At 43.6% G+C, this 230,686-nt stretch carries 201 protein-coding genes, 2 tRNA genes, 1 pseudogene and 1 riboswitch; of the genes and pseudogenes, 121 read left to right on the forward strand and 83 right to left on the reverse strand.

Features of this window, described 5'->3' with window-relative positions:
- Positions 1-156, forward strand: a 156-nt coding sequence (locus ACHUET_RS00005; protein WP_394210314.1) for an IS3 family transposase, incomplete at its 5' end; no start/stop codon positions are given.
- 81 nt (positions 157-237) lie between these two features.
- Here the strand turns inward: ACHUET_RS00005 and ACHUET_RS00010 are convergent.
- The 3 genes from ACHUET_RS00010 to ACHUET_RS00020 all read right to left on the reverse strand — a co-directional run bounded on the left by ACHUET_RS00010 (position 238) and on the right by ACHUET_RS00020 (position 4,360).
- Positions 238-1,251: a hypothetical protein gene (locus ACHUET_RS00010; RefSeq protein WP_394209636.1), complete on the reverse strand. Its 1,014-nt coding sequence runs from the start codon at positions 1,249-1,251 to the stop codon at positions 238-240.
- A gap of 191 nt (positions 1,252-1,442) precedes the next feature.
- The gene (locus ACHUET_RS00015) at positions 1,443-3,254 is read right to left on the reverse strand and encodes a YadA-like family protein (protein WP_394209637.1); all 1,812 of its coding nucleotides are present in this window, start codon (positions 3,252-3,254) and stop codon (positions 1,443-1,445) included.
- Between the two features lie 659 nt (positions 3,255-3,913).
- Positions 3,914-4,360 (reverse strand): MgtC/SapB family protein, encoded by a 447-nt coding sequence (locus ACHUET_RS00020; protein ID WP_394209639.1) that lies wholly within the window; start codon positions 4,358-4,360, stop codon positions 3,914-3,916.
- Between the two features lie 257 nt (positions 4,361-4,617).
- On the opposite strand from ACHUET_RS00020, the gene guaA reads away from it, so the two are divergent.
- The 3 genes from guaA (at position 4,618) to ACHUET_RS00035 (ending at position 8,310) form a co-directional block, all read left to right on the forward strand.
- The gene (gene guaA, locus ACHUET_RS00025) at positions 4,618-6,228 is read left to right on the forward strand and encodes a glutamine-hydrolyzing GMP synthase (protein WP_394209641.1); all 1,611 of its coding nucleotides are present in this window, start codon (positions 4,618-4,620) and stop codon (positions 6,226-6,228) included.
- A gap of 229 nt (positions 6,229-6,457) precedes the next feature.
- Positions 6,458-6,610, forward strand: a complete 153-nt coding sequence (locus ACHUET_RS00030) for a hypothetical protein (RefSeq protein ID WP_394209643.1) — start codon at positions 6,458-6,460, stop codon at positions 6,608-6,610.
- Positions 6,611-6,708: 98 nt separating this feature from the next.
- On the forward strand, positions 6,709-8,310 hold the full coding sequence (locus tag ACHUET_RS00035) for a hypothetical protein (RefSeq protein ID WP_394209645.1): 1,602 nt from the start codon (positions 6,709-6,711) through the stop codon (positions 8,308-8,310).
- 77 nt (positions 8,311-8,387) lie between these two features.
- On the opposite strand, the gene ACHUET_RS00040 is transcribed toward ACHUET_RS00035, so the two are convergent.
- Both ACHUET_RS00040 and ACHUET_RS00045 read right to left on the reverse strand, forming a co-directional pair.
- A complete protein-coding gene (locus ACHUET_RS00040) occupies positions 8,388-9,392 on the reverse strand; it encodes a YhdH/YhfP family quinone oxidoreductase (protein WP_394209647.1) in 1,005 nt (334 codons plus the stop codon).
- Between the two features lie 221 nt (positions 9,393-9,613).
- Positions 9,614-10,591 carry a zinc-binding dehydrogenase gene (locus ACHUET_RS00045; RefSeq protein WP_394209649.1) on the reverse strand — a complete coding sequence of 326 codons (978 nt, stop codon included), beginning with the start codon at positions 10,589-10,591 and terminating at the stop codon, positions 9,614-9,616.
- A 1,047-nt stretch (positions 10,592-11,638) separates the two neighbouring features.
- Between ACHUET_RS00045 and ACHUET_RS00050 the strand changes: the two genes are divergently transcribed.
- The 5 genes from ACHUET_RS00050 to oppF all read left to right on the forward strand — a co-directional run bounded on the left by ACHUET_RS00050 (position 11,639) and on the right by oppF (position 17,481).
- Positions 11,639-13,312 (forward strand): ABC transporter substrate-binding protein, encoded by a 1,674-nt coding sequence (locus ACHUET_RS00050; protein ID WP_394209651.1) that lies wholly within the window; start codon positions 11,639-11,641, stop codon positions 13,310-13,312.
- A 157-nt stretch (positions 13,313-13,469) separates the two neighbouring features.
- Positions 13,470-14,390 (forward strand): oligopeptide ABC transporter permease OppB, encoded by a 921-nt coding sequence (gene oppB, locus ACHUET_RS00055; protein WP_394209653.1) that lies wholly within the window; start codon positions 13,470-13,472, stop codon positions 14,388-14,390.
- A gap of 43 nt (positions 14,391-14,433) precedes the next feature.
- On the forward strand, positions 14,434-15,339 hold the full coding sequence (gene oppC, locus ACHUET_RS00060) for an oligopeptide ABC transporter permease OppC (RefSeq protein ID WP_087041773.1): 906 nt from the start codon (positions 14,434-14,436) through the stop codon (positions 15,337-15,339).
- Positions 15,340-15,351: 12 nt separating this feature from the next.
- Positions 15,352-16,446 (forward strand): oligopeptide ABC transporter ATP-binding protein OppD, encoded by a 1,095-nt coding sequence (oppD, locus tag ACHUET_RS00065; protein ID WP_463555486.1) that lies wholly within the window; start codon positions 15,352-15,354, stop codon positions 16,444-16,446.
- A gap of 3 nt (positions 16,447-16,449) precedes the next feature.
- Positions 16,450-17,481 carry a murein tripeptide/oligopeptide ABC transporter ATP binding protein OppF gene (gene oppF, locus ACHUET_RS00070; protein ID WP_463555488.1) on the forward strand — a complete coding sequence of 344 codons (1,032 nt, stop codon included), beginning with the start codon at positions 16,450-16,452 and terminating at the stop codon, positions 17,479-17,481.
- Between the two features lie 157 nt (positions 17,482-17,638).
- Here oppF and ACHUET_RS00075 read toward each other — a convergent pair whose 3' ends face one another.
- On the reverse strand, positions 17,639-17,893 hold the full coding sequence (locus ACHUET_RS00075; RefSeq protein WP_394209655.1) for a DUF2798 domain-containing protein: 255 nt from the start codon (positions 17,891-17,893) through the stop codon (positions 17,639-17,641).
- A gap of 264 nt (positions 17,894-18,157) precedes the next feature.
- Here ACHUET_RS00075 and ACHUET_RS00080 point away from each other — a divergent pair, with 264 nt between their 5' ends.
- Entirely contained in the window at positions 18,158-18,874 is a 717-nt protein-coding gene (locus tag ACHUET_RS00080; protein WP_394209657.1) for an aspartate/glutamate racemase family protein, read from the forward strand.
- Positions 18,875-19,012: 138 nt separating this feature from the next.
- Here ACHUET_RS00080 and ACHUET_RS00085 read toward each other — a convergent pair whose 3' ends face one another.
- The gene (locus ACHUET_RS00085; protein WP_394209659.1) at positions 19,013-20,581 is read right to left on the reverse strand and encodes an MATE family efflux transporter; all 1,569 of its coding nucleotides are present in this window, start codon (positions 20,579-20,581) and stop codon (positions 19,013-19,015) included.
- 439 nt (positions 20,582-21,020) lie between these two features.
- Here ACHUET_RS00085 and ACHUET_RS00090 point away from each other — a divergent pair, with 439 nt between their 5' ends.
- Positions 21,021-21,974: an alpha/beta fold hydrolase gene (locus ACHUET_RS00090; protein ID WP_394209661.1), complete on the forward strand. Its 954-nt coding sequence runs from the start codon at positions 21,021-21,023 to the stop codon at positions 21,972-21,974.
- Position 21,975: 1 nt separating this feature from the next.
- Here the strand turns inward: ACHUET_RS00090 and ACHUET_RS00095 are convergent, their stop codons facing one another.
- On the reverse strand, positions 21,976-23,019 hold the full coding sequence (locus ACHUET_RS00095) for an NAD(P)H-dependent flavin oxidoreductase (RefSeq protein WP_394209663.1): 1,044 nt from the start codon (positions 23,017-23,019) through the stop codon (positions 21,976-21,978).
- 223 nt (positions 23,020-23,242) lie between these two features.
- On the opposite strand from ACHUET_RS00095, the gene ACHUET_RS00100 reads away from it, so the two are divergent.
- On the forward strand, positions 23,243-23,998 hold the full coding sequence (locus ACHUET_RS00100) for an HNH endonuclease (protein WP_394209664.1): 756 nt from the start codon (positions 23,243-23,245) through the stop codon (positions 23,996-23,998).
- Positions 23,999-24,070: 72 nt separating this feature from the next.
- Here ACHUET_RS00100 and ACHUET_RS00105 read toward each other — a convergent pair whose 3' ends face one another.
- The 5 genes from ACHUET_RS00105 to ACHUET_RS00125 form a co-directional block, all read right to left on the reverse strand.
- Positions 24,071-24,448, reverse strand: coding sequence for a VOC family protein (locus ACHUET_RS00105; RefSeq protein ID WP_394209666.1), 378 nt, complete (start codon positions 24,446-24,448; stop codon positions 24,071-24,073).
- A gap of 231 nt (positions 24,449-24,679) precedes the next feature.
- Positions 24,680-25,057: a DsrE family protein gene (locus ACHUET_RS00110; RefSeq protein ID WP_394209668.1), complete on the reverse strand. Its 378-nt coding sequence runs from the start codon at positions 25,055-25,057 to the stop codon at positions 24,680-24,682.
- 197 nt (positions 25,058-25,254) lie between these two features.
- Positions 25,255-25,797 carry an acyl-CoA thioesterase gene (locus ACHUET_RS00115; RefSeq protein WP_087041781.1) on the reverse strand — a complete coding sequence of 181 codons (543 nt, stop codon included), beginning with the start codon at positions 25,795-25,797 and terminating at the stop codon, positions 25,255-25,257.
- 74 nt (positions 25,798-25,871) lie between these two features.
- Positions 25,872-26,921 (reverse strand): YheT family hydrolase, encoded by a 1,050-nt coding sequence (locus tag ACHUET_RS00120; protein WP_394209670.1) that lies wholly within the window; start codon positions 26,919-26,921, stop codon positions 25,872-25,874.
- Between the two features lie 337 nt (positions 26,922-27,258).
- The gene (locus ACHUET_RS00125; RefSeq protein ID WP_394209671.1) at positions 27,259-27,861 is read right to left on the reverse strand and encodes a YigZ family protein; all 603 of its coding nucleotides are present in this window, start codon (positions 27,859-27,861) and stop codon (positions 27,259-27,261) included.
- Positions 27,862-28,058: 197 nt separating this feature from the next.
- On the opposite strand from ACHUET_RS00125, the gene ACHUET_RS00130 reads away from it, so the two are divergent.
- Together ACHUET_RS00130 and ACHUET_RS00135 are read left to right on the forward strand one after the other, a co-directional pair.
- Positions 28,059-28,763 carry a pseudouridine synthase gene (locus ACHUET_RS00130; RefSeq protein ID WP_394209673.1) on the forward strand — a complete coding sequence of 235 codons (705 nt, stop codon included), beginning with the start codon at positions 28,059-28,061 and terminating at the stop codon, positions 28,761-28,763.
- Between the two features lie 324 nt (positions 28,764-29,087).
- Positions 29,088-30,152 carry a disulfide isomerase DsbC N-terminal domain-containing protein gene (locus tag ACHUET_RS00135; RefSeq protein ID WP_394209675.1) on the forward strand — a complete coding sequence of 355 codons (1,065 nt, stop codon included), beginning with the start codon at positions 29,088-29,090 and terminating at the stop codon, positions 30,150-30,152.
- Positions 30,153-30,293: 141 nt separating this feature from the next.
- Here ACHUET_RS00135 and ACHUET_RS00140 read toward each other — a convergent pair whose 3' ends face one another.
- A complete protein-coding gene (locus ACHUET_RS00140; protein WP_394209677.1) occupies positions 30,294-30,944 on the reverse strand; it encodes a DUF2939 domain-containing protein in 651 nt (216 codons plus the stop codon).
- Positions 30,945-31,359: 415 nt separating this feature from the next.
- Here ACHUET_RS00140 and dnaJ point away from each other — a divergent pair, with 415 nt between their 5' ends.
- From dnaJ to ACHUET_RS00165, 5 genes are all read left to right on the forward strand, one after another.
- Complete coding sequence (dnaJ, locus tag ACHUET_RS00145; protein ID WP_201599441.1) at positions 31,360-32,496, forward strand: molecular chaperone DnaJ; 1,137 nt, start codon at positions 31,360-31,362, stop codon at positions 32,494-32,496.
- 173 nt (positions 32,497-32,669) lie between these two features.
- Complete coding sequence (gene dapB, locus ACHUET_RS00150; RefSeq protein WP_394209679.1) at positions 32,670-33,500, forward strand: 4-hydroxy-tetrahydrodipicolinate reductase; 831 nt, start codon at positions 32,670-32,672, stop codon at positions 33,498-33,500.
- 31 nt (positions 33,501-33,531) lie between these two features.
- Positions 33,532-34,899 carry an AAA family ATPase gene (locus ACHUET_RS00155; RefSeq protein WP_394209681.1) on the forward strand — a complete coding sequence of 456 codons (1,368 nt, stop codon included), beginning with the start codon at positions 33,532-33,534 and terminating at the stop codon, positions 34,897-34,899.
- Positions 34,900-35,397 (forward strand): hypothetical protein, encoded by a 498-nt coding sequence (locus tag ACHUET_RS00160; RefSeq protein WP_394209683.1) that lies wholly within the window; start codon positions 34,900-34,902, stop codon positions 35,395-35,397. It begins immediately after the preceding gene.
- Positions 35,381-36,238, forward strand: coding sequence for a hypothetical protein (locus ACHUET_RS00165; RefSeq protein ID WP_394209684.1), 858 nt, complete (start codon positions 35,381-35,383; stop codon positions 36,236-36,238). The genes ACHUET_RS00160 and ACHUET_RS00165 overlap by 17 nt, the downstream gene beginning before the upstream one ends.
- An 85-nt stretch (positions 36,239-36,323) precedes the next feature.
- Here ACHUET_RS00165 and ACHUET_RS00170 read toward each other — a convergent pair whose 3' ends face one another.
- The 8 genes from ACHUET_RS00170 to erpA all read right to left on the reverse strand — a co-directional run bounded on the left by ACHUET_RS00170 (position 36,324) and on the right by erpA (position 44,686).
- Positions 36,324-37,499 (reverse strand): type III PLP-dependent enzyme, encoded by a 1,176-nt coding sequence (locus tag ACHUET_RS00170; RefSeq protein WP_394210320.1) that lies wholly within the window; start codon positions 37,497-37,499, stop codon positions 36,324-36,326.
- Between the two features lie 114 nt (positions 37,500-37,613).
- A complete protein-coding gene (gene def / locus ACHUET_RS00175; protein ID WP_394209686.1) occupies positions 37,614-38,168 on the reverse strand; it encodes a peptide deformylase in 555 nt (184 codons plus the stop codon).
- Positions 38,169-38,365: 197 nt separating this feature from the next.
- Complete coding sequence (locus tag ACHUET_RS00180) at positions 38,366-38,620, reverse strand: GlsB/YeaQ/YmgE family stress response membrane protein (RefSeq protein WP_058024727.1); 255 nt, start codon at positions 38,618-38,620, stop codon at positions 38,366-38,368.
- Positions 38,621-38,981: 361 nt separating this feature from the next.
- Positions 38,982-40,499, reverse strand: coding sequence for a Mur ligase family protein (locus ACHUET_RS00185; RefSeq protein WP_394209688.1), 1,518 nt, complete (start codon positions 40,497-40,499; stop codon positions 38,982-38,984).
- 240 nt (positions 40,500-40,739) lie between these two features.
- A complete protein-coding gene (locus tag ACHUET_RS00190; RefSeq protein WP_394209690.1) occupies positions 40,740-41,384 on the reverse strand; it encodes a copper resistance protein NlpE N-terminal domain-containing protein in 645 nt (214 codons plus the stop codon).
- 449 nt (positions 41,385-41,833) lie between these two features.
- A complete protein-coding gene (locus ACHUET_RS00195) occupies positions 41,834-42,364 on the reverse strand; it encodes a disulfide bond formation protein B (RefSeq protein ID WP_394209691.1) in 531 nt (176 codons plus the stop codon).
- Positions 42,365-42,416: 52 nt separating this feature from the next.
- Positions 42,417-43,991 carry a glutamate--cysteine ligase gene (gene gshA, locus ACHUET_RS00200; protein WP_394209693.1) on the reverse strand — a complete coding sequence of 525 codons (1,575 nt, stop codon included), beginning with the start codon at positions 43,989-43,991 and terminating at the stop codon, positions 42,417-42,419.
- 314 nt (positions 43,992-44,305) lie between these two features.
- Complete coding sequence (gene erpA / locus ACHUET_RS00205) at positions 44,306-44,686, reverse strand: iron-sulfur cluster insertion protein ErpA (RefSeq protein ID WP_058024722.1); 381 nt, start codon at positions 44,684-44,686, stop codon at positions 44,306-44,308.
- Between the two features lie 555 nt (positions 44,687-45,241).
- On the opposite strand from erpA, the gene ACHUET_RS00210 reads away from it, so the two are divergent.
- Positions 45,242-47,272 carry an ABC-F family ATP-binding cassette domain-containing protein gene (locus ACHUET_RS00210; protein ID WP_394209696.1) on the forward strand — a complete coding sequence of 677 codons (2,031 nt, stop codon included), beginning with the start codon at positions 45,242-45,244 and terminating at the stop codon, positions 47,270-47,272.
- A 108-nt stretch (positions 47,273-47,380) separates the two neighbouring features.
- Here the strand turns inward: ACHUET_RS00210 and ACHUET_RS00215 are convergent, their stop codons facing one another.
- Positions 47,381-47,743, reverse strand: coding sequence for a septal ring lytic transglycosylase RlpA family protein (locus ACHUET_RS00215; protein WP_394209698.1), 363 nt, complete (start codon positions 47,741-47,743; stop codon positions 47,381-47,383).
- A gap of 679 nt (positions 47,744-48,422) precedes the next feature.
- On the opposite strand from ACHUET_RS00215, the gene ACHUET_RS00220 reads away from it, so the two are divergent.
- Positions 48,423-49,442 (forward strand): DnaJ C-terminal domain-containing protein, encoded by a 1,020-nt coding sequence (locus ACHUET_RS00220; protein WP_394209700.1) that lies wholly within the window; start codon positions 48,423-48,425, stop codon positions 49,440-49,442.
- Between the two features lie 93 nt (positions 49,443-49,535).
- The gene (locus ACHUET_RS00225) at positions 49,536-49,859 is read left to right on the forward strand and encodes a chaperone modulator CbpM (RefSeq protein WP_201599452.1); all 324 of its coding nucleotides are present in this window, start codon (positions 49,536-49,538) and stop codon (positions 49,857-49,859) included.
- Positions 49,860-49,939: 80 nt separating this feature from the next.
- Here ACHUET_RS00225 and sstT read toward each other — a convergent pair whose 3' ends face one another.
- The 4 genes from sstT to ACHUET_RS00245 form a co-directional block, all read right to left on the reverse strand.
- Positions 49,940-51,142, reverse strand: a complete 1,203-nt coding sequence (gene sstT, locus ACHUET_RS00230) for a serine/threonine transporter SstT (RefSeq protein WP_394209702.1) — start codon at positions 51,140-51,142, stop codon at positions 49,940-49,942.
- Between the two features lie 257 nt (positions 51,143-51,399).
- Entirely contained in the window at positions 51,400-51,867 is a 468-nt protein-coding gene (locus ACHUET_RS00235) for a DNA polymerase III subunit chi (protein ID WP_394209704.1), read from the reverse strand.
- A gap of 76 nt (positions 51,868-51,943) precedes the next feature.
- Complete coding sequence (locus ACHUET_RS00240) at positions 51,944-53,602, reverse strand: leucyl aminopeptidase (RefSeq protein WP_394209705.1); 1,659 nt, start codon at positions 53,600-53,602, stop codon at positions 51,944-51,946.
- Positions 53,603-53,912: 310 nt separating this feature from the next.
- Positions 53,913-54,530, reverse strand: a complete 618-nt coding sequence (locus ACHUET_RS00245; RefSeq protein WP_394209707.1) for a cysteine hydrolase family protein — start codon at positions 54,528-54,530, stop codon at positions 53,913-53,915.
- Between the two features lie 490 nt (positions 54,531-55,020).
- Here ACHUET_RS00245 and ACHUET_RS00250 point away from each other — a divergent pair, with 490 nt between their 5' ends.
- Positions 55,021-56,307 (forward strand): LPS export ABC transporter permease LptF, encoded by a 1,287-nt coding sequence (locus ACHUET_RS00250; RefSeq protein WP_394209709.1) that lies wholly within the window; start codon positions 55,021-55,023, stop codon positions 56,305-56,307.
- Positions 56,307-57,515 (forward strand): LPS export ABC transporter permease LptG, encoded by a 1,209-nt coding sequence (lptG, locus tag ACHUET_RS00255; protein WP_394209711.1) that lies wholly within the window; start codon positions 56,307-56,309, stop codon positions 57,513-57,515. Before ACHUET_RS00250 ends, lptG begins: the two co-directional genes overlap by 1 nt.
- A 108-nt stretch (positions 57,516-57,623) precedes the next feature.
- On the opposite strand, the gene ACHUET_RS00260 is transcribed toward lptG, so the two are convergent.
- Positions 57,624-58,562: an NmrA family NAD(P)-binding protein gene (locus ACHUET_RS00260; RefSeq protein ID WP_394209713.1), complete on the reverse strand. Its 939-nt coding sequence runs from the start codon at positions 58,560-58,562 to the stop codon at positions 57,624-57,626.
- Positions 58,563-58,676: 114 nt separating this feature from the next.
- Complete coding sequence (locus ACHUET_RS00265) at positions 58,677-59,318, reverse strand: TetR/AcrR family transcriptional regulator (RefSeq protein ID WP_394209714.1); 642 nt, start codon at positions 59,316-59,318, stop codon at positions 58,677-58,679.
- Positions 59,319-59,568: 250 nt separating this feature from the next.
- On the opposite strand from ACHUET_RS00265, the gene ACHUET_RS00270 reads away from it, so the two are divergent.
- Positions 59,569-60,723, forward strand: coding sequence for an epoxide hydrolase family protein (locus tag ACHUET_RS00270; RefSeq protein WP_394209716.1), 1,155 nt, complete (start codon positions 59,569-59,571; stop codon positions 60,721-60,723).
- Positions 60,724-60,889: 166 nt separating this feature from the next.
- Here ACHUET_RS00270 and ACHUET_RS00275 read toward each other — a convergent pair whose 3' ends face one another.
- Positions 60,890-61,498: a class I SAM-dependent methyltransferase gene (locus tag ACHUET_RS00275; protein WP_394209718.1), complete on the reverse strand. Its 609-nt coding sequence runs from the start codon at positions 61,496-61,498 to the stop codon at positions 60,890-60,892.
- A gap of 231 nt (positions 61,499-61,729) precedes the next feature.
- Here ACHUET_RS00275 and ACHUET_RS00280 point away from each other — a divergent pair, with 231 nt between their 5' ends.
- Together ACHUET_RS00280 and ACHUET_RS00285 are read left to right on the forward strand one after the other, a co-directional pair.
- Positions 61,730-61,957, forward strand: coding sequence for a hypothetical protein (locus tag ACHUET_RS00280; protein WP_394209720.1), 228 nt, complete (start codon positions 61,730-61,732; stop codon positions 61,955-61,957).
- Between the two features lie 8 nt (positions 61,958-61,965).
- The gene (locus tag ACHUET_RS00285) at positions 61,966-62,082 is read left to right on the forward strand and encodes a PH domain-containing protein (protein ID WP_394209722.1); all 117 of its coding nucleotides are present in this window, start codon (positions 61,966-61,968) and stop codon (positions 62,080-62,082) included.
- Positions 62,083-62,176: 94 nt separating this feature from the next.
- On the opposite strand, the gene ACHUET_RS00290 is transcribed toward ACHUET_RS00285, so the two are convergent.
- The 7 genes and pseudogenes from ACHUET_RS00290 to recN all read right to left on the reverse strand — a co-directional run bounded on the left by ACHUET_RS00290 (position 62,177) and on the right by recN (position 67,572).
- On the reverse strand, positions 62,177-62,515 hold the full coding sequence (locus ACHUET_RS00290; protein WP_394209724.1) for a DUF3817 domain-containing protein: 339 nt from the start codon (positions 62,513-62,515) through the stop codon (positions 62,177-62,179).
- 67 nt (positions 62,516-62,582) lie between these two features.
- Entirely contained in the window at positions 62,583-63,521 is a 939-nt protein-coding gene (xerD, locus tag ACHUET_RS00295; protein WP_394209726.1) for a site-specific tyrosine recombinase XerD, read from the reverse strand.
- A 143-nt stretch (positions 63,522-63,664) separates the two neighbouring features.
- Positions 63,665-63,877, reverse strand: a pseudogene (gene tusA, locus ACHUET_RS00300) (sulfurtransferase TusA); the annotation flags it as partial.
- A gap of 60 nt (positions 63,878-63,937) precedes the next feature.
- Positions 63,938-64,438, reverse strand: a complete 501-nt coding sequence (locus tag ACHUET_RS00305) for a hypothetical protein (protein ID WP_394209727.1) — start codon at positions 64,436-64,438, stop codon at positions 63,938-63,940.
- An 86-nt stretch (positions 64,439-64,524) separates the two neighbouring features.
- The gene (ruvX, locus tag ACHUET_RS00310) at positions 64,525-65,106 is read right to left on the reverse strand and encodes a Holliday junction resolvase RuvX (protein ID WP_394209729.1); all 582 of its coding nucleotides are present in this window, start codon (positions 65,104-65,106) and stop codon (positions 64,525-64,527) included.
- 64 nt (positions 65,107-65,170) lie between these two features.
- Positions 65,171-65,734: a YqgE/AlgH family protein gene (locus ACHUET_RS00315; protein WP_058023618.1), complete on the reverse strand. Its 564-nt coding sequence runs from the start codon at positions 65,732-65,734 to the stop codon at positions 65,171-65,173.
- 158 nt (positions 65,735-65,892) lie between these two features.
- Positions 65,893-67,572, reverse strand: a complete 1,680-nt coding sequence (gene recN / locus ACHUET_RS00320) for a DNA repair protein RecN (RefSeq protein ID WP_394209731.1) — start codon at positions 67,570-67,572, stop codon at positions 65,893-65,895.
- 719 nt (positions 67,573-68,291) lie between these two features.
- Between recN and ppnP the strand changes: the two genes are divergently transcribed.
- Positions 68,292-68,627, forward strand: a complete 336-nt coding sequence (gene ppnP, locus ACHUET_RS00325; protein ID WP_058023616.1) for a pyrimidine/purine nucleoside phosphorylase — start codon at positions 68,292-68,294, stop codon at positions 68,625-68,627.
- A 246-nt stretch (positions 68,628-68,873) separates the two neighbouring features.
- Entirely contained in the window at positions 68,874-69,644 is a 771-nt protein-coding gene (rlmB, locus tag ACHUET_RS00330; protein WP_394209733.1) for a 23S rRNA (guanosine(2251)-2'-O)-methyltransferase RlmB, read from the forward strand.
- On the opposite strand, the gene coaE is transcribed toward rlmB, so the two are convergent.
- The 4 genes from coaE to pilB all read right to left on the reverse strand — a co-directional run bounded on the left by coaE (position 69,607) and on the right by pilB (position 74,467).
- Positions 69,607-70,293 carry a dephospho-CoA kinase gene (gene coaE, locus ACHUET_RS00335; RefSeq protein WP_394209735.1) on the reverse strand — a complete coding sequence of 229 codons (687 nt, stop codon included), beginning with the start codon at positions 70,291-70,293 and terminating at the stop codon, positions 69,607-69,609. The genes rlmB and coaE overlap by 38 nt on opposite strands.
- Positions 70,294-70,397: 104 nt before the next feature.
- On the reverse strand, positions 70,398-71,300 hold the full coding sequence (locus tag ACHUET_RS00340) for a prepilin peptidase (protein WP_394209737.1): 903 nt from the start codon (positions 71,298-71,300) through the stop codon (positions 70,398-70,400).
- 7 nt (positions 71,301-71,307) lie between these two features.
- Complete coding sequence (locus ACHUET_RS00345) at positions 71,308-72,531, reverse strand: type II secretion system F family protein (RefSeq protein ID WP_394209739.1); 1,224 nt, start codon at positions 72,529-72,531, stop codon at positions 71,308-71,310.
- A gap of 220 nt (positions 72,532-72,751) precedes the next feature.
- On the reverse strand, positions 72,752-74,467 hold the full coding sequence (pilB, locus tag ACHUET_RS00350; protein ID WP_394209741.1) for a type IV-A pilus assembly ATPase PilB: 1,716 nt from the start codon (positions 74,465-74,467) through the stop codon (positions 72,752-72,754).
- A gap of 388 nt (positions 74,468-74,855) precedes the next feature.
- Between pilB and tpiA the strand changes: the two genes are divergently transcribed.
- The 14 genes from tpiA (at position 74,856) to pnp (ending at position 88,673) form a co-directional block, all read left to right on the forward strand.
- Positions 74,856-75,668 carry a triose-phosphate isomerase gene (gene tpiA / locus ACHUET_RS00355; protein WP_394209743.1) on the forward strand — a complete coding sequence of 271 codons (813 nt, stop codon included), beginning with the start codon at positions 74,856-74,858 and terminating at the stop codon, positions 75,666-75,668.
- Between the two features lie 215 nt (positions 75,669-75,883).
- On the forward strand, positions 75,884-76,192 hold the full coding sequence (gene secG / locus ACHUET_RS00360; protein WP_021814138.1) for a preprotein translocase subunit SecG: 309 nt from the start codon (positions 75,884-75,886) through the stop codon (positions 76,190-76,192).
- 142 nt (positions 76,193-76,334) lie between these two features.
- Positions 76,335-76,418, forward strand: a tRNA-Leu gene (locus tag ACHUET_RS00365).
- Positions 76,419-76,541: 123 nt separating this feature from the next.
- A tRNA-Met gene (locus ACHUET_RS00370) sits at positions 76,542-76,618 on the forward strand.
- 443 nt (positions 76,619-77,061) lie between these two features.
- Complete coding sequence (rimP, locus tag ACHUET_RS00375; protein WP_201599475.1) at positions 77,062-77,562, forward strand: ribosome maturation factor RimP; 501 nt, start codon at positions 77,062-77,064, stop codon at positions 77,560-77,562.
- 137 nt (positions 77,563-77,699) lie between these two features.
- On the forward strand, positions 77,700-79,184 hold the full coding sequence (nusA, locus tag ACHUET_RS00380; protein ID WP_238035957.1) for a transcription termination factor NusA: 1,485 nt from the start codon (positions 77,700-77,702) through the stop codon (positions 79,182-79,184).
- Positions 79,185-79,332: 148 nt separating this feature from the next.
- Positions 79,333-82,068 (forward strand): translation initiation factor IF-2, encoded by a 2,736-nt coding sequence (gene infB / locus ACHUET_RS00385; protein ID WP_201599477.1) that lies wholly within the window; start codon positions 79,333-79,335, stop codon positions 82,066-82,068.
- Between the two features lie 202 nt (positions 82,069-82,270).
- Complete coding sequence (locus tag ACHUET_RS00390) at positions 82,271-82,660, forward strand: ribosome-binding factor A (RefSeq protein WP_201599478.1); 390 nt, start codon at positions 82,271-82,273, stop codon at positions 82,658-82,660.
- Positions 82,661-82,669: 9 nt separating this feature from the next.
- A complete protein-coding gene (gene truB / locus ACHUET_RS00395; RefSeq protein WP_394209747.1) occupies positions 82,670-83,758 on the forward strand; it encodes a tRNA pseudouridine(55) synthase TruB in 1,089 nt (362 codons plus the stop codon).
- Between the two features lie 384 nt (positions 83,759-84,142).
- Positions 84,143-84,667, forward strand: coding sequence for a type 1 glutamine amidotransferase domain-containing protein (locus tag ACHUET_RS00400; RefSeq protein ID WP_201599480.1), 525 nt, complete (start codon positions 84,143-84,145; stop codon positions 84,665-84,667).
- 74 nt (positions 84,668-84,741) lie between these two features.
- Positions 84,742-84,903 (forward strand): hypothetical protein, encoded by a 162-nt coding sequence (locus ACHUET_RS00405; RefSeq protein WP_394209750.1) that lies wholly within the window; start codon positions 84,742-84,744, stop codon positions 84,901-84,903.
- A 126-nt stretch (positions 84,904-85,029) separates the two neighbouring features.
- Complete coding sequence (locus tag ACHUET_RS00410; RefSeq protein WP_238035964.1) at positions 85,030-85,206, forward strand: hypothetical protein; 177 nt, start codon at positions 85,030-85,032, stop codon at positions 85,204-85,206.
- 374 nt (positions 85,207-85,580) lie between these two features.
- Complete coding sequence (rpsO, locus tag ACHUET_RS00415) at positions 85,581-85,847, forward strand: 30S ribosomal protein S15 (RefSeq protein ID WP_045443035.1); 267 nt, start codon at positions 85,581-85,583, stop codon at positions 85,845-85,847.
- A gap of 723 nt (positions 85,848-86,570) precedes the next feature.
- Entirely contained in the window at positions 86,571-88,673 is a 2,103-nt protein-coding gene (gene pnp, locus ACHUET_RS00420) for a polyribonucleotide nucleotidyltransferase (protein WP_394209753.1), read from the forward strand.
- Between the two features lie 116 nt (positions 88,674-88,789).
- Here pnp and ACHUET_RS00425 read toward each other — a convergent pair whose 3' ends face one another.
- The 4 genes from ACHUET_RS00425 to ACHUET_RS00440 all read right to left on the reverse strand — a co-directional run bounded on the left by ACHUET_RS00425 (position 88,790) and on the right by ACHUET_RS00440 (position 92,532).
- Positions 88,790-89,353, reverse strand: coding sequence for a hypothetical protein (locus tag ACHUET_RS00425; protein WP_394209755.1), 564 nt, complete (start codon positions 89,351-89,353; stop codon positions 88,790-88,792).
- 28 nt (positions 89,354-89,381) lie between these two features.
- A complete protein-coding gene (locus tag ACHUET_RS00430) occupies positions 89,382-89,930 on the reverse strand; it encodes a hypothetical protein (RefSeq protein WP_394209757.1) in 549 nt (182 codons plus the stop codon).
- 142 nt (positions 89,931-90,072) lie between these two features.
- A complete protein-coding gene (locus tag ACHUET_RS00435) occupies positions 90,073-90,330 on the reverse strand; it encodes a YheV family putative zinc ribbon protein (protein ID WP_394209759.1) in 258 nt (85 codons plus the stop codon).
- Positions 90,331-92,532, reverse strand: a complete 2,202-nt coding sequence (locus ACHUET_RS00440) for a M3 family metallopeptidase (protein ID WP_394209761.1) — start codon at positions 92,530-92,532, stop codon at positions 90,331-90,333.
- A gap of 554 nt (positions 92,533-93,086) precedes the next feature.
- Here ACHUET_RS00440 and ACHUET_RS00445 point away from each other — a divergent pair.
- From ACHUET_RS00445 to ACHUET_RS00460, 4 genes are all read left to right on the forward strand, one after another.
- Complete coding sequence (locus tag ACHUET_RS00445; RefSeq protein WP_394209763.1) at positions 93,087-94,199, forward strand: AOC03_06830 family ribosome hibernation factor; 1,113 nt, start codon at positions 93,087-93,089, stop codon at positions 94,197-94,199.
- 204 nt (positions 94,200-94,403) lie between these two features.
- Entirely contained in the window at positions 94,404-95,159 is a 756-nt protein-coding gene (locus ACHUET_RS00450; protein WP_394209765.1) for an endonuclease/exonuclease/phosphatase family protein, read from the forward strand.
- Between the two features lie 178 nt (positions 95,160-95,337).
- On the forward strand, positions 95,338-96,363 hold the full coding sequence (locus ACHUET_RS00455; RefSeq protein WP_394209767.1) for an NADP-dependent oxidoreductase: 1,026 nt from the start codon (positions 95,338-95,340) through the stop codon (positions 96,361-96,363).
- Between the two features lie 164 nt (positions 96,364-96,527).
- Positions 96,528-97,412, forward strand: a complete 885-nt coding sequence (locus ACHUET_RS00460) for an EcsC family protein (protein WP_394209769.1) — start codon at positions 96,528-96,530, stop codon at positions 97,410-97,412.
- Positions 97,413-97,442: 30 nt separating this feature from the next.
- Here ACHUET_RS00460 and ACHUET_RS00465 read toward each other — a convergent pair whose 3' ends face one another.
- Genes ACHUET_RS00465 through ACHUET_RS00475 form a run of 3 tightly spaced genes read right to left on the reverse strand, consistent with a single transcriptional unit; the run spans position 97,443 to position 100,922 of the window.
- The gene (locus ACHUET_RS00465) at positions 97,443-98,060 is read right to left on the reverse strand and encodes an alpha-ketoglutarate-dependent dioxygenase AlkB family protein (protein WP_394209771.1); all 618 of its coding nucleotides are present in this window, start codon (positions 98,058-98,060) and stop codon (positions 97,443-97,445) included.
- A gap of 17 nt (positions 98,061-98,077) precedes the next feature.
- Complete coding sequence (locus tag ACHUET_RS00470; RefSeq protein WP_394209773.1) at positions 98,078-98,971, reverse strand: alpha/beta fold hydrolase; 894 nt, start codon at positions 98,969-98,971, stop codon at positions 98,078-98,080.
- A gap of 37 nt (positions 98,972-99,008) precedes the next feature.
- Positions 99,009-100,922, reverse strand: a complete 1,914-nt coding sequence (locus ACHUET_RS00475) for an ABC transporter ATP-binding protein (RefSeq protein WP_394209775.1) — start codon at positions 100,920-100,922, stop codon at positions 99,009-99,011.
- Positions 100,923-101,280: 358 nt separating this feature from the next.
- Here ACHUET_RS00475 and ACHUET_RS00480 point away from each other — a divergent pair, with 358 nt between their 5' ends.
- Positions 101,281-102,129, forward strand: a complete 849-nt coding sequence (locus ACHUET_RS00480) for an EamA/RhaT family transporter (RefSeq protein ID WP_394209777.1) — start codon at positions 101,281-101,283, stop codon at positions 102,127-102,129.
- Positions 102,130-102,306: 177 nt separating this feature from the next.
- Entirely contained in the window at positions 102,307-103,197 is an 891-nt protein-coding gene (locus ACHUET_RS00485) for a fructose bisphosphate aldolase (RefSeq protein WP_394209779.1), read from the forward strand.
- An 86-nt stretch (positions 103,198-103,283) separates the two neighbouring features.
- Here ACHUET_RS00485 and thiC read toward each other — a convergent pair whose 3' ends face one another.
- Positions 103,284-105,380 (reverse strand): phosphomethylpyrimidine synthase ThiC, encoded by a 2,097-nt coding sequence (thiC, locus tag ACHUET_RS00490; protein ID WP_394209781.1) that lies wholly within the window; start codon positions 105,378-105,380, stop codon positions 103,284-103,286.
- Positions 105,381-105,624: 244 nt separating this feature from the next.
- Positions 105,625-105,764: riboswitch (TPP riboswitch) on the reverse strand.
- A gap of 292 nt (positions 105,765-106,056) precedes the next feature.
- On the opposite strand from thiC, the gene pstS reads away from it, so the two are divergent.
- The 5 genes from pstS (at position 106,057) to phoU (ending at position 111,251) form a co-directional block, all read left to right on the forward strand.
- The gene (pstS, locus tag ACHUET_RS00495; RefSeq protein ID WP_201601696.1) at positions 106,057-107,229 is read left to right on the forward strand and encodes a phosphate ABC transporter substrate-binding protein PstS; all 1,173 of its coding nucleotides are present in this window, start codon (positions 106,057-106,059) and stop codon (positions 107,227-107,229) included.
- 220 nt (positions 107,230-107,449) lie between these two features.
- Entirely contained in the window at positions 107,450-108,403 is a 954-nt protein-coding gene (gene pstC, locus ACHUET_RS00500) for a phosphate ABC transporter permease subunit PstC (protein ID WP_201601698.1), read from the forward strand.
- Between the two features lie 61 nt (positions 108,404-108,464).
- A complete protein-coding gene (gene pstA, locus ACHUET_RS00505) occupies positions 108,465-109,370 on the forward strand; it encodes a phosphate ABC transporter permease PstA (RefSeq protein WP_394209784.1) in 906 nt (301 codons plus the stop codon).
- 161 nt (positions 109,371-109,531) lie between these two features.
- Positions 109,532-110,368 (forward strand): phosphate ABC transporter ATP-binding protein PstB, encoded by an 837-nt coding sequence (gene pstB / locus ACHUET_RS00510; protein ID WP_265089540.1) that lies wholly within the window; start codon positions 109,532-109,534, stop codon positions 110,366-110,368.
- Between the two features lie 100 nt (positions 110,369-110,468).
- Positions 110,469-111,251 carry a phosphate signaling complex protein PhoU gene (gene phoU / locus ACHUET_RS00515; protein ID WP_201601702.1) on the forward strand — a complete coding sequence of 261 codons (783 nt, stop codon included), beginning with the start codon at positions 110,469-110,471 and terminating at the stop codon, positions 111,249-111,251.
- A gap of 80 nt (positions 111,252-111,331) precedes the next feature.
- Here phoU and ACHUET_RS00520 read toward each other — a convergent pair whose 3' ends face one another.
- Positions 111,332-111,622: an oxidative damage protection protein gene (locus tag ACHUET_RS00520; protein WP_062843543.1), complete on the reverse strand. Its 291-nt coding sequence runs from the start codon at positions 111,620-111,622 to the stop codon at positions 111,332-111,334.
- A 401-nt stretch (positions 111,623-112,023) separates the two neighbouring features.
- Positions 112,024-113,397: an argininosuccinate lyase gene (gene argH / locus ACHUET_RS00525; protein ID WP_394210323.1), complete on the reverse strand. Its 1,374-nt coding sequence runs from the start codon at positions 113,395-113,397 to the stop codon at positions 112,024-112,026.
- Between the two features lie 239 nt (positions 113,398-113,636).
- On the opposite strand from argH, the gene ACHUET_RS00530 reads away from it, so the two are divergent.
- From ACHUET_RS00530 to ACHUET_RS00555, 6 genes are all read left to right on the forward strand, one after another.
- Positions 113,637-114,662, forward strand: coding sequence for a histidine kinase (locus tag ACHUET_RS00530; protein WP_394209787.1), 1,026 nt, complete (start codon positions 113,637-113,639; stop codon positions 114,660-114,662).
- 244 nt (positions 114,663-114,906) lie between these two features.
- Positions 114,907-115,644 carry a LytR/AlgR family response regulator transcription factor gene (locus tag ACHUET_RS00535; RefSeq protein WP_394209789.1) on the forward strand — a complete coding sequence of 246 codons (738 nt, stop codon included), beginning with the start codon at positions 114,907-114,909 and terminating at the stop codon, positions 115,642-115,644.
- A gap of 204 nt (positions 115,645-115,848) precedes the next feature.
- A complete protein-coding gene (hemC, locus tag ACHUET_RS00540; protein ID WP_394209791.1) occupies positions 115,849-116,883 on the forward strand; it encodes a hydroxymethylbilane synthase in 1,035 nt (344 codons plus the stop codon).
- A 155-nt stretch (positions 116,884-117,038) separates the two neighbouring features.
- A complete protein-coding gene (locus ACHUET_RS00545; protein WP_394209793.1) occupies positions 117,039-117,977 on the forward strand; it encodes a uroporphyrinogen-III synthase in 939 nt (312 codons plus the stop codon).
- A gap of 58 nt (positions 117,978-118,035) precedes the next feature.
- Positions 118,036-119,073, forward strand: a complete 1,038-nt coding sequence (locus ACHUET_RS00550) for a hypothetical protein (RefSeq protein WP_394209795.1) — start codon at positions 118,036-118,038, stop codon at positions 119,071-119,073.
- A gap of 53 nt (positions 119,074-119,126) precedes the next feature.
- A complete protein-coding gene (locus ACHUET_RS00555) occupies positions 119,127-119,615 on the forward strand; it encodes an acyl-CoA thioesterase (protein ID WP_394209797.1) in 489 nt (162 codons plus the stop codon).
- A 108-nt stretch (positions 119,616-119,723) separates the two neighbouring features.
- On the opposite strand, the gene ribBA is transcribed toward ACHUET_RS00555, so the two are convergent.
- Positions 119,724-120,836, reverse strand: coding sequence for a bifunctional 3,4-dihydroxy-2-butanone-4-phosphate synthase/GTP cyclohydrolase II (gene ribBA, locus ACHUET_RS00560; protein ID WP_201601721.1), 1,113 nt, complete (start codon positions 120,834-120,836; stop codon positions 119,724-119,726).
- Between the two features lie 318 nt (positions 120,837-121,154).
- Entirely contained in the window at positions 121,155-122,453 is a 1,299-nt protein-coding gene (locus ACHUET_RS00565; protein WP_394209799.1) for a replication-associated recombination protein A, read from the reverse strand.
- A gap of 415 nt (positions 122,454-122,868) precedes the next feature.
- On the opposite strand from ACHUET_RS00565, the gene ACHUET_RS00570 reads away from it, so the two are divergent.
- Complete coding sequence (locus tag ACHUET_RS00570; protein ID WP_394209801.1) at positions 122,869-123,402, forward strand: type IV secretion protein Rhs; 534 nt, start codon at positions 122,869-122,871, stop codon at positions 123,400-123,402.
- A 153-nt stretch (positions 123,403-123,555) separates the two neighbouring features.
- Positions 123,556-124,452, forward strand: a complete 897-nt coding sequence (locus ACHUET_RS00575; protein ID WP_394209803.1) for a hypothetical protein — start codon at positions 123,556-123,558, stop codon at positions 124,450-124,452.
- Positions 124,453-124,583: 131 nt separating this feature from the next.
- Here the strand turns inward: ACHUET_RS00575 and gltA are convergent, their stop codons facing one another.
- Positions 124,584-125,864 (reverse strand): citrate synthase, encoded by a 1,281-nt coding sequence (gene gltA / locus ACHUET_RS00580; protein WP_394209804.1) that lies wholly within the window; start codon positions 125,862-125,864, stop codon positions 124,584-124,586.
- 1,029 nt (positions 125,865-126,893) lie between these two features.
- On the opposite strand from gltA, the gene sdhC reads away from it, so the two are divergent.
- The 15 genes from sdhC to ACHUET_RS00655 all read left to right on the forward strand — a co-directional run bounded on the left by sdhC (position 126,894) and on the right by ACHUET_RS00655 (position 146,305).
- Positions 126,894-127,280, forward strand: coding sequence for a succinate dehydrogenase, cytochrome b556 subunit (gene sdhC / locus ACHUET_RS00585; RefSeq protein ID WP_075105828.1), 387 nt, complete (start codon positions 126,894-126,896; stop codon positions 127,278-127,280).
- A gap of 20 nt (positions 127,281-127,300) precedes the next feature.
- Positions 127,301-127,687, forward strand: coding sequence for a succinate dehydrogenase, hydrophobic membrane anchor protein (gene sdhD, locus ACHUET_RS00590; protein WP_227511562.1), 387 nt, complete (start codon positions 127,301-127,303; stop codon positions 127,685-127,687).
- Positions 127,688-128,042: 355 nt separating this feature from the next.
- Positions 128,043-129,893 (forward strand): succinate dehydrogenase flavoprotein subunit, encoded by a 1,851-nt coding sequence (gene sdhA, locus ACHUET_RS00595; protein WP_371531693.1) that lies wholly within the window; start codon positions 128,043-128,045, stop codon positions 129,891-129,893.
- A 213-nt stretch (positions 129,894-130,106) separates the two neighbouring features.
- Positions 130,107-130,817: a succinate dehydrogenase iron-sulfur subunit gene (locus ACHUET_RS00600; RefSeq protein ID WP_058023969.1), complete on the forward strand. Its 711-nt coding sequence runs from the start codon at positions 130,107-130,109 to the stop codon at positions 130,815-130,817.
- Between the two features lie 952 nt (positions 130,818-131,769).
- A complete protein-coding gene (locus tag ACHUET_RS00605; protein ID WP_394209807.1) occupies positions 131,770-134,655 on the forward strand; it encodes a 2-oxoglutarate dehydrogenase E1 component in 2,886 nt (961 codons plus the stop codon).
- A 155-nt stretch (positions 134,656-134,810) separates the two neighbouring features.
- On the forward strand, positions 134,811-136,043 hold the full coding sequence (gene odhB, locus ACHUET_RS00610; RefSeq protein ID WP_394209809.1) for a 2-oxoglutarate dehydrogenase complex dihydrolipoyllysine-residue succinyltransferase: 1,233 nt from the start codon (positions 134,811-134,813) through the stop codon (positions 136,041-136,043).
- 253 nt (positions 136,044-136,296) lie between these two features.
- Positions 136,297-137,751: a dihydrolipoyl dehydrogenase gene (gene lpdA, locus ACHUET_RS00615; protein WP_394209810.1), complete on the forward strand. Its 1,455-nt coding sequence runs from the start codon at positions 136,297-136,299 to the stop codon at positions 137,749-137,751.
- A gap of 158 nt (positions 137,752-137,909) precedes the next feature.
- On the forward strand, positions 137,910-139,076 hold the full coding sequence (gene sucC, locus ACHUET_RS00620) for an ADP-forming succinate--CoA ligase subunit beta (protein ID WP_058023973.1): 1,167 nt from the start codon (positions 137,910-137,912) through the stop codon (positions 139,074-139,076).
- A 98-nt stretch (positions 139,077-139,174) separates the two neighbouring features.
- On the forward strand, positions 139,175-140,050 hold the full coding sequence (gene sucD, locus ACHUET_RS00625) for a succinate--CoA ligase subunit alpha (protein ID WP_058023974.1): 876 nt from the start codon (positions 139,175-139,177) through the stop codon (positions 140,048-140,050).
- A 116-nt stretch (positions 140,051-140,166) separates the two neighbouring features.
- A complete protein-coding gene (gene neuC, locus ACHUET_RS00630; RefSeq protein ID WP_394209811.1) occupies positions 140,167-141,285 on the forward strand; it encodes a UDP-N-acetylglucosamine 2-epimerase in 1,119 nt (372 codons plus the stop codon).
- 18 nt (positions 141,286-141,303) lie between these two features.
- Complete coding sequence (locus ACHUET_RS00635) at positions 141,304-141,981, forward strand: acylneuraminate cytidylyltransferase family protein (RefSeq protein WP_394209813.1); 678 nt, start codon at positions 141,304-141,306, stop codon at positions 141,979-141,981.
- Between the two features lie 2 nt (positions 141,982-141,983).
- Complete coding sequence (locus ACHUET_RS00640; protein WP_394209815.1) at positions 141,984-143,024, forward strand: N-acetylneuraminate synthase family protein; 1,041 nt, start codon at positions 141,984-141,986, stop codon at positions 143,022-143,024.
- Positions 143,025-143,027: 3 nt separating this feature from the next.
- Entirely contained in the window at positions 143,028-144,128 is a 1,101-nt protein-coding gene (locus ACHUET_RS00645; protein WP_394209817.1) for a hypothetical protein, read from the forward strand.
- A 9-nt stretch (positions 144,129-144,137) separates the two neighbouring features.
- Complete coding sequence (locus tag ACHUET_RS00650; protein ID WP_394209818.1) at positions 144,138-144,500, forward strand: hypothetical protein; 363 nt, start codon at positions 144,138-144,140, stop codon at positions 144,498-144,500.
- Between the two features lie 512 nt (positions 144,501-145,012).
- Positions 145,013-146,305 carry an alpha-2,8-polysialyltransferase family protein gene (locus ACHUET_RS00655; protein ID WP_394209819.1) on the forward strand — a complete coding sequence of 431 codons (1,293 nt, stop codon included), beginning with the start codon at positions 145,013-145,015 and terminating at the stop codon, positions 146,303-146,305.
- A 42-nt stretch (positions 146,306-146,347) separates the two neighbouring features.
- On the opposite strand, the gene ACHUET_RS00660 is transcribed toward ACHUET_RS00655, so the two are convergent.
- Positions 146,348-147,298 (reverse strand): capsular polysaccharide export protein, LipB/KpsS family, encoded by a 951-nt coding sequence (locus ACHUET_RS00660; protein ID WP_394209821.1) that lies wholly within the window; start codon positions 147,296-147,298, stop codon positions 146,348-146,350.
- A 145-nt stretch (positions 147,299-147,443) separates the two neighbouring features.
- Here ACHUET_RS00660 and galE point away from each other — a divergent pair, with 145 nt between their 5' ends.
- The 4 genes from galE (at position 147,444) to ACHUET_RS00680 (ending at position 152,567) form a co-directional block, all read left to right on the forward strand.
- Positions 147,444-148,502, forward strand: a complete 1,059-nt coding sequence (galE, locus tag ACHUET_RS00665; protein ID WP_394209823.1) for a UDP-glucose 4-epimerase GalE — start codon at positions 147,444-147,446, stop codon at positions 148,500-148,502.
- A gap of 69 nt (positions 148,503-148,571) precedes the next feature.
- Positions 148,572-149,444 (forward strand): UTP--glucose-1-phosphate uridylyltransferase, encoded by an 873-nt coding sequence (locus ACHUET_RS00670; RefSeq protein WP_394209825.1) that lies wholly within the window; start codon positions 148,572-148,574, stop codon positions 149,442-149,444.
- Between the two features lie 2 nt (positions 149,445-149,446).
- Positions 149,447-151,126: a glucose-6-phosphate isomerase gene (gene pgi / locus ACHUET_RS00675; protein ID WP_394209827.1), complete on the forward strand. Its 1,680-nt coding sequence runs from the start codon at positions 149,447-149,449 to the stop codon at positions 151,124-151,126.
- 34 nt (positions 151,127-151,160) lie between these two features.
- A complete protein-coding gene (locus tag ACHUET_RS00680) occupies positions 151,161-152,567 on the forward strand; it encodes a UDP-glucose/GDP-mannose dehydrogenase family protein (protein WP_394209829.1) in 1,407 nt (468 codons plus the stop codon).
- A gap of 65 nt (positions 152,568-152,632) precedes the next feature.
- Here the strand turns inward: ACHUET_RS00680 and ACHUET_RS00685 are convergent, their stop codons facing one another.
- Complete coding sequence (locus ACHUET_RS00685; protein WP_394209831.1) at positions 152,633-154,120, reverse strand: phosphohexomutase domain-containing protein; 1,488 nt, start codon at positions 154,118-154,120, stop codon at positions 152,633-152,635.
- 138 nt (positions 154,121-154,258) lie between these two features.
- Between ACHUET_RS00685 and mazG the strand changes: the two genes are divergently transcribed.
- The 8 genes from mazG to yjgA all read left to right on the forward strand — a co-directional run bounded on the left by mazG (position 154,259) and on the right by yjgA (position 161,851).
- The gene (gene mazG / locus ACHUET_RS00690) at positions 154,259-155,125 is read left to right on the forward strand and encodes a nucleoside triphosphate pyrophosphohydrolase (protein WP_394209832.1); all 867 of its coding nucleotides are present in this window, start codon (positions 154,259-154,261) and stop codon (positions 155,123-155,125) included.
- Positions 155,109-155,501, forward strand: a complete 393-nt coding sequence (locus ACHUET_RS00695) for a ComEA family DNA-binding protein (protein ID WP_394209834.1) — start codon at positions 155,109-155,111, stop codon at positions 155,499-155,501. The genes mazG and ACHUET_RS00695 overlap by 17 nt, the downstream gene beginning before the upstream one ends.
- A gap of 166 nt (positions 155,502-155,667) precedes the next feature.
- Entirely contained in the window at positions 155,668-157,866 is a 2,199-nt protein-coding gene (gene pcnB, locus ACHUET_RS00700) for a polynucleotide adenylyltransferase PcnB (RefSeq protein ID WP_394209836.1), read from the forward strand.
- Between the two features lies 1 nt (position 157,867).
- Positions 157,868-158,389, forward strand: coding sequence for a 2-amino-4-hydroxy-6-hydroxymethyldihydropteridine diphosphokinase (gene folK, locus ACHUET_RS00705; RefSeq protein WP_394209838.1), 522 nt, complete (start codon positions 157,868-157,870; stop codon positions 158,387-158,389).
- 113 nt (positions 158,390-158,502) lie between these two features.
- A complete protein-coding gene (gene panB / locus ACHUET_RS00710) occupies positions 158,503-159,303 on the forward strand; it encodes a 3-methyl-2-oxobutanoate hydroxymethyltransferase (protein WP_394209840.1) in 801 nt (266 codons plus the stop codon).
- A gap of 66 nt (positions 159,304-159,369) precedes the next feature.
- A complete protein-coding gene (gene panC / locus ACHUET_RS00715; RefSeq protein ID WP_394209842.1) occupies positions 159,370-160,272 on the forward strand; it encodes a pantoate--beta-alanine ligase in 903 nt (300 codons plus the stop codon).
- Positions 160,273-160,323: 51 nt separating this feature from the next.
- On the forward strand, positions 160,324-161,289 hold the full coding sequence (rapZ, locus tag ACHUET_RS00720) for an RNase adapter RapZ (RefSeq protein WP_394209844.1): 966 nt from the start codon (positions 160,324-160,326) through the stop codon (positions 161,287-161,289).
- A 49-nt stretch (positions 161,290-161,338) separates the two neighbouring features.
- Positions 161,339-161,851: a ribosome biogenesis factor YjgA gene (yjgA, locus tag ACHUET_RS00725; RefSeq protein WP_057757930.1), complete on the forward strand. Its 513-nt coding sequence runs from the start codon at positions 161,339-161,341 to the stop codon at positions 161,849-161,851.
- A 198-nt stretch (positions 161,852-162,049) separates the two neighbouring features.
- Here the strand turns inward: yjgA and ACHUET_RS00730 are convergent, their stop codons facing one another.
- Entirely contained in the window at positions 162,050-162,670 is a 621-nt protein-coding gene (locus ACHUET_RS00730) for a thiol:disulfide interchange protein DsbA/DsbL (protein ID WP_394209846.1), read from the reverse strand.
- 505 nt (positions 162,671-163,175) lie between these two features.
- Between ACHUET_RS00730 and ubiG the strand changes: the two genes are divergently transcribed.
- From ubiG to ACHUET_RS00755, 5 genes are all read left to right on the forward strand, one after another.
- Positions 163,176-164,003 carry a bifunctional 2-polyprenyl-6-hydroxyphenol methylase/3-demethylubiquinol 3-O-methyltransferase UbiG gene (ubiG, locus tag ACHUET_RS00735; protein WP_394209848.1) on the forward strand — a complete coding sequence of 276 codons (828 nt, stop codon included), beginning with the start codon at positions 163,176-163,178 and terminating at the stop codon, positions 164,001-164,003.
- Positions 164,004-164,070: 67 nt separating this feature from the next.
- A complete protein-coding gene (locus ACHUET_RS00740) occupies positions 164,071-164,781 on the forward strand; it encodes an HAD family hydrolase (RefSeq protein WP_394209850.1) in 711 nt (236 codons plus the stop codon).
- 75 nt (positions 164,782-164,856) lie between these two features.
- The gene (locus ACHUET_RS00745) at positions 164,857-165,693 is read left to right on the forward strand and encodes a YciK family oxidoreductase (RefSeq protein ID WP_394209852.1); all 837 of its coding nucleotides are present in this window, start codon (positions 164,857-164,859) and stop codon (positions 165,691-165,693) included.
- Between the two features lie 242 nt (positions 165,694-165,935).
- Positions 165,936-166,730, forward strand: a complete 795-nt coding sequence (locus tag ACHUET_RS00750; RefSeq protein ID WP_025651116.1) for a substrate-binding domain-containing protein — start codon at positions 165,936-165,938, stop codon at positions 166,728-166,730.
- Between the two features lie 177 nt (positions 166,731-166,907).
- Positions 166,908-167,174 (forward strand): DksA/TraR family C4-type zinc finger protein, encoded by a 267-nt coding sequence (locus ACHUET_RS00755; protein ID WP_101204603.1) that lies wholly within the window; start codon positions 166,908-166,910, stop codon positions 167,172-167,174.
- Positions 167,175-167,426: 252 nt separating this feature from the next.
- Here ACHUET_RS00755 and ACHUET_RS00760 read toward each other — a convergent pair whose 3' ends face one another.
- Both ACHUET_RS00760 and ompR read right to left on the reverse strand, forming a co-directional pair.
- Positions 167,427-168,686 (reverse strand): CobW family GTP-binding protein, encoded by a 1,260-nt coding sequence (locus ACHUET_RS00760; RefSeq protein WP_463555712.1) that lies wholly within the window; start codon positions 168,684-168,686, stop codon positions 167,427-167,429.
- Positions 168,687-168,753: 67 nt separating this feature from the next.
- Positions 168,754-169,512: an osmolarity response regulator transcription factor OmpR gene (ompR, locus tag ACHUET_RS00765; protein WP_058023990.1), complete on the reverse strand. Its 759-nt coding sequence runs from the start codon at positions 169,510-169,512 to the stop codon at positions 168,754-168,756.
- A gap of 376 nt (positions 169,513-169,888) precedes the next feature.
- Here ompR and ACHUET_RS00770 point away from each other — a divergent pair, with 376 nt between their 5' ends.
- A complete protein-coding gene (locus tag ACHUET_RS00770; protein WP_394209858.1) occupies positions 169,889-172,432 on the forward strand; it encodes a Tex family protein in 2,544 nt (847 codons plus the stop codon).
- A gap of 115 nt (positions 172,433-172,547) precedes the next feature.
- Here the strand turns inward: ACHUET_RS00770 and ACHUET_RS00775 are convergent, their stop codons facing one another.
- Both ACHUET_RS00775 and ACHUET_RS00780 read right to left on the reverse strand, forming a co-directional pair.
- Positions 172,548-173,042 (reverse strand): hypothetical protein, encoded by a 495-nt coding sequence (locus ACHUET_RS00775; protein ID WP_394209860.1) that lies wholly within the window; start codon positions 173,040-173,042, stop codon positions 172,548-172,550.
- Positions 173,043-173,797: 755 nt separating this feature from the next.
- The gene (locus ACHUET_RS00780) at positions 173,798-175,084 is read right to left on the reverse strand and encodes a saccharopine dehydrogenase family protein (RefSeq protein ID WP_394209861.1); all 1,287 of its coding nucleotides are present in this window, start codon (positions 175,082-175,084) and stop codon (positions 173,798-173,800) included.
- A gap of 412 nt (positions 175,085-175,496) precedes the next feature.
- Here ACHUET_RS00780 and ACHUET_RS00785 point away from each other — a divergent pair, with 412 nt between their 5' ends.
- On the forward strand, positions 175,497-175,652 hold the full coding sequence (locus tag ACHUET_RS00785; RefSeq protein ID WP_021814049.1) for a DUF1328 domain-containing protein: 156 nt from the start codon (positions 175,497-175,499) through the stop codon (positions 175,650-175,652).
- A gap of 109 nt (positions 175,653-175,761) precedes the next feature.
- On the opposite strand, the gene ACHUET_RS00790 is transcribed toward ACHUET_RS00785, so the two are convergent.
- The 4 genes from ACHUET_RS00790 to ACHUET_RS00805 all read right to left on the reverse strand — a co-directional run bounded on the left by ACHUET_RS00790 (position 175,762) and on the right by ACHUET_RS00805 (position 179,464).
- Complete coding sequence (locus ACHUET_RS00790; protein ID WP_394209863.1) at positions 175,762-176,055, reverse strand: 4a-hydroxytetrahydrobiopterin dehydratase; 294 nt, start codon at positions 176,053-176,055, stop codon at positions 175,762-175,764.
- A 128-nt stretch (positions 176,056-176,183) separates the two neighbouring features.
- On the reverse strand, positions 176,184-176,477 hold the full coding sequence (locus tag ACHUET_RS00795; RefSeq protein WP_394209865.1) for a GNAT family N-acetyltransferase: 294 nt from the start codon (positions 176,475-176,477) through the stop codon (positions 176,184-176,186).
- Between the two features lie 255 nt (positions 176,478-176,732).
- Entirely contained in the window at positions 176,733-178,094 is a 1,362-nt protein-coding gene (locus ACHUET_RS00800; RefSeq protein ID WP_394209867.1) for a fatty acid desaturase family protein, read from the reverse strand.
- Positions 178,095-178,255: 161 nt separating this feature from the next.
- Entirely contained in the window at positions 178,256-179,464 is a 1,209-nt protein-coding gene (locus ACHUET_RS00805; protein WP_394209869.1) for a flavin reductase family protein, read from the reverse strand.
- 432 nt (positions 179,465-179,896) lie between these two features.
- On the opposite strand from ACHUET_RS00805, the gene ettA reads away from it, so the two are divergent.
- On the forward strand, positions 179,897-181,558 hold the full coding sequence (ettA, locus tag ACHUET_RS00810) for an energy-dependent translational throttle protein EttA (protein WP_201600844.1): 1,662 nt from the start codon (positions 179,897-179,899) through the stop codon (positions 181,556-181,558).
- Between the two features lie 105 nt (positions 181,559-181,663).
- Here the strand turns inward: ettA and ACHUET_RS00815 are convergent, their stop codons facing one another.
- The gene (locus tag ACHUET_RS00815) at positions 181,664-182,041 is read right to left on the reverse strand and encodes a VOC family protein (protein WP_394209871.1); all 378 of its coding nucleotides are present in this window, start codon (positions 182,039-182,041) and stop codon (positions 181,664-181,666) included.
- 53 nt (positions 182,042-182,094) lie between these two features.
- Here ACHUET_RS00815 and ACHUET_RS00820 point away from each other — a divergent pair, with 53 nt between their 5' ends.
- Positions 182,095-183,447 carry a D-serine ammonia-lyase gene (locus ACHUET_RS00820; RefSeq protein ID WP_394209873.1) on the forward strand — a complete coding sequence of 451 codons (1,353 nt, stop codon included), beginning with the start codon at positions 182,095-182,097 and terminating at the stop codon, positions 183,445-183,447.
- Between the two features lie 97 nt (positions 183,448-183,544).
- Here ACHUET_RS00820 and ACHUET_RS00825 read toward each other — a convergent pair whose 3' ends face one another.
- Together ACHUET_RS00825 and plsB are read right to left on the reverse strand one after the other, a co-directional pair.
- A complete protein-coding gene (locus tag ACHUET_RS00825) occupies positions 183,545-184,585 on the reverse strand; it encodes a zinc-dependent alcohol dehydrogenase family protein (protein ID WP_394209875.1) in 1,041 nt (346 codons plus the stop codon).
- Between the two features lie 353 nt (positions 184,586-184,938).
- Positions 184,939-187,728, reverse strand: a complete 2,790-nt coding sequence (plsB, locus tag ACHUET_RS00830) for a glycerol-3-phosphate 1-O-acyltransferase PlsB (protein WP_394209877.1) — start codon at positions 187,726-187,728, stop codon at positions 184,939-184,941.
- Positions 187,729-187,975: 247 nt separating this feature from the next.
- Here plsB and ybaK point away from each other — a divergent pair, with 247 nt between their 5' ends.
- Both ybaK and ACHUET_RS00840 read left to right on the forward strand, forming a co-directional pair.
- On the forward strand, positions 187,976-188,464 hold the full coding sequence (gene ybaK, locus ACHUET_RS00835; RefSeq protein ID WP_394209879.1) for a Cys-tRNA(Pro) deacylase: 489 nt from the start codon (positions 187,976-187,978) through the stop codon (positions 188,462-188,464).
- Between the two features lie 88 nt (positions 188,465-188,552).
- Complete coding sequence (locus ACHUET_RS00840) at positions 188,553-188,927, forward strand: 5-carboxymethyl-2-hydroxymuconate Delta-isomerase (RefSeq protein WP_394209881.1); 375 nt, start codon at positions 188,553-188,555, stop codon at positions 188,925-188,927.
- A 92-nt stretch (positions 188,928-189,019) separates the two neighbouring features.
- On the opposite strand, the gene ACHUET_RS00845 is transcribed toward ACHUET_RS00840, so the two are convergent.
- Positions 189,020-189,496 (reverse strand): hypothetical protein, encoded by a 477-nt coding sequence (locus ACHUET_RS00845; RefSeq protein ID WP_394209883.1) that lies wholly within the window; start codon positions 189,494-189,496, stop codon positions 189,020-189,022.
- 114 nt (positions 189,497-189,610) lie between these two features.
- A complete protein-coding gene (locus ACHUET_RS00850; RefSeq protein WP_394209885.1) occupies positions 189,611-191,431 on the reverse strand; it encodes an acyl-CoA dehydrogenase C-terminal domain-containing protein in 1,821 nt (606 codons plus the stop codon).
- Positions 191,432-191,824: 393 nt separating this feature from the next.
- Here ACHUET_RS00850 and ACHUET_RS00855 point away from each other — a divergent pair, with 393 nt between their 5' ends.
- Positions 191,825-192,946 (forward strand): FUSC family protein, encoded by a 1,122-nt coding sequence (locus ACHUET_RS00855; protein ID WP_394209887.1) that lies wholly within the window; start codon positions 191,825-191,827, stop codon positions 192,944-192,946.
- Positions 192,947-192,982: 36 nt separating this feature from the next.
- Here the strand turns inward: ACHUET_RS00855 and aroE are convergent, their stop codons facing one another.
- A complete protein-coding gene (gene aroE / locus ACHUET_RS00860) occupies positions 192,983-193,846 on the reverse strand; it encodes a shikimate dehydrogenase (protein ID WP_394209889.1) in 864 nt (287 codons plus the stop codon).
- 365 nt (positions 193,847-194,211) lie between these two features.
- Between aroE and ACHUET_RS00865 the strand changes: the two genes are divergently transcribed.
- The gene (locus ACHUET_RS00865; RefSeq protein ID WP_394209891.1) at positions 194,212-194,898 is read left to right on the forward strand and encodes a hypothetical protein; all 687 of its coding nucleotides are present in this window, start codon (positions 194,212-194,214) and stop codon (positions 194,896-194,898) included.
- A 12-nt stretch (positions 194,899-194,910) separates the two neighbouring features.
- On the forward strand, positions 194,911-195,888 hold the full coding sequence (locus ACHUET_RS00870) for an aminotransferase class IV (protein ID WP_394209893.1): 978 nt from the start codon (positions 194,911-194,913) through the stop codon (positions 195,886-195,888).
- Between the two features lie 3 nt (positions 195,889-195,891).
- On the opposite strand, the gene ACHUET_RS00875 is transcribed toward ACHUET_RS00870, so the two are convergent.
- On the reverse strand, positions 195,892-196,149 hold the full coding sequence (locus ACHUET_RS00875; RefSeq protein ID WP_394209894.1) for a DpnD/PcfM family protein: 258 nt from the start codon (positions 196,147-196,149) through the stop codon (positions 195,892-195,894).
- A 95-nt stretch (positions 196,150-196,244) separates the two neighbouring features.
- On the opposite strand from ACHUET_RS00875, the gene ACHUET_RS00880 reads away from it, so the two are divergent.
- Positions 196,245-196,739 (forward strand): hypothetical protein, encoded by a 495-nt coding sequence (locus ACHUET_RS00880; RefSeq protein WP_394209896.1) that lies wholly within the window; start codon positions 196,245-196,247, stop codon positions 196,737-196,739.
- On the opposite strand, the gene ACHUET_RS00885 is transcribed toward ACHUET_RS00880, so the two are convergent.
- Positions 196,736-197,500 carry a DpnI domain-containing protein gene (locus tag ACHUET_RS00885; protein ID WP_394209897.1) on the reverse strand — a complete coding sequence of 255 codons (765 nt, stop codon included), beginning with the start codon at positions 197,498-197,500 and terminating at the stop codon, positions 196,736-196,738. The genes ACHUET_RS00880 and ACHUET_RS00885 overlap by 4 nt on opposite strands.
- A gap of 170 nt (positions 197,501-197,670) precedes the next feature.
- Between ACHUET_RS00885 and mltG the strand changes: the two genes are divergently transcribed.
- Complete coding sequence (gene mltG / locus ACHUET_RS00890; RefSeq protein WP_394209899.1) at positions 197,671-198,951, forward strand: endolytic transglycosylase MltG; 1,281 nt, start codon at positions 197,671-197,673, stop codon at positions 198,949-198,951.
- Between the two features lie 87 nt (positions 198,952-199,038).
- Complete coding sequence (tmk, locus tag ACHUET_RS00895; RefSeq protein WP_394209901.1) at positions 199,039-199,770, forward strand: dTMP kinase; 732 nt, start codon at positions 199,039-199,041, stop codon at positions 199,768-199,770.
- 181 nt (positions 199,771-199,951) lie between these two features.
- Here the strand turns inward: tmk and ACHUET_RS00900 are convergent, their stop codons facing one another.
- Positions 199,952-202,255: a cation:proton antiporter gene (locus tag ACHUET_RS00900; protein WP_394209903.1), complete on the reverse strand. Its 2,304-nt coding sequence runs from the start codon at positions 202,253-202,255 to the stop codon at positions 199,952-199,954.
- An 872-nt stretch (positions 202,256-203,127) separates the two neighbouring features.
- On the opposite strand from ACHUET_RS00900, the gene ACHUET_RS00905 reads away from it, so the two are divergent.
- From ACHUET_RS00905 to ACHUET_RS00940, 8 genes are all read left to right on the forward strand, one after another.
- Positions 203,128-204,543 carry a Do family serine endopeptidase gene (locus ACHUET_RS00905; protein WP_394210326.1) on the forward strand — a complete coding sequence of 472 codons (1,416 nt, stop codon included), beginning with the start codon at positions 203,128-203,130 and terminating at the stop codon, positions 204,541-204,543.
- Between the two features lie 227 nt (positions 204,544-204,770).
- Positions 204,771-205,979, forward strand: a complete 1,209-nt coding sequence (locus ACHUET_RS00910; RefSeq protein WP_394209905.1) for a hypothetical protein — start codon at positions 204,771-204,773, stop codon at positions 205,977-205,979.
- Between the two features lie 443 nt (positions 205,980-206,422).
- Positions 206,423-207,328, forward strand: a complete 906-nt coding sequence (dapA, locus tag ACHUET_RS00915; protein WP_394209907.1) for a 4-hydroxy-tetrahydrodipicolinate synthase — start codon at positions 206,423-206,425, stop codon at positions 207,326-207,328.
- Between the two features lie 101 nt (positions 207,329-207,429).
- Positions 207,430-207,780: a hypothetical protein gene (locus ACHUET_RS00920; protein ID WP_394210328.1), complete on the forward strand. Its 351-nt coding sequence runs from the start codon at positions 207,430-207,432 to the stop codon at positions 207,778-207,780.
- Between the two features lie 126 nt (positions 207,781-207,906).
- On the forward strand, positions 207,907-208,620 hold the full coding sequence (purC, locus tag ACHUET_RS00925; protein ID WP_394209909.1) for a phosphoribosylaminoimidazolesuccinocarboxamide synthase: 714 nt from the start codon (positions 207,907-207,909) through the stop codon (positions 208,618-208,620).
- Positions 208,621-208,810: 190 nt separating this feature from the next.
- Complete coding sequence (locus ACHUET_RS00930; RefSeq protein WP_394209910.1) at positions 208,811-209,533, forward strand: hypothetical protein; 723 nt, start codon at positions 208,811-208,813, stop codon at positions 209,531-209,533.
- 361 nt (positions 209,534-209,894) lie between these two features.
- On the forward strand, positions 209,895-210,527 hold the full coding sequence (locus tag ACHUET_RS00935; protein ID WP_394209912.1) for a DNA-3-methyladenine glycosylase: 633 nt from the start codon (positions 209,895-209,897) through the stop codon (positions 210,525-210,527).
- Between the two features lie 37 nt (positions 210,528-210,564).
- Positions 210,565-210,876 carry a YqfO family protein gene (locus ACHUET_RS00940; RefSeq protein ID WP_071002521.1) on the forward strand — a complete coding sequence of 104 codons (312 nt, stop codon included), beginning with the start codon at positions 210,565-210,567 and terminating at the stop codon, positions 210,874-210,876.
- 141 nt (positions 210,877-211,017) lie between these two features.
- Here the strand turns inward: ACHUET_RS00940 and ACHUET_RS00945 are convergent, their stop codons facing one another.
- The 4 genes from ACHUET_RS00945 to ACHUET_RS00960 all read right to left on the reverse strand — a co-directional run bounded on the left by ACHUET_RS00945 (position 211,018) and on the right by ACHUET_RS00960 (position 214,849).
- The gene (locus ACHUET_RS00945) at positions 211,018-211,398 is read right to left on the reverse strand and encodes a hypothetical protein (RefSeq protein WP_394209915.1); all 381 of its coding nucleotides are present in this window, start codon (positions 211,396-211,398) and stop codon (positions 211,018-211,020) included.
- Between the two features lie 102 nt (positions 211,399-211,500).
- A complete protein-coding gene (locus ACHUET_RS00950; protein ID WP_394209917.1) occupies positions 211,501-212,169 on the reverse strand; it encodes a hypothetical protein in 669 nt (222 codons plus the stop codon).
- Between the two features lie 785 nt (positions 212,170-212,954).
- Complete coding sequence (locus ACHUET_RS00955) at positions 212,955-213,158, reverse strand: CsbD family protein (RefSeq protein WP_201600796.1); 204 nt, start codon at positions 213,156-213,158, stop codon at positions 212,955-212,957.
- Positions 213,159-213,616: 458 nt separating this feature from the next.
- Positions 213,617-214,849, reverse strand: a complete 1,233-nt coding sequence (locus ACHUET_RS00960; protein WP_394209919.1) for an NADH:flavin oxidoreductase/NADH oxidase family protein — start codon at positions 214,847-214,849, stop codon at positions 213,617-213,619.
- A 251-nt stretch (positions 214,850-215,100) separates the two neighbouring features.
- Between ACHUET_RS00960 and ACHUET_RS00965 the strand changes: the two genes are divergently transcribed.
- Together ACHUET_RS00965 and ACHUET_RS00970 are read left to right on the forward strand one after the other, a co-directional pair.
- The gene (locus tag ACHUET_RS00965) at positions 215,101-215,802 is read left to right on the forward strand and encodes a TetR/AcrR family transcriptional regulator (protein ID WP_394209920.1); all 702 of its coding nucleotides are present in this window, start codon (positions 215,101-215,103) and stop codon (positions 215,800-215,802) included.
- 49 nt (positions 215,803-215,851) lie between these two features.
- Positions 215,852-218,047: a molybdopterin oxidoreductase family protein gene (locus tag ACHUET_RS00970; RefSeq protein ID WP_394209922.1), complete on the forward strand. Its 2,196-nt coding sequence runs from the start codon at positions 215,852-215,854 to the stop codon at positions 218,045-218,047.
- A gap of 88 nt (positions 218,048-218,135) precedes the next feature.
- On the opposite strand, the gene ACHUET_RS00975 is transcribed toward ACHUET_RS00970, so the two are convergent.
- Positions 218,136-219,461 carry a D-amino acid dehydrogenase gene (locus tag ACHUET_RS00975; protein ID WP_394209924.1) on the reverse strand — a complete coding sequence of 442 codons (1,326 nt, stop codon included), beginning with the start codon at positions 219,459-219,461 and terminating at the stop codon, positions 218,136-218,138.
- A gap of 85 nt (positions 219,462-219,546) precedes the next feature.
- Positions 219,547-220,299: a CAF17-like 4Fe-4S cluster assembly/insertion protein YgfZ gene (gene ygfZ / locus ACHUET_RS00980; protein WP_394209926.1), complete on the reverse strand. Its 753-nt coding sequence runs from the start codon at positions 220,297-220,299 to the stop codon at positions 219,547-219,549.
- 321 nt (positions 220,300-220,620) lie between these two features.
- Between ygfZ and ACHUET_RS00985 the strand changes: the two genes are divergently transcribed.
- Positions 220,621-220,974, forward strand: coding sequence for a zinc ribbon domain-containing protein YjdM (locus ACHUET_RS00985; RefSeq protein WP_058025320.1), 354 nt, complete (start codon positions 220,621-220,623; stop codon positions 220,972-220,974).
- A gap of 323 nt (positions 220,975-221,297) precedes the next feature.
- On the opposite strand, the gene ACHUET_RS00990 is transcribed toward ACHUET_RS00985, so the two are convergent.
- Complete coding sequence (locus tag ACHUET_RS00990; protein ID WP_394209927.1) at positions 221,298-223,097, reverse strand: amino acid ABC transporter ATP-binding/permease protein; 1,800 nt, start codon at positions 223,095-223,097, stop codon at positions 221,298-221,300.
- Entirely contained in the window at positions 223,094-224,983 is a 1,890-nt protein-coding gene (cydD, locus tag ACHUET_RS00995) for a thiol reductant ABC exporter subunit CydD (protein WP_394209929.1), read from the reverse strand. Before cydD ends, ACHUET_RS00990 begins: the two co-directional genes overlap by 4 nt.
- A gap of 767 nt (positions 224,984-225,750) precedes the next feature.
- On the opposite strand from cydD, the gene ACHUET_RS01000 reads away from it, so the two are divergent.
- From ACHUET_RS01000 to hemL, 4 genes are all read left to right on the forward strand, one after another.
- Positions 225,751-227,349 (forward strand): cytochrome ubiquinol oxidase subunit I, encoded by a 1,599-nt coding sequence (locus tag ACHUET_RS01000; protein WP_394209931.1) that lies wholly within the window; start codon positions 225,751-225,753, stop codon positions 227,347-227,349.
- The gene (cydB, locus tag ACHUET_RS01005) at positions 227,342-228,478 is read left to right on the forward strand and encodes a cytochrome d ubiquinol oxidase subunit II (protein ID WP_394210330.1); all 1,137 of its coding nucleotides are present in this window, start codon (positions 227,342-227,344) and stop codon (positions 228,476-228,478) included. The genes ACHUET_RS01000 and cydB overlap by 8 nt, the downstream gene beginning before the upstream one ends.
- A 27-nt stretch (positions 228,479-228,505) precedes the next feature.
- A complete protein-coding gene (cydX, locus tag ACHUET_RS01010) occupies positions 228,506-228,661 on the forward strand; it encodes a cytochrome bd-I oxidase subunit CydX (RefSeq protein WP_201601234.1) in 156 nt (51 codons plus the stop codon).
- A 174-nt stretch (positions 228,662-228,835) separates the two neighbouring features.
- Positions 228,836-230,137 (forward strand): glutamate-1-semialdehyde 2,1-aminomutase, encoded by a 1,302-nt coding sequence (gene hemL / locus ACHUET_RS01015; protein WP_394209933.1) that lies wholly within the window; start codon positions 228,836-228,838, stop codon positions 230,135-230,137.
- Positions 230,138-230,189: 52 nt separating this feature from the next.
- On the opposite strand, the gene ACHUET_RS01020 is transcribed toward hemL, so the two are convergent.
- Positions 230,190-230,540: an Mpo1-like protein gene (locus tag ACHUET_RS01020; protein WP_394210331.1), complete on the reverse strand. Its 351-nt coding sequence runs from the start codon at positions 230,538-230,540 to the stop codon at positions 230,190-230,192.
- Between the last annotated feature and the right edge of the window lie 146 nt (positions 230,541-230,686).

Here is a 230,686-nt window from a genome sequence, read left to right on the forward strand (position 1 = left end):
TTAAAGTGCGAGACCATTTACATTGAAAAACCTCAAACCATTGAGCAGTTAGAGCAACAAATCCATGAGTACATTCATTATTACAACAATGAGCGTATTCAATTGAAACTAAAAGGACTGAGTCCTGTGCAATACAGAACTCAGTCCTTGGGGTAAACTAAACCGTCCAAGTTTTGGGGGGCAGTTCAGATGGCGGGGTTTTTATTGTTTATGGAATGAGCGGTAGTTTTTCTCGTATTATTGAGCAGACTTATAATAGTCAACAAGCATGGTGCCTAATGTGCCATTTTCATCAATCGTTACGATACTGACTTGACCTGTCTGTGAGGCGGTACTGGATTTCACTTGGCCTGCGTTACCCAATACGACCTGATGCTTATTAGTGGCTTTTACGCCATTACCAATAGCGATACTATTTAAGCCACTAGCCATTGAAATATTACCAATCGCAATAGAAGCTTCGCCTTCTGCGGCGGCCGCTTCACCAACAGCCGTTGCACGCATACCACTGGCATTGGCTAGGTGACCAAACGCTTGCGCACGTTCCCCCGTGGCTTTTGACTGCCAACCGATAGAGGTTGAACCCAAACCTGCCGAATTGGCTTGACCGCCGATAGCAGTCGCAGAGTTCGTACCTGCATTTGCTTGATTACCGACAGCGACTGTATCGTTGGTTCCGCCTGCCATTGCGGCTTCACCCACTGCCGTTGCACGCACACCGCTAGCATTGGCTAAGTGGCCGAATGCTTGAGCGCGCTCAGCGGTGGCTTTTGATTGCCAACCAATCGAGGTTGAACCTAGACCTGCTGCATTGGCTTGACCACCGACCGCAGTCGCTGAATTCATACCTGCACTTGCTTGGTTACCGACAGCGACGGTATCATTCGTTCCGCCTGCCATTGCCGCTTCACCAACGGCGGTTGCACGCACACCGCTAGCATTGGCTAAATGACCGAATGCTTGAGCACGTTCAGCGGTGGCTTTTGATTGCCAACCAATCGAGGTGGAGCCTAGACCTGCTGCATTGGCTTGACCACCAACAGCGGTTGCAGAGTTCATACCGGCATTTGCTTGACTACCGAGTGCAACCGTATCATTGGTGCCGCCTGCCATAGCTTGATTGCCATAGGCCAGAGCCATCGTGCTGCCATCAGCTGCCATCACGGCGGTAGTGCTAAAAGACGCTGCGGCGACTGCTAGAGCGAGTGTACTGATCTTTAGCGCTGAACGTGATGAGAATTCCATTTTCATAATTTTTTATCCTGTTTTTTTAAATATCAAAGTCTCGTAGAATAATCCAGTTAGATACTTATTAAGACTTGTTTAGGCGAGTTTATATACATTTTAATTGGTTGGAGAAATTTCAGTGATATCTACTGCGCTCTGCTTATATAAGCTCAAGGCGGCAGTAGATATTTATGAGCAGTTACTACGTAAATGAATTACCAAGCAAAAGTGACACCGCCGCGAGCGCCTACTTTTCCAGTATCAAGCCCGACACCTGCACCGGCCGAAATGGTCATGCTATCGCTCATTCTGCCAGCAAATGAAGTACTCAGTGCTGAGCTACTATTGTAATAGCCGGTACCAAATGACATGGCATAGCGCTTACCAGCAGGAATCACTGGCGTCTCTAGAGACAGTGCCATCGCGATACCGTCTTCGGCTTCATCCAAGCGATCTTCTTGACGATCATATCGACTACGTAAGTCGTTGAATTGTCTAGAGGTTGCTAGTGAGTCTACGCTGACACTGGTACCTAATGTACCGTTGGCATCAGTTGTGACAAGATTGGTCGTGCCTGTCTGTGTTGCGGTACTGGCTTGCAGTTGACCTGCATTGCCCAAGACGATCTGATTGTCAGCTGCTGCCGTTGCGCCGTTACCAATAGCGATACTATTTAAACCGCCTGCCACTGATTGGTTGCCTAGCGCGACAGAGCGCTCGCCCTGTGCAGCAGCATCTTCACCCACCGCAAGTGAACGCTCGCCAGAAGCGCTGGCTAGATGACCAAACGCTTGAGCTCTTTCTGCAGTCGCTGTTGCTCGCCAACCGACGGCGGTTGCTCCCGCTGTTTCGCCTGTCGATGTCAGGTTACCAGCATTTAGGTCAGTGCCTGCCGCTACTGTGCCAGTAAAAGCCTCGCCGCCCAATACAGTGGTTGAATTACCGTTCGCTTGCGTGTTGTTACCGATAGCCACGGTATCGTTAGCGCCGCCAGCAACCGCTTCATTACCTATCGCCACAGAGCGTTCGCCTTGTGCAGATGCTGCCTCACCAACTGCGGTCGAGCGCTCGCCCGTTGCCGAAGCTATATGACCAAAGGCTTGGGCACGGACACCGCTCGCAGTTGATTGCCAGCCGATTGCAGTTGCACCTGCTTGAGTGGCTTGAGCTTGCGCACCGATGGCGGTGGACGATGTTCCAGAGGCAGTCGTTTGACGTACGCCACTTCTGTCCCCACCTAATGCCACGGCATCCAGACCTGAAGCCACTGATTGATTACCGATAGCAATAGCGTTGCTAGCGCTGGCGCTGGCATCTTCACCCAAGGCGGTTGAGCGCAGGCCAGAAGCACTGGCTAAATGACCAACTGCGGTGGCTCTTTCTGCGGTCGCTGTAGCGCGCCAACCGATGGCAGTCGCCCCCGGCGTTTCGCCTGTCGATATCAATTCACCAGCATTTAGGTCAGTGCCTGCCGCTACTGTGCCAGTAAAGGCCTCACCGCCCAATACAGTGGTCGAATTACCATTGGCTTGAGCTCTGTTACCAACAGCCACAGTATCGTTGGCACCACCAGCAAAAGCGTCTTCACCAACAGCTGTAGAACGAACGCCGGAAGCACTGGCTAAATGACCAACTGCAGTGGCTCTTTCTGCGGTCGCCGTAGCACGCCAACCAACGGCAGTCGCTCCCGGCGTACCACCTGTAGAGGTCAGAGCACCTCCATTTAAGTCTGTACCTGCGGCTACTGTGCCAGTGAAAGCCTCACCGCCAACCGCGGTAGTAGAGTTGCCAGTGGTACTTGCTGCATTACCGATGGCTACTGTGTCGTTCGTACCACCAGCGACCGCGTTATTACCACAAGCGAGTGCTGTGGCACCACTACTAGTTGCGCCTCCATTAGTGCCATTATCAAGTCGACATTCAGCTGCCATGGTGCTGGTAGTGGCAAAAGATGCAGCGGCGGCAATGGCTAAGGTGAGAGTACTAAGCTTTAGAGCAGAGCGCGGTAAGAAGTCCATTTTTTTCATTTCTTCATCCTTTTTTTAGAAACGTTAGGGCTTGATGGTGTCGATAAAAAATACGGCAGCAACATTTATTATTAAATAGGTTATTCATTTGTTTTTTTGCAAATAACCGAACAATTGACTGCCTGTACTGCTATTGATGAGGCAAGCAAGTCTCAACTGTGTTACCGAGTCTCAATGTAGCAATATCACAATTAGTCTACTCGCTACCCTGCTGCGATAGTGCCAGTTGGGTGGATAAACCAGGGATATAAGCTGCTAAAATCGCTTGTTTTTTTTCACAAGGCAATACACCGCTTGTCCATGTGTTTTACTGGTGTTTTTGGCATCCACATTTATAATCTACATGATTACGTAACAAAGTTCGACTGATAATTAACGTCTGCTTTCAAAAAGTTACAGTCTAATTATTCAACAAAAAACACGTAGTTTTCGTAAGGGATTTCAGACCTTATGGATACTGAGCTGTGTAAAAATACTTAATAGTAAGGGGTGTAAAATAAATGATATTTAATAGCAATAAAATGCGCGCAGGAAAGTAATCAAAGGAGAGCAGCGTGGTAAATTGAAGTTAATATTACTGAAAAAAGGGTGGTTAGCAGATGATATTCTGTCTGAAGCTAAAGTAGATGGATAGTTGGCAAATCGAAGAGTAGAAAGAGTTAAGATTTGTCTTTATGCTTGGCTTTGGTTTTAAATGGTGTAGAAAATTGCAATATTAAAAATCCCACCACAGATAAAATGATGGCGATTTCGTAGCGAGCGTAAGCCACTGAGATACCGATCGCGCCAGTGTTCCAAAGTCCTGCGGCCGTCGCGGTGCCTTCTGCGCCATCTTTGTTTTTGACAATCGCGCCGCCGCCAATAAAGCCCATACCAGTGATGATGCCATACATAATGCGTGCTTGGGCATCGGGGCTGTCATAGATATCCATCCCTACCAGCATAAAGGCGCATGAGGCAATGGTAACCAAAGGAAAAGTACGCAGGCCTGCGCCATTGTCTTGAAACTCATGATTGAGCGCAATGGGCAGCGACAGTATAAAGGCGATACTCAGCTGCATGGCATGATAGGCCAGTAGTTTGAGGTTTAAATCAAACGCGAACATAATGTAAAGTCCCTCCCATATCGCACACTTGTACGATAACAGCGTCCACGATAACAATGTCCATGTCACCGTACTGTATTTTTTATACCATATAACGATAATGAGATGCCATATTTGGTATGCAGCGGTAGGATTATCCATTCTAAATGTAAGTCACCAATAAAATAGTTGCGAATAAACCGCACGTCAATCGCCATCATTGCCCCGAAACTTGTTAAAATAAGGCACCAATTTTTTTATTGATGGATACTCACCTTATGACGACCGCATCATCGACGCCAACTATCAAGCAAGACCGCATTTTAATACTCGATTTTGGCTCGCAATACAGTCAGTTAATCGCCCGCCGTGTGCGCGATTCTGGGGTGTTTTGTGAGATGTTCCCTTATGACATCGACACTCAGCGCATCATCGATTTTGGCGCAAAAGGCGTCATCCTATCGGGTGGCCCTGAGAGCGTCCATGCAGACAACAGCCCGCGTATCAATGACGCGGTGTTTGACCTAGGCGTGCCTGTATTGGGTATTTGCTACGGTATGCAAGCGATGGCAGATCGTTTTGGCGGGCAGGTTCATGCCAGCGATATTCATGAGTTTGGTGCGGCGACCATCGAAGTAAATGGTCACTCGCAGCTGACTGACGGTATCGAAGACAGCAAGACTGACGGCGCGGCTGCCAAGCTAAACGTTTGGATGAGTCATGGTGACAAAGTCATCGAAGTACCTGAAGGCTTTGACATCATCGCTAGTACGCCAAGCTGCCCGATTGCGATTATGGCCAATGATGATAAGCAATACTACGGCCTACAGTTCCATCCAGAAGTCACGCATACGCTACAAGGTCAAGCGCTGCTTGGTCGTTTTGTTCATCAGATTTGCGATTGTGCTGGTGAGTGGACGCCAGATAATATCGCTGATATGCGTATCGCGCAGCTAAAAGAGCAAATCGGTGACAAGCAAGTATTGCTCGGACTATCGGGTGGTGTGGACAGCTCAGTCGTTGCAGCACTATTGCACAAAGCCATCGGCGATCAGCTGACTTGTGTGTTCGTTGATAATGGTCTTTTGCGTCTGCATGAAGGCGATCAGGTCATGCAAGTTTTTGCAGAAAACATGGGCGTCAAAGTCATCCGTGTTGATGCTGAAGATTTATTCTTGGATGCGCTAGCAGGCGAGTCTGATCCAGAGAAAAAACGCAAAATCATTGGCAAAACTTTCATTGACGTATTCGCTGATAGTGCGCGTCAAGTGAGCGAGCAAAGCGATGGTAAAGTCGTTGAGTTCTTAGCACAGGGTACGATTTACCCAGACGTGATCGAATCTGCTAAATCACATCAAGGCAAAGCACACGTCATTAAGAGCCATCATAACGTAGGCGGTTTGCCAGATGACTTGGCATTTAAACTGATTGAGCCGTTACGTGATTTGTTCAAAGATGAAGTGCGCAAGCTTGGTATTACCTTAGGCTTACCAGCAAAAATGATCTATCGTCATCCGTTCCCAGGTCCAGGTTTGGGCGTGCGAATCCTCGGCGAAGTCAAAAAAGAATACGCCGATGTCTTGCGTCTGGCTGATGCGATCTTTATGCAAGAGCTTGAGCGTTCAGGCTGGTATGACAAGACGGCGCAAGCCTTTGCCGTGTTCCAACCAATCAAATCAGTCGGCGTGGTCGGTGATGGTCGCCGCTACGCGTGGGTGATTGCGCTGCGTGCCGTTGAGACCGTGGACTTTATGACCGCACGCTTTGCGCACTTGCCGTATGATTTGATCGAGACGGTATCGAACCGCATCATGAATGAAATCGCTGATGTGTCACGCGTGACTTATGATGTGTCGAGCAAGCCACCTGCGACGATTGAGTGGGAGTAACTTTTAATCAGAGCAAACTAAAAATCTGATTAGTTCAATATAACAATAAAAAAGCACTCAATTTGGTTGGGTGTTTTTTTTGGTTTAGGGTCTAAGTTAAAAGGGATAAGAAGCATAGTAAATTTACGTCGCCAGAATTATTGGTTATTTTGAGTACGGTTATTTATAGTTAACTTACTTACCCATTGGTAAGTAAAACAACTTATAACTAACTTATTAAGGACATACTATGAGTAACTCAAATAATTCAACACCCAACCATGAAGCAGATATTGAGAATTCAAATGGTGGTACTTCAGGTACGAATGAGACTTACCAACAAGCTCAGGACAACCATGCTAATCAGTTGAATCCTAATCATGAACCAACCAACTCTAAATAGGTTTTATAGTATCTTTATAATCAGTTTTTAAATCCCTCAGGCTTTCTGTATTCAGAAAACCTGAGATTTAATAATATAAAATTTTATTAGGAGTTGTTATGCCTGCTTTAGCTCAGTTTCCATCGCAAGGTGATCTGCTTAAATTTCTATACAATGCAACGGGTATTATTCCGTCAAAAAAACAATCTATTGTTGACCTTAATATACATAATAAAAGCTTACATAGAAGTTTAGATAGAGTAGCTAAAGAAGAGGGTGATTTCTTAAAGAATTTTGAAGAACATGCTGATGGGTTTAGGTCAGCAATAAACGGTATGTTTTCAAGCTCTATGTATGGTGATATATTGTTTGACCCACTCATTGAGATATTTCAGGTATATACTCAAACTGTATTAACCGACCATACTTATCTAGATAAGAAAGAATCTTTATCATTTCTGATCAATACTGCTTTCCTACAAAGAGCTACTATCTCAATATTTAAATACACACAGCACTATAGTAATTTCTTAAATATCTCTCTTCCACCTAATGGCAAATTTTGGTTCTTAGAGTATGACTATACAACGCCCTTAACCCGAGTTATGAATTGGATATACGACTGTGAAGACAAAAATCTAGAAGTATTCCATGACACTTCTAAATTTAGTACTAATGAATGTATTGATCAAATTGATCAGGACTTAGCTAATGTAAGAAATTGGTTATCTGGTACTGTTAAGCTACCACCATTTTCTAATATCTTAGATGTTTTCCATAGGGCGTTTACAGCTCACAAAATTGATAGTGACAAAAAAGATAGATATGTATTTTTCTTATTTATTGCTAGGTTCGCTACTTACTGCTTGGATAGTCTTTTTGAGAATACTGATATAAAAGAAGCACTAAAGATTCTTGTGAAAATGAAGTCATATTTAGAATTGATCGAAATTGACTATGAAATATCTTGTTTGGCATTTGATTCTCTAGAGTTGGATAGTAATATACAGAATGGTGAAGTAACTAGCGAACAGATATTAAGAAAGGCTAAGTTAGCAATGTTCTTTGAAATAACTAACAAGTGGAACGAGCATTTTGCTCAGTTTTCTCCCGAAGAAATAAACGTTTTGCCAGAAATTAGTAGGTCACCGAATAACTTTGTAATTAAAACTTTCAAAGACTATTTAGTCACTATCGACAGTCTTCATAATAATGAATTTGAGATAAATATAAAGAATTGTATTGAAGGCTACAGTGTGATGAAACAAAAGTATAATTATCAACAATGGCTAAACGAATACTACGGAGTTGGCAATGATGTCATTTATCCTTGGCTTGTACATTGGATAGATGGTATGAAGTCTTTTTGCAATAAAGAGTTTGAATCATCCCTTGCAAGTATGAGGAAAGCATTTGATACCATTAGATATTCAGCAGGTAATAATCAAATTAGATTCATAGAAGATTATATGCTAATAGCATTAGCACAGCCCAATAATGGAGGCAATGTACAAGGGTGGAAAGATTTTAAATTAGCATTCAAATGGGGTGTATTTATGAACCATTTCGACACTTTTCCAGAGTTTTATAATGATGTAAGTGATAAAGAGCTAAAAGTAATTTTTAAAGATAAGAAACAGTCTTATAAATCATTTTTAGGCAGTAGTTTTGATAGTAAAGTTTTAGCAAAGCTCTTATTTCATTGGAAGTATGATAGCTAAAAGTATTCTCATAAAAAAAGCAGCACCTCAAAAGAGATGCTGCCTTTTTTATAATATTTGACTGCTAAGCTAAAGAGTTAGCCCTTCACATTCACCACATAACGCCCAACCACTTTGCTCGACATAAAGCGATCTAGGTACTCGGGCGTTTGCTCTAGCATAATCTCTTCGCCATAGCTTTCTAGATTAGGCAGTTTCATATCGGTGGCGACACGCTGCCAAATGGCTTCTTTATCAGCTAGTGGAATATAGACCGAGTCGATACCCAGTAGTGACACCGCTCTAGTGATAAACGGCATGACCGTCATCGAAAACTCCGCACCACCCGCTAAGCCGCAACTGGTCACCGCGCCGCCCGCTTTGGTTTGCTTAAGCAAGTTAGATAGGTATTCGCCGCCGATGGTATCAATGGCGTTGGCCCATAGCTCACGGCCGATAGGTTTGCTACCGATTTCATTGATCGTATCGCGATGGCGCACTTCGCTCGCGCCCAGCTCTTTTAGATGCTCACTCTGTTCTGGCTTACCTGAAAAGGCAATCACCTCATAGCCGAGCTGTGCGAGGATAGCGATACTGATACTACCCACGCCGCCCGTTGCACCAGTCACAGCGACTGGACCATCACTGGGTTTTGCGCCCATTTTCTCTAGCTTTTGCACACTGAGCGCTGCGGTCAAGCCGCCAGTACCATAGGTCATCGCTTCTTTTAGCATCAGCGTTTCTGGACAGGCCAGCGCCCAATCTGCTGGTATAGAGATCATTTGCCCCAGACCACCATCGGTATTCATACCGAGATCATAGCCGAATACCAATACTTCTTGCCCTGCGCTAAACGTGCCTGATTTGTCACTGACGACCACGCCAGCTGCGTCGATACCGGGAGTGTGTGGGTATTGCTTGGTGATTCTTTTATTACCCGTGGCTGACATGGCATCTTTGAAGTTTAATGATGAATAATGCACTTCGATGAGCAAGTCGTTCTCTGGTAAGTCACTGACATTGCGCTCTTGGATGCTTTTTTTGAACTCGCCATCGCTGGTTTCTTCGACAACTAGGGCTTTAAACGTTTTCTCGTTTGACATAGTGATATCCCTATTACGTTTTATTGTTGATGTTCATAAGTCATGGCTTAACTATCACATGCTTCATTATCTCATGACTACAAAGCCACTAAAGCAAAAAAAGCCCACTGTACTTTAGGATAAATACAAATAGGCTTCTTCTTATTTTATCGTATCTCTAATGACAATAGTCATTGAAAGGTCAGTGTGTGAATTATAGTTTTGACGGTATTTTAAAGGTACTAAGGTTTTAATAGTACCTTACCTTTTTTGCCAGATTGCACATCACCTGAGACGGCTTTGGTAATCTCATCAAGCCCATAAACCGCTTCAATCGGTAATTTTAAATTGCCGTTGGTCGCGCGCTCTAGTAGCTCATCAATCAGACGTTGTTTGTTGTCCAGATCCATTTCTTGGCTGGTTTTGCTGCCCCAGAAGCCTTTAACAATCGCTTGCTTAAAGATCAGGCTACCAGCGTCGAGTTGCATTGGTTTGCCTGACATAATACCAAATGAGACTAAAGTGCCATTACTACCCAGTAACGATAGCAGCTCATTGCTTGATTCACCACCGACCGAGTCCACCGCAGCCGTGATCTTGTCCTCACCGATGATAGCGCGGACTTGGTCCTGCCAGTCATCATCAGCAGTGACGACATTGTTTTTGATATCTAGCGCGGTCAGCTCTTCTAACGAGTCTTTGCTACGCACGAGATTAATCGTATTCACACCACGTGCCGCCGCCAGCATGGCTAGTGTTTTACCAACAGCGCCATTAGCCGCGTTATGGATGATCCATTGTCCGCTATCCACTTCTAAAAACTCTAGCAGCATTAACGCAGACAGCGGCATGGCAATCAGCTGAGCGGCCAGTTCGTCTTCGATGCTATCAGGGATGACAAATACCATGTTGGCAGGGGCGACGAAATACTCTGCCCACGTTTCGTGCACACTGGCACAGGCCACGCGTTGTCCGACGCTTAAGTCTGTGACCTCATCACCGACCGCATCAATAATTCCTAATGCTTCACTACCACCAACCGCTGGCATTTCTGGCTTGTATCCGTATTGGCCGCTGACAGTCAGCATATCGTGGTTATGAATGGGGGAGAGAATGGTTTTGATACGTACTTCGTTGGCAGCAGGCTGCGGCATAGGACGTTCGCCCACGCTCAGTACATCGGAAGGTTTGCCAAAGTGATCATAAGTAGCAACGCGCATAAGTTATCCTTAATCAATTATTTGTTGTTATGTGTTTGGAACCCAGACCACCACGTTATGGTGTAGCTGTCGTACTGTGTGATCTGGTTTAAATATAATCAGTATGGGTCATACTATAGATAACAATAGACTGGTCGTCTAGTAAATAGATGATGACGTTATGTATGGTTTTGTTTCAGGTAGATTGAATGCTCAGTCATTACCTTGACAGATATTGGCATATACATATTTTGCCATTTAGCATTTCCATCATGATTTTGTCTCAGTCTTACAAAAATAAATAGAGGAAAAATAAAAGAATAAGACGCCTGCAATATAGAAAATAAGTTCGGATATCCAGACTGTTTTAGCATTGCTGCTATACCGTTATTTTTACATCAATTTTATAGACAGTGATTAGTTATTAAAAACAATGTTATAAGTAAAATTTACAACATTTTTCTAGAAATTTTATCTAGTAGCCTTTGAAAATCAGCACTAACAATAATAAATACTGAGCAAAAATATCAAATAAATTGTCTGAGTGATAAGTTTATGAGCGGTACTATATTGCTGATGAACGGTGAAATTATGACCAAAAAATGCATAATACAATCGAGATTCTATTTGATTTTTGTCTAGAAAAAATGATTTTTTCATGCTCCTGTCACGTCAATATGCCACTAGAGCGCACCAAAAATTGTTGACATTTATATTGTTTTTCATTACTAATGGTTATCCAATATATTACCGAATATTATCCATATTTATGCATATTAGCAGTATTAAGTTTCAATTTTGATTCAATGGTTACATCTCAATGGTTGTATCAAGCGATGAGCGATATAAAAGCAGACTGTGAAAACAGAACGGAAGATATAACTTTTAAACCTATGAAAAACAATGGTTTCAGGAGAGATAAAGTAGTTCTTACCTTTGATAATCATTGCCTGCCGCGACTATTGTGATAGCGATTGATGAAGTGGATAGTATCAGTATACGGATAAATTAAATGGACTTACTAAAACTGAGTAAATCTGCCCAGCCACCTATTCGCTAGGATGTTATATGATACCTGCCTCTAACCACCTTTTTAAATATGCACTTTTGCCTACTTGTATAGCACTGACTATGTTCGTGACTGGCTGTAGTGATAAGTCTGCAAACGATGGCACAACCACTCAATCTTCAAATATTGACCCAAATGTATTGGCTGATAAGCAAGAATTGGTTGTCAATAATGCCGCCGAGCCAGAGTCGCTGGATCCACACAAAGTATCAGGGGTTCCTGAAGCTGGTATTGACCGACAGATGTTTGAAGGTCTAACCAATACCGATGCAGATGGTAAGACCATTCCGGGTATGGCGACCAGTTGGGAGAGTCCTGATAATAAAGTATGGACGTTTAAACTGCGTGATGCCAAGTGGTCAAATGGTGATCCTGTAACCGCAGAAGATTTTGTCTATAGTCTGCGCCGTTTGGTCGATCCAAACACTGCCTCCCCTTATTCGAGCTATTTAGTCGATGCCAAAATCGTGGGCGCTGAGCAAATCGTTGAGGGCAAAGCGGGCATAGACACGCTTGGTGTCAAAGCCATCGATGACAAGACCCTGCAGGTGACATTATCAGAGCCTGTGCCTTATTTTCCAGATATGATGATTCATAACTCGGTCAAGCCCGTCAACCAAAAGAATGTCGAAGCGTTTGGGGATAAATGGACTGACCCTGCCAACATCGTGGTCAACGGCCCATACAAAGTCAGTAAGTGGCAAGTCAACGATCAAATCGTCCTAACGCGTAACCCTGCTTATTACGATGACGCCAATACCAAAATTGATACTGTCACGATGCTCGCGATTCCTTCTAGTACCACTGATGTGGCGCGCTATCAGGCAGGTGAGATTGACATGACCTACAATGAAGTTCCGACTGAGCAGTTTGCGTCTCTCAAAGAACAGCTTGGTGATGAGCTCACCGTCTCTCCTTATCTATGTACCTACTATTACGAGTTTAATAACGTCAAACCACCATTTGATGATGTCAAAGTGCGCCGTGCGCTCGCCTTGGCATTAGATCGTGACACAGTGGTCGATAAAGTCATCGGTCAAGGGCAGACAGCAGCCTATCAGCTGACACCAACTGCGACCAATGGTGATGTAAAAAATACGCCAGAGTGGTCAACGTGGGATAAAGAGAAGCGTCTAGCAGAAGCCAAAAAGCTGCTGAATGAAGCAGGCTATAGCGAGAGCAATCCACTAAAATTTGAGCTGCTATACAACACCAATGACCTGCATAAGAAAACGGCGCTCGCCGTCGCCTCGCTATGGAAACAATCGCTTGGCTTTGTCGATGTCAGTTTGATCAATAAAGAATGGAAAACCTACCTCGATACGCGCCGTAATGGTAACTATCAAATCGCGCGTGCAGGCTGGTGTGGTGATTACAACGAAGCATCAACCTTCTTAAATATCGTAAAAACAGGTAATAGTAATAACCACGGCAAATACTCCAATGCTAACTTTGACAGTCTCATGGCACAAACACTAAAACCAGGTGTGACGCCCGAGCAGCGTGTTGATTTATACAACAAAGCTGAGGCTGAGCTAGACAAAGACATGCCTTTATTGAATGTCTATCACTATGTCAGCCCTCGTCTCATTAAGCCTTATGTCATTGGCTTTTCTACAAAAGATGCCCTAGACAATTGGCAGGCAAAAGACTTGTCCATCGCCAAACACTGATAAATCAGGATTTTAATAGGTGAGTGCGATGTAGACCGCTTCGGCGGGCTTATCGCACGCGCTGCTATTGTTAGTAAGCAATTACTGCATGTTATATCTGTTGTATCCTTCCGGCTTTAATCAAGCTTATGAAGGGGCACTTCCATAAAGAGGTCTTATGTTAAAACTGATTTTTCGGCGTATTTTAGAGGCCATTCCGACCTTATTTGTTTTGATCACTGTCTCCTTTTTTATGATGCGCTTAGCGCCAGGCAATCCTTTCTCAGGCGAGCGTACCTTATCACCAGCCGTACTGGCCAATATCGAAGCCAAATACAATCTTAATGATCCTTTATGGTTGCAGTATGTCCATTATTTGGGGCAGCTTGCTGTCGGCGATTTCGGTCCTTCTTTTAAATATAAAGACTACACGGTCAATGAGCTATTGTCCCAGTCGTTTCCAGTGTCTATGGAGCTTGGGATTTATGCGTTTGTATTAGCATTGGTCTTGGGGCTGATATTTGGGGTATTGGCAGCGCTGAAGCAAAACTCATGGCTCGATTATGTGCTGATGGCATTTGCAATGACTGGGGTTGTGATTCCAAGCTTTGTCAAAGCGCCATTACTGGTGCTCATCTTTGCGATCATTTTGCATTGGCTGCCAGCGGGTGGGTGGAATGATGGCGCACTGCAAAACCTTATATTACCCGTCACCGCCTTAGCGCTGGCCTATACGGCGAGTATCGCGCGGATCATGCGCGGTTCGATGATTGAGGTAATGAACAGCCAATATATTCGCACGGCGAGAGCCAAAGGCTTACCGATGCACCGGATTGTCATGAAGCACGCGCTCAGACCAGCGATGCTGCCTGTGATTTCGTATTTAGGCCCTGCCTTTGTCGGTATTATTACCGGCTCTATTGTGATTGAGACCATTTTTGGTTTGCCGGGTATCGGGCAGTTATTTGTGAATGGCGCCCTCAACCGCGATTATGGCGTGGTGCTTAGTTTGACGATTTTGGTGGGTGTGCTGACCATTACGTTCAATGCCATTGTTGATATTTTATACGCCATGATTGACCCAAAGATTCAGTATTAAATATGGCAAATTATTATTTAAGTAGATTATTACAAGGACAACTATGAGCCTTATTGTAGACCAGCCAACCGACATCATCCTGTCGCCAGCGAAAGAGATTAAAGGCCGCAGTCTTTGGCAAGATGCATGGCGACGTTTTTATCAAAACAAGGCAGCGGTTGCCAGCTTCTTTATTTTATTACTGATTGGCGCTTTCGTCCTATTTGTCCCGTTATTTGCCCCTTTTGGTTATGCCGAAACCGACTGGAACTTTATGCAAGCCGCGCCTTCTATCGAAAATAAGCATTACTTTGGTACCGACTCTCTCGGACGCGACTTATTGGTGCGTACTGCTGTTGGTGGTCGTATCTCCTTGATGGTCGGGATAGCGGGGGCAACGGTTGCCGTGCTTTTTGGTACTGTCTATGGCGCGACGTCAGGCTATCTTGGCGGCAAAGTCGATATGATTATGATGCGGTTCTTAGAGATTCTAAGCGCCTTTCCGTTTATGTTTTTTGTGATTTTATTGGTCACGATATTTGGGCGTAACCTAATCTTAATCTTTGTCGCTATTGGACTGGTGTCTTGGTTGGATGTGGCTCGGATTGTTCGTGGTCAGACGCTCAGCCTCAAGAGCAAAGAGTTCATTGAAGCGGCTCATGTTGGCGGTGTCTCAGGCTTTAATATTATCCTGCGTCATATCGTGCCTAATGTGCTTGGCGTGGTCGTGATCTATGCCTCTCTACTGGTACCGACGATGATTTTGTTTGAATCATTTTTGAGCTTTTTGGGACTGGGTGTGCAAGAACCGATGACCAGTTGGGGCGCACTACTGCAAGAAGGCTCTCGTACCATGCAAGTCGCGCCTTGGCAGATTTTGATTCCGTCGGCTTTTCTGGTCATTACGCTATTTTGCTTTAACTTTATTGGCGACGGTCTACGCGATGCGTTTGACCCTAAAGACCGCTAGGAGAGTGACATCGTGGTAACTAAAGATTTCAGTAACACCATTAATAACAATCTTAATGATGGTTCTAATAACAGTCTCATTACACCTCCCAACACCTTGCTAGCAGTAAAAGATTTGTCCGTTCAGTTTAAGACTGAGGATGGTCTGGTAACAGCGGTCAATGGGTTAAATTTTGATCTGCATGAGGGTGAAACCTTAGGCATCGTTGGCGAATCAGGCTCCGGCAAGTCGCAGACTGCTTTTGCCATTATGGGACTGCTAGCAAAAAATGGTCATGCCAAAGGCTCGGTGCGCTTTCAAGGTAATGAGTTATTAAGCTTGTCGCAAAAGGCACTGAATAAAATCCGTGCCGAGCAGGTGGCGATGATTTTTCAAGATCCCATGACGTCACTCAATCCTTATATGAAAATCGGCGATCAACTTGCCGAAGTATTGATCTTGCATAAAGGAATGAATAAAAAGGACGCGTGGGCAGAGTCGATACGCATGTTAGATGCGGTCAAAATCCCTGAGGCCAAAAAACGCATTGGCATGTATCCGCATGAGTTTTCAGGCGGTATGCGTCAGCGAGTCATGATTGCGATGGCATTACTCTGTCGCCCCAAGTTGTTGATTGCTGATGAACCGACCACCGCACTCGATGTGACGGTGCAGGCGCAAATCATGGTGCTATTGAATGAGCTAAAACGCGATTTTGGTACAACGATCATCATGATTACCCATGATTTGGGCGTAGTGGCGGGTATTTGTGATCGTGTCCTTGTGATGTATGCGGGTCGCACGATGGCCTATGGCGAGACGGAGGAGATTTTTTATACCCCAACCCATCCGTATACCATCGGACTATTAAAAGCCATTCCGCGTCTGGATAATGAAATCGGCAAGCTTGAGACGATTCCCGGTAGTCCGCCAAACTTATTGGACTTGCCTGCAGGCTGTCCTTTTTATGAGCGCTGCCCTCATGCGATGGATATCTGCCGTGATACACCGCCGCCACTCGAGTTTTTGCCGCACGATCGTCAGCGCGCTTGTCATTGGCATCCTGAAACAGAAACGGATACCTCGGTAGATATTCATGCCAATCATCAATCAGAGATAGAGGGGTAGACGATGATGACACAGACTTCTAATAGCAGCGCGACCCAGCCTAAAACACCGTTACTCAAAGTGCGTGACGTTCATACCACCTTTAATATCAAACAAAAAGGCACTTACTTTTGGCAAAAGCCTGCGACGTTAAAAGCCGTCAATGGCGTCTCGTTTGAGATATTTGCTGGCGAGACATTGGGCGTTGTGGGGGAGTCAGGCTGCGGCAAATCGACCCTTGCTCGTACTATTGTAGGTTTGATTGAAGCCAATTCTGGTAGCATCTTATTCAATGAGGAAGAGCTAGTGGGGGCGTCCAAAAAAACCATGCGAATGAAGCGTAAAGACATTCAAATGATTTTTCAAGATCCGCTCGCCTCCCTAAATCCGCGCATGACCGTGGGCGATATCATTGCCGAACCGCTACGTACGTATTATCCAAAAATGAAAAAGTCTGAGGTACAAAGCGAAGTACGCGAGATTATGAAAAAGGTTGGGCTACTGCCCAATCAAATCAATCGGTATCCGCATGAGTTCTCAGGTGGACAGTGTCAGCGCATTGGTATTGCCCGCGCTTTAATCTTAAAGCCCAAAATTATCATCTGTGATGAGCCGGTCTCCGCCCTTGATGTGTCTATTCAAGCGCAGGTCATCAATTTGTTGCAAGACATCCAAGAAGAGATGGGACTCGCGCTCATCTTTATTGCCCATGATTTGTCGGTGATCAAGCATATTGCTGATCGGGTGCTGGTCATGTACTTGGGCAACGCCGTTGAGCTTGGGGTGAATAAAGCCGTGTACGGCAATCCGACCCACCCTTATACTCAAGCATTGATGTCGGCTGTACCGTTACCCGATCCGATTGCCGAGCGCAATAAAACCATTCAGCTATTAGAAGGCGATTTGCCAAGTCCGATTAATCCGCCATCAGGCTGTGCGTTTCGGACTCGCTGTCCGCTAGCAGATGAGGAGTGTGCCCAGATCAAACCTATACTAGAAGGGAATATCAATCACCGAGTGGCTTGCCTAAAAAACAAAGTCAACGCGGTATCGTAAGTTAGCAGTCCTTTAATAATAGACAACTGTGTTAAGTTACTTTATTAAAAAATACCAAAGGTGAATAACATCATCTTTGGTATTTTTTTTGGCGGAAGGACAGGCACGAGTACTTTTATAAAACACCGTCTCAGCGTCCGTATCGCTAGCCTTATTTTCAATAAAACTCAATCTTACTGAGCACATGCTCCTGCACCATATAAGCACAAAAATACGCGCTGGGCCATGCCACGATAAAGGCCAATCCCCATGAGTGTAGTAGCTCGGTAAAAAAACCGTCAATATAGCCCACTTTTATAAGCAATAATACGGTTGAGATGATGAGTGACATCATCAATGCCATAAGACCCGTGAAGATAAGGCGATAGTATTTGCGGCGGGTGCGTATTCTGATGGTGGGAAAATTGGCCATATGTTCGGTTGTCCTACAAGTGATAGCAGTGCTCATGATACGCCGTGATGACGGACGGGTAAAATCGTTATTATCAATGCCTAGGTTCGTTATATCTTGATCGCTGCCTGATCATAACGGCTATGTTTCATATTTTCCATTTGAAAGCGTTCGTTTCGCAGGTAATATCTTAAAAATAATAATGAAAAATAGTTCATTATTTATAGTCTATTTTGCGACGATAATCTATGATAACCAAGACTAAACGATAAATAGGACAATAAAATGGCAGACCAAGCACAGCGAACGCTCGGCATTATTGGCGGTATGAGTTGGGAGAGTACCGAAAGTTACTATCGCATCATTAATGAAGGCATCAAAGCTGAATTGGGTGGATTACATTCAGCAGATTTATTGATTTATAGCGTCGATTTTGGCCCCATCAATACGCTACAAGAAACGGGTGAATGGAACGAGTTGGGCGCAATGATAGCGAGTAGCGGCAAGCGTCTACAAGCGGCTGGCGCGCAAGGGATCATGATCGCCTCCAACACCATGCACAAATTATTTGGCGATGTAGAGGCGGCGACTGATCTGCCGTTGATTCATATTGCAGACGCCACTATCGATGCCATCAAAGTACAAAATCTTAGCAAAATAGCGTTATTGGGTACGCAGTTTACGATGACCCAAGATTTTTATAAGCAGCGTCTGATTGATGCAGGATTAGAAGTGTTGATACCTGCCGAGGACGAGCGTGCTGAAGTACACCGTATTATCAAAAAAGAGCTGTGCGTTGGTGAGTTCAAAGACAGCTCACGCCAATATTATATCGATGTCATAACTAAGCTTGCTGAGCAAGGAGCAGAGGGCGTGATACTAGGTTGTACTGAGATTGGTCTATTGATCACGCAAGACGACAGCCCAATCCCTGTATTTGATACCACGGCGATTCATGCCGCCGCTGCGGTAGATTTTTTATTGGCTGATGTAGCGTTGTAATGTGTTAATAATCAACGCTTAGCCCAGCAAAGATCTTTATATACAGTGGTCTTTGTTAGGTCAGTATTATACCAAATATCAATGAACAAAAGCCGTAATGATTAAGAGCAGTTAAGCTAAGCGTATATATGAACCATGTTATGATCCTTTACTGTTCTTAATCATACGGTGTCTGTAGAGTCTTCTACGAAGTCGTCGATGTAGCCTTGTGATACGGCGCAAAGGGAGCAGCTTCCATACAGTCGTCGGGGTAATATCACGACATGACGCAGAGGTGCCACCATGCACACGATATCCTTCACTCCCTTGTGCAGCCTCTTCGGCAACCAGTTTTTTACCCTTACGCCATCCGCCATACAGATATAGTCCTGCTCCCATTAGAGCGGTGGCTACCATGCCTGCTGGAAATGACAGCCAAAGCGCGTCTTCTCCAAGGAGGGGATAAAGCCCAAACGCAAATCCAAGGCGCACGGGATACATCGAAATCGCCATAACGACCAATGGCCAAATCACATAGCCGTTCGCCCGCATGGTGCCAAACAGCACTTGCGCTATCCCAAAAAAGATAAACCCCCATGTCGCCATGAGCTGGATGTGTTCCCCGATTGGCAACGCTTCGCTGTCACTGCCAAGGAAAAAACCCAAAATAGTGCCATCAAAAATGGTCAGCACCGCGATAATTGCGCCTGTCAATATCACGTTAAAGATGAGTCCCCACCGAGTGATATCTGAGACTCTACCCCATTGATTGGCCCCGATGTTCTGTGCGACCATTGCACTGGCTGCGGCACTTAGCGCCATTGCTGGCATCTGCACGTATGTCCAAAGCTGTTGGGTGGCACTATAGGCAGCGGTGGTCTGTACTCCTTCACGGTTTATCAGTGACAGCATCGTCAATGCCGCCGAAGAGATGACGATCATCTGCAGGCCCATCGGCAGCCCTTTTGAAAACATTGATTTTAAAATGGCTCGGTCTGCGCGCAAAAAGCGCAGCTCTGGCATACTGAGTGTCAGCACAGAGCCACGCAGGTACATGGTGATAACCATACCAATAAGTGCTAGCGTATTTGCGGCGGCGGTGGCGAAGGCCGAGCCAAATATACCCCATTCGGGAAAAGGCCCTAGACCCAAAATCAGTGTCGGCGTCAAAATCAGATCGATCACCACCGATATAATGATAAACCAAAGCGGCGTCGTAGAATCGCCCGTCCCGCGCAGTGCCATCATGATCAGCGTAAACGTGAGCGTGACGGGCATCGCAACGAAAATCATCCGTAGATAGGTCAGAGCCAGATCCACCGCACTGGCTGGCGTGCCAAGCAAATCCAGTAGCATTGGTGCAAATATCCACCCTCCTGCCGACACCACTATGCTGATCGGAATAATACTGCCGAGCGCCGTGCCCATGGTTCTTTTGACCATCGCCTCATCACGGCGACCCATGGCCTGACCAATCAGAATAGTAGACGCCATACCAAAACCGAAAACAAAGGAGATGAGTATAAACATCAAAATGTTGCCGTTCGCTGTCGCGGCGAGCGCCTCTTCCCCTAAAAAGCGCCCCACCCAGACGGCGTTGATGGAGCCGTTCAACGACTGTAGCGCTGACGAGCCAAGGGTTGGCAAAGCAAATAGGAGCATCGTTTTGGCAATCGACCCTTCGGTGAGGTCACGCCGTTTGTCAGTGGCAATACTGGTGTCGCTCAATGTCTTTCCTTTTGCGCCATTTAAGTGGGCTTTGATTTATGATAAAAATGCGTCTTAGGACAGAGGATAGGTAATGAACTTGAAACTGATCGCATAAAAACGCTTATTATAAATGACAATGCCCTTGCCATTTTTATTAGAACGGTAAGCAAACCACGTGCTGACATAAGCCCTAGTACGAAATGTGTTACTAACGTTGTTACTGTCCTTTTGATGTTGTGCCTTATATACGGTTAGGAGGCCAGCTCAGTTTCTACTGATTATAAAATCCTGATTATTCTAAAAATCCTCGAAAGGATGACGCTGATTTGACTACGAAGTAAGAGATTTATAAATATAAAGCCGCATTTATCGTTAGAATCATAGCGTAGATACTTTTTATACTATCGTTGATCCAATTTAAGAGTGGATTGGCTATATTTCTAACAAGGATGTTTCGATGACACTAAAACGTTTAAGCCTTGTCGCCCTATTTAGTCTTTCCGTCATAGCCTGCACCACCGCGCCCAATACGCTTGCGGTCAATGCCACCCAAAAGCTGATACAGTTCGAGCGCAATAAAGCCAAGCTTGAAAAAAAGGTATTGACGCTGACCTCTGGCGATACCATGACCTATCTAGAAGGCGGCAATATCAACGGCGAGCCGTTACTGCTCATCCATGGATTTGGGGCAAACAAAGACAACTTTACCCGCATCGCTAGAGAGCTGAGCGATTATCATCTGATCATTCCAGACTTGCTGGGTTTTGGTGAATCCAGCAAACCGCCGCAAGCTGACTATCGCGCCGATGCTCAGGCACAGCGTTTACATGAGCTGCTACAAGCAAAAGGTGTCGCGTCTCATATTCATATCGGTGGTAACTCAATGGGCGGTGCCATTAGTGTTGCTTATGCCGCTATGTATCCTGATAGCGTCAAAAGCTTGTGGCTACTCGATAGTGGCGGTTTTTGGTCAGCAGGGTTTCCAAAAGATAGGTTTGATGATGATAGCTTCGACAACAGCCCGCTGTTGGTCAAAAACACAGAGGATTATTTTGCTTTGTATAATCTCGTGATGTACAAGCCGCCTTATATTCCCAAAACCGTGCAAGCCGTCTTTGCTCAGACCAATATCGCCAACCGAGAGTTGCATGCCAACATTCTCAAGCAGATTACCGCAGACAATGTGGAAGCACGTGCCAAAATTATCGCGCAGCGCGATATACCCACGCTCGTCGTCTGGGGTGCTGAGGATAAAATCATCAAGCCTGAGACCGCCGCCATCATGACCGAGCTGATGCCGCAGGCGCAGCTGATTATGATGTCTGAGGTTGGTCATGTTCCGATGGTTGAGGCAGTAAAAGCGACGGCCAGTGATTACAAAGAATTTCGTGCAATGCTTAAGGGTCAGTAATTCACAAGTCTTTTGTTAGTCGCGTCAGTAAGGCCTCTGTACTTTCGTCTCTGACCAAAGACACGCCTTGTCCTGCCCATAGCGATAGATGCTCTGCGTCCAAACGCTTGGTCGCATCCGCCCGCATAAACTTAGTCATGGCATTGAGTTGCGGGTAGGGCGGTAGCGCATCTGCGCTCTCAAATTGAGCAAAATCACGCAGATAATCGTTTAACAGACCACGCGCAAGTTTGCCTGAGAACAGTCTCGTCAAGCGTGTCTCAGTACTGCGTCTACCTTGACTGGCATCAATGAGCGCTTGTTTATACGTATTATTAATACCGCATTGATCTGTGGTCAAAAACGCCGTCCCCATTTGCGCAAGCTCAGCACCTGCTGCTTGTACTGCCTTAATATCCTGTGCCGTCATAATGCCACCTGCGGCAATCAAAGGAATATCTGTGCAAGCGCGCGTTTGACTAATCAGAGTCAATAATCCCAATGGATCAGTTTCGCTTTGCGGCAACCAACCACCGCGATGACCGCCTGCTTCCGCCCCTTGCGCGCACACCGCATCTGCACCAATCTCGCTCCATGCTTTGGCTTCCAATGGATGGTTTGCTGTACCAATAACGCGTGTCCCTAGGCTTTGCAAACGCTGAACTTGATCGGCACTGATAATACCAAAGGTAAAACTGGCGACAGGTACAGGATTGTCATAGAGGACTTGTAACTGTTCAGAAAAGCTCTGTGCTGGACGTGCGGGTAGCGTAAATTCTATATTCTGCTCTTGATAATACTGACTCAGCCAAGTCGGCATGGCGGTATCAAAGCTGCTCGACTCGTGTTCAGATAACACCATCAGATTGACCATAAAAGGACGGTCGGTCAGGGTCTTAATCGTATCGATTTGGCTATCCAAAACGTCTGGCGCGGTCATACCAGCACCCAGTGAACCCAGTCCACCAAAGCTACTCACTGTCGCTGCGAGTTCAGGCGTGGTTGCGCCTGCCATTGGCGCTTGAATGATCGGGTAGGTGAGGTTAAGCGTATTAAGTAAGCTCATGAATGGCTCCTTCTTATTAGGATATTTGCATGACTTACTGTAGCAGAGGTAGGCGGTGCGCGTGTTGGATAGTGTTTATTTAGTTGCTGAATAGGAGGGGTGAGCTTTGGCTATGAAGTTGTAGTCAAGATAGTTGGCTATAGATTTGTAGTTAAGTGATTATATTAATCTGACTTGTCTTAACTGTATAATATATTTACTGAGTAATGATTAGGTTAGAGAGATGAGTAGGCTACAAAAATATAGTTTTCATGGTATCTATGATCTAATTAATCTTGTTGAAGAACATATAAACTTAGAAACGGAGTTTTGGAACTACAATGAAGATTACTTTATAAAGCATTCAGCTAAATTTAATAAAGATACTCTGTTGCATCAGTACATTGTTATTACAGCATTTAATTTTTATAGACGTGATTTTAGGAAGAACGAAGATTGTTATGATGATGAGTACCTATCAATCTGGTATGAGAAATTTGATATCTACAATATTAATATTCAAAAAATAGTGGAAGATGATGATAGAGAGGATCCATGTGCATATGAATGGTTCTTAGAAAATGAGGATAAATTTTATGAGTTGTTCTCTGAAATGTCTGAAGAGGCTTTCTATGTTTTATTTAATAATAGAAAGCTTCTTCTGAAATTCAATAAGATAGTTTCTACTCATATATATGAAAAGAATGTAATTTATCCTAGTGAATATATGACTGAAAAAGGAACAATTAAAAGGTGTCATATACCGGTATGGGTGAAAAAAGCTGTTTTTCATAGAGACAAGGGTAGGTGTGTATTTTGTAATACAGACCTAACAAACTTGATTAACCACTATAAGAAAAGCAATTTTGATCATATTGTCCCTCTGGATATGTATGGAGTTAATGATCCTTGTAATATTCAACTGACCTGTGAAACCTGCAATAAGTCCAAAAGTAATGTAGAGGTTACCACTTCAGACAAGTACTTTTCGTGGTGGTAATAGCTTAACCACATCATCACCGCTAATCGGCAAACTCCAATGATACGCCCTAAACAGACTGACTCTAATTCTCTATTTCAACGGACTTATCGTTAGTATGACGCCGAATTCGTCTGGATCAGTTAACTCAATACCGTTTTCATTCCAATAAGGATTTTGTGAGGTGGTCGGTAGTATATCTGCCTGTTTCGCCCTATCTATAATGGTTTGGATTTCCTCTTCGCTATCTAAGTAAAGTACGATCAAATCGTCCCTGTCAGGATGATGGTTTGCTTTATCAGCGGAATAGGTAAACTCCATATGCCAATCTTGATTGGGAAATCCTAAAAAAACACCATCGTAATCACTATGGTCTTTGAAGCCGCCTAGCTTTTCTAGTCCAATAATGTTCTGATAAAAATCAATAAGGGTGTCCAAATTATTGGTATGTCGCGCATATCGAAATTTCATAAGTATCCTTACTCATTTAGGAGGAGCGGTATAGAGTTCAAATCAGTGACAACCAAATAAAGACAAAATGAGGATAACAGTAGTCGCATAACTGTCTTCGAACTGACCATGATATAAACAATTCAAGCACTGATTTATTGTACACAAAAAAAGAGCCAATCATCCAAGCCACTAAAAAGATGACTGAGAAAATTGACTCATTCTTATAACTTTGATTCTTAACTCTTGTGATTAATTCAACTGCAAAGACCCTTTCGCATTCATCAGCAGCTCAACCACATCATCACCGCTAATCACTTCAAAGCGTTTGTCGATGTCCGCTTCTTCCAAACCATTGTGCTTCATGCAAGCACCGCAGACCAATACTTGTCCGCCTTTTTCGATAAAGGCTTCTAGCAATTCACCAGCAGGCTCAAATGGCGCGCCAATATTGACATCGTCTAGCGCGTTTGGTTTTGCCAGATGTACCGCATCTACCATCAATATCACCGTGGCAGAGTGGCCTTTTTTGAGTGCCACGCTAGCCATGGTAAAGGCTAGGGTGATTTTGCTTGGATTTGATTCACTATTATCAAATAACGTACCGACAAAATCCGTCGTGTTAGCCATATTATTCTCCTTATCAGACTATATTTAGTTGAGTCGAATGTCATACTCACTACTATCCTAACATTTATTATATGTATTCATATAATGAGTTGTTATGAAATAGTAGCTATAAGGTTACGTGGCTGTGATGTGCTTTGAATGAATGCTCAGTAAGAGTCGTTTTAAGCCAAGCAGTTTTAAGTTAAGCGGTTTGGTTATCACTCCGTTGGTGGCCATGGACGATCAGCATCGCTCTCTATCCATTCGGCCACATAGCCAGTTGGCGGTAGATCCCAATCAGACTGTCCCAATGCGGCTAGCACTTGTGCGGTATCGATCACCCGACCGCCTTTGGTCACGCCTGTACGCAGTAGCGCAGATGAGCAAGGTTTGCCCTTAACCCACATCGATTGCTCGATATAGAGCCAGCGCGCGTCGATACCGACCATTTTAGTCTTTAGTGTTACCTTTTCAAAAGCGCGAATACGCTTGCGATATTGGATGGTACTGCCAGCGATGACCAGACCCCAACGCTGTTTTAGCAGCTGCGTGCCAAGTCCGCTACGCACCGCAAAATCCATACGCCCTAAATCATACAGCGTGAATACGCGACCGTTATTCATCTCCAAGAAATTATCGATGTCCGTCAGGCGACAGCGAAACTGAATCTCGCTAGTCTCTTTTAGGGTTAGGGTATCGCCCTTTTTTGCTTTTAAGGCGGCATGAGCGATGGTGCTGGCATAGCGGATAAATGGGTACATAAAGTCGTCTCGAAGGTTTAAAGGACAGCATTAAAAGTCGTTAGATTAGGAGCTATTGTCAGGGCTACTTAGGCCTATTTTTTACGTGATTCAACACCAATCCAATTGAAGTACGCACTCACCGTTTCGGGTATCCAGTTGATATCGAATTTTGAAGATTTGCCATTAATATTGTTTTTGGCTTGACCTTTATCTGAGCGATAACGCAAATAACCGATATGTCCACCGTGCTCAGTATCTAAGATAGTGACGCTATCAGAGACATCGTTTGGTGTCGCGGTAAAGCCAATAAACGGATCGTCTTTTGCACTGATGAGCAATAAAGGCTTGGTCACTTTTATCAAATAGGGAAGGGAGGATGAGGCTTGATAGTAGTGGTTGTTAGAGCGGTAGCCATGACGCGGCGCGGTAAAGATATCATCAAAGTCACTGATGCGATTGACAGCTTTGATTGAGTCGATCTCCTCTTGAGTAATGTCATTGGCTAAGGCTTTTTTGATAATCGGGTTGAGCAAATAAGGCGTATAAATGCGATGACTTAAAAAGCTGTGCATACTAAGCGCCGCTGATGACATATCGACGGGAGCGGAGATGACGGTAGCGCCTTGGCAGAGTGCTTCGTCACCGTATTCGCCCATGTATTTTGCTAGGGCATTGCCACCCAAAGAGACACCGACTGCATAGATATTGGCGTATTGTTGCTTTAGGTTTTGCAGCGCGTGATGCACTTCATCGGTATCACCCGCATTATAAAAAACTCTACCATTAGCAGGAATACCGCCGCAACTACGAAAATGTGCCACCACGAAGTGCCAACCTTGCGCGTGCATCTGGTAAGCCAATGCGCGCGCATAATGGCTGTCGCTGCTGCCTTCCATACCATGGAATAAGACAATCAATGGCGTTTGCTCAAGCGCACCGTTTTTTGATGTGTCTACAGGGTGCGCATCATAAAAATCGTAGGCAATATCACTTTCATCCAAAGAGTCTTTTTCGACTTCGCGGCGATAGGTTGGTGCTTTTGGCGCAAAGAACTTGGGCAGGATGCTTTGCAAGTGTGGATTGGTTAGCCAAAAGGGCGGCTTAAAAGGCGCTGGAGAGAAAGGTTTGGTTGAGGTTGACATATTTTGGTCTTATTTAATGATCGTGGAAAAACAAAAAAGTAGCGTGATAAGGTTTTTTTATCATAACGCCAGTATCTGTAAAAACCAATAATTTTCAGTGGACGCATGATTACTGAAAATGGCTGACAAGCTAATAAATAGCGACTGAATACAACTATAGTGAAACCATTATAAAAATGGTATAGCAAGATTAAACGCTATTTTTCGCAGCCTCTGGAGACGCAGTCACAGCAAGCAAGAAAAGTAGCGTTTAATCGAGCGCGTTTCCTATGCTGTATCAATTTTATTGAGGTTCTACTATATCTAAGCGGTTAATGAGAAAGGTTAATCAGGTTTTTTAGACTTCTGGCTGATTCAATACGCGACCATCCATCGCAAGTCGTTCTTTTAAGCTGTCGATATCTGCCTCAGCCAATGTCGCAGTCAAGGTGACTTGTTTGCTATAGGCGACATCATCAATGTGACCACCAAGACTCTCTATCATATAGCGGCACTGTGCTTCGGTTGCGAACTCTGCCAGTATCTGAATCTTTGCCATGGGTACATAGGGATTCAATGTCATCTCATCGACCGCTGTTTGGGCCGCGCCTGCATAAGCGCGCGTAAGACCACCAGCTCCCAGCTTGATACCACCGAAATAACGCACCACGACAATGATGACATTGCCGATGGACTTGTGTTGCAATACATTTAATATTGGTCTGCCTGCGGTGCCGCTTGGCTCGCCGTCATCATCGAAACCTGCACTGGTAGTATTGTCAGGGTCACCAATGATGTAGCCCCAGCAAAAATGCCGCGCATCAGGATATTGCTCGCGCAGTTGTTCCACGTGAAACATGGCCTCTTCACGTGAGGTCACCGGATACGCGTATGCAATGAACTCGGATTTTTTGATTTCTAGGCGCGCGGTGACGGCACGTTTTAGCGTTTGATAACTCATATTTCATCAAGCTTAGGTTGGATATGGTAAACTTAGCTAACTTTCACTGTCGTCCGTATTGGATGCAGTGTTCATTTTATTTTTCATTATAGTATCATTTCTAACCATCGAAGATAACGAGCTGCTCACGGCTGAGTGCTGGCGTCGTTAGTTTCTGATTTAGGGCTGGTATCATAAAACCGATGGTAGTAAATAGTATGCGTTTAGATAAATTCATTAGTAAAGCCACCGAGCTGTCGCGCAAAGAGTCCAAAAAGATCATGCACGCGGGCGAAATCACCGTCAACGATCAAGTGGTCAAAGATCCTGGCCTCCATGTCGATGTCGTCAACGATGATGTGATGTGGGCAGGCGAGCCACTGTCAGTCGCTGCGGGCAATCGCTATATCTTGCTGTATAAGCCTGAAGGCTTTGAATGTACCTTAAAAGTCAAAGAATATCCAATCGTCACTGAGCTGATCGCCGTACCAGAATTGGGTAGTTTGCGTATCGCTGGACGTCTCGATGTCGATACCACTGGCGCCTTGCTCATGAGCGATGATGGCGGCTGGCTACACCGTGTCACCAGCCCTAAGCATGAGCACGCCAAGGTTTATGAGCTGACCCTAGCATCGCCGATGGATAGCGATGCCCAAGAAAAGGCTGTGAAAAAGGTCGCTGAAGGCATCTTGTTAGAAGGCGACTATGAGCCAACCAAGCCTGCAATTCTTGAATTCATTAATGAAACTCATGCCCGCCTGACGCTAGAGCAAGGTAAATACCATCAAGTCAAACGCATGATGGGTTACTTTGGTAATCGAGTCACTGAGCTGCATCGTGCTAGCATCGGTCATATCAATCTAGACGGCCTAGAGAAAGGCGACAGTCGCTTCTTAACGCCAGAAGAAGTCGCTAAGTTTTAAGAAATAAGCATTAGAATCATTAAGCTTTGGCACTAATACTCGTCTTGAAGTTATCGTTTTAAACCCATTAGCAGCCACTATCCAGTGTGCTGCTTTTTGCGATCTGCTATATTATATTTATGTCTGTTATCTGGCTGTGTTGCCTATCTCTTAAAGCTCAGTAGCAATTTTGCAAAACTGCGCTTTTATGACTTTGCAAAAACTTCCTTTATGCTAAAGTCTGTCTAATATTTTAATATACTCTTTTACATAATATAATTGCGATTAATAAGAGCTGGCTTTGTGAAGCGTTATATTTATTAAAAACCAACTGGGACTGTTTCTGTGACATTATCTGTATTTAAATCTGCGAGCTTAATCAGCGTCATCTTATTAGTCACTACTGCTTGTGCCCAACCAAGTTCGGCGGATACGACGAGCACCCAATTGAACCAAAACAATCAAAGCGCGCAGATGAGCAAAGCGGTAAGTGCAACGGTCGATAAGCGGTTGCGCCAAGTGCTGACCCAAGCCGGTATCAAAACGCAGATTACCTCCATTGCGCCGTCTAACTTACCCAATATGTATCAAGTGAGTTTGGCTGGGCAGCCGCCACTACATATCACTGAAGATGGTCGCTATGTCATCCAAGGTGAGTTACAGAAGAACCCAAGTAAGCGGGTAGTGACCAAAACGCCAGTACGCAGCACGAGTGCGCAGGTAGGCAAGCCTGTCAGTGCAGCAGTCAAATCGGCGATGCTTGCCAATACGCGTGCGCTCAAAAATATGAGTGCAAAAACGCCGTTCTTTTATACCGCAGTACCTGGGGTCATTTGGGGTGCAACGCTAGAAGGGGTGCCTTTTTTGCTCTCAGATGATGCGCAGTACATCACCGATGGTGAGATATCAGTGATTGAAAACGGTCAGTTTATCGGGCTCGATGAGAATTTTGAAACACGCAAAAATCAGTCTGTATTTGCGACATTGGATGAAAGTCAGCTGATTACTTATCCGGCGACCAGTCCTCAGAGGGCGGTGATCTATGTGGCTGATGACGTCAACTGCCCGTATTGCCGCCGATTTCATCAGCAAATACCCGTGCTCAATGCAAAAGGTGTCACGGTAAAAACCATCGGCTATCCGATATACGAGCAGTCACCTGAGCAAATGCGTGGTATTTGGTGCCAAGGTAGTGAAAGCAGTCGTCGTCAGGCATTCGATAAGGCGATGCTACAAGGTGAGATGACACCTGCACCAGCAAGTTGCAACGTCGATCAGGTGACGCCCAATCGCGAAAAAGCCGCTGGACTGGCAGTGATAGCAACGCCTGCCATTTACCGTGAAGACGGTGTGCTATATCAAGCAAGTTTCGAGAGTCCTGAGTTTTTAGAATTTTTAGGTATCGAATAATTATATTGGTACCGCTCAAGATCTTTATTCATCACTATTTTGAATAGAGTAATAAAAAACCGCTTTATGAGCTGATTCATAAAGCGGTTTTTATCGTTTAACTTATCAATATTTCAAATATCAAAAGCGGTCTCAACTTGTTTATGGCAAGACAATATCGACGATCTTCCATTGAACAAGTCCTTGGCGCTGCATCTCGATAGTGAGTGGATAGCCTTTGACTTGACCGCTGATATTGAAGCAATTGATACCGCAGTAGCTCAATGTTGGCTTGTCGCTATCGTTGCCTTGTGCCGCCTGCTGCTCAAGCTCCGCCGCTTGTTTTTTCATGACTTGCTGGATTTGACTCTTGACCACAGCATCGACGTCGCCACGCTGAATGATTAAGCTTTGAATCAGGTTTCTCAAGTCAACTTGATCGCTAGCGATTGCCCATGCGGCGGCCAGCTCTTTGGTTGCTGTATTCGCTTGACCCTGAGTGTTTATGACTTTTTCGATATTTTGCGGGGTGATTGCGCCATCAACCGCTTGCGTGATAAAGCCATTGGCAGCCTCAGTCAATGGCTCACCGCCGAGCTCAGCGATTAATGGATACTTAGTCATTGTCGTGGCAAATTGATCAGCTAGCTGATTTTGGATGCTTGGCCGCACTTGGTCATAATCAATAGTCGCTGCGATAGCGGCACCGTCTTTGGCATCATAAGCATTTTTGAGCTGATACGCACTGTAGTAAGGGGAGCCTGCATAGATTGCTACGGCAATCACGATTAATAAAACAATCAGCTTTTTCATAAGACTTGGTACCTTGTCGCAAACGTCATGGGTATAAATGACCGTAGATATGGCGATAAATACTAGCACGACTCGTCATTGTTCAGGTATGAAAAGCTTTGTAGTAATCTTAATAAATCGTGTATATCGCAACCTAACTGCCTTAACTACGAATTTCATGACTTAAGCGCTTGATAAATCAGCAGACCATCTCCATAAATAGCGCAAACTTTTTATAATTGATTTGGCTAAGTAGCCCCCACCGTATTTGTTCGTTACATGCACATATTATCATCCTGTGACATTGTGGTTTGCCATGTTTCACATGAAACATTGCCGTGTGATTGTGTATGAGATGAAGACCGTTAATGGTAAAAGCTGATCAAAGCTAATGAACTGACGAGCTGGTGGTGCTACGAAGACGATAGGAGAAACCATGAGTAAACGCGATTTTTATGAAGTATTAGGTGTCAGCAAGACCGCTGACAGCAAGGAGATTAAGCGAGCCTACCGCAAGCTTGCCATGAAATATCATCCAGATCGCAACTCTGATGACCCTGATTCTGAAGACAAATTCAAAGAAGCCTCAATGGCTTATGAAGTACTGAGCGATGAAGAAAAGCGCTCAGCGTATGACCGCATGGGTCATGCTGCCTTTGAAAATGGCATGGGTGGCGGCGGCTTTGGCGGTGCAGGCGGCGGCAACTTCCAAGACATTTTTGGCGATATTTTCGGTAACTTTGGTGACATCTTTGGTCAATCGCGTGGCGGCGGTGGTGGACGCTCGCGTCGTGGTTCTGACCTGCGTTATGTGATTGAGCTGACATTAGAAGAAGCGGTACGCGGCTGCAAAAAAGAAATCAGCTTTACCGCGCCGGCTCCATGTGACACTTGTGATGGTAAAGGTGCCAAAGATGCCTCTGATGTCGTGACCTGTCAGATGTGTCATGGTCAAGGCCAAGTGCGTATGCAGCAAGGTTTCTTTGCCGTGCAGCAAGCTTGTCCGCAGTGTGGCGGCTCTGGTAAGCAAATCAAAAACCCTTGCCCTGACTGTCATGGTAATGGCGTCAAAGACAAATCACGCACGCTAGAAGTATCTATCCCAGCGGGCGTCGATGATGGGGATCGCGTGCGTCTGGCAGGCGAAGGCGAGGCTGGCGGTGCAGGCGTACAGAATGGTGACTTGTATGTCGAAGTACGCGTCAAACCGCACAACGTCTTTACTCGTCAAGGCGCCGATCTATATATGGATGTACCAGTCAGCATCACGGATGCGGCACTCGGTAAAGAAGTTGAGATCCCAACCTTAGATGGCAAAGTAAAAATCAAAGTCGCAGAAGGTACGCAAAGTGGTAAACTGCTACGTGTACGCGGTAAGGGCGTGACGCCAGTACGCACCACGATGAAAGGCGACTTGATTTGCCGTGTGGTTATCGAGACTCCTGTCAACCTAACTCGTGAGCAAAAAGATCTATTACGTCAATTCCAAGATACATTGGATGACGATAGCAAGCATCAGCAGTCGCCACATAAAAAATCATTCTTTAAAAAGATTGGCGATTTGTTTGACTGATAATAACCGCTATTGAATAGCTATACTGAAAGTAAGCCCAAAGGTTTCATGTGAAACCTTTGGGCTTTTTCTTGTGCTGATAAAAAACCACTCAGTTAACGATATTTGTTAAACTGACGATAAATGATATCCAAAAATAACCCCGCCAAATATAAAGTATATAAGGTAGAGATATGAGTCAACAAACAACAGAACAAACCATCAAAGTTGGTGTGATCGGTGCAGGTGGTCGTATGGGTCGTATGCTTATCGAAGCCGTACAAAACAATGCTAAGACCACGCTCAATGCAGCGATTGAACGCCAAGGATCTAGTCTTGTCGGCGCGGATGCAGGCGAGGTGGCTGCTATCGGACGTTTAGAGGTACAAATCGTTGATGAGCTAGAAGCTGTGATTAATGACATCGATGTGCTGATTGATTTTAGTTTGCCTGATGCGACTGAAAAGAACATGCAAGTTTGTGCCGAGCATAATGTCGCGATGGTCATTGGCACGACAGGATTTAATGAGGCGCAAGAGCAGGTATTGGCAAAAGCCAGTGAAAAAATCGCTATCGTCTACGCAGGTAACTATTCAACAGGCGTCAACCTATCATTGAAACTACTTGGCATGGCAGCCAAAGCATTTGGCAATGATGCTGATGTGGAAATCATCGAAGCGCATCATAAACACAAAATCGATGCGCCATCTGGTACCGCATATATGATGGCAGAAGCCGTTGCGGAGGCGCGCGGACAGAATCTAAAAGACGTCGCTATCTATGGCCGAGAAGGACAAACGGGCGAGCGCGAATCAGGCACGATTGGTATTCATGCCGTACGCGGTGGAGAGATCGTAGGCGATCATACTGTGATGTTTATCGCTGATGGTGAGGTGGTCGAGATCACCCACCGCGCACGAGAGCGCATGACCTTTGCCGCAGGTGCCGTCCGCGCCGCAACATGGGTGACCGAGCAAGCAGTCGGGCAATATAATATGCAAGATGTGCTGGGTCTGAATGACTAGTATTAGACCATCTAACGTGAGTGAGGTTGTTATGGAAAACAATGCCAGTATTACCATCAAAAATTTTAAAAGCTATAAAGATGCAACCTTACCTTTATCACCCTTGACTCTACTGATAGGGGCGAATGCGTCTGGCAAAAGTAATGCTATCGAGGCATTTCGCTTTTTAAGCTGGGTTGCTGGTGGTGAGCGTTTATCGACGCTTAAAAATAGAGTAAACGATAGCGATAAGGTAGTTAGAGGTAGCATTAAAGACTTAGCTTTCAATCAGGGAAATAGCTTTTCTCTGTCACTTAATTATGAGCCTAGAATTAGTTATTCTGGTGTTTTTTTAAACGAGGATAACCAACTTTATGTAGTAGCGGAACTTTATCAAGAAAAAGAGAATAAAATTTTCTTTCATAGGAACGGCAAATATACGAGAATAGCTTTAGGATATCTTGATGCATTTGACATTATAAGACTTGCCTCTTTAGAAGAAATTCTTGGGATGAGTAATAATGAGAATAGTTGGATGTTTCAAAAAATAGGTAACTTCGAAGTAGCCGCTAATTTTTCAGAACGAGATTTATCTATACTATCAATGAGAAGTTTTTATGAAGTTATCTGGAAAGGGTTTAATAATGCAACAAAGTTCAACTCAATTAATATAAATTCTCTCGATAAATTAGCACACTTTTTAACTAATACTTTTTTCTATGATTTTGTACCTAGTGCTATGCGTCAAGATAGTGTGATTGAAACAGTACTAGTTAATAGCGGAGCAAATCTAGCAGGTGTCTTGTGTTATCTCTGTAAAGAAAATTTAGAACATAAAGGAAAAATATTACAGCTAGTTCAGAGTTTACCTGAGCAAGATATTACCGATATTAATTTTTATACAGATAAAAGAGAGCGAGTAGAGTTTTTATTGTGTGAAAGTTTTGGCGACACATCTACTGAACGTACTATGGATTTATTATCAGATGGTACGTTAAAAGTATTGGGCATTGCGGCTGCGCTACTGTCTGTGCCAAAAGGTTCAACGGTAGTCATTGAAGAGATTGACAATAGTATTCATCCTACTCGTGCCAATGAAATACTAAGCTTGATACGCCAATATGCAGAGGAGCGTAATCTAAATCTGTTGTTATCAACGCATAACCCTGCATTGATGGATGCATTACCTGATGAGGCGCTGGCAGATGTTGTATTTTGCTACAGAGATCCGAAAGAGGGCGATAGTAAGTTGGTTCGGTTAGGCGATTTAGATGACTATCTTGGTCTAGTAGCTCAAGGAACGCTTGGCGACTTAGTGACTCAAGGTATCGTTGAACGTTTTATCAAGCATCCAACAACCAGTGAGCAACGTAAACAGCAAGCGCTCAGTTGGCTTAATCAGCTACAAGGAGCTGATTAAATGACAGACATTTGCATCTTGGATACGACTATTTTACTGAATATTTTAGATGTACCTAATCGAAACAACGAAAAAAACAATGTCATGGCCGACTTTAAAACTTATATAGAATCGGATTGTCGATTTATCATACCATTCGTAGTAGCGGTCGAGGTTGGTAATCATATTAGCCAAAATGGTGATGGGACCATGCGTCGACAAGCTGCTAGAAGATTTGTTGATATGATGCAAAAGACATTTAATGGTGATTTACCATTTGAGATAAGTGATTTTGAATTGAAGTTGGAGTGGCAGAAGTGGATTACTGAGTTTGTCGATAAAGCAGGACAGAACAAAACACCTCATAAACCCAATGAAGGTATGAGTTTAACAGACTTGTCTATTATCAAAGAGTATGAAGATATTCAGGCCAAGAACAAAGCAAACAGGCGCACACACGTAGAAGTGTTTATTTGGTCACTTGACTCGGATTTAACTGCTTATGGACGCTCTTATTAAAAAACTAACAACGCCATTACTGGTTACAGCCGCAAGTATTATACTGAGCACTTCGGCTATCGCTGCTGTTTCTCAAACCTATGTGATTGACACTTATGGCGGTGCCGCGCTACTACCCTCAGTTAGACAACAACTCAATAATAGCGCTGATGGCGGCACCGTCAGCGTATACCAAGATAAGTTGGTGCTAATAACAACACCCCACAATTATCAAATGATACAGCAGCTACTCACGCAGATTGACCGTCAGCCACAAGCGCTCACGGTCGCGGTGCGTGTTGGAAGTAGCAGCAGTGTTCAGGATAATGTTCGGCAGGGTCAAGTCATCATTACCAATCGCGGTATCCAAGGTGCAGGCGCAATCAATCAATATAACCGTCAGAAACAAGGTAGTAGCTTGTATCAAGTACAAACGCTGTCTGGTAGTGCTGCTAGTATTAGTACCAGCACGCTCTATTCATTGACGCAGAACTATCGTGCCACTATTCAACCAAATTATCATCATCCCATTGACCGTCAGCCAAGCGCGCAGATTATTATTCAGCAGCAAGTACTACTGCCAACGACGCAAGGCATTGCTGTCACACCCAGACTGCTGCCTGATGGACAAGTCGAAGTGAGGTTGTCACAAGTTGAAGAGCGACTGGCGCGATCCAACTCATCCTACAATAGGTACGGTACGAGCAGTAATATCATTCAAGGTCAAAATCTGAACAGTACAATCATTGTGCCACGTGGACAGTGGGTGACAATTGGTGAGATTTCACAACGCTCAACCAGTAGCGGCAGTCGAACGACCAATAGCAACAATAGTGTACCGATTACTTTGTTGGTTCAATAGCGAATACGCAAAATAGCAAAACACAAAAAAGCGCGGTGCTGTTATTAATAGCATCGCGCTTCTCTATAGACAATAGGTTTAAAGACTAGTCAATATAAACCACTTCAAGCGGCGGAAAACCATTGAACTCTACTGATGAATACGAGTTGGTATAAGCGCCCGTGGTGAGCCAGTATATTTTGTCACCAATCTCAAGCTCTTCTGGCAACTGATAACCTGCTTCTTCATACATGATATCGGTTGAGTCACAGGTGGGACCTGCCAATACAACCGTCCCTTCATTAGTCGACGTTTCCATTTTTGGGGTATACACAGGGTACTTGATGGCTTCGCCTAGCGTCTCGATTAAGCCTTGGAATAAACCGACATCCGTATAGACCCAGCGCGCCAAATCAGTGTCTGATTTGCGAGAGATTAGTACCACATCACTGACTAATACGCCTGAACCACCGACCAATGAACGTCCTGGCTCTAAAATAATCTCAGGCATCTCGTCATCATTATAATCATCAGTCAAATAGCTGGTAATCTCTTCTGCATAGACCTTAATGGGATTGACTTCGCTGATGTAGTTGGTTGGGAAGCCGCCACCTAGATTGATCATTTGTAGCTTGATGCCTTCTTCATTCTTCATCCAGTCAAACATATACTTAACTTTGGCTAACGCATCGTCCCATGCAGCAACGTCTTTTTGCTGACTGCCAACGTGGAACGAAATACCATAAGGTACCAAGCCAAGCTCACGCGCCTGAATGAGAAGGTCGATAGCCATATTAGGGTGACAGCCAAACTTACGTGACAATGGCCATTCTGCTGTCTCTGACCCTTGTACCAATATGCGCACAAATACTTTAGAACCAGGTGCATGTTTGGCAATATTTTTTAGGTCTGCTTCTGAGTCGGTCGCGTACAGATCGATACCTTTTTCGAAGGCATACTTAACATGGTCGGCTTTTTTGATGGTGTTACCATAAGAAATACGCGATGGCTCAACGCCGCAATCAAGCACACGATCCAGCTCATAGATAGAGGCACAGTCAAAGTTAGAGCCCAGTTTTGCCAGCAGATTAATGACCTCAACCGCAGGACTTGCCTTCATTGCATAATGCAGTTTGGCATTCGGAAACAGGCTGACCATCTCATGATACTTGGTCTCGATACGACTAAGATCAACTACTAAAAACGGGGTCTCGCGACCTTCAGCAGCTTTGGTAAATTTCTGCCAGCTGGCAGGTTCAAAATATTGGTCAATTTTGATCATTGTCATAGTAGTAAACCTTTGGTGAGAACAGTATCTGCTAAAAAATTGGCACCATATAGTGGATATCAGAGAGTAACATTCACTATAGGCATCATTATGTAAAGGAGAAAAAGATTAAGAATTGATCGGTTGTGGCTGCTGTTCAGCTGATGATGCGCCTTGCTTTTCGCGTATCTTGAGGACTTTGCGAACTTTATCACGGGCACGTGTCTGTTTCAAACGAGACAGGTAGTCGACGAATATCACGCCATTGAGATGATCCATTTCATGTTGGATACAGACGGCAAGCAAGCCTTCTACCACTTCGTCAATGATGTCGCCGTTCTCGTCTAGTGCCTCGATACGTACTTTATTAGGGCGCTCGACTTTGTCATAGACATCTGGGACCGAAAGACAGCCTTCTTCGTACGGTTGTTTTTCTTCTACCAATGGCGTGACTTTTGGGTTAATAAACACTCTTGGCGCGTTTTTGTCTTCGGACAAATCCATCACGATTAGCTGAATATGACGATCGACTTGGCTTGCGGCAAGGCCAATACCTTGAGCATCATACATTGTCTCAATCATGTCTGAGATTAAGGTTTTGATTTCAGCAGTCACTTCCTTGACTGGCTTGGCAATCGTGCGCAAGCGGGGATCTGGGTAACTTAAGATAGGGAGTAGTGCCATAACGCTCACCTCAATGATAGGGACAAAATAGGGTTGATATTATAAGATAAATGGGGACAAAAGTAATGCTTATCAATACTTTCCCCTCTATATCACGTCTCATGCATTTACAAATTAAAGATTTTGATAAGTATCTGGACAAAAAAAAGCCTCACTTAACGCAAGGCTTTTTTGTAGATATTCTATCTGATTAGCCATTATGCACGGCGTTTGTTTACAATCATTTCGTACAAGAATAGCAAGATGATCGCACCGATAACTGAGAAGATAAGACCAGTGAAACCGCCATCTGCGTTAATACCGATTAAGCTGGCTAAGAAACCACCTAACATGGCACCGACGATACCTAAGACGATTGTCATTATCCAACCCATAGGATCGCTGCCTGGCTTGATAGCACGTGCCAATAAACCTGCGACTAAACCTACGATAATCATCCAAATAAAACTCATGTTATTCTCCTAAATTATTAATATTTATAATATGTTGCTAATTTAATAACTCCATTGTAAAGATTCCCCAAACGCAAGAGTAAGCAAAAAATGTTACCTGTGTAGGGCCTATGTGAGGAAAAAGTCAGATTTGCTATTACGTAGGTGCAATAGGTAAACGGAAGGTTACAAAGGTAGCCGTGGTGCTAACGAGTTGTTTATTAGCAGGCAAGCCGTGATAAGAGAATTGGTTGAAGAGTAAAGAAAAGCGCATAAAAAAGCGTAGCCCGTCTATGAGACAGCCACGCTTTTATTTGATACTGATTTATTGGATATTAATTTTTTAGATACTAAGTATAGAGTTTAGGGTTCAATCAATCGTTTATTTATCGCGCAATGCCGTTAATAGACGCTGATGAATCCCCTCAAAACCACCATTGGACATCACGACTATTGCATCGCCTGCTTTAGCATGATTGCTGATATGCTCGATAATAGTATCGACGCTAGACATTACTTGCTGGTTGCCGATGGATTTATTTGCAGCCGTAGCTTGTTCGATGACTTCTCTCAAGCCCCATTCTAGTCCTGTAGGCTCATACCACAATGTATAGTCAGCGAGGGTAGCTGACTCAGCCAAGCTGTCTTGGTGAATGCCCATTTTCATCGTATTACTGCGCGGCTCAATAATCGCCCAAATACGTCTGCCAGCCAGTTTCTTTTTGGCGCCGTCTAATGTTGTGGTAATCGCAGTAGGGTGATGGGCAAAGTCATCAAAGACTAAGACATCGTTTACATCACCGATCAATTCCATCCGGCGTTTGATACCAGCAAAAGCCGATAATGCGGCGCAAGCGGTAGAGATGCTGACACCGACATTATAAGCAGCCGCGACGGCAACCAAAGCATTATTGACGTTATGAATACCACTCATGCCCCAATCGATGACGGCTGCTTCTTTATCAGCAGCAAAACTGACTTTAAACTGACTGCCATCTTCGCGAATGAGTTCCGCTTGCCAGTCGTTATTGTCTTTAAGCGTACTGTCTCTAAGCGTACTGTCTCTAAGCGTACTGTCGTTTTTACTGGTATTAGATGCGGTCGTATCGATGACAGCAGTACGCCAGATAGGGGTCCAAACGCCTTTTGCTAAAGTATCTTCTAAGCTGATAGTTGCTGCAGGCATGATAATTTTTCCAGTGCTTGGAATCATACGTACCATATGATGAAACTGCGTTTGGATCGCATTCAAGTCAGCAAAAATATCGGCGTGATCAAATTCTAGATTGTTCAAGATAGCAGTGCGCGGACGATAATGAACGAATTTTGAGCGTTTATCAAAAAACGCAGAATCGTACTCATCAGCTTCAATGACAAAATAACCAGAAGGGACTGTCGTATCATCGTCAGTTTTTTCTTCCCCTAAATAGCTACTGTGTGCGAATACTTGCTGTAAGTGCTCGTCAGTCGTATTAACCAGTGGCACACCGCCGATCAAAAACCCTGTATCGATACCAGCATAGTGCAGTATCCAAGCAAGCATGGTTGTCGTTGTTGTCTTACCATGAGTGCCCGCAACCGCTATCACGTGGCGCGATTGCAATACTTGCTCTGACAAAAACTGCGGACCTGATGTGTAGCGCAGACCCGTATCTAACATATATTCAATCACATCCATGCCGCGCTTCATTGCATTGCCAACGACGACCAAGTCTGGTGCTGGTTGCAAGTGCTTTACGAGATAGCCTTCTTCGATAGTGACGCCCGCATTTTCAAGTTGGGTAGACATAGGAGGATATACGTTGGTATCTGAGCCAGTAACGGTATGCCCAAGTTCACGCGCCAATAATGCCAGCGAGCCCATAAAAGTACCACAAATACCAAGAATATGAATATGCATAGACGTTCCGTACGAGCTTGAATAAGTGAAATAGAGAGAGTAAAAATAAAGTTTTGGGTGCTGAGCTGTTATCAGTCGTGATTAACGTTTTAATCAGTCGTTGCCATGGCAGTAGTCTGGCAGACAAGCGATCATTGTAAAGTAAACGCTGTTCGATGACCAACAAAAAACGCCTAACAAGTAGGCGTTATCTAGCTGATAAATGCTGTCTCATTCGGCAGCATACCAAGCATTTGCTGTCTATTTACGTGACAACGTATAGTCATTATTTAGGTTTTTTTGCTCATCTATCAAAATCAGATGATTGTCTTGAATGTAATAAGACTCGATATGTTTGTCTTCATATACAATGGTGATTTTGTCTTTGTCTTGACGATAGACGCCAGACTCAAGTAACGGTGCGCGCTGCTGTTCAGCATCGTGATAGGTGCTAGATTTTAATACAGAGCCATCAGAAAATAGGTTCAAAGTGACATCGATACTATCGCAGTCGTCACAAGGCACCATACCACCATAATCACCCATTAGCGTGGCTTGCAGCGCACTACTGTTCGATTCCGAGTGTATAGTAGAAGGGTGCATATGCCCCTCATTACTGGATTGGGCAGCAGCAATAAGTGATTGCCCTTCTGTAGATTCATTCAAACTGTCATCAGGATTTGATTCAGACATACTGTCGCTTTCTATCTCTTCTGATGTGCTTTGCGTATCAGATTCTGCTGATGCATCGACAAATGAAGCTTTAGTCCTCATGTCTTGATCAGAATTCGAGGAGGCGCTATCACAGCCTATCAATAGCACACAGAGTGGTACCGCTAATAAGGACGGTCCCCAGCGTCTAATGACAGTAGATGTGGTAGAGCAAATAGGTGCAAGATATATCATGGTCATACCAAAACAGTTTTTTAAATAGTGTGTCTAAAAATCACCCATGCTATCAGTAACATTAAGCAAATATCGTTACCAAAAACGCGAGACAATGGGTCGTATAAAATTTGCGATAATATAAATATTGGAATTTGAGAGCGTATCTGATCTTTAAAATATAGACAATTTATCGCTCAAAAGCGACGGAGCTCTCATAACTACTCACTAAAACTACCCACTAAAAAAATAGGCTGTCTAAAGGTATCAAAGGGTTACAGATATATCTGTGGACTTTTTGTTGTGTTCAATATGCTTGGTATAGCAAAGTAGGCTCTATCGGTTTGTCTAACATAGGTAATAAGGGAGGTTTAACAGTCGCAGATAGTAAAACAGACATTGCATAGCAGAGTATGAATGTCTGTTTAGAAAGAAGTGATAACGGTAAAATATAAAGCGATTTTAATGAACTATCGAGCGATAGACTGATTGGTAATAGGTCGCACGATACGCCACAATATGACCCCATGCGCCACAAGAAGTACGCTAAATAGGATCAACGACAGCTCAGGGATACTAAGCCCAATAAACGTCCAATCGATAGAAGCACACTCACCAGAACCTGCAAATACTTCTTTGAACACTTGCAACATAGGCAAGGTATCTAGCCAATAGTCCAAGCCTGGGCCGCATGACGGTACTTGGTCAGCAGGTAGGTGCTGTAGCCAAACATGGCGTATAGCCACAGCAGTAGACCAGCCAATACCTGCCAAACTACCAAGCCATAATAGTAACTTCACCACTTTGGATTTTGGATTAAATAATGCTGATATCAGCGCAAAACCGCCCATCACTATTAGACCAATACGCTGAAAAATACAGAGCGGGCAAGGCGAAAGCCCTAGATGACGCTGTAAATAAAACAGCGCAAAACTCATGCCTACTACGGCCATCAATACTAAAAATATTTGCAAGTTACGGTAAGTGGTCAGCTGTCGCATAGTGCGTTACTCTTATGGTTTCATCTATACAGAGGTTAGGAGGCAATCAGGTCTAGCGATACTGCTGTAAAAAGTCCATAAAGTCTTCTGTCTCAGACTTTTCAATCTCAGCCTGCTGCAAGATAGACTTTTCTGCCAATACTTCGTATTTCGCTTGGGTGTTTGGACTGAGGGTCTGCTGCAATAATGACTCACGATGCTGCTGCGCCAATGTAAAGCCAAGCTGCCATAGACTACCTAAGCGTTTGCTATCAGAGTTTACTTGGGCGGAGATCGTCGACTCAGAGTGACCTGCTTTACCTTGCATTAGCGCGACTGCTGCACGGTAGTCGTTACCACCGTAGTGAGCGTCTAACAATGCGGCAAGCGGCTGCATACGCTCCAAATGCATCAGCATCCAGTCTTCAAGCGATTGCTCTTGACCGTTATTAATGATGTATAAACCTTCACGGCGACCTTCGTTGACCACACGCTCTAGGTTAATAGCGAGTGCCTCTTCTTCTTCAGGCAGCAAATCAGGTGAATCGCTGAATAGACAGTAGAGCGCCATCACTTCTAAGAAGCAAGCACTAGAGAGACGAATACCAACATCGCTATAAGGATCGAGATCAATCGCACGAAACTCAACATAAGCAATACCGCGACGCTCAAGCGCTTCGGTCGGTGTCTCACCACTCATCGCAATTTGCTTAGGACGAATGGGGCTATAGTATTCATTTTCTATCTGAAGGATATGATTATTAATCTGAATTGGGTTGCCATCTTCATCTTCCAGACCAAGCTTGGCAAAGCTCTCATGCGGTGTTTGGATCGCGCGGCGTAGTCCAGCGACATACTCTGGCAAATAGTTATAACGAATATCTAGCTGCTCTTGCACGCTATTGGTGTAGCCAAGCTTGCCCATACGCAGACTGGTGGCAGTCGGCTTATAGTAGGTTGAGTCGTTCAATAGTTCTAAGTCATGCTCACGCCCAGCAACAAAACAAGGACATACACTTGGACTTGCACCCAATAAATACAACACAAGGCTAGTCAGTCGCTTAAAGTTGCGAATAAGCCCTAGGTATTTCTCGTTTTTGAACTCTGTCAGCGTCTGCTCTTGTGCCGTTGAGGTTTGCGCTTGCCACGTTTCAAAGAGCGTGTCACCAAAAGACAAGTTGTAATGTAACCCTGCGATTGTCTGCATGCGGCGACCATAGCGGATACCCAGACCACTGCGATACAGGGTTTTTAGCTTGCCTGTGTTCGAGCTGCCATAATCAGCCAGTGGAATATCTTCATCTTTAGAAGACAGCATACAGGGCATGGATAATGGCCACATCAGCTCGCCTTCCGGCATACCTTGATACACCAATACATGCAATTGACGCAGCATATTAAGTGTCTCTTTTGGCGAAGCTTTTGGTTCGGTGATAAGTTCAAGTAGGCTTTCTGAATAATCGGTAGTAATAAAAGGGTGGGTCAATTTTGATCCAAGTTTGGCTGGATGCGGCGTCTGTGCCAAAAAACCATCAGGCCTCACGCGCAGGCCTTCTTTTTCGATACCGCGGAGCATACCCGTTAAATGCTGGCTATCAAACCAATTGGGAATGTCAAAATTAACAAAGCTACTCGCAAAATTACTCATAATAGTCATCTATTGTTATTCATTATGGCGGATCAAAACACGATGGGCGTTTGTCCATAAAAGAGGTAAATGTTCGGTCAATAATCCCGTCAGTTTAGCTCAAAGCCGTGGTTAAAACCACGAACAATTACAAATACGATAAGCTTTAGGCGAACCGAATAGTCTAGATTTGACTTAATATTTTAAGTCAAATTCGTTAGCCAAAAAAAGCATCTACCCAAGAGATAGATGCTTTGACGGTCATGCTCTAAGCCATCAAACACAGTGCCAACGCACCATGGCATCATCCATACAGTCATGGCGTTGTCGTCAGTTTAAATAGAAAATGACGAGCCACAGCCGCAAGTGGTGGTTGCATTTGGGTTGGTTACGACAAAACGTGCGCCTTCTAACCCTTCAGTGTAGTCAACGGTCGACCCTTGCAAATATTGATAGCTTAGTGAATCGACGACCAAAGTCACATCACCGTTGTCGAAATTGGCATCGTCTTCATTTAAGTCGTTGGCAAAGTTAAATCCGTAAGAAAAACCTGAACAGCCACCGCCCGTCACATAGACGCGTAGCATAAGCTCGCTATCACCTTCTTCTTCGCGCAGGCGACGTACTTTTTGTGCCGCACTGTCGGTTAGGCTTAATACCGTAGGATCTACTGGCTGATTTGAGCTTGGATTAAATTGGTTGGCTGATTCGTTCATATCTACCTCAGTTGCTAGGATCAAATGCGGTCGTCGTCCTGTTTGGGTTTGCAATAAAATGATTGCAAATAAAGATACGCACGGCGTTTGATTTAATTGGGTGCTGTCGTTATGGCAAAGCTATTGGTGCATTATAAGCTGTTTGTGCAATATCAATACGGTGTTTGTGCCACCAAAGCACTTTATTGATGGTGAGCACTTATCTTTAGCAGTATATCATAATGGGGTTATTCATTCGCTTGTCAAGAGTCATCATCCTTACCAGAACTGATGAATCAAAACTTTTATAGCTATCAAGGCTGTATTCGTTATTTGTGCGAGAGTATATGGCTGCCAAAAGTCTTATGATAGTCGTTCGTATCGATAGGCTGACAAGGATTATATAATTTAGGGTTGTTTGCATAAATACTTAATTTTAAAACACTTCGTTTTGAAATAGTTATTTAATTGTTTGCCTATGTGGCAAGCGTTTGAAATAATAGCCGCCAGTTGGCATACCCTATGTGTGTCTCTTATTGCCCTATATTTATATTATTGCTGAGATGAAGAAATTATATGATCGAATTTAAAGACGTTGGTGTTCGCCGTGATGGTCGTGAATTGTTTGCAGGTGCAAGCTTTCAGCTACATCCAGGCCACAAAGTTGGCTTAACAGGCAACAACGGCACCGGCAAATCGACTTTGTTTGCCTTATTGTTGACGCAAATGGGCAAGGGCGATACCGAAGTCACGCTCGATAGAGGTGAGGTCAGTATCCCAGATAGCTGGCATGTGGCACATATGGCGCAGGAAGTGGGTGCGACGACGCAGTCTGCGGTCGATTATGTATTGAGCGGTGATGAGCAGTGGTATGAGATCAATGCGGCGCTCAATGACTTAAGCAGCGTCAGTGATGAGCAAATCGGCGTCTTGCATCAGCAGTTCGATGAAATTGATGGCTATCGCACACCGACCAAAGCGGCGCAAATCATGGCAGGTCTGGGCTTTAATACCAGCCAGCATGAGCTACCTGTAGAAGGGTTCTCTGGTGGTTGGCGTATGCGTTTGAATCTTGCCAAAACCTTGATGAGCCGCGCTGATCTGATGCTACTCGATGAGCCGACCAACCATTTGGACTTGGATGCTATTTTGTGGCTTGAGACTTGGATCAATGCCTATATGGGTCTGGTCATCGTAATCTCGCATGACCAAGCATTTTTGGACGCTACGGTCGGTCATATCTTGCATGTCGAGCAGCAAAAAATCACCCTTTATACGGGTAACTATCAGCAGTTTATACGTACGCGTCATGAGCGTATGGCGCAGCAGCAGCAAGCGTTTGAGAAGCAAGAAGCGACCAAGGCGCATTTGGATGATTTCATTCGTCGTTTCCGCGCCAAAGCCAGTAAAGCCAAGCAAGCACAGAGCCGTATCAAACAGCTAGAGCGTATGGCAGAGCTGTCACCGATGATGGCGGACAATCCGTTCTCGTTTCAGTTTTATGAGCCAGCTAACATGAGCTCACCGCTGATTGAGCTGACCCATGCAGATATTGGCTATAGCGAGACGCCACTGCTACGCAATGCCAACGTACAAGTGACGCCGGATACACGTATTGGTCTGCTCGGTATGAATGGTGCAGGTAAATCAACACTTATCAAAGCGTTGGTCGGTGAGCTTGGGGTGTTGACAGGCACCTATCGTGTCTCTGATACCCTAAAACTAGGCTACTTTAATCAACATCAAATGGATATCTTGGATGCCAAAGCAACGCCGATAGAGATGCTGCGCCGTCTGGCCGGCAAAACCTCTGATGCACTGTTACGTTCATTTTTGGGCAGCTTTGACTTCCGCGGTGATCGTATCGATACACCAAGCGAGTTATTCTCTGGTGGCGAGCGTGCGCGTCTGACGCTAGCATTGATTGTCTGGCAACGTCCCAACGTTCTTGTACTCGATGAGCCAACCAACCATTTAGACTTACAAATGCGCCAAGCATTGACCATTGCCTTGCAAGGTTTTAAAGGTGCCGTGGTACTGGTCTCGCATGATCGTGAGTTGATTGCCAACGTCTGTGATGAGCTGTACCTGGTACATGATGGCAGAATTGACGAGTTCGATGGTGACATCAGCGACTACGGCAAATGGTTGGCAGAAAAGCGTAAGCAAGAGAACTCAGCAGATAAAAGTACCAGCAAGAAGAAAAGCAAAAAAGAGAGCAAAAAATTCGTTTCACGTGAAACAGATAATAGCCAAGTGAGTAATCAGGTGAGCAATAAAGCGCCTGATAATTCATCAAAAAGTAACGCTACGACGCCTGCGCTTAGTAAAGAAGAACAACGCAAGCTGGCGGCAGAGCAGCGCAAACGCACCGCACCCATCCGCCGTGAGATTGAAGAGACTGAAAAAGCATTGGCCAAAATTGAAGGGCAGCTTGCAACGCTAGAAGAAAAGCTGGCAGATACGGGTTTGTATGAAGAAAGTCGTAAGTCTGATTTGCTTGTCTTGCTCAATGAGCAAACCGCGCTACAGCAGGAGCATAGCGATAAGGAAGAAAAGTTATTGCTATCGATGACGACATTAGAAGAAATGGAAGCTGAATTTTAGTAGCAAGTCATATGAGATTTGACTGTTAAGCGATTTTTCTCGTAAGTAATCAAACATAAAAAAGGGAGGGCGTCAGCCCTCCCTTTTTTTACATCGTTTTTTGCAACATTATTCTTTACGATACTTACCATCACCATAGGACAGTACTTTCATCGTTGTCGTACATAACTGGCAATCGATTTGACTAGCAGCAGCTTTTGATAAATCAAGAATGCGGCCTCTGATATAAGGGCCTCGGTCTGTGATTTTGACTACGACACTTTCTTTTGTTTTTTGGTTGGTCACCTGCACTTTTGTACCAAACGGCAGAGTTTTGTGTGCCGCAGTGAGAGAGTTCATATTGAATATGCTACCACTTGCAGTGCGTTTGCCATGAAACTTACTACCATAATAACTGGTGTTAGCAGCAAAAAGAGTCGTGCTCAGTAACAGTGATAGTGTGACAACCAAAGACTTGATTAAATAAGACATTCATTACCTTTAAGCAGTTTATGAGATAGACAGCTACTCTTGCCTATGTTGTCATACCCCCTACGAGTATGAATAATGGGGGGATTTTACAAGAATGAGATTGTCATATTATTACAGCTGTGTAAAAAACTCATCAGGTCAAATACTTGTTTTTTAAGAAGAAAAATGTAGTTTTGGTAAAAAAATTGATACCATAATTGATGCAAATGCGCTTATAGAGAGTGATTCTTATAAAGAGGTCAACAAAATACTAGAAAGCGAATAATATAATGTAAATAAGTAATATATAAATACAAAGACTATCGATATAGCATCATTAAGCTGGTTTATACCTATCAAAATGCTGATAATTGAATGTAATTAAAACTTTCTAAATTGTTTCTAATATGCTGATATAAATAATTAAATACTATTCTGAGCGCTCTATAAAAAATATTTATAAATTAAAAAATATCCCTATCAAAGTAGAAATACTTATTTATCTGCATTTCAAAGTCTTAGCACAACTTCATGTCATGACTGGTAATATTTATATAACGGTATTTATTTTTATTATTGCTATCATAAAGTATGGACTATAAAAAATGGTCATATCGAAAGCCAGTAGCTGTCTATACTGTATCGTTCGAAACTGGTAGGCCGATATCACTAATGCGTTTTTATTTTGAGGAAAAATAACATGGCAGAGAAAAACTACTATGACATTTTAGGGGTCGAAAAAGACGCCTCAGCCGCTGATATCAAAAAAAAATACCGTAAGCTGGTACGTCAGTTTCACCCTGATGTCAGCGATGATCCAGATGCTGATAATAAGATTGCGGAGATTAATAACGCTTATGAAACGATTAGAGATGAAGAAAAGCGCGCTGAATACGATGCGATGTTGAACAACCCATTTGCAGGGCAAAGCGGTGCTGGTGGTTTTGGTGGACAGGCTGGTGCAGGCCAAGGTGGCTTTCGTTGGGAAGACATCAAAGGTCAGTTCGGCGATGGTGAAGCATTTGGCGATGGCGGTTTTCGTTTCGATGATATCTTTTCAGCGTTTGGTCGCGGGGCGCGTGGGTCGGCTAGTGGACAGGCAGGTGGTCGCTCTCAAAGTAGTGGCTTTGATCAGTTCGGTGGTGGGTTTGGTGCACAAGACAGCAAAGGTCAAGATCAACATGCAGAGATTACGGTTGATCTCTCTTCAGTCTATCAAGGTGATGATTATAGCATCAAGCTAAACGTCCCTGTGCGTCAGCCTAATGGTGAGGTGAGCTACGACAACAAGACGCTCAAAATCAAAATTCCAAAAGGCATCACCGATGGTAAGCAAATTCGCTTGAGCGGGCAAGGTGCTGCTGGCAGTAGCAATGGCAAAAACGGCGATTTGTTCTTAAAAGTTAAAATTCGCCATGATGCCAATATTCGTATAGAAGGTGCAGACGTTTACCAGACTGTCAATATCGCACCATGGGAAGCCGCACTGGGTGAAAAAATCAATGTCAGTACGCCAGCTGGCACGCTTGGTGTGACTATTCCCAAAAACAGTAAGTCGGGTAGCAATCTACGTCTAAAGGGCAAAGGTATCCCTGCCAAGCAAGCGGGCGATTTATATTTAACCTTAAATATCATCAACCCTGATGTCAGTAGCGATTCGGCAATACAGGCTTATGAGCAGCTTAAGCAAGCCTTTGCCGACACCACTATCAACCGTTAATCCATGCGCTTGATGGTCGACATTCATCATTATAGTGAACCATAGAGATGAATGCACCAAGGATGAAATAAAGAGAAAACGAGGATAATAGCTATGAACCACTCGCCTGAATTTACCGATATCATTATGAGCCTAGATGAGCTTGTCTCTGCTTGTGGCCAAGAGCGCCAATGGGTCATCGAATTGATTGAAGAAAGTATTATTGAATACGATGTGCCAGAACGTGAGCAATTCACTGGCTACCAGCTGACAACCGTGCGCCGTGCCTCACGACTCAGCCGTGATTTTGATGCCAGCGTACCTGCCATTGGATTGATACTTGAGCTGTTAGATGAGGTTGAGCAGCTTCGTCAACTCAAGCGTCAAATAGAGATGCAAACACCAGTCATAGAAATTGATGTAGACAATTTAAAGTAGTTAAAACCTAAAAATACCGCATAAAAAAAGGGCCCGCTAAAGGCCCTTTTTTATATTTACAGAAACTGCTTTGCTAAAAACTAACGTGAATAAGTAGGATCAGCTGCTGCGGTAAATAATACATCAGTTGACGAGTTCAAAGCCGTCTCTGCCGAGTCCTGAATCACACCGATGATAAAACCAATCGCAACCACTTGCATGGCAATGTCGTTCGGTATACTAAATAAGCTCGCTGCTAATGGAATGAGTAGCAACGAACCGCCAGCAACACCAGAAGCACCGCAAGCACTAATCGTCGCGACCAGACTTAATAAAAGCGCTGAAGCAAATGTTACCTCGATGCCTAACGTGTGAGCAGCGGCAAGCGTCAACACGTTAATAGTAATCGCTGCACCTGCCATATTGATGGTTGCACCCAGTGGAATGGTTACTGAATAAGTATCTTCATGTAGACCCAGTTTGCGTGCAAGGTTCATATTGACGGGAATATTGGCGGCTGAACTGCGTGTAAAGAATGCGGTGATGCCTGATTCGCGTAGACATTTGAATACCAATGGATATGGGTTTTTACCTGTCTTAATAAGGACAATAAGCGGGTTTGCGACTAGAGCGATAAACAGCATACAGCTGATGAGCACCATCAAAATTCGAGCATAACCTGCTAAAGAAGCAAAACCTGTCTCAGCGACCGTACTTGCAACCAAGCCCAAGATACCAAATGGCGCTAAGGCAATAATCCACTTAACCACTTGTGAGATAGCATCAGCAAAGTCACCCACGACAGTGCGCGCTGTGTCACTGGCTTGACGCAAGGCGAAACCAATAATGATTGCCCATGCCAAGATACCGATATAATTGGCTTCCGCGATGGCATTGACCGGATTGGCGACCAAATTCATTAACAAGTTAGTCAACACTTCTTTTAAGTCGGCAGGTGGTACTTGTGCGATATCGGCATTGATCAACACCAAGTCAGTCGGGAATAAAAAGCTGGCGCCGACTGCTGTGAGCGCTGCCAAAAAAGTGCCGAACATGTACATGATGAGCACAGGCTTTACGTAGACTTCATTGCCACTGCGATGCTGGCTAATCGCTGCCATGACCAGAATGAATACCAGTACGGGAGCCACTGCTTTTAGGGCGCCGACAAACAGCGTACCAAGCAGGCCTATTGCAGTACCGATACTTGGTGCGAGCCAACCGATCAGCACCCCTAATACCAAACCAATAATAATGAGCGGCACCAGCCCGATACGCTGATACATCGCAATCAATGAACGCATTTGTACATCCTCGACGTTTGTCAAAAGTAAATGAATTGTTTGAGCGAAAAATTTATCGAGGGATGGTAGCATTTTTTGACATATTCGCATACCACTCATAGCAGTGGAGACGATGTATAAAGCGAAGGGTAACAGGCAAAATATAACGAGTGTGCTCAAATGTGGAGCAAGTATAGACGAAGGCTAATTAGCGCAAATGGCTAGTTAATGAGATATTAAAAGTAGTGATGAAGCATAGAGAAAAGTGAACGGCAGCGCTATACCTTAAAATGGGTTAACTCATAGCCTAATTGCTGATAGGCTTTATATTTATGGCGACCTTCTTGGGTACTGGTGGCATCAGGTCTGATTAGCTCAAGGACTCGAGATGGCTTGGCATTATTGGTCGCAGCCATAAAGTCAGTCACCGGGCGCGTCGTCGTATTGAGCACGATACCATTAAAGTCTGCTGGCATATAACTGCCGAGCAATACGGGCGCTAGCGATTCGTTGGCATCAGAGTCAGCGGCTTTAGAATGAATATCCGACAGACATTGATGCGGGATAAAGCTCGTGGCATCTTGTGCCCAAAGCGCCTCATCTAGCGTTGACAGTAATGTCTCGTCATCGACAAGAATCAGCAAGGACTGCGTGCTTTTGTTCAGTGCTGTCTGAGTCAACTGACAAATAAAGCCCAAGAAATCTTGGGCTTTACTCTCACTTAATACATAAAAACTGATCTTCATAGAATGGTTTTCATAAAGTGTTTTATAAAATAGCATATTATCAATAGACGGTCGTTAATGCACTGCCATTGATCGATTAAGCCATATCCGCGCTGTTTTTCAGATATTGCATAAATAGCGGTACTGGACGACCAGTTGCGGCCTTATCTTTACCTGAGTTCCATGCGGTGCCAGCGATGTCTAAATGCGCCCATGCCTGACCTTCTTCGATGAAGCGAGACAAGAAGCAAGCGGCAGTCACTGCGCCCGCACCTTTACCACCGATGTTTTGGATATCAGCAATAGGTGAGTCAATCAGTGCTTGATACTCGTCGTCTAGTGGCATGTGCCAGATAAGATCACCTGATAAATTGCTCGCATTCTCTAGATCAAACAATACATCTTCATCGTTACTAAAGACTGCCGAACGCACATGGCCTAATGCAACCACACAAGCACCAGTTAATGTTGCAACATCGATGATGGCTTTTGGATTATAGCGCTGTACATAGCATAAGGTATCAGCCAATACCAAGCGACCTTCGGCATCGGTGTTCAAGATTTCAACAGATTTACCATTCATAGCTTTGACGATATCGCCTGGACGTGTGGCATCACCTGATGGCATGTTCTCAGCACAGGCGAGCGCACCGACTACGTTGATTGGTAGACGTGCTTCACACAATGCTTTGATGGTACCGAGCACTGAGGCTGAGCCACCCATGTCAAACTTCATCTCATCCATAGCTGCACCTGGCTTGATTGAGATACCGCCTGAATCAAAGGTCACACCTTTACCGACCAAGACGATAGGCGCATCATCATTGGTAGATTGTGTATTATCGTCGCTAGCTTTATCGGCTTTCTTAGTGGATTTTTTGGTTGGTAGTTTATCAGTGAGCGCTTTTTTTAGACCAGTCACTTTTGCGTTGCTAATCGTCTGCTCAGTGGTGCCAGCGTTTGCACTAAATGAGGATTTACCGCGGTACTCCATGATGACAAGTTGACCTTCTTTGGTAGAGCCTTGGGCCACTGATAAGAAACAGTTCATACCCAGCGCTGACATCTCGTCTTCACCCAATACCTTGACGGTCAATAGGTCAGGATAGGTTTTTGCAAGTTCTTGTGCTTGTTCTGCCATATAAGCTGGGAAGCAAATATTACCTGGCTCGTTGGCGACGTCACGAGTGAGGCTTTGACCGGCGAATACTGCCTCAGCAAATGCAAGTGCAGGCTGTAGTGAGTCATCAGCTAACAGATAAATATCAGTCAAGACAGGTTTCGTTTGCTCAGATTTATATTTGTCAAAGCGGTAGCTGGCTGCCAGTAGGTTTAGGGCAAATTGACCAAAATGGCTTTCTTCTAGCGCATCACCTAATGCAACGGTAATAGACGATACCCGCTTTTGCGTGCTGCTATAGATGGTCTTGGCAATTTTTTGCAGTACTGTATTGTTGAATTTGTCCGTGTTACCGACACCAACCAACAACAGCTGTACAGGGTTTTGTTTGGTGGTTTTTTTATCCCCTGCCAATGCATAATCAGCAACGGTCTCACAGGCAGTTCCCTTAAAATGAGAGACTTCAATCAATTGCTCAATACGAGCGGTATAGTCAGTCAACACAGAGTCGGCTAGGATGTTTTTCTTGTCATCAACCAAGACAACCAGACAAGCGTCGTCTTTACTTTTGGCTTCTTTTTTGAGAATTTTTTGCGTATGCGTCTTTGGCAGATGCTGAGATAATTTGATATTCATATTGTTATCCTTATTAGAGTTATGAGAATTATAGAGCTAATGAAAAAGCTAGCGCAATTGCTTATGCCTGTTAGATTATTAGATTATTTGGCCTATAGAGCAATCACGATAGTGTAGCATATTGCGATGATAGTGCGCAGTTTGCAAAGATTAGGTAATAAGTCCGAACAAAATTGCTGTGTCAATTTACACTACAATACGACGATATATGTGGCTATGCCTAGTTCATAATGAGCCTTAGCTCATGACGCGCATTAAATGATGAGATACGGCACTTATTACAGTTGCTATTAATGTGTCGAATTAATTATTAATCATTAACCAATTCAGCAGTTGTTACTAACGCACTAAATCTGTCCTGTAGCGCTGCCATCGCGGTGTCATGCATGACCTCAGCACTTATGGCTTCTTTTGATGCACTTGGGAGATCGCGAGTGGCACAGGCATCATGACAGACAAAACTGTCAAAGCCTAAGTCAAATGCGGCGCGGGCGGTTGAGCTGACGCACATATGACTCATGAAACCCGCAAAAATAATTTGTTGTTTGTTTGCAGAGGAGAGTAGTGATTGTAGCTGCGTATCATAAAACGCATTGGGATGGTTTTTGACAATCACGGTTTCGCCATCATTCGGCTGTAGTTGCTCGACAATCTCGACGTTAGACGATAAAGGATCAAAGACATTACCATTTTCTGCACCATGATGGGTGATGTGAAAGATAGGGATATCTTGCTTGCGGGCTTTATCAAGCAATAGTCGTGCGTTGTCGATGGCTTTAGCGCCCGCTTGTCCCAGTGGCATCGCGCCATCGACGTATTCGTTTTGATAGTCGATAAGTACGATAGCGCAATTTGACCAATCAAGCGTATCGAACTGACCACCAGCGAGTTCAAGCAAGGTAGAGGGCGTAGATGTGGTATTAGTCATTGGTATTCTCCATTACAGTAGATGACATAAAATTATTTTTATCCGTCAGTCAGTCTAGCAATTAATAACAGAGATAGAGGTTCGATGATACGAATGACAAACAAACCTTTCCAAACTAAATAAATAAAAAACGTATTGGAGAAAACACTGTTAAACCAATTCCATATAAGATTTCACTAACGGTTTATCCAATATTTGATATATTTATCGTCTACCAATACTAATGCACTATCAGTAAGGTGTACGTAATGTTTGCAAACACATTTCACAGCCATTTTTAGGCAAAACATGCTAGGATTAGCGGTTATATTTGTCGCTTGTGTTTGTTGAGTAGGACTAATTAGTCACTCAATAATTATCAGTATTATTTGACTGTTTATTTGAACGTATATGATGCATTGTTACTGTGCTCAAACATGACGATAAATCCCCAATCAATCATGCGCATACCAACTGTTTAAGAGTACCCATTGTGATATTACGCCGCTATATGACTCGACAAGTTGCCTCGACCACTGCTTTGGTGCTGGGGTTTTTGGTAGTAATGATGCTTGGCGGTCGTTTGATACGTTATTTTGGCATTGCGGCTGAAGGACGGTTGGATATCAGCCTGCTATTCACGATTATTGGGTACAACCTGCCGTATTTTCTAGAGTTGATATTGCCGCTAGCCTTTTTTATCGCGTTGATGCTGGTGTTTGGTCGTTTATATGTTGATCAAGAAATGGCTGTCATCAATGCCAGCGGCGTGTCTCGCGGTAGGCTGGCTCGCTTGATGACACCATTGATATTAGCGTTGTTTGTTGGTGAGGCGGCGCTATCTATCGTTGGCAAACCATGGGGCGTACGTTCGTCTGAGGCCGTGTGGCAGCAGCAAGCATTGACCAGTGCGTTTGATTTGATTCGCCCAAATGAGTTTATCAGTAGCGGTAATTATCATTTATACGTGGGTAGTCTCAGCGATGATAAGAAAAAACTACAAGACGTGATACTGATCCAATCTGAGCCGACGCCAAAGGGTAATGCTGGCAAAAGTGCTGATATGAATAATACGATTGATCAAGAAACCGCTGATCAAATAGGCATCTCTGATATGCCAAAAGATATTATAAATAGAGATGCAAAAGACATCAGTAAAGATACCATCACGCTCGCCAAGCGTGCTGAACAGGTCAATACTGGCAATAGTGGTTTGACCCAGTTGGACCTGTTTCAAGGTCGTCGTTACGAAGTGGGCGCAGGCAGCTTAAAGTACAATCAAGTCGCCTTTGATCGTTATCGCATCACGCTTACCGAATCCTCGCAAGACGTCATCACCGAAGACAATATCGAAACCCAGCCAATTGGACCTCTATGGCGTGCAGCAACGGGTGACGCGCAAGCTGGTACAAATAACGCGCTGCGTGCCGCTCAAGGTGAGCTTGGCTACCGTTTAGCACTGCCGTGGCTCATGATTATTGCACCGATGCTCGCTGTACCACTTGCGCAAGTGCGACCACGACAAGGGCGTTGGCTGCGCCTATTTCCCTCTATCTTATTATTTGTCAGTTGTGCGCTAGGCATTATCTCGCTTAAGAATGCCGTGAGCAAAGGCAGTATCAGTGTATGGGCATATGCATGGCTGGTCTTAGGATTTATGGCATTGGCGCTTTATATGAACTGGGGCAGCCGTGTGCAACATCGATTGCGCTTTCGCAAACAAGAAAATAGGCTAGCTGCCGCCACATCGACTAATGGTATGGATCAACACAATAGCTCACAAGGAGGGCAGTCTTAATGCGCTCTTTATTTGCTAAGTCTGCAGGGGCTGGTCAGTTGGCCAAAAAACCTGCCAATTTAAAAGTCCTTAGCCGTTATGTCAAGCTCAACGCCTTACTTGCTATTATCGCGGCCGTCGTCGGTTTATGGGCATTGCAGCTGGTCTTTTCTTACTTGTCAGAGCTTGATTCTTTAGATGACAGTTATACGATGGGTCAGGCACTTAAATATATCTTTTATCGATCACCCTACTTCTTAGAGCAGTTCATCCCAACGGGTGCGCTGCTCGGTGCTGTCATAGGATTGGGCTTACTTGCCAATAAAAGCGAGCTGGTCGTCATGCGTGCGGCTGGGGTCAGCATCTATCGTATCGTCGGCTGGGTGTTACAACCTGCTTTGATTTTTGTGCTACTGGCATTGGCTATCAATCAGTTCGTCCTACCGTCTTCTAACCAATTGGCAAAGCAAATAAACGATGAGGACAACACCTCGCTAGTCACTTCGGTGCGCGGCTATTGGACGATACAGCCACGATTTGATAGTGCAGCGGATGGCAGCGCGACACCTGATGGTAGCGATATTTTGTATATCGATTATGCCGATGTTGAGGGTAATATCGGTGAGGTAAAACGTTGGCATTTAGATAACAACGGCAATCTACAAACCGCCGTACATGCTAATGGTGGAAAGTATACGGGGCGTGAGCCTATCGATGTGACCAGTGACAAGCCAAGCGAGCAGTATCGCTATGAGTGGCAGCTAAATGATATGGTCGAGCTTAGCATTAATCAGGGCTTTGAGAGTAGCCAGGCCATTTCACCATCAGATACGCTCAGCTTACCATTCGCCCCAGAGTCTGTTTATTTGCTAACGCGCAAGGCAGAGGACTTGTCATTGACGCAGCTGTACGAGCATCGTACCTTTATGCGCCAACAGGGTAATCGCTCCTTAGATCATGAAGTGGCGTTTTGGCAAAAGCTATTATCACCTTTATCAATATTGTCGCTGGTCATCGTTGCTTGCTCATTCGTCTTTGGCTCGCTACGGACGCATAGCTTAGGCTTGCGTATTGTGGTGGCTTTGCTGTTCGGTCTGCTCTTTAGCTACATTCAGGACTTGGTCGGATTTATATCGCTTGCTACAGGATTCTCGCCCATGCTTATGGTGTTATTGCCGATTATCGGCAGTGCAGCGCTTGGTGGCTACTTAATCAAGCGGCAGATGTAAAATAGGACAGTCCACCATAAAGCAGCCCGTCAAGACAGTATAGTTTTGACGGGCTTTGTTGTTTTTTAGCTATATGTCATAGCGATATCTAGATCTAGCGACTTACCATCAACGCTCGTCATCTTGATCCGAAGCAAGCACCGTTTGCGCACTTGTCCAAGCGTATTTGCCATAGCGTTCGTTATCAAGCGGCTCAAGTTGACCGCGTCCACTGAACATATCTCGAATATACTGCATACCTTGCCAAGCGGGAAACACGTCTGTTTTTTGCGTATCTAGTTTACGTGACAAGGTAATGAGTAGGCCCAGCCGTTTCATCCCACCTGCGCGTAGTGTCTTATAATGAGAGTCTGTCAAAGCTGACATAACGTTTGCGAGAGCGCTTGCGCTCACAGTATCCCCTGAAATCCTAAGAATCCGTGGAGCATCGTCATCCATAGCAGCCAGTGCGGTAAAATGAGCAGCATCGTCTCTGGTGGTAAAGTTCAGCGCTTGGTCAGGATTACCCCAATACAAAATCCGATTGAGTTTTTTGATGACGATAGGTGCTTGTCCTGTCAACAGATCGGCAAATGCGCCACACAATATCGAGGTTGCTTGAATGGGTGTGGTATCTAAGCGTTTCTTGAAGTCGCGCCTGATATCCATATTCCTATTTTGTCCTGCTATCGTTTTGGTAAAGTCTAGCGAAAAATCAGAAGGAATAAAGCGCGGTACACCTGCCTGAACAGCGGCATTTAACAACTTTCCTTGAGTATCAATCAGGACAGGTTCCAAACCATTAAGGGTCGATATCACACAGTGTACCCCTTCCAATACGGTAGTCAGTGCCCGCACATCATCAAAGTCAACGAGATGAACGTCGGCCCCTTTTTGTTTGATGAGATGGCAAATTTCAGAGGACGTCTCTTTACGAACAAGGGCGCGCACGCTTACCTCGCGTTGACATAAGGCTTCGATAACTCGTAGACCCAGATCGCCACTACCACCAGCAATCGCAAAAATCCGACGATCGGTGTTTATTAATGATGCAGTTTGTTTTTTCATAATAGAAACATCCAATAGCAGTTGCATGAAAAAGGGCGATGTTGACGGTTTTAATCAAAACATTGCTGAATAGACCATTGTTTCCGCTGATGTGGTTGAACCAAAAAACAGACGCTAATTAATTAAATCTAAGGCTTTTAAACATAATATTGCCTCGTCAATCCTCAGATTGAGCGAGCTTTCGGTATCACCAAGTAACCTCCTCATCAAATAAGGTATGAAAGCTGTGTCGATGAATTTTTCGGCAATGATCCGCGCATGATGATCGGCTTCATAATTTAGCGTTGGTTCAAGCGCTGCTGAAATCATGGCAACTGCCGCTTCACGACCAATATAATCTACCTCACGAATCAAAGTACCATGGCGCGGTGCCTCAGTGATATATAGACGCATTAATCCTAACGGTATTGGCTTAGTCGCTTTTTCAATCATTTTTTGGCCTACAAGGCGCAAGGTCTCCTCAGTAGACAGACCATTGGGCAAATCTGTGACTGATGGCATAGCAGAGGCAACATTCGATCGAATCATTGCCTCAAAAAGCTCAGACTTGCTGCTGTAGCGAGCGTACAAGGTAGGTTTACTCACCTTTGCTTTGCTTGCTATGGCTTCAAACGTTGTTCCATCTACGCCATTTTCAAGAAACAAAGCCGTTGCCGCTACCAAAATACGGGCGTCGATTTTGATCACTTCTGAAAGTAAAGGTCGGCCCCCTTTACGCTTCGGTGGTTTCTTTGCGCTTGTTATTCCACTACTCATCTTTTGGGTTCCACTAGAAATACAGTTATTTTAACTAAACGATTATGTTTAGATTAATTACAGCCAATTTTTATTCCGTAGCGATATTTTTTTTAAATAAACTGCTTTTACAGGCTAATAATAAGAATTTAATGCTATTAATAAAAAAAATTCTATTTATATTGTATATTAACTACACTTGAGCGTATAGTTAATTCTATACAGATCTGATGGTTTCTATTGTAGTTTGATATTTCATTAAGGAAAGACCATGCCAAATACTATTCAGCCTTTCGTTTTAGACATTCCTCAAGCTGACCTTGATGACTTAAAAGCACGCTTGTCTCGCACGCGTTGGCCAACCAAAAGTCCTGTTGAGGACGGTAGACAAGGACCGCCATTATTTGAAATACAGGCGCTGGTAGCGTATTGGTCTGAACAATATGATTGGCGACGTTGTGAGCGATTACTGAATGGCTGGGGGCAATATGTCACCGAGATAGATGGCATATCGATTCATTTTCTGCATATTCGTTCGCCACATAAAGAGGCGATGCCGCTATTGATGACGCATGGTTGGCCGGGTTCGGTGCTAGAGTTTCGCCATGTGATTGATCGCCTAGTCAATCCTACTGAACATGGTGGCACTGAGGAAGACGCCTTTCATTTAGTGATTCCTTCGTTGCCAGGCTTCGGCTTTTCGGGCAAACCTGAAGAGTCTGGCTGGAATCCAACGCGAGTGGCGATGGCATGGAAAGTTTTGATGCAGCGGTTAGGCTATGAGCGATGGTCGGCACAAGGTGGTGATTGGGGTGCGATGGTGACAATGATATTGGGTCAGATGGCCCCCAACGAGCTTGCGGGTATTCATCTTAATTTTGTACCGTTTCAGCCAACAGATGCAGAAGTGGCAAATGCTGATGCCAGTGAAACAGCCATGTTGGCAGACGCCAAACGTTACGATCAAGAATTTTCAGCCTATATGAAGCTACAATGTTCCAGACCGCAATCGATTGCCTTCTCGCTTGCTGATTCTCCTGTGGGACTTGCTGCATGGATTTATGCGCTTTTTCAAGATGTGTCAGATAGTGATGGCAATCTAGAACAGGTATTTTCTTTCGATGAGATGATAGATGACATCATGCTGTACTGGTTGCCCAATACAGGACCGAGCTCTGTGCGTTTTTATTGGGAGGCGGCGCAGGCGATGACTGACAATGATAGGGAACAGCAGAAGATGCAAACGCCAATGGGCATTTCTATGTTTAGCGGGGAGCAAGTGCGACTTTCACGGCGCTGGGCTGATGCGCGATTTGACAACATTGTCCATTTTGCTGAGCACGAAAAAGGCGGACACTTTGCCGCAATGGAGGCACCTGAAGCGTTCGTTGATGATTTGCGCGAGACGTTTCGATCGCTACGCTAATTTAAAAGCGTTCACTGAATTGAATTTGAAGTAGCAATACTGGTGGTTTGTGAAAGTAATGTCATACTTTTTATAGCAGGCGCTACTTTCACAAATACAGTATGTTTGAAAACTTTGCTTATAGTATCTGTCATTACTTGCAGCAATGTATCACCAAAGACATCTATTATTCTTTGGTCGCCATAGTAATCGTATACGTTTTGCCTTGTTTGATCTTTTCGCTATTGCCGAACACTTCGGTAAACGAGCGCTTCATAAACTGGCGCAAGCCATTGATCGTCACCACATAAAAACGCCCACCTTGACGCATGCGGGCATAAGCATCGAGGAAGTAGAGATAATGCTGTTCTTTGCCGACTTTGGCAGGCAAGTTCGACATCACAAGGCTAAAGTCTTTGTCCGCTGCCACATGATTAAAGCCATTTGATAAATGTACATCGACGTTTTTTAGACCATTTTTTTCGCAGTTACGGCGCGCATATTCTACCGCCATAAAGTCTTTATCAATCAGTGTATGCTGACCGTTCGGGCACTCGCGCGCCGCTGTCATACCAAGCACGCCGTAGCCACAGCCCAAGTCGATCGAATCATCATCGTTTTGGAAGTCTACATAATCAAGCAGCATCAAACTGCCATCATCGAGCTTTTGCGGTGAAAAAATACCCCACGTGGTCGCAAAATCAAACGGCTTACCCAGCACTTCTTGGCGAAAGTTAATGTCTTCGCGCCAGTGTTGGGCGTTTTTTAGCAGGTCAGCAGGTGGTCTATGGCTCATGGGATTCTCAAATAATAGATAGGTAGAAGGAGGTGCGTTGTCCAATTAGGACAATGCGCATCGTATGACGAGTATTGTAGCGAGAAAAGGGTAGGTTTGCAGCATCGTATTATGGGAATCATTATGGTTGCCAAATTTGGCATGTAGAAAATACATAGAAAAAAAGATATTGGCAAGATTAGGTGAGAGGCTTACACTCAACTTTAACCTGATAGTTCTGAAGTAGTATGTATGGCAGACATTATATTTGTATCTAAAGTCGACTTTTGGATCGCGTTGATTTTATGGGTCGGTAGTTTATCACTTATCCTCATTCCATTATGGGAATGGCGCTGGGGCAAAAGCGATTCACGTATGCGAAACATACTGCTAATGGTTATTCTACTACCTTTTGCAGCACTGATGCTTATGCCTTTTTTTGGTACTAAATACACCTTAACGATAGCCAATTGTACGTAGATAGTGGTTTGTCCACTCAAACCATTGAGCTGGCAGATATCAATCATATTACACCAACTCGAAGCATGACATCTGCGCCAGCGCTATCATTGGATAGACTCAAAATAGAATATCGGAACAAATAAGTATTGATATCGCCAAAAGACAAGCTGCGCTTTTATCAAGAGATACAGGCACGTAATCCTAAAATAGTGATAGAGAAAAAATATAATTTCTAAACTACTTACTCAACCGTTTCTTTAACACATGATCAAACACAAACGGCCCAAAGGGCAAAAATGAACCAAGTACGCCAGCAGGCAACGCCCACAGCGGCATTTTAATTTTATGCGCCGTGATAAAGAGTACGACGATATAGGCGATGAACAACACCCCATGCACTGGGCCGACATAGCTCACCATTTCAGGCATATCCATCATATATTTGAGTGGCATAGCGATACCTAAGAGCAGCAAAAAAGACGTGCCTTCCAAATAACCCATGATGGTCAGTTTTTTCAGCGCAAATTCTTGCGCTTTGGTGAGAGTGGGTTTGGAAGATGGCTGAGCTTGCGACACGGTGTACTCCTCTGACGATCATGAATCAATATTTAATGACAATTCTACTCACCAAGCTACCCAAAAGCTATCCACGCGGATGATGCGCTGCATGTAACTGCTGCAATCTTGCCGTCGCTACATGGGTATAAATCTGTGTGGTAGACAAATCACTGTGCCCAAGCAATAATTGCACACTTCGCAGGTCGGCACCATGATTGAGCAGATGGGTGGCAAAGGCGTGACGTAAGGTATGAGGTGATAGTTCCTTATCAATACTAGCAATTTGAGCGTATTTCTTAAGCAGATACCAAAAATTCTGCCGCGTCATATAACCACCTTGCGCGGTCAAAAACACTGCTTGGCAGTTGCCAGATTTTAGATGGGCAATTAGATCGCCGCGCCCATGCGACAAGTAGTCTTCTAGTGCATCGCTGGCATATTCACCAAGTGGCACCAGTCGGGTTTTATTGCCTTTACCTGTGATTTGTAGCCAGCCAGAGTTTAGATTGACTTGCTCAAGTGACAGATTAATCAGCTCACTGACGCGCAAACCGCAGGCATAGAGCACTTCTAGCATCGCTTTGTCACGCAGTCCAAGCGCCGTACTGGTATCAGGTGCGGCAAGGAGATTATCAACATCAGCCTCGGTTAAATCCTTTGGTAACGGACGACCGAGTTTTGGGCTTTTGATACGCTCGCAGGGATTATCCTCGCGCAGATTGCTCGCAATCATCCATAAGTAGAACTGACGCAGGCTTGAGAGCATACGCGCTTGCGTGCGCGGGGTTTTATTATCTTGAGCGAGTATTGAGAGACAGTGCAGCACATCATCAGGCTGCCAGCGGGTTAGGGCGATAGGGTTGGTCAACTCGCAAGAGCGCAAGTCTCGCACATAAGCATTGCGCGTGCGCGTTGCCAGACCACGTGCTAGCATGGCTTGACGAAACTCAGTCATATAAGACGGCTCATCATCGACTGCCAGCGCTTTGGGTTGCCTTTGCTGTACAGCGCGGTCACGGCTCATAGGATGCTCGGATATAGGTCAGATATAAATTAACCACTTTTTTTCTTCACCACATAACGATAGAGCGTCACGCTTGCTGGCGTGGTGTCATCACTATCAACAGTGATTTCATCGGGGTCAGCATCTAGGTTGACATTTTCAGCCAGCGTCTCTTGACCGATTAGCTCGTGACCCAGATGACGACAGAAATTCGGAATATCGCGGGTGGTAGCAGGATCGGTGGCTAATATCTCAATCACCTCACCGCTATCTGCTTTGCGGATGACTCGGTGCAGCATCATCACAGGTTCAGGGCAGATCAGCCCTTGCGTATCTAAGTGATGGTCGATGGCAGTATCTGGTTTGGAAGTGGTCATAGTCATTGTCATAAAGCTAAATAAATGGGTTTAAGAATGGATCGTTTGTTTGATTACTTATCACGGTGTGATTGTTGGATCGTCTACTGTTTCTGTCTCTTCGTCAGTATTCGCCACGTCTAAAAAGTTAAAAAAACGCTTAAAAGTGACTTTAAATAAAAATGCCACCCCAAGCCAACAGGATAATCCCAGCCATGCGGTATCGGCAAATAGTAATCCACCAACCAATATAATGGTCGATACGCCAATACTCGTTGCAATCATGGACGGCTGGTTTAAGCGATAACGATAGATCACTAAGGCATCATAAAGCGTAATGGGAATCGTCAGCGCAACCAAGGCGTAGGGAAGGTTATAAAACAGTTGATACAGCAGCTGATTGTCATGGAACATCTTGATACTGGCAATAGTACCAAATACTATAAAGGCGAGAATGGCAGCATAAATGAGATAGATCGCTATCTGATTTGCACGCTGCGCGCCTCTAATACGAGCGATAGCAAGCGGGGCAAAACCATGTTGCGACTTAGTATGCAAATCTTGGTCTAGGGCAGTGGTCATAGTAATCAGTCATTTATCTGTGAATAGGTACGATGTAGCAAAATGGTGCGACAGAGACAACAGTGTCTCCTACCTATTTTGCCTAATTAGTCTGCTTTGACCGCATCAATAGCGATACTACTATTTGGATCCGCAAAGTAGGTCGACATCAGGATACAAGCAGAGATATCATCAATCGGATCACGTTCATGCTTGATCCAGCCGTTTTCCCAGGCGATCTCTCTTGCTTCGATAGAGGTTAAGCGCTCATCACATAATGATACGGTTACTGGCAAGTGCTGTTCCATGACTCTATGCGCTAGACGCCGCGCGAATTTATGTGCGCGTTTTGAAAGCATGGAGCTACTGCCATCCATATTAAGTGGCAATCCGACTACTACCTGTGCCACCCCCCAAACCTTGATGATACCGATAAGGTTGTCCCAGTCTGGCTGACCATTATTCATCGCTAAGATATCAAAAGCGCGTGCGGTTTGGGTCAAGCTATTACCGAGCGCCATGCCCATTTTTTTGACGCCATAATCTAGCGCCAAAATAAGATGCGGCTTTATTTCTGGCTCAGAGTCGCTAAGACCATTGATGTTAGACTCATTACTGTTAAGGCCATTTATATCAAGATCATGATCTGTAGCTTCTGTGCTATCCACCATAAAAGTACTATCCACCATAGTGACGGCTATCCTTTATTTTTTTATCTGTATTCATAGAGCACAATTCATAGAGCGTATACTATTAAGCATGACCGATGTCACTGCTAAGATAGTCAAAGTTGACGCCGATTTTGTCAGCGGCGATTTGCCAGCGCTCTTCGAACGGCGTATCAAACAATAAAGTCAGATCGGCAGGGCAAACGAGCCAATCACCATTACCCAGTTCTTGGTCTAACTGTTTTTTGCCCCAGCTGGCATGACCCAAGCACAGTTGATAGTGACCGACGCCTTGACCTGCCGCGATACGCTTTAGAATATCTTGGCTGGTGGTGATGCAGACATTCTCTGAAATCGCAAAAGAAGACGCCCATTCAGGCTGACCAGTATGCAGCACAAAGCCCACCTCAGGATACATAGGGCCACCTTCTAAAGCCACATCTTCCATCACTTGCGGATCGGTCACCTCAATATCCAAATCTTCTAGCAGTTTACCCACTCGCGCCTGCTCTAACGGACGATTGACCATTAGACCTAGTGCACCGTGATTATCATGGCGACAAATATAAATGAGTGCCTGTTCAAACCTTGGGTCTGACAGCTCTGGTGCCGCAATTAAGAAATGATGGGTCAAATTGGTTTTAGACATAGAAACAAACGCAACCGAATAATAAGGGTGAGAGACCACTATATGGTGATAACCAATAGAAAAGCAAGATTCACGCCAACTGCTATTGATAGCCACAAAGATTTAACAAGTACTTTTTTTGATTAATAGTGCTGGATGATTTAACGACAATTAATATGTTATTTGACATCAGATAGCAAGCTACGAGCATGATCGCGAGTCACGTCAGTGATCGTAACGCCACCAGACATACGCGCCAGCTCATCTACCTGCGCGCTGTTGGTCAGGATGATCAGCTCACTTTCGGTCTGTTCTTGATGATGCTTTTGTACCAAGATATGCTGGTGCGCTTGCGCCGCGACTTGTGCTTGGTGAGTGATCGCGAGCAATTGCTGCGTTTGCCCAAGCGCGCGTAGTAGCTCGCCGACCACCTGCGCCGTACCGCCACTGATACCGACATCGACTTCATCGAATACCAAAATAGGCTTGGCAGCATTGTTATCAGCGTTGGTTGCTTGCAAGACTTGCATGACCAGCGCCATTCGCGACAGCTCGCCACCTGAGGCGATTTTATGTAGTGGCTGCATGGGCATACCGACATTGGCACTGAACAATAAATCAATATCGTAGCATCCGTGTACATTGTACTGGCTAGGTTCTGTCTTTTTGGTAAAAACAAACTCGCAGCGCGCATTGGGCAACGCAAGCGGTTGTAGTTGCTCAATAAGCTGTTTGCTAATGATTGGTGCCGCTTTTGTACGCTCTTGATTTAGCTGGGTGGCCAGTGCTAGATAGTCTTGCCAAGCTTGCTCAATTTGCGCGGCCATCGCATCACTGCTTGGCTCGTTTTCTAGCTGCTCTAATTGCTCTTGCCACGCTTTTGCTTCATCAATCAAATCGCTCGCTGGCAAGTTGTGCTTACGTGATAAGCGATGACCCAAACTGATGAGGTTGTCTAATGCTTGTAAGCGCTCAGGGTCAGGTAGCTGCTGCTCGGCATAATCTGACAGTAGCGCCGTTACCTCGGTGATTTGTTGCTGCGCCAAATGCAGCTGTTCAGAGGCTTGCTCAAAGGTTTGGCTGACACCAACTTGATGATCGCAAAGCTTGATTGCTTGCCCGAGCAAGGTCATCACATCTGGCTCATCAGTATCGTTGTCGAGCAGATGCAAGCCATGGCTGGCCTCTTGCATTAAGGCTTCAATATTAGAGAGCTCCTCGTGCTCAGATTCAACTTCTGCATAGTCCACAGCCAATAGAGGGGTGATGTCTGCCAGTTGGCTTTGTAAAAGTTGAATACGATCTTGACGCTGAGCCTCGCGACTTGCAATATCATCAGCGCGACGCTTTAGCTGCTGATACTGCTGATAGCTACTGGCTGTCTGACGCGCGAGTGGCGTTATTTGTGCCATCTCATCGAGCCAATTCACCACAAACTGCGGCTTGAGTAAGGCTTGCTGAGCATGTTGGCTATGAATATTGACCAGTAATGCGCCCAAACTTTTTAGCTCAGCCAAACTGGCGGGCGAACCATTCAACCATGCTTTTGAGCGACCAGTGTTGCTCAGCTGCCGCCGAATAAGTACTTCAGGCTCGTCTAGCGCCCGATCGTTTTTGGCAAACCATTCGGCAATGACGCTGTTATTCTCTACATCAAACTGAGCATAAATGTCTGCATTGTCTGCGCCATGTCTGACCATCGCGCTGTCTGCGCGTGCGCCGACACACAAGGATAGTGCATCTAGCAATAACGACTTGCCAGCCCCTGTTTCACCAGTGATGACATTGAAGCCTTCAGCGACACTCAGCTCATGCTGAGCGATCAACGCAAACTGATGTAAAGTTAATGATACTAGCATCAACGCCTCTCATGACAGACAATGAACTTCGTATAAATCTCAAGAAGCCATCTATAAAATAAGGTAAATAAAGAAATGAATTTATCTATTTAACGACACTAAATAGATAAATATTGTAGGCAAACAGTATGGTGCTAAATGTGCTTAAATACAAACATTAAGGGAGTGTATAATCGAATTTTTGATTGGAAGATTACCACAAAATTATCAAAAACTGGTAATGAGTAATCGCTGTAATATCAATCATTAAGAGGGTTGATTATAGCAAAATGATGCCTATATACTAAGCGTGATCTCGGACAAAATTCATAAAAATAGACCCAGTATAATGATGCGTTAATGGCACAAAAGCAGATAAATAAGTCCATTTGAGCTTAGCATTAAACAGTATTTTCCTAGTCGCTTTAACAAACTTTATAGAGATAATGTGGTAGCATAATCTCACATAATGATAAACTCTTCTTGTTATATTGATGAAATACGGTGCATGACAACGAGTCATGATTTTGTAAAATTACAGGCGTATAGTGAGAAGAGTATGCCAATCAGTCATTATTCCAAAGCGTTTTCATAGAACCTGTGGCTACTCTTAGCACGCAGATATCTAGTAGAGAAGGATACCGTACTTAGTGCAGAGAGGTGTGTCGATGACGCAGCTCTAGCGGTAACCAGTTACTTATTTTTTAGTTTTACCATAATTATTTGATAAGGAAGCCACTATGACAGCGGCGCAATTTACTAACGTAACAGTTAATGCCCAAGCGACAGTATCTTATGATGGTCGCTGTTCCAGCCATACCATTATGTTTGAAGACGGTCGTCACAAAACCTTGGGCGTGATCTTACCTTGTGATAACTTGGTTGAGCATTATCACTTTAGCACCAATACATCCGAGCGTATTGAAATCACTGGCGGCGAGTGTGAAGTGAAAATTAATGGTGATGACGAGTTTAGCTACTACCGTGCTGGTCAATCGTTTGTTGTCGAAGGCAATAGCGGTTTCAATCTACGTACCGAAGAAATTGTTCAGTATGTCTGCCATTTAGAAGGTTGATATTGGCAACAATGCGATTAAGTTGACATTGGGTACAGTTAAGCTAGTATCATTATTGAACAGCTAACGCCATCAAATCTTAATGACCAAACAATAAACAATATCAGGTTGATATTGTTTATTTCTGTTTTTAGTGCTGACTTAATCGCTCCCTCATTGGCAACGAGTTGCAGTGCTCAACGTCGATAATATTCTTCTTATTCCATCGCTTAGCGCGATATCCACCTGATATTTAATAGGCCTATTATGGCAAAACCCATTTATTTTTACGGCATTCATGCCATTGATGCGTTACTTAAACACCGCCCTTTGGATGGTCTTAGCTTGTTTGTGCAACAGGGACGCGAAAGTGACAGTCATGTACAAGCGATTATGGCTGAGGCGGAAGCCAATGGCATTAGCATCCAGCCGACCCAAAAAGATAAGCTGACACAGCTATGTGGTAGCCCGCAGCATCAAGGCGTGGTACTCAATGCTCGTCCGCTAGGTTTTGCTGATGAAGGTCTGCTTGATACCATTATTGGTCGCGAACAGTGCTTATTGCTAGTGTTAGATCAAATCACAGACGCGCATAACTTTGGCGCTTGCTTACGTACAGCCGTAGCAATGGGTGTGGATGCCGTGGTTTGTCCGAAGCACCATGCAGCAAGCCTGACGCCCACAGTCGCTAAAGTATCGGTTGGTGCCTCAGAAATGATGCCAATTATTAGTGTCACCAATTTGGCACGTACACTTTCACAAATCAAAAACGCAGGAGTATTTGTGTTTGGTACGGCGCTCAATGCCGATGCGAAGCCTATCCACGCCGCTGATCTGACTGGTAAAACCGCCATCATCATGGGGTCAGAAGGAGAGGGGATGCGCCGCCTAACAATGGAGAGCTGCGATGAGCTGGTCTATATTCCGATGTCAGGGAACGAGCACGGTAATCTACAAAGCTTAAACGTAAGCGTCGCTACTGGTATGGCTCTATACGAGGTTAATCGCCAGCGAACTTTAGCTGCTGGGCAAGCGTAAGGTACTCTTGGTGTAGGGGTTCTAGCTGTAAGTATAGAGAGGCAAGGTCGCTCTCGTTGAGTATGACATCGTCTGCATGACGATTGCGCTCTTCACGACTGAGCTGGTTGGTCATAATGGCTTTGATTTTCTGTATGCTTTGATCATCACGCTGACTGGCACGCGCAAGTTGCGTGTCTTCGGTAGCATCCATCACAAGGATACGTTGACACAAATTGGCAAGACCTGCTTCAGCTCCCTCAATGAGTAGAGGTGCGGACAATACCACATAAGGTGAGGTACTAGACTCTAACTGTGCTTTCGCTGTCTCACGTATCGCTGGATGCGTGATCGCCTCAAGCTCAATAAGCGCTTCAGGGTTTGCAAATACATGCGAGCGTACAGCGGCTCTATCCATTGACCCATCACCACTTAATACCCAATCACCGAATCTTTTTTGGATTTTGCGCAGAGTGTCGCTGCCTTTAGTAACGATCTCATGAGAGATCACATCGGCATCGATAATATCGATCCCTTGCTCAGCAAACCAAGCACTAGCAGCGGATTTGCCACTACCGATCCCGCCCGTTAAACCAACGACGAGCGTCTTGTTTTTTATCTGTAGATTTTGTGGTTGACGTAAATAAAATTGTGCGGCTTTATTTGACATAACGATGGCTTATTTGACAGAGGTAGTAAAAGCAGTGACTAATGAAGAAATTGCTTATCAATAATTGTGCCTATAGATTAGGGTAAAAAACTTACTATCAAGACTTAGTAAGTATACATACCGAGATACCAGCTGACGATATCTGAGCCGTATAACAAAGCAACAATGCCCGCGATAGCAATGTAAGGACCAAAAGCAAAAGGCCTGCTCTCACCTTGCTTTTTCATCAAAATTATCCCGATGATTGACCCAAGTAAGGATGATAATAAAATAATGAGTGGCAACATCATGGGTCCGAGCCAAGCACCTAATACTGCTAATAATTTAAAATCACCTTGACCCATCCCATGTTTCTTAGTGATTAAGTAGAATACTTTGACGACGATCCACAGGGATAAAAATCCAAAGAGTAGTCCCCATATCGACTGCGTTGGCGAGACAAACCAGCCTTGTGAGTTGACCGCCAATCCTAGACCTGCTAGTGGAAAAGTCAGGCGATCGGGTAATAGCTGCGTATCAAAATCAATACCTGTTAGAGCCACTAGTGTCCACACTAGGACGAGCGCTGACAATCCAGTTGCATTGACGCCGAATTTGTAGATCACGAGCACCGATAGTAAGGCGGTTACTAGCTCAACTACAGGATAACGCAGACCAATAGCAGCTTTGCAGTTTGAACAGCGCCCTCTTAGTGCCAGCCAGCTGATTAAGGGTATGTTTTCATACCATCTGATCTTATGAGCGCAATGGGGGCAGCGTGAGGCAGGTCGACTCAAAGTAATGGGTTGGTCAGCAGCTACGATATTCGCTATGGGTAGCGTATGCTCGCGTGGCATATCTGCCTGTTCAATCATAAATTGGCTACATTCTTGTCGCCAACCATAAATCATCATAAGCGGTATACGATGAATCACAACATTTAAAAAACTGCCAATACAAAGACCTAATAAACCAAATATGACCAAAGCTAAAGTTATATTTTCTTGTAGTAACGTTATAAATTGCATTAAATCATTATCCTACGACTGAGCCCATTTGGAAGATTGGTAAGTACATGGCAATGACCAGACCACCGACCAATACACCCAGTACAGCCATAATGAGTGGTTCCATTAAGCTGGTTAAACCATCAACGGCGTTGTCGACCTCATTCTCATAATAGACAGCGACTTTATCTAGCATTTCCTCTAAGCTACCAGACTCTTCACCGATACCTACCATTTGAATGACTAGACTCGGGAATAAGTTAGTTGAACGTATAGAGAACTGTAGTTGCTGACCAGTAGAGACATCATTTTTGATCTGCTGAGTGGCGTTATAAAATACGACATTGTTGGTCGCACCAGCAGTAGAATCTAGCGCATCAATGAGGGGAACACCAGCGGCAAAAGTGGTAGATAATGTACGAGCAAAACGTGCAATAATTGCTTGGTAAGCGATGTTGCCAAAAATTGGTGCTTTTAATATCGCGCGGTCTAAAAAGTCACGGAATTTTTTTGAGCGTTTTTTGGCTTCTGAAAATCCGATAATAGCTCCACCAATTAAAATAATTAAAATAAACCACCAAGACTGCATCCACTCAGACATATTAACCACCATTTGGGTAAAGGCAGGCAGCTCTGCACCAAATGAACTAAATAAGTCCGAGAACACAGGCACTACTTTTATTAATAGAATCATGGTAACAATAATAGCCACCACGATAACAGCAATGGGATATTTCATTGCTTTTTTAATCTTTGCTTTTAGTAGTTCGCTTTTTTCTTTATAAGTCGCTACGCGCTCAAGCATGGTCTCTAGTGCACCAGATTGTTCGCCAGATTCGACAAGTGAGCAGAATAGATCATCAAAGTAACGAGGATGTTTACGTAGGGCGGAAGCAAAGGTGCCACCTGCTTCGATATCGGCTTTGATTTGTAGCACCAAGTCTTTCATACTCGGATTATCAAGCGAATCTGCTACAATTTCAAAGGACTGAGTCAGCGGTACACCTGCTTTCATCATTGTTGCTAACTGCCGAGCAAAAATCGCAATATCAATGGCTTTAATTGATTTTTTGAAGGTATAGAGCGGTTTTGGTTTCTTTTTAATACCTTTAACCGTGATCCCTTGCTTGCGCAAAGTTGCTTTGGCTAACTCTAAGCTACGACTAGTGGTTTCACCTTTCACCTTTTGCCCGCGTCGGTTTACGCCATCATAGACAAAGTCCAACAGCATGTCAGTCTTAGCTTTTGCCATATTACTACCCTCGAAATTGTCTAATATAGATATTGCAAACATAAAGCAGAATACCAGACAAAATCGTTGGCTGGCATACTTTATTTTAGCGCAAAAAACCAGTGTCTATCTGTTTTATTTTTAGATATATCTATTAGATAGTATTTCTAATTTTGAAGTCTTCAGAAAGCAAAATACTAGAAGATTAATAGTTTATTATACGGCTTAATATTTATGCGACTTATTCAGAAGTAACGCGCATCATTTCTTGAATACTGGTGACACCTTGCAGAACTTTTAAAACCCCAGAACGGCGCAGATCTCGAAAACCGTTTTTGAGCGCCGCATCTTTGATATCTATGGCATTGCCATCTTCCATAATGATACGTGAGATGTCGGGGCTGACCTTCATCACCTCATAAATACCCACACGACCTTTGTAACCTTCACGGCATTCATTGCAGCCTACTGGCTCATAAATCACATTGTCTGAATTGTCCAAGTCTGTATCAGTAAAGCCTATCTCTAGTAGGCTTTGCCGTGGAAGATTAATCGGTTTCTTACAGTTTTTGCATAACCGCCGCGCCAAACGTTGGGCAATGACTAGGTTGACTGACGTTGCAATGTTAAAAGAAGCCACACCCATATTACGCAAACGCGTCAACGTCTCGGGTGCTGAGTTGGTATGTAGGGTTGAGAGTACCATGTGTCCTGTTTGTGCCGCTTTAATAGCGATCTCTGCAGTCTCCAAGTCACGAATCTCACCAACCATGACAATATCAGGATCTTGACGCAAAAAAGATTTGAGCGCATTAGCAAAGGTTAGGCCGACCTTAGCGTTGACATTGACTTGATTGATACCCTCAAGGTTAATCTCCACAGGGTCTTCAGCTGTTGAGATGTTGGTGGCACCAGTGTTTAAAATATTGATACCCGTATAAAGAGAGACTGTCTTACCAGAACCAGTGGGGCCAGTAATCAGCAGCATGCCTTGTGGTTTGTGTAAGGCTTCTAAAAACATCTCCTGTTGATCGGGTTCATACCCTAGCGCATCAATACCGAGCATGGCTGATGAAGGATCTAGGATACGTAAAACAATTTTTTCACCGAATAAGGTCGGTAACGAGTTTACCCGGAAGTCGATCGCCTTAGTTTTAGAGATTTTGAGCTTGATACGTCCATCTTGCGGCACCCTGCGTTCCGAGATATCCATCTGTGACATGACTTTTAATCGAGCTGCGATTTTGTTGGCCAGTTGGACTGGCGGATTGGCTATCTTTTCCATCACGCCATCAACACGAAAACGTACTCGGAAAGATTTTTCGTAAGGTTCAAAATGCAGATCAGAGGCGCCCATGCGAATGGCATCGACCAGCATTTTATTGACGAATTTTACAACAGGTGCCTCATCGACCCCATCGCTAAGCTTTGTTTCACCGTCATCGTTACCTTCATCACCATCTTCAAAGTCAACGTTTAAGTCACTGTTGGAGAAGCTATCAAAGCTTTGCATCGTATCAGCGTAAACGCTTTCGATACGCTTTTTTAGCTTGTTTTCTTCAACAACAATCGTTTCAATAGACAAGCGAGAATTAAAGGCAATGGCATCAATAGCATCGACACGAGTTGGATCACTTAGCGCTACAAATAAGCGTTGTCCGCGTTTAAATAGTGGCAATGCATTAAACTTACGAACAATTTTTTCATCGACTAAGTCCTTTGGAATGACATCAGTGCTGAGTGCATCGAGATCGAATAAGGGATCGCCAAAGGCTTGTGATAACATTTGAGCAAGGTGATAAGAATCAGCCAGTTTATTGTCTACAAGGTACGGCACTAGCCCTATTTGCTGCTGCTGCGACTCAATCTGTGCCGTTTTCATATTTGCTTCGCTAACGACACCATCACTGATGAGCTGCTGCGCCAGACCACCATATTTACTGGTTGTAATAGACATTATGACCTCTCCTTGATAAAGGGTTTTCACACCGCTTTAGAATACAAACTACTATATATGTTTCAATATATTTGCGGTAATCGATACGTATTTTGATTCAGCAAGTTATTTTTACTTCTTTCGTAATAACTTATAAAGCGTTTAATAATATTTAATTTCTGTTAAACACAATATACAACTTTACTTGATTTTAGTTTAAAGACTTTCTACAAACGATTAAACAATCAATACATCAAAATCTCTGCTTTTAGCTGTCATTCTTGAACATAGGTATTGAAAAGCACCGCTGCTTCTGGCGGTACACTACTATAGCACTTACGAATTATTTGTTATACTGGCGCGCATATGAGCCGAATTGGCGCGAATACATGAGACAAGGTAAATAAGTATGCAAGCTTGGGTGATCGGTAATTGGAAACAGAATCCAGCAACTAGCCATGATGTTGATGCGCTGTTAGATGACCTGCTGACTAAGGTTGATGCTAAAAATCAAGCTAAAACGCCAACCTCTAGTAGTCAATGCAAATTGATGGTAGCACCAAGCTGTATTCATTTGGCCGCAGTCAGTGCACGCTTAGCAAATAGTTCAATAGTCAGTGCCGCTCAAGACGTGAGCGCTCATAGTGCAAGCACAGGCGCTTACACGGGAGACTGCTCAGCACAGCAAGTCGCAGATACAGGAGCCACTTGGACAATACTTGGTCACTCTGAGCGTCGCCAGTATCATAAAGAATCTCATGATTGTCTAATAAATAAACTGTCTCATGCGTTTTCTCAGAATCTTGGCGTGGTGTTCTGTATCGGCGAAACGCAAGAACAGTATGATAATGGCCAAACACTTGACGTTATCAATGAACAACTCTCAGTGATTAAAGATATGCTTGTTCAGCAACCAGATTTAGCAGCATCGTTATCTGAAAAGCTACTCGTCGCTTACGAACCTGTCTGGGCAATTGGTACTGGCAAAGTGCCGACTGTGGCAGAAGTGAGTAAGACTCATCAGCATATCAAGCAAACCGTTGCGGGATTTGCTGACATAGCAGATACGATTACCGTACTGTATGGCGGTAGTGTCAATGCTGGTAATGCCGATAGCTTTGCTTCTGACGCTATGATTGATGGTGCTTTGGTTGGCGGCGCCTCATTAAAAGCAGATAGCTTCTTAGCGATCGCTGATGCTTTTGGTCAAGTGAATGCTTAATCGAATAAATAACGCTCAGATATCAGTATCATAGCTGATAGGCAGTATGGTTTTACCAGTTGGTAAAAGTAGGTTTAACAGTACCCTTGCAATCGTGTACAATGCGCCTTATTTATATAATCGATTTGGCATCATGAGATGCTAGTCATTATTTTTATTAACCTTACGTTTTATTTTCCGTTATCAGTCGTCATTACGCGGCAAAAGAGGCCACCATGTTTACGTTTATATTAGCCCTGCATATTATCGTGGCCATTGCCATGATCGGCTTGATTTTGATACAGCATGGTAAAGGGGCAGATGCTGGGGCTTCTTTTGGTGCCGGTTCATCAGGTACAGTATTTGGTGCAGCGGGAACCGCCAACTTTTTGACACGTGCGACTGCAGTATTGACGGTCATATTCTTTATTACCAGTATGACGTTGGCTGTTCATGCGCGTAAGCAAGCAGAAGATCAATTTCGTCTAGATGCGCCAGTATCAGCGCCGCAAACGCCGCGTCCATTGACACAAAATCCTGAATAAGTGGCTTTTGAGTAGTCAGCGCTTGCTATTTTGGTAGGTTACATTTACAATGCTTTTCTGTTTTCGCAAGTCCTTATCTATTAATGCCTACCTTACGCATTATATATAGTAGATAGGAAGTTAGAGAACAGGGTAGTAAAATGCGATTGTGGTGGAATGGTAGACACGCCATCTTGAGGGGGTGGTGGCGAAAGCTGTGGGGGTTCAAGTCCCCCCAATCGCACCAAGTTTCACAGACGCAGCATAGCGTCAGGTTGGATTTTTAGTAGTAACCACTTAATTTATAATTATTTTAAATAAAGTGTTGACACTTCTACATTATCTCCCTATAATATGCGTTCTAGATTGATGCGGGGTGGAGCAGTCTGGTAGCTCGTCGGGCTCATAACCCGAAGGTCGTTGGTTCAAATCCAGCCCCCGCTACCACTTTTTATACTGATGTTTTGTACACTAAATTTGTCAGTACCGATTAACCCACCATAATGTTTGTGGGTTTTTTTGTATCTGAAGGTCAGTGTTATCGCGGTATCTATCCTACTTATGCTAAGCTCTAGGTCTATAGAGTACGATATTACTCGTCACTGGTCATCATCGGCCGCCACTGGCACGATGCTCCTTAAGCAACACTATCTTTTATTCCTCACGCTTTTATCGATAGTAGTGCTTTATAACTAATAAAAGCATTGTTTGGCTGAGCTTGATGTTTTTTAGGCTCGTCCCTATATAAACGCACAACACCTGTTATATGTTTGTGGTTTGCCATTATATAATGACCGTAATTCTTACTATATATAAGTACGAAAAGAGCAAAGCTTTGATACGGTTTACTAAGTACGATAGATAAGCGAATAGGAAAAGACAAAGAGATTATGAAGCTTTCGACTAAAGTTGCAGAACTGACTAATATTATTGCCCCTGCTGTGGCCGCTTGCGATGTGTCGCTATGGGGTATAGAATTTGCGCCACAAGGCCGCCGCTCTTTATTGCGCATTTATATTGAGGCACTGCCAGAAGAGCAAGCCCAAGATAAACACGTTACTATCGAAGACTGTGCCGCAGTGAACCATCAAGTAAGCGGTATTCTCGAAGTTCATGATCCTATTGCTGGTGAATATATCTTAGAAGTGTCTTCACCTGGTTTTGACCGTGCATTTTTCTCAGATGAGCAAATGCATGCCTATGTTGGTCAAACAGTCAGCTTACGTTTGATTCAAGCTATCGGCACAGGTGATCAAAAACGTCGTAAAGCAACAGGTACATTAGATAGTATCGATGATAAAGCTTTAAAACTGACGTCAAGCGATGGTGAGCAGTTTGAGATTGCGTTAAGTAATATTGATAAAGCCAACTTAGTTTACGAAGATGCCTAAATACATATTATTAGGCAGCTGCTCATAGATTAGCAGTGTCATCTTCAAATAGCTTATGTGGCTTATAGTAACTATATAATAGCAACACCCAAATTATAAAATTTAAGTCAATTAAAAAATGATAGGACAGGTATAGCATGAGTCGTGAAATCTTAACGGTAGTAGAAACTGTCAGTAATGAAAAGGGCTTAAATCCTGAAGATATCTTTGAAGCCATAGAAGACGCTTTGGTGGTATCGACCAAGAAAAAAGTATATACCGAGCAGCCAGAAGTGGCTGTGCGAGTAGCTATTGACCGTGCAACTGGCGATTACGATACTTATCGTTACTGGACAGTGGTTGCAGATGAAGACCATGAAATGCCAGCTTGTCAGCTTGCTATCACCGATCTTGATCAAGAAGAATGGTCAATTGGTGATATTAAAGAAGAGCAAATTGAATCAATCGAATTTGGTCGTATTGCTGCTACTCAAGCCAAACAGGTCATCATCCAAAAGATTCGTGAAGCTGAGCGTGCACTAGTTGCAGACGCTTTCGAGCCGCGTGTTGGTGAGATGATGTATGGCGAAGTCAAAAAACAGACTCGTGATGGCTATATCATAGATTTGGGTGACAATGCTGAAGGTTACTTGTCACGCGATCAAATGTTGCCACGTGAGCAGCTGCGTGCAAAATCACGTATCAACGCCATCTTGTACCATGTAAACCGTGAAAACCGCGGTGCACAGTTATTGTTGTCTCGTACGCATCCTGAAATGCTATCAGCATTGATGCAAAAAGAAGTACCAGAGATCGCAGAACAAATTATTGAAATCCGTAACGTCGCTCGCTTGCCTGGCACCCGTGCTAAAATAGCCGTGAAGACCAACGATCATCGTATTGACCCAGTCGGTGCCTGTATTGGTATGCGTGGTACACGTATCCAAGCAGTACAGCAAGAATTAGACGGTGAGCGTATCGATGTCGTGGTATGGTCAGATGATCCTGCTCAGTTCATCATCAGCTCTTTAGAGCCAGCTGATGTCAGCAGCATCATCTTAGATGAAGATACTCAAACAGCAGATATTATCTTTAGCACTAATGATCAGTTGGCGCGTGCTATTGGCTCTCAAGGTCAGAATGTACGTCTAGCCTCTGAGTTGACTGGTTATAAGCTAAATATGATGCTTGAAGAAGAATACAAACAGCGTCAAGAAAACGAATCAAAGGCATTCATCGAATTATTTTATGAGCGCTTAGAAGTTGATCAAGACTTAGCACAGGCATTGGTTGATATCGGTTTTACCAGTATCGAAGAAGTCGCCTATGTGCCCGTTGAGACCTTCTATGACATCGAAGGCTTAGATGATGAAGCAATCGATATGATTCAAGAACGTGCTAAAGACGTCGTCATTGCTGACGAGCTGGTCAAACAACAGAACATGAAAGAGCCAAGTCAAGAGCTCCAAGAGCTTGAAGGTATGACAGTCAGCTGGGCCTATAAAATGGCACAAAAAGACATTATTACCGTTGATGACTTGGCAGAACAAGCCGTCTTCGATCTAGAAGATATCGAAGGATTAGACTCTGAAACTGCAGGAAAACTCATCATGAAAGCTCGGGAATCTTGGTTCGATGAATAAGCGGTAACTGCATATCGCTGTCTTTTGGTGATATGCTATTGAGAATAAAGTGCTGATATCTATTTATAAATATCAGCCTTAACCCAATCATTTGTAGCCAACAACTGAATTGAACATATAGCAAATAATAGACAGTAGGTGATAATAAATGGCAGATAAGACCGTCAAAGAACTGGCAGAAATGGTAGGCAAAACTACAAGTGCTGTAAAGCAGCAATTAGTAGATGCTGGCCTGCCTGCTCGCGCAGAGGATGACTTAGTCACCGAGCTTGAGCAAGAAAAGCTGGTGACGTATTTAAAACAAAGTCATGGTCAACAAGAAAAGCGTCGTATTAGTCTGAAGTCTAAGACCACTAGTACCGCGCGTGTGACTGGCTCTTCGGGCAAATCTAAGAGCGTCAATGTTGAAGTGCGTAAGAAGAAAGTATTCGAAAAGCCTGATCCAGAAAAAATGGCTGAAGAACTAGCAGCGCGCGAGCAGGCTCTCATTGAGTCTCAAGAACGTGCCGCTAAAGAAGCCGAAGAACGTGCCGCTACTAAGAAAAAAGCGGAAGAGCGTCAAGCGGCAACCTTAGCAGCGATGCGTGCAAGTCTAGGATCTAGCAAAAAATCAGACGACAAAAACGATGATATCTCTACGTCAGTTGTCGTTAAAAAAGGCGGTAAAGCGAGCAAAGCCACTGTTGAAGTTAAGCCTAAAGAGCAGCCAAAGAAAAAAGTTGCTGCTACTAAGCCTAAAGTGGAAACCGCTGCTGAGCGTAAAGCTCGCGAAACGCGTGAGAAAGAAGAAGCGCGTCTGCGTGAAATCGAATTAGAGACCCGCCGTACTCAAGCTGAAGAAGCACAAAAACGTACACTTGAGCAAATGCGTAAAATGGCTGGTAAATATACCGACCGTGAGCCTGTTACTGAAGTACGTAAAGATGAACCATTGGCTGAAGGTCTGGTCGGTGATGCATTAGAAGAATCATTTGAAAAAGAACGTCGCGAAATCAAACGTGGTGCAAATAGCACGGGTACCCGCGGTCGTCGTCGTAAGAATCAAGATGAGCGTGAAATCAAAAACCGTAAAAATGGTTTGCGTTCAACACAAGCTTCACAGCATAAATTTGAAAAACCAGTCGAAAAAATCGTTTATGATGTCGAAATTAGCGAGCAAATTTCAGTTGCTGATCTTGCACAGCGTATGGCGGTTAAAGCTCGCGAAGTCACCAAATTACTCATGAAAATGGGCGAAATGGCTCGTGAATCAGACACGATTGATCAAGCAACTGCAAGTTTGCTGGTTGAAGAAATGGGTCATAACCCAGTACCAGTCAGTGATACTAAAGTGGAAGACGATCTACAAGATGCGGTTGATGAGCGTAGCAGTAACGTTCAAACTCGTCCGCCAGTAGTGACGATCATGGGCCACGTCGATCACGGTAAGACATCACTGCTTGATAAAATTCGTGAAACGAAAGTTGCGAATGGTGAAGCGGGTGGTATTACTCAGCATATCGGTGCTTACCACGTAAAAACCGAGCGCGGTGTTATTACTTTCCTTGACACCCCAGGTCACGCGGCCTTTAGCGCCATGCGTTCACGTGGTGCTCAGGCGACTGATATTGTTGTACTTGTTGTCGCAGCTGATGATGGCATGATGCCGCAAACGGCAGAAGCGATTGATCATGCACGTGCTGCTGGTACGCCAATCATTGTCGCTATCAACAAAATGGATAAACCAGGCGCTGATCCTGACCGTGTTCTTAATGAATTGACAACGAAAGAAGTCATCTCAGAAGAATGGGGTGGTGATACACCAATGGCACGTATCTCAGCCAAAACTGGTGAAGGTATTGATGACTTACTAGAATTTATTAGCTTACAAGCTGAGTTAATGGAGCTAGAAGCGCCACTAGACGGTGCTGCACAAGGCGTGGTTATTGAATCAAGACTTGAAAAGGGTCGTGGTCCTGTTGTTAGTGTCCTAGTTAAGAAAGGGACATTGAAACAAGGCGACTTGGTTCTAGCTGGTGAGCATTATGGTAAAGTTCGTGCACTAACTGACGAGCATGGCCAACGTATCAAGTCAGCTGGTCCGTCGATTCCTGTAGAGATTTTGGGCTTGCCTGAAACACCTGCTGCTGGTAGCGAGTTCCTAGTTGTGACGGATGAGAAAAAAGCTCGCGAAGTTGCGGACTTTAGAACCAACCGTGAGCGTGAGCGTCAACTTGAACGTCAAAATGCCATGCGTTTAGAGAGTATGTTCGATCAAATGGGTCAAGGCGATGTGTCATTCTTGAACATTGTATTGAAAACAGACGTACGTGGTTCACTTGAAGCACTACTAGCTGCCCTAAATGAATTGTCTACTGATGAAGTAAAAGTCAGAGTCATCAGTTCAGGCGTTGGTCCTATCTCTGAGTCTGACGTAACACTTGCAGAATCTAGCGAAGCGGTATTGTTAGGCTTCAATGTCCGTGCAGATGCCACCGCACGCCGTAAAGCAGATACTGCTAACATGGATATTCGCTACTATAGTGTCATCTATGGTTTGATCGATGATGTGAAATCTGCAATGAGCGGTATGCTTGCTCCTGAACATCGTGAGAAAATCCTTGGTGTTGCAGACGTTCGTGAAGTATTCCGCTCTAGTAAGTTTGGTGCGGCTGCTGGTTGTATGGTGGTTGAAGGTACAATCTATCGCAACAAACCTATCCGCGTATTGCGTGATGACCAAGTTATCTTTACTGGTCAATTGCAATCATTACGTCGCTATAAAGAAGACGTCAATGAAGTACGTACTGGTATGGAATGTGGTCTGGCCGTTCGTGGCTATGATGTCGAAGCTGGCGATAAGATCGAAGTCTTTGAAATTCAAGAGTTCGCCCGTACTATCTAAAGCCGCTGTTCGATAGCAGAGTATGTAGCAATGCGATATGCCAAATGTGCTGAGCATGCTAAATACTCTGTCGATATTCAGCTGTACTTAGGCCTATCAGGTACACCCTGCTAGGCCTTTTTTAGCAAATATCATTACTACATTTTTTAGTAAACAGTTCTATATATTAATAACAATAAGCCCATTAAAGTAAGGTAACAACATGAACCAACGTCTACAACGCTTATCCGATCAGATCCAGCGTGAGCTTGCTGTTCTTATTCGTGATGAAGTCAATGATCCTCGCCTGACAGGTTTTGTCACGATCTCTAGTGTCAAAGTTAGCCCAGATTTAGGCTATGCAGATGTCTATGTCACTATCATGGAGCCTGAGCTCAATGATGCCATGACTAAGACCAATCACGAAGAAAGCGTCAAAGTACTGAATAAAGCAGCAGGGTTTTTGCGTACTGAGCTGAGCCATAGTCTAAAAACACGTACTACGCCGCGTCTACGCTTTCACTATGACGAAGTGACTGCCCGTGGTAACTACATGATGGACTTGATCAGTAAAGCCGTCACCAAGACTGAGCAAAACGAGAATGACGAGTAAGTTATTATTATGTCTATAGCGTCTAAGCAACCTGATAAAAAAGCCAGGATAACACCTGAAAAAATAAAAGTTTCAGGTGTTATCCTGGTGGACAAACCCAAAGGTATGACTTCACAGCAAGTTGTGTCAAAAGTGAAGTATTTGTTTAAGTCACCGATACACGATAGTAAAAAGGCTGGTCATACTGGTACGCTTGATCCGATGGCAACTGGTTTACTGCCGATTTGCTTAGGCGAAGCGACCAAGTTTAGTCATTATCAACTGGATGCTGACAAGTCTTACCAAGCAACTATTTTGCTGGGTAGTCAAACCGATACGGGTGATGCAGACGGTCAAGTGGTGGCACAATCCGCTATTCCAGCATTTGATGATGCTTCATTGGCTACTATTGCACGTCAGTTTCTGGGCGCTCAGCAGCAGATACCACCAATGTATTCAGCATTAAAAAAAGATGGCAAAAAACTGTACGAGTATGCCCGCGCTGGTATTGAAATCGATAGGCCACCGAGAGATATTACTATTAAGGCTATCGAGCTGCATGCGATTGATGATACACAGATTCGTTTGACCGTTACTTGTACCAAAGGGACTTACGTACGTGTGTTAGCAGAGGATATTGCGAAAACATTGGGTACGCTTGGACATTTAACGGCATTGCGTCGCACGCAAGTCGGTAATTTTAGTATTGATGAGTCTATTGCATTATCGGCTTTAGAAGAGAAAGACTTAGATAGCCGACACTCTCAGTTATTGCCTGTTGATGCGTGCATTAATATCGATGCTGAATTGATATTGACTGAAGAACAATGCGCGCGCGTACATATGGGACAGCGCTTAAACGTATCCGATAGCTTGACAGGTAAGCTTAGAGATTATGTTGCAAGCAATGCTGCTTATCAGATATCCAATGCCAGTGAAGCAGAAACTATTACTGTTGGTTCTGATATTGGTATTGAAGACAGGATTGACATCTCGCAGCCTTTAGAGCACGAGCTACCTGTTGATATACGCTTGCTAAATGAGCAAGGAGAATTTCTTGGATTAGGGGCTGTTAGCCTTAATGGTCGATTACAGCCTAAAAAGTTGATTCAGCGCTGATAGTAGAGTGACTGCTATAGCTAATCTGTTAACTGAGGCTTGTTCAATTTACTAATAGTTTACACTAATCACATACCGTCACATTTTATTGCAGGTTTCACCTATGGTGAAACCTGTTTTTTTTGTACAGTAGATATACCAGCTAGGGAAGGCTGGATCAAAAAAAAGTGGAAGAATGATATAACAATAGAAAATAAGAATAAAAAAGCATGTAGAAAGGATATTCTTTAATAAGAAAAAATACGTCAGAGGATGACTATTATTAACGCAACAATTATTTATCAAATAATAATAAACAACAAAAATTATAGAATAATAATAAATTCGATTATAAAAACTCAAATGTAAATAAACAGAAACAAGTATAAATAAAAAAGGAATATCATGAAAACGATCGCTTTTTTACTACACAATAACTTCGAGCAAGCAGAATACGAAGACGTGAATAATCAATTAAAAGACAAAGGTTATAAGACCCTTCTGATCACTACTAATAAAGATAAAGAAGTGCAGGCTATGCAGCAGGATGTAGATAAAGGTGATACCTTTACTGCTGACATCTTTGTAAAAGATGCAAATGTTTCTGATTATGATGCATTGGTATTACCAGGTGGCACGGTTAATGCGGATACCATTCGTGGTAACAAAGAAGCTCACAAGATCATCAATGCCATCAATGATGCAGGTAAACCATTAGCTGTCATATGCCATGCTTCTTGGGCACTTATCAATACAGGTATTGCGAAAGGCAAAACACTGACCGCCTATCACACGCTGCAAACCGATCTAGAAAATGCTGGTGCAACGTACGTCGACAAAACAGTACAGGTCGATGGCAATTTAATTACTTCGCGTAATCCAGATGATATTAGCAACTTTGTCGATGCCATTGATAAAGCATTATCTTAATTTTTTCTTCATCTATTAAAAGATGAAAAATTAAAAATTCTCACCTATTTATAACTACAACTAAGGAAAATGTTATGTCTAACTCTAACCCAAACGATACCAAACTTGAGCAACAACGTGCTGAATCGGCAACCGCCGCTCTTAAGAGTCAAACTGAAGATAACCATACTGAAAATAGCGAAGCAGCAGCAGACCGCATTGCTAGCAACGTAGAAAATGCTAAAGAAGACAAATAGTATTTCTGTGTGTCATTCACCTTAGGATGGCACAGCTGCATTTGGTTTTAGCTTAGCAGCAATAATTATCTTAGTATCAGCAACTGTAAAGTAGATATTTCGAAAAATAATAATGTAGGAGCTAACATGAATAACTCAACAGATAATATGGATGCGCAAGAAAAAGAAATTCAGCAATTATCAGAAGACATTAACCCTAGTGAGGATGCTACTCCTGATAGTTTGGCAGAAGTCACCACAGCGTCACCGCTTGACGATGATGAGTTAGGTGGTAATGCGACACAAGACGATGTCAACAAATAAGCAAATCTTATGATCTGTTGATGAATTGCACTCCTATTAGTGCCAAATCCAAATTTACAAGTATTATGAAAAACTGCTGCTAGTTCAGCAGTTTTTTGTTATAATTACCCTCACATTTAAATCAGGTTTTGAATAACGTATGTTGGTTAGATCGACACCTTAATTAGGTATTGGCTTTGACTCATATAATGCATACGTTCAAACGTGTTAAATGGTCGTTATTTTTAACCGAGCTTGTCGTACACTAGGTCAACTCTAGTAATGCAGGGTTGTCCTGAATGGCGCGCAAGTTATTTTATTTATTATTCTATTGCTTTTAATCTGACTCAAATTGTAGTCTGTTTTTAAAGTTTTTAGCATTGCCGGAGATATTTATGCTAACTAATACCGATCGTGAACAAATCATCGCTCAATACCAACGTGGCGAAAATGACACGGGCTCCCCAGAAGTTCAAGTAGCTTTGTTGAGCGCTCGTATCAACGATTTGCAAAACCATTTCAAAGCACATAAAGCTGACCATCATAGCCGTCGCGGTCTTATCCGTATGGTTAACACGCGTCGTAAATTGCTTGATTACCTAAAAGGTAAAGATCTTGGTCGCTATACCACTCTTATTAGCCAGTTAGGTCTACGTCGCTAATCTAACGACAATAGTACGAGTGGGTGATAAAACAAAAGACGCCATTATATGGCAGAATTTTAAAATTTTTACTAACCGCTTGGAACTTGTTTGTTGTTATCGATAAAATAGATTTTTCTAAAAACGGTGTGGAATAGTTTCACGCCGTTTTTTTATGCTTATTCATTTTGAAAGCTATGTTTAGATAGCACCATTTGTCTAAAACACATCAAGATCGACAAACATAAGCGACCAAAAATAGGGATAATGATACTGATTGGGCGTTAAAATCAGTATTTCCTATCGATAACGGCTCTGTTCTGCAATTAATTGGTCAATGGCTATAAATCACTGTAAAATAATGCCTTGTGAGTTCGATAGTATATCTACTGAATATATAGCGACTACTGATAAAGTACTTGTCTCTTAGCTTATTGCGTGAATAGCTGATTCTTAAGAGCGTAGAAATAGCCTAGACGGTTTTTAGCGCCGAAGTCTTTTGACTTAATGTCTGTTTGATAGTATTTATAGTAAAGCCAAAATTGAACGACCAAATATACATAATAGTACGATGTCTAGCACGAAAAGATATATGAAATAATTAGGTAAAGTTATTGGCATTGATTGAGATGATTTCTAATAGAGAGATTGTCAGTTAATGACCATATACACAGAATTTTAATGACAGATATCAGGTTTTTTGAAGCTGATATCACTTTTGTCAGTCAACATTAGGAAGATTATATGACAATGTTTAATACCATTAAGCGTGAATTTCAGTACGGCGACCAGCAAGTCATTATCGAGACAGGACGTATTGCTCGTCAAGCAAACTCTATTTTAGTACACATGGGCGGCGTGACCGTACTTGTCGCAGCAGTCGTAAAATCAGAGGCCAAAGAAGGTCAAAACTTCTTTCCATTGACCGTAAACTATCAAGAAAAAATGTATGCAGCGGGTAAAATCCCAGGTGCTTATGGCAAACGTGAAGGCCGCGCGAGCGAGTTTGAAACGCTAACTTCTCGCTTAATCGATCGCCCGATTCGTCCGCTCTTCCCTGAAGGTTATGTAAACGAGATTCAAATCACTGCGACAGTTGTATCATCAGATAAAACGCAGTCTGCAGACATCGCTGCATTAATCGGTGCTTCAGCTGCATTGGCTATCTCTGATGCGCCATTCAATGGCCCTGTCGCTGCCGCTCGTGTGGGTTTTATTAACGGCGAATACGTACTAAACCCAACGACTGAGCAGCTTGAAACCAGTGATCTAGATTTGGTTGTGGCTGGTACTAAGTCTGCGGTATTGATGGTTGAGTCTGAAGCGGCTGAGTTGTCAGAAGATCAGATGTTAGGTGCCGTATTGTATGGTCATCAGCAGCAGCAAATCGTTATCGATAATATCGCGTCAATGGCGGAAGAAATTGGTACTGCTAAGCAGCAGTATTCTGCGCCTGAGCGTGATCAAGCACTGACTAGCAGCATGAAAGAGCAGTTCGGTGAGCAAGTTGCGGATGCATACACCATCACTGATAAGCAAGATCGCTACACGAAGCTTGATGAGATCAAACAATCAATCATTGATACGCTTGCTGGTGATGCTGAGTCAGAAACTTATGCCGATACTGTGTCTGAGCTAAAAGAAATCTACAACGACCTTAAGTATCGTACCGTTCGTGACAATATCTTGTCAGGCAAGCCGCGTATCGATGGTCGTGATCTTGAGACGGTTCGTGCGCTTGACGTACAAGTGGGTGTATTACCATATACACATGGTTCAGCGCTGTTCACCCGCGGTGAGACGCAAGCACTGGTTACTACCACGCTTGGTAACAGCCGTGACGTCAACATGATTGACTCATTAGGTGGCACGATTCGTGACCATTTCATGTTGCATTACAACTTCCCGCATTTCTCAGTGGGTGAGACAGGCCGCGAAGGTATTCCAAAGCGTCGTGAAATCGGCCATGGTCGCCTTGCACGTCGCGGTGTCCAAGCGATGCTGCCAGATAGCGAACGCTTCCCATATGTCATCCGTGTAGTATCAGAAATCACTGAATCAAACGGTTCATCTTCTATGGCGTCTGTTTGCGGTGCAAGCTTGGCGTTGATGGATGCAGGCGTACCATTAAAAGCACCAGTTGCTGGTATCGCGATGGGTCTGGTTAAAGAAGGTGAGCGCTTTGCTGTCTTGTCAGATATCTTAGGTGACGAAGATCATCTAGGTGACATGGACTTTAAAGTAGCCGGTTCTAAAAACGGTATCACTGCGCTACAGATGGATATCAAGATTGAAGGTATTACTCCTGACATCATGGAGCAAGCGCTTAAGCAAGCCCACGCTGGTCGTATCCATATTTTGGACGCAATGAACCAAGTATTGCCTGAGAGCCGTACTGAAATCAACGCTCATGCCCCGAACTATGCTGTTATCGAAATCAACCCAGACAAGATTCGTGACGTTATCGGTAAAGGCGGCGCAACTATCCGTCAGCTAACCGAAGAGACTGGTGCGGTTATCGATATCGATGACGCTGGTACAATTCGTATCTTTGGTGAAAACAAAGCAGCGACTAAAGCCGCTATCGGTAAAATCGAAGCAATAACTGCTGAAGTTGAAGTTGGCAAAACTTATGAAGGTACGGTTGCTCGTATCGTCGACTTTGGTGCATTTGTGAATGTTTTACCAAACACTGATGGTTTAGTACATATTTCACAAATCGCAGAAGAGCGCGTAGAAAATGTATCTGATTATCTGAAAGAAGGTCAGGTCGTTAAAGTGCTTGTACAAGACGTTGACAATCGTGGCCGTATCAAGCTAACTATGAAAGGTGTTGAGCAGAACTAAGGCTCAGTATTTGATATAGTTTAAGTAATAAAAAAACCGCCTTGAAATGCTCGTTATGAGTGTTCAAGGCGGTTTTTTTATGGACACAAAAAAATGATGACTGGCTAGAGAGCCATTTATAAATCAATGCTTTTAGGTAAATGTATATCGATGCGTAGCTTTGGTAAGTCTTGTAAGTACTCGGTCAGTAAAGGAAACGTATCAGTCTGCCAATCTAGAGGCAGCGAATTTATACTCTCATTTGTATTAGATATAGCATCGCGCGGATTGTCGGAGATAAGCGGACGAGTGAGTAGCGAAACTCTGCGTATGCCTTGGTAGCGTATGAGCGGTATTAATTGCTGCTGCAGGTCGATTAAAGCCGCGATGAGCCAACGCGACCGCGCAGGATGGTATGGGTGGTTTGATATAACAAGGTTGGCGATATAACTTGGCTGATTGCCGTTACTACTGATGCCAAGACCAGCTTGCTCACGTGTACGCTTATGCAGTAAGCAGCTGCCAACACTCAGACTGCCATCACGGCACGCGCTATGATAACGATGATAGTTATCAGGAAATAATGTTTTGGCTCGTGCAAGCACAGGGTCTAGAATGACCCCAGCGTTATTGACAGGTAAAACAAGCAGCTGTGCATTGCTATTTAAAATAGAGGCATGCGTAAGTTGCAGAATCGCCATTATAGACCTCTTTGTGAAAATCCTGCGTTTATTGTGTCTCTGTACTAGCAGGGCCATCCGCTTCTAACTGTGCTATTTGCTGTTCAAGTAGAGCGATTTGCTCGGCTTTCATATCGGTTAGCTGTTTATTCATTGCCAATTGCTCCGCAGCCAACTTTTCTTGTTCGGCTAAGCGTTTACGTTCGTCCTCTAAACGATCAATTTCTTCTTTAGCTAAGCTGTCCGTCTTTGGCAGAGGCGCATTTAAAATAGCTTTAGGATTTGGCGTTTCAACACTCTTATCGTCGTTTACATTGGCGCTTTCATCAGTGACACTGCTGTCAGTGAGTACAGTGTCAGGCTCATCAGTTATGACGTCTGGAGTTGAAGCCGCTTGAGCCGCCTCGGTTTGCTCATTCATCGTAGGTGGTTCACTGACAGGTAAAACCACTTCTGGCTCGGGTTTTACCCAAAGTAAGTAACCAATAGCAATGAGTATCACCGCAAAAATAAGTATTACCCAAACGCGTCGGCCTGCTTGCGCAGTTTTTGCTTTAGAAGACTTGGTCGATACAGGGCGCTTTTTTTTACGGTTCATATTATGATCAATTGATGGCAAGAATATAAGTAGACCTACTATAGCAAACTCAAAATAAAAAGCCTATCTATTGATAGATAGGCTTAAGTCAGTATTAAATAGTGAGTTTTTTAAGTCGTAGTATAGAGCCAATGTTAGATAACTAGGGTTTGAACTTGACTGTACCGCTGGTGCCTGTTGTCATGGCATCGCGAGCAAGCTGATCCTCAAGATGGTTTTTGGCGCTGATGGCATCAGGGTCGGGGCGATGTTCCAAATGTCCACACTTTGTGCATTCGATGTATTCATCTGGCGCTGGCGTGACAATATTTACCTGCACCACAGCGTCCATCTCTTGGCATTTTGGACAGCGCACTCCTGCTAAAAATCGACGCTTAGGGCTTGATGACTGATAGCGCATTTAGATAGCCTCGCGTGTCGTTTGAGCATTGGCAGCATCAGTATTTTTTGCATCAGTGAAACCATTATGACGTAGCAACGCATCTATGCTCGCACTACGGCCACGGAAGTTTTCGAAGTTGATTTTGGCTGGAAAACTGCCTCCAACAGACAAGATCGACTCGCGAAAGGCTTTACCCGTTGCTGGGTTAAAAATACCGTCTTCTTCAAACTTACTAAACGCGTCAGCTGATAGCAGCTCAGCCCATTTATACGAGTAATAACCTGCCGCATAGCCACCTGCGAATATATGACTGAAGCCATTGGCAAAGCGGTTATAATCAGGTGTTTGCATGATAGCGATATCGCTACGCACAGCATTTAGTGTCTTCAAGATACCTTCATAATCAAGTGCTGGTGTATGGGCGTGAATCAGCAAATCAAACAGCGCAAATTCGATCTGGCGCAGCGTTTGTAGGCCGCTTTGGAAGTTTTTGACAGCCAATAGCGCATCAAGTTTGTCTTTAGGCAATGGCTCGCCAGTATCGACATGACTGCTAATAAGGGCAATCCCTTCAGCATCCCAAGCCCAGTTTTCCATAAACTGACTAGGAAGCTCGACGGCATCCCATTCGACGCCATTGACACCCGCGACATCACCGACCGTCACTTGAGTTAACAAATGATGTAAGCCGTGACCGAACTCGTGGAACAAGGTCAACACTTCGTCATGGGTCAATAAGCTTGGCTTGCCATCAAGTGCGGGCGTAAAATTGCCAACCATGAAGCAAACAGGTAGCTGCTGATGGTTTTGTTGCTCATAGCTATAACGAGATTGAAAACCACTCATCCATGCACCGCCGCGCTTACCACTGCGCGCAAATAAGTCAAAGTAAAACCCGCCAATCAAGCGATCATCAGCGTCAAATAGCTGATAAAAGCGCACATCATCGTGCCAGCGTGATACGGAATGACCATCTGCACCCTCATAGCTTTGCTCTTGTACTGTAATACCGTATAGACGTTCGACGATGGCAAACAAACCGCTAGTCACTTTTGGCAGTGGGAAATAAGGACGAATCTCCTCTTGCGACAAGCTAAATTCACTTTGTTTTACTTTCTCAGCGATGTAGGCGCTATCCCAAGGCTGCAATTCATCAATGCCATAATCCTGCGCACATCTCTGTAACTGTGCTAAATCTTTCTGCGCGGCTGGGGTCGCTTGGGCCGCCAAGTCACGTAAGAATGTTTCTACTTCTAAGACACTGTCTGCCATCTTAGTCGATAGGGATACTTCAGCATAATTATCAAAGCCTAGTAACTTGGCCTTTTGCTCACGTAAAGTGAGAATTTGGCTCATGATGTCAGCATTGTTTAATGACTCACCTTTAGCATTGGTATGCGTATCAAATTCAGAGGCGCGCGTGACATAAGCGCGATACAGCGTTTCCCGTAAGCTGCGGTCATCAGCGTGGGTCATAACCGCTAGATATACAGGAATATTCAAGCTTGCGACATAATAAGGCGTCGGAAGCGCGTCTATATCGGTTTGACTCAGGGTGCCATTAGCAAGCTCACGAGTCTTGTACTGTTCACCTGCATCTGCCAATAGCGCCAAACCGCTCTCTGTTAAGCCTTTTAGCTGACTTTCTTCTAGAGGCAATGCAAAGGCTTGGGTTGCATCCAAGATATGATCTGAGAATGTCGCAGATAAAGTAGATAGCTCACTTTGAATAGCAGCAAATTTATCTTGCTCAGTCTTAGGTAATGCCACCCCTGATAACTCAAAGCTACGTAGTGCCAGCTCGATCGCCCGCGCACGTGCAGGCTCAAGTGCCGCAAAAAACTCGGTATCATCGACGATCGTTTGATAGCGGGTAAAAAGTGGCTGATGTTGACCAACCCGCGTCCCGTAAGCCGATAACTTGGGCAGTAGCTCGTGGTGGACATGACGAATCTCATCGTTACTCATCACGCCATTGAGATGCGATAAGATTCCCCAGCTACGATCTAGCGCCAGATTGATATGATCAAACTGCATCACATCTGCCAGTGCTTGCTCAGCGCTTAATTTTGCAATGTCAGTACTATTGTCAGACACCGCCGTCAAGTTATCTAAAAAACTATTGGCATCGTCGATAGCATTGATGACTTGGGTTTGTAATGTACTTGGCGCAGCATTGGTAAAATCAACAAGGCGCAAATCTGAAGAAGGAATAGTCATAAAGGTATCCGATATTAATGATTATTATGAAAAAAACATTGGGCAAACGTAGCTTTTAAATCGCGCTTGACATGAGCTAAATTTGCGATGTACTACGATTCGCGCCATTTGAAATTTATATTTAGTTATATAAAAGATGGGTTCATTTAGTCAAAATACAACCTGAGTGCTTATAAACTAAGAGTGAATGCTTAAACTAAAAGTGAATGATCAAAGGAAACGACAAATAATATAGTAGGCTGAGATAGTAGAAATATTTAACAATACAGATTGTTCTACTTACAAAGCGCTATCATTTGCTTGCAAATTAACCCTATAGCGAATGAGGGGTAGCTGTTAGCATCAATATAAAGGAATTCAAAAAATTGTACGCCGATCAGGTGTACGGATAAAGCATGGACAAAAACTATTGATGAATTGATAGCATGATTTGTTGTTTACCGACAATGATCAGAGCTGCTATTAGTAAGAGATAAGGCAAGATGCCATGACATTGTACTCATAAAAGAATGTATAAAATCGAAAGTAGATGATAATAAAACAAGGAGCAATATATGAAAGCGACTCTTAAAAGCTTACGTGAAACCAAAGCAAATCCAGCGGTAAGTATCTTTGTTAAGACTCACCGAGCACATCCAGCTAACGAGCAAGATCCTATCGCTCTAAAAAATCAGTTGAAAGTTGTCGAAGATCGCCTAAACAAAGAATATGATAAAAGCACAGCGACGACCATCTTAGATAACATCCATGCAAAGACTAAAGAATTAAATCATAACTATAATCTCGATACTTTAGCGATATTTGCTAGTACAGATGATGTGCAAATCGTTCGTATGCCAATCGATACCACAGAGCGCGTTGTGATATCAGACAGCTTTGCCACTCGTGATTTGGTGCGTGATATGGCCAGTGCGGTACATTACTATACGGTCGTCCTAACCCGCGATAACTCTCGTCTAATTGAAGCATCAAATGATCGCGTCATTAGAGAGTTTGATAAAGATGATGACATACAAAACAATATGGAAAATATCCAGTTCCCTGTTGAGAATAATGGGCTATATACCACAGGTGACGGCGGATCAGATCGCTCATCGAATAATGAAAGCAGCCACTTAAAAGAATACTTTAACCAAGTCGATAAAAGCGTACAAGAGCTATGGGGTGAGCACAAAATGCCACTGGTGATCGTTGGTGACGCCAAAAATATCGGTTACTATAAAGAAGTCTGTGATCGTCCGGATAACATCATTGCTACCGTGTCAAATGCCACTAATTTAGAAGATGGGAGCGCTCAACATATCGTTGATAGTGTACAAGAAGCGGTAGAAGAATATCGTACATCATTACACCACGCTGCTTTGGGAGAAATCGATAAAGCCCGCGGTGCAAATATGCTGCAGACTGATTTACAGGAAGTATATCGTAGTGCATTCCAAGGCGCTGGCGAGACTCTCTATGTACGTCGTGGCTATATCCAATCTGCCAAAATTGATGAAAAAGCGCAAACTCTAAGCCTTGTAAGCGACGCTAGCGCAGAAGGCGTGACTGATGATGCGATCGGTGAAATCATCGAGCATGTCATCCATAATGGTGGTAAAGCTGTATTTATGCCACAAGATATCATGGGTGAAGATCAACCAATCGCGTTGGTTACTCGTTACTAATTTAACGATGATCTAACAATGACACCTACGTGCGATATTCATTTATGAATTAGCCATTAATAATGCATAGGTGTAATATGAGAGCATTGGTTCGATATGAGCCAGTGCTCTTTTTATTTCTTTCATTACTATCACTCTGGGTGTTATCGTAGCTGAGCTATTGATTTTTACTCCATAAATATTGAGCGTACAATTAACCAAATTATGACTACCACCTCTTTTGTTTTAACTAGCTACAACATTCATAAAGGCATGTCACCACTAAACCGTCAGGTGAAAATGCAAGGTATTGCTCAAGCGCTAGAAGCGGTGGGTGCTGATATATTGTGTCTACAAGAAGTGCAGGGACAAAACCTCAAACGTAACATGCAATATAACGAATATCCTAATCAATCTCAGCATGAATGGTTTGGCGAGTTTTTAGATCTAGAAAATAGCTATGGCAAAAATTCAGAATACGAGAATGGTCATCACGGCAATGCCGTATTAAGCCGGTTCCCATTAGACCCAAAACACAATGTCAATATTACCGTCAATAGGCTAGAGCAGCGCGGCGTCCTGCATTGTGAAGTGCAGCCGATCGGTTGGGAGCGGCCAGTCGTGGTGCTATGTGCGCATCTAAATTTATTTGAGCGCGATCGTATCAAGCAATATCAGGCCATCAGCGATTATGTAAAAAATGAGATTGCACCTGATCAACCGCTCATCTTGGCAGGCGATTTTAACGATTGGAAAAAGATGTCTTGCGACAAACTGGCAGCTGAGCTTGGTATGATAGAAGCATTTAAACATTGTCATGGCAAATTGCTACCGACATTCCCAGCAAAACTGCCAGTGCTCAGTTTAGATCGTATCTATCTGCGTAATTTGGTTGTCAAAGACGCATGGGTACATGGTGGAAAGCCGTGGTCATCATTGTCGGATCATTTGCCGATTAGTGCAGAGCTGATGCTGCCTTAATATTTTCTTAATACTTGGTGGTGATGTGCTCGGATGCACTGCCTTGATAATCTATCGAGACTAAAACATCTTTTTAGCAAAAATACTATCGACTAAAATCGCCCCTTATGAAATAGTCATCTAACTTGAAATAAATAGTAAGCACTAACTAATAAACAAAATATAAGGATATTCTGCAATGGCAACGCCAGCTACTAATGATAACTATCAGCAACATCAACTCCCCAATACCCAGCACGCTGCACTAATACGTGAATTCGGTGAACCAGAAGTAATGATATATCAGGATGGTGTCGATATCCCTGAATTACAGGACGATCAGGTATTGGTCAAAGTCGCCTACGCCGGTATCAACCCTGTCGATTATAAAACCCGCCAAGGCAAAGGCTGGGGCGCAGAAAATATCCAAAAACAAAAATTCGATAATAACCAGCCTGCTATTTTAGGGTTTGATGTATCAGGTACAGTGGTTGATAGCAACAGCGATGAGTTCGCTATTGGAGATCGCGTTGCCGCCTTGACCTTTACTGGTGGTTGCTATGCGCAGTACGTGGCGGTAGACACCAAAATGCTGGCCAAAGTGCCAGAGAATGTGACATTAGAGCAAGCAGGGGCATTGCCGTGCATTGGGCAAACAGCGCTACAGTTTGTGGAATTTGCAGATATCAAAGAGGGTGAGCATGTCGTGATCAATGCACCAGCAGGCGGCGTTGGTCATTTGCTGATTCAATTATTAATGCATAAGGTTGCTACCAACAATATCAAAGTCACAGTCATTTGCTCGCCAGAGAAGTATGCCAAGCTTGCAGAGGTCATCGACAAGTCTAAACTGGCAGGCTGGATCGATTATACCAAAGACAAAGCGTTCCCTGACTTGCAAGCCGACGTACTACTTGACTTGGTTGGCGATGAAGCCGGTGTTCGCGCGCTGAGTGTGCTCAAATCGGGCGCGCGCGTGAATGTGTTGCCAACCATTTGGGTCGATAAGCTCAAAGAAGCAGGCGAGCAAAAAAGCTTAGAAGTATCAGGGTATAAAGCGCAGCGTAGTGGTGATGATATGGCGCGTGTTTTACAGCAAGTCGCTGATGGTCAATTAACCTTAAAAATCCAAAAAATCTATCCTTTATCAGAAGTGGTTGCAGCTCATCATGAATTACAAAAGGGCGATGCATTCGGCAAGATTGTCCTTGCTGCTTCTGAATAAGGGGCGCTAACCAGTTTTTTAAAAATCATAGGATCCTTTACGTACTTCATAAAACTCTACAAGAATGGTGTCTCTGACAACACAACAGGCCTACTCTCTAATGTTGTCTGCTGTAGGATAGTGAGAGACACGCTGATAAATGAAGTAATAACAAAGGATGTTCTATGACTATGAATAAAGACATTGAGAATAAAGATACAGAGAATAAAAAAACAGACGAAAAAGTCATGGATCATGTCGCCTATGAAGCGCAAGTGCGTGAAGAAATAGAAGCATGGAAAAACCCTGATAAAGGCGTTTTGGACAAAGCTTTTGCGGTCCTTAATACGCCTATTGTCGCGGCAGGTAATGCATTAATGGATGTGCCGCAATTCGGCGATGCCTTAAAAAAAGCAACTGCGCAAACCATCAGTACTTTGAGTAATGCCGCCAATTGGACATTGAACACTCAAGGCGTTATCGAGAGCTATCAAGAGGAGCCTGATATTGAAGGCTCGTCAATCAAGACGCTTTCTGATATTAAACATCTACCAATTGCGGTTGTCGATAAACAAGTCAAGCTGCTCAAAAGTAAATATGTCGCGCTCACCAGTGCGCAAGGCGTGACGACAGGGGTGGTTGGCTGGGTAGGTATTCCTGCCGACGTCGTTGGTCTTATCACTGCCAATCTACGCGCTATCGGAGAGTATGCGACTTACTTTGGCTTTGACATGAATGATAAAGGCGAGCAGTTGTTTGCCATGTCTTTGTTGGCGGTGGCTACTTCTGCCTCTGCTGAAGCGCGCAAAGCAGCACTGGATGATACCCGTGCGATGATTAAAGATCCAGAAACGCAGGCATTTAATCAGATTAATGAAGAGGTCATGTCGCGGGTACTGCGTCAGACAGCAACCAAAATGGCCACCAATATGGTCAAAACGAAAGCCGCGCAAATCATTCCTGCGGTGGGTGCAGTAGTGGCAGGTGGCGTCAATGCCAACTATACGGCCAATGTCTGTGAAGCGGCGTATCAATGCTACCGTGAACGTTTTTTAGATCGTCTTGCATAGGTAATCGTTTACTCAACCTCCATAGCAGTTTTAGTTTGCAAGCATTTGACGAAATGTCAGGCTAATCCGTCCAGTATCGACTGTTTTTGTTTTCGTGATTGTATGCTTCCAAAAGCGCTGTGTGTCCCCATGCATGACAATTAATTGTCCAGACTCAAGATAAAGCGCGACTTTTTCTTGAGTTTTTTTGTGCTTAAAGACAAACTTGCGGGTGGCACCAAGGGAGAGAGACGCAATGATTGGTTGATGACCGAGCTCTTTTTCATCATCGGCATGATAGCCCATGCCATCAGTGCCAGTTGGATAATAGTTGAGCAAGCAGGTGTTGAAATGTGCTGCAATACCGATGTCTGCCAACGCTTTTTCTACATGTTGTTTCACGTGGAACACTATATCTGACCATGGTATTGTCTGTCGCGTGTGCCCTGAATACTGGTAATCTGCATCCGTGTCTCCCATCCAAACAATCTGACGAGTCGTCACATGAGTTTTACCAAATAACGTCACTATATCCGATTGCCAAGGTAGCTCAGCCAGTAGCGTATCATAGAGCGTTTCTGTATCGTCTATAAGCATTCCAAGGTCGTGTACCTTACCATCATAGGGCAATAAATTATCTGTAGGTGCAGGTGCAAAAAGATCTGTCATAGGTCAATGAACCTCCCTTATAGGTGGCTTGTTCGATAATGCTCGTTGATAATCTGAGCACACAGTTTGGGCGCTTCCATTGGCAGCAGGTGACCATAGTCTAGCAATGAGATGATGCTGCTATCAGGCACAAATTTTTGCCATTGTTGTCGTACCTTATCATTGATGAATAAAGTAGGCTTACCGGTAATCAGCGTATAAGGACAGCGCAGTTTTTTGAGTGCGGCATCGATATGAGGTGCGGCAAAATAGTTGGCCAGCTCTTGCTCTGGGGCAAACATCAAGCTGTAGCTTCCATTTGGATTTTTGCTTAAGCTCTGTTCGGCAAAGACCTGCAAATGCTCGTCACTGATGCGTCTATAAGCACGCTGCGCACGCAAGTTTTCATAATAAGCATCAACACTCGGCCACGTAGATTGCCGATTTACTGTGCTTTTGAAAGGCTCACGGCTCAGTAGGATAGAACGCGGTAACAGATTATATAAGGTGACTTGGTTTTTAGTGAATGTGACAGGCTCTATCAGATAAAGCTGTGAAAACAGCTCTGGACGTTTGGCTGCTGCCATGGCTGTGGCGGTTGCGCCTTGTGAATGTCCGATACCAACGACAGGTTTATCTTGTGTTTTTTCTAAAAACTCAATAAGCAGGTCAGCATCTTGCTCACGCGTCAGACGACGGCTTTGCGGTTTGTCATACCAATAGCCGCGTAGGGCAAGGGAGCTGATATCAAAATCAGTTGCCAGCTCATTTAGCAGTGGCGTATAGGTACCAACGGTGAAACTATTACCACCATAAAAATGCGCGGGTGTGCGGCGATGATTATCTGATTGAACTGACTGATTGAGCTGGCCAAGATGATAGTAACGTGCTTTTTTACCATCAAGATTGATGCTGTTTGTAAATGCTTCCATAAAATAAACACTTCCTTGTGGTTTATTTTGATGGGTCTTAGTTGTCTTCACCTAAGAAACCACCGCTTTGACGTTGCCATAATTTAGCATAGACGCCATCGCGTGCGAGCAGCGCCTCGTGACTGCCTTGTTCAATGATGCGCCCTTTATCCATCACCACCAAGCGATCCAGTGCCGCAATGGTCGATAAACGGTGGGCAATGGCAATCACGGTTTTGCCAGTCATCATGTCGTTTAAGCTTTCAGTAATAGCAAATTCGATTTCAGAGTCAAGGGCACTCGTGGCTTCATCAAGCAGCAAAATTGGTGCGTTTTTGAGCATTACGCGGGAGATGGCGATACGCTGGCGTTGACCGCCTGAGAGTTTGACGCCGCGCTCACCGACTTGGGTATCAAGGTCAGTATTGCCTTTGTCATCGCTTAAGTCTTTAATAAAGTCCCAAGCCTGCGCTTGTTTGGCGGCTTTGATGATGTCTTCGTCAGTAGCATCGGGGCGACCATAAGCGATGTTTTCACGAATGGTACGGTGCAACAGCGAGGTGTCTTGGGTTACCATACCAATTTGCTGACGTAACGATTCTTGGGTGACATCATCGATCGCCTGTCCGTCAATACAGATTTTGCCACTATCGACATCAAAGAATCGCAGTAGTAAATTCACCAAGGTTGATTTACCAGCGCCTGAACGTCCGACCAGACCAATTTTTTCACCTGGTTTGATGTCCAAATGAAAGTTGTCCAACAGTTTGACGCGATTGGTTGCCAATGCAGTAGCTGCGGTTTTTGCCTCATCGACACGCGCCCCTTCATCATCGGCAACGCCAGCCTCATCTTCATAGCCAAAATCGACATGATCAAAGACAATATGACCGTCGGTGACCGTCAGCGTTTGCGCATTAGGCTTATCGACGATTTTTTGCGGTGCTGATAGAGTACGCATGCCGTCTTGTACCGTACCGATACTCTCAAACAAGCTGGTAGTCTGCCACATGATCCAGTGTGTCAAACCATTTAAACGCAGCGCCATAGCAGTCGCTGCGGCAATCGCACCAACACCAACATCGCCTTGTTGCCACAAATACACACCAATAGCTGCAGTCGAGCCAATCAGAGTCACACTGATGACATGGTTGACGACCTCAAGATAGCTGACCCAGCGCATCTGTGCGTGTACCGTGCCCAAAAACTGATTCATCGCGTATTTGGCATAACCCAGTTCGCGCTGCGAGTGGCTAAACAGCTTGACGGTCATGATATTGGCATAAGCATCGGTGATGCGCCCGGTCATCAAGGCACGGGCATCCGCTTGCACAATGGCCGTACGTTTGAGTTTTGGAATAAAATACCACATGGCAAACCCAAACAGCACAAACCAAACTGCAAACGGAATGAGCAGCAAGCTGTCCAGATTAAATAAAATCACCCCAGTAGTGACAAAATATACCACCACATACATCATCATATCTGTGATGGTCATCACTGTATCACGCACCGCAAGTGCAGTCTGCATCACCTTTGCTGAGACACGTCCTGAAAACTCATCTTGATAAAACTGCATGGATTGTCCGAGCATGCGGCGATGAAAACGCCAGCGCATTTGCATCGGAAACACGCCCTGAATGACCTGAAAATGTATCAAGGAAGACATGGCAATCCAAAAAGGACTTAGGATCAAGACGGCAAACATTAGCAGCAACATATCGCTTTTTTCTGCCCACAACGTCTGCGGGGTATAAGCACCCAGCCAATCCACCAAGTTACCAATCCATGCAAACAGCATGGCTTCATAGACCCCGACGCCAGCGGAGAGGATCATAAATAAGAACAGCCAGCCGCGCAAACCATGCGTACAGGCCCACAAAAATCTCAATAACCCCTTACGAGGTAATGGCATAGGCGTTTCAGGAAAGGCGGGGAGACGGGATTCAAAAAAGCGAAATAGAGCGTTCATAGGCGGCAATAATACGTCAAACCAGAGCGGTTTTGAGTCGTTACTTATGTTAATAAAATAGCAGGGTATTTTAGCAAAACTTGGCAATCAGGCATGCAGTAAATTGTAATTTGCCAAATATGAAACTCATTAATGCGGTGTTGATAGGCATGATAACTGTAGAGATAATGACAAATAGATTGCTGTCAAAAATATATTTTGTTACCTTCTAGACCTCAGCTTACTTAGCCATTCAAATATTATCTTTACAATAATATTTCTCCAAAAATCAGCTGGATAGAAAGCGACTTGCTTAGCACTATATTGCCAATATATGAGTAATAAACACCCGATATCGAAATCCAAAAGGTAGAAGCTAATGATGTATTTAACCATTGCGGTGTTGTGTAGCGTCGCGGTATCAGTACTTTTAAAAATACTACGCCAAAAGAAAATGGATATTCGTCAGACCATCGTCGCGGGTTATCCGGTCGCTTTTTTGCTGACTTGGTTTTTATTAAAGCCTGATGTCGGCGCCATACATGCGCTTGATAATGCTTGGGGTATTATCATTGCACTTGGCATTTTACTGCCATCCGTATTTATCATTCTTGGACGTGCTATTGAGGCGGTTGGAATGGTAGCAACGGATGCTTCCCAGCGTTTATCATTGATTATTCCGATCATTGCCGCTTTTTTGCTATTTGGTGAGGTGCTGACAGGTACTCGTGTGCTTGGATTGGCACTTGGCTTTTTGGCGCTAGGAGCACTGGTTTATCGACCACAGCATAAAGATACCCCTAAGCAAATAAAATACACACCACTCTGGTTATTCGGTGTGTGGGCGGGTTACGGCATCATCGATATTTTGTTTAAGCAAGTGGCCAAGCAGGGCACCGCTTTTCCGTTGACGCTTTTTGTGAGCTTTGGTGTCGCAGGTCTATTGTTGTTCATTTATCTACTTGTTACTCGGGTGCGCTGGCAAAGAGATGCCCTTGTAGCTGGGTTGCTACTTGGTGCGCTCAACATGGGTAATATTTATGCTTATGTCAGGGCTCATCAAATGCTGCACGATTCACCCAGTATTGTGTTCACGGGCATGAACGTGGGTGTCATTGCCGTGGCGACGTTGATCGGAGTGGGTGTGTTTAAAGAGCGACTCAATCGCATCAATATATTGGGGCTATTACTCGCAGTATGTTGTGTGGGCGTCTTATTTTTAGCGTGAGATGTTTTGTCCAAAAAAGGGTACAGTAGAATTTTTAGCAATGTTGTCACGTTTTCTATATAGGCATACTTACCATCCTATGATAAGGTCATCTACAAATAGCAGACCTTATATAGGTCATAAAAAGCTTGGTTTATCATGTTCAATTTTACTCAATAAAAATAGGATGTACTTTTAATGGAATACGACAATCAGTTACAGCGCATAAAAGACGGTTCAGGATTTATCGCCGCACTCGACCAAAGTGGCGGCAGCACACCAAAAGCGCTAGAAAACTATGGTGTCAGCAGCGATGCTTTTGATAGTGATGAGGCGATGTTTGATTTGGTGCATGAGATGCGTGCCCGTATCATGACCTGCGACTGTTTTGACAATGAGCGTGTGCTTGGTGCGATCTTATTTGAAGATACCATGGAGCGCGACGTCAATGGTAAGTCGACCGCCAACTATTTGTGGGAAGACAAGCAAATCGTCCCATTTTTAAAAGTAGATAAAGGGTTGGCGGAGCAGATGAGCGGCGTACAAGTCATGAAGCCGATGCCTAACTTAGACTTGTTGCTAGATAAAGCAAAAAACTATCCGGTATTTGGCACCAAGATGCGCTCAGTCATTTATGAGCCAAACGTCGATGGTATTGAGCTCGTTGTACAGCAGCAGTTTGATGTGGCAAAGCAAATCATCTCAAAAGGTTTGATGCCAATCGTTGAGCCAGAAGTTAACATTGATAGCGCTCAAAAGCATGATTGCGAAGTACTGCTAAAAGCCGATATTCTACGTAATCTGGAACGCTTAAATGACGATCAGCAAGTGATGCTCAAGCTGACTTTACCTGAAGAGCCTGGGTTTTATCAGGAACTGGTTGACCATACAAAAGTGCTCAAAGTAGTGGCGCTATCAGGCGGTTACAGCCGCACTGATGCGTGCGCGAAGCTCAAACAAAACCCAGGTATGATTGCAAGCTTCTCGCGTGCTTTTACCGAAGGGCTGAGTAAGCAACAAAGCGATGAAGAGTTTGCTGATACTATCAATACGTCGATTGAAGAGATTTATCAGGCGTCGAAGGTGTAATAGTACTAGATAAACCAAAAATAAAAAGCCCAAACCTGACTATCAGGTTCGGGCTTTTTTTATACTATCTGAAAGGCACTATCTACCTACACCTCCTTATACAACTGACGTCCTTCCTTATTATATTTTTCCATCATCTCAGCCATCCCTTGACGGACTTCCTCAGCACTGGCTTCTCCAACTTGTCCCACCAGTTCTGTATCGACTTTCTTGATCAAGTGATCAGTATCGCTTAAGTCGCCTGATTGCGGCGTTACCTTTTTATTAGCGGCTTCTTTATCAAGTCCAACTGCATACTCACGCACGTTTTGAGTGATTTTCATTGAGCAGAATTTCGGACCACACATGGAGCAGAAATGCGCCGACTTGTGTGCGTCTTTTGGCAAGGTCTCATCGTGATATTCGCGTGCGGTATCAGGGTCGAGCGCCAGATTGAACTGATCATCCCAGCGGAATTCAAAACGTGCTTTGGACAAGGCATTGTCACGCGCCTGCGCACCGGGATGACCTTTAGCAAGATCAGCAGCGTGTGCGGCAATTTTGTAAGTGATAATGCCGTCTTTGACATCTTTTTTGTTCGGTAGGCCTAAGTGCTCTTTTGGTGTGACATAGCACAGCATCGCGGTACCAAACCAGCCAATCATCGCTGCCCCAATGGCACTAGTGATGTGGTCATAACCGGGAGCAATGTCTGTTGTTAATGGCCCTAAAGTATAAAACGGCGCGTCAGCACAAAGCTCAAGCTGCAAGTCCATATTTTCTTTGATGCGGTTCATCGCCACGTGTCCAGGGCCTTCAATCATCACCTGTACGTCATGTTCCCATGCGACTTTGGTCAATTCACCAAGTGTACGTAGCTCACCAAACTGCGCCTCATCATTGGCATCTTGCAAACAGCCGGGGCGTAGGCCATCACCTAGGCTGAACGCCACATCATACTGCTTCATAATCTCGCAGATATCTTCAAAATGCGTGTATAAAAAACTCTCTTTATGATGCGCCAGACACCACTGCGCCATGATAGAGCCACCGCGTGAGACGATACCCGTTAGGCGTTTTGCGGTGAGCGGTACATAGCGTAGTAGGACGCCTGCGTGAATGGTGAAGTAATCCACACCTTGCTCTGCTTGCTCAATCAACGTATCACGGAATATCTCCCACGTCAGATCTTCTACGACGCCATCGACTTTTTCTAGCGCTTGATAAATGGGTACGGTACCAATTGGCACAGGCGAGTTGCGAATTAGCCATTCACGAGTTTCATGAATATGATTACCTGTCGATAAATCCATGATGGTATCCGCGCCCCAACGTGTTGCCCACGTCATTTTGGAGACTTCTTCATCGATCGATGAGCCGAGCGCTGAGTTACCGATATTGGCATTGATCTTGACCAAAAAATTGCGCCCGATGATCATCGGCTCAGATTCAGGGTGATTGATGTTATTTGGGATAATTGCGCGTCCAGCGGCTACTTCATCACGGACAAACTCAGGGGTGATGATTTGAGGCGTATTGGCACCGAAGCTCTCACCCTCATGTTGACGCATATCGGTCAGTTCATGCTGCTTTTGCGTCTCACGTATGGCTATATATTCCATCTCAGGAGTAATGATACCGCGGCGCGCGTAGTACATCTGCGTGACGTTTTGCCCTGCTTTGGCGCGACGTGGTTTATCAATATGGGCAAATCTAAGATTGGCAGTGCTGATATCGCGAGCACGTGCTTGCCCGTACGAGCTAGATAGGCCGCTTAATTGCTCGGTATCATTGCGTTCTGCGATCCAGTTCTCACGTAGTTTGGGTAGACCGCGGGTCAGATCAATCTCGACATTGGGGTCGGTATAGACGCCTGAAGTATCATAGACATAAAAAGGCGGATTGTGCTCGCCATCCTTATCACCCGTACCGCCAACTGGCGTATCCGCCAAGCTGATTTCACGCATCGGTACTTGGATATCAGGTCGTGAGCCTTCGATATAGACTTTGCGCGAGGCGGGTAGGATACGATGTAAATCGCGGGCATCTTCTTCAAAACGCGCATCGCTGGCAGCGCGGTGGGCAGGCGTCTTTAGCGCGTCGGCTTTTTTATCTGCTTTGGTGTCTGATACAGGAAGAATGTTATCGGCTGGGTTGTGCGTTTGGGCTTTCGATGCAATTGAGGTGCTGTCTGAAATAGTCATATGCTGTCCTAGCGTGTTGGTTTTTGAATAAAAGCAACACCGCCAGTAGCTGCGGGGATAAGCAGTCATCATTCAGACAAATTTATATTATCGACACCTAACAGCAAGCAAAAAATATCGTCGCGGCTAATGGTCATCAAATAGTGGACGCAGCTTTCTTCTCTCGTTGTCTACTTATGCGACATGCATAGTTAGACAATAGCGATGATAAAAAGGTATTTCTACGCGTCCTTTGTCATCAATAACAAAGTGCTTAAGACTTCCCTGCGTCGGTACTAACCGCATCAGGTTCGGCGGGTGATCTCTCAGCGAATGTATCAAGGCGACTACTTTTATAAAGGTTATAAAGTAGGCCAATGCTACACCGCACCCCGAGTCTGTCAGTGTTGTAAATCCCTTTCATACTAACAAAATTCTGTGTTAACGGCTAATGATATTTGAATGAAAACATTAGACTTTGAGTTTTCTGTTCGGTCTGGTGACCAGCATAGATTCTTAGTAATAATTATCAAAATTACCTGATATTACTGAAACTTAGAGTGCTTATCTGAATATTATGTAAAACGGATGAAAGATTGTAGAGGTTGTCATTAAACTGTCATAAAGATTTGGCAAGATAGCACGCATATCACAAACAATGCTTTTTTATATCGTTGTTAAACTTCAGGAGTCCTACATGCGTTATTCGTTATTAGCAGTGGCCGTCAGTTGTACATTAATGCTTACGGCGTGCAACAAGTCAACAGAGACGACAGAACCAGCTGCTGATACTAGCAGTAGTGCCGCTACCACGGCTGAAACAACCACTCAGACTCAGGCAACGCCTTCTGCTGACACCGGTTTTAAATCTGCTGAAAATATCGCAATGAATATCACGGGTGCAGGTGCATCATTCCCGCAGCCTATCTATGCCAAATGGTCTTATGACTATAACGCTGCTACTGGCGGCCAAGTCAACTATCAGTCGATTGGCTCATCTGGCGGTATCAAACAAATCCAATCAAAAACCGTCGACTTCGGTGCTTCTGATGCGCCATTGACGCCAGAAGAGCTTGAAGAGTCTGGTCTTATTCAGTTCCCAACCGTTATCGGCGGCGTTGTGCCAATCGTTAACATCGATGGTGTTGAGCCAGGTCAGTTGAAATTAGATGGCGAAACCTTAGCAAATATCTATTTGGGTAAAATCAATAACTGGAATGATCCTGCGATCAAAGCCATGAACCCAGATTTGACTTTGCCAGATGCAGCCATCACCACGGTATTCCGCTCAGACGGTTCAGGTACGACGTTTAACTTCACAGATTATCTAGCCAAGGTTTCACCAGATTGGAAAGATACCGTTGGTGTTGATAAAACGGTTAAGTGGCCAACGTCTGCGACTGGTGCAGGTGGTAAGGGTAACGAAGGCGTTTCAAGCTACGTCAACCGTATGAAAAACTCTATCGGCTATGTTGAGTATGCGTACGCCAAGCAAAACAATATGTCACATACGGCATTGAAAAACGCAGCGGGTAACGTTGTGCAGCCATCTGCTGAAACCTTTGCAGCCGCTGGTGACATCGATTGGTCACAACAAGAAGGTTTTTATAAAGTCATCACCAACTCTGAGACGGATCAAGCATGGCCGATCGCTGCTGCTACTTTCATCTTAGTACACAAGCAACCAGAGAATCCTCAGCAAGTTGCTGGCGTATTGAACTTCTTTGACTGGGCTTATACCCAAGGTGATGATGATGCCATGGCATTAGATTATGTCCCATTCTCTGATACAGCAGTAGCCTTATTCAAAGAGAAATGGAACGAAGTAAAAGGTAGCGATGGTCAGCCAGTTTATAAGGCTGCTCAGTAATCTCCCGATGCTAGCCATTGTTTACTAATCTCTTTAATTCCCTCTTAAGCCACTATTCTCCGGTAGTGGTTTGAGAGGTTTTATCACAGCAAATTTGACCAAAAAACTAATCGCTATATTTCACGATAACCATTAGTAATGATACAAGTTGCGTTTGCTGTCATAAAACGAAATAAACATTCTGGTTTTTTGAATTCACCCATTCAATGCTGAGACACTTATGACAGACTTAAGGTCCCAACTGGCTAAACAAAAACGTTACGACGCTTTATTTGTCAACTCTACCAAAGCGTTTGCCATACTCGTCCTCCTATCTTTAGGGGGCATTTTGGTGTCTCTTATTGTTGGGGCATGGCCGAGCATTCAAGAGTTTGGTCTGGGGTTTTATACCAGTAATAATTGGGATACGGTCGCTAATGAGTATGGTGCACTCGCACCTATTTACGGCACCTTAGTGACGTCATTTATCGCCATCGCTATCGCTGTGCCAGTCAGTTTTGGTATCGCGATATTTTTGACCGAAATGTGCCCAAAATTCCTCAAAAAACCACTTGGTATTGCCATTGAACTATTGGCAGGTATTCCTTCTATCATTTATGGTATGTGGGGTCTGTTCGTATTTGCACCTTTCTTTGGTGAGCACATTCAGCCATGGTTTATCGAGCATGTTGGCCCGCTACCGATCATCGGTAAGCTGTTTACAGGCGCGCCCATGGGACTAGGGATGTTTACCGCGTCTTTGGTACTTGCCATCATGATTATTCCTTTTATCGCGGCCACCATGCGTGATGTCTTCTCTGTCGTGCCAGATCTACTCAAAGAATCCGCTTACGGTATGGGTGCGACGACATGGGAAGTCATGTTCAAGATTATTCTGCCTTATACCAAAGCTGGTGTCGTTGGTGGCGTAATCTTGGGTCTTGGTCGTGCATTGGGTGAGACGATGGCAGTGACCTTCTTAATCGGTAATGCGTTCAATATCAGCCCAAGCCTATTTACCTCTGGTGTGACCATCACCTCGGCATTGGCCAACGAGTTTGCCGAAGCGTCGAGCGAGCTGCATTTGGCATCTTTACTACATCTAGGCTTAATCTTGTTTGTCATCACCTTCATTGTGCTGTCTTTGGCCAAATTAATGCTCATGCGCATGGATCACAAAGCAGGTAATCGATAAGTCTGAGAAGGACTTATGAGACCTTGATAGATATTGATAAAAGATATGGGAAATAAATAGTATGCCTGTAAACAATGTGATGAATGCGCCAATGTCTACGAAGCCAAGCAGTGCTGGGCGTTATAACAAAAGCTTGTACAACAAGCGCCGCTGGACCAACAAGCTGGGTTTGGGCTTTGCCATGTCAGCAATGGTGTTTGGTCTATTCTGGTTGTCATGGATTTTGGTGACACTATTTGTTGAAGGCTTTCAAGGCATGGTGGAGTTGCCAATCTTTACCGCTGATACCCCGCCACCCATGAGCCCAGGTGGTTTACGCAATGCGATCGTCGGTTCGGTGATGTTGGCATTTTCAGGATTATTTATTGGTGCACCTATTGGCCTGATGACTGGTATTTATTTATCTGAGTTTTCTAAAGGCAGTATGCTTGGCAAAGTGACCCGTTTTTTGAACGATATCTTGTTATCAGCACCATCAATTGTCATTGGTCTCTTTATATATACTTTAATGGTAAAAGGCGAAAGTTTCTCTGGTTGGGCAGGCGCATTGGCATTGGCATTGATTGTCATCCCAGTCGTCGTACGTACCACTGAAAACATGCTGAACCTTGTACCTAATAGCTTGCGTGAAGCGGCTTATGCACTTGGTACACCTAAGTGGAAAATGGTCACGCAAGTGACGGTTAAAGCTGCCAAAGCGGGACTGACGACAGGGGTGTTATTGGCATTTGCTCGAATCACTGGTGAGACAGCACCGTTGCTATTTACGGCGCTGAACAACCAGTACTTCAGTACCGACATGGGTCAGCCGATTGCTAACTTACCCAATACCATTTATCAGTTTGCGATGAGTCCTTATGATAATTGGCATACATTGGCGTGGGCAGCGGCGCTGCTGATTACAGCATCTGTCTTGGTGTTGAATATTCTGGCAAGATTTATTGGCAATCGAGGTCAGGTCAAATAAAGACCGATATCGCTGCACAGATACCAAGCGTTTACTTATACTTATATGAAATACACTAAGCTAGGTTGGATAATATTATGAATGATGTCGCAAGCAAGGTCCGCACAGAAACGACTGCTGATCGCTTTAATAATGCAACAGACAGCCTGTTAAATAGAACCATGTCTAAAAGCTCGCAATCACAGCAACCAAATACTGCTGAGTTCAATAAGCAAAGCATTCATGATATTCCCAAAAATATGCCTAAAGCAAAAATGGAAGTTCGCGATCTCAACTTTTATTATGATGATTTTCAGGCATTAAAAAACATCAATATTGATATCGCAGAAAAGAAAGTGACAGCCTTTATCGGTCCGTCAGGTTGTGGTAAATCAACGCTGCTACGTACTTTTAACCGTATGTATGATCTCTATCCAGGGATGCGTGCAGAGGGTGCTATCAATCTTGATGGTAAAAACATTTTAGGCAAAGACGTCGATGTCAACTTGCTACGCGCCCAAGTCGGTATGGTGTTTCAAAAGCCAACGCCGTTCCCGATGTCTATCTATGACAATGTTGCCTTTGGCGTCAAACTCTATGAAAAGCTCAGCAAAAGCGAAGTGGATGAGCGCGTGGAATGGGCACTAAAAAAATCAGCATTGTGGCCAGAAGTGAAAGACAAACTAAAAGCATCAGGTCTGTCATTATCAGGTGGTCAGCAGCAGCGTCTGTGTATCGCCCGTAGTGTCGCGACCAAGCCTGAAGTATTGCTGCTCGATGAGCCAACGTCTGCGCTTGATCCTATCTCGACAGGCGCTATCGAAGATCTGATAGAAGATCTCAAAAACGACTATACCATCGCCATCGTTACTCACAACATGCAGCAAGCGGCGCGCGTATCAGACTATACCGTCTATATGTATCTGGGCGATATGATCGAGATGGGCGAGACTGATCAGATATTCACCAAACCTACCCAAACCGCGACAGAAGATTATATTACTGGTCGCTATGGCTAGGGCTGATTAATTAGTACTAAAGAGCTAATACTGAAGTTGGGTCGTTTCACCCAACCAGCATATCGCGCTACCAAAATATAGATTTCAGGGAATCCCTCTTATGCAAAGTGATAAGCATATCTCCAAAAGTTTTGACCAAGATCTTGATGAAGCCATCCGTTTGTTCTTATACATGGGTGATAGTGCTGCCAACCAAGTGGCCAAAGCAATTCATGCACTCATTGATAGAGACGAGACACTGGCACAAGAGGTCATCGAGATGGACTTTGATATCAACCGAATGGAGGTTGAGCTCGATGAACATATCTTATTGTTGGTTGCTAAGCGTCAACCTGCTGCAGGAGATTTGCGTTTAGTCATGTCGATCAGTAAAGGCGTGGTAGATTTGGAGCGTATTGGTGATGAAGCCGTAAAAATCGCGAAAATGGCAAACAGAATCGCGGCACAAGGCAAATCGTCTTACGGCTATGCTGAGGTACAGCACTTGAGTAATCAGGTAAGACTGATGCTCAACAACGCGCTAGAAGCCTTTAGTCAATCGAATGCTGAGCAAGCGTTTGAGGTCATGCGCAATGACAGTGTGGTCAATAACGAATATCAATCTGCCATTCGCGCGTTGATGACTTATATCATGGAAGACTCAAGACAAGTCTCAAAGGTCATCAATATCATGTGGATTTTGCGCTCGCTTGAACGCATCGGTGATCATGCACAAAACGTAGCAGAGCTGGTTATTAACTATATCAGTGGTCAAGATGTACGTCATTCAGACTATGCCATGGTCGAAAAAGCAGTGCAAGAAGCCAATGATCGTTTGGCTGCTCGCCAAGTGAGCACAATGTCAGTCGCTGACTTTGAATCACTAGAGAGTAATGACGACTGATAGCTCACAAATGCTACCGTCTTATCATAAAAAACGCGCTATATTGAGCGCGTTTTTTATGGCTAAAGCGTGGGCTAAGACTAGCTTTCTGGTGTCCAGCCTTGGGCGCGCTCATAGTCTTCATTGTCCAAAAACTTATCACGCTGCTCGGTCAAGAATTTTTTGGCTTCAGGATCCATCATGCTCAAATGGTTTTCGTTGATAAGCATCGTTTGATGTTCTAGCCACTCTTTCCATGCCTTGTCAGAGACCGTTTCTTGTAGCTCTTGGCCTTTTTTATTAGGGAAGGGTGGATGCGGCATTTTTGGCAGTTCTTGCTTGTATTTGCGACAAAACACGGTATTGGCTTGTGGATTAAAAGTCTCAGTCATCAGGTGTTCCTTGTTTATTCTATTAAGTGGTGAATTTGAGTAATGATATGAGCCTATGATAACGGTCTTGGTCAATTTAGCAAAGGGTATCTCGTGTCTCTTATTAAACAGACACAAATCTACAGGATGTTATCAGTAGGTCTTACCTTTATTCTGATTTATCGTTTCATATCATGCAGACAGAGCAAGCGCAAAAAAGAGCTGGTAGCTGATAGTAAGTTATAGTTAATTCAGTTTAAAAGAGATACAAGGCAACCGAGCGCAGATGTAACTGTGATACTTCAAGTGAGGCTACGCTGTAGCTCTTTTATAGGGGATTGACTATAAATAAAAAAACACCCGCATCAATAGCGGGTGTCAGATATATAGCGATAAGTGAGCTTTGGCTCAAAACGGTTTGATTAGGCAAAGGCTTTTAAACGAGCGCGGCCATTGACCACCGCTTGCTTAACTTGGTTTGGTGCAGTACCACCTAAGTGGTCACGAGCTGCGAGTGAGCCTTCTAGCGTGAGATAGTCAAAGACATCTTCACCGATGGCATCGCTGAATTGCTGCAATTGTGCCAATGACAAGTCACTTAGATCGACATCTTCTTTGATGCCCAGTGCGACAGCGTTGCCCACGACTTCATGCGCATCACGGAACGCAACGCCTTGACGTACCAGATAATCTGCTAAGTCAGTGGCAGTAGCATAGCCTTTCATTGTCGCAGCACGCATACTTTCTTTGTTTGGGACAATGTTAGGTAGCATATCAACAAAGGCAAGTAGTGAGCCTGTCAGTGTGTCGACACAGTCAAACAAAGGCTCTTTGTCTTCTTGGTTGTCTTTGTTGTAGGCGAGTGGCTGGCTTTTCATCAGGCTGAGTAATGTCATCAACTGACCAAAGACACGTGCCGCTTTACCGCGTACCAGCTCAGGCACATCAGGGTTTTTCTTTTGTGGCATGATTGATGAGCCAGTACAGAAGCGATCTGGTATCTGCACAAAATTGAACTGCGCTGACATCCACAGAATAATCTCTTCGCTCATACGTGACATGTGCATCATAAGAATAGAAGCGGCTGAGGTAAACTCAATCGCAAAGTCACGATCTGAAACCGCATCTAGAGAGTTTTGACAGATACCTTCAAAACCCAATAGCTCAGCGGTGATGGTACGATCAATCGGGAACGTCGTGCCAGCGAGTGCGGCGCTACCAAGTGGCATCTGGTTGATACGGCGACGGGCGTCAACCAAGCGCTCGGTATCGCGATACAACATCTCAAACCACGCCATTACATGGTGACCAAAGCTGACAGGCTGGGCGGTTTGTAAATGCGTAAAACCAGGCATAATAGTATCAGTATGTTGATCAGCCAGATCGAGCAAGCCGCTTTGTAAGCGTACGAGCAGTTCGATAATATTATCGGTTTCTTCACGCAACCACAAACGAATGTCGGTCGCGACCTGATCGTTACGGCTACGACCCGTGTGTAGTTTTTTGCCAACAGCGCCTATAATATCAGTGAGGCGTGATTCGACATTCATGTGCACGTCTTCGAGGGCGATTGACCAGTTAAACTCACCTGCTTCGATCTCGCGTAATACTTGATGAAGACCGTCGATAATGGTGGCCACTTCATCAGCAGTCAAGATATCGCATTCTTTAAGCATCGTTGCATGGGCAATCGATCCTTGAATATCGTGACGAGCAAAGCGTTGGTCAAAGCCGACAGAGGCGGTAAAGGCAGCCACGAAGCTATCCGTCGCTTCACTGAAGCGTCCGCCCCACATCTGCTGGCCCTGAGTGCTGGTAGGGCTGTTTTGTGCATCTTTGTTTGTTACTGAGACATTCGTGCTAGAATCAGCAACAGATGAACTTTTACTTGATTCGGGATTACTAAGGTTTGAAGAATTGGCGTTCATATCGGTACAAGACAAGTCAAGAGAATAAGAACTCGAGTATAGCAAATGATGAGGTTGCCTTACTAGCTACGCGCTTAGAGTTTTTTATTCCAAAACTCATGGAGATCATGAGGCCTTGGCAGTGGCTGACATATATTGCTTTCTGGTCACTGTTTCTCACAGTGATTGAGCGTCATGGTCTGTCCAGTTGGTCGGACTTTATCATCAAGCTTGTTGCGCGAACCATACAAAATGGCTTGACCGTCATACCTGCATTATACTTGGTAGATTATCTGCGCCCTGTTTTCAAAAATGCCAGTATTCCGAGTGTGAGTGTGCGTATCGTCATGCTGATGATGTTTGCCGCTACGGTTTCTATGGTTTTAGTTGTTTTGGTTCTGATCAATATGGGTTTGATGGAATATGATCGTCAAGCTTTTATGACCAATCTGTTTTTCAATACCGTACTGACGGGCGGTTTTACTATTGTTTTTTTGCTGTACTTTTTGCGTAGCCACCGCGAGCTTAATGCGCTCAAGCTGTCGTTTGAATATAAGCTGACCGCACAAAATGACTTAATCAAAGCCCGCACCGCCCCGCACTTTTTCTTTAATACCATCAACACACTGGTCTCACTCATTGAGTCCAATCCACCAAAAGCCTCTGCTTTATTACAAAACGTTTCGGTCTTATATCGAGCCAGTTTTAGCGGCGAACGTGAGATTAGTTTTGAAGAAGAAGTGGCGCTGTGTGAGCATTATCTAGCGATCGAATCTAGCCGTTTGGCAGATAAACTCGAGGTCCATTGGGATTTGCCTGATGAAGACATCATGTATGACATGGTGATTACGGCGTTAACCTTACAAAGCGTACTGGAGAAAATGCTACTCAATGTGGTTGAGATGACCACTGAAACCATCCATTTTAATATTAAAGTCACTTGGGAGCAGCACAGAGTAACTATTCAGATTGACGTGGAACTTCCCACAAAGACCTTAATCATTAACCATGACTTGCGTCAGCATATGAATTTTTATATTCAAGCGGATCGATTACGCGCGTACTTTGGTCAAAGTGCTGATATTCAAAGCACGGTTACTGGTAACCACATTACTACCATTATTGACTATCCCTTACAAGATGTCAGTTTATAATCCTTCCTCTTTTACCGTTTTTCATTATGTTCTCAGACACTATATTCTCATTATAAGATATTATGGCATATTTATTGCATCGCCTTTTATATCTATATGGTTATTGCGATTTTTATCTGGCAATTATTGACAATGAGTGGTTACTATCAAAAATATGATGCAGAAAATCTCATCATATTGAACTGGCCAGTACATTCGTCATACCATCGAAACATATTCAGTAGAGTTTGAGGTGGGAGTTTATATGCGTATCGTAGTTTGTGATGATGAGCCTTTAGCGCGTGAGCGTTTGGTCAGAATCGTACAGGAGTCAGGTCATGAGGTGGTTGCTCAAGCTACCACAGGGGCAGAAGCGATTGTCGCCGTAAAAACTCAGCAGCCTGACATTATATTATTAGACATTCGTATGCCTGAGATGGATGGGGTGCGCTGTGCCCAAGAGCTGGACAAACTTGATCATCCACCAGCCATTATATTTGTCACCGCTTACGATCATTATGCGATAGCGGCACTAAAAGCCAATGCAATCGGTTATTTGTTGAAACCGGCAAACAAAGACGAGCTATTAGAAGCACTGAACAAAGCAAAAAACCTAAACGCGGCGCAATTGAATGAAATTCGCAAGCTTGAAAATCCAACGGCGCGTCCGATACGCGAGCATATTGCTGCTCGTACTCACCGCGGTGTAGAGCTTATTAAACTTAAAGATATTTATTATTTTGCGGCAGATCAAAAATACGTCAAAGTACGTCACAAAGATGGCATTGTATTGATTGATGAGACCCTAAAAGAGCTAGAGCGAGAGTTTGACGATCGTTTGTTTCGTGTGCATCGCAACGCTATTATCAATCTGAATTTTTTAGACTTTTTAGAAACCCTAGACGCTGGACAATATCAGATACGTTTTAAAGGAATCGATGAGACGCTAGCCGTGAGTCGTCGTCATCTGCCAGCCTTACGTGACAAAATTCAAAGCATGTAATAGGATGTTTTCAGAGCGACATAATCATCCCATATCATCAAACCCTTATTTATGCTTAAATAGGGGTATTTTTTTGCGCCAACTTTTACTATCTCTGATGTGAGTCGACCATTTTTTGTGGCAAGTTTTCCTAATCGCTTAGCACCAACTTGGCACTGATATTGTAGCATTGAGATTATAGTATCGAATTTATTGAGGCCCTTTATGAGCAATCCGCAGCAACCTGCTTTGACTACCTTAACCATCGCCACGCGTCAGAGTCCCTTGGCTCTATGGCAAGCGGAGCATATTCGTGATCGCTTATTGGCGCTCTATCCTGAGCTAACCATTGAGTTACTAAAAATTGTCACTAAGGGTGACAAGATTTTGGACACACCTTTGGCCAAAATTGGTGGTAAGGGGTTATTTGTCAAAGAGCTTGAGCAAGCGTTGTATAACAAGCAAGCAGACATTGCGGTACATTCGCTAAAAGACGTACCTATGCAGCTACCTGAAGGCTTGACGCTAGGTGTCTACTGTAAGCGCGCTTCACCAACCGATGCTTTTGTCTCAAATACTTATAATAGTATTGATGAGTTGCCGCAAGGTGCAGTCGTTGGAACCTCAAGTTTGCGCCGTCAATGTCAGATCAAAGCCTATCGCCCAGATCTACAGATCAAAACCTTGCGCGGCAATGTTGGGACGCGTTTGGGCAAATTAGATGCTGGTGAGTATGATGCCATTATCTTGGCGACCAGTGGCTTGCAGCGTATTGAATTAGATGAGCGGATACGTGGGCAGCTAGATATTGATGCCTGCTTGCCGGCAGTTGGTCAAGGTGCGTTAGCCATTGAATGCCGTGAAGGTGATGACGAGGTGTTGAAATTACTAGCGCCACTGAACGACGATAAAGCGCGTATTCGCCTTATCGCTGAGCGCGCGTTGAACCGTCACTTAGAGGGTGGTTGCCAAGTGCCGATTGCAGCCTACGCAGTGTTGCAAATGGCTGATGAAACCAGTGCTAATAATGATGACAATGGTGAAAATGGCAATAACGATAATGGTAATGTATTGTGGTTACGTGGTCGAGTGGGTCAAGCGGATGGCAGTAAGCTGTTAAAAGCAGAAAAGCGAGTGACATTGGTTGGCACACAAGACAAGCAAGAGGCGCAGGCAAATCAGCTCGGCATTGATGTTGCCAATATACTGCTTGCTGATGGTGCAGGGGCTATCTTGTCAGCGATTTATCATGCTGAGTAGCGTATTCACTTTGTCATACTGAGTCATTGATCCACATATCCACTATTTGGTCGATGATTCAGTCCATTCTACAAGCCTTTTGTCGTGGTACATCTATGTCATCAACGTCAACTAAAGCTAGGTCTACTCATAAAAATCAATCGACTGATGGGTCAATGCCAAAAATTGTCATCAATACACGACCGATAGCACGCGCTGCGCCATTGACGAATCATTTGCAAGTAGCAGGGTTCACGGTGGTTGAGATACCGATGTTGACGTTGCAACCGCGTCCAACGACTGACGATGATCTAGCACTGATGCGTGCGTGGCTAGCAGGTGAATATAAGGCTCTGGTCATCATAAGCCCAACGGCGGCCACTTCGGGGTTGAATGTTTGGCAGTCACTTGTGCACAGTGAGCATGACGATAGTGGTGATGCGCAACCGGACAATAAAGCAGCCAATATAGCTTCTGAAGCTTCTGAAGCTTTGGTAGCCCCAAGTCAAATCATTGCAGTGGGTCAAGCAACCGCTGCGGCATTGACTCAAGCCAACATAGACGCGGCAAACTATCAAGTGCGACAGCCTGAAGTTGCCAATAATGAAGGTATGCTAGCAATGCCTGAAATAGAGCGTTTGCAAGCGGGTGATAAGCTGCTGATATGGCGCGGACTGGGTGGACGACGCTTATTGGTCGATACCTTACAAGCACGCGGTGTACATATCGATAGTATTGCGTGGTATGAGCGCTCGATGCCTACCGAGGCAATGATTCAGTATCAGCAGTGGCAACAAGATTTTTTTGCATGTAATCAAACGACAAATACAACACCAAAGCAAGCAAAACCTATCGTCGTCGTGAGTAGTGGCGCTGCTTTTGAGCATTGGACGAGCATCGTCAAAGGTGCAAGAGAAAAAATGTCAGAACCAAAACGTAGTAATGACATAATGAGTGATGCGAGAGATAATTTGCCACTCACGTTAGCGGACTTTTCTTATGTCGTATTGGGTGAGCGCTTAGCAAATATGGTTGCAGCGCAGCGCCTGAGCTATTGGCGTGTAGAAGATTTGACGCCAGATACCATTCTTTTAGCCATCACTACTAACCCTTAGTTTTATAATTTTTATTTGATTTAAATATGTTTATACCTACCCATCACGGTACTGTCTTATGCCAATGAATTCTGAGTCTTTATCTAAGGATCCTTCTGCTATACAGCAGCGCCGGCAAGCAAATATCTTGCTGCTGCGGATGCAGTGGTTGGTCATCTTGCTGCTTATCGCGGCATTACTCTGGCTCTATATTAGTCAGCAGCGTTTTCAGCACAGTGTCAACGAGCGCTTGCAAAGCAATGAGCAGGTTGTCAGTCGTCTAAATGAGATGGACGATCGTTTATTTGCCATGAGCCAGCAGACATTGCCAGAGCCCAGAGTCAAAGCCAGTAGCCAAGCGCAAAACCAGCTGGATTTACTACGTATTCAAATAAAAGCCGCTGACAGATTACTAGCAGACAACAATGATAGTGCCGCGATCGAGTTGTTGCGAGGTTTGCATTGGCAATTGGCGCAAAGCAGCAACGAGATTGCACCTGCATTGACCGTCGTGATCAAGCAAAGTTTGCTTAAAGACATCGAACGACTACAAGCGCAAAGCTCACAACCTAGCCCATGGCAAATACAAAATCTTGCGATTCAAAACATTCAAGAGTTTTTGCATAGTCATGAGCGCCTCGGTAGCTATGAGGGTGCTGATATTCAGCGCCGAGAGCTAGTGGATGCAGCAACTGAGGGTGACCAAAAGCGTGCAGTAGCGAACCCGCCTGCTCAGACGTCAGCGCGTAACGACATGACATTGACGCGTAGACAACTGACGATTCATGAAGTCATCATGACATTGAATCTAGCAAGTCAAGCGAGCAATATGCGCGAGCAGGATCAACTCATCAATTATTTGACCCAAGCGCGCAAACAGCTAAAAACCTTACTACCTAAATCATCGGTTAGCAATGGCAAAAAACCCGCGCAAGTTGGCGCCATTGGAATAGCACCAGTAGACAAAAAATCAATTGGCGCAGAAAATAACTTAGAAACCATGAATTCGCCTAATGACATACCAGAAGTCATTGCCTGGCTTGACCAACTGATTGCCAACGCTCCTAAGCCAACACCGTTATTAACCACACAGATTTTGGATAAACCACAACCTTAATTGATACGGTTCGAAACAGCTATATATAGACAACATGAGATACAAGGTAAGTTATGACCAATATGAGTGAAAAGCCAGATTTTATGTCTGAGGTAGCAATCGATCGACCTGAAGTACTGGCGCATTACCCAGTGATTCATTATCAGCCGATTCATTGGGGTGAGATGGATGCCTTTAATCATTTAAATAACGTGGTGTATTATCGTTATTCTGAGTCAGCGCGCATTGGTTATTTGCACGCGTTAGATATGTTCGATGGCAGTATGGTCACCGTCTTGGCACAGTCGAGCTGCCAGTATTTACACCCAGTGACCTATCCTGATACTTTGTTATTGGGCGTTCGCTGTCAGCGTCTAGGTAATACCAGTATCGCAATGGAATATAGCTACTATAGTACAGCACAAAACAAAATCGTTGCGACTGCTGATGCCGTTGTAGTACGTCTCGATAGTGATGGAAAAGGTAAGTTACCGTGGACGACAGAAGAACGCGCACGCTTACTAGCATTAGAGGCAAAATTTGGTCATACCCCTGAATTTTAGATAAAGCTTTACCTAATCTAATCAATTGTTAAAAACAAAAAGGCACGCTAATGTCATATTAGCATGCCTTTTTTTATGACTGTTTATTAGTCAATCTTTTAAATAGGTTTAGTTGTCTTGCGGTGCGTGCACAAAATCTACGACATTTAGGTCGAAACCTGATAAAGCATAGAATTTCATGGGTGATGACAATAGACGCATATCGCGAACGCCTAAATGACGTAATATCTGCGCGCCGACACCGATACTGCGATAAGGCTGCTGGGTGATGGTCGATTGCGATTCATTATTCGCGGCTTGCTCTAATGCATCCCCAAGATCGACTGGTTGATGATTACCAACCCAGACCAAGACACCGCGCTCTGAGGCACTGATCTCTTCTAATGCTGACTGCACGCTCCAGCCACTACGACCTGTCATATCATTTTTGGCGGCAAATAGATCACGCAGTGGGTGGAAACCATGCACACGTACAGTACTGACGCCTTCGCTCACATCACCTTTGACCAATGCTAAATGAGTTTCTTCAGCACCAAACTCGCGGAAGCGATGCAACGTAAACGTACCATGCTCAGTCTCAAAAGGACGGGTTTCAACTTCTTCTACGGTTTGCTCGTTGGCAATACGGTAGTTGATGAGGTCAGCAATCGTACCCATTTTGATATTATGTTCTTTGGCAAATATCTCAAGGTCATCGCGGCGTGCCATTGTGCCATCAGCGTTGATAATCTCGACAATCACTGCGGCAGGCTCTAAACCCGCTAGTCTTGATAAATCGCAACCTGCTTCTGTATGGCCTGCGCGGTGCAGAACGCCGCCGTTTTGTGCCATGATTGGGAAAATATGCCCAGGCTGCACGATGTCTTCTGGCTTCGCTGCCGATGAAACCGCTGCCTGAATAGTACGAGCGCGATCAGCAGCAGAGATACCCGTGGTGACGCCTTCAGCGGCCTCAATCGATACCGTAAAGTTGGTGCTAAATTTCGCTTCATTGCGATCCGACATCAGCGGTAGTGCCAATTGCTGGCAACGCGCTTGTGATAGCGTCAAGCATACCAAGCCGCGCGCGTGGGTAATCATAAAGTTAATATCTTCAGGGCGAACATGCGTCGCTGCCATGATGATATCGCCTTCGTTTTCGCGGTCTTCATCATCCATCAAGATGACCATTTTTCCGGCACGAATGTCTTCGATAATCTCAGGAATCGTATTTAAACTCATAGTAAGTCTCAATATTTTATTATTAATAAATATGTGTGATTTGGAATATAAAGTGTTGTCTGCCTATTGTAGCAGTAGTTGGTATCACGCGCTGTTGCTGTTGAGCAAATCACATGACCATCACAGTAATTAAATATAGAAGTAGTTCATGACTTTTATATATCATTCTAAATACATTTTAACGGTTTTTATCCCAGCGTGCTGACACAAAGCTGAACTATCACGCTTAGTCTTTTAAAAACAGGGTTAAATATTATTAATGGCTCATACGTGTCACTTCTCAATCTTTTTTGCAAAGTTAGGCACTGTTTTTGGTTATTACTGGTTTTGGTCATTACTGGCGGCTTGGCTTTTTAACCAATCCATAAACTGTTTGCTATGCTGCTCACGCTGATTATCTGCAAACTTGTAAAAGCTCGTGCCTGCTAAGTTTTCTGGCAAATAGCTCTGGGGATAGTAATGGTTAGGATAATCGTGCGGGTAAGCATACCCTTGACCGTAGCCTTGATTGCGCATCAGCTTGGTCACGCCATTGCGCAGATGTAGTGGCACAGGGGAGGCGTCTTTTTCTGCCAACGCCATCGCTGCATTGATTGCTTTATACGTGCTATTACTTTTGGCACTGGTTGCTAAATAGACCACGACTTGTCCTAGGATAATACGTGCTTCTGGCATACCGATGGATTGCACACTGCGCAGGGCCGCATCAGCAAGGAGTAGGGCGTTTGGATTGGCATTGCCAATATCTTCACTGGCCAAGATCACCAGTCTGCGAGCAATAAAATCGGCAGGCTCGCCGCCAACGAGCATCCGCGCCATCCAATAAAGTGCCGCGTCAGGATCTGAGCCACGTACTGATTTGATCATAGCTGAGATGATATCGTAATGCTGCTCGCCATCTTTGTCATAACGTACCAACGCGGTCTGCGCCACTCGGCTGACCAGTTCGTCATCGATGACAATCGGTGACTGTTCGGTATCCGCTGTTTGAATTGCCAGCTCTAATAAATTTAGCGCCTTTCTTGCATCGCCGTGAGCCAGTTGACTGATGGTATCTTGTGCCTGCAATTCGATGGTGAGTTTCTTGAGTATATGGTCTTCCGAGAGTGCCCGCCGTAATACTGCACTGATTTGCTCAGGCGTTAATGGCTCTAAACGATACACTTGGCAACGTGACAAGAGCGCGTTATTCACACTGAATGAGGGATTCTCTGTCGTGGCACCAATCAGCGTAATATCACCAGATTCTACCGCGCCCAATAATGCATCCTGCTGTGCCTTATTAAAACGATGAATCTCATCGATAAATACCACAGGTGACTCAAATGCCAGTGAATCTTTACTATCCAATACTTCGCGCAACTGCTTGACCCCAGTATTCAATGCTGAGAGTGCGTGAAAAGGTCTATTAACCGCATCCGCCAATAACATTGCGATGGTCGTCTTACCGATACCTGCTTCGCCGTGAAGAATAATAGACGGTAGATGCCCTTGTTCGACCAAACGCCGTAAAGGTGCGCCAGTGGCCAAAAGATGCTCTTGACCAATAATAGCAGCGAGAGAAGCAGGGCGCATACGCTGAGCAAGAGGGGTGTCGGCATGAAAGTTAGGCGGCATAAGTTTCTCTATTGAAAAATTAAAAAACGGTCTATTGTCTACAATGGCGGCCATTGAGAGATTTTATAGTCAAATCTAAACAACGACATATTTGTCTACAATTATCATTTCTATTGAAGTGAAAAGCGATTGTCCGCTTGGCATGATTCTCGCAGCAACTTCGCCATGACAATGAGTATTAGACATCAGCAGTCAAAGTAGGCTAATTTATAAATAGGGTACTTGCTATAAACAATACACGCTAGGCTAACGCAAAAATATGTTAATGAAAGCTAACGAAGCGTATAGCTTATGTCCCCAGCACTTTAGTTTTAATGATTCATCCATATTAACGGTTCAATAGTAACCATCAGGATAATTGATCAAATATCATTTATTATCACCAGCCTAGCAAATATAAGGTATTACATTGACAATGTCTGGACAATCTCTCAAGCGTTTGCTTAATCGATATTCACGCAGCAGCGTAAAAAAGCAGCAGTCGCGTTGTCTGACAGTTGGTGAGATAGCGTTGGCGCGCTCGGTGTTTGGTGACAGTATCAGATTAGATGAAGTACGACTAAAAACCACCTGGTGGGTTCTCAAAAACTATGCGGTAAGTCCGAATGGTCATATTTACTTTAATCCAGCCGATTGGATCGATGATTTCAGTGCGGCCTCGCTGGGCAAGCAGAGCTGGCTCATCCACGAGCTCACTCACGTGTGGCAGCTACAGCAAGGATTGAAAGTCGTACGCGGTGCCCTTATCGATCGGCGATATGATTATGTACTAGAGACAGGCAAATCGTTTTTTAAATACGGGATTGAGCAGCAGGCGCGCATGGTTCAAGATTATTTTGTCCGTCGTCAGCGCGGACAGGACTGCCAAGATTTAGAGGCCTGCATACCATTTTTGACTGTGAATCCTCTCACTCAAATAAAAAGTGCTAATCACGCTTCTAACGCTTAGTTTTTGTCTGATATACGAGGTGAGCTACCAATCGATATTATGCTTCTATCATGACTGATAGGTCAGTAAGGTCTCTGACGGTAATCAAATAGCGCCATCCCGACACCATTTTAGCTTTTTATATTTTTGCTTTATTAAAGGATACGTACTCTCATGCTTCGACTTTTGCCAGTAAAGCCTAATATTGATACTTCTGCTAGCTCAGCTCTGGCTGCAGTAGCGCTAACGGGCGTACTATTTCTGACCGGCTGTCAGCAGCAAGCTGACGCACCGCCTGTACCAGATGAGACTCAAACAACTGAAAAAACAAGCGCAGAGGACAGTCAACCTATGCAGCAAAGTGATTCTGCTGCGGCGCGTATAGAGCAGTTTCAACCTATATACGTTGCGCAAGCGCAAGGGCTGCAGCGCCGACTACAAGCAGAGTATGAATCTCTTCAAGCGGCAGATGCTTCAGATAGCGAAGAGTCGCTATTACTCAATGAGGCGACTAACGATTCTGCCACTCTTACAGAAAATGCGAATGGCGCCAATTCCGAACCATTACCAGCTGATAGTCCAGTAGAAGCTAACGCTACCAGTGAGGAAGGTTTGGATGCAGAGATGAATACAAGTACCGAAGTGGGTGAGCGTGATCTGACTGTATTAAAGCGTATCAGTCTTGAGCCACGTAAGCCTATCATACTGACCGAAGAGCAGATCATTGAGCGCTATCAGCAAACGATGGCAGCGTTATATCAGCCTGTGACTACGCCACTCAGTGCAGAGGATTCTGATACGCTGATCAATATAGCGACCTTAGTACCTCAGCTGTTTGAACATGCAGAGATTGCAGGAAGGGTCAGTGCAAAAAGCCCCGCGCTGGCTCGGTTGATTATTCAGCATCAAGTATGGGAGCAAATAGAAGCGCAGCAAGTGGTTGATATGCAGCAAATGAAGCAACAACAGCAGCAAGAATTTGAAACGCTCATGTCCAAGTTCAACGATACTATTAAAGGATATGACGAGCAGATTGCTAAATATGAGCAGACTTTGAAAGAGTTTCAATAACGGTTTGAATGATACTCATAGTAACGAGTTTGCCAATAATTGGATGAAATGCATTCAAGAGTATCTATCCCAGAGCAATAAAAAATCCCGCACGATAGCGGGATTTTTTATTATAAAGATACTATTTTTGCTTACTTACGGTCTTCAACCTTGACAAAGTCACGGCGCGTTTCACCAGTATACAACTGACGTGGGCGACCGATCTTGTATGGGGCGCTGTGCATCTCTAACAAATGGCTGATCCAACCTGAGGTACGAGCCAATGCAAAGATTACCGTAAACATTGATGTTGGGATACCGATGGCTTTTAAGATAATACCAGAGTAAAAATCAACGTTTGGATATAGGTTACGCTCGATGAAGAACGGGTCTTCTAAAGCAATTTTTTCGAGTGCCATTGCCAATTCAAGCTTAGGATCGTTGATACCAAGTGCTTCTAATACCTCATCACAAGTCTCTTTCATGACTTTTGCACGTGGATCGAAGTTTTTGTAGACACGGTGACCAAAGCCCATTAGCTTCACTTCACGGCTTTTCACTTTTTCCATGAATTCAGGCACGTTTTCAACCGTACCGATTTCATCAAGCATCTCTAGTACAGCTTCGTTTGCGCCACCATGTGATGGACCCCAAAGGGCTGCAATACCAGCAGCGATACAGGCATAAGGGTTTGCACCGGTAGAACCTGCTAGGCGTACTGTTGACGTAGAGGCGTTTTGCTCATGATCAGCATGCAAAGTAAAGATTTTGTCCATTGCACGAGTGATGACGTCGTTCGTCTTATAGTCTACATCAGCAGGGGTTGCAAACATCATGTACAAGAAGTTCTCAGCGTAGCTAAAGTCGTTACGCGGATACATGAACGGTTCGCCTTGTGAGTATTTATAACTCATCGCCGCAAGCGTAGGCATCTTAGCAATCAAACGAATAGCTGTGATTTCACGATGCTCTTCGTTACTGAGGTCTAGGTTGTCATGATAGAACGCTGATAGCGCACCAACGACACCAACCATAATAGCCATTGGATGCGCGTCACGGCGGAAACCTTCAAAGAATTTACGCAATTGATCATGAACAGCCGTATGTTCACGAATTTTTTCAAAAAAATCTGCTTTTTGCTCAGCGTTAGGTAGGTCGCCATTTAGCAACGCATACGCCACTTCTAGGTATTCAGCATAGTTTGCTAACTCGTCAATAGGATAACCGCGATGCAATAATTCGCCTTTGCCACCATTGATATAAGTAATTTTTGATTCAACAGGAGCAGTTACTTTGAAACCAGGGTCATAAGACCAAAATCCTGATTCTTGCAAAGCAGCAACATCGATAACTGGGCGCCCTAAAGTACCTTCAATAATAGGAAGTTCGTATTCTTCACCATTCACGGTTAGTTTGGCATTAGTATCAGCCATAAATTGCTCTCCATTGTTTTTGATTTGTTAGAATAAAATTACTGCAGACGTACACCTCACGTCATCATTGGTCAAACGGTAGAATGTGCTTAACTCGTTTAATACGCAAGGTATATTAGCAGCAATTACTTGTGATTTGAAAAAACTTTTATTGACCGTGGGTCCAATTGGCACGGCCTAGCGGTGGTTGTTCGCTGTAATTTTTGTATCAAAATATGTCTGATTGGTTATTTTGCGCCAAACTTTCTGTTTATCAAAAATATTTACAACGTCAATATTGACGTTATATTTTTGGGTTTGTCGCAAAAACGCAACAGAATTTTCGTAAAAAACGAGGCTAAAAACAGACAGGGCATGAGTAGTAGACAAGTTGAGTGTCGATCATAATTGTCAGAGGTAAGCGTTTTCCACATTCAGTATTGCATATATCTATTCGTTTGTTAATTAAGTGTGTGTCTTTATTACTTCAGGGATAAATTTGTAATTATTGCCCAGTCATTTTATAATTGTAGGAATTAACTGGCACTAGCTTTGTGCGAATTGATAAGTGGTCATGATATAGTGTTGTCTAGAGCTTACTTTATACATGCTTATTTACGATTGTCTGGTGTTTTGATAAACCAAACCAAATTCTGTGGTTTAAATGTTCTTGTTAACCGCTCTATTTTTAGATGCTCAGCACCAGTATTTAGTGCTCAGCACAAGGTTTATTTTGATAGAAAAGACATATTAACGTTGTCTGGCTATTCATACGACCAATAAAAATAGACTGGTTAGTCGATCTTACTCATGTTTATTTTCTTTGTTGTATAATAGATAGGTTGTTTTGTAGGCCTGTCAGCTCGACAAGCGACACTAAACAGCTTATCAATACCTTATATACATGATTCTTTCTTCATATTTAGCACAAACTAAAAGAAGTCAGCTAGCTCTTCCTTACTTTATTCGTCTCGTGTGTTGCTCGATGCTCAACTGACACCATTTTTGTCAAGCGTTGATAGCAGATACAGGAGTATAACCGCAAAAAGGATGCCCGCTGTGAAAAGCAACCGACCTATTGATCTGCCTCTAAGCCAAGTGATTAGCGTTAATCGCTCACCGATCGCAATCGCCTCTATTTTGCATCGTATCTCTGGCATTATTTTATTCTTATTAATTCCTGTAATGCTGTGGCTATTACAGAACTCATTGGCATCGCCTGAGAGTTTTGAGACCGTATTTGACAACGTACTTGTGCGCTTTTTAGCATGGATATTTGTTGCCGCCATCGCATATCACTTCGTGATGGGTATCAAACATCTATTTGCTGATATGGGCATGAACGAAGAGCTAAAATCTGGCCGCACCGCCTCTATGGTCAGTTTTGTCATTGCAGCGATTTTAGTTGTCGCGTCATTTATATGGGTGATGTTCTAATGATTAAAAATGATTCAGGAATCAAAAGTGCTACTGGTCTGACAGGTTCAGGCTCACGCGATTGGATTATTCAGCGTATTAGTGCTGTTGTTTTAGCCGTTTATAGTGTGGTGTTGCTGGGCTTCTTTTTGACCCACGGCGATGTCACGTATCTTGAGTGGTCATCATTCATGACTAGCCTGCCAATGCGTTTATTCAGCTTAGTTGCTGTACTTGCACTAGCTGGCCATGCTTGGGTGGGAATGTGGACAGTATTTACTGACTATATTACGACAGGCAAACTGGGCTCAAGCGCAGCAGGCTTACGTTTAGTGCTACAGTCATTGATGATTATCGCTATTTTAGTATTTCTATTTTGGGGCATCATGATTTTTTGGGGTAACGGCTTTAGTGTCGTTGCTGTTTAATCATTGAGTGACCAGCTTTAATATTGATATAAGTATCTATATATAAAACGGATGCGCGCAGCTGGTATGTCAGCTGATAGAGTAGTTTAAAAGTGTCCGTTGATAGCCAAAAATAGTCATAGCATTGGACCAACAGCGCCACTATTTAGATTGTCGCTGAATGAGCAACAAGGTTGAGCGGGTTTGGTTCAGTATAACGATAGATATGCAAATTAAGTGGTCAAAGACTGTTATATCCTCTTCTTTAATAAGTGCATGTGATGGCCAGATAAAAGCCCTTAAACCTGCAGTAAGAAGATTTTAAAACACGCTTTTCATTTACTTATAAGCATTAACAGGCATTAGGAAAACCGTAATGGCAACTAGACAAGACAATACCATTAGTAATATTAAGACCCTAAACTACGATGCAGTTATCGTTGGTGGCGGTGGTTCAGGTATGCGCGCTTCATTGCACTTAGCGGAAGCGGGTATGAAGGTTGCAGTACTGACCAAAGTATTCCCAACACGTTCGCACACGGTTGCCGCTCAGGGTGGTATCGGTGCAAGTTTGGGCAACATGAGCAATGACAACTGGCACTTTCACTTTTACGATACCGTTAAAGGGTCAGATTGGTTAGGTGACCAAGACGCTATCGAGTATATGTGCCGTGAAGCGCCAAAGGTAGTCTATGAGCTTGAGCACATGGGCATGCCGTTTGACCGTAACGAAGATGGTACGATTTATCAGCGTCCATTCGGCGGTCACACGTCGAACTATGGCGAAAAAGCGGTACAACGTGCGTGCGCTGCTGCTGACCGTACAGGTCACGCATTGCTACACACGCTTTATCAGAAAAACTTAGAGCAAGGTACTGAGTTCTTTATCGAGTGGATCGCGCTTGACTTGATCAAAGACGAAGCGGGTAACATCAACGGTGTTATCGCCCTCGAGCAAGAGACAGGTACGGTTGCGGTATTCCAAGCACCAGTGACTGTCCTAGCTACAGGTGGTGCAGGTCGTATCTTTGCCGCGTCTACTAACGCTTATATCAACACTGGTGACGGTATTGGTATGGCAGTTCGCGCTGGTATCCCACTACAGGATATGGAGTTCTGGCAATTCCATCCAACGGGCGTTCATGGTGCAGGTGTACTATTGACTGAAGGTTGCCGCGGCGAAGGCGCTATCTTGCGTAACAAAGATGGCGAAGCTTTCATGGAGCGTTATGCGCCAACCGTAAAAGATTTGGCACCACGTGATCTCGTATCGCGCTCTATGGACCAAGAAATCAAAGAAGGTCGTGGTTGTGGCCCTAATGCCGACCATATCGTCATGGACATGACGCATTTAGGTGTCGACACTATCATGAAGCGTCTACCGTCAGTATTTGAGATCGGTAAAAACTTCGCCAACGTTGATATTACTAAAGAACCTATTCCAGTTATCCCAACCATTCACTATATGATGGGTGGTATTCCAACCACTATCCATGGTCAGGTAATCGTACCGGATCTAGAAGCGGGTACTGACGAAGACGGTTTATATGCTAATGGTAACGTCGTTAAAGGCCTATATGCTATTGGTGAGTGCGCTTGTGTGAGTGTACACGGTGCCAACCGTTTAGGTACTAACTCACTACTTGACTTGGTCGTGTTTGGTCGTGCTGCTGGTAAGCACATCGTTGATGAGTTCCATCAAAACGATCATAACTACAAACCACTTGATCCGCATGTACTTGATATCACGGTTGGTCGTTTAGACAAATTGCAGCAATCAACGTCAGGCTACAACGCACAAGACGTGGCTGATGAGATTCGTGCCACCATGCAGACACATGCCAGTGTATTCCGTACGCAAGCCATGATGGATGAAGGCGTTGAGAAAATCTTAGCGCTGGGTGAGAAAGTCGAACAAATCCATTTGGGTGATAAATCACAAGTCTTCAACACTGCTCGTATCGAAGCGTTTGAAGTGGCAAACCTATACGAAGTAGCAAAAGCGACGATGGTATCAGCCGCTAGTCGCCACGAAAGTCGCGGCGCGCATAGTGTCTCTGATTATGATCGTCCAGAAGATGATGACTATGCACCAAACGGCCGTAATGACCACGATTGGATGAAGCATACTTTATGGTATTCTGAAGGCAACCGTATCATTTACAAACCAGTTCGCAAAGTGCCACTGACAGTTGACTATATCGAACCAAAAGTTCGCGTCTATTAATTTTAGACTATGTGCTCGATATAAACAGAAAGCTTAAACGTTTTATCCCTTATTAATTTATTAAAAAGGTGACCGCCAGCTACATGCTCATAGGAGTGCTACTAGGCTATTAATTGATATTCGATATTTGATTATCAGTAGTGATTAATAGCTAGCACTCACATGTTGCAATCTTTGTATGCCCGCCATCACCTACGTGTGGAGTTTAGCATTATGAGCCGAGGTACTCGCACCATCGAAATCTATCGCTACGATCCTGATGTGGACGCAGCCCCACGCATGCAAACTTATACGATTGAATTACTTGATTCAGATCGTATGTTGCTTGACGTGCTATTACGCCTAAAGAAAGAAGATGAAACAATCACTTTCCGCCGCTCTTGCCGCGAAGGTATTTGTGGTTCTGATGGCATGAACATCAACGGCAAAAATGGTCTAGCATGTCTAATCAACATGAACACGCTACCAGAAAAAGTAACCGTTCGTCCGTTACCTGGTTTGCCAGTGGTTCGTGACTTGGTTGTTGATATGAACCAATTCTACGAGCAATACGAAAAAGTACATCCGTACTTGATTAATGATCAGCCAGCACCGCCAACTGAGCGATTACAGTCTCCTGCTGAGCGTGAAAAGTTAAATGGTCTGTATGAGTGTATTCTGTGTGCATGCTGCTCAACGAGCTGCCCATCTTTTTGGTGGAACCCTGATAAGTTCTTAGGTCCATCAGCATTGCTACATGCGTATCGCTTTGTTGCTGATAGCCGTGATGGTGACACGCAAGCACGTTTGGCGCGTTTAGACGATCCGTTTAGTCTGTTCCGTTGCCGCGGTATCATGAACTGTGTGTCAGTTTGTCCAAAAGGCTTGAACCCAACCAAAGCAATCGGTCATTTACGTAATATGTTGATTGATCAAGCTGGTTAATGGTTTGTAATTGTCTTGATTATTATTTATGGCACAAAAAAACACCACCTATTCGTTAGGTGGTGTTTTTGTTAGTCAAAATCACTGATTATAGTAGTGTTAATTTTCTGCTCACTATTATTCGAAGTGGGCTTCTGTTGGTAGCGATGAACAATCCTGCCGGATAGGTAGAACAAGAAGCCTAGTACACTGGTGAATAATAGGACGTTAGTCTATCCGTAAATCTGTATGGGCGATACGTTGGTCATATGTAAGAAGACATATTATATAAACAGTCAATCTATACAATCAGATACACGTAAAGTTTGGTATAATTGCATCCAGAATTTGATCAAATATTGCGAAGTTTGTTTCCAATGCATTAGAAGTAGCGTCTATACGGGCTATTGCATTAATACAATAAAACGTTATGTATACAATAACGATGCTTCTATAATTGATAATAGATATTCATTACGTAAATACTTAGTATTGAACAAACAAACTATATCGCAAAAAACGCTCATGATATTCTATACAGCAATGTATGTTTCTCTGAAACGATAAGATTTGTTAGCAAATAGCGGATATTTCAGCGATAATAGCCAGTTTATAGGCTAGCTGAAAGATTAACCATTTATTAATAATTTATCATTGATGAATTGGTTATGGCTAAAAGAAGTATATATAAATTAATGTTGTGAAACGAGCCAGATCAGAAAACTGAGTATTCACAAATAAATTTATTTTTAACATAGGTGTTGCAATAAGACTTGTTATCACTATTTAGCATTACTTGCTCTTTTAGACAATGACAGCAATATTCTATAGTGACGGCAATACTTAGGGATAAAAGTGTTTTATCGAACCGTATTCAATGGGGTATGACGAATTGTCTGAACGCCTAGCATACAACGACTGACACCATAATAAGCACGATTCCATTCATTTATCTATCAAATAGACGATTATTATGAATAGTATAACCAAAGAAAAAGCGGACCAAGGACATACTGAACTGGCCGCCGATAATGCCAGCTATATAGAAGCTCTTTATGAGCAATACCTAACGGACCCTGATAGTGTTGACACAGATTGGCAAGCGTACTTCGAACAGTACAAATCGTCAAACGATGCTCAGCATAATGCTATTAAAGACCAATTTTTGTTACTTGCTCGCAATCAAACGGCGAACAAATCTAGTAACGAAAGTACCGGTACAAGTAGTAGCAATTCAGATAACTGTACTGATCCAAAGCAAATGGGTGTACAGCAACTCATCTCCGCATATCGCCGCCGTGGTCACCGCCGCGCCAAGCTAGACCCATTAGATTTACATCCACGTGCAGAAGTGGAAGATCTGACTCTAGCTTATCACAACCTATCAGAAGCCGACCTTGATACTGTATTCCCAACCAATGATTTGGTGATCGGTAAAGATGAAGCGCCATTGCGTGAAATTATCGAGATCATGGAGCGTGTTTACTGCCGCCATATTGGTATTGAATATATGCATGTAACCACCAGCACTGAAAAACGCTGGATGGAAGAGTATGTAGAAAGCAATCTGGGCTATATCAAGTTTGACAAAGAAAAGCGTTTGTCTATCCTTGAGCGTCTAACAGCGGCCGAAGGTTTAGAAAAATATTTGGCGCGTAAATATACAGGCGTTAAGCGTTTTGGTCTAGAAGGTGGTGAGAGTTTCATACCTGCAGTCAATGAAATCATCCAACGTGCTGGTGGCTATGGCACAAAAGAGATGGTCATTGGTATGGCTCACCGTGGACGTCTAAACTTGTTGGTCAATATTTTGGGCAAAAACCCTGCAGACTTGTTTGATGAGTTTGACGGTAAAGTGCAGCCAGAAAAAGGCTCAGGCGACGTTAAGTATCACAATGGTTTTTCATCTAACGTGATGACACCAGGTGGTGAAGCGCATTTGGCTTTAGCATTTAACCCGTCGCATCTTGAAATTGTTGCACCAGTATTACAAGGCTCAGTACGTGCACGCCAAGTGCGCCGTAATGATCAGCCGTCATTGGACAACACTGGTGGCAACTCAGTATTACCGATTGTTATCCATGGTGATGCGGCTTTTGCTGGTCAGGGTGTGGTTCAAGAAACCTTCCAAATGTCACAGACGCGTGCTTATACCACTGGCGGTACTGTACATATCGTAATCAATAACCAAGTTGGCTTTACCACTAGCCGCCAAGAAGATGTTCGTTCAACCGAATATTGTACTGATGTGGCAAAAATGGTACATGCACCAATCCTACACGTAAATGGTGATGACCCTGAGTCAGTCGTTTTCGCGGCTCAATTAGCCTTAGACTATCGTCATCAGTTTGATAAAGACATCATTATTGACTTGTTCTGCTACCGTCGCAACGGTCACAACGAGGCAGATGAGCCTTCAGCAACTCAGCCACTAATGTATGCGGTTATTAAGAAGCTTCCGACTACTCGTACCCTTTATGCACAAAAGCTCATTGCAGAAGGTATCTTAAATGCTGAAGAAGAAAAGCAGTATGAAGATAATTATCGTGAATCTTTAGACCGTGGTGATTACGTTGTTAGCTCACTGGTTCAAGAACCTAACGAGCAGTTATTTGTAGATTGGAAGCCTTATCTAGGTCATGACTTGGTTGACGATTGGGATACCAGTGTTAATATCGAAAAGCTTAAAGGTTATGGACGCCGTATGGCTGAGATGCCAGAAGGCTATAAGCTACAGCGTCAGGTTCAAAAGGTTGTTGAGCAGCGTTTAGCGATGCAAACAGGCGAAGAGCCTCTTAACTGGGGTGCAGCTGAGACATTAGCCTATGCATCATTAGTTGATAACGATGATGTCTTAGTACGTATTACTGGCGAAGATGTCGGTCGTGGTACATTCTCACATCGTCATACTGAAATCTACAATGTTAATGATGGCAGCATGTATGTGCCACTTGCTCATTTGAGCGAAAAACAAGCACGTTTCGCTACTTACAACTCGTTGTTGTCAGAAGAAGCGGTATTGGCCTTTGAATATGGCTATGCTACGACAGTACCGAACGCCTTGATCGTTTGGGAAGCTCAGTTTGGTGACTTTGTGAACGGTGCTCAAGTCGTCATTGACCAGTTTATTTCAAGTGGTGAGACCAAGTGGCAGCGTGTTTGTGGTTTGACTATGTTGTTACCGCATGGTTTTGAAGGTCAAGGCCCTGAGCATTCATCTGCTCGCCTTGAGCGCTTTTTACAGCTATGTGCTGAAGACAATATGCAAGTCATCACGCCAACGACTCCTGCACAGATCTATCATGCCTTGCGTCGTCAAGCGGTACGTCCGATCCGTAAGCCTTTGATCGTCATGTCACCTAAGAGCTTATTGCGTCATAAGCTGGCAACTTCTCATTTAGAAGAGCTTGCTAACGGTAAGTTTGAAACGGTATTGCCAGAGATGGACGATCACAACGCAGATAAAGTGACTCGTATGGTGCTATGTGGTGGTAAAGTTTATTACGATCTATTAGAACAGCGTCGTGCATTAGGTCTCGATCATGTTGCTATCGTTCGTATCGAGCAGCTATATCCGCTACCAGAGCAACGTTTGGTCGCTGAGATCGAAAAATACAGTAACTTGACCGAGATTGTATGGACGCAAGAAGAGCCATTGAATCAAGGCGCTTGGTACTACTTAGCACCGCATATGTTCCGTATCGTTGTACCACATCCAACCAAAGCAAAAGTTATGGAGCCCGTGGCACGTCCTGCTAGTGCAGCACCTGCAACAGGATCTCCAAAACTGCATGCACAGCAGCAACAAGCATTAATTGCTGGTGGTCTTGGTATCAGTGTTGATGAGTTGTCTCAGTAACAGATTATCTAATCGAAAGACTATAGAAGATAAATGAATCAGGCGATGGCAGTCAGTATCTTTTAGTACAATCTAAGCAGCATCACTAGAATGCTACTGACTGCCTATCACGACTTAATAATAAGTATGAATATCCAAATCTAAGGAGTATATCGATGGCTGACATCAAAGCCCCCGTTTTTCCAGAATCGGTTGCCGATGGCACAATCGTTGAATGGCATGTCACTGAAGGTCAACAAGTTAGCCGTGACGACCTATTAGCTGAAATCGAAACTGATAAAGTGGTACTAGAAGTTGTCGCACCTGATGATGGTGTATTGACTAAAATCGTTAAGCAAGTTGACGATACCGTATTGTCTGACGAGTTGATTGCACAGTTCGAAGCCGGTGCAAGTGCAGGCGATGCAGCACCAGCTGCAGAGCAGTCAGCTGCTCCAGCACAAGAAAAGCAAGCGGCTGATGGTGGCGAACCAGTACAAGTCACTGACAAAAAAGACGAAGCAGAGCACAAAGATCAAAGCCCAGCAGTCCGTAAAGCAGCAAAAGAGTCTGGCGTTGATCCTAAAGAAGTTGAAGGTAGTGGCCGCGGTGGTCGTGTCACCAAAACTGATATGGCTAACCCAACATTGAAATCAGACAGCAGCATCAAGTCTGACAACGGTCGTCCAGTTGCCGAATCGATGGGTGAGCGTACTGAAAAACGCGTACCAATGACTCGTCTTCGTAAGCGTGTTGCTGAGCGTCTATTATCAGCATCACAAGATACAGCGATGTTGACGACGTTTAACGAAGTGAACATGAAGCCATTGATGGACATGCGCGCTAAGTACAAAGAGAAATTCGAAAAGCGTCATGGTGTACGTTTAGGATTTATGTCATTGTTCGTAAAAGCAGCGACAGAAGCACTAAAACGCTTCCCAGCAGTAAACGCTTCACTAGATGGCGATGATATTGTTTATCATGGTTTTTATGATATCGGTGTAGCCGTATCATCAGACCGCGGTCTGGTTGTTCCAGTACTACGTGATACTGATCGCATGAGCATGGCTGACATTGAAAGCACTATCCGTGAGTTTGGCGGTAAAGCACAGCAAGGTAAGCTTGGTCTAGAAGACATGACTGGCGGTACTTTCACTATCTCTAACGGTGGTGTATTTGGTTCATTGATGTCAACACCTATCTTGAACCCACCACAAACTGCTATCCTAGGTATGCATGCGATCAATGATCGCCCAATGGCAGTTGATGGTAAAGTTGAAATCCTACCAATGATGTACCTAGCGCTATCTTATGACCATCGCATGATCGATGGTAAAGAAGCGGTACAGTTCCTAGTAACTATCAAAGAGTTGGTCGAAGACCCAGCTATGTTGTTACTAGACTTGTAAGCTTCTAAGCTTGTATTGGCAACCGCTAATACAAGCTTTTTAGCTTTGGTACAGACAATAGCTCTACCTGATAAGCAGCAATTGATTTGCTGCTAATTATATTAAAAAAAATTTAATAATGGTGACTTGCTATTGACAAGTGAGTCTATCTCATTGACATAGTGTATTAACTATTCAGTGTAGATAATTCTGATCTATCAGCGAGACAAAAACCAGTTTAAATGACACATACAATTAAAAATAGGAACGTACTATGAAAGACAATTATGATTTAGTCGTCATCGGCGGCGGTCCTGGTGGTTACGAAGCAGCGATTCGTGCAGGCCAGCTCGGTATGAGTGTTGCTTGTATCGAAAAGCGCGTTTATAAAGGCGAGCCAGCACTTGGCGGTACTTGCTTAAACGTTGGTTGTATCCCATCAAAAGCCCTACTTGACAGCTCACATCGTTATGAAGCAACTAAGCATGACCTTGATGAGCACGGTATCAGTACTGGCGACGTTGCCATCGATATTGAGCAAATGATTGCTCGTAAAGAAGGTATCGTTAAGCAGTTGACTGGCGGTGTTGCAGCCTTGTTAAAAGGCAATGGCGTTGATTGGTTACAAGGCTGGGGTACGCTAGTTGATGGTAAAGGCGCTGACAAAAAAGTTAAATTTACTGCTCTAGAAGACGAAAGCGAAACGACGATCACTGCTAAGAATGTTATTCTTGCGGCAGGTTCTGTGCCTATCGAGATTCCTGTTGCCAAAACTGACGGTGACCGCATTGTTGATTCAACTGGCGCGCTTGATTTCACCTCAGTTCCTAAGCGTCTAGGCGTTATCGGTGCTGGTGTTATCGGTCTTGAGCTTGGTTCAGTATGGCGCCGTCTAGGTGCAGAAGTGGTTGTATATGAGGCACTTCCTAGCTTCTTAGCTGCTGCTGACAAAGACATCTCAAAAGAAGCCGGCAAAATGCTGAAGAAGCAAGGTCTTGATATCCGCGTTGATACCAAAGTAACCAATGCTGAAGTACAAGGTGACCAAGTTGTCGTCACTAGCGAAAGCAATGGCGAATCGAGCGAGGAGAGCTTTGATAAGCTAATCGTTTGTGTTGGTCGTCGTGCTTATTCTGAAAAGCTACTTGGTGAGGATAGCGGTATCACGTTGACTGAACGTGGCCTTATCGATGTTAACGACCAGTGCAAAACCAACCTTGATGGCGTGTATGCTATCGGTGATTTGGTCCGTGGTCCTATGCTTGCGCATAAAGCAATGGAAGAGGGCATGATGGCTGTTGAGCGTATTCATGGCGAAAAACCTCAAGTTAACTATGACACTATCATCAATGTCATTTATACTCACCCAGAAATCGCATGGGTAGGTTTGACTGAGCAAGAAGCTGAAGAAGCTGGCTATGAAGTTAAAACAGGTTCTTTCAACTTGGCTGCTAACGGTCGTGCATTAGCGCAAAGTGAAGCGCAAGGTTCTATCAAAGTAGTCGCTGATGCGAAAACAGATCGTCTATTAGGTATGCATGCTATCTCTGCTGGTGCTGGTGATATCGTTCATCAAGGTATGATCGCGATGGAATTTGTTTCTAGCATCGAAGACTTGCAGTTGATGACGTTTGCGCATCCAACGATTTCAGAAGCAGTGCATGAAGCTGCGCTATCTGCAGATGGCCGTGCTATTCACGCTATCCAGCGTAAAAAGCGTAAGAAATAAGCAGTTGCTCGTTTAGTTATTATCGATTTACAACCTGATTGGGGTATCGCTATTTTGGTGATGCCACAATCATGAGTGCGTCAGACGTATGATTCATATGTATATGTACGCACTTGATTTCACTTTTTATTAATTGTAAAAAATAAAGGATACAATCAATGAATTTACATGAGTATCAAGCAAAAGAGCTATTAAAAAGCTACGGATTGCCAATTCAAGAAGGCATCATCGCTCATAATGGCGACGAAGCTGCTGCAGCTTTTGATAAAACCCCAACTGACATTGCGGTAATTAAAGCGCAAGTACATGCTGGTGGTCGCGGTAAAGCGGGTGGCGTAAAGCTGGTTAAAACTCGTGAAGAAGCCAAGCAAGTTGCTGAAGAACTGATCGGTACTAACCTAGTAACGTTCCAAACTGATGCTGATGGTCAGCCAGTCAACTTCGTATTGGTTGCAGAAGATATGTATCCAGTACAAACTGAGCTATATCTTGGCGCTGTTGTTGATCGTGCGACTCGTCGTGTAACCTTCATGGCATCTACCGAAGGCGGCGTAGATATCGAAGAAGTAGCACACAACACCCCAGAAAAAATCTTCAAAGTACACGTTGATCCTTTAGTTGGTTTAATGCCTTTCCAAGCACGTGACGTTGCGTTCAAACTTGGCCTTGAAGGCAAGCAAATCAACCAATTCGTTAAATTGATGACTGGTGCTTATAAAGCATTTGTTGAAAACGACTTTGCATTGATGGAAATTAACCCATTAGCGGTTCGTGAAAATGGCGAAATCGTTTGTGTTGATGGCAAAATCGGCATCGACTCAAACGCCCTATATCGTCTGCCAAAAATCGCAGCGCTACAAGATAAAACTCAAGAAAATGAGCGCGAGCTTAAAGCGGCTGAGTTTGACCTAAACTATGTTGCTCTAGAAGGCAACATCGGTTGTATGGTTAACGGCGCTGGTCTTGCCATGGCGACCATGGACATCATCAAACTGTATGGCGGCAAGCCTGCTAACTTCTTGGACGTTGGCGGCGGCGCAACCAAAGATCGCGTTGTTGAAGCGTTCAAAATTATCCTTGAAGACAGCAGTGTTGAAGGCGTTCTAATCAACATCTTCGGCGGCATCGTACGCTGTGACATGATCGCAGAAGCGATTATTGCTGCAGTAAAAGAAGTTGATGTGCAAGTTCCTGTGGTCGTGCGTTTAGAAGGTAATAACGCTGAGAAAGGCGCGCAGATCCTAGAAGAGTCAGGTCTAAAACTGATCTCAGCTCAAGGTCTTTCTGACGCCGCGCAAAAAATTGTCGACGCTGTTAAAGCGTAATAGCCAAAGCGTAATGACGGCAGTGGTATATTGAAAGGCTAATGACAGCCGACGCATGCTGCCATCATTACAAGACAACCGAATACAAGGAAAATATAATGAGTGTATTAATCGATAAAGATACCAAAGTATTGGTACAAGGTTTCACTGGTAAAAACGGTACGTTCCATTCAGAACAAGCCATCGAATACGGTACTAAAGTAGTTGGCGGCGTAACCCCAGGTAAAGGCGGTCAAACGCACCTAGGCTTACCAGTGTTTAACACAATGGCAGAAGCCATGGAAGCGACTCAAGCTGACGCTTCTGTTATCTATGTACCAGCACCATTTGTACTAGACTCTATCGTTGAAGCCATCGATGCTGGCGTTAAGTTGATCGTTGTGATCACTGAAGGCGTACCAACTATCGATATGCTAAAAGCAAAACGCTATCTTGAAGAAGCGGGCGATGTGCGTTTGGTTGGTCCTAACTGCCCAGGTGTTATCACGCCAGGCGAATGCAAAATCGGTATCATGCCAGGCCACATTCATCAGCCAGGTAAAGTGGGCATTATCTCACGCTCTGGTACATTGACTTATGAAGCCGTCGCTCAGACTACTAAGCTTGGTTTTGGTCAGTCAACGTGTATCGGTATCGGTGGTGATCCTATCCCTGGTATGAACCAGATTGACGCGTTAAAACTGTTTGAAGCAGATCCACAAACTGAAGCAATCATCCTAATCGGTGAGATTGGTGGTACTGCTGAAGAAGAAGCTGCTGCTTACATCAAAGACCATGTGACTAAGCCAGTTGTTGGTTATATCGCTGGTGTTACCGCTCCAGAAGGCAAGCGTATGGGTCATGCTGGCGCTATCATCTCTGGTGGTCAAGGTACTGCTGAAGAGAAATTCAAAGCATTTGAAGACGCTGGTATCGCGTATACACGTGACCCATCTAAGCTTGGTGATAAACTAAAAGAAGTTACTGGCTGGTAAGAGTAAAATAGACATTAGCCTACAGTTAAACTACCAAAACTATATTGAAATATGACTAAGACACCCCTACAATGGGGTGTCTTTTTTTGATCATATCATTCGGTGAATTTATAACAATGAAGAAAATATTATTTGTGACAGGTACACGAGCCGATTTTGGCAAAATCAAAAGCTTAATGGATAAAGTTGAAAGTATGGAAAACTTTGAACTTCATGTATTAGTTACAGGTATGCATATGATGAAGCTATATGGTTCAACATTTAATGAGGTAAAAAAGCAAAACTATAAAAATAGCTATCTTATTTCTAATCAGCACACTGATGAGCCTATGTGTTCTGTATTATCAAATACAATTAGTATTATTTCTAGGCTGGTGAATTCTATAGATCCAGAGATGATAGTTGTACATGGAGATAGAATAGAAGCATTGGCAGGTGCTACAGTAGGAGCTCTTAATCATATTCGTGTGTGTCATATAGAAGGTGGTGAGTTATCTGGAACTATTGATGATTCTATAAGGCACTCTATCACCAAATTATCCCATATTCATATGGTTGCTAATGATGAAGCTAAGCAAAGATTATTACAAATGGGAGAGAACAAAAATACTATTTTCATCATAGGTTCTCCAGATTTAGATATTATGGAATCAAATGCTTTACCTAGTTTAGAGGAAGCCAAGAATCATTACGAAATTGATTTTGAAAGCTATGGCATAGTGATGTTTCATCCTGTAACTAGTGAAGAGAAAGATATTCATAGATATACAGAAAATTTATTCAAAGCACTTGATGATTCAAGTAAAAAATACGTAGTTATTTATCCAAATAATGATCCTGGCAGTTTAAAAATACTTGATGTAATTGAAAAGTATAAAGCACATACAAACTTTAGGGTTTTTCCGTCAATTAATTTTGAGTCATTCTTAGTACTGTTAAAGAATTCAGAGTTCATAATAGGAAACTCTAGTGCTGGTGTTAGAGAAGCGCCTTTTTATGGATTACCAAGTATAAATATAGGTACAAGACAAAATTCTCGTTTTAGAGGACCTTCAGTATTAGATTGTAGTTATTCGGAAGAGGATATTAAAAATGCGCTAGGCCAGCTTGATAAGCTCGATGTTGAAAAATCGACTTGGTTCGGTAAAGGCAATAGTACTGAGTTATTTGAGTCTCATATTAATAGTGAAAGAATGTGGAATATTCCTGTTCAGAAAGTTTTTGTAGACCTTTAGGGATAGGAGTAACTTCAGATGTCCTATGTAGCAGTTATACCCGCCCGTGGTGGTTCAAAAGGTGTTAAAGATAAAAATCTGCAGTTGGTAGGTGGTATTTCTTTATTAGGGAGGGCTATCATCTCTGCTAATAGTATACCTAATATTGGTAGAGTGATTGTTTCTACTGATTCTGAAATTATTAAAGAGGAGGCTTTAGCTTATAAAGCTGAAGTGCACAAAAGGCGCGATTTGACCTCATCAGATAATGCGAAAACTATCGATGTTATAAAAGATGTATATTGTGATATGAATTTATCTGATGAGGTGTGTATACTTTTACAACCTACTAGCCCGCTACGCCGGATTAATGATATACAAGGTTGTATAAATGAATTTGAACATGATCAGTCTGTAAATTCTGTCATATCAGTGACATTATGTGAGCATCACCCTTATAAAGTTGTTGTCCAAGATAATAATGGTGAAATGATAGCTATACGCGATATGTCAGATTTAGAAGCACCAAGACAAAAGCTACCAAAAGCATTACGCATTAATGGGGCTATTTATATCGTTTCTTTCAAAAATTTGATTGAAAATGAATCTTTCTTTTGTCACCCTATGAAGTTTTTTGAAATGGGCGAAGATGAATCTATCGATATTGATAGCTATAGAGATCTAGAGAGAGCAAATTTAATTATTAAAGGTAAATGATTATGAAACCGAGTTTTAAAATTGGAAATCGTGATATTGGTTATGACTTTGAACCATTAGTTATTGCGGAAATAGGCATTAACCATGAAGGCTCCTTAGAGGTTGCTAAAGAAATGGTAGATGCTGCTCATCGAGCGGGTGCAGAAATGGTAAAGCATCAAACTCATGTAGTAGAAGATGAAATGTCTGAAGAAGCTAAGTCTGTAATTCCAGGTAATGCGGATGTTTCTATCTACGAAATTATGGAACGATGTGCATTAAATGAAGAAGATGAGATTGCTCTCAAGGAATATATTGAGTCTAAAGGAATGCTCTTTATCAGTACGCCTTTTTCTAGAGAAGCAGCTTATCGTCTTAAACGTATGAATGTAGAGGCTTATAAAATAGGATCTGGTGAATGTAATAACTATCCCTTAATTAAGCTTGTTGCCTCTTTTGGCAAGCCTGTTATTTTATCTACAGGCATGAATAGTATTGATAGCATCCGTAAATCTGTAGAAATATTAGAAGCAGCAAAGGTTCCTTATTCTTTATTACATTGTACTAATGTTTATCCAACTCCATATGAATTAGTACGTTTAGGGGCATTAGATGAACTAGAAAAAGCATTTCCTAATGCTGTAATAGGTCTATCAGATCACTGTGTAGATAACTATGCTTGCTTAGGGGCTGTAGCTTTAGGAGCTAGTGTACTAGAGCGTCATTTTACTGATAGCTTCGACAGAGCTGGTCCAGATATCAACTGCTCTATGGATTCTGATGGTATGGCTGATCTTATTAAAGGAAGTAAGGCTATTGCCAAAGCTCGTGGTGGTTCTAAAGGAGCTGTTACTGAAGAAAAATCAACTATCGATTTTGCATTTGCTTCTGTAGTGGCTTATACAGATATTAAGGCAGGTGAAACATTAACTGAAGAAAATCTTTGGGTACGTCGGCCTGGAACAGGAGATTTCCTAGTAGATCAGTATGACTCATTAATTGGTAAAGTAGCTCAGACTGATATTAGTAAAGGCGAGCAGCTGAAAAAGTCTCAAGTGAGCTAAAGATTGAAAATTGCTTTTTTATTCAAGAAGGATTCTCATCTTAAGGCTGTCAAATCGACAGCCTTAAGAATATGTGCCCAGTACCACTGTGAATCCACTTTTATAGGGATAGATTCACAATGTTTATGTAGTCATGACTCTTATTCTGTAATTTATATCGCTAAAGAAAATTTAAAAGTCTTATCAGAGTATGATTATGTGATTGCTTGTTTAGGTGGGTACTTATTAAATCAAACAGTCGCTGTATTGAGAGATACTAATACGAAAGTAGTATCAATATTTCCAGGTATCGTGAGTCACTACCAACTTGACGCCTTTTTAAGTCGTCTAAATGCAGATCAGGTCTGGTTAAACTCAAAGGCTGACTTTGATTTATATAATAAAATATGTAAGATACTGAACTGTTCTAACAATAGTTTTTTATATGGAATGCCTTGGATTAACTTAGAACTGATATCTAAGAATAATCTAGATGTTAGCAAAAGATCTGGCAATGCGATTTTTTTTGAGCAAACTGAACTATTTTTTAGTGAAGAGGAAAGGGTTTTTTTCTATAGAAAATTAAGTTCAATTTTCTATAGAAATCAAAATTTACTATTTAAATATAAAACTAGAAGGAATACAGATAGTATTTACTTTGAAAATTTGAGGAAAAATATAAGTAGAAATATCAATGTTAAGGTAGTCGATGAACTTGATGAGTTAGATATTTTAGAGGCTGACTTTTATCTTAGTATATCTTCATCTGCTATAGTTGAAGGTTTAATTTATGGAAAATATAATTTCTTAGTTATTAAAGATCTTATAGACCAAGAGTCGTTAGAGTTTTTCAAGAATAGTAATCTATTTTTGAAAAAAGAGATCCTAGATTATAAGAACGTTGTGAATGATTTTTGGTTCAATTTAAGAGTTAAATCTCCAGAAAAAACTGTGGACCTTTTGAACATAAAAAAGAAAAGATCCAAAAGGTTTTTTAAAAAAGATTTGATAGTTTATTATTTGTTGATTGTACTATCTTTATTTAAAAAAGATTTAATTAGGTTTTTATTTAATAAGGAGAAAAAATCGTCTATAGCTAAATCTATAGACTATTTAAATTTATAGGGTGAAATAGTGTACTGGAATAAAAGGTCTAAGTATCTAGAAGAGCTGAAAGACTGTAAGAATCTCTTTAAAAATAGTAACTTACAGCAAGATAGTTGTACGGACAAATTATTACTGACTCAAGCCTTAAATGAGAATGTTGGAGTAGAGAAGTTAAACAATGTAAATAAATTGCTCAAAGTGGAGAAGAATGTAGAAGATCTCCCAGTAATAATTGTGTTTCAGATTTTTGTAGAAAAATTTGTTAAAGATAATTTAATCAGAGGTTTCGATTTACGGAAACTAAATGATAGTGAACTAGGGTTTGTTTTTGGAAGGTTTTTCAAGAATGATAGTGATTTTAATTATATATTTGTAAAAGATAAATTTTAACTCTGGTATCTACTAGGATTTCTTCTAATATTAAATACATTATTTGTTAGTTTAAAAAGCTTAAACGCTAAAAAATATATACAATAGGTTTCTCAGCAGGAGGATTTGCTTCTATATTATTTGGACATTATTTGAGAGTATACATTGCTTTTAGTTATTATCCTCAAACTTTAGCTTTCAGTGCTTTTACAAATATTTATAGAGATACCATGAACTTTAAGTTTAATTTATCTTTACTGTCAGTATCAGATTTAGCTCTAACTCAAAAAAATTCTGAAGGTTTCGCATGTCGTATAATAATTAGTTATTGTGGTAACTCGAAAGTAGATATTAATCAAGTTAATCGTTTAAATGTTAACGATTCTGATATTGAAATAAATAATTATTCTTGTAGATTTACATAATCTATTTGAAAATTTAAAAAGCTCTAATGAGCTTGATAGAATAAGAAATTACATCGATAATTATTTAGAGAAAATTTATGTTTAATAATTAAGAGAGATAATAGAAATATGAGTTCTTTCATAAGTAGAAACAACACTTATTCAAAAATTGAAGATTTACCAACAGGTCTGTTATATAAAGTAACTAATGCTTTTGTTATATCTAATTTAGGTCAACTAAAACATGTTACTGGCCTTATTAAAAAAGAAAAAATTAATGACTGTTTTTTACTAGTTATCTATACAGAGGCTAACCTTAGTGTGCCTAGAGCTATACATGATAGTTTCGATTCCTCTATTTTTGACAAAGTCTTGTTTTTTAAATTACCTAATAATCCTAATAGTATAAACTTTAAAAATATTAAATACATAGAATCTAGTTATAGAAAGATAATTCATCGTATTAGCCCAAGTAGACTTTATCTTAATAGTTTTCAGTTTCATTATGCTGTTTTAGCTAATATCTCAAAGCAGTTAGGGTCAAGTGTTATTTTAATAGAAGAAGGCTTAGGAACTTATAGATTAAGTAATGAAGAGTGTTATGAAAATTTTAACTCAATAGACTCTAAGTTATTAAGAAAAATATCAAAGGAAACCTTAAGTAAGACAGAAATTTTTAAAAAATTATATAAAAGATATAAGATGACAAGAGAGTTTGCTACCGAATCGAAAAGATTTTTCAGGAAGTTTTACCTTAGTCCAGAAGTACAATGCAGAATAATAAATTTCTATCCTAATTCAAACCTCAAAAGCTTCTATAAGCCTTTCTTAGATTTTGATGAAGCATATACTAGCTTTCCCGCCTTAACTAAAGATAAGTTCAATGTTAAGAAAAATAACTATTACTTTTCTTTTGAAGAACCTACTATAGATGAAAGGCAGTATGCTTTATCTATTATAGAGAAGTATAATATTAAACCAGAAGATTATTTATATCTCAGTCAAAAATTTAATATTAACAGAGTCGAGTACTTGTTAATTGTGAAGCATTCCCTCCTCAGGTTATTAGAGGGTAATGATTCAATTGTTTTTGTAAAGCTACATCCCAAACAGGAACATGAGTTAGTATTACAGGGTTTTCTGGAAATGGAAAAAGAAACACAGGGTAGAATTAAGGTTATAGAAGAGTCAGGTTTTTTAATAGAGGAAGTTATAAAGCTTTCTAAAGTTCAAGGTGTTATAGGTATAACTTCCTCTGCTCTGGTTTACTCTTCTCTTATTTCTTCAGAGTGTAAGTCTTATTCAATTGCAGATACTTTAGTTATTAAATTGATTGACCATAAAAGAAACGAGAAAGGTATTGCTATGATAAAAGACCATACTAGAATACTAAAACAGTTTGAAAATATACAGTTTATATAGATTTTCTAAGGTCCAGAAATTAATATCTAATAGGTTTTTTTCTTAATAATTTAGATAAATTAGTACTACCTGAAAGAGCATACTAGAACTCAAATAGATTTTGTCATAAAAAGGTCGCCCCAATACGGTGACCTTTTTGCCTCTCAGCAATGCTTCAAATCCACCTAACGACGTAATCGTATAGACATGATCGATAGTTTCCAGTGCATCGACCAAATGAATAGATTGAGTGAGTGTAAGGCAATCTAGTTCAGCAAGAGTATTGATGGTAGAAAGGTCATTGAGTGTCATCGGATGTGGCTTGACGATTATCTGAGCTTCAGGATTCTCGTCTATTGCTTTATTCACGACATCGAGTAACGTAATGTCCTCACCGCCACCGTATTTCAACGAATCATCATGGGGTACCTGTCCTAATACCAGAATACGTTCTCTATTCTTAACACCATATAGTGGTGCAACATCGACATAGGGTTGATGGTTGTATTTGCTCACTCTACGAGATACATAATAATCAAGCATCTCCTTTGCTAATGCCTCATCATATCCCTCCTGCTCAAAGTCAAAATTTGCAATGAGGTCGGTCAAATCGTTTGGACGAGTGGTATCAAAATACGGCGCTTGGCTATCCATTACGATAGACAACGGCGGCGTGTTACTATCATCATTAGGACCTGAACGGATAAAACCATCCTCTAAGAAAAAAATATCTAAACCTTGCTCACGGATATAATCGATAAAGTATGAAGGTGCCTTATAGCCCCAAATATAGATGACAGGATTGACCTTTTTGATAAAAGGTTTGAGCCAAAGGTTGAAGTACTTTTTATCAAAGTGTCGCTGTATTTGTATATGTGTTGACTCCAATACCCATTCGCTGACGATATCTTTCCATGGCAGCATACCAACCACTAGCGCTAAACGCTGGTCAGGGGAGCGATAATGCCTGTAGTAGCCTGATAACAGTGGTTTAAAGTAATTATTAAATTTCATGATGTGGTCGATGGCTTGGAATATTAGCGAAAGATTGGATATATATTATTAATATATTTACGTTGGTAATGTATTGTAGTTCCCAGTATAGTTGCATTTATGAGCAAAGACGAATAACTAATTCATAAAGTAACGGATCGATGTTATGAAAAACAAAATATTAGTCACTGGCGGTGCTGGATATATTGGCACTCACACTTGTATAGCACTGCATGAAGCAGGCTATGATATTGTTGTATACGATAACTTATCCAATAGTAGTCGTGAAGCGATTAACCGTGTCTCTACTCTTATTGGACAGACAATTGAGTTTATTGAAGGGGATATACGAGATCCTGAATTACTTAGAGAAGTCTTTGCTTCGCATGAATTCTTTGGCGTGATCCATTTCGCTGGTTTAAAAGCTGTTGGTGAATCAGTGACTAAGCCTTTACTTTATTATGATAACAATGTCAGCGGCACCATTACCTTATTAGAAGTTATGGCAGAGTATGACGTCAAGAATTTAGTGTTTTCTTCATCTGCTACGGTTTATGGCGATCCTGAGACCTTACCTATTGACGAAAAATCTCCACGTTCTTGTACCAATCCTTATGGACAAAGTAAACTTACTGTTGAGCATATTTTAGAAGATTTGGCCACATCCGATAGTAGTTGGAATTTGATACCTCTTAGGTATTTCAATCCAGTAGGCGCGCATCCATCAGGGCAAATTGGGGAAGATCCAAATGACATTCCTAACAATTTGATGCCTTATATCTCGCAAGTGGCTGTTGGCAAACTCGAAAAGCTGAGCATCTTTGGTAATGACTATCCTACTATAGATGGAACAGGTGTACGTGACTTTATCCATGTCACTGACTTGGCTCATGGTCATGTATCAGCGCTTAATTATTTAGAGCGGCAAACCAGTTCAAGACACCCTTCAGGTATGACAAAATCAGTAGGTTTTCTACCGATTAATCTAGGAACTGGCAAAGGTACCTCTGTATTAGAGTTAGTGAATGCTTTCACTGAAGTGACTGGAAGAGATATTCCTTATCAATTTACAGATCGTCGAGCAGGTGATATTGCGAGTTGTTATGCCAGTGCCAATAAAGCGAAATTGCTGTTAGATTGGCAAGCTGAATTATCAATTACTGATATGTGTAAAGATACATGGCGTTGGCAGAGCATGAACCCGAATGGATACAATGTGTCTTGATACTTGTTAAGCTATCATCGTTTATCTGCTACCTTATTCTCACTTAACTTTTGAAATAGTCTTATTTATATGAAAAAAATCACTCACGCTGTCATTCCCGTCGCAGGCTTTGGTACACGTATGCTACCGCTGTCGAAATCTGTGCCAAAAGAGTTGTTACCGCTTGGTAATCGTCCTGCTATCCATTATGTGGTCGAAGAGGCTATCACTGCGGGTATCAAGCATATTGTCTTGGTCGGTCATGCACAAAAAAGCGCGATTGAAAACTATTTCGATATCAATGCTGAGCTAGATAATCAATTGCGTCATAAAGGCAAAGATGAGTTGGCTGATAGCTTAAATTGGTTGCCAGAAGATATGACTGTGTCGATGATACGTCAAGGTAAGGCGTTAGGTTTGGGACATGCAGTACTGGCAGCGCGACCAATTATCGGTGAGCATGACTTTGCCGTATTACTCCCCGATGTCGTTCTCGATCCGTTTACTACTGACATGGCTGTTGATAATTTGGCCTTTATGTTAGATGTGTTTGCTACAGATGGTCATTCACAGATATTGGTTGATAACGTAGCAGACGAAGACGTGCATAAGTATGGTATCGCTAAACTCAGTGAGAATAGTGATATGAATAATCAGGCAGATGTGAATGCTAGCTTTAGCGTTGCAGGTTTTGTAGAAAAACCCAGTTTGGCAGATGCGCCTTCCAAGCTTGCTGTCGTAGGACGCTATGTGTTTAGTCATCATATCTTTGATTATTTGGCTAAGACAAAAGCCTCAGTCGGTGGTGAGATTCAACTGACTGATGCTATTGATGCACTTATTAACGAATATGGTGTAAATGTCACAACGATGCGTGGCAACAGTTATGATGCAGGCGACATGCGCTCTTATATGCAAGCGTTTATCTATTTTGCCGAGCAGCAATTAGCAGATGATAAATAGCGATGGATGAGATAAAGAACGATAAGAAGTATCACAGCGCTCGCCGTTCCAAATACTGGGAGCAGTTGCAAACACTTGCGGCGCAGCCATGGTCGCTGGCAAGTTTATTCGCGCAAGATGATAGTCGTGCTACACGCTTTAGTACGCAAGCTGGTGCGCTGTACATGGACTATAGCAAGCAATGCATTGATTCTCAGGTATTGGACGCTTTATTTCAGCTAGCAGATAGCTGTGAGTTGTCCGCTCGAATTGATGCGCTGATGCAAGGCGCGATGGTCAATAATAGCGAAGAGCGAGCGGCCTTACACACAGCACTACGTCTGCCTGAGAATGCAGATCTACAAGTTGGTAAGCAAGATGTAGTTGCCGACGTACATCATAGTTTGGCACAGGTAGCGAGACTATCCGAACGTGTACGTAGTGGCACATGGCGAGGGTTCTCAGGTAAGGCTATCACTGATGTGGTTAATATTGGCGTTGGCGGTTCTGATCTTGGGCCGCTCATGGCGACTGCTGCGCTTGATGAATGGGCAGATACGGACATCGATGTACACTTCGTCTCTAATATGGATGGTACTCAGCTTGATAATCTGCTAAAGCACCTAAATCCTGAAACCACTTTATTTATCATCTCTTCTAAGTCTTTTGGTACGGTTGACACCTTATCTAATGCCAAAACCGCACTGTCATGGTTACTTGCGATGGCGACGCTGCGTGCGGGTACAGAGAACAGTGTGTTGCGTCGGCACTTTATTGGAATATCAGCCAATAGTGAAAAGATGAGCGCTTGGGGGATACATCCTGAGCATCAATTAGAGCTTTGGGAGTGGGTTGGAGGCCGGTTTTCTTTGTGGTCAGCGATTGGGCTAGCCATTGCTATTCGTGTTGGTATGAATGGGTTTAGGGAGCTACTAAGTGGTGCTCACAGTATGGATGAGCATTTTGCACAGGCGCATTTTACAGATAACTTACCAGTATTGCTAGGGCTGCTAGCTGTATGGAACAGTACGTTTTTGAAGGTGAATGCCCATACCGTACTACCTTATGATGGACGGTTGGGTTATCTGCCTAGCTACTTGACCCAGCTTGAAATGGAAAGTAATGGCAAGTCGGTCACTCAGCACGGCGATCATATTGATTATGATACTTGCCCAATTCTGTGGGGCGAGATTGGTTCAAACGCTCAGCATGCCTTCTATCAGTTGCTTCATCAAGGCACACAGCAAGTCTCCTGTGATTTTATTGCTTGTGTACGCCGTTATAGTGGCGAGGTACAAAACGCCTCGTTACAGCAACAGCATGAATTATCTTTAGCAAACTGCCTAGCGCAAAGTCGAGTCTTGGCATTTGGCAATGCGGCTGTCACAGATGCCTTAAATAGTGATGAAAAAACGGTATCTAGTGCGGATAAATACAAATATTACCGTGGTAATCAACCATCAACTACCTTACTTATTGATGAGCTTACGCCTCATAGTTTGGGTGCGCTGGTTGCGCTCTATGAGCACAAGGTCTACGTGATGGCTAGTATTTGGGATATCAATCCGTTTGATCAATGGGGGGTTGAGATGGGTAAGCAAATGGCAGAGTCTGTGCATGACGCTATGCAGCAAGAGACTCACAGGCAATTTGACACCTCTACCGACCACTTGCTACAGCATATCAAAAAACTTTCTCAGTAATATTGATCAATCAATAACGTAAAAAGGTACACTCATGGGGACTGCTACAAACGATCAATTTACGCCTTATAATGAATTTGAATCAAACCCATTGACTAGTTCCAATGTGTGTGTGCTGGTCGGCCATAGTATTGAAGCGATTACCAGTGCAGTGGTGCTGGCAAGTTTAGGTCAACGCATTCATCTGTATGCAGATATGGATTTATTGGCTCAGCAGATACAGCAATATAGCTTTGAGCACCATTTGCAAGCGCTATGGCAAATGTATGTACAGCAGCAAGTCATTACGAGTCAAGCATTACCAGAGAGTGCAGAGACGTTAATACAATATTATGAAACGGCAAATCATGATGGTAGCCAAGTCGTCAGTCAGAGCATTCATAGTAATGATCAAAATAAAGTGGCGCTTTACTGGTTGTTTTTAGACAGTATCAAGCCAACATGGAACGACGACAGCTGGATTACGGCATTTAACCATAGTCACCAACAGGTGCTGCCTGTGATTATGAGTGGTATTGAGCAATTAGGGGCTATCTCAGCGCTATCTGAGCGTTTACAGCGCGCTTGGGTTTATTATGTCCCGTTCGTATTTTTACAAGACGGTGATGCTTATAATTCCATGTTGAACCCTGCATTATGGTTGCTGGGTGAAAAAACAGCAGACAGCAACCAACATTTAGAGATGTTACAGCCGTTAATGCAGCATGCTCGCGCCGCTCATCATGCCGATATCGCCACGATAGAGTTTGCGCGTAGTAGCATTATGGCGATGCTCGCGACCCGAGTAAGCTTTATGAATGAGATGTCACGCTTGGCGGATAGCCAACAGGTAGATATCAGTCAGGTGAGTCTTATCATGGGGTTGGACGAGCGCGTAGGCAGTAGCTATCTACAGGCAGGCTGGGGGTTTGGCGGTAATACACTACCTACTGAGCTGGCTAAGTTACAGCAGTCGAGCAAAATGCATAGTTTAGACATGCCTCTTTTACAGTCTGTCGTGCATATTAACGAAGACCAAAAAGAGCTGATATTTCGCAAGTTTTGGCAGTATTTTGATGGCTTCATTGATAACAAAACCGTCATGATCTGGGGCGGCAGCTATAAAGCAGGCTCAGGTCGTACCGCAGGCTCAGCCATTCATCCATTGTTAACGTTACTCTGGTCTTATAACATCTGTACACTGGTCTATAGCGATAAGGCACAGGGTGAGCTTGCTGCACTGTATGAACAACAACCTTTACTTGAGTTGACTAGCAGTCCTTATCAGAGAATCAATGATGCTCAGGCCGTTTTTTTGATCAGTTGGTCGCCACGAGATCGATTGGATATTGATAAAATCAATCAGCAAGCCATGCCAGTATTTGATGCGCAAAATACATTTACTCGATCGCAAATTGATCGCTTAATAGGTGACTATGTAGGCATTGGTCGATCTAAATAATGTTATTGAAGTTATCCATTATTAAAAAAGCTCGCTAATGATTATTAGCGAGCTTTTTTATCGCTTTACGCTGGTATTGCCCCTTGTGCTGCTAGCCATTGCTGAATTTCTTGAGTTTTATCAGACAATAACGCTTGATCGCCGCGACTTTCGATATTCAATCTGATAAGTGGTTCAGTATTTGAAGCACGCAAATTAAAGCGCCATTCGCCAAAATTTAGGCTTAAGCCATCAAGCAGAGATTTAGTTGGATTCTCTACACTAAATTTTTCTTCAATGGCACTGATGATCGTTGGGGCATCATGAGTCGTGAGGCGAAAATTGAGCTCACCTGAACTAGGATAAGACTGAATATAGCCTGTGACCAATTCTGATAGGGTCTTACCTGTGATAGACAACAGCTCTATCGTTAATAGCCAAGGAATCATACCGCTGTCGCAATAGAAAAAGTCACGAAAGTAATGATGGGCGGACATCTCACCACCATAGACCGCACCTGAATGACGCATGACTTGTTTGATAAATGAGTGCCCAGATTTACTGATGACGGCATTACCATTATGCGCTTCGATAACGGCTTCTGTGTTGTATATGACTCGTGGATCATAGACGATTGATTCACTCGGGTATTTGTTCAAAAAAGCTTGAGCGAGCATACCGACGATATAGCTACCATCAATGAATACGCCATTTTCATCAAATAAAAAGCAGCGATCAAAGTCACCATCAAAGGCAATACCAAGATCCGCTTTGTTTTCCAAAACGGCTTGCTGAGTCGCCAGTCTATTGGCTTCAATCATTGGATTGGGGATACCGTTAGGGAAGCTACCATCAGGCGTATGGTGTAACGTGATAATTTCAATGGGTGCCCCAGCTTGCGTCAGTTTATCGACTAATAAATCAACGACAGGACCTGCGCTACCATTACCAGAGTTAATAATAATTTTAAGCGGCTTCAATTTATCAACATCAACAAAAGTCATGACATGATCGATATAAGCACTTTTATCAGTCAATAATTGCAACTGTCCTGATGGGTTATTAGCGGTGAATTGTCCTGATTCTGCCAATGCCTGAATCTCTGCCAGCCCGTCATCCGCACTGATTGGTTTTGAGTGCTCTTTGACCAGTTTTAAACCATTATAATTGATAGGGTTGTGGCTCGCCGTGACCTCTATACCGCCCAGCGCCTGATAATAACTGGTAGCAAAGTACACCTCTTCCGTACCACTCATGCCCAAATCAATAACGTCGACGCCTGCATCAACGATGCCTTTGATAGCGGCTTGTTTTAATTGCTCACTAGAGTGGCGGATATCACTACCAATGACGATAGCAGGTTTTAGAGTTGCCATATCATCAACTTGGGTTTGAGCAGATGCCTGATAACGCTGATATAAAATCTGTGCAAACGCGCGCCCGATACGGTAGGCAATCTCTTCATCGAGATTGACTCCAAGCTCACCGCGAATGTCATAGGCTTTAAATGAGCTAATAGTAATAGGGTCGAATGTTGCGGTTGGTTGATAGCTGGTGGTCGCAGAAGTGGACATAATGATAAAGTTCCTCGCGCATGAGCGGTGGTAAAATGAAGTCGTCAGTAGCACAATTATAAGCCAAGCTGTGTTCAATGATACACTAACTGTTAGACGAATCAGCAAACAACACATAAAACGATAAGAGCCATCCTTATGAGTATTTCAGACAATAAAATTACCGTGCCTAAGCCCGTGCAAGGAACGCCGGACGCTACTGGCGAGCTTGATGATTTACTGGCTTTGATGGCCCGTCTACGAGCAGATTGTCCATGGGATAGGAAACAGACCAACCATAGCCTTATTCCGTATGCCATTGAAGAAGCCTATGAGCTGGGTGAAGCGGTCCAAAGCGATGATGATGAAGATATCAAAGGCGAGTTGGGTGATGTGCTGTTACAAGTCATCTTTCATTGTCAAATGTACGCTGAACAAGGGCGTTTTGATATGAGTGATGTCATTACGACCTTACAAGAAAAGCTGGTTCGCCGTCACCCTCATGTATTTGAAGCGGAAACGCTCAAGGACGATGCCGCGGTAAAAGTACGCTGGGACGAAATCAAAGCGGAAGAGCAGCAGGCACGCGAGGCACGTGGCAAGTCAAAAAGACGCTTAGATCAAGTGAAAGCGGGTAGTGCCTTAATGCAGGCACAAGATGTGCAAAAACAAGCGTCAAAGCTGGGTTTTGATTGGGACGGTATCGCTGGTGCCGTCGAAAAGCTGGATGAAGAGATTGCCGAGCTAAAGCATGAGCTAACAGATAAATCTATAGTCGAGATCAAAGACAATATCAGAGAGGTCGAAAAAGAATTAGGCGATTGCATGTTTGCGCTCGTCAATGTCGCACGCAAACTGAACCTCGATGCAGAAGCCGCTACCTTAACCTGCGTGCACAAGTTTAAATCACGTTTCGGTTATATTGAGGAGCAATTAGCATTAAGTGGTAAGCGTTTGGAGGACAGCGATATAACCGAAATGGATGCATTGTGGGAAGCGGCGAAACAACATGAACGCTCATCATAAAATCTCGTCTCGCAGCTATATTTCGCCTAGCAGCTATATAGCAATGTCTATTGCTGGTCTTTTATGTGCTCTGCTGATTCTTAATAATGCCCACGCTGCTCCCTGTTTTGACAATCCTCAGCGCGCTTACACTTATCTGTTAGCACAAGAAAATGCCAAAATACAGGCACGAGATGAAGCCACCGTAAATATCAATCGTGCCAGTGAAGGCGAGCTGGTATCGCTAAATGGTATTGGCAGTAGTAAAGCACAGGCGATTATTTTATATCGTGAAATGTTCGGTGAGTTCAAAACAGTAGATGAGTTAGCAAAGGTGAAAGGTATTGGTGCAAAAACGCTTGAGAAAAACCGAAGACGCTTAAGTGTGCAGGATTAATAGCGGTATTTTACATTAATCAATCCCAATATTGACAAAATAGCATGTAAGTAAATGTCATAACACACCCAGCACGTGCAAAATTTGTTAAACTAGCGGGTACATCCGCCTGATAAACGCTGTGTTATTCAGGGGTGGTTAAAGAATACCGGCGAGGAGTAGATGCATGGCCGAGCGTGCCGCCAAGCAGTTAGAACTGAATAAATCTGAATTACCCAATTCCATTACTGAAGTGATTGCCACATTGACCCGAGCTGGGTTTGATGCGTATATCGTTGGTGGTGGTGTGCGCGATACCTTATTGGGTCTGCGCCCAAAAGACTTTGACGCCGTAACTGATGCCAAGCCGCACGAGATTAAAGACGTCTTTGGCAAGCGTTGCCGTATCATCGGTCGCCGCTTCCAATTGGCACATGTATATTCAGGTCGCGAGTTAATCGAAGTGGCTACTTTCCGTGGTCCACCAACGAGCAATGCCAATACCAATCAGGATGGGATGATCCTGCGCGACAATGTGTGGGGCGATATCAAGCAAGACTTTGCCCGTCGTGACTTTTCTATCAATGCGCTTTATTATCAGCCGCTCAAAGGCATCGTCCATGATTTTTGTGGTGCGCTTGATGATATTGATAACAGAATTATTCGTCTATTGGGTCATGCGCCAGTGCGTATCGAAGAAGATCCAGTCAGGTTATTACGTGCCCTTCGATTTAAAGCCAAATTGGGCTTTGAGTTTGATGATGCGTTGTCCGATCAATTCCATGATGGCAACTGGGCGCTGCTTGAGCAGATATCGCCACATCGTCTCTACGATGAAACACAGAAGATGTTTACTGGTGGTTATCTAGTACCATTATTGCCATTATTGTTTGAGTCTGGCGCGATTGATAGCCTCATTATTTATCCACCAGCCGAACCAAGCGCCTTAGTTAATCAAGTGGCAATCAATACCGACAAGCGTATTGCGGCAGGCAAAAGCATCAATCCAGCGTTCTTTTATGCGGCGCTATTGTGGGAAAACTATCTGCATCAATTGGCAAAAGCTAAAAAGCGCAATATGCCGTTTGCTGAAGCACAAATGCATGCCGCTGGTAAAGTCATTGACCGCCAACGTATCAAAACTGCTATTCCAAAATTTGCTGAGCAGTTTATCCGTGATATCTGGATATTGCAGCCAAAACTTGCCGCTCCGCGTAGTAAGCAAATCGTTCAGCTCTCTGAGCATCCGCGCTTTCGTGCGGGTTTTGACTTTTTATTATTGCGTGAGCAATGCGGTGATGCCGAGCATCCATTGTCAGAGTCGACGAATGACATGGGCGAGTGGTGGCAGACGTATCAGACATTGTCTGAGCGAGAGCAGCAGCAAGCGATTGAAGCGTTCGACGAAAATATTCGCCGCGGTGCCTATAAAAAAGGGCAACGTAGCCGCGGACGCAATCGTCAAAAACCAGAAGCAAATATCACTGATCACTCACCATCTAATCAGAGCAGTGCAAAACAAAGCAAAGCTAATGATAGTACTGAGAAAGATAGAAAGGATCAGGCAATGGTAAACGATTCATCGAATATCCCAGCACGCCGTCGTCGCGCTGTCAGTCAGTCTAAAAATGACAGCAGCAACAACAAAGCATACAACACGCAGCAGGTAAAGCAAGATAGCAATGAGCTTGCTCAGCTGCAAAAGCTATCGCTTGCTAGTAATAACCAAGCGACAAACAAACGCCATCACTCTAAACCTGCGCCACTGTTCGTTATAGAGCACGAAAAGGTCGTGCCACCGCTACAAAAGCAGCTGCCAGCTGAGAGTACATCGCAGCCGAAGCGTACGAGCGCACCTGTGCAAAAGCAAGCGCCGACTAATAACGACACCCAAAAGCAAACGGATAAAGCTGATCGTTCAGATAACACTCAGTTGTCTCAAGCTAGTTCGTCAGAGGTTAAGACATCATCTGATCAGGCAAGATCAACTCGCTCAATCGCCAGATCGCCTGCGTTAGTCAGTATGAATAACGAGCCGATTCCGCATAAGCGTCGCCGTCGTCAGCCCACTGTTGATAGTGCAAATAGTGTCGAGTTGCAAAGCAAGAATGATAAAGAGCAGTCAACAGCGAAGTATGCGAGAAAAGCACCTAAGTCAGTAGCTAAACTGGCTAGTTCAGCTGATACTACAGAAGCAAAAACTGTAGAGCGTGAAGTGACGAAGAAAGCGGCTACACCAGCAAAGGCTAAGAAATCAGTCAAAGCAACCACAGCAAAAACTGAGCAAGCTGCTAGTAATCAAGCCCCTGCTGTTAAAGTGACCGATGATAAAGGCCCTGTGCCATCAAAACGCCGTCGCCGTCAGCCTAGTACTGAAAGTGCCTGATATGGATAACATTACGAAGGAGAGTCACTGGGTTACCTGTTATGTGGGCCTAGGTAGCAATTTATCTAATGAGTTGGGCTCGCCTACAGACCATTTGCAGCAAGCGTTTGAAAGCATGAAAAATAGTGAGAAAATACGCGAAATTAGCGTGTCTTCTTTTTATGCGTCAGCGCCGATGGGTCCACAAGACCAGCCAGATTTTATCAATGCGGTTGCTAGGTTTGAAACGATAATGACGCCTTTTGAGCTGCTTAGTTTTTGTCAGCAGTTAGAAGAAATGGCCAAGCGGGCACGTTTGCGCCGTTGGGGTGAACGTAGTCTAGATGTCGATATTTTACTATATGGTGATATGCAGATTGCCGAACCACAGCTAACGGTTCCGCACGCTGGACTATGCGAGCGTAACTTTGTATTGATACCACTGCGAGAGTTAGCGTCAAATTTGACTATATTAGACAAACCAATAGCTGACTACCCACAAAGTCATGATTGGACAGGCTTAAAATTATTATCAAATGACTGATCTGCAGTGGCTTATCATAAAAAGTATCAGATACTTTTTATGATAGCTCACTAACGCTAGCTAAAGTGATAGATATTGATAAGTAAAGGCATTGCAAGTTAATTGAGGGTCATATGACAACATTATCTACGTTAAATAAATTTAAAAAAGATGGTACTAAGTTTACTTGCTTGACGTGCTATGACTCAATGTTTGCACGGATGATGGATAAGGCACAGATCGATACGATTTTGATTGGTGATAGTCTAGGTATGGTCGTGCAAGGCCACGACTCAACGCTACCTGTGACCGTCAATGATATGGCATATCACACAACCAATATCGCCCGTAGTAATAAACACGCATTGATATTGGCTGACCTGCCGTTTATGAGTTATGTGACACTGCCAGAAGCCGTCGCTAATAGCCGTACATTGATGCAAGCAGGGGCGCATGTCATAAAAATCGAAGGTGGTAGAGAGCTGTGTGAATTGGTAACGACCTTGGCGCAAGCAGGTACACCGACTTGTGTGCATCTTGGTTTGACTCCGCAGTCTGTGAACGTGTTTGGCGGTTATAAAGTTCAAGGTCGCGGTGATGAAGCAGCTGACAAACTACTTGCAGATGCCAAGGCAGTCGTCGATGCTGGTGCTGCATTACTAGTACTAGAGTGTGTTCCAGCTGCGCTTGCAAAAGCAGTGACAGACGCTGTCGCTGTACCGGTCATTGGTATTGGTGCTGGAGCCGATACTGATGGTCAGGTATTGGTTATGCATGACATGCTAGGTATGGCGCATGGCCGAGTGCCACGTTTTGTCCATGACTTTTTAACTGATGAGCGTAATAGCGCACACAGTATCGAAGGTGCTTTTGCGCTCTATCAGCAGTCAGTACGCGAAGGTAGCTTCCCGACTGAGCAGCACCAATTTAGCTGATTTTGAAGTTATCAAAGTTATTTAAGCTATTGAACAACAGAACGTTTGAATAGAAGAAAAGTAATCATGTCTCCAATTATTTATCATGATATCTCGTCATTACGTGAAGCGCTTCAGCCTTATCGTGGCCAGCAACGTGACAAACAAGGCCGTCAGCAGCGCATTGCGCTAGTACCAACGATGGGTAATCTGCATGACGGTCATTTTGAGCTGGTAAGAATTGCCAAGCAGCATGCAGATGTAGTGGTGGTCAGTATCTTTGTTAACCCTACTCAGTTTGGCGTTGGGGAAGATTTTGACAGCTATCCGCGTACGCTAGATGCAGATGTGGCTAAGCTTGCGACAGTGAATGCAGATTATGTGTTTGCACCTAGCATTGATGCAATGTATCCAGTATTACCACCACCTACTGCTGTGTTGGCAGGGGTTGTTGCCAATCAGTTATGTGGTCAATCACGTCCTGGACACTTTGATGGTGTTGGTATTGTTGTCGCTAAATTATTCAATATCGTACAACCAGATGTGGCAGTATTTGGACAAAAAGACTATCAGCAGCTTGCTATCATTAAGCAGTTGGTACGTGACTTGAGTTATCCTATTAATATCATTGGTGCGCCTATTGTTCGTGCTGATGATGGCTTAGCGCTATCATCGCGCAATCAATACTTAAGTGCAAATGAGCGTCAAGCTGCCCCTGTATTACATCAAGCATTGCAAGAATTAGCGCAGAGTTTGAAAAGTACGGCTCTTAGTCAGCAAGTATTTGATAAGCTATTAGTAGAGACGCGGACACGTATCAGTGACGCAGGTTTTATTATTGATTATCTAGAAATAAAGACTGAGGAGTTAGGTTCTGTCGTAAGTGACTCTAAAACCTTTAATATAGAAAATAAAAACATCGTTATTTTAGTCGCAGCATGGCTAGGAAAAGCGCGCTTGTTAGACAATCAGTTGGTAGTGGTAAATTAGCTTTTATGACATAGCAGTAGACTAGTTACAATAGACTTGGATGAGTAGATCATGGGTGTAAGTCAGGATCAAAATAGTAATGCAGCAGCAACGATAGCGGATCAGACGTCTACGAATAAGCTCAGTATATTGGTGGTCTCAGGGCGTTCAGGCTCTGGTAAAACCTCAGTATTGAATATCTTAGAAGATCTAGGCTATTACTCTATTGATAATCTACCGCTGTCTTTGTTACCTAATGCTGCTCATAAACTGGTTAATGAAAGCGGCATTCATCGTATTGCGCTGGGTGTCGATATTCGAACGCCACGTGCTGATTTATCTAACTTTGCAGTGACATATGCTTCTCTCAAGGAGACTTATGGGTCGCATGCGGTACAAATTTTATATGTGACTGCACAAGAGAGTACGCTGATAGCTCGTTTCAATGCGACGCGACGCGTACATCCGCTAATGTCACAAGATATTGATAGTGATAACGCTAAGCATATTGCCTTTAATTTACCTGCTGCTATCAAAAAAGAAGTTGAGCTATTAGAACCAATTGCTGGTCATGCTGATATTAGGATTGATACCAGTAGCCTAAATATTCATCAATTAAAAGATAGCTTGCGTGAACACATAGGTATGGACAATCAGATTGTCATCAATCTACTGTCTTTTGGTTTTAAATACGGTAGCCCCATTGATGCCGACTTTGTGTTTGATGTCAGAATTTTACCGAATCCGCATTGGAATCCTGAGTTACGTGACTCGACAGGTCTAGATACCGAAGTAGGCGCGTTCTTCTCTGATTATCTGGAAGTAGCAGAAATGATGGATGACATTGATAAGTTTTTAACTCGTTGGCTACCAGAGTTTTTGCACAATAATCGTCATACGGTCACAGTTGCCATAGGCTGTACGGGCGGCAAACATCGCTCTGTTTTTATCACTGATCATCTACAACGCCGCCTTGCTGACGCTATGCCTAAAGGTGTGAAGGTATTGGCAAAACACCGCGAAAAAAGTCGTTGGTAGTGATGTCAGATACTATTTAATTTATTAATTATTATTTTGGAAAGCTTTTATGATTGACTGGAAAGAACAGGATATGCGCGTCTCGCGCACAGAACTCAAAAAAGCCCATGAGCGCTTGCAGCAATTATCTATACCGCTTGCTAGCTTATCGAAAAAACAGCTAAAAGCCTTACCTGCCAGTGATTATTTTATGGCGGAGCTAATGGCATTGGCTGATATTACCAGCGCCAATGCTCGTAATCGTCAGACCAAACGTGTTGGCAAGCTTATGATTGAAGAGAATCGCCATGAGCTGATAAAGGCACTATTTGATGCCTTTTTTCCTAAAGAACAAGTCTCAAAAATAGAGAGCTGGTACGAGCGCCTGAATATCAATGATGAAGGTACGCTTAAGCAGTTTGTGAAGCAATATAAAGCTTCTGAGCACCACAGTATGTATCAGTTATTATTGTGGATAGAGTATGCCAAACATATGCAAGATGATGAGTTGCTGGCAGAATCTAAAGCAGATTTGGCAAGTTATATTCGTGAAGTGGCTATTTTATCGCAGCTGAAGAAATAGCATCTATAACCAAGCTAGAAATCTATTAATTAGAATTTTATTAGTTGAAAGATTAGTAGTTAAAAATGAGTAATTAAAAGACGTATAGCTAAAAGGTTAAGATGCAAAAAAGCCAATCAATTTATGATTGGCTTTTTTGTTCATGGCGTATAGATAGATCGTACGTCATGTGAGTTATTCAAGTACTTATGGCTTGAATTATTTCTTTTCAGCGCGGGTTTTGTCAACTAAATAGTCAACAACTTTAGCGACTTTAGCATTTTCACCAGTTACCACATATTTGCCTTGTACAACGACAGATGGAACCCCAGTGATTTGATAACGCTTGGCGCCTTCTTGAGAGCGACCAATTTTTGTACCAACAGCGAATGAATTATATAGGCTGTTAAATTTCTTTTCATCAACGCCTTTTGATGCATACCATTTGCTTAGTGACGCTTGATCAAACAGTTTTTTACCATCTTTATTGATAGCGTCAAATAATGCGTCATGAGTTTTGCTTTCAAAGCCTAAAAGCTGAGCTGCATAGAAACCGCGAGCATTGGCTTCCCAAACAGGATTAAGTGCTGCTGGCGTTTTGAAGAAGGCAACATCTTTGTCTTTAGTTTTTGCCCATTTTTCCATATGCGGGTTAAGCGCATTACAATGTGGGCAACCATACCAAAAGAATTCACGAACAATGATAGCATCACCGCTGATCTTCTCTGGGTTGTCTAGCACACGGTAATCTTTTCCAGCGACATAGTCTGCAGCTTGTGCGCCCATAGAGGCAAGTCCAATGGCCATGGCTAGACCAGTCAGTGTGATGACACGTTTCATACTTTATCCTTGAGGTGTGGAGACTTAGAATGGGTTAAGAGGTTGGTGTCTATATGGTTGTTAAACATGTGACACTCTAAAATATATAGCTTTTAAAGCGTCTAAACCAGACAGTGTCGAGTATAATCGAACAATAGCAAAGTATCGACTATGATAACGTAAAATGTATGTACTTGTGAATCGCATTCTTAACCGATAGTTGTAAAGCTGTTAGCTATTATTTAAGGTATATTGCTTGTTACTTTCTGAACCTACTGTTTCTTAAACGTCTGCTTTATTTCTATATGGGGTTTAAGAGATTTAAAAGTATCAGGATGCGATATTGTCACGAGGATACGTATCTTTTCTATATCAAGATACTGCCCAAAAAACAGGGTAAAGTTTAAGCCTATTCACAATCGCTGACGATGTGCTTACGACAAAACTGCTACTCTCATGCTAATATTAAGCACATAACCGTGCACTGTAAACGATAATAACGATAGTGACAATCAAGGAACATACCATGAGCTCAGCTTTAAATTCTTCATCAACTTCGAGTGATCAAAATAATAATAGCGCTTTCAATAATACAGGGTCTAACACCATCAACGTGGATCCTAGCGAAGTCGAAAAATTTAATAACTTGGCGAGTGAGTGGTGGAGTAACACAGGGGCGTTTGCAACGCTACACGAGATCAATCCATTACGTCTAAACTGGATAGAAGAAAACGTCAAACGTGGCTATCAAAACGCTGCTAATAAAATCGCTGAGCAAGGACTTGCTGGCAAAAAAGTACTTGATGTAGGGTGCGGCGGCGGAATATTGTCAGAATCTATGGCTCGCCGCGGTGCTGATGTGACAGGGATTGATTTAGGTACAGAAAACCTAAAAGCTGCTGCGTTACATGCAGAGCAAAGCCAGTTAGAGAGTACGCTTCGTTATCAACATATACCCGTTGAAGAGTTGGCAAAAACGCAGGCTGGTCAGTTTGATGTAGTGACTTGCATGGAGATGCTAGAGCACGTGCCAGATCCTAGCTCGATTGTGCAGGCTTGTTATGAGTTACTGGCTCCTGGCGGTGTCTGTGTGTTATCAACGATTAATCGCAATCCTAAGTCTTATCTGTTTGCCATCGTTGGTGCAGAGTATGTGCTGCGATTGCTTGATCGCGGCACCCATGACTATGCCAAATTTATCACGCCAGCAGAATTAGACAAAATGGCCCTTAATACTGGATTTGTTCGTCAGGATATTATTGGTTTGCATTATAATCCGCTGACCAAACGCTACTGGCTTGCCCAAAACGTCGATGTTAATTATATGATAGCCGTACAAAAGCCACTAGTCTGATGCTGCAAGCGTCCATTTATTTGCCATACTTTCACTAAACACGTCATCAATCTCAAGAGCATTCACTATGACCCAATTTGTAAAAGCTGTTTTATTTGACCTTGATGGGACATTAATCGATACTGCTGCTGATTTTGTTCGTATCATTGGCAAAATGAGTCTCGAAAATGATTGGCAGGCACCGCCTGAAGCAGAAATCCGTGAGCAAGTCTCTGCGGGTGCGTCAGCCATGGTGCAATTGATGCTAAGACATAACGATCAACTCGAAGTCAGCGAGGAAGCGTTGCTTGAGTTTCGTCAGCAGTTCTTAGATGATTATGAAGCAGATATCTGTGTCGATAGCTGCTTGTTTGAGGGGCTTGAAGCTGTGTTAGTTGATTTAGAGAGCAAAGGCGTACCTTGGGGTATCGTGACCAACAAGCCTCGCTATCTGGCAGAAAAACTATTAAGTGAGATGCAACTGGATCAACGCTGTGCGGTTTTGGTCTGTCCAGATGATGTATCACGTACCAAGCCAGACCCAGAGCCAATGTATATGGCGCTAGAAAAACTGGGTATCCCACGCGGTGCGGCAGGCTGCGTACTTTATGTCGGTGACCATGTACGTGATATTGAAGCTGGCAACGCTGCTGGCATGCCAACGATTTTGGCCGCTTATGGATATATTCCGCCTGAAGATCAAAAGTCTTTAAAAAAATGGGGTGCCGATTATATTACGGATACGCCTGAGCAGTTAAATAAATTACTGCTATCGTCTGGTAAGTTTGAGTATTTATAGACTGCTACATATCACCAGATTTACAACCATAAGCACATATCCTCAACGATTTAATGATAAGTAGTGAGCAATGCCATGAGTGACAATAATAACCAACCAGTCGATCCACAAGACAATAAACAAACTGTTCAAAGTCCTATTCAGCCTTTGACACATGATGATATTCGTAGCTTTGTACCGTCAAGTAACTGCTTAGATGGTAAGACTATTTTGGTGACTGGAGCAGGTGATGGTATTGGCCGTGTTGCTGCATTGACCTATGCGCGTTATGGCGCCACTGTTTTGTTACTAGGTCGTACCAGCAGCAAGCTCGAGTATGTCTATGACGAGATTGAGAGCCTTGGAGGTAAGCAGCCTGCTATGTTGCCGATGAATCTAGAAGGGGCGACTTACGCTGAAATGCAGCAGCTCGAAGGGCTAATTAATAAAGAAGTCGGCCAGTTAGATGGCATATTGCATAATGCTGGTGTATTAGGACAATTGACGCCGCTTGAGATGTATGACGTCGATACTTTCGCCCAAGTGATGAAAGTCAATTTCACAGCGACTTTTATGCTGACTCAAGCGCTATTGCCGTTATTAAAAGATGCTGATCATGGCTCTGTTGTCTTTACCTCTAGCACGGTAGGTACACATCCTCGCGCATTTTGGGGTGCTTATGCACTCTCTAAACAAGCAGTAGAAGGTATGAGTGATATCTTTACTCAAGAGACGCAGAACACCACCAATCTACGTTTTAACTGCGTTAATCCAGGTGGTACTCGTACGAATATGCGTGCGCATGCGTATCCAGGTGAAAACCCTATGAGTTTAAAAACACCTGAAGATATCATGGCAGGCTACGTTTGTCTGATGAGTGATGAGAGCATTGGCGTACGTGGTCAAGTGGTTGAGCTACAGCCAAAAGATTAAGAGGTGTTACTTAAACTTGCATGAATACAAAGCGTAAAAGTAATTTGGGTAGCTATAGTTGATACTAAATGAAATAGATGCGTCGTACTAGGATGCGAAACTGGTATAAATTTTCTTTAGTTGCTTGATGTGCTAATAGAAGCTACAAAAAATATATACCAACAGCAAGATATCTGTTTTATAGTAAATACGACTCTGTTTTTTGTCAAAACTACCAATGATTTTTACTTAGGATAATACTTATGAATAAGTCCATTGCTGCTGCATGTGTGCTGCTAAGTTGTACTTCAGCTTTTGCGCAAACCACGCTTTTTGATCCTTCCATCGAGCACAATCCTCAGGATGGTGTCATAAAGCTGTATGGAGCAGGTGGCCCACATACCGCTTTAAGAAAAGTGGCAGATGTCTGGGAAAAGCAAGGTGGTACCAAGGTAGAATTAATAGCAGGACCTGAAGACAAATGGTCGGCTGACGCTCAAGCTGATGCCGATGCTCTGTGGGGAACTTCTGAGCAATCAATGACTGCATTTCTTGAGACATACGAAACTTTTGATCATGAAAAAGTTGAACCCATTTATATCCGACCAGCAATCATAGCTGTACAAAAAGGAAATCCTAAAAATATACGTAGCTTTGATGATTTATTAGCTAAGGGGATTAAAATAGTTGTGACCGAAGGTAAAGGAACATATAACACTTCGGGTACTGGAGTTTGGGAGGATCTCGCAGGACGCAAAGGAAGCTTAAACGATATTGCTCGTTTTCGAGATAATATAGTAGCGTATTCTTTAGGATCTGGAGCCAGTTTTAAAGCATTTAAAGATGAAAAAGCAGATGCTTGGATAACTTGGCCGAATTGGCCGCTTAATAATTCCAAAGATATGGACATGGTTAGTATAGATAAGGATCGAGCTATCTGGCGTGATTTAAACATCGTTGTATCACCAAAAGCTGATCCTCAAACAAAAGATTTTCTTAACTTTTTAATCACTAAAAAAGGACAAAAAATCATGAAAACAGAAGGGTGGCAACGCTGAGTAGAAGGTTTTAGGCATACACTCTTAAAAAGTAAATACCCTAAATATAATTCTCACTAATCGTTCAAACACATTTGTTATTTGCATATTGTAATTAGCAATAACCACCCCATCTATTTGTTATTAAAGAATTTATCTATAAAGCAATGATCATTAAAAAATAAATAGGATGGGATTATGGCAGGTGGCTGGTCAAGAGATGGTGCTGAGCACGAACAAATGGATGCAACGGTAAATGATGCATTGGAGCGAGCGCGACGTTCGTTGCCAACAGGTGTAAGTGCTGAGCTGTGTGACGAATGTGGTAAGCCTATTCCAGAGGCAAGGCGACTAGCGGTGCCCGGTATTCAGCACTGCGTTAGCTGTCAGACGGAGCTTGAACAAGAAGCAAAAGCGGCTGAACTGTTTAATCGTCGTGGTAGTAAAGACAGTCAATTGCGTTAAAAAATAGTTAGGGCGTGTCCTCAATTCAATCGATAGTCATCTAAATGGGTTAAAAATGGCTAAATCTTGCCAAACGTCGTCAAATAGCTGACTAATATCTCGATATTATCTGCGCTATTTTCCTTGTTTGACTGCGATTTATCTCATTTTTATCACCATTTTTAAAATGAGGACATGCCCTAATTGCGTTGAAAAAAGAAAGGGCGGACATTGCTAGATAAAATAGCAATGTTCGTTTTTTTATGTCTACTGCTATATGACCAGCGCCATCAGTTCGCGGTCGCACTCTTCCCAATCTATCAAGGCTAGTGACACTTTGGCATCATTCTCAGTTTCTGATTTTCCTGTAGCTTTATCGACAGCATGTGTATCGACAGTATTGCCTAATTGCAAAATAATTTCCAATCGACTATCCGTCTGTGGGTCAATAGTTCTGGTGGTTAGACTACCAGGGTTAAAATTGATCTTCATCCAGCCATCATAAGTATGTACCACGCCTTTGATGCGTTCCCAGTTTGGCAATGCTAACAACCAATTCTGTAAATCGTCAGCGTTTAGTATGTAGTGAGCGGGTAGGCGCCATCCAGCCAATTGAAAATCTTGCTGCTCTTCATGGTAGCGATAGGGCAGATCACTATCAGCACTAGCCTGAGCTTTAGTCTCATCGGTAGATGAACTCGATGATGGTACAGTTGCTAAAGAATTGGCTGGAGACTGTAAACCAATCATCGATTTTTTAGGATTAGAGATAGTGACTTTTCGTTGATTCGAAATGATAGAGCTAGGCTGATTCAGTTGGTCGTTTAACGTAGACGAATATGCATCTGTTACAAGTTTATTTACTACAAACTTATCTGATGAATGGACATCTGATGAATCTATTGTCTCAGCTGCTATTAGTTCGGATACTACCCAAATGATTTTTACTTGCGAATTTAGCTTGGTTATCCATTCTACCAAGGCTTGTTTTTCGATAGTATCTAATTGGACATAGCGATTGACGATCAGCACATCGGCATCACGGACATGCGCCTGAAAGCCATCATGATCACGATACTTAATCTGTTGCCACTGCTCGCCACTCAGTACAGTTATCACCGCATTCATCTGTAGTGCGGTTTGCCAATGCGGCGCACTGAGCTGTAATATCAGCTCGCGTGGATGTGCCAATCCTGTGGGTTCAATAAGCAGTCTTTGCGGGTGATGGTCATTAAGCAGACGACTGATCGCAATTTGTAAGGGCAGTTGACTGGTACAGCAAATACAGCCGCCACTGACTTCACGCATGGCGATATTCTGTTGCTCAAGATCGTTATCTTGAGAGCTTGCCAATAGTGCACCATCAATACCGATACGGCCAAACTCATTGATTAAGAGAGCCCAGCGCTCGTCATTGGGTTTTGTGGCAAGTAGCTGATTGATGACGGTGGTTTTGCCAGCACCTAAAAACCCTGTCACCAACGTGCAGGGTATGTTTTGAAAAATAATAGGGTTTTTCACAGATATGCTCATCATATCGGCATGTGTTTATGAATAATCAAACACGGCCTATATTAAAAGAAATGTCATCAGTCAAAGGTTATTCACTCTTGACGGTTTCTACCTCAGCTTCATCAGGAACGAATACATAGCCCACACCCCAAACCGTTTGAATATAGCGGGCTTGTGAAGGGTTGTCTTCAATCAAGCGACGTAGGCGTGATACTTGCACATCGATAGAGCGCTCCATCGCACCCCACTCACGACCACGGGCAAGGTTCATCAACTTATCACGGGTCAACGGCTCACGTGGATGCTGTACCAGAGCCTTCAACACCGAAAACTCACCTGTCGTCAAAGTGACGACGTTACCATCACGTTTGAGCGTGCGAGTCGATAGATCTAGTGTCCATGGACCAAATTCTACCACTTCTAATTGGTGACTTGGTGCCCCTGGAAGCTCACGGTTCTGACGACGCAACACGGCTTTGATACGCGCCAATAGCTCTTTTGGGTTAAACGGCTTAGGTAGGTAATCATCTGCACCCGCTTCCAAACCTGCGATACGGTCAGCATCGCCACCTTTTGCGGTCAGCATAATGATTGGAATGTCCGCATTGTCTTCACGTAGGCGCTTACAGATGCTGATACCGTCTTCGCCTGGTAGCATCAAATCTAACACAACCAAAGAGAAGAGCTCACGTTGCATGAGTTTGTCCATCTGACTGCCGTCATGGGCAGTACGAACGACGAAACCGTCGTCTTCTAGGAAGCGCTGTAGCAAAGAGCGCAGGCGAGCGTCATCATCGACAACTAAAATACGCTGAGTCAAAGTATCGGGGCTGTTGTTATCAGTCATACAGGCATCCTCTTATAAAAATTATTGTTAGCAGAAATGACGAGTAAAAAGCGATGAGTAAAATACTGCCATTAATTATCGTTATTTAATGATGGGTCAAAACAAGCACGTCATAAAATCAAAAACTATTGTTCAATATATCAGCACATCTCAATATTTGTGCTATTGATACTTTAGTGTATAAGATTGCACCGCGAATTGCATCACCCATAAGAATAAATGCTGTATGCGTTTGTTTAACAAGGCTATAGAACGTTTGATATAAAACGTTTTATGCCGCAAAACAGGCGATAATTAACGAAAAGATAAAAAGGATTTTTATTCATGCAGCTTTTGCTATAATGCAAAACTACATTTCTCAACGATTGATACGTATATGAGTAGCACTGATACCTTAACGTCATCTCAAACCTCGACAAATGCACAGGTTTTGGATGCAACCACACACGCGAATATTCACGACAAGCTTGCTCGCGCGCTTGGCATTAAGACTGCTCAAGTCAATGCGTTTGTGAAGCTTTATGATGAAGGCGCAACGGTTCCTTTCATTGCGCGTTACCGCAAAGAAAAAACGCAGAACCTTGATGACGCGCAGCTGCGTGCTTTAGAAAAATCTCTCAATTATGAGCGTGACATGGCCACACGTCGCCTCAAAATTACTGAGTTACTGAGCACACAGGGTAATCTGACCGATGAGCTACAGACGCGTATCGATAACGCGACGTCTAAGCTTGAGCTTGAAGACATCTATCTGCCATATCGTCCGCGTCGTCGTTCACCGGCTGCCAAAGCACGTGCTGCTGGTCTTGACGCTGCCGCCCAAGCGGTCTTGACGCAAGAAATCACCCCGACAGAGGCGCTGGCTGATTATCAAGTTCAATCAAGTATCACTGATGATAGTGGTAATGAGATCGACGTTGATTTTAGCGATATCGAAAAACAGCTTGCTGGCGTACAAGCCATTATCGTCGATGAATGGACACAAGCATTGGGTTTGTTGGATAACTTGCGCAATGGTTTTGCCAAAACTGCCAGTATCGTATCGAGCGTTGCGAGCGAAGAAAAGCGCGAAGTTGGCGAAAAATTCAAAGACTACTTTGAGCATAGCGAAAGCCTTGCTCGATTGCCAAATCATCGCCTATTAGCAATGTTACGTGGTCGTCAAGAAAACGTTTTGGGTCTAAAGATTGAAGGCGAAGACGCTCCATTTATCGAAAAGATCATCAGTCATTTCGATGTCGATGCCAAAGCGCCAGCAGAACGCCGTGAGTTTTTGGTAGAAGCAGCCAGTAGCTTATGGAAAGAAAAATGGCGTCCGCATATCGAGCATCGTTTATTAACTGAAAAGCGTTTGGCCGCAGAAGCAGATGCGATCGATGTATTCGCTAGCAATCTACAGCATTTGCTAATGTCTGCGCCAGCAGGTCCTAAAGTGATCTTGGGTGTTGATCCTGGTATCCGTCATGGCGTAAAAATGGCTATCGTCGATGCGCAAGGTCATGTCATGTCAGATAGCGAAGAGAAGCCTGTCATCGCGACGGTTTATCCGTTTGCACCTGACAACAAAATGACTGAAGCCAAAAAAGTCATCGATGAGCTATTAAGCACTTATAATGTTGATTTGGTCGCTATCGGCAACGGTACGGCAAGTCGCGAAACCGATGCAATGATCAAAGAGATTCTAGCCGCAAACGATGCACTCAAAGCCAAAGCTGTCATCGTGAATGAGTCAGGCGCGTCGGTCTATTCTGCCAGTGAGCTTGCTAGTGATGAGCTTGCTAATCTAGATGTTTCTGTGCGTGGCGCGGTTTCTATCGCGCGTCGCTTGCAAGATCCATTGTCAGAGCTCGTTAAAGTCGATCCAAAAGCCATCGGTGTCGGTCAATATCAGCATGATGTGAATCAAAACCAGCTCGCAGATAGCCTTGATAAAGTCACTCAAGACAGCGTGAACGCCGTTGGTGTCGATGTAAATACGGCGAGCCCAGCTATCTTGGCTCACATCGCAGGTCTTAACCGCAACGTAGCGCAGCAAATTGTCACTTATCGCCGCGAGCACGGTGCATTTGATAGCCGTGAAGCACTCAAAAACGTCCCACGCCTAGGCGCTAAGACATTTGAGCAAGCAGCTGGTTTCTTGCGTATTCATAATGGTAGCAATCCATTAGATGCAACCGGCGTGCATCCAGAGAGTTATGCCTTGGTTGATAGCTTACTCGCACAAGCGGGCAAGCCGTTGTCAGAAGTCATCGGTAACGATGGTGTATTGAATGCTATCGATACGACTGCGCTGGCTGCTAACGATGATAATGTTAGCGTAAAAGCGATTATCGAAGAGCTTGCAAAACCTGCTCGTGATCCTCGTCCTGAGTTTAAAACGGCCAATTTCCGTGATGATGTCAATAGCATCAAAGATTTGAGCGAAGGTATGCAGCTTGAAGGGGTAGTCACTAACGTAACCGCGTTTGGCTGTTTCGTTGATGTCGGTGTCCATCAGGATGGTTTGGTCCATATTTCTCAGATGGCCAATGACTTTGTCGCAGACCCCATGAACCGTGTCAAACCTGGCGATATCGTCTCAGTTCGTGTTATCTCTATCGATGAAAAACGTGGTCGTATCGGATTTAGTATGAAGCCTGAGTCTGAAAAACCTGTCCGTACGGCTGCTAAGTCTACTGCAACCAGTACAGATGGTGACAAAGTGAGCCGTCCACGCAGTAATCAGGCGAATAGTGACCGTCCAAATAATAGCCGTCCCGCTGCTGATAAGCGTTCGTCTAAGCCACGTGGTAAACGTCAGGACAATACGAATAGTAACCGTAGTAAACCGATCAAAAACGATAAAGCGGAAGCACCTAGTAAAATGGGTACACTTGGCGCCTTGTTACAAGAAGCTGGCGTGACTAAAACTAAGAAATAGCCAAAATTTATAGCCGTGTTCAACAAAAAAGGCAGCCAATGGGCTGCCTTTTTATATGTCACTTATTGATAGTAGTAAACTATTAATCATACTATTCAATCAAGCACTGTCATTATTAACGAATGGTGAAACGACGGTTTTCGTTGAATTCAACTTGACCTGGCTGAGTGGCTAAAAGCTCACCACGACGGTCTTTTTTCTTTTCTTGTAAGGTAATCTCGACTGGCTTTTCGCGCATGTCAGCAGGTGTCACTTGGCTGCTTTGAACATCATTTGTCGTCTGTGCGCGGCGCATCATAGCAGCACGTGCTTGAGCGTCAGCATCAGACATTTTTTCCTCTGCTGTAACTATCATGTCTTCGTCCATGTCACTTTCTTCAGACTCCATATCGTCATTCATCGTGTCCATGTTGTTATCATCAACAGCACCCGGTTGAGTAGCGAGAAGCTCGCCATCAGGGCCTTCTATTTCGGCTTGCAAGGTATTATCGACAGGAGTGGTACGCATGTCTGCTGGCATAATGTCACTGGTATTGACAGGTGCAGCTATTGCTGCCGCTGGCAAAACAAGTGTCGCGCCTAATACTAACGGTAAAATATTCTTTTTCATTATAAAACTCCAAATTTGATAAATTAACAATGATTAAAAACGGCTGCCTTTGTTTTGATATGGCTAACTTTAAATATGATTGGTTTAAAATATAGACAATTAAAAACAGCCAGATTTTGGTTCGACCTTACTATAATTTGTAAAAACAAAGTACCAGTTATATAGCTGATATTTCAGTAGTAAACTCATTAAGGTTCTAACAGCTTGGTATATTCTTGTGACGTTGTGAAACTACTAAGTCCACATCTCATTTAAGAAATGAAGTAAACATTCGCATTTGTTTTATTCAACATTGATATATTTACCAGTATCTGTATCAAGTAGTAGGCTGCTGAGAATCTTTATCTGGTACACGAACTACTGGAAGATTTTGACTAATATCAATTCGATAAATAAAAGTTGTTTAGAAAAATATTTTTATTGGATAATGTTTTTTGAAGTGAACTTTGATTAAAAACTTTAAATGAATATTCTCTATGATAACCAAACCGTAATGTATTTTATCCTAGCGTATTGGTGAGAATATGGCTGTGACATTAAGCTAGGGATGTGTAGCATAATGTATTGAAAAATCGAAAAGTTGTAACATTGCTTACCAAAAAAGTACGGTATTAGTATTCGCTAACATGACAGATGATTGATATAAAATTTGCGTATTAAAAACCGCACCTTGTTATCAAGATACGGTCATAAAAAACATCAGCGTTGATACATTGTTGTTTGAGCATTTTACTCTTGAATTATTGTGAGCTTGGTTAACCCTCAACAACCTCAAAGCTTAAACCTGAATGTTCTTCTAAACGGGCTATGAGCTTATCACCCATCGCAGAGGCAGGCGTCCAGAATCCGCCGCCAACGTCTTCTTTACTGATATCTTGTGCCAGACATAATGCTGCCTGCGCGAGCATACGGGAAGTGCTGCCGTAACCAGGATCTTTATCGCCTGTAACTTTGACCGTAATGGTGTCGTTTTTAGCTGTTTGTCCAAAATGGCGAATATCAAAGTAGCCATTTTCCTGCTCATCCTTAGAAGGGCCTGTGCCTGCTTTAGGCAGAACATGCTTGGACAATAACTCACGGCTTGGTTTAATCATCATAGCAGTGGCAAATCCTAGTAGACCCGCGCTCATCGCGTAGCTTGATAACTTACCTTTGACACCATCTTTCATCCACATGGCTTCGTCATATTTAAAATCGCGACCGTATTCATAATCAAGTAGCTGGTTACTGCGATGTACAATACGTGTGTTAATACTCGCCATCACAAAAGGCGCCAACCAACGTTTATGGGTGCTGTCGTATTCTGGTTTGCTGACATTGTCTTGACGTACATTGGGCACATCTGTGTCATCGTTTAGTAGATAAGGGTTGGCTACTTGCTTACGGCGCGATTTATCTTCACCAACTTCTTCGAATATCGTAGCCATCGAGGCAATCGTACCACCAGAGATGCCGCCTTTTGCCGCCTTTACTCGCATGTGAATCACATTACAAGCTTCTCCGAACTTCTCTTCTGCTTTGGTTTGCGTAAAGTACACGCCCAAATCTGATGGGATAGAGTCAAAACCACAAGAGTTGACAATCCGTGCGCCGCTTTGCTGGGCAGTATCTTGATATTTGTCCATCATGTCTTTGATAAAGATTGCTTCACCAGTAAGATCGACGTAATCGGTACCATTTTCGGCGCAAGATTTGATAAGAGGCTCACCATATTTGAGGTAAGGGCCGACGGTTGAGATGATGACTTGTGTCTGTTTGGTCATATTATTAAGGCTGACGGGGTCTTTACTATTGGCAATGATAATATCTACTTTGCTCTCAAGTTTCGACTGTAGCTCATTGAGTTTTTCTTCATCACGTCCTGCAATTGCCCAAGTGACGTTAGAGCCATCTTTATTTTTAGCATTGGATAAAAAATTGGTTAAATAGTGAGCGGTGATTTGTCCGACAAAGCTTGTTGCGCCATATAAGATGACGGCATAAGGGCGGTTGACGCTACTATCTTGTTGCGTGGGTTTTGCGGTATCCGTCTCGGTACTCATAAGTATTGTCCTTAATAGATTGGATGATAATGTGATTTTAAACTATAAACCAAGTGGTCTAAATAAGTTAGAAGTTTATGGGGTCGCTATAGTTTTCATTGCCAAATCTCTTTTCCAGAAATTTTTGATTTATTTATATACAACTATAAGTTAATCAATAATTTAGCAAATAAGGTGCTCATCATCCTAAATAATATGTTTATAGAGACAAGAAAAAATAAAAGGTGTTAACACTTGCTACAAACTTTACATAATCTACTGACATCATTACTAAAATGCACGTTCTTTAAAGAGAAATATTGCTAATCTATGTTTGTAAGCAGATATGACTGGTATTAGAAAAACAAAAAGTTAAATCAATACTATATAAAGTTTACTATCTGATTTTTAACAATTATTTGAGGAGAATATTATGTTTCGTTGGGCTATTATTTTTGCAGTAATCGCACTGTTAGCAAGTTTGTTAGGATTTGGTGGCGTCGCAGGACTGTCTGCTAATCTGGCATACATCTTCTTAGCAGTTGCTGTCATTTTATTTATTGTGGCGTTTGTTAGTCGCAAAATGTAAACACAGCTTACTACTATAAAAAATCCAGTATAAAAAAAGACCCTCAATTGAGGGTCTTTTTTATGTTCTACTAAAGCACTTCAGTTACTCATTTAACAGAAATATCAAGCTATAGACGTTTGGGCTGAACGATATGCTCCATGCGTTTTGCAAGGCGAATGTCCAAACTAGAGATACCACCTGTATCCTGATTAGTCAGGCGTACCTCGACTATATTGTATATATTACGCCATTCAGGGTGATGTTCTAGTGCTTCAGCATGAAATGCCGCTTGGTTCATAAAACTCATGGCTTCGATAAAGTCACTGAAGTGATAGGTCTTGACGATACTATTACCATCGCGCTGCCAACCAACAAGCTCTTCTAACTGTAGATTGATTTGTTTGTCAGATAAACTACTCATATTAATAACCTTTATTGTTATATGGATTGGTTTATTAAAAGTTATATTGGGATCGGTCTCCTAATCTAAAATAGGTTGCTAAAATTATTATTGCACATAGTCTTTTATCGTTAAGGAGTAGCAGTAAGCTAGATAAGGTCTTGGTACTCAGGGTGCTTGCTGATATATGAGGCGACAAATGAGCATTGCGGCACGACTTTTTTGTCATGTTCACGGGCGTAATCTAGCGCATGCTTGACTAGGGCAGAACCGACACCTTGACCGCCTAATTGTTGCGGGACGATCGTGTGGTCATAGAAGAGCTTGTCATCACGGTCTTGATAGCTAATATAGCCAGTTTGACCATCAATAGTCGTCTCAAAACGATTTGCTGCTTGGTTGTGAACAATATCTAAGTTTGGTTTGGTCGTTTGGTTACTCATTGAACAACTCCATTTATTATTATCAAATTTTTATGGTGAACTGAGGTTATTTAACAGACGCTAAAATCATTATGCGTGCTAATAATTCTAGCCATATATTTATTAAACACTTGTTGTTATTTTAGTATGACGCATTACCGCTGAACAATCTAGATGCTTACCACAATAGTAGACATGGCAGCGGCTATGTACATAGTTTTAGCGTTAACCAGTCTGCGCAAGAATGAGGTATTTCTAAAATACCATTTTGGCACATTACCATGCATAGGATAAGGCTTGGCGGACAACTGGTGGTAAAAACCGACCAAGGCCACCTTTGACCGCTGGTTTGGTCTCACGCTCGATACGATTATCGGTATCTGACATCGACGCCTTATACGCGTGCCATTCTTGTTCGCTAGGTTTGCTAAAGTGGTGGATACGTCCTATTACTTGTCGCAGCTGTGTGCTAAAACGTCCAGTGTTGTAGGCCAGATTGTATTTGTGGCAGATGGCTTTTACCTGCGGAGCGATACTGGCATAGTGGCTGGCTGGCATATCAGGAAAGATATGGTGCTCAATCTGATGCGATAAATTGCCTGTCAAAATGTGAAACCACTTATTCCCTTTGATATTGCTAGAACCCAAAATCTGACGCACGTACCAATCGCCTTTGCTCTCATCAGTATCGAGATGGGTATAGATATGTGCTTGCTCAGTGAAATGACCACAGAAAATCACCGCCCACGTCCACAGGTTACGAACCGTATTGGCCGTCATGTTCCCGCTCAGTGTGCTTAGAGCACTACGACAGCCTAGTGTCATTGCTACTATGGCTGGCAGGGCAATATAGTCTTTGCCCACTTGTCGGCCGATTTTGGCAAATAGTGCGCGAGATTTTTGCTGCATGATTTTATGCAAGTCAGGGGAGTCGGCGTATTCATCGACACTGATCTGAATATCATGAAAGGCTACCGCCCATTCAAAGCCAAATGCCAGTACCGCTGTACTAAACATATTGTAGCGATCTTCTGGTGTCCAAGGCTGCTCATCAGTCACCCGAATTAAGTGATAGCCAACATCATGGTCACGCCCAACAATATTGGTAAACGTATGGTGTAAGTAATTGTGCGAGTGTTGCCACAATGGCGCAGGGCAAACAATATCCCAATCAAACTTTTGACTGTTCAGATGCGGGTGCTGCATCCAATCGTATTGACCATGCATGACATTATGCCCAAGCTCCATATTGTTGAGTATTTTGCTAAAACTAAGCATTGACGTGCCCAATAGCCAAGTACCTATCTGCGAGCGGCGTGATGACATGCGTCCTGCGGCGGCCAGTAAACCACGGGCGACAAGCTCACTATAAACCACAGTGGCATAAATCCGCTGAATGTATTTGGCGTCATCGCTACCTAATGAGTCCATTACACCTTTATATAGCGCATTTAATTCTACTGCCAAGGCATCACTTTGTGCTTTTGTTAATGGTGCATGGGTTACTGTTGGATAGCGAGTTTGCTGTGATGATAGAGTTGGCTGCTCGCTATCATTTTTTGCCAACGGTGCATCGAACACTAACGTCAAGATAGGTACGGCAGAATGTGCGGTGTCAATAGATGGTAATAAGCGCATATATAAATCCTTAACCGAAACGGCACGAATAAACAGCACTGGGTTCGGTTTTATGAGTTATCTGAGTTTTAGCATACAGTATGAGTTAACATCAGTCTGTTTTTTAGTTTTAAGAGGTCGATAGTCAGGGGTTAGTGGTCGTATTTTTTATTTCAGCAGTGCTAAACGTCTAACACCACGTCTGTCATAGCGATATTGATGCACGTTTGGATAGACTCGTAACCATCACTACTTATCTTGCCAGTTTGGATGTTTTTGACTACGCCGCTCACTTTATTGCAGCGGCATAGTTGGCAGATACCTTGCCTACAGCCATATGCTAGACGTACATCTGCATTTTCGGCAGCGACCAATAATGTAGTGTCGCTATCGAACTGCCGTTGCCGTGATCGCAAATACACCGTATGCGACTCTGTCTGTAGTGCATTATCCAGTAACCGATTGCCACCGATATCAAAATCAGGCAATGCGCTACCGAAATTTTCTACGATAATGTTGTCACGTAGCTGGATGTTTTGTGGCACGTTAATCTCGTTTACTGTTTTATATAAGCCGGCTAATAACGCTTGTGAACCGCAGGCAAATATCTGCGTATTTGCCAGAGGTAGGTTAAGTGATAACAAACCCTCTGCGCTCAAGTAACGTTCGCCAGCCAAGTAAGTCGCAGGGTTATCAGTATGGATAAAATGATAGCTAAAGGCTGGATAGATATCGCTCAGCTGTTGCCACTGATGCTGAAGCTGGGGAAGTTCTGTTCGATTATAATGTAGTAACGCCACCTGATGTCCGTTTGCTAATGCTTGCGTAATAAGCCCTAACATAGGCGTGATACCGCTACCGCCAGCGACAAATAATAAAGGATTCAGTTTTTGGTTATCTAATTCTGTACGATCTGAACTTTTCTTTGCCTGTGCCAAAGTAAAATGACCCAATGGCATGCTCGTATCAATGATGCTAGCTAGCGGCAGTTGCTTGGTAAGATAATGAGACACCAATCCTTGCGGTTTAACAGCAATAGTCACCGTATGGCGACGGTTTTTTGCTGACTTAGTAGCGGCGGCATCATCTTGCCACCACAATGATTGATTCGCCAATCCCACGATTGAATAGCTGCGCTGATGATAAACCCCATCGATAAAAACACGTAAATCGAGATATTGACCGCCTTGCCAACCCTCTCTTGCATTCAAGGTCTGCTGCCTAAACGCTTGATTGGTCTCAAATTGCAGTGCGATTAAATCATCACTCAGCTCATATCGAGCGATCAGACGTAACTTGGGTGTCGTCAATGACCAAAACGGATGTAAGCGCGATCCGATAAAATCGACAAACGCACGTTGAACTATTTCAGGGCGATAGCCGTTGGCCATATAATCAGTACCTGTGTAAATATTATTAAAAATATATAAGAAATAATGACTCAGCTTATAGCCAGTTTCATTGATGACATACTAAACCATTCTTTTTTGTGCTGTTAAGTCACTCTAACATGCTAACGGCTATTGATTAAATTTGCGAAAGTTTTGATGCTATTTTTTGTGGTTTTTATCAAACAGCAATGAGTCAGAATGTTAAACGCGTCATATCAGCTAAATATTTTTATCCGCTTTTATCCAGAAACAGCGATACTCTATGACAAAAGCTGCAAAACAAGGGGTAAAACAACCTGTTAGCTTGCAGGGTATGCGTCACAATGCGATAATGACCTATAATTTGTAACCCTGATTTTGAGGTACGGCACGCTTGGCATCATCGCTGAGTGGCATTTGCTGTTCTCTTCTATGCAGTCTATCGGAGTGTTAATGGCTCAATATATTTACACGATGAACAACGTGTCAAAACTTGTTCCCCCTAAGCGTGAAATCTTAAAAAACATCAACCTATCGTTTTTCCCTGGTGCCAAAATCGGTGTCCTCGGGATCAATGGTTCAGGTAAATCAACGTTGCTACGTATCATGGCTGGCGTTGATACTGAGTTCAGTGGTGAAGCACGCGCGCAAGCCGGTACCAAAGTTGGCTATCTGCCACAGGAACCACAGCTAGATGACAGCAAAGACGTGCGCGGTAATGTTGAAGACGGTATGCGTGAAGCATTAGATGCGCTCGCTCGTCTAGATGCCATCTATGCTGAATATGCAGAGCCGGATGCTGATTTTGACAAACTTGCTGAAGAGCAGGGCAAAATGGAAGACATCATCCAGTCATGGGATGCGCATAACCTAAACAACCAGTTAGAAAAAGCGGCCGATGCGCTACGCCTGCCACCATGGGATGCTGATGTTAGTAAACTGTCAGGTGGTGAGAAACGCCGCGTAGCACTATGCCGTTTATTATTGTCGCGCCCTGACATGCTATTGCTTGACGAACCGACCAACCATTTGGACGCCGAGTCTGTTGCATGGCTAGAGCAGTTCTTGCAGAACTACAGCGGTACTATCGTTGCCATTACCCATGATCGCTATTTCTTGGATAATGTTGCTCAGTGGATCTTGGAGCTTGACCGTGGCCATGGCTATCCGTATGAAGGCAACTATACTGAGTGGCTAGAGCAGAAAAACAATCGTCTAGAACAGCAGAATAAGCAAGAAGAATCATTTGCTAAAGCCTTGAAAAAAGAGCTTGAGTGGATTCGTAAAAATCAAAAAGGCCAACAAGCCAAATCTAAATCTCGTGTACAGCGTTTTGAAGAGTTGAACTCAACAGAGTTCCAGAAACGTAATGAGACCTCTGAGATTTATATTCCACCTGGTCCACGTTTGGGTAACAAGGTGATCGAAGTCAATGACATCTCCAAGTCATTTGGCGATCGCCTACTATATGAAAACCTAAGCTTCAACGTCCCAGCTGGCGCGATCGTTGGTATCATTGGTCCAAATGGTGCGGGTAAAACCACGCTATTTAACATGATTACTGAGCGTGATACCCCAGATACTGGTTCGGTTGATTTGGGTGAAAGTGTCAAAGTTGCCTATGTTGGTCAGGTACGTGATCACTTAGATGATAATAAAACCGTGTGGGAAGAAGTTTCTGACGGCCTTGATATTATTACTGTTGGTGATTACACCACGCCAAGCCGTGCCTATATCGGACGCTTTAACTTCAAAGGCTCAGACCAGCAGAAACACGTTGGTCAACTATCAGGTGGTGAGCGTAACCGTCTGCAATTAGCGAAGACGCTAAAGCAAGGCGCAAACGTATTGCTTCTTGATGAACCATCAAACGATTTGGATATTGAAACCTTACGTGCGCTAGAGGATGCGATTCAAGTATTCCCAGGTACCGTCATGGTCGTGTCGCATGATCGCTGGTTCCTTGACCGTATCGCTACTCACATCTTGGCGTTCGAAGAAGAAGGTCCAGTGTGGTTCGATGGTAACTATACTGAGTTTGAAGCGTATCGTAAAAAGACAATGGGTGATGACGCCAGTCCTAAGCGTGCTAAATATAAGAAAATTACGAACTAATACCGCTGTTTGGTATATTGGAACTGCATGAAAAAGACCGCTAATCATTAGCGGTCTTTTTTTAGGTAAGTATTTTTTAATTGTACCGGTGATGGTATTTATTCATCAATAATTGGAGATTTCGATTAAATTGCCATCAGGGTCACGAAAGTAAAATGACATAATTGTCCCTTGCGCACCTGTTCGCGGTACAGGACCTTCGAGCACGTCAACACCTTGCTCACGCACATGAGTTATGGCATTGGCTAAGGGCGTGGTGGTGATAAAGCACAAATCGGCGCTACCTGCTTTGACATTTTGCGCTTTAGGCTCAAACTCATTGCCCAGCTCATGCAGGTTGATTTTTTGTTGACCATACATCAAGGCGACACGTCCTGCACCAAAATGCACTTCGGTCATGCCCAGCACCTTGGTATAAAAATCAATGGTATGCTGTAGATTTTTTACGGTTAAAACAAAATGGTCAAGCTTTAGTATGTCCATGGCACCTTCCTTAGGTATTATTGATAGTAAAATATTTCATACGAGCGTGATTTATGACGACCAAAGCATCCCAGCAAAAAACGATAGAACAGTTATATCACACCCACCCGCTACTAAAGACGATCACAGCGACCAAACCGCTCTGCTGGTTTAACCCCAAGTGGCAGTCCTTTGTAGACGTGGCCCACGCTTTACCGCTTGGCCCAAAGGAGATCGCGGATGCCGCTGATCGTTTGCAGCGGTTTGCTCCCTATATTGCTAGCGTATTTCCTGAGACGGCGGCAAGCGATGGCATTATCGAATCGCCATTGATCGCTATCCCGCGTATGCAGCAAGCGCTACAAACCTTTTGTGGTCATCCGATGTCTGGGCGCTTATTGCTCAAATGCGACAGTCACCTACCTATTTCAGGTTCCATTAAAGCGCGCGGCGGGGTCTATGAAGTACTCAAATATGCAGAGTCAGTCGCGATTGATTCGGGCCTTTTGACAGTAGAAGACAACTATCAAAAACTCGATAGCGCTGCCTGCAAAGCGGTCTTTGCCACACACAGCATCGTGGTCGGCTCAACGGGCAATCTTGGTTTGAGTATCGGCATCATGGGCGCGCAGCTTGGTTTTCAAGTCACCGTGCACATGTCTGCGGACGCCCGCCAATGGAAAAAAGATTTGCTACGTGACAAAGGCGTCCACGTTGTTGAGCATCAAGATGACTATAGCAAAGCTGTTGAACAAGGGCGAGCAGAGGCCGAGCAAAAACTGCGCTGTCACTTTATCGATGATGAAAACTCCCAAGACCTATTCCTTGGTTATAGTGTCGCCGCTGAACGACTAAAACAACAACTGGACGATCAAGGTATTCAGGTCAATGATGAGCAGCCGCTGTTCGTTTATCTACCGTGCGGCGTTGGCGGTGGCCCGGGTGGCGTGGCCTTTGGTTTAAAGCAAATTTTTGGTGACAATGTGCATTGTTTTTTTGCTGAGCCGACGCACTCTCCCGCTATGTTGGTCGGTATGTATACGGGCTTGCATGATGGCATAAGCGTGCAGGACTTTGGCATCGATAACAAAACCTGTGCCGATGGCCTTGCAGTTGGTCGTCCATCCGCCTTTGTCGGTCATGTGATGGAACCACTGCTCAGCGGTATCTACACGATGGCGGATGACGACTTATACCGCTTGCTGGCCTTAATGCATGACAGTGAGGGTATCGATCTTGAGCCTTCCGCCTTGGCAGGTGTGCCTGGTATTGCAAACATCCTCACTGAAGGTACAGCATACCTAAAGCACCACGGATTAACTGACAAACTAGATCAAGCGACGCATGTCGTTTGGGCAACGGGCGGTAATATGGTGCCCAACGAAGAGCACCTTAATTACTATCAAAAAGGAAAAAACCTACTATAAGTTGCTTTTAAATAAGCATACGAGCTGAGACGCCATGCATCTATTCTTTAAAGAAGAAATAGCAGACTTTCTTTGCAGATCATTGAATAACAGCCACCTAAAAGCTGGTCACTACCGTCACCCCAGGTACAGTATTGTGCTCCATCGACATCAGCGCCTCGATAGATTCTGCTAAGCTGATTTCGCGGCCCAATAGCTTTTCGGGTGCAAGCTTGCCTGTGGCAATCATCGGTAGCATGGCATCATAACGAAACGCCTGCATACCGTGGCTGCCAATGATTTCTAGCTCATTAGCAATGACTCGGTCCATTGGGATGGGCGGTGTCGCTTGCTCAGCTAATAGTAGGCCGACTTGGACATGCTTACCCCGTTTTTTTAGACTCTTAATCGAGTTGATACAAGTGGTCGGATGACCCAGCGCGTCTAAAGACACATGTGCCCCGCCTTTGGTCAGCTCCAAAATCGCTTCGGGTACACTCGCCACGGTATTGGCATTGATGGTGGCATAAGCGCCTAACGCTTTGGCCAGTGCCAGCTTGTCATCGGCGATATCTACCGCAATTACATTGGCACCCAAACTATTGGCAATCATAATGGCAGACAGTCCAACGCCGCCGCAGCCATGTACCGCGACCCACTGACCCGCGCTCACTTTACCTTGATCCACCACTGCTCGAAATGAGGTGACAAAACGGCAACCAAGGCTGGCGGCGGTGGTAAAGTCGATGGTTTCAGGCAGATGGACTAAATTGACATCGGCATGATGGATCACCACGTACTCTGCGAACGAGCCCCAATCGGTAAAGCCCGGTTGGGTTTGGTTACCGCACACTTGATGATTGCCAGAATGACACTCATGACAGCTGCCGCAACCATTTACAAAAGGAACAGTGACTCGCTCGCCAACCTTAAATCGCGTGACATTACGGCCAACTTCGGCAATGACACCAGCAAACTCATGACCGGGTACATGTGGCAGCTCGATATCAGGATCATGTCCCATCCAGCCATGCCAGTCACTACGGCAAACGCCAGTCGCTTCCACTTTGATTACCACATCATCGGCTTCTGGTGTGGGATCTGCGACCTGCATCAGTTTGGGTGTGGCCCCAAAACGCTCATAAACAACCGCTTTCATAAATCCTCTCTTTTTCTATCACAGGGCATAGTATTTATTCTGCTTAACTAAGCCAGACGGTGTCAGCAACTGCGCTATTTTTCTGGCTGCCCATTATCAATATACGGTAGTCAATATCATGATTTTAGAATGAAGCAGTGCGTCATAAAGATAGCTGATCAAAGATATCTTGACAATAATTGTAACTACTTTTGTTGAGGCTAACTACGCTTGTATATGATTTTTCTTGTCAGTGCATTGCATTTTGCATGCTAGCTTTATCTATAGAAGAAGCCAAACAAAAAAAGACCGCTAATCATTAGCGGTCTTTTTTTTGGCTTAGTTGTTTAAAAGTCATGAGAAATGACTAACGATTAACGCTTACGCCCAAATTTACGCTGCTTTTTATTACTAATCTCAGTAATGGCGTGAGTGATTTCTTCTTCGTTTAAACTTGCGACTTGCTGCAAGATTTGCATCATATCAGGCGTCAGCACATATTTGGCATGACTGGCGATGTCATTGATACGATGGTCAAAGGTCAATATACCCGTTTCATCATCTTTTTGTAGATAGTCAAGACGAGTCAAAGCGCTGATAAAGCTAGTAAACAATGCGCGATCAAAGAAGTCAGGAATATCATCCGCATACAGTACAGACAAGCGCTGGCCAAGCAGATGGCACAGGTCAACGACCTCGCTTTCGGTCAAATTACCAGAACCCTGCTGAGCGAGTAGGGCAAGCGTCATAAAATAACGCTCAAGGCTCTGTCCAACGGGTGTCGCCAGTACTTGTAGCTGTTGATAGCACTTGCTATTAGATTCAGGAACACTAAGCGTGTCATCACCCAACTCAACAATCAACCCATGAGACAGTAAGCTATCGACTTTTTTATTGAGCGTCTCAGCCAAACCATGCGCTGGATAGTATAAGAATAGCTCACCTTGCAAGAACGGGTATAACTGCTCAGCGATACTATCTAGACGACTGCGTTTGATACGGCCATTACGTGCCACTAGTGCTGATAAGAAAGACAGCAAGATAAAGACGTGTAGAATATTATTGCGGAAGTAGCTGAGCAATGCCGCTTGCTTGCCAGCGACCTGAATGATATCGCCCAAGATGTGCGGCGTACGCTCTATCAACTTTAGCTTGATACCATAATCAATGATTTCTTGCGGCGTCATATCCGTGATGACAGTGTCATCTGCATAAGGAAGCTGCTGCGCTAGCCCTTGGTACAAAGCGATTTGCTCACGGCAACTGTTTTCATCCAGTGCCGCTTTCGGTGCGGATAGTAGTACCAATGATAGCAGCGACACAGGCGTTATCACGGCAGCTTTATTGATGTGCTGCATGACTTTTACACCGATGTTATCGACCATGGCACTGGCTTTTTCATCGAGCGGGGAGTCGGTGCGATCAGATGGTAAGCTGTTGGCCGGGACATCGAATTTTGTCATAAAATCGCTAAGATGCAGCGGTGTACCAAAACTTAGATGTACATTACCAAAAATACGCTCAATTTTACGACCAACCTTGAGTAGCCCAATCAACGATTCTGACTCTTTTGGTTTGCCCTTTAACTCACCAATATAAGTGCCGCCTTCCATAATACGCTCATAACCAATATAGGTTGGAATGAACACCACAGGCTTATTGGTTTGGCGTAACTGGCTATGTACGGTCATCGCCAGCATACCCATCTTGGGTGGTAGCAGGCGACCTGAACGTGAACGACCACCTTCAATAAAGTACTCGATCGGCGTGTTGCGCGTGATAAGGGTGTGCATATATTCGCGCAATACGGCAGTATAAAGGGCATTGCCGCGGAAGCTACGACGAATATAAAAAGCGACAGCGCCGCGCAATAACGGCCCTAATACAGGCACATCTAAATTGTCGCCTGCCGCAATGTAAGGAATGCTCAAGCCGCGCTTGTAGATGACATAAGACAGCAATAGATAATCGACATGACTGCGATGGCACGGCACATAAATCAGTTCGTAATCGGTTGCTAGATCGCGTACACGCTCAAAATGATGGACTTCGACACCATCGTATAATTGCGTCCATAACCACGTTAGAAACTTATAAAACCCACGAATAATGGAATGAGAATAGTCATTCACCATCTCGTTGGCATATCCTCGCGCTTGACTACGAGCGTCGCGTACGCTGGTGCCTTTTTCCGCAGCTTCTAGCTCTATTGCGTGCTTAATCGCTGGCGAGTAGACCAGTTTGTCAACCAGATTGCGTCTATCTGACAAATCAGGGCCCAGCATACTGGCGCGCTGTTTGTCTAAATAAATCGTCAGTTGCTGCTGTAGCATCCGCACGAGTTCACGATTACCATCAGCGGCCGCCACGAGCGTATAGCTGGGTGATTTTTCAGCATCAGTTTTGACATCGTTATCCGTTGTTGTTGACTCAGTATCTTGTGAGTCTAAAGCAGTTGAGTTTTTAGCAATTGAATCCTCAAAAACCGAATCAAAAACATTAGGGCCCGCGCTTTCACCTTTGAGGCTATCATTGATGATAGTACGCAAATCTTGGGGTGGGTGGAATTGTACAAAGGTATCGCGGCCCATCACGCCTATATTAAACAACTGCTTGCTGATACTCGGGTCTTGCCAATTGTCAGCGGTTAATAGTTTAAATAGCGAGTCTTCTTTTTCAGGGGCGCGTCCCCACAGGATAGATACGGGTACTAGGCGTACCTTTAGCTCTGGATATTGCAATACCGCAGAGACTAAGCGCGACAGGCGCGGAGACAACTGATTATCTTTGGCACTTGGGTGATTCAAAAATATGATGGCTGCGTTTTCTTTGATATTGTGAGCCGCGTCATTGACCCCAACCAATGCAGGCGGCAAGTTATGCTCTTGCGTCTGCAAGTCGATCAAAATACTGTTGGAGCGAGAATAATCCTGTAGCACATAAAACCTGAGTACTTGATCGTCGCTATCAAAATCAGGCAATTCACCCAGTAATTTCGGTTTGACAGCAACGTCGAGTAGCTGCCCCGATAGCTTACGATACAGCTGATTGATCGGAGCATTGGAATATGGCTTGGTGACGATTGGACCCGCGTCAGTTTCAGAAGTGCGGTCAGTGCTGACAGGCGCTTTAAAAATCCGTTTTTTTAGGAACTTCGGTATCATAATCAGTATCAAAAATAGTCAAATATGTTGCGCTTATGATGCCATAAAAGCCACCAAAGCGATATATAGTGTCTGTATATACTGCTAATATTAATACTATTGGGTTACTCACTAGTAAGCGAGCAATGATATAAAACGGTCAAGTATTTGAAAGTTACGATATTTGGCGTAATAATACATTGTTGCAATGTCTATCTAATCCGTATGACGCCTATTCTTCAGTTCTATTTTATTAAGCCGAAATATTATGACGCCAGCTATCGATCTTGCCAAAAAACGCGGTCTTGATTACCGCATACACGAATACACGCATGACAGTCATGCGGCCTCTTTTGGTTTAGAAGCTGCAGAAAAGCTTGGCGTAGCAGTAACACAAGTGTTCAAAACTTTGGTGGTGTCGACTGATACTGGCGACCTTGCGGTTGCGATATTGCCAGTAGATAAAACCCTCAATTTTAAAAAAATGGCAAAAGCATTATCTGCGAATAAATTGCTATCCTGCAAAAAAGTACAAATGGCGGATCCCAAGCAAGTAGAGCGTAGTACCGGTTATGTGTTGGGCGGCGTCAGTCCACTGGGGCAAAAAAAGCGCCTGAAAACAGTCATAGATAGCAGTGCGCAAGATCAGACAACGGTCTATGTCAGTGGCGGTCGTCGCGGCTTAGAGATTGAATTGCCACCAGCGCAATTAGCCAAGACACTTGATGCGCATTTTAGTGCGATTACTGACGAATAATATGCATAAAGGTTTTACGGTGGCTAAAGATACCGCGTAGACTTATCAGCCAGATTATCTATTACTTTTTATATTTAAGGACATAATCATGCCGCATTTAACCATTCAAGCCACGCCCAACGTCAGTATCCCTCACGAAGAATCATTGCTAAAGTCGCTCAACAAAGCACTATGGGACAGTGGGCTGTTTAAACAGCTTGCTGAAATCAAAACACGTATCTTACCTATTGAGACGTTTTTGGTGGGCGTGGAAGATGATGAGCAAGCGAACGGCTTTATCTATGCCAATCTAAAACTGATGAGCGGCCGCGATATAGAGACTCAAAACCAGCTGGCTGAGCTACTGGTCGCTACCATCGAAGAAAAGATCGGAGACGAGCAATCAGGTCGCGCGGCACTGCAAATATGTGTAGAAGTCGAAGAGATTAGTGCGGTCTATCATAAGAAGATGCTGGGTAGTTAATGTTAAACGCTTTAACCTCTTCCAAAGCGACTTATTCTAGTTTGAATTTTATAGTTTGAAGGCTGTCGTTTGAAGGCGTTAGACGTCTATGGTTAAGCGGGCTTGCATAAGGACTCGCTGGCATACTTTGGTAGTATCATGACCTCAACTTTATAGCCAGCCGTTTTGCCTTGCGTTGCCATCAGGTTACGTGCGATACGCAAACGGTATTTTCCCGTTGTAGGCAAGCAGCCTTGATAAATGATACCGCCTTTGGTGCCATCTTGGGTACCATTCGGCATGTGCAAAACACCGACGTTAGCAGTCTCGGGCGTGCCTGCAAGTGGCGAGATGTTAATAACGGCATATTGCTGAATTGCAGCATCGAAACGATACCAATGCTCATTTTCATTGGGACTGAGCTTCCCCGTTGTTGTACTAGTAATGGCACCTTTTGCAAATTGAATAGGGGTATCGCTATTTTTGGCAACTGCACTGCTGATACCAATACTGACGAACGTAGTACTAATGACTAAGGCTCGTATATATTGAGCAGCTAAAGCCGCGTTTTTATCGTTAGGTAGAATCATTATGTACTCCTAAATTACAGGTTGCTTTTGATAGTCTTTAATCATAATACGGTCAGTTAAACACAAAAAAGCGCCTAAATGATAGGCGCTTTTTTATGGGTTATTGATGCAGTGTTAGTCTAGAAAAGCAAAGTTTTCGATGTCCATCTCTGTCATGCTATTGCTTGGTGCGACCATGGCTTCAGCATGTCCCGAGGTACGTGGTAGCAGCTTGTCAAAGTAGAATTCAGCTGTTTGAATTTTCGCTTTGTAGAACTCTTGTGCTTCTGTGCCACCATTTTCCAGCTTGTCATAAGCGACTGCTGCCATACGTGCCCAGTGGTAGCCCATCATGACGTAACCTGAGTACATCAAGAAGTCATCTGATGCGGCTGAAATGATTTCACGGTCTTTGCGAGCCATTAGCATCAAGCGTACTGTCAATGTGTTCCATTCAGCGCACAGCTTGGTGAGTGCCCAAACGAATTTACGCATGTCTTTATCAAGGGCATACTCGCCGCACCATTTCATGATGCTTGAGGTATAGTCGCGGATGATTTTACCTTTAGATTGCAAAATAACTTTACGGCCTAATAGATCCAATGCCTGTACGCCAGTCGTACCTTCGTACATGGTTGCGATACGTGCATCACGAGCGATCAGCTCCATGCCCCATTCTTTGATGTAGCCGTGACCACCATAGATTTGCTGACCGTGTTTGGCCGCTTCAATACCTAATTCAGTCAAGAAACCTTTTAGGATTGGCGTGTAGAAACCGAGCTTGTCATCCCATTTTTCGAACTCTTCATCATCACCATTGACGATACCCTGTGCCATTTTGTCGGCATAGCGCGCTGAGTGATAAATCATTGAGCGGCCGCCTTCAGCAAAGGCTTTTTGCGTCAATAGCATACGGCGTACGTCAGCATGATGAATGATAGCATCAGCTACTTTTTCAGGATCTTTAGTACCAGATAGCGTACGCATAGAACGACGTTCTTTGGCATACGGCAGCGCGTTTTGGAAAGACAGCTCAGTGTGCGCCAAACCTTGGATACCAGTACCAATACGAGCAGTGTTCATAAAGGTGAACATCGCTTTTAGGCCTTTGTGCGGTTCGCCAATTAGGTAGCCAGTAGCACCATCGAAGTTCAACACACAGGTAGAAGAGGCGCTGATACCCATTTTATGCTCGATTGAACCGCAGACAACGGCATTGCGCTCGCCAGACTCGCCTTCAGCATTCGGCGTGAATTTCGGTACGATAAATAGCGAGATACCGCGTGTGCCTTCTGGGGCATTTGGTAGACGTGCTAGGACAATATGAATAATATTGTCTGTTAAATCATGCTCACCGCTTGAGATAAAGATTTTGGTACCACTGATTTTATAGGTACCGTCATCCTGCGGGATGGCTTTTGATTTTACTTGGCCTAAATCTGTACCACACTGTGGCTCGGTCAAACACATCGTACCTGCCCACGAGCCTTCGACCAACTTCGGTAGATACAGGGCTTTTTGCTCATCCGTACCGTATTGGAGTAGCGTGTTGATACAACCGGTTGATAGGCCAGAGTACATCGCCCATGGCCAGTTAGCAGTACCGATCATTTCAGCTTTGATTAGGTTGATTGACGTCGGTAAGTTCATCCCGCCGTATTCTTCAGGATACGAGATACCTTGCCAGCCGCCTTCTACAAACTGGTTGTAAGCTTCTTTAAAGCCTTTTGGCGTGGTGACTTCGCCATTTTCAAAATGACAGCCTTCTTCATCGCCTGACTGATAGATAGGAGCGAGGACGTTTTCAGAAAAGTCAGCCATGCCTTGTAGGATCATGTCAATCGTTTCAGGATCTGCATTTTCGCCATTGTCTAGGCTCTTATAATGCGTTTGGTAATCAAATACATCATTAATCAAAAATTTGATGTCACGTAAAGGTGCTTTGTAAGTTAACATAATCGCTCTCTTTGGTTGGTTCACTATCATGGACTTGCGACGCAGTATTTGAGTCAAAAGTCATGTCAGCGATGTGTCATTATTTTAATTGAGATAGATACTATATCTGTTGTTATGAGTGCTAGTAATAAACAGCGAGTCCATTGTGAAGGGCTTTATGACGTCCTTGTTGAGCATCAGCTATTATTGCGTTGATATGATTATAAATCTTATAGGCCAATAAATATACAATTGATAACTATTATTCATGACTTTTAATTTAATTAATCAATTTTAGTTTTATGAAGTGGCTGATATATGTGCTGGATGTACTCAAAAATTATCTGCTATAGATGATTGATGATAAGCAGAAGACCGAAGAGTAATAGACATAATAAATAAGGAAGGCCATCTATGAGCGACTCAAAATCTCACAAACAATCCTCTTGGTTGACCACATTCTTGATGCGTATTAAGTTGCTCATTGACGGTGAGCTTGGGCATTTACTGACAGTCAATCGTAGTCGAAGGCCATGGCATATGCCTATTGTTGCTGCGATTGCGATCAGTTTTCCAGTATTCGTGGGCGCTTACTTTGGTGACTTATCTGCTGGAATCAAAGCGTCGCTGGGGTCAATGATTATTTTAAACCTGCCCTTGGTGGGCGGGTTACCTTATCGATTGGTGACAGTGATGGCTTGGGGGTTTGCCATGATACTCAGTTTTGCGCTGGGTTTGATGGCGCAGCAATTGCCTATACTCAGGCTGCCTGTCTTTATGCTTGTTGCGCTTAGCGTGGTGATGTTGGGTCGTTATTATAAGCAGCCACCACCAGCAGGGTTGTTTGTGTTGATGGCTGGTGCAATCGCGCTGTTTATTCCTGTCCCGTTAGATCGAGTGCTCTCAGCGATAGGGCTTGTGTTATTGGGTAGCGGGTCTTCGATGTTATTGGCGCTATTGTATACACTGTTTTTGCTCGCCACACGTCCTATTGCCCCTGCGCCCAGTTATCATTATGAGCCAGATATGATCAGTGATAGCCTCATTGTCGTAGGTTTCATCAGTCTGGCGTTAGTGATAGCAGTTTTGTTAAACATGCCTTATCCATATTGGGTCGCCATGAGCTGCTTTATTATTATTCAAGGCATACAGCTACGAACCATGTGGATCAAGCAATTGCATCGCATATTGGGTACGTTGGTTGGTATGGTGGTTGCAAGTTGGATGCTGTCTTGGGGACTATCGATGTGGGGTGTCGCCTTGGCTATATTATCAATGATGTTATTGATAGAGTCGTTTGTCGACCGGCATTATGGGCTGGCGGTGATTTTTATTACGCCGTTGACGATATTTATCGCGGAGTATGGCAGCACAATGCCGGTGCCGCCAGTGGCAGGAGATGTCATTCATACGCGTATGATTGATACGGCACTCGGTTGTGTGATTGGTCTGAGCGGTGGTTTGGCGATACATTCTACAAGATTGCGTGTACCACTGCGGCGTTTGGAGCATTGGCTGCTGCGCTTTAGTGAATAATAAGCAGCAGTTTGATGCTGCTGATTAAGAGTTCCATTAAGTATTTTGACTCAAGGCGGCTGTCGCTTTTGCGACATCGATCTCATGACCAGTCCAGCGCTCGAAACTCAATGCTGCTTGTCCGATGAGCATGCCGTAACCTTCAGACGTTTGGGCATCACGCGCCGCGAAATGCTGCAAAAAGGGTAGGTCGCGCCCATACATCATGTCATAAGCGTATTGGCAATGTAGATTATCATCCAGCGGCAGTGTATCGCCTGATAAGCCGATGGAGGTGGCATTGATAATCATATCAAAGTCGCCGCTCAAATCCTTGGTGGCACATGTCTGGATCTGCTGCGCTGCAATGACTGAGCTTGCTGCACTCAGCTCGTCCACCAAATCTACCGCTTTACTCACTGTGCGATTGGCGATAGTCAGTGATCCAATATTTGCTTGAATCAGCGGTAGTATGACACCGCGCGCCGCGCCGCCTGCGCCAATAAGGGCAACGCGAGCACCGTCCAGTGGCCAACCTAAGCTTATTATGTGATTGACGAGCCCTTGTCCGTCCGTATTATCGCCGTATATGGCCTCTTTTATCGACGCGCCTTGTTGTAGTAGCGCCTCATCTATCATAAGGGTATTGACCGCGCCTGCTGTTTCGGCATGTTCTGATAAGCCGCCGCGCGCCGCACAGCAGTCATAAGCGACTTGCTTAAAAGGTACGGTCACGTTAGCACCCACACCACCACCATGAAAAAACGCCTCAATGACCGCCGTAAAACTGGCAGCATCGTCAGTACAGTACTGGCGCTGGTAGCGAATATCAATACCCGCCTGTAATGCAAATTGCTCATGAATTTCAGGGGATTTGCTGTGGGCAATCGGATTGCCAATAACGATGAAGTGTTGAGTCATAAAGGGTCCATTGGCTAAAAGAGGCAACACATCATCAAAAATGCATCGCTTACGGTCATTTATCATAAGCGATAAAATGATGATTGACAAACCAATGGCTCACTTCATAAGCCTTGTATCGGGCAGGGTTTGATGAGTGATATCTTTAACAAATCTGTACCCTCTGGGAGCGTTATGCGTAACCTAAAAGGTAGTCAAGCGCCGAGCAGTTGGGTAAACTATCGATTATATGTTAATTAGTATAATATGCTCTAATGGCTGTTAGGTTATAACTTTTATTAAATACATTTTTTATTAAAAAACCCTTTGTTATCGGTGGCTTCTGGGCCAGCTCGTTAATATTCTTTTAAGATCAATCTAAAAGTGTGAGTAAATTATCCATGTGGAATCATAACCTTCAGACTCTTCTAGTCGGTACGATAATGGCAGTTAGTGTGACGCTTGGCGGCTGTGATAGCACCAAAGAGGATGCTCAAAATCCAGAGACAAACGCTGAGAGTAGTGAGCAGACTGTGACGGATACCTCTGTACAGGATAGCGCTATAGATAATCCTGATCTAGATGGCGCGACCGCCCAACAAGGTACACCAGTAAAATACGATGTCTCGGCATGGAACGCTGACAAGGGCGAGCCGCTTAGTACCGATGAGTCAGATGGTATCAAGTCAGCATTTGGTAAAGTAGTAAGTACGGATGAAAATAGCCTAGATTATGCCAGTAATCCTGCCACCAAATATCGTTTTATGAAGACGGATGCGCCTTATCTGGATATTATCGACTCCGAAAAATACCTTGAGCTTGGCTGGTATTATGCCAATCCGACCGATTCTGATAAAGAAAAAGAGTTGAGCCAAGACCATGCCAAAAAAGCCTACCAACTGTCGCGCCGACTGATGGGTGATGAAGGCGGCAAAATGGTCGCTGATATGCTCAGTAACCAAATCATCAAAAACAGAGTCATTGGCGGACAGAAAGTAGAACTGGCAAAATGTGAGTTTTATAGCTGTATGCTAGTCATCAATAAATCCGCTGCCCAAACAGACAATAGCTAAGCGATGATAGATATGAGGTCACTGCCTAACCGTTGGGTCTGCCTATATCCACAAGATGATACGGCAACCAGCGAAGCAGTGACACTGTCGCCAGACAACCGCGGATTGGCCTATGCGGATGGATTTTTTACGACCATGGGTGTGCTGGACGGGCTCATACTATGGGCAGACTATCATTATCAGCGGCTCATCTCCCACGCTGACGCCTTGCAGTTAGATATAGACTGCGAGGAACTACTGGTAGTATTAAAAATGTATGCCCAGCAGCTAGAGCAGGGCATGCTCAAGCTCGTGGTGACTCGCGCCGCACAAGACATTCGCGGTTATGGCTATGTACCAAGTGAATCAGGAAGCGCTTGTGAGATATGGCTAAAACCGACTGTTATGAGAGTCTCCACGGCTGTGCAACTGTCATTACCTGATGGCAATCTAGTACCCATGCAGCCGAATGCCTCGGCGATATGCTTATCTTCACAGATTGCCTGCCTGCCGCCATCGCTGGCAGGACTCAAAAGCTTGAGCCGCCTAGATAATGTCCTTGCCAGTGGCGAGCTACAGCGCATAAAAGCTGAGCCATTGGCCTCTAACGTTGCAAAGAGCCTCAGTGAAGGGCTGCTACGTGATATGAGTGGTCACTGGGTTGAAGGTACGATGAGCAATGTGTTCTATCAGTTTGCAGATGAGCCTTTATGCGAATCTGAAACGCACTCTAGTGGCCACGAAGGTGTTGATAACAATCATGAGAACTATCTAACAACAGGTCAATGGTATACCCCTTCCATGGATAAATCGGGCGTTGCTGGTGTGATGCGGCAGGTGATTATTGATGCTTTATCCACGACAGAGTATCCAGTGGTGATACGGTCGTTATCAGATGAGGATTTGCCTAGGTTGACGCAATTATTCTTTTGTAATGCACTGCGCGGCATCATGCCTATGAGTAGTTTGACGCTATTGTCAGGTGATATTGTGGATTTTAAATTCGTTTAGTTGTTATTGAAAAACAACAAATTTAGTATCAATAAAATCATCTGGATATAAAACTACTTGCTCATTTCTATACATCTCTTGCGCTTTCAAAAGCGCACTTTGCTTATCTTCTGCGATGACCTCCACGATATTGCTTAGTGTTTCAACAATTTCAATTTGAAAGGTCTGTGACACTTTTTCATTTGTTCTTATCATAGTGAATCTCAATATTGAAAAGCTACTTTCGTTATCTATGCTGGCTAGATTAGCAAAAGCATTCAAAAGAAGTGATCGTCTTTTGTTACGCAGACTTGTGCCATAAAGCAAATCGATCAATGATCCTTTCTCAATGGAAATTTTTAAAAGGACAATATCGCATGCGTTCGGTATATAAAGAGCAACGAATTCCACTACAAGTTCGTAGATTGATGATATTTAATAAAGTTTGCTGTGTAGCAAAAGAAAATCCTGATGAAGTAATTCACTTACCTTGCTATTCACAGATAGCATTTAGTATTGTCTATTCTAAGAAAGATAAAAAATACACAGCGTTTGGAAGTGTGTTTAAGTATGCGCATACCCGTCAAGAAGTCATTGAACAAGGCATAGATAAGCAGTTTCATGAAGAGACTGTGATGTGTGCAATCACAACCGAAAGACAAGCTTTTACTAAAGCTTCTCGCACTCCGTTAGGGCTGTTAATGAGCTGGAATAAACAGTTAAAAAATCGAGCTTATACCTGTCTCGATGGCAATGTGAAACACTTTTTCAAAGTAAATGATGAGCTAGAGCTAGATTATCCTCCTCACAAGTTTTACGGTCGTTTGGTTGCTGCCAAAGGTTTGCCATTATGGGATGATAATTGTTCTTAGTATAACTTTCGATAACGACCACGGCTTACAAATTCAATAATGCCTTTATCTCGTAATATCTGTAATTGTTGGCGGATTTTATCTTTCACATGATTGTTTTCAGGATGCTTGAGCTGTAACTCATCAGCAAAAGCATAAACTTGATTGAGAGAAAAATGAGTATCAAGTCGATCGATACATTGCCAAACATCGAGTGTCCAACCGCGTGAAGCTATAGATTGCTTACGTAAAAATAGAGTCTTTTGGAACTGTTGAGTGACATTTTCACGAGGTATCACTTGTTGGTCTTTGACCAAAAACACTTTGCCCGACTCTGGTACTTGGCGTAAGTCGATATTACAACCCACCCAACCTGCGCGTTTGGCAGTCACTGATAATGGTTTGCGCTTAATGATAATATCAGGGGTAAAAAACTGCTTGGGAATAATCAGAAAGTTATTAACGGCGTATGCTTTTGAGTAGGTCAAAAAGAAGAAACTGGGATTGTCATCACTATTGATACGCTCAATCATCGTCGTGTAAGCGCCATCATTAACGATATTGCTTAGTTTGGCTTTTTTACTTTTTAGCTCATATTGCTCATTACAATGCGCGCAGTAAAAATCAGCGACCGGTTGACCATTAGCAAATTCGGTCAAAGGCTGCTCGCTACAATTAGGACAGTAACCATTTTCCGTCACCCATGCTTCACTGAGAACACGAATAATCTGTGATTTAGAGCGATAGTTTGTAGCGAGTCTTCGGTCAAAATGTAGATTCATAATAAAGTGTCAACGTTGATGGACAGTGATAAAAATACCAGTAAAAGGTGGGAATATTGAGCCAAATAAATCAGTGTATAGACCAAGTTAATGCATAAGCTAAGCAAATACCATTGAAAATCGTACGGTTCAGTGCTAAATTCTAGCAAACATCTGCCTCGCGAGTTGCCATGAGCAAGCCCACCCCCAATACACCACCTGAACGTCCCAATGAGTCGCCATCGAATAAGCAAGACGGCACAGTCGAGGAGCGTGTAGACACCACGCTACCGGACGCGCAACCAGTGGTAGATAGGGTGGAAGACACGCCAGCAACCAATGTCTCGCTGATCAGTGGCAACAGCAAACCGCGTCAATATAAAGTCAACAATCCCTCGTTTTTTATGCAGCGCGGTTATCAGGTATTGCTGGTACTAGGGCTCATCGCTGCGTTTTTCTTAGTCATGGTTTATCAGACCTTATTTGGTCGTATCGAGCAGCCGCAGCAAATGGTCACGATTGAGCAAGGTCAGACTTATTATGGCCTATTGCCGCAGTGGCAAAATCAGATTCCGCTGTTCTCGGCCAGCGTAGCCAAGCTATATATCAAGTCGCAAGTTGATGCGCCTTTGCATGCAGGTATCTATCAATTACCGGAAAATCCAACCATGGCTGAGGCTCTGCAAGTGCTAGAGCAGGGCGCAAAAGCAGCCATGGTAAAGGTGCAAATCATCGAAGGCAAAACCTCAAAAGACCTTTATCAAGCGCTGCGTGACAATAACAATATCGAAAAAGAAGTGCTGACCGCAGACAGCGATAATGCCAGCATTGCACAAGCGTTAGATTTGGCTGGTATATTGCCAGATAGTGTGACCAACAGCAGTGATCCTATCGTCAATCATAATCTTGAAGGGTGGTTTGCGCCTGATACTTATTATTATGGTGAAGGGACGAGCGATAAAAAAGTGCTCACTGATCTATATAAACGCCAGCAAAAAGCGCTGACTGATGCGTGGGAAAATCGCGCGCCTGACCTACCTTATAATAGCCCTTACGAAGCACTAGTAATGGCATCTATCATCGAAAAAGAAACCAGCGTACCAGAAGAGCGTCCGCTAGTCTCTGCCGTGTTTAGAAATCGCCTGGTTAAAAACATGCGTATGCAGACCGACCCGACCATCATTTATGGTATGGGTAGCCGTTACGATGGTAATATCCGCCGCAAAGACATCGATGAAAAAACGTCTTATAATACCTATCAGATTGATGGTTTACCGCCAACGCCAATCGCGCTGCCATCTGCTGCGTCTATCGAAGCCACCTTGCATCCTGCCGATAGCGATGCACTATATTTTGTGGCAACCGGTAATGGCGGACACAAATTTACCAATAGCTTGGCTGAGCACAATCAAGCGGTAAAAGACTATCTGAGCGTCATGCGTGAGAAAAAATCTCAAACACCGCCGCAATAAAGCACTTTCTTTATCTCTTATAAAACTTATCGTTTATTGAGCGCTATAATCTAACGATAGCGCTCATCAATGACATAAGGTCATATCATGTCAGTACCTATACAGACCAACGCGCCATCCGCACAGACGAGTACAGTATCGTCCACTCTACCGGAATCAAATGCTTCGCAAACGACGAACGCACCTACTGTAGGGCGGTTTATTAGTTTTGAAGGAACGGAAGGCGTTGGGAAAACCACGGCGATTGAGCAGCTCTGCTTGCAACTAGAGAAAAATGGTATTCAATACCTTCGTACTCGCGAGCCGGGTGGTAGTCCGTTTGCTGAGCGACTGCGTGATATATTGTTAGACCCTGCAACTGAAATTGAGGATGATACAGAGCTTTTGCTATTGTTTGCGGCGCGCTGTGATCATATGCAGCAAGTCATCCTGCCTGCGCTACAACGCGGCATATGGGTAATCTGTGATCGGTTTACGGACTCTACTATTGCGTATCAGGGTTTTGGACGCGGACATGGCGATAAAGCGATGCTGACCAAAATTGAGACGCTGATCGAGCAGTTTGTGACCCAATTACCTGAGCTAACTTTATGGCTTGATTTGCCAGTAGCAGAAGGCATGGCTCGCGCCAATAAGCGCAGCGCAGCAGATCGCTTTGAGCAGCAAGCGATGGATTTCTTCACTTGGGTACATACCGGTTTTAGTCGGCTTGCAAGCTCGCATCCTGAGCGTATACAGCGTATCGATGCGTCAGGCAGTACTGATGAGGTGAGCACGCGGATATGGCAGGCAGTCGTAGACAGATTTGATGTTAAATAATCATATTTGATTGAGCATTTTTATCTTGTAAGTAGATTTAATAATCAAGCAGATATGATAAAAATACCCCATAAGTTGTGTCCAACTTATGGGGGTCAGTTCACATGTCGCTGGGGCTTTTTATTGATGACAGTTTGTTATTTAACCGATTATGACGTTAGCGGGTAAATAACGACAGAGTTTATTTATCACTATTTTTGTCATTCATCTCACTCTGCTCGGCTTCTTTCTCAACCGCGATAGAAGTGTCAGTGTCAGTTTTGGCAGTCGAATGAGTAGCATTGTCTTGACCAGAATCAGGAAGGCGATTTGGATCAAGCGCTCCCTTTTTGTTTTTAGGCGCGTTGCCATTACCGTTGGTATTACTATTACTAGACGTTTTGGTTTTCGAGGTCGCTGTCGAGTTTGCTGACATTACACCTTTATTCGCCGTATCAGTCGAGACAGCTTTTGGCGCCACTGCTTTATCATCCGTCGCTACTGGCGCGATATTAGACGACTTATCTACGCCACTATTCACACTCGCAGTACTTTTCTCAGCGTTTTTAGCAATGTCAGTGGTCGTCTCTGGTTCGGCTTTTTGAGAGCTATCACTGCTCAGCTCTTTTTCTTTACGCTTTTCAGGTGCTTTTGAGCTCGATTCAAAGTTAGCATCGGCGACCATCCGCGCTTGCTCTTGCTTTGGTGTCACGTCTACTGGTTTTGGCTGTACTTCATCATCCACGACCAGTGAGATAAGCTTACGATCACGCGGCACCGTACCATCAAATTTATCAGTAATGACGTGCAGTTTGCCTTCTTTGTCTATGGTGTACAGCGGCACAAACTGCTTGTTATCCGCTTTATACTGCTCAAAGCTATAGCTGTCAGTGATGTTGGTGATTTTGATGCGGGCTTTTTTGGACAGCATACTAGCAAGCTTGGTGTACGTCACATCTTTGCCAAACAGCCACTGTGAGTGAAAATTGGACTGCTTGTCGTCGCGCTCACTTCTGACTTTTTCATCACTGAACTTGAGACGATATAGCTTACGTTCGCCAAATTCATGACGATAATGAATCTCAGACAAGGTATTCATCTCTTTGTCCATACTCATGGCAAACAAACGGCCAATACCGATTAGGTCGAGATGGTGATCAGCGTGATCAGAGATGGGATTGCCAAAATAAGTACGCAGTCCGCTCATGCGTGCGCGCGCGATATTGGTATAGTTATTATGCGCGACGATGACGTCGAAGCCTTGCTCTTTAAGAGAAGTAGCGATGAGTAGGGCAATCGGGTTTGAGCCGACGATAAGAATACCGTTGGTCTCAGGCTCACGTACGCCCAGCAAGTTGCCGACCACCTTTGCGCCCAGACCCTGAATCATCACCGTGCCAATGATGACCATAAATACCAATGGTACCAGCAGCTCAACACCCTGAATATCATACTCTTGCAAACGAATCGCAAACAGGGATGAGATAGCAGCAGCGACGATACCGCGAGGACCAATCCAGCTGATCATCAGCTTTTCATTGGTTTTTAGGTTGGAGCCGATAGAGGACGCCCATACCGATAATGGACGCGCCACAAACATAACGATGGCAAGTAGCACCAGACCTGCAAATCCTACGCTCAATAAACTTGCCAGCTCCACACGAGCCGCCAAAATAATAAAGAGGACAGAGATGAGCAGAACGGTTAAAGACTCATTGAACTCCAAAATCGTCTCGCGTGGGAATTTTGGCCAGTTTGCCAAAGCTACGCCCAGTACGGTCACGGTCAATAATCCTGATTCATGCTCCAAGTGATTTGATACCGAAAACAAGACCAAGACGAATGCGAGGGTAAAAACATTGCGCAAAAACTCAGGAACCATATGACGACGCATGAGAAACGCAAGTAACCAAGCGCCTGCCATACCAAGCGCCGTTGCCAATACGACAATTTTGGCAAATAGTAAGATACTACTGGCTTCGCCACCTGAGATGATATATTCATAGACCAGTACCACGGCGATTGCGCCGATTGGATCAATGATAATACCTTCCCATTTTAGGATGTTGGATATCGTTTTATTGGGGCGCACGCTACGCAGCAGCGGCATAATGACCGTCGGACCGGTCACGCAGACCAGTGCACCAAACAGGAGTGCAATCAAAGGATCGACATCAAATAATAAATAAGTCGATAATGCTACGATAGCGATAGTGATAAGCACACCAACCGATACCAGCATTTGCACCACGGTACCGTGTTGTTTAATCTCATCGAATTCTAGAGTTAGCGAGCCCTCAAATAGGATAATCGCGACACCCAATGAGATGAAGGGAAACATCAACTCGCCCAGTACCAAATCAGGGTCAAATACGCCCAGTACTGGTCCGACGATAATACCAATCAATAATAAAAATAAAATGGACGGTTGCTTCAAATACCAAGCCAGCCATTGGGCGGCAATGCCAATCCCAACCACGCCGGATAGCAATAGGGCGGTATCCATAAATTAATCCTTTTATAATCTTGTCATATTTTATATCTATCAAATAGCTGCCATAAGATAGTTGCTACCGTTCACTTCATAATAAGTTGCTATCATTACTTATCTTATCTGGGTCATAGCACTGATAGCCATCATGAATCACAACATGAGCTAGATATGATATATATACTATAAAGTAGCAAAGACAAAAGCAGTCCTAGACGAATAATGTGGGTCTAGAAATGCAAAAGATGGAAAACAAGGGTGATGATAGCCAGCTTGATAAACGGATAGTCGATAGTATTTTTACTAATTGACTTTTGTTTGTTTTATGATTTGTTTTGCTTGCTATCATAACATGGTTTGATTCATATACATGTATATAGCGCCTGCCACGATATCAGCGCGCAGCCACAAAATTGTACAAAGTCAGTATGAAATAACCATGCCTTGGGTTATCCTGCATTATGGAAATAATGACAAGATAACGTTTTGTTCATCATACAGTAGCTACGTTAGTCATGCACGCCGCCAAAACGACAATAATATGACGTCAAGCAGAGGCGATGCATTAGCGCTGAGGGTTCATTTTTACCAAAGCTAACAACCCTGATTTTGATTAAATAAGTATAGAAGCAGGGCTGATATGATCGTTACTATATCAGCCTAGCGATAAAACATATATGAAATCGATGCATAGTACGAATACCATCGTGTAATATGAGTATAACGATATAAGCAAATATAAGAACGCTGACCAATAACGATTGGGGTTATGTGTGTCAGGCAAGACGTTATCGAGTACCATCATCTAATTACCAACAATAATAATGACCATTCATATGGGGGACAATATGCCTATCAATATGTTTAAAGCACCAACCACTGTCGATATGCGACTTTGGTTACAGCGCAGTGCGCTGGCACTCGCTGTGAGTACGGCGATGGTGGCGAGTATTAATGTCACCACAATGAGCAATGCCCATGCGGCTGTAACCACGGCTGATTTTTCTGGCCTAGTTCAACAAGTGACACCAGCAGTGGCACGCGTCAACGTCACCAAGACAGTCAGTGAGGCTGAGCTTGCTAAGGCGCAAACGGCCGAAGTGTTGCGGCAGTTTTTTGGCGATCGTGTGCGCATTCCTGATCGAGCAGTCACGCCAGCGATAGAGCATGCTTATGGTACTGGCTTTTTTGTCACATCTGACGGCTACATGCTGACCAATCATCACGTCATTGAGGGCGCTGACAAAATCACCGTCACACTTAATGATAGAACCGAGCTTGATGCAACCTTGATTGGTAGTGACGAGCGCTCAGATGTGGCTGTGCTAAAAGTTGAAGGCACTCAGTTCCCCGCGCTACCGATTGGTGACTCAAACAGCTTAAAAGTAGGTGAGCCTGTACTAGCCATTGGTTCACCATTTGGTTTTGATTATTCAGCCTCCGCTGGCATCGTCAGTGCCAAATCACGCAGCTTCTCACGCGAAACCAGTGTGCCGTTCATTCAAACCGACGTGGCGCTGAACCCTGGTAACTCAGGTGGCCCTCTATTTAATCAGCGCGGCGAAGTGATTGGTATCAACTCGCGTATATTTAGTGGGACGGGCGGCTACATGGGACTATCGTTCTCTATCCCGATTGATGCTGCTATGGATATCTATGAGCAATTAAAGACCAGTGGTGAAGTCGCTCGCGCATATTTGGGTATCTATCCCCAAGATATCGACCGTAATTTGGCCGAAGCTTATAAATTGGATAAACCCCAAGGCGCTTTGCTGACTCGCGTTTCTCCAGACTCGCCAGCACAAAAAGCAGGTCTAAAACCTGGTGACATTATCTTGCAGTACAATAATGTACAAATCATGCGAGCATCCGACTTATTGAATCTGCTTAATCGAGCAAAGCCAAGCGATCCATTCCGCGCACAGATTCAGCGCAATGGTAAGCAAATGATCATTAGCGGTAAGCTCGCTTATGCACCTAATGATGTCAGAGCCCAAAGTGGGGATCAGCAGAGCAATGATGTACAACTGGGCTTGCGCTTACGTGATTTAACTGAGGATGAGCAAGCAGAAATCGCTGCAGATAATAAAACGGGTATTTTGGTTACTACCGTTGATCCGACAGGACTTGCTGCCCGCTCAGGTATTTTGGCAGGTGATGTTATTACTAACTTTCATCAAAAGCCTATTAAAAAGGTAACGGACTTCTCTGGTGCGATCTCTTCTTTACCAAAGAAAGGCGTTGTGACTATAGAGGTCATCCGCCAAGGTATCCCTGCTATTATTGGTCTGCGTATTGAGTAGATATCTTTATCAGAGCATTACTGATATCGTTATAGCAGGGCACGTCAATAATTGTGCTTGTCCGACATAGAGGTCGGCCTCTATAATGTTGAATTTTTTACCAAACCATTGAGGGTGCTTTCTCATTCTAAAGTTACTCATAGAGTGGTTTGGTGATCGCTTAATACGTTCTAATATGGTATGAGTCGCCTGATAGACTCATAATCTCACACAGCTGCTAGGTAAATATGACTAACCCCGCTCTTTATACGCTAATTATCTCTGTGGCAGCAGCACTGCTCGCGTATATCGCACTGTGGTCAGGGTTACAAACGTTCAATACCAATCCGACCAATCGCTTTATGCGCATTTGGTTCAAGCTAGCATTATATTATGCAGCTTATACCATGCCTATTTGGGCTGTATTGCTGGTCGTGGTTTGGTCTAGTGAGCTAACACCGATGCTAGCTCAGCTGTCATGGGCTATAGTATTGACGTCTGTATTGTTAATGGGGCTGTATTTTTATACCGTGATTGTACAACCCAATCGTTTACGGTTGGAGCATCATGCAGTTGACTTGGATTTATCTACTCCTCTTAAAGTAGCCGTACTGGCGGATTTACGTATTGGGATATATGGTGGCAAGCCACGTCATATCCGCAAACTTGTTGCCACTATTAATGCCTTGTCAGCGGATGCAGTACTGATTACTGGTGATTGGCTATATTATCCAAGTGCGGATTTGGTTGGGCAGCTTATGTTGTTTAAAGGTGTCAACAAACCTGTTTATACGGTGATGAGTACCTCAGATTTGCGTTATCAATCAATGAATACGACTAAGCAAGGTCAGCCCTTGCTAGAAGACACCTTGGCCAGTACCTTTGATGTGCTTGATATCAGTTATATCGGCCAACAATGTACTTCATTACCGATTAAATGTAGCGGAGCTAGTAAAGAACGGTCAGTAGAGCAGCGGCTAAATACTAAAAATAGTGATAAACAGATTATTAGAAAACGTTTTGTAGGAGATGATCCGATCGTAGCGATACTTTGCGGCTGGCAAGATATTCCTAAACCATCTACCGAAACTGAGGGGAAAAACACAGCTGAAAAGGCCGTATTCGGCAATGAAATTGCTAATGCTACTAATCCTGTTATTATTCTGGCTTCACGATTCGATAGTATTAGCGATCTGCCAAAATCATTGCAGCCAAGACCATTATTAATTGCGGGTGCTGCAAAAAATATTCAAAAAAATATTTGGCTGGCACAAAAGCAAAAAGATATTGAGCGCAGTAGTCAGCAGTCAACATTGCTGAGTAACAGCCGTATGGGTAAGCAACACGGTTTATATCAGCATGCCAGTGCACAGATATTCGTCAGCAGCGGTATTGGCACGCGAGGCCTGCCTTTTCGATTATATCGTCCCACCATCGATGTGTTGACGATTCGTTAACATTAATCAAAAGACTTATCAGTGTTGATTCATTACGCTAAACTAGCTATTAAGTTTAGCGTTTGTTTATTGATAAAGCTCTGAGCTTATATTTATAGTTTTCGATGATACAAAAGCCTCTTTTTGACCTTTGATTTATGATTGCAGCATCAATTGATTGATAGCGGTCAAATCAAAATATGCTACACTAGCAGGCGTTTTTATTATTATATTTTATGGCGCAACAGGTATTAGCAGTCACTGACATAGATAATGCCAATACTTACTTTAATACGCAGTAATTTATAATGTAAACGTTGTGATAATAAATAAAACTTCAGCATTAACATCAAGCAAGGATTGGCCATTAGCGTTTATCGACGCATATCAATATTTGGCACTTGCAAACGACCTATCATGTGACAGCTTTGATAAAAGCTAGGATAATACAGTAAGGCACGGTTATGAGCACAGCATACGACGAGATCAAAACCCGATTACAAGGCTCAATGGTAGCCTTGGTAACGCCCATGCACCCTGACGGTACAGTTGATTATAAACGTCTGGCTGACCTCATAGACTGGCAGATAGAGCAGGGCACACATTGCCTCGTTGCTGTTGGTACCACTGGTGAGTCGGCAACCCTATCAATGCAAGAGCATAGCGATGTCATTCGCTATTTTATCCAGCACGTTAAAGGTCGCGTGCCCGTTATCGCGGGTACTGGCGCTAACAACACCATGGAAGCGATTAAACTGACTCAAGACGCAGCAGATGCTGGTGCAGATTGCGCGTTGTTGGTTGCTCCTTATTACAATAAGCCGCCACAAGAAGGTTTATTTCAGCATTATCAAGCCATTGCTAAAGCTGTAAACATACCGCAAATGCTGTATAACGTGCCTGGACGTACAGTCGTTGATATCGCACAAGACACGGTTGAGCGTTTGTGCGATATCGATAATATCGTTGCTATCAAAGATGCGACAGGCTCTGTTGGTCGCGGTGAGCAATTGATTAAAGCCGTTGGCGATAGAATGGTTGTATTGTCTGGTGATGATGGCACAGCGCTTGATCTACTAAAAGTAGGCGGTAAAGGCAATATCTCAGTGACTGCCAACGTAGCGCCAAAAGCCATGAGCGAGACTTTCGCTGCTGGCTTGCGTGGTGATTTTGAAACGGCTAGTCAGATTCATGACGTAGTCAAACATTTACATCGTGATTTATTTATCGAATCAAGCCCTATTCCAGCGAAATACGCCCTACATAAAATGGGTATTATCGATAAAGGTATTCGCTTACCACTCGTTTGGTTGGCAGAGCAGCATCATGCGACTATTGATGAAGCGTTGGTTCGAGCAAACATACTATAACTTGATCTTCAGCGATTTAAGATTTGTTGCTCGACAATCAATATTCAAGCGAGCAACATGTCAACTTATCATGATGAGTCAATCGCCTAAATGAGCAATAACTGCTAACTCAGAGAGACAACATGATGACAGTATCATCAAAAACAGTACCATCAAAGACGAAAAAACTACTTCCTGCAATGCTGACCTTAGTTTTGGGTAGCACCCTTGTATTGAGCGGCTGCCAAGCGACCAAGAGCTTGCTTGGAAAGCGCGACAATGGCAGCTTAGACTATCAACAAAGCAAAAAGCTTGCACCGATAGAGCTGCCGGCTGCTCAAGAAACAGCGCCTTTCGTGCCTTTGTACCCAACACCGAATGTGGGTGCGAACACGCTTAAACTACAGAATGAGTCAGGCAATCAGTATCAGCTGCCAAAGCCTCAGCGTGCTGTTAGTAGCCCTTCAAACTAATTTATTTCTTCATTTGTACCGCCGATTTTTATGATTATTGATTAAAATAAGATCGATATTGTAATAAGAGTCAGCGGTCGCTGCGCGTTTTTACCACATAAGCTTGAACGAACAGGAACCCCTATAATGCAAAAGCAACAACTGCTGTATAAAGGCAAAGCCAAATCTGTCTATGAAACAGAAGACAATGATCTTCTGATTTTACACTTCCGTGATGATACCTCAGCGCTTGATGGTAAGCGTATCGAACAATTGGCGCGTAAAGGCGTGGTGAATAACCGCTTTAATGCTTTTATCATGCAAAAATTGTCTGATGCTGGCATCGAGACGCATTTCGAAAAGCAATTGTCTGACGACGAAGTACTGGTCAAGCGCTTGGATATGATTCCTGTAGAGTGCGTGGTGCGTAACTTTGCCGCTGGTAGTTTGGTACGTCGTTTAGGCTTAGAAGAAGGGCAGGCATTGACGCCGCCAACGTATGAGCTGTTTTATAAAGACGATGCGCTAGGTGATCCGATGGTCAATGAGTCGCTCTCTGTTTCTCTTGGCTGGGCGACCAAAGAACAATTGGCTAAGATGGAAGAGCTGACCTATCAAGTCAACGATGTACTCAAAGCATTGTTTGATGCGGGTGATTTAATCCTAGTTGATTTTAAACTAGAGTTTGGCGTATTCCATGACCGTATCGTATTAGGTGATGAGTTCTCACCAGATGGTTGCCGTATCTGGGATAAGAATACTAAGAAGAAACTTGATAAAGACCGTTTCCGTCAGTCACTAGGTGATGTGATCGAAGCTTATGAAGAAGTCGCTGACCGTATCGGCGTGCCATTAAGGTAAGCATTCGATAGTTAGTATAGAATAAAAAACTGAGCCATGTGCTCAGTTTTTTTATGGCATTCTATAATGGTGGTACCCTAGTGAGGACTTGAACCTTTGGCTGTGAGCTGATGGTATCAACGTTTTAACTCAATAAGATAGGCGCGGTGTACTTCATAGTGTACTTACTATGCACAATAGAGAAGCAGTTATGTCTAATACTAAAGCAGTATGGTTATGCAACTATAACAACTTTGATGTGACAGAGACCTATGGTATCAAAGCGACGTTGCCAGAGGTTTTTGATGGTGTGCAATTTTACAAATTAGAGAAGAAGAAAAAATCTAATGTAATAGAGAAAGGTGAAGAGCAGAAATACTATGACATCAACGAGATGGATTTGGTCTTTTGTAAAAGTTGGTCTAAAGGTGAGTATATTAATACTCATCATATGCCTAGCAAGGTATTTATTAAGCCAAATGAGAAACTACCGAAAACTGATGACTTAATGTTTAATATTATTGGGGGGTATTTATTATTCAATCAACAGTGCTATGACATCATCAGTCAGTTCACGCTAGGCGCTACGCATTTTAGTCAAGTATATATTTATGATATTGAGACAGAGGAACTAAAATCGCAAACGCCTTATTATTTTATCAATATAGCAGAGACGCGTGACTATCTTAATGTTGAAGAAAGTAAAGGGATCAAAGAAAATTCTTATGCTCCAAAACTATCTACTCATTCTATATGGGAACCAATCGATAATGATATCCAGTTGAATACTACTGCACAAGAGTGTGACGTAGACCTATGGCATGACCCTGCATTACGTAAATCTTTATTTTTCTCAGACGAGTTAGTCAGCGCCTTATTAGCCTCAGGGATCAAGCAGCAAGCGCTCGCTTTGAGTCGTTGCGTTGTTCAATAATTAGTTTATAGATTGATATCCAATAATACTAACCATCAAAAGACACTGTTATTGGTGAACTACTTATAGCGGACTCATTTCAAAACAAGCTTTCTATCATCAAATAGTACCTTTGAGGTATACCCCAGCGGAACCAGCTATTTCACTCGACAAACCTATTAATAGACGACTTAAAACAGACTATAATTCCTATCCATTTATCAACCAGTATCACTCTTCAGCCATAGGCTTATCATTTAGCTCGTATAAAAAATCAAACATAGTGCAAACACTGTCCTCGATACCTTATCTTACTTTTATGCTAATTTGTTAGTACTTACTCATATCAATTAGACCATAAAAATAAGAAAAGGTTTCGCTAATGTCTACTGCTTCATCAACTGTTTTAGAGCCAGCTTGGTTTACGCGTCCAACCTGTGTGGTGGCCGCTGATTTGGTCGGTAAGGTGCTTTGTAGAAAGCTGATCGACAGCGACGGATCAGAAAAAGTTTTGCGAATGCGTATTTCTGAGACAGAAGCCTATATTGGTCAAGATGACCCTGCCTGTCATTCACATGCAGGTACTCGAACGGCGCGCACAGAGATTATGTATGAGCAAGGCGGTGTGTTCTATGTCTATTTGACATACGGTGTGTATCATATGCTAAATTTGATTAGCGGCCTTCTAGAGTCACCTGAATCGGTATTGATTCGCGCTGGGTTTTTGACGGATGATAGCGACCGTCTGATTGATGAGCAACAACTCAGTCCAAATAAGCAGCTGACTCACCCCAAGCAGTTTGCAGGTCCGGGTAAACTGACCAAGCGCTTGCAGATAACTCGCGACTTATATGGCAAGCCTATCACGCCAGACTCAGGCGTTTGGGTCGAAGATGATGGTTGCCAGCCGCCCGTGTCAGTGCGTCCGCGTATCGGTATTGATTATGCCGGTGATGCCAAAGACTGGTTGCTACGCTATATATGGACCGATCATCCTTCTTTATCTAAGAACTAGCAAGTTGAGATTTAAACCTATTTTTTGAGGTAAGTTCATGTATAAGTTGACGGTTTTCATTCCTGATGAGGCCTTAGAGCAAGTAAAGTCCGCTTTATTTGCTGCTGGTGCTGGGAGTATTGGCGATTACGAGCAGTGCTGTTGGCAAGTGCAAGGAACAGGACAGTTTATGCCGTTAGCAGGTAGCGCGCCGCACATCGGTAAGCAAGATAGTTTAGAAACGGTCGATGAATGGCGAGTAGAGATGGTCGTCGATGACGCATTTATTACTGCTGCTGTCATCGCGTTAAAAGAGGCGCACCCGTATGAAACACCAGCGTATGATGTGATAAAAGTCTTGGATTTTTAGTTTTATATAGAAAAATATTAGCTTATTGAGTGTAAGAATTCTCATAAAAAAACCAAATAAGCCACTTGATGACTTATTTGGTTATAAATTTTTGATGTTTCAACTGAGTATTAACAGTGGATATCAGACCCTAATAAACGATTAATCCTTTTTGATCTTAATGACATTGTAGCTTGGATAGCCTAGCTCGATTTTGTAATCATCGCGTCCACGTTCAGCTTTGACCTTGATTTTACGGTCGCCCTTTTTATATTTAACATCTTTGACACGGTATCCCATGCTGCTAACTTTATTGGCAGCTCGACGCTCGATAGCAGCTGAGTAGACGTTTTTATCCGCTTTTTTATGCTTGTTTTTGTGCTTTTTATGCTCTTTGTTATCTTTGTAGACGTCTCCATAGATATCGTCATATACGTTATAGCCGCCAGGTGTGGTGACACAGCCAGTAGTTACCGCTAATAAAGTGGCGACAATACTACCAGACACTACATTCTTTAGTGTTGAAGATGATAAAGCTTTCATAAAAATGTCCTCATAATATACTATCGTTGGATAAAGATAGTTTTTCAATATTTCAGTAAAAGGGCGTGTAGAACTGCTCTACTGACAGTAGTGTTAGCGTCATCAGTCTTTTTTAACGTTAATAACGTCTAAATTTGGATAGCTGAGCAATATCTCATACTCCTGCGAGCCGCGTCTGGCCTCAATGTCAAAGACACCACGCTTGTTTTTTTCTTCAAGATCGATATCTTCGACACGGTAACCCATAGACCTTACTTTATTGATGGCACGGCGCTTGATCGCTGGGTAACGTGACTCTCTTTTAATGCTGTCCTCTATATCACCTTTTTTATAGCGCTTGTCATTCTTATATTTGCCATTATTTTTATGCTTATCTTTTTTATAGCGGTCATTGTCTTTTTGATACTTGTTATCTTCCCAGTTGTTTGACCATGATCTTTTATTTGAGCTGATGAGTCTTAGAGAAGGATAAGTATATGTTAGCTCATAGAGCTGATTATTCTTTTTGGCAAAAGCTGTCATTGCGCGATCGCCGCGATAACTATCAGAGCGAATGTCTATGACTTGATAGCCTTTGCGGCGTAAGTCTTGGCGTAGCTGCTGGCTGACACGGTTAAAGCTATCGTTTTGCCGATTATTATCACCACGATATATGGGCTGATTATCATAGCCTGGACCAACGACAGCACAGCCGACAGTGGTACCCAATAGAGCAACGATAAGACCAGTAGACATGGCTGTCTTAAAGGAGAACGGCTTTAGAGTTTTCATGATGCAATATCCTATAAGGTTTCAGAGAGCTTGCGATAAGAATGCTTATATGAGTCAAAGGTAAAACGTTCTAAAATATGTTGATACAGCCATACTCAGATAGGTATTAAGAGCTACTATCACTAAAAAAACTATTTTTAGAAATGTTTTCTTACATTATCTATCATAGGATACAAAGCTTTATATTAAGTGTCATTTGCGTTAATAAGTTGTAATTATTGAGAATAATTAAATCGTTGTAAGCATATGCTTACACGCAATGACGTTTACGCGACTTAACATGACAGTGAGAGTGAGGCATTATGGTTACACGGCATTAGGGAATGTGACTCAAGGATTGAGTTGACCGCATTAAGGATAATGATTCAATTATTAGCATCAGGATGATAATAGTAGTTGAAGTAAGGACACATACCCATTGCTGATAGCAGCAGTTAAGATTAGATGCTGTATGCAGTAATAAGGGCAGGATGCCCAGTATCACAATCACTGAATATTTGTGTAAGGATGCATAGAAAGCAGTCGTGATAGGTAACATGGATAGTTAACAATAAAACCGCATAACAATTTATTGCTATGCGGTTTTATCGTGTCTGGACGATGCTAATTATTCTGATTAGCTGATATTAGCTTTTAGCTGATACCAGATATGAAATAAGAATTATAAAATACTGCTTCTTTAATTTGTGATTTGTCTAACATAAAAAAACCGCATAATTTTCTATGCGGTTTCTATTTTATCTACTTTGAAAAAGACACTATTTATAGTTCTCAAAGAAAATTTATTAGTAATTGTTTTCGCGGCGCCAGTCATCTACTTCGCGCTCGGCATGATCTTGGGCATGGCCATAACGCTCTTGTACACGGCCAACTAACTTATCACGGCTGCCTTCAACTTGATCTAAATCATCATCAGTCAGCTCGCCCCATTTTTGTTTTACTGAGCCTTTTAGCTGCTTCCATTCGCCTTTTAGAGTATTCTCGTTCATAGTTATATTCCTTTTTCTTTAATTAATATGTGTAATATAATTTTTGAATTACTTTTCATGGTAGTTCTGTTTGCTAATTACTAAACCTACTGATTTATTTATTTTCTTATTTTAGTAGTTCACAAGTATTATTGGCTGCTACCAATTATCTTGTGGTATTAAATATAGGACGTTTCAATTCAGCTGTCTGTATGTGCTATGTTTATAGTGTTACTTAATTATAGTGAGCGTGCATTATGTGTTATCTGTCGACTCGCTGTAGTAGCAAAGCGTAAATTACGTCTGCCATGCGTAATAAAAATACTCAAATAAATGAGGGTCTTTAAGTACGAACAAGATGAAAAAACCATTCTTACGTAAAACATATAGCCTACGAATAAAAAGCAGAAACCTAAAAATAGGTCACTGCTTTTTTATTTTGCAATATAAGATAAGAGCCAGCTTGTTAAGATATTCTGCTAGAGGTTAGCTAAGTAACGTTGATAACGTTTGGTCAATTTGCTGAGACGGATACGGTCACTGAGTAGTGACAATATTGGCGACGCATTTGGTTTAGGCGGCTTTGCTTTACCCATACGCTGTAGTTGGCGCTTGATGACTGCCATGGTAGCAACGGCACTTAAGGTCTTATCATTCCACTGTACTATAGGATTGTGAGCACTGAGACTGCCATCTTTTTTCCAGTTATTGGGTAGCGCTGGGTTCATAGCTAACGCGGTTCCCATGCCAACAATATCAATACCTTGAGCCAGTACTTCTTCTGCAATGGCCAATCGTCTGACGCCACCTGTGGTCATCACAGGCATTTTGGCTACTTGTGCAATCTCCTTGGCGAAGTCCAAAAAATAGGCTTCTCGTTGCAACGTGCGACCATCTGCTGTGTTGCCTTGCATGGCCGGGCTTTCGTAACTGCCACCCGACAGCTCAACCAAATCTACTGCTAGCTCATTCATCGCCAAAACAACCACTTTGGCATCATCAGCGTCAAAACCGCCCCGCTGAAAATCTGCTGAATTTATCTTTACAGCGACCGCAAAGGTGGGCGCAACTTGAGCGCGAATGGCCTTAATGACTGCAATCAGCAATCGCATACGGTTTTCAATCGACCCGCCGTATTCGTCTTCTCGTTTATTGGTGAGCGGTGATAAAAACTGAGAAATCAGGTAACCGTGAGCCGCATGAATTTGCACGCCATCAAAACCAGCTTGCTCTGCTTTGATAGCACTATCGGCAAATCGTTGTATCAGCTGATCTATATCCTGCTGCGTCATGGCGCGAGGTTTGCTAAACAAATGCGAGTGCTTGCCCAAGTCGATAGACACATCAGAGGGTGACAATACATCACCGCCCATCGAGGCATAAACTTGACGACCAGGATGGTTTAGCTGCATAAAAACGCGTGTGTTGTTTTGTTTGGCAGCACGTGCCCATGCTTTAAAAGGCGCTATATCGCTGTGTTTATCTAATACGACACCGCCCGGACCAGTCATGGCGCGGCCATCGACCATCACGTTTCCTGTGATTAATAAACCAGTACCGCCGTTCGCCCAGCTTGTATATAGACGCAGTAAGGTAGGGCCAGGGATTTGACCAACATCAGCCATGTTTTCTTCCATGGCAGCTTTGGCTAAGCGATTGGGCAAGGTGATACCACAAGGCAATATAAACGGTGAAAAAACAGGTGATGTCATGATAGCAGCCTAAAATTATTGTTTTGTGAAGCGTGCGTTCTACTATGAATTTGGCTATAGACTTATCGTTTAAATGACTATAACCTTATAGTCGAAACATAATTAGTAAAAGTTGTTGTGGATTTAAAAATGATGAGTCTAAAAATAGTGATCGCTATGTGACTATCATCACACTTTTTTAGCACAATAGCACCTCAGGTAAATTACTGGCGTGTTGACATAATCATTTATCGAGTAGGGATACCTCTGTATTGAATGCATTAGCGCAAAATGAAGCCGCACCTATAGAGTCAAAACGTGAGCTGGCAAAAGCCAAGACGCGGCGTGCCTTATTAAAAAGTGCGTTACGGCTCTATAGTCTAGAGGGCGCTCAAGGCATGAGCATGAATAAAGTGGCTAAAGGCGCTGGCATTGCACAGCCCAGTTTTTACAATCATTTTGAGAGCTTGGATGCGCTACAGAACGAGCTCAGCGCTCAGTTAAAAGACAACTATCTCTCACCGATGCGGCTGGCATGGGTCAATATGCTCAAGGACTATGACGTACTGACTAAGGATGAGTTTAATCAGCAGTGTCAGCAATGTCTGGTGATGATTTTTGATTCAGCATTTCAGAATATTGCGCTATTTCAGCATTTGCTCGAAGATCGTCCGCGATTCACTGCCGATATAGAGAACCAATCCTCACTCAATAATGGACTGGGTAATCTAGTCAGCGAAATACAAGAAGAGTGGACAGAGATATTTATTCAAGGATTGCAGCTATCCAATCGTTCTTTTGAACGTAGCGCTGTTAATCTTTGTGTAGATATGGCAGCCGCGCAAGTACATGAGCTGATATTGGGCTGTCATCAGCAGCGCTACTCGAGGGAGCAGGCGATTGCCACCTTGAACATCAGCTTTGACGCACTGTTCGCCAATTTTTTGCAAGGAAGCAACCATAGCGACTCATGATAAACATCATGAAAGCTAAGATTTATAAAACACAAAAGGGAGTATGACTATGGCCACCACAGCGGCTAGCGCGACAGACAACGAACAAATCCACTTCAGAACCTGTACTTTATGCGAGGCCATGTGCGGCGTCGAAATTAAGCACGATGGCGAAAAAGTCTTATCGATTAAAGGGGATAAAAACGATCCTTTTTCTCAAGGCTACATTTGTCCAAAAGCCATTGCTTTGCAGGATTTGTACGAAGACCCTGATCGTTTGCGAGGACCTGTCGAGAGAACGGCGGACGGTTGGAAGTCTATCAGTTGGATTGAGGCGTTAGATAAAGTCGCTGCAGGTATTCAGTCCGTTCAGCAAAAATACGGTCAAAATGCATTTGGGGTGTATTTGGGTAACCCGAATGTCCATAACATGGGCGGTATGTTGACCATAAAACAGCTACTGACCAGCCTAAAAACACGCAGTCGTTTTTCTGCGACCTCAATTGACCAACTGCCACACCATATCGTCAGTATGCACTTGTTCGGTCATATGCTGCGTATCCCTGTGCCTGACGTGAATCGTACGCAGTATATGCTTATCATCGGTGGTAACCCGCTGGCGTCTAATGGCAGTATCATGACCGCACCCAACATGCGCCAAAAGCTAAAAGACATTAAAGCCCGCGGCGGTAAAGTGGTGGTGATCGATCCAAGACGTACCGAAACCGCAGATATCGCCAGCGAGCATCACTTTATTCGCCCAGCGACAGACGTACTGCTGTTACTTGCCATGCTCAATGAAATATATGCACAAGGCTATGCCAAAGTAGACAGTCGAGTGGCAGGCTTGGCACCAGAAATTGATCGTATTGCATCATTTGCAGAAGGGTTCACGCCTGAGTCAGTGGCAAATATTACAGGCATTACCGCCACTGAAATCAAATGTATCGTCAAAGAGTTTTGTGAAGCTGAAAGCTCGGTTTGTTATGGTCGCATGGGTATTTCGGTGCAAGAATTTGGTTTGCTGAGCCAATATCTGTCCATGGTTATCAATATCGTCACAGGGCGCTTAGATGAAGTGGGCGGACTCATGTTCCCGAATCCTGCTGTCGACGTGGTCAATAGCTCGGGCCCAGGTTATTTGGGCAAACGCCACAGCCGCGTGAGCAACCTACCTGATTTCAACGGCGAGTATCCAGTGGTTGTGATGGCGGATGAGATGCTGGTCGAAGGAGAAGGGCAGTTAAAAGGATTTATGAGTGTCGCCGGCAACCCTGTTCTTAGCACGCCAAATGGCGAAAAATTGGATGAGGCCTTGTCAGGTCTTGAGTTTATGGTGTCACTTGATTACTTTGTGACCGAGACCAGTCGCCATGCCAATATTATCCTGCCACCTGTATCGCCACTCGAGCGCGATCATTATGATGTGACGTTTAATGGCTTTGCCGTACATAACGTTGCCAAATACTCGCCAGCCTTATTTAGCAAAACAGATAATGAAAAGCATGACTGGGAGATTTATCTAGAGCTTGCCGATCGTTTGGATAAAGACGCGCCAGAAGCGGTACAAAAAGAGCGTGCCGTGACAAAAGCCTTTGGACCAAAGTTCTTACTTGAACAGGGTCTCAAATATGGACCTTATAAAGACGTCACATTGGATGCGCTCATAGACAATCCACACGGTATTGATTTAGGACCGTTGCATCGTATGTTGCCAGATGCTATCAAGCATGCCGATAAGCAAATCAATCTCAATGTTGATTTTTATCAGGCAGATTTGGTACGAGTCAAAGAGATGAGGCAGCAGTACGATAATCAAGAGATTTTGCTTATCGGACGTCGCCATGTGCGTAGCAATAACTCATGGCTGCACAATAGTTATCGATTGGTCAAAGGTAAATCTCGTTGTACGTTGATGCTGCATCCAGAAACGGCAGCACAGCATGGTATTACAGACGGGCAAGACGTGAGAGTGACCTCTCGGGTAGGCAGCGTGGTCATTGCAGCAGAAGTGACCGATGAGCTGATGCCAGGCGTCGTGAGTATTCCGCATGGCTTTGGTCATGGACGTAAAGGCGTCAAGCAGAAGATTGCGCAAGAGCATGCCGGTGTCAGTGTCAATGACTTAACAGACGATACTTTGATTGATCAGTTGAGTGGTAATGCCGCCGTGAATGGTGTACCTGTGCAATTAGAAGCATTGGATATGGATGTAGATAGTTTATCTACTGCTACAGAGACTGTAGCAGAAGGCGCACTAGCATAAAGTTAATCGCAAGTTCATAGATATACGAAAAGGCGTTCACATAAAGTGAGCGCCTTTTTTCTGCAATCTGAATATATTGCTGAGCCGATCAAACGCTCATGCCGATAAAATCAAAATCAACGTTGGGCGTTTCGCCTTGTATTAATAAGCTGATGGCTTTTGCAGAGCCGCAAGCATGCGTCCAGCCTAATGTACCATGTCCTGTATTTAGCCATAGATTGCCAAAAGTGGCTGAAGTATTGTGGCTACCATGTTTGACTTGACCGCAATGCGCACGACCAATCAAAGGTACGTTCGAGGGAGTCATGGGGCGCAGTCCTGTCCAATATTGAACCGAATTTGCGATGATACCTTTTGGAAATAATTGCTGCACGCGACGAGTAATGGCCTCACAGCGTGTGGCATTTAAGTCTAAATTATAACCATTGAATTCTGCAGTCCCGGCCACTCGTAACTTGTCACCCAGCCGCGAGGTCACCAGCTTAAACTCATCATCAATCAGGCTGACAAAGGGCGCTAAATGCGGTGCACGTGGATTGACGGTATAGGTGGCCGAATAGCCCTTTGCTGGAAAAATAGGCACGCGAATGTTCAATGGTTTTAACAGAGGGACGCTATAGCTACCTAGCGCGACCACATGACTATCAGCCGTGAAAGTCTGCGCGTTTTCGCCTTTTGGCCGAATGGTAATACTGTGTATATGAGGTCTTGCAGAGTAACCGTCAGTATTAAGTGCTAAAATCTCAGTATCATATAAGAACTGTACACCCGCATCAATGCAGCGCTGTGCGAGTCTTTGCGTAAATAGGTGCGCATTACCAGATTCGTCACGGCTGGTGTAGGTTGCTCCAGTAAGTTTGTGCGCAATTGGGTAGAGGGCAGGTTCCAAGTTAACGGCATTATTGATATCAATTACATGGCGCTCACAACCAAGCGCTTGCATGCGCTCAGTGGGTTCAATCGCCGCATCAAACTCCGCTTGGCTGGTATAAAAGTGCATGATACCGCGTGTTTGCTGCTCATACTCGATACCGATATCGGCGCGTAGCTGCTGTAAGGCGTCGCGAGAATACAACCCTAAGCGTACCATTTGCACCAGATTGGCATCGGCGCGATCAGCGCGGCACTCTTGCAAAAACTGCATGGCCCATTTGAGCTGATCCTTATCGGCACGCAGGCGAAACAGCAGCGGCGCATCCTCTTTAAACAACCATTTGAGCGCTTTCATTGGCGTCGCAGGATTGGCCCACGGCGTCGCATGAGAGACCGATATTTGACCACCATTGGCAAAGGATGTCTGCATCCCTGCCGCCGATTCGCGCTCGATCACAGTCACATCATAGCCTGCTTGACGTAGATACCATGCAGTGGTCACGCCCACCACGCCTGCTCCGAGTACCGCAATATGTGTCATGGGATTCTCTATGCTCATGTTAATCATGACGGCAGCCGTATATTAGCTTGCCATCACCGTTGCTGTGCAGCTTTCTTGATTCGATTTACTTTGGGCGCGCAACATCCACCTGTAGCGCTGCTGGCAAGTCCAGTATGCTAAGCGTGCTTTCTGCCAAGTGTTCAGGACGTGCCACGACAAGTGCAGTAAAGCCGTCGTCATTTTCCATCGCATTCACCACTTGGATTTTATCGAGTTTGTCGCCTGCTGCGGGCACCGCGCCTGTGCCTTTGACATAATGTAAAAATGCTTTGGGCGCCGATTTAAAATAAATACGGGCAATGACTTCTTGACCCAAATAGCAGCCTTTATCATAGTCCATACCGCCACGCTGATGCAGGCGCAGCTCTTGCGGCTGAAACTCACCTTGAGTCGCCGCGACAATCCAGTAATTACCAGTCGCTAGGCTGCACGCCATCCAATCCTGCGTGTCTTCAGCGGTATTGTGATCGTCCTTATGGCTAAAGGTTGGTTCGTCTGCTAACACGCAAGGATAAATCGCGATCGACTCGCTGGTATCAAATTTAGAAAACGCGCCAAACTTTTTTAAATGAGCTTGTAAGGCATCTGCACAATCGCGGCTGATGACCACATCATAATGCTTTTCGGCTTGTTTTTTGATCCAAATGCCAAATTCAATACGACCTTTTAGATTACAAATAGCAGCGGCTTGATAGCTAAGCCCAAGCTTAGTGACGTCACAAGTCAATTGCCCTTGTAAGAATTTTTCGGCGTCCTCGCCTTGAATGGTCAACTGTGAAAACTGCGGCAATGCTAAGGGGTTTGGAGACTGAGTCATTGTTATTATCCTTCTGCTGAATGCTTAATTATTAAAATATAGAGATGAAATCGAAGCGATAAAAATTATAGGTGCGCTTTCATATAGACGCTTTTATTACTGACAGAACATGTCAGTAAAAATGTAAATAAGGTTAAGAAGAGTACCACAAAAATGGTGTCACAAAAACGTCATCCATAAGTGGGGTGCTTAAGTGTGGGTTAAGCATTAAATTGGGCGTAGTGCGCCATTTTCAACGGTACAAATTGGTTAAAAATGGCGAGTTACGGTACAATGTCCGCTCTACAATAAACCCAACGTCTGATGACTGCCGAGGATATGATGAGCTTACCAAATTGCCCGAAATGTGATGCTGAATATACGTATGAAGATGGTGCGTTACTGGTATGTCCGATGTGCGCTCACGAGTGGACAGCAGCTGAGACAGATGCGGCGCAAGCGGAAGAGCAAGATGCCGTCATTCGTGATGCGGTTGGTAATGAGCTACAGGATGGCGATGCCGTTACGGTCATTAAAGACCTAAAGGTGAAAGGCTCTTCACTTGTCATCAAAGTTGGCACAAAGGCAAAAAGTATCCGCCTATTACCAGACGCAACCGATGGTCACGATATTGATTGTAAACTCGATGGCTATGGCCCAATGAAGCTGAAATCTTCTGTCGTCAAAAAAGCGTAATCCACCTCTCTTGGAGGTCACCGCTTCTAGTGCTATTTTAGCGATCAATTATGACTGTTTGAGAAAATGATATACAGCCTAAGTATATGCAAAGCGAGGCACTGATTTGTTCTCTCAATATCAACATATAAAAAAGCCATCTAACGCTTAGGTGGCTTTTTTATAGTGCTGCATTTGATTAAATGCAGGTTCTTAGTCAATCTTAATGTAAAAAATGATTGAGCGGTTTAAGCTAGTAACTTAGCGATGAGGGGTAAAGAGTATGTTTTGCAACCTACATAATCATCTTATATAGTTGTGCTTATTAATACGTATTAGTACCTTTATCCAATAATATCATTGGTAAACAAGCCTTCGTTAAGCACTAACGATTCATAGTGCCCCATATTCCACTCATGGTGACTGACGATAATCAGTATATTCTCTTTTTGATGCGTACATACATTTTGCCAAACCTGTGTACGAGTTCGGCCATCAAGGCCTGCAAATGGCTCATCGAGCAACAATACTCTTCTAGGTTTCAGCAATAATCTTGCTAGTGCGATGCGCCGCGCCTGCCCACCAGAGATAGCCGCTCCATATTCGCCAAGCGGGGTGGCAAGCCCTTGTGGCTGCGTTTGTAACCATGGTAACAATCCAACCTTGTCTAAAGACGCCATTAATTCAGCATCGCTGGCATCGATTTTTCCCAAACGCAAATTGGCTGCCAAACTTTGGTCAAATATATCAAGCTGTTGACCTAAATAACCAAGCTGGTCTTGCCAGTCGTAAGCATGCCAGGCTATCCCATTTAGCACTACTTCACCTGATAGAGCAGGTAGCTCATTTGCGAGCAATTGTAGCAGCGTTGATTTGCCGCAACCTGATGGGCCGCGAACGATCAAAGGTGTACCAGATTGAATAGAGATATTAACATCTTGAGCACCGACCAGCGCCTTCGGTATTTTTGCATAGACATGTTTAAGCTCTACTGTCAGTGCATCAGTCGGTAGCGGTAATAAAGGGTGGGATATTTCTGATCTAACGTTCTCTTTTTTGGTGACCGTTTTCTTTGAATGGGTCTTGGTGATTTCATTATCCTCAAACTGCTGAACTAGCAAAGCATTTAGGCGATTTTTTGCCGCTATGCTGCTACCAAGCGATAGATAATTCTGACCTAATGGGACCAAAATCTCTTGAATACCGAGCAATCCAAGTGTCACTGCCAGTATCAATGGCACATTGATGTCAGTACCAATGTCTAAGGTAGCAACAGTAAATAACACCACCAAAACACTCAAGTAGAGCAACCACTGGATAGCTAAAGTATAACTAGAGCGTTGTTTCTGCGCTTGCCATTCTAGCTTTTGCAACGTCTCATCTTGATTGGTATAGCTTTTGGTTTGCGCATGCCACTGCTGCCAAAGTAGTAGCTGAGTAATAATCGCTAATGGCGCAAGCAATTTGTGACGCCGTGCTTCAGAGGTCTCAGCCAGCCGCTTTGATTGTTCAATACCTAAGCAAGTTGCTATCAATGGCAACAGTAGTGCTAACGTGAGCAAAATAAAAATCATCAGTTTAAAGGTAGTGCCAACAGGCAAAACAAAACCGATAAATATAGCCAGTAGTATCATCGTTATGGTGCTAATGAACCAAGGAGAAACAACTCGCAGTATAAACTCATCAAGCTTGTCGATATCGCTGACCAGTCGGTGCATATATTGAGAAGCATGTAGAGCATTGCGCTGCTGTATCAAGGGTTTGGCAGCCAGATGATGAAAGAACTTTAATCTAAGGTTTTTCAACAAATTAAACACCGCATGATGTGAAACCATCAGCTCACCATAGCGACTGGCTGTACGAGCCATCGCCAACATCCGTATGATTCCCGCTGGTACCATGTAATTAAAGGCATGTGAACCTACCGCTAGCATGCCAGCTAATGCTGCGCCAGTAATAAACCAGCCTGATATCATCAGCAGCGCAATAATAGAGAGGGTAAATATCAGCCCAAGTAGCCAAGAAATGAGCCATAAGTCAAATGAGGGTTTGAGCATATCGCGTAAGCGAAAAACTGGCACATAATCATCCTTAAGCTGATGATCACAGGAATTGAGTAAGTTAGATGATCTCTGCTTGCTCATTGCGCATCTCCTACCTGTTTAGATAGCTCACTGGTATTGAGCACCTGGTGGTCAGCAGATAACGGTAGTGACAGTCGAATCACGCTATCCAACCACTCTAGCTGCTCATGTGCATGGGTCACCCAAACCACGGTTTTATGGCGACTGACGATTTCAAGTAAGGTGTGAATATGCTGGGCGGTATCAGGGTCTAAATGCTCGGTTGGCTCGTCCAGTAACCATAGACTGGCATTACGTAGTAGTAGCTGGGCGATACCCAAGCGTTGCTGCTGGCCACCTGATAAGCCTTGCCCACGATCACCAAGCTGCGTATGTATACCATCAGGTAAATATTTGATGAGCTCCCATAGCGCCACCACTTGAAGTACTTCAATCAGCTCTTGTTCGGTTGCTTGAGGATTGGCAAGGCGCAAGTTTTCTGCAATTGTGAGTGGCATCAATGCCACTTGCTGCGCTAAATAGCCAGTATTTTGTCGCAGTAACTCAGGATCAATATCGTGAAAAGGTACTTGCATTGTTTCATCGGCACTGACGAGGGCGATGTCTCCCTCATAATTCACAAACCCCATCAGTGCTTGTAGCAGGCTAGACTTACCGCTGCCACTATCGCCAATCAGTGCAATCCGTTTGCCCGCTTTTATACTAAAAGTCGTTGGTGCCAGACGATGGCGATAAATGGGTGGGAGGCCTACTTGAAGATCTGATGTAGAGGCTGAGTGAGTGATTGCTTCTGTCGAGATGGCTATTGGGCTACGAATGCTGACGTTCGATAGTTCAATACCAAAAGCTTGGGAGGTATCCAATGAGAGTGATTTTATAAAGCTTGTATTAGAGTCAGTTTTATAATCAGTACGGTTGTCATTAGTAGAGTCCGCTGTTTTTGCTGCCTCAATAATTGGCAGTAGACTCTGTACTGCGCCTTCGGCTTGGGCTTTGGCGTGATAGTCAGCACCTAACTGGCGTAACGGCAAATAAAAATCAGGGGCTAACAATAAAACAAACAAGGCGCCAAAGTACGGTACTGGTACCTCTCCCTTATCCCAAGGCAATATACCGATCAATCCAAAACCAAGGTAAACGGCCACCAGCGCAATACTCAATGCAGCCAGCAACTCTAAGACAGCACCATTTAAAAAAGCAATTTTTAGTACATCCATAGTACGGCGGCGATAATCTTCGCTGCTGATGGCTAAATCATGGCCTGCGATATCAGTAGCTTGTAAGCGCTTTAACGTTGGCATGCCACGTACCCAATCTAAAAAACGACCACTGAGCTGAGCCAATGCAGTGAATTGATCGGCGCTTTTACGTGCCGTTAAGTGACCAATCAATATCATAAATATAGGCACTAAAGGTGCGGTCAACAGTAGCAACGCTGCGGCGACCCAACTCTGGTATGCGACCGCAATCAGTAGAATCATAGGCGTACTGACAGCAACCTTACGCTGCACGCTAAAACTACTGATAAAACCATCTAGCGCATCAGTTTGATCAATGATTTGGCTAGACAAACTACCATCGCTACCAAAATAACGTAAGTTTGGTCCCAGTTTTTCCATAATTGATAACAAAGACTCACGCAGCTTACGGCGTACCGTGAAACTGGCACGACTGCTAATGAGTTCACGACCACTATTGAGTAGTGGTCGAGTCGTAAAGCAGGCTGCCAGTCCTACCAGCCAATAAATAGAAACATTTGTAGACAAAGGAAGGTCATAAAAATGATTGTAGAGCCACGTGCTAAAAAGGCTAGCCAGTAGCCATGCCTGCCAAACAAGTAGCAACGTGCTGATGATAGTCAGTAACCACGCTAAGTTAAGAGAGCGCTTGACTGATATTAGTATTTCTTTGAGAAGTCGTTTTTCGGCATTTGTGAGTGTTGCCATAGTACTGTCTACCGTCACCATAGAAGTCGAAGATAATGAAAAGAGAAAATGATAACTATTAGGGCATATTGAGTATTTACTAATAGGCACTGCTACCAATTTGGACTTGTATTAATGGCTAACTATCAGTGCTATAAAACATCAAAGATGATATATCATGTACCATGGTTTATATGATTAAGTATTTGATATTTAATAGTTATTATATGAAATAACATCAGTGAAACAAACATGGTTGGCAAGTAAAAATTTAGATATCACCTAAGTAAACCTTGATTGATCACTATCTTACCAGAACCTGTGATGCGTTCATTTGAACTTCCATGATTACAACTGGGATGTAATTTTATATAAATTATGTCATAATCTAAGCTTAAAACCACATTTTTTTTGTGGATTAATTCTTGTATCGATTTGCTCTAAAGATTATACTATTTAATATATTGTTTTTGTAAATAATATATCTTTTTTATTTAGATATTATTGCCCCTCCACTAGGGCTAGTGGAGGGGCTGCTACTTCGCTTTTTGTTGGCTTTTTTGGTATTGATATTGCTCTATATCTAACCAAATGTTTGTAGTTTTTATTAGCAGTGATGACAAACATCGATGCATATCAGTAATCGGAAAAGCTCGATCTCATGGGTAACGCAGGGCTAATAGCACCATTGATTAAGCAGAGAGAGATATCTATGCTATTTGAGCATATAGGTTATCTGTATTGATATTCAATTGTAGCCGTAAGTCCTTATTTTTAGGGGGTTTGGTATGATTACTGAACAACTAGTAGACATGTCCCGCTTACAGTTTGCGGTGACAGCGCTTTACCATTTCTTGTTTATTCCACTCACATTGGGCATGGTTTGGCTGTTGGTGATTATGGAGGCAGTCTATGTCACTACAGGACTACAAGTGTGGAAGGACATGACGCGTTATTGGGGCAAATTATTTGGTATTAACTTTGCACTTGGTGTCACCACAGGCATCACGATGGAGTTTCAATTTGGCACCAACTGGTCTTATTATTCACAGTATGTAGGTGATATTTTTGGTGCGCCGCTTGCTATTGAAGGTTTGATGGCATTTTTTCTTGAATCCACTATGGTGGGTTTATTTTTCTTTGGCTGGGACAGGCTTTCTCGTTTTCAGCATTTAGTTGTCACTGTATTGATGGCCGTTGGGACAAACCTTTCAGCATTATGGATTTTGATTGCCAACGGTTGGATGCAAAGCCCTGTTGGTGCAGAGTTTAACTACCAGACCATGCGTATGGAGATGGTTGATTTTTCAGCCATTATCTTTAACCCAGATGCACAAAATAAATTCGTGCATACAGTATCAGCAGGCTATGTGGTGGGCTCATTGTTTGTGTTGTCTATTTCCGCTCTATACCTGCTGCGTAGACGTGATGTTGAATTTGCCAAGCGTAGTTTTCAGGTGGCAGCAGCGTTTGGTTTGGCATCTATCTGTAGTGTGATTGTTTTAGGCGATGAGTCAGGCTATTCTGTTGGTAAAGCTCAACAGACCAAGTTGGCGACGATGGAGGCGATGTGGCATACAGAGTCAGCCCCAGCCCCATTCAACTTGATTGCTAGTATCAATGAAGAAGAGCAGAAGAATAACTGGGAAGTGCAGATTCCTTATGCGATGGGCATCATCGGCACACGCTCTTTAGATACCGAAATTCCGGGTATTCATGACATTAAAGCGTTGAACCGTGAACGCATTACCAACGGTATCACTGCGGTAGGATTGCTAGCACAACTGCGTGAAACGCCAGAAGATATGGCACTAAGGGCAGAGTTTGATAAGGTCAAAGAAGATTTAGGCTTTGGACTTTTGCTTAAAAGATATACAGCTGACGTCTCACAAGCCACGCCTGAGATGATTCAAAAGGCTACTGAAGACACCATTCCTAAGGTTGCACCGATGTTTTGGTCTTTTCGCATCATGGTAGGGCTTGGGTTCCTCATGTTGGCGTTGTTCTCAGTTAGCCTATGGTTTACTTTCAAAGGAACTTTTGCCCAAAAGACATGGTTACTGAAATGGGCCGTTATCATGTTACCAGCCCCTTGGATAGCGGCTGAGCTGGGTTGGTTTGTTGCTGAGTATGGTCGTCAGCCTTGGACCATTTATGGTGTATTGCCAACTTATGTGTCGACATCGAATATCGGTGTGGCGAATGTTTACTGGTCGCTTGCTGGATTTGTTGGTTTTTATACCGTTTTACTGATTATCGAGATGTACCTGATGATTAAGTACGTGAAGCTAGGGCCAGCCAGTTTGGGTACAGGACGTTATGATGGCGAGACACCTCGCAACGTGACGCCAACCGCTGGGGATCAGGAGGTGATTCATGTTGTTTGATTATGAGACATTAAAAATAATGTGGTGGCTTATCGTTGGTGTGCTATTGATTGGTTTTGCTATCATGGATGGTCATGATATGGGGGTTTGTACCCTGCTACCATTCATTGGTAAAAATGATGAAGAACGCCGCCTGATTATCAATACGATTGGACCACATTGGGAAGGTAACCAAGTCTGGTTTATTACCGCAGGTGGTGCCTTATTTGCTGCATGGCCGATGGTATATGCAACGGCATTTAGCGGCTTTTATTGGGCGCTGATAGCTGTTTTATGGGCATTGTTTTTTCGGCCAGTTGGCTTTAAATATCGCAGTATGATTAAAGATAAACGATGGCGTAATGCTTGGGACTGGGGACTATTTTTTGGGTCGTTTGTACCCGCTGTGGTCTTTGGTGTTGCCTTTGGTAATCTTTTCTTGGGAGTGCCATTTAGCTTTGATAACAATCTTTTATCGACCTATACGGGCAATTTTTGGCAGTTATTGAGTCCGTTTGCGATCCTTTGTGGTTTGGTGAGTGCCACCATGTTAATCATGCAGGGTGGTACATATTTAGCCCATCGTACTGAAGGGGTTATTCAGATACGTGCTATTCGTTACACCATACTGTCAGCCATAATGATGGTGATATTGTTTGTAGGGGCAGGTTTTTGGGTACAAACGCTTGATGGTTATGTTCTTGCCTCAACGATTGACCCAGCCAGCCTACCTAATGTGCTTGGTAAAGAAGTTGTTTCACAGCCTGGTGGTTGGATGACTAACTTTGCGACCTACCCAGTGGCTTGGGTCTTTCCTGCACTGGGTGTATTGATGGCATTAGTGACGGCTATGTTGTTAAAAATAGGCAAAACGCTGACTGCATTTGTCAGCTCAAGTATTGCTGTACTGGGTGTGATCATGACAGCAGGTATCGCGTTATTTCCATTCATTATGCCATCGTCTACTTTTCCAAATTCAAGCTTGACTATCTGGGATAGTGTTTCTAGTCATTTAACGCTGATGATTATGCTCTATGCGGTGGTTATTTTTGTACCAATCATTTTGGTCTATACCAGTTGGGCATATAGTGTTATGCGAGGCAAAGTCACGGCCGCTTATATTCGCGAAAATGATCACACACTTTATTAAAGGGTTTACTAACTTGGGGAGAACAACATGTGGTATTTTGCCTGGATATTAGGGTTGGGGTTCGCGGTGTTATTGGCCGTTGTTAATGCAATTTGGTTAGAGCATGAGCAAGGTCGTTTAAAGGCGTTTTCTCCTAAAGAAAAGCAGCCAGAGACACCAAAGTCTAAGAATTTATCTGAGTAAAATAGTTATCAACTATTTTGCCAAGCTGCCCTCATAGACAGTAACTATTTTTTATAATCGGTTTTATCAGTTAGATACAAAGTGAGCTCAGATGAGCTCACTTTTTTTGTTAAGATAGGTGCACTCAGCAGTTTAATCGATATTTCCTTATCAATATAATAAAGAGTCATGATTATGAGTACTAAAAACGAACAGCTTTTTGCCCAAGCTCGCAAACATATTCCAGGCGGTGTTAATTCACCCGTCCGCGCCTTTGCAGGGGTCGGCGGTACGCCAATCTTTATGCACCGTGCCAATGGCAGCAAGATTTATGACACCGAAGACAATGCCTATATTGATTATGTTGGTTCTTGGGGCCCAATGATTTTGGGTCATGCGCATCCAAAAGTCATCGACGCTGTCAAACAAGCGGCCGATGATGGCTTGAGCTTTGGTACACCAACCCCGTTTGAAACAACGGTTGCTGACAAGATTTGTGACATCGTCCCGAGCGTTGAGATGATTCGCATGACCAGCTCCGGTACAGAAGCGACCATGAGCGCGATTCGTTTGGCACGTGGTTATACTCAGCGTGACAAAATCGTCAAGTTTGAAGGTTGCTATCATGGCCATTCGGACAGTCTGCTCGTGAAAGCAGGCTCAGGGATGCTTGATATCGGCGAACCAACCTCGAAAGGCGTTCCAGCCGATTTTGCGAAGCACACCATTACGATTCCTTATAATGATCCGCAAGCGATCAAAGACTGCTTTGAAAAATGGGGTGAAGAGATCGCCTGCGTGATCTTAGAGCCGATCGCTGGCAACATGAATATGGTCATTCCAGCGCAAGAGTTCCATGACACGTTGCGTGCCCAGTGTACTGAGCATGGTGCAGTATTGATTTTTGATGAAGTCATGACAGGATTCCGCGTGGGTCTTGGCGGCGCACAAGCACACTTCGGTATCACGCCTGATTTGACCTGTTTTGGCAAAATTATTGGTGCAGGTCTACCAGTTGGTGCTTTCGGTGGTAAAGAAGAAATCATGTCTTGTATCGCACCGCTTGGTGGCGTGTATCAAGCAGGTACGTTATCAGGTAACCCACTGGCCATGCGTGCTGGTATTGCGATGTTTGAAGACTTAACAGCAGAGGGCTTTTATGAAGACTTATCTGCCAAAGTCGATCATCTGGTTGATGGTTTCCAAGCGGCGGCGGATAAGCATGGCATCAATCTGCGCACCAATAAATTGGGCGGCATGTTTGGTATGTTCTTTGTCAAAGACGCTGATACCAAAACCCCAAGCAATTTTGACGATGTGACAGAGTGCGATATGGATGTGTTCAACACGTTCTTCCATGGCATGCTAGATCGTGGTATTTACTTGGCACCGTCTGCGTATGAAGCGGGCTTTATGTCAATCAAGCACAGCAATGAAGATATCGAGGCGTCAATTAGCGCTGCTGATGAGATATTTGCAGAGATGGCAAAGAGCTAACCCACTCTAAAACCTTAGACATTTAAAAGATAAACCAGCATTCATAAGTAAATTATGATGCTGGTTTTTTTGTGCGTCTGTCATATTTGCGATCTTTTAGGCTTAAATTGCCACGCAGTACGTCGCTATACATCCGAAAATCACTAGCAAAACTTTTTAGCGGAAATTTAAACGACGCCGGCTTGTTTTTTTCAAAGAAAAAATGTCCGACCCAAGCACAAGCGTATCCGGCAGCGATACCTTTTGCGAGAGGTTTTGCCGAGCCAGTTTTGATAGACTTTGCCAATCCTAACAAGCCAAAGCTGCTACCTGCGAAATGGAGACGGCGACAAGCCATATTTTGATGCTCGTCTAAATAAAAATCATAAAACGCCTGTTTGGGTGACGCTTCAGTTTTTACCATATCCGTTCTGGTGCTGTTATGGGTATTAGCGGTTTCGGTCGCATTTTTTTCGGTTGTTTGATTCATGCGGTTAGCTTCCTTGCTGGTGGGTTTGTCGACTATCCATCGTCGGCAGTTTTTAGGTAAATAATTGATGGTTTTCGATG

The sequence above is a fragment of the Psychrobacter piscatorii genome (genome assembly GCF_043641605.1).
Classification (GTDB): Bacteria; Pseudomonadota; Gammaproteobacteria; order Pseudomonadales; family Moraxellaceae; genus Psychrobacter; species Psychrobacter piscatorii_C.

What these genes read in the sequence shown, in the direction of transcription:
- ACHUET_RS00885 (WP_394209897.1), bottom strand. Translation starts at nt 197,500, where the DNA reads ATGAATCTACATTTTGACCGAAGACTCGCTACAAACTATCGCTCTAAA.
- ACHUET_RS00940 (WP_071002521.1), top strand. Translation starts at nt 210,565, where the DNA reads ATGTATAAGTTGACGGTTTTCATTCCTGATGAGGCCTTAGAGCAAGTA.
- ACHUET_RS00305 (WP_394209727.1), bottom strand. Translation starts at nt 64,438, where the DNA reads ATGACCACTGCCCTAGACCAAGATTTGCATACTAAGTCGCAACATGGT.
- tpiA (WP_394209743.1), top strand. Translation starts at nt 74,856, where the DNA reads ATGCAAGCTTGGGTGATCGGTAATTGGAAACAGAATCCAGCAACTAGC.
- ACHUET_RS00235 (WP_394209704.1), bottom strand. Translation starts at nt 51,867, where the DNA reads ATGAAGATCAGTTTTTATGTATTAAGTGAGAGTAAAGCCCAAGATTTC.
- ribBA (WP_201601721.1), bottom strand. Translation starts at nt 120,836, where the DNA reads ATGAGTTTAAATACGATTCCTGAGATTATCGAAGACATTCGTGCCGGA.
- hemL (WP_394209933.1), top strand. Translation starts at nt 228,836, where the DNA reads ATGAGTACTAAAAACGAACAGCTTTTTGCCCAAGCTCGCAAACATATT.
- sdhC (WP_075105828.1), top strand. Translation starts at nt 126,894, where the DNA reads ATGCCCGCTGTGAAAAGCAACCGACCTATTGATCTGCCTCTAAGCCAA.
- ACHUET_RS00530 (WP_394209787.1), top strand. Translation starts at nt 113,637, where the DNA reads ATGAGGCCTTGGCAGTGGCTGACATATATTGCTTTCTGGTCACTGTTT.
- ACHUET_RS00640 (WP_394209815.1), top strand. Translation starts at nt 141,984, where the DNA reads ATGAAACCGAGTTTTAAAATTGGAAATCGTGATATTGGTTATGACTTT.
- odhB (WP_394209809.1), top strand. Translation starts at nt 134,811, where the DNA reads ATGGCTGACATCAAAGCCCCCGTTTTTCCAGAATCGGTTGCCGATGGC.
- ACHUET_RS00775 (WP_394209860.1), bottom strand. Translation starts at nt 173,042, where the DNA reads ATGAAAAAGAATATTTTACCGTTAGTATTAGGCGCGACACTTGTTTTG.
- ACHUET_RS00730 (WP_394209846.1), bottom strand. Translation starts at nt 162,670, where the DNA reads ATGAAACGTGTCATCACACTGACTGGTCTAGCCATGGCCATTGGACTT.
- ACHUET_RS00315 (WP_058023618.1), bottom strand. Translation starts at nt 65,734, where the DNA reads ATGTCTAAAACCAATTTGACCCATCATTTCTTAATTGCGGCACCAGAG.
- pgi (WP_394209827.1), top strand. Translation starts at nt 149,447, where the DNA reads ATGGATGAGATAAAGAACGATAAGAAGTATCACAGCGCTCGCCGTTCC.
- oppF (WP_463555488.1), top strand. Translation starts at nt 16,450, where the DNA reads ATGATGACACAGACTTCTAATAGCAGCGCGACCCAGCCTAAAACACCG.
- pnp (WP_394209753.1), top strand. Translation starts at nt 86,571, where the DNA reads ATGACAATGTTTAATACCATTAAGCGTGAATTTCAGTACGGCGACCAG.
- yjgA (WP_057757930.1), top strand. Translation starts at nt 161,339, where the DNA reads ATGATTGACTGGAAAGAACAGGATATGCGCGTCTCGCGCACAGAACTC.
- ACHUET_RS00225 (WP_201599452.1), top strand. Translation starts at nt 49,536, where the DNA reads ATGAACCACTCGCCTGAATTTACCGATATCATTATGAGCCTAGATGAG.
- galE (WP_394209823.1), top strand. Translation starts at nt 147,444, where the DNA reads ATGAAAAACAAAATATTAGTCACTGGCGGTGCTGGATATATTGGCACT.
- ACHUET_RS00770 (WP_394209858.1), top strand. Translation starts at nt 169,889, where the DNA reads ATGAGTAGCACTGATACCTTAACGTCATCTCAAACCTCGACAAATGCA.
- pstA (WP_394209784.1), top strand. Translation starts at nt 108,465, where the DNA reads ATGCCTGTAAACAATGTGATGAATGCGCCAATGTCTACGAAGCCAAGC.
- plsB (WP_394209877.1), bottom strand. Translation starts at nt 187,728, where the DNA reads ATGATACCGAAGTTCCTAAAAAAACGGATTTTTAAAGCGCCTGTCAGC.
- sucC (WP_058023973.1), top strand. Translation starts at nt 137,910, where the DNA reads ATGAATTTACATGAGTATCAAGCAAAAGAGCTATTAAAAAGCTACGGA.
- ubiG (WP_394209848.1), top strand. Translation starts at nt 163,176, where the DNA reads ATGAGCTCAGCTTTAAATTCTTCATCAACTTCGAGTGATCAAAATAAT.
- ACHUET_RS00935 (WP_394209912.1), top strand. Translation starts at nt 209,895, where the DNA reads ATGTCTACTGCTTCATCAACTGTTTTAGAGCCAGCTTGGTTTACGCGT.
- ACHUET_RS00450 (WP_394209765.1), top strand. Translation starts at nt 94,404, where the DNA reads ATGACTACCACCTCTTTTGTTTTAACTAGCTACAACATTCATAAAGGC.
- ACHUET_RS00075 (WP_394209655.1), bottom strand. Translation starts at nt 17,893, where the DNA reads ATGGCCAATTTTCCCACCATCAGAATACGCACCCGCCGCAAATACTAT.
- ACHUET_RS00190 (WP_394209690.1), bottom strand. Translation starts at nt 41,384, where the DNA reads ATGATATATCTTGCACCTATTTGCTCTACCACATCTACTGTCATTAGA.
- ACHUET_RS00685 (WP_394209831.1), bottom strand. Translation starts at nt 154,120, where the DNA reads ATGTCCACTTCTGCGACCACCAGCTATCAACCAACCGCAACATTCGAC.
- rapZ (WP_394209844.1), top strand. Translation starts at nt 160,324, where the DNA reads ATGGGTGTAAGTCAGGATCAAAATAGTAATGCAGCAGCAACGATAGCG.
- ACHUET_RS00535 (WP_394209789.1), top strand. Translation starts at nt 114,907, where the DNA reads ATGCGTATCGTAGTTTGTGATGATGAGCCTTTAGCGCGTGAGCGTTTG.
- ACHUET_RS00565 (WP_394209799.1), bottom strand. Translation starts at nt 122,453, where the DNA reads ATGCCGCCTAACTTTCATGCCGACACCCCTCTTGCTCAGCGTATGCGC.
- ACHUET_RS00195 (WP_394209691.1), bottom strand. Translation starts at nt 42,364, where the DNA reads ATGCGACAGCTGACCACTTACCGTAACTTGCAAATATTTTTAGTATTG.
- ACHUET_RS00185 (WP_394209688.1), bottom strand. Translation starts at nt 40,499, where the DNA reads ATGCATATTCATATTCTTGGTATTTGTGGTACTTTTATGGGCTCGCTG.
- ACHUET_RS00820 (WP_394209873.1), top strand. Translation starts at nt 182,095, where the DNA reads ATGACGACCAAAGCATCCCAGCAAAAAACGATAGAACAGTTATATCAC.
- mazG (WP_394209832.1), top strand. Translation starts at nt 154,259, where the DNA reads ATGAGTATTTCAGACAATAAAATTACCGTGCCTAAGCCCGTGCAAGGA.
- ACHUET_RS00840 (WP_394209881.1), top strand. Translation starts at nt 188,553, where the DNA reads ATGCCGCATTTAACCATTCAAGCCACGCCCAACGTCAGTATCCCTCAC.
- ACHUET_RS00120 (WP_394209670.1), bottom strand. Translation starts at nt 26,921, where the DNA reads ATGTCAACCTCAACCAAACCTTTCTCTCCAGCGCCTTTTAAGCCGCCC.
- ACHUET_RS00850 (WP_394209885.1), bottom strand. Translation starts at nt 191,431, where the DNA reads ATGTTAACTTACAAAGCACCTTTACGTGACATCAAATTTTTGATTAAT.
- cydD (WP_394209929.1), bottom strand. Translation starts at nt 224,983, where the DNA reads ATGGCAACACTCACAAATGCCGAAAAACGACTTCTCAAAGAAATACTA.
- ACHUET_RS00790 (WP_394209863.1), bottom strand. Translation starts at nt 176,055, where the DNA reads ATGAGTAGTTTATCTGACAAACAAATCAATCTACAGTTAGAAGAGCTT.
- coaE (WP_394209735.1), bottom strand. Translation starts at nt 70,293, where the DNA reads ATGTCAAATAAAGCCGCACAATTTTATTTACGTCAACCACAAAATCTA.
- ACHUET_RS00750 (WP_025651116.1), top strand. Translation starts at nt 165,936, where the DNA reads ATGAATAAGTCCATTGCTGCTGCATGTGTGCTGCTAAGTTGTACTTCA.
- ACHUET_RS00240 (WP_394209705.1), bottom strand. Translation starts at nt 53,602, where the DNA reads ATGAATATCAAATTATCTCAGCATCTGCCAAAGACGCATACGCAAAAA.
- ACHUET_RS00635 (WP_394209813.1), top strand. Translation starts at nt 141,304, where the DNA reads ATGTCCTATGTAGCAGTTATACCCGCCCGTGGTGGTTCAAAAGGTGTT.
- sucD (WP_058023974.1), top strand. Translation starts at nt 139,175, where the DNA reads ATGAGTGTATTAATCGATAAAGATACCAAAGTATTGGTACAAGGTTTC.
- ompR (WP_058023990.1), bottom strand. Translation starts at nt 169,512, where the DNA reads ATGACTGATAACAACAGCCCCGATACTTTGACTCAGCGTATTTTAGTT.
- hemC (WP_394209791.1), top strand. Translation starts at nt 115,849, where the DNA reads ATGAGCAATCCGCAGCAACCTGCTTTGACTACCTTAACCATCGCCACG.
- ACHUET_RS00905 (WP_394210326.1), top strand. Translation starts at nt 203,128, where the DNA reads ATGCGACTTTGGTTACAGCGCAGTGCGCTGGCACTCGCTGTGAGTACG.
- ACHUET_RS00270 (WP_394209716.1), top strand. Translation starts at nt 59,569, where the DNA reads ATGCCAAATACTATTCAGCCTTTCGTTTTAGACATTCCTCAAGCTGAC.
- secG (WP_021814138.1), top strand. Translation starts at nt 75,884, where the DNA reads ATGTTTACGTTTATATTAGCCCTGCATATTATCGTGGCCATTGCCATG.
- ACHUET_RS00480 (WP_394209777.1), top strand. Translation starts at nt 101,281, where the DNA reads ATGATGTATTTAACCATTGCGGTGTTGTGTAGCGTCGCGGTATCAGTA.
- dnaJ (WP_201599441.1), top strand. Translation starts at nt 31,360, where the DNA reads ATGAGTAAACGCGATTTTTATGAAGTATTAGGTGTCAGCAAGACCGCT.
- ACHUET_RS00035 (WP_394209645.1), top strand. Translation starts at nt 6,709, where the DNA reads ATGCCTGCTTTAGCTCAGTTTCCATCGCAAGGTGATCTGCTTAAATTT.
- ACHUET_RS00275 (WP_394209718.1), bottom strand. Translation starts at nt 61,498, where the DNA reads ATGAGCCATAGACCACCTGCTGACCTGCTAAAAAACGCCCAACACTGG.
- pcnB (WP_394209836.1), top strand. Translation starts at nt 155,668, where the DNA reads ATGGCCGAGCGTGCCGCCAAGCAGTTAGAACTGAATAAATCTGAATTA.
- ACHUET_RS00605 (WP_394209807.1), top strand. Translation starts at nt 131,770, where the DNA reads ATGAATAGTATAACCAAAGAAAAAGCGGACCAAGGACATACTGAACTG.
- ACHUET_RS00155 (WP_394209681.1), top strand. Translation starts at nt 33,532, where the DNA reads ATGGAAAACAATGCCAGTATTACCATCAAAAATTTTAAAAGCTATAAA.
- ACHUET_RS00435 (WP_394209759.1), bottom strand. Translation starts at nt 90,330, where the DNA reads ATGCGCTATCAGTCATCAAGCCCTAAGCGTCGATTTTTAGCAGGAGTG.
- ACHUET_RS00760 (WP_463555712.1), bottom strand. Translation starts at nt 168,686, where the DNA reads ATGAGCATATCTGTGAAAAACCCTATTATTTTTCAAAACATACCCTGC.
- ACHUET_RS01020 (WP_394210331.1), bottom strand. Translation starts at nt 230,540, where the DNA reads ATGGTAAAAACTGAAGCGTCACCCAAACAGGCGTTTTATGATTTTTAT.
- nusA (WP_238035957.1), top strand. Translation starts at nt 77,700, where the DNA reads ATGAGTCGTGAAATCTTAACGGTAGTAGAAACTGTCAGTAATGAAAAG.
- ACHUET_RS00880 (WP_394209896.1), top strand. Translation starts at nt 196,245, where the DNA reads ATGCGTTCGGTATATAAAGAGCAACGAATTCCACTACAAGTTCGTAGA.
- ACHUET_RS00245 (WP_394209707.1), bottom strand. Translation starts at nt 54,530, where the DNA reads ATGACTAATACCACATCTACGCCCTCTACCTTGCTTGAACTCGCTGGT.
- ACHUET_RS00105 (WP_394209666.1), bottom strand. Translation starts at nt 24,448, where the DNA reads ATGAAATTTCGATATGCGCGACATACCAATAATTTGGACACCCTTATT.
- ACHUET_RS00260 (WP_394209713.1), bottom strand. Translation starts at nt 58,562, where the DNA reads ATGAAAAAACAAACTGCATCATTAATAAACACCGATCGTCGGATTTTT.
- ACHUET_RS00950 (WP_394209917.1), bottom strand. Translation starts at nt 212,169, where the DNA reads ATGAAAACTCTAAAGCCGTTCTCCTTTAAGACAGCCATGTCTACTGGT.
- ACHUET_RS00465 (WP_394209771.1), bottom strand. Translation starts at nt 98,060, where the DNA reads ATGACAGATCTTTTTGCACCTGCACCTACAGATAATTTATTGCCCTAT.
- ACHUET_RS00430 (WP_394209757.1), bottom strand. Translation starts at nt 89,930, where the DNA reads ATGAACCGTAAAAAAAAGCGCCCTGTATCGACCAAGTCTTCTAAAGCA.
- oppB (WP_394209653.1), top strand. Translation starts at nt 13,470, where the DNA reads ATGTTAAAACTGATTTTTCGGCGTATTTTAGAGGCCATTCCGACCTTA.
- ACHUET_RS00545 (WP_394209793.1), top strand. Translation starts at nt 117,039, where the DNA reads ATGCCAAAAATTGTCATCAATACACGACCGATAGCACGCGCTGCGCCA.
- ACHUET_RS00930 (WP_394209910.1), top strand. Translation starts at nt 208,811, where the DNA reads ATGTCTAATACTAAAGCAGTATGGTTATGCAACTATAACAACTTTGAT.
- ACHUET_RS00910 (WP_394209905.1), top strand. Translation starts at nt 204,771, where the DNA reads ATGACTAACCCCGCTCTTTATACGCTAATTATCTCTGTGGCAGCAGCA.
- ACHUET_RS00220 (WP_394209700.1), top strand. Translation starts at nt 48,423, where the DNA reads ATGGCAGAGAAAAACTACTATGACATTTTAGGGGTCGAAAAAGACGCC.
- ACHUET_RS00745 (WP_394209852.1), top strand. Translation starts at nt 164,857, where the DNA reads ATGAGTGACAATAATAACCAACCAGTCGATCCACAAGACAATAAACAA.
- ACHUET_RS00845 (WP_394209883.1), bottom strand. Translation starts at nt 189,496, where the DNA reads ATGATTCTACCTAACGATAAAAACGCGGCTTTAGCTGCTCAATATATA.
- aroE (WP_394209889.1), bottom strand. Translation starts at nt 193,846, where the DNA reads ATGACTCAACACTTCATCGTTATTGGCAATCCGATTGCCCACAGCAAA.
- ACHUET_RS00870 (WP_394209893.1), top strand. Translation starts at nt 194,911, where the DNA reads ATGAGGTCACTGCCTAACCGTTGGGTCTGCCTATATCCACAAGATGAT.
- ACHUET_RS00405 (WP_394209750.1), top strand. Translation starts at nt 84,742, where the DNA reads ATGTCTAACTCTAACCCAAACGATACCAAACTTGAGCAACAACGTGCT.
- ACHUET_RS00140 (WP_394209677.1), bottom strand. Translation starts at nt 30,944, where the DNA reads ATGAAAAAGCTGATTGTTTTATTAATCGTGATTGCCGTAGCAATCTAT.
- ACHUET_RS00440 (WP_394209761.1), bottom strand. Translation starts at nt 92,532, where the DNA reads ATGACTATTCCTTCTTCAGATTTGCGCCTTGTTGATTTTACCAATGCT.
- argH (WP_394210323.1), bottom strand. Translation starts at nt 113,397, where the DNA reads ATGTGGGGCGGACGCTTCAGTGAAGCGACGGATAGCTTCGTGGCTGCC.
- panC (WP_394209842.1), top strand. Translation starts at nt 159,370, where the DNA reads ATGTCTCCAATTATTTATCATGATATCTCGTCATTACGTGAAGCGCTT.
- oppC (WP_087041773.1), top strand. Translation starts at nt 14,434, where the DNA reads ATGAGCCTTATTGTAGACCAGCCAACCGACATCATCCTGTCGCCAGCG.
- ACHUET_RS00795 (WP_394209865.1), bottom strand. Translation starts at nt 176,477, where the DNA reads ATGAGTAACCAAACGACCAAACCAAACTTAGATATTGTTCACAACCAA.
- ACHUET_RS00020 (WP_394209639.1), bottom strand. Translation starts at nt 4,360, where the DNA reads ATGTTCGCGTTTGATTTAAACCTCAAACTACTGGCCTATCATGCCATG.
- ACHUET_RS00550 (WP_394209795.1), top strand. Translation starts at nt 118,036, where the DNA reads ATGCCAATGAATTCTGAGTCTTTATCTAAGGATCCTTCTGCTATACAG.
- tmk (WP_394209901.1), top strand. Translation starts at nt 199,039, where the DNA reads ATGTCAGTACCTATACAGACCAACGCGCCATCCGCACAGACGAGTACA.
- pilB (WP_394209741.1), bottom strand. Translation starts at nt 74,467, where the DNA reads ATGTCTATTACAACCAGTAAATATGGTGGTCTGGCGCAGCAGCTCATC.
- ACHUET_RS00740 (WP_394209850.1), top strand. Translation starts at nt 164,071, where the DNA reads ATGACCCAATTTGTAAAAGCTGTTTTATTTGACCTTGATGGGACATTA.
- ACHUET_RS00460 (WP_394209769.1), top strand. Translation starts at nt 96,528, where the DNA reads ATGACTATGAATAAAGACATTGAGAATAAAGATACAGAGAATAAAAAA.
- ACHUET_RS00050 (WP_394209651.1), top strand. Translation starts at nt 11,639, where the DNA reads ATGATACCTGCCTCTAACCACCTTTTTAAATATGCACTTTTGCCTACT.
- lptG (WP_394209711.1), top strand. Translation starts at nt 56,307, where the DNA reads ATGCGCTCTTTATTTGCTAAGTCTGCAGGGGCTGGTCAGTTGGCCAAA.
- ACHUET_RS00095 (WP_394209663.1), bottom strand. Translation starts at nt 23,019, where the DNA reads ATGAGCTTACTTAATACGCTTAACCTCACCTACCCGATCATTCAAGCG.
- cydX (WP_201601234.1), top strand. Translation starts at nt 228,506, where the DNA reads ATGTGGTATTTTGCCTGGATATTAGGGTTGGGGTTCGCGGTGTTATTG.
- pstC (WP_201601698.1), top strand. Translation starts at nt 107,450, where the DNA reads ATGACAGACTTAAGGTCCCAACTGGCTAAACAAAAACGTTACGACGCT.
- ACHUET_RS00390 (WP_201599478.1), top strand. Translation starts at nt 82,271, where the DNA reads ATGAACCAACGTCTACAACGCTTATCCGATCAGATCCAGCGTGAGCTT.
- guaA (WP_394209641.1), top strand. Translation starts at nt 4,618, where the DNA reads ATGACGACCGCATCATCGACGCCAACTATCAAGCAAGACCGCATTTTA.
- infB (WP_201599477.1), top strand. Translation starts at nt 79,333, where the DNA reads ATGGCAGATAAGACCGTCAAAGAACTGGCAGAAATGGTAGGCAAAACT.
- ACHUET_RS00080 (WP_394209657.1), top strand. Translation starts at nt 18,158, where the DNA reads ATGGCAGACCAAGCACAGCGAACGCTCGGCATTATTGGCGGTATGAGT.
- lpdA (WP_394209810.1), top strand. Translation starts at nt 136,297, where the DNA reads ATGAAAGACAATTATGATTTAGTCGTCATCGGCGGCGGTCCTGGTGGT.
- gltA (WP_394209804.1), bottom strand. Translation starts at nt 125,864, where the DNA reads ATGGCTGATACTAATGCCAAACTAACCGTGAATGGTGAAGAATACGAA.
- ACHUET_RS00425 (WP_394209755.1), bottom strand. Translation starts at nt 89,353, where the DNA reads ATGGCGATTCTGCAACTTACGCATGCCTCTATTTTAAATAGCAATGCA.
- ACHUET_RS00455 (WP_394209767.1), top strand. Translation starts at nt 95,338, where the DNA reads ATGGCAACGCCAGCTACTAATGATAACTATCAGCAACATCAACTCCCC.
- ACHUET_RS00570 (WP_394209801.1), top strand. Translation starts at nt 122,869, where the DNA reads ATGTCTGGACAATCTCTCAAGCGTTTGCTTAATCGATATTCACGCAGC.
- def (WP_394209686.1), bottom strand. Translation starts at nt 38,168, where the DNA reads ATGGCACTACTCCCTATCTTAAGTTACCCAGATCCCCGCTTGCGCACG.
- ACHUET_RS00475 (WP_394209775.1), bottom strand. Translation starts at nt 100,922, where the DNA reads ATGAACGCTCTATTTCGCTTTTTTGAATCCCGTCTCCCCGCCTTTCCT.
- ACHUET_RS00345 (WP_394209739.1), bottom strand. Translation starts at nt 72,531, where the DNA reads ATGGCAAAAGCTAAGACTGACATGCTGTTGGACTTTGTCTATGATGGC.
- ACHUET_RS00470 (WP_394209773.1), bottom strand. Translation starts at nt 98,971, where the DNA reads ATGGAAGCATTTACAAACAGCATCAATCTTGATGGTAAAAAAGCACGT.
- mltG (WP_394209899.1), top strand. Translation starts at nt 197,671, where the DNA reads ATGAGCAAGCCCACCCCCAATACACCACCTGAACGTCCCAATGAGTCG.
- erpA (WP_058024722.1), bottom strand. Translation starts at nt 44,686, where the DNA reads ATGAACGAATCAGCCAACCAATTTAATCCAAGCTCAAATCAGCCAGTA.
- sdhA (WP_371531693.1), top strand. Translation starts at nt 128,043, where the DNA reads ATGGCAACTAGACAAGACAATACCATTAGTAATATTAAGACCCTAAAC.
- ACHUET_RS00520 (WP_062843543.1), bottom strand. Translation starts at nt 111,622, where the DNA reads ATGACTGAGACTTTTAATCCACAAGCCAATACCGTGTTTTGTCGCAAA.
- ACHUET_RS00485 (WP_394209779.1), top strand. Translation starts at nt 102,307, where the DNA reads ATGGAATACGACAATCAGTTACAGCGCATAAAAGACGGTTCAGGATTT.
- ACHUET_RS01000 (WP_394209931.1), top strand. Translation starts at nt 225,751, where the DNA reads ATGATTACTGAACAACTAGTAGACATGTCCCGCTTACAGTTTGCGGTG.
- ACHUET_RS00110 (WP_394209668.1), bottom strand. Translation starts at nt 25,057, where the DNA reads ATGGCTAACACGACGGATTTTGTCGGTACGTTATTTGATAATAGTGAA.
- ACHUET_RS00250 (WP_394209709.1), top strand. Translation starts at nt 55,021, where the DNA reads ATGACTCGACAAGTTGCCTCGACCACTGCTTTGGTGCTGGGGTTTTTG.
- ACHUET_RS00170 (WP_394210320.1), bottom strand. Translation starts at nt 37,499, where the DNA reads ATGATCAAAATTGACCAATATTTTGAACCTGCCAGCTGGCAGAAATTT.
- ACHUET_RS00445 (WP_394209763.1), top strand. Translation starts at nt 93,087, where the DNA reads ATGAAAGCGACTCTTAAAAGCTTACGTGAAACCAAAGCAAATCCAGCG.
- ACHUET_RS00660 (WP_394209821.1), bottom strand. Translation starts at nt 147,298, where the DNA reads ATGAAATTTAATAATTACTTTAAACCACTGTTATCAGGCTACTACAGG.
- ppnP (WP_058023616.1), top strand. Translation starts at nt 68,292, where the DNA reads ATGACAGCGGCGCAATTTACTAACGTAACAGTTAATGCCCAAGCGACA.
- ACHUET_RS00210 (WP_394209696.1), top strand. Translation starts at nt 45,242, where the DNA reads ATGATCGAATTTAAAGACGTTGGTGTTCGCCGTGATGGTCGTGAATTG.
- ACHUET_RS00975 (WP_394209924.1), bottom strand. Translation starts at nt 219,461, where the DNA reads ATGACACATATTGCGGTACTCGGAGCAGGCGTGGTGGGCGTGACCACT.
- ACHUET_RS00780 (WP_394209861.1), bottom strand. Translation starts at nt 175,084, where the DNA reads ATGAGTACCGAGACGGATACCGCAAAACCCACGCAACAAGATAGTAGC.
- sstT (WP_394209702.1), bottom strand. Translation starts at nt 51,142, where the DNA reads ATGCGTTCATTGATTGCGATGTATCAGCGTATCGGGCTGGTGCCGCTC.
- neuC (WP_394209811.1), top strand. Translation starts at nt 140,167, where the DNA reads ATGAAGAAAATATTATTTGTGACAGGTACACGAGCCGATTTTGGCAAA.
- ybaK (WP_394209879.1), top strand. Translation starts at nt 187,976, where the DNA reads ATGACGCCAGCTATCGATCTTGCCAAAAAACGCGGTCTTGATTACCGC.
- ACHUET_RS00410 (WP_238035964.1), top strand. Translation starts at nt 85,030, where the DNA reads ATGAATAACTCAACAGATAATATGGATGCGCAAGAAAAAGAAATTCAG.
- ACHUET_RS00955 (WP_201600796.1), bottom strand. Translation starts at nt 213,158, where the DNA reads ATGAACGAGAATACTCTAAAAGGCGAATGGAAGCAGCTAAAAGGCTCA.
- truB (WP_394209747.1), top strand. Translation starts at nt 82,670, where the DNA reads ATGTCTATAGCGTCTAAGCAACCTGATAAAAAAGCCAGGATAACACCT.
- ACHUET_RS00180 (WP_058024727.1), bottom strand. Translation starts at nt 38,620, where the DNA reads ATGAGTTTTATTTGGATGATTATCGTAGGTTTAGTCGCAGGTTTATTG.
- ACHUET_RS00090 (WP_394209661.1), top strand. Translation starts at nt 21,021, where the DNA reads ATGACACTAAAACGTTTAAGCCTTGTCGCCCTATTTAGTCTTTCCGTC.
- ACHUET_RS00045 (WP_394209649.1), bottom strand. Translation starts at nt 10,591, where the DNA reads ATGCGCGTTGCTACTTATGATCACTTTGGCAAACCTTCCGATGTACTG.
- ACHUET_RS00340 (WP_394209737.1), bottom strand. Translation starts at nt 71,300, where the DNA reads ATGCAATTTATAACGTTACTACAAGAAAATATAACTTTAGCTTTGGTC.
- ACHUET_RS00280 (WP_394209720.1), top strand. Translation starts at nt 61,730, where the DNA reads ATGGCAGACATTATATTTGTATCTAAAGTCGACTTTTGGATCGCGTTG.
- dapA (WP_394209907.1), top strand. Translation starts at nt 206,423, where the DNA reads ATGAGCACAGCATACGACGAGATCAAAACCCGATTACAAGGCTCAATG.
- ACHUET_RS00815 (WP_394209871.1), bottom strand. Translation starts at nt 182,041, where the DNA reads ATGGACATACTAAAGCTTGACCATTTTGTTTTAACCGTAAAAAATCTA.
- pstB (WP_265089540.1), top strand. Translation starts at nt 109,532, where the DNA reads ATGTCTAAAAGCTCGCAATCACAGCAACCAAATACTGCTGAGTTCAAT.
- ACHUET_RS00040 (WP_394209647.1), bottom strand. Translation starts at nt 9,392, where the DNA reads ATGTCAAACGAGAAAACGTTTAAAGCCCTAGTTGTCGAAGAAACCAGC.
- ACHUET_RS00785 (WP_021814049.1), top strand. Translation starts at nt 175,497, where the DNA reads ATGTTTCGTTGGGCTATTATTTTTGCAGTAATCGCACTGTTAGCAAGT.
- ACHUET_RS00755 (WP_101204603.1), top strand. Translation starts at nt 166,908, where the DNA reads ATGGCAGGTGGCTGGTCAAGAGATGGTGCTGAGCACGAACAAATGGAT.
- ACHUET_RS00800 (WP_394209867.1), bottom strand. Translation starts at nt 178,094, where the DNA reads ATGCGCTTATTACCATCTATTGACACCGCACATTCTGCCGTACCTATC.
- purC (WP_394209909.1), top strand. Translation starts at nt 207,907, where the DNA reads ATGCAAAAGCAACAACTGCTGTATAAAGGCAAAGCCAAATCTGTCTAT.
- ACHUET_RS00015 (WP_394209637.1), bottom strand. Translation starts at nt 3,254, where the DNA reads ATGAAAAAAATGGACTTCTTACCGCGCTCTGCTCTAAAGCTTAGTACT.
- rpsO (WP_045443035.1), top strand. Translation starts at nt 85,581, where the DNA reads ATGCTAACTAATACCGATCGTGAACAAATCATCGCTCAATACCAACGT.
- ACHUET_RS00165 (WP_394209684.1), top strand. Translation starts at nt 35,381, where the DNA reads ATGGACGCTCTTATTAAAAAACTAACAACGCCATTACTGGTTACAGCC.
- ACHUET_RS00670 (WP_394209825.1), top strand. Translation starts at nt 148,572, where the DNA reads ATGAAAAAAATCACTCACGCTGTCATTCCCGTCGCAGGCTTTGGTACA.
- ettA (WP_201600844.1), top strand. Translation starts at nt 179,897, where the DNA reads ATGGCTCAATATATTTACACGATGAACAACGTGTCAAAACTTGTTCCC.
- ACHUET_RS00695 (WP_394209834.1), top strand. Translation starts at nt 155,109, where the DNA reads ATGAACGCTCATCATAAAATCTCGTCTCGCAGCTATATTTCGCCTAGC.
- ACHUET_RS00655 (WP_394209819.1), top strand. Translation starts at nt 145,013, where the DNA reads ATGAGTTCTTTCATAAGTAGAAACAACACTTATTCAAAAATTGAAGAT.
- ACHUET_RS00030 (WP_394209643.1), top strand. Translation starts at nt 6,458, where the DNA reads ATGAGTAACTCAAATAATTCAACACCCAACCATGAAGCAGATATTGAG.
- ACHUET_RS00265 (WP_394209714.1), bottom strand. Translation starts at nt 59,318, where the DNA reads ATGAGTAGTGGAATAACAAGCGCAAAGAAACCACCGAAGCGTAAAGGG.
- ACHUET_RS00855 (WP_394209887.1), top strand. Translation starts at nt 191,825, where the DNA reads ATGAGCGACTCAAAATCTCACAAACAATCCTCTTGGTTGACCACATTC.
- ACHUET_RS00805 (WP_394209869.1), bottom strand. Translation starts at nt 179,464, where the DNA reads ATGGCCAACGGCTATCGCCCTGAAATAGTTCAACGTGCGTTTGTCGAT.
- ACHUET_RS00575 (WP_394209803.1), top strand. Translation starts at nt 123,556, where the DNA reads ATGCTTCGACTTTTGCCAGTAAAGCCTAATATTGATACTTCTGCTAGC.
- ACHUET_RS00010 (WP_394209636.1), bottom strand. Translation starts at nt 1,251, where the DNA reads ATGAAAATGGAATTCTCATCACGTTCAGCGCTAAAGATCAGTACACTC.
- panB (WP_394209840.1), top strand. Translation starts at nt 158,503, where the DNA reads ATGACAACATTATCTACGTTAAATAAATTTAAAAAAGATGGTACTAAG.
- ACHUET_RS00680 (WP_394209829.1), top strand. Translation starts at nt 151,161, where the DNA reads ATGGGGACTGCTACAAACGATCAATTTACGCCTTATAATGAATTTGAA.
- ACHUET_RS00960 (WP_394209919.1), bottom strand. Translation starts at nt 214,849, where the DNA reads ATGACATCACCTGTTTTTTCACCGTTTATATTGCCTTGTGGTATCACC.
- ACHUET_RS00130 (WP_394209673.1), top strand. Translation starts at nt 28,059, where the DNA reads ATGCGTTTAGATAAATTCATTAGTAAAGCCACCGAGCTGTCGCGCAAA.
- ACHUET_RS00600 (WP_058023969.1), top strand. Translation starts at nt 130,107, where the DNA reads ATGAGCCGAGGTACTCGCACCATCGAAATCTATCGCTACGATCCTGAT.
- ACHUET_RS00400 (WP_201599480.1), top strand. Translation starts at nt 84,143, where the DNA reads ATGAAAACGATCGCTTTTTTACTACACAATAACTTCGAGCAAGCAGAA.
- folK (WP_394209838.1), top strand. Translation starts at nt 157,868, where the DNA reads ATGGATAACATTACGAAGGAGAGTCACTGGGTTACCTGTTATGTGGGC.
- phoU (WP_201601702.1), top strand. Translation starts at nt 110,469, where the DNA reads ATGCAAAGTGATAAGCATATCTCCAAAAGTTTTGACCAAGATCTTGAT.
- ACHUET_RS00555 (WP_394209797.1), top strand. Translation starts at nt 119,127, where the DNA reads ATGACCAATATGAGTGAAAAGCCAGATTTTATGTCTGAGGTAGCAATC.
- pstS (WP_201601696.1), top strand. Translation starts at nt 106,057, where the DNA reads ATGCGTTATTCGTTATTAGCAGTGGCCGTCAGTTGTACATTAATGCTT.
- ACHUET_RS00900 (WP_394209903.1), bottom strand. Translation starts at nt 202,255, where the DNA reads ATGGATACCGCCCTATTGCTATCCGGCGTGGTTGGGATTGGCATTGCC.
- ACHUET_RS00945 (WP_394209915.1), bottom strand. Translation starts at nt 211,398, where the DNA reads ATGAAAGCTTTATCATCTTCAACACTAAAGAATGTAGTGTCTGGTAGT.
- ACHUET_RS00985 (WP_058025320.1), top strand. Translation starts at nt 220,621, where the DNA reads ATGAGCTTACCAAATTGCCCGAAATGTGATGCTGAATATACGTATGAA.
- ACHUET_RS00160 (WP_394209683.1), top strand. Translation starts at nt 34,900, where the DNA reads ATGACAGACATTTGCATCTTGGATACGACTATTTTACTGAATATTTTA.
- thiC (WP_394209781.1), bottom strand. Translation starts at nt 105,380, where the DNA reads ATGACTATTTCAGACAGCACCTCAATTGCATCGAAAGCCCAAACGCAC.
- gshA (WP_394209693.1), bottom strand. Translation starts at nt 43,991, where the DNA reads ATGAGTAATTTTGCGAGTAGCTTTGTTAATTTTGACATTCCCAATTGG.
- ruvX (WP_394209729.1), bottom strand. Translation starts at nt 65,106, where the DNA reads ATGGTGGATAGTACTTTTATGGTGGATAGCACAGAAGCTACAGATCAT.
- ACHUET_RS00970 (WP_394209922.1), top strand. Translation starts at nt 215,852, where the DNA reads ATGGCCACCACAGCGGCTAGCGCGACAGACAACGAACAAATCCACTTC.
- dapB (WP_394209679.1), top strand. Translation starts at nt 32,670, where the DNA reads ATGAGTCAACAAACAACAGAACAAACCATCAAAGTTGGTGTGATCGGT.
- xerD (WP_394209726.1), bottom strand. Translation starts at nt 63,521, where the DNA reads ATGAGCCGTGACCGCGCTGTACAGCAAAGGCAACCCAAAGCGCTGGCA.
- ACHUET_RS00115 (WP_087041781.1), bottom strand. Translation starts at nt 25,797, where the DNA reads ATGTACCCATTTATCCGCTATGCCAGCACCATCGCTCATGCCGCCTTA.
- ACHUET_RS00215 (WP_394209698.1), bottom strand. Translation starts at nt 47,743, where the DNA reads ATGTCTTATTTAATCAAGTCTTTGGTTGTCACACTATCACTGTTACTG.
- ACHUET_RS00100 (WP_394209664.1), top strand. Translation starts at nt 23,243, where the DNA reads ATGAGTAGGCTACAAAAATATAGTTTTCATGGTATCTATGATCTAATT.
- rimP (WP_201599475.1), top strand. Translation starts at nt 77,062, where the DNA reads ATGAAGCTTTCGACTAAAGTTGCAGAACTGACTAATATTATTGCCCCT.
- ACHUET_RS00990 (WP_394209927.1), bottom strand. Translation starts at nt 223,097, where the DNA reads ATGAGCAAGCAGAGATCATCTAACTTACTCAATTCCTGTGATCATCAG.
- ACHUET_RS00825 (WP_394209875.1), bottom strand. Translation starts at nt 184,585, where the DNA reads ATGAAAGCGGTTGTTTATGAGCGTTTTGGGGCCACACCCAAACTGATG.
- ACHUET_RS00125 (WP_394209671.1), bottom strand. Translation starts at nt 27,861, where the DNA reads ATGAGTTATCAAACGCTAAAACGTGCCGTCACCGCGCGCCTAGAAATC.
- recN (WP_394209731.1), bottom strand. Translation starts at nt 67,572, where the DNA reads ATGCTAGTATCATTAACTTTACATCAGTTTGCGTTGATCGCTCAGCAT.
- ygfZ (WP_394209926.1), bottom strand. Translation starts at nt 220,299, where the DNA reads ATGACTCAGTCTCCAAACCCCTTAGCATTGCCGCAGTTTTCACAGTTG.
- rlmB (WP_394209733.1), top strand. Translation starts at nt 68,874, where the DNA reads ATGGCAAAACCCATTTATTTTTACGGCATTCATGCCATTGATGCGTTA.